Raw genomic sequence first — 230686 nt, 5'->3', positions numbered from 1 at the left:
TTAAATACTCTTCCTCAAGTATAGTATCTCGATTATCAACCTCGTAAATTTCAAAAGGACTGCCCAATATTTTTAAGTTATTTTCTTTTGCATACGTAATAACTTCTATTATTCTGTCTGTGCTTTGATGATAACCTCCACGATAATAAAGTGAAAGATATTCTCCTGCGGGAAGAGTAAAGTCATTTTCATCTTGATCCAGAATAAAAAAAACAGAGTTAAACACAACCGGTGCGCCATCTTTTAGCTCATCAACCGATACAGAAGCTGCATAAAGTTGATTTCCGAAGTCATGAATCTTTTTTTCATGTTTTGAGTGTAGCTTTTTTATAGCGAAGTCCATTTCTTCATCTCTGGTTATTCTCATTTTAAGTTTAAGACATGGGCGTTCAGACATTTTTTTTATTTTAAAAACGTTTGTTTTGATTTGGCTGGCTGCCGATAATACCACTATCCTATCATGAATCATTTGTTCCTTCGTTTGGAGCTCCTTTAACTGCTTTTGAATGAGCATCTGTTCTTCATGCAGCAGTTCCAAAGTATTGTCAATACTCTGATAATCCAAGTATTCTTTGATTTGTTGCATGGAGAAATCTAATAGACGAAGATCGCGAATGATATTTAACTTGTACATATCATTAAGACCGTAAATGCGGTAACTATTCACATCACGTTGAGGTTTCAATACGCCTAACTTCTCATAATACCGCAATGAATCAATACCAATTCCATAAAGTTTCGATATTTCACTTATTTTATAATAATCTTTCATTATACTCACACCTTTACATTTCTAAATGTAATTAAAATTCTTGACTCTAGTATAATACCAGGGTTTAGTGTGGTTCATACAGGATAGAAATTAATTATAGCTAGGAAGTGAGCAATTTGGTTCAACGTGAGATATTTGATCAAATATTCAATATTATGAAAGAATCCTTTCCTATCATCGAATATCGAAACTATGAAGGACAGAAGGAATTACTTTCTAATCCGCGTTATCGTCTGATGACTGAAGAGAATAAGCAAGGCGAAGTGATCGCTTTTCTCGCGGGTTGGGAATTTGAGGGTTTTAGATATGTAGAGAATATTGCTGTTTCCCCGACGATTCGGGGAGGGGGGATAGGAAAACGTTTAATGGAGCGGTTTATAAAGAAATCTACTTTGCCAGTAATTCTGGAAGTCGAACCGCCAGAAGATGAGCTAAAGCAGAGAAGGATCAGGTTTTACGAGCGTCTTGGGTTCCGGTTAGGGAACTACAAGTATCTTCAGCCTTCGCTGCGCGCGGGAAATTCTAATTTTCCTTTATGTATCATGAGCTATCCCGATCTTTTGACAGACTCGCAATTTAAATTCATAAAGAATCAACTGTACAGGGAGGTGTACAATGTTCCGGCTGTTTATCCGAATTCAATTTAATTTATTTGAGCAAGGGACGCATTATAGTAGGTCCAGTAAAAATAATGTGGGGGAGAAAAAAGCTCTTAGGACTTATTCATATAGAATGAAAGTTCCGATACCTGGATTCAAACAGGACAAAAATGAAGATTCCCTGTTTTAAGACTATAAAATTGGGCGTGTAGTCGGGTATAATGTTTTACGCAACCGCTCGCCGTAAACCTCCTAAACCGCTGCGTAAAAAGGAGAATTATATTACAATTGAAAAAAGTACTGAAATATTTCCATGATGTAAGTAAAAAATGCCAGATCAATTCTAGATTATAAAGGGGGGAACAATATGTGCAGATACGCAATGTACGGCCCATATAAAGATATCTTTGCCTGCTTTACCTGCAGGAAGGTATATAAGCAGACATCACGGTTTGAAATACCGAAGGATGAATATGAACGGGTTGGCCATGTCTGTCCGCAATGCCAGGCATCCATGCATGACATGGGTCATGATTTTCAGGCCCCGAAGCAAACGAATATTAAGCAGTGGAAAAAGGTGGAGCTACTATATCAACAAGGATACGCTTACCACTCATGCGGCTGCGGCGGCCCCGGGTACAGACCCTCCCGGTTGTCGGAGGTACCCGAATTTCTGGAGATACAGCGAACGTTTGAGAATAAGAGAGAGGCGCTACTGTACCGGCTTTTGCAGAGCTAGTTGACGCGGGCTTATAACAAACGTAAGTGAGAGTAAAGTAAATTTGGCAATTGGAACAAACATATCCTAGATATATTATTACCTATCACATTGTTTCACAGTAAGTGTAAGCCAGGAATAGAGAATGAAATAAATTATCTTCTTTTTAGTTTATCATAAAGAAGAGCCTATAGAATCACATGTGAGATGAAGTGAATTATAGAAACTTTCATGTTTTCCCATTTTCCCAAGTGCAAAGATGAACATGCCCGGAAAAAATATAAGAGGTTCACTATACGCGCTTCGTTCGCTGAACTAGCGGGCAGGTTAGCTCATTAAGAACCCGACGCAACCTCAGGATTTCCTTAGGCTGCATAGGACCGATAGGGAACTATGCAGTAACTGAGTTCGGCTCGAGCCATGGTTTTTGATGTGACTAATGATGCCGGAAATCAAAAAAGAACCGGATAGTTTTATCAGGTTCTTTTATATTGCATATAAAACATACACGATGATATAATCAGATTACGATTTTGAAAATTTGAATGATCATAATTATCACATCTTATATTTCAACTTTACCATGCCGCTAAACTCTTGTCAAATGTTTTTTTCTCAATTTAATGGTTAGGAGAGATATTGAATGAGTTCTTTGGTTCTCGGTTTTCAGGAAATGGAAAAAACGCAGCTTTTGCTCGTTGGCGGAAAAGGGTTGAATTTAGGGGAATTATCAAAAATTGAAGGAATACATGTACCAGAAGGTTTTTGTGTTACAACAATGGGGTATCAAAGAGCCATCGAACAAAAAGAAATGTATTATGCATTGTTGGACCGACTAACAAGGCTAAAAGCAGAAGAACGAGCTCAAATTGGTGAAATTAGCAGGCAGATTCGTCAAATCATTATGGAAGTAGACGTTCCTTCCGATGTTGTGGAAGCAGTTACTCACTATCTCTCCAGGTTTGGAGAGGAACATGCTTATGCAGTACGTTCTAGTGCGACTGCTGAAGATTTGCCACATGCCTCTTTTGCTGGTCAACAAGACACCTATTTAAATGTCATCGGCAAAGAAGCAATCTTGCAGCATATCAGCAAATGTTGGGCTTCACTATTTACGGATCGCGCGGTTATCTACCGTATGCAAAATGGATTTGACCACAGTCAAGTTTATTTATCCGTTATCGTTCAAAGGATGGTTTTCCCACAGGCTTCAGGAATTTTATTTACCGCTGATCCGACTACCTCCAACCGGAAGCTGCTATCAATCGATGCCAGTTTTGGGCTTGGAGAAGCACTGGTCTCTGGCTTGGTATCTGCCGATTGTTATAAAGTACAGGAAGGGGAAATCATCGATAAGAGGATAGCGACCAAAAAATTGGCTATCTATGGACGAAGAGAAGGCGGAACAGAGACCCGACAGATCGATCGCGATCAGCAAAAGACTCAAACCCTTACTGAACAACAAATTTTACAACTGGCACGTATGGGAAGACAGATCGAAGCTTATTTTGGTTATCCACAAGATATCGAATGGTGTTTGGTTGATGATACTTTTTATATTGTCCAGAGTCGTCCAATCACGACTTTATACCCGATCCCTGAAGCGAATGATCAAGAAAATCACGTTTACGTATCTGTCGGTCATCAACAAATGATGACTGACCCGATAAAACCATTGGGATTGTCTTTTTACCTGTTAATAACTCCTGCACCCATGCGTATAGCCGGTGGAAGGTTGTTTGTTGATGTTACACATATGCTGGCTTCACCTGTCAGCAGAGAAACTTTCTTAAATACCCTGGGACAATCTGATCCGCTCATAAAAGACGCATTTATGACTCTAATAGAGCGAGATTTTATAAAATCGTTACCAGATGACAGAACAGAACTGAGTTCCGGTAAAAGCGATAAAGGGTTGTCGTCTGCAGGTTTTCAAGCACAAATCGAAAACGATCCGGCAATTGTTTCTGATTTGATTAAGAACAGCCAAACATCGATAGAAGAATTAAAACAAAACATCCAAACAAAATCAGGAGCAGATTTATTTGATTTTATTCTGGAAGATCTCCAAGAATTAAAGAAGATCTTATTTGACCCACAAAGTTCAAAGGTTTTTATGACTGCTATGAATGCTTCGTCATGGATCAATGAAAAAATGTACGAGTGGTTAGGTGAAAAAAACGCAGCAGATACGCTTTCTCAATCTGTACCAAACAACATTACTTCGGAAATGGGTCTGGCGCTATTGGGTGTCGCAGATGTGATTCGTCCTTATCCGGAGGTAATTGATTATTTACAACATGTAAAAGATGATAATTTTATGGATGAACTGGTTAAGTTGGATGGTGGACAGGAAACTCAAGACGCTATCTATGCTTATCTAAACAAATACGGAATGCGATGTGCTGGTGAAATCGATATTTCGAGAACTCGTTGGAGTGAAAAACCAATTATACTTGTCCCCATGATTCTCAGTAATATCAAAAACTTTGAGCCTAATGCTAGCCATCGGAAATTTGGGCAGGGGCGACAGGAAGCTTTGAAAAAAGAACAAGAGTTATTAGATCGATTGAAGCAATTACCGGATGGTGAACAAAAAGCCAAAGAAACAAAACGAATGATCGACCTGATCCGGAATTTCATCGGTTATCGTGAATATCCCAAATACGGCCTGGTTAATCGCTACTTCGTTTATAAGCAGGCTTTACTAAAAGAAGCCGAACAACTCGTACAAGCTGGTGTTATTCACGAGAAAGAAGATATATACGATCTCACTTTTGAAGAACTTCACGAAGTCGTACGCACAAATAAAGTGGATTATCAGATCATCCGTAAACGAAAAAACGATTATAAATTATATGAAAAACTAACTCCCCCGCGTGTAATCACGTCTGATGGTGAAATCATTGCGGGTGAGTACAAACGAGAAAATCTCCCAGCCGAAGCTATTGTAGGTTTACCTGTTTCTTCTGGACTTATAGAGGGGCGAGCACGTGTCATCTTAAACATGGAAGATGCTGATCTGGAAGATGGAGATATATTAGTCACCGCCTTTACTGACCCCAGCTGGACACCATTGTTTGTATCCATAAAAGGCCTAGTCACCGAAGTTGGTGGACTGATGACTCATGGAGCCGTTATCGCACGTGAATATGGCTTACCCGCAGTTGTCGGAGTGGAGAATGCTACCAAAGTGATAAAAGATGGGCAACGAATTCGCGTGCATGGAACAGAAGGGTATATCGAAATATTGTAATGGCTGAATACGTCAAGTAATAGCCTCTGTCATAATGGACAGTATTAAATGCAACCTGTCATGGATAAAAGGGCGGTTACCCTGTTCGTCCTTTTATCCATGAAACAAAATGATTTATACATAGCTGACCCGATAATCTAAATCTCTTGTCCTTACGGCAATAGGTACAAGTCCTTGTCCTCGACAGTATCAGGTGTTAAATACCCAAGTGTGCCCTCAGAGTCGAACCTGCATATTCGCTTCTGAACAAGCCTCTTTCAACCAACAAATCCGTCAATAGCCCCAGCCTCAAACCGCTCAAAAATATCGTTCAATACGTCAAGTTATTTGGTGATAGCTGGGCTACAGCCCGCCCCCTTCAAATAAATGGAAGCGGGATTGCAACAGCGATAGGAATAGGATATTACACTCTATCCCGTCGCTCAGGCCAGCTGCAGCGATAGCTTTTCTAATGATAACCTTACGGTCAGGGAACCCACAATTATAGTGAGTTCTATGATGTCCTTCGTCATTGGGGTAAAGTGACAGACTTGACTTGAGTAGAGGTATTTCCGTAAATATCCTTGGCCAGTACGAGAATATGCAGCGTATCGGCTTGGGAGGAACCACCCTGTTTGTATTTAGTAGTTGGAAGCGTTGCTGACCAATTGGCTTTATCTTCAGTAATATCGACACGAATGCCATTGACATAAACTTTAAGCTGTGCAATATCGCTTTGATCTGTGACTGAACCTTCCAAAGCGAGAACATTATCCGTGATTGAAGCATTCAACTTAAGTTCAGGGGTTCCTGTTTCCTTGCGTTTAGAGGGTGGGAGAGCAGTTTGCGGGTTATAGGAAAAGGTTTCATCCTCAAGCGCTGGCGTGCGTGCTGCAATAGGACGGTTTTTGGTAGCCTGCTCATAGGAATAAGCGTAACGAAGCAGGTCATTATCGCTGTATGCAGCACCTGCCATCGTCAGATTAACGGGCATTCCGGTATCCTTCATAGCGCCCATACTCACAGACACACTTGGGATCCCGTACTCGCGTAGAATGAAATTCGTATTGGAGAAATAGTTGCCATTCTCCCAAGCCTCCTCATAGGATGTTTCATTCACATCGGAGTCAGCTTTGCCGATATTCGAATTTGCCGGGAATGCAATAAAATCAAGGTTGTTTTGCTTCATCCAATTTTCAAAATCAATCTTTCGTACATTTTCAAGCCCCCGTAGTCCTTCATGAAACTGAGGAATTTGTTCATAAGGGGTGACACCTTTCTTTATGGTTTCAATAAATACGTCATAGTGGCCAAGGTCTCTGCCACGTTTGGCATCTACCGAACCGGGCGGATTCGGGAAGACGGTTGCGGGGTCTATATTAGCCCATGACGGGAAATTCGGATCGCCTACACTTTTAAGGAATTCCTCAGCTGCATAGGGATTAAGCAACCCGAATTCCTTTTCAACCCACTTTGCTGGCATCAAACCACGTTCTTCAGGTGTTTTCGCTGTTGCCCGGTCCTTCTCGCTGTTCGCCTGCAAGGGGAAGTCGACTTCCACTACCTCAGCTCCAAGAGCAGTTAAATCCTTTACAGCTTTTTCCCATAATGCCTGAATCGAAGGTCTGAATTTGATCGGAGTTGTGGTTTCATGGTCCTTACCGATATAAATTTTCGGAACGCCAATGCGTTTGCCTTTCAAAGCTTGAGTGTCTCGCAACTCTAAATAGGATTTGGGACGGACACTGTTGACAGAAGGGAGCCGAACGGCTTTCTGTTCTCGCCAGAAATCACCCTTGGTGATCTTATCTTCTACAACGATCACGTCAAGCAAGCGGAGCATGTCCTCGACAGTCCTCGTATGTGGGACAACGACATCCCGTATAGGGAAGAGCGGCCAATTCCCCCGAATGGATATTACCCCCCGCGATGGCGTGTAAGCAATTAAACCATTGTTAGATGCTGGTGATCTTCCCGAGGATACCGTTTCTTCCCCCATACCAAAGGCAGCGAGGTTGGCGGCTGTTGATACACCAGATCCGTTAGAGGAGCCAGAGTACCAGGCTGCAGCCAAATAATCTGGATTGTACGGACTTTCAGCACGGCCATAAACGCCTCTTTGCATTCCCCCTGCTGCCATTGGCGGCATGTTGGTTTTACCAATGAGCACCCCACCGGATTTGCGTATCTTCTCTACTGTAAAGGCATCGTCCTTTGCCATCAGGTTTTTGAAAGCCGGAGATCCAGAAGCGACAGTAAGGCCCTTAACCTTGTAGCTGTCTTTAACCGTGTAGGGGATGCCTTGCAGAGGACCGGTCTTAATACCCTGTGCCCTTAGTTGATCAGCCTGAGCGGCTTCTTTTAGTACGTCGGGGTTCAGAACAGGGATGGAATTCAGCCGAATGCCACTAGAATCATAGGCATATACCCGGTTAAGGTACAGGGCGGTGAGCTCGACACTTGAGAGTGCTCCTGACTTCATCGCGTCCTGCATTTGAGCAATCGTAGCCTCTTGCAATTGAAATGTAACTAGGGAGGAGCCGGGTTCACTCGTTTTACTAGAGGATGAGGGTGAAGGAGCGGCGGATGCAAGCGGACATCCCGTGAAAGTTAAAATCATACCAACTGCGATCCATTTGCAATAGTTACCCATTACATTCCTTGTATTCGCTTTTAGCGTTCGTGCGCGCATAGCATTTTCACTCCTTAAAATAGATAGAATCAGGAATTGAATAGAGGGGAATGAGAAAAGGCCCTTTTACAGTATAAATGTTTCTAATTATACTACTTATTTTCATGTGAAATGTCAATTTTTGTAATGCCATACACAAGGAAGTTTGCTACTTTTAATGTGAAATCTAGTAATCCATGATTCAGATTGTTGCATCATCGCTGAATACAAAAAATCAATCTCCTCCGAAAAAGAAATTTATATTTCGTTTAATCCCAGAGGAAGAGATGTTGAAAAAACTATTATATGCCTGAAAGAGTATTCTGGTGATTTTTGAGAGAAGTTCGTAAAAAACAATCTAGATGGATTAACATCGATATATTTAGACCTAATGATCAAAAATAAGCTTCTCCATATTTGATGAAAACTTCTGAATTAGTTAATGGCGATTCACATAAGTATCTTAAGATGATTCTTCAGGTTAATAACTTAAGTCCATACAAAGTTTTTGGATTTGAAGAAACTCTAGATTCTCTAAACCCTGATATTAAAATTTTGACATTGATTATAAACAAATTTAGGAAAAACGATATTTTTCCTGTATTTATTGTGAAAACGAGTAGTAAAGCTATTTCAGAACAGATAACAACAATACAGCGACTACTTCGAAATTATACCCTTACTTATGGAGCAGAACATTTGAAGGGATGGAGAATTGAACTTCAATAATACGAAGGAAAAAGAGCGCATAAACATTACTACAGCTCGTTCAATTTACCCTAACTAGTTGTGAATATGTTGCGTTTAAATCCATTCGGAACGGGATTGGTTGCTCAAAATTGATTGAGTGTTACCAAGGTATCCGAGGAGACCAATCGGTGATGCAAAAATAGGGGTTGTAATGTATTACACAGAAGATTAAATAAGCATGAATGTCAGTGGACAAGAACATCTAGACTATTAGTCAAAATACGGGTTTTGTGAACATGTAGTATTAAGAAAATTGCATAACAGCACAGCATGCACATGAATGCCTCAAAGAATGAACCGTCAAAGCTGGCTTTCCGGATGCTGTTGCATATTTCTCAACAAGTTTTCGATAGGGTAATTCAGTTAACTTATCGTCAATTCGACCCATAAGGTGTAATTTCGCTTGTTTATCCAAAAAACAACCACCCCCAAATAAATATAATCTTTAAATAATTATTCGTCAGATTATTATTTTACGTAATTATATTTACTGGTTTAACTGATATCTCACTTTTCCTGCCATGTGGCAATTCGTCAGTATACATTTTCGTTCACTTATACTTTGATTATTTTCGCGTTTTTCTTCAATTCTGGAATTATTCCCTCTATTTTATCAAAATAATTAGGATGAAGAGTCCACCAATTCTCTCTCTACTGGTGATACCCCGACTCCGAACAAAACCAATTAACCATTTTACTAGCTTCTTGAGCAAGTACTTCTCCAAAAAGCCGAAGGATTGAAAAATTCACTCCATTGTACCTCTTTCTTATAGAAGGGTGAGAATGTCCCTCTAAAGATGATAAAGATGGAGCATACCTTAGTTAAATGGAAGAATACTAGGGGTACCTTCCCATTCAAATAGATTAATTAGTTTTCAGTTCGATTCGGCAGAAGTCATGATTATCGCAAACGAAGATATGCTCAGTCAGGTTTGGATCAACCTTCTGGACAATGCAATCAAGTTTTCGCCTTCGGATTCAGAGATCAAAATCGATATCAATTCCAAAGATCAACAGATCCACATCTCTATTCATGATAACGGTCCAGGCATCGACTTGAATAAGAAAAAATACATTTTAGGCAAATTTTACCATGTAGATACCTCACACTCCTCTCCGGGTAATGGACTAGGTTTGAGCATTGCTCACAAAATCATTGCCCTGCATGGCGGAACGATCAGGATTGCAAGATCCGATGAAATCGGCACATCGTTTGAAGTAACCCTCCCTTCACGTTAGTCGATTTCTCTTCACGCGAGTAATGAGTGAATCAGGTTTTTGTTTAGGGGGTTACATCAAAACGCTTTGGCTGCCAATATCGCTTGCCGGATTGCTTGTTCCTTTATGCTCTGCGCTTGGTCCGGCTGCTCACTGATACCTTCAATAAAAATAGCCTGCACATCGTCAATGCCCAGTAAATTCATTACAGCTTTTACATAACTATGGCTGTACTCAACATTTTCAAACTTCCCGTGGGAGAGAACCGTGCCTGAAGCCTGAATGTGCATCACTTTCTTGTCCTGCTGCGTCCCAGTCAAACCGGACAAACCCCGCAGCCCATTATCGGCCCGCTTAATGGTTTTTCCCGGAACCGTAACCGCGTCAATGTACGCTTTCAGAACCGACGGGAAAGAATAATTCCATACTCGATTGACAATGACGATTTTATCCGCGGCCATGAATTGATCCACAATCTCGCGCATTCGTACTGCTTTGACCTTCGACTCCTCACTCAGTTCATCGAAAGAAGGACCACTTGGCGGTTGCCCCCAGCGTCTTAGAAGATCGGCGTCGATTTGCGGAAGATCCATGCGATATAGGTCTAAATGAATGACCTCATCTCCAGGGTTGGCCTCCTGATAGGTTTCGATAAACTGTTTGCCGACTGATAAGCTGTATGTACCGTCTTTTAAAGGATGAGAAGTTACGTACAATACATTTGCCATGATAAATCCACTCCTTTTCGAACTCTATGAAAATCCGCTGATTAATATCATTACTAACTCCCTCTTTAATGTAACCATTATAGTTACATAAAAAAAGTGAATGTCAAGAGGGATCTTGAAATGCAAACACCAATTTTTTGACTTTTATTGGTCATCATTGAGGGGTTTGTATATTGGACTTATCCATATCAAATCGATTCCAAGATCTTGAATATAATCAAGTTTTGAAATAATTCCCTCTATATCACCAATGCCATCCCCATTGGAGTCCATAAAGCTTCTCGGATAAATTTGATAAGCCACAGCTTTTTCCACCATGTCTTTTTCATATTGCTTGATCCTTCTTCCCTTATTCTAAAAATTTATAAATATTTTTCAACCATTTAAGATTAGAAATTTATTGATCATATACTTTTGTACGATATTCATTTTCATTTATTGAGTATATCGATAAGGTACATCCTCGCTTCATAAGGACGCATTTCTACTTCAGACATGTTATTTGGATAATTAGATATTAGCAGCTGTTTAGTCTCTGCCAGCTCTTTCTGAAGTGGGAGATGGGTTGTGTATTTTTGAAAATTACATACTACAAGTATTTGGGTTCCTTTCAGCGTTCGAGTGTATGCGAACAAATCTTTATTCTCGGGATACATCAGCTCATAATCCCCATATATAATCACTTCATGATCTTTCCTTAATCGGATTAGTTTCCGATAATAATGGAATATGGATTCAGGGTTATTTAAACTTTCTTGTGCATGGATATCCTTATAATTCGGGTTTACTTTAATCCAAGGATTCCCTAATGTAAAACCAGCGTTGTCGGAAGCGTCCCACTGCATTGGTGTTCGAGCGTTATCACGCCCCTTTGCAAAGACTGACTCCATAACTTTATCTTCAGGGTATCCTTTCTCAATTCTATCTTTGTAGAAATTTAGTAACTCAATATCCCGATAGTCTTCAATTGGATATTGAACATTCGTCATTCCTAATTCTTCCCCCTGATAAATGTATGGTGTGCCTCGCATGCCATGAAGAAGGGTTGCCAACATTTTAGCCGATTCTATCCTGTATTCTCCGTCATCTCCCCAACGAGAAACGATTCGGGGTAAGTCGTGATTATTCCAAAACAAACTGTTCCAGGCATCCCCCTTCAGCTCTGTCTGCCATTTAGATAACACTTTTTTTAATTCTTGAAAATCTAGAGGCTTAAGATCCCACTTTCCTTTCCCCTCTTGTTCGTCCAAACTAATATGTTCAAATTGAAATACCATTGAAAACTCACTGCCGTCCGGGTTGCTATACAATTTGGCGATCTCTGGCGTAGCGCCCCATGTTTCTCCAACCGTCAGCAGGTCTCCAGCTTTTTGAAACGTCTCCTTGCTGAGTTCCCTAATATACTTATGCAGATTCGGCCCGTTGCTGGTAATTTTCAAATCTGGTTCTTTTCCGATTAAGTCAATTACATCAAGTCGAAAACCGCCTACACCCTTGCTTATCCACCAATTGATCATTTCGTAAATCTCTTGTCGGACTTTTGGGTTTTCCCAGTTGAGATCCGGCTGTTTTACAGAAAAAAGATGTAAATAATATTGTCCTATCTCGGGTACCCATTCCCAAGCTGAACCACCAAAAATGGAACCCAAATCGTTTGGTGGCATTCCTTCAACGCCATCTCTCCAGACATAATAGTCATGGTACGGATTTTCTTTGCTTTTTTTTGCTTCTTGAAACCATGGATGCTCATCGGAAGTATGGTTCAACACCAAATCCATTATGATCCGAATGTCACGTTCCCCAGCTTCATGAATTAACATCCCCATATCATCCAAAGACCCGAACATCGGATCAATATCCCGATAGTCCGAAATATCATAACCAAAATCATCCTGAGGGGATTTACAAACTGGTGATAGCCAAATTGCACCGACACCGAGTTGCTGCAAATAGTCTAGCCGGGAAACAATTCCTTTCAAATCACCGATTCCATCACCATTACTATCTTGAAAGCTCCGTGGATATATCTGGTATACAACGATTTCTTTCCACCAATTTTTATTTTCCATTGTTCATTACAACCTTTCCAATAAACGCATAGTGTTTTTATCTTAATCAAGTCACATCATACAATTACTCTTTTACCGATCCTACAACAATTCCAGTCACAAAATATTTTTGAAGCAGCGGATAAATCAGCAGCAACGGGATGACAGCGACTACGATTTTGGCCGCATTTAAATTTTTGTTTGAAATTTCAGTCAAGTTGCTGAGTTGTGCTGAGTTGGTGCCGGATTGAAGAAGTTCCGCAATGTTCACGTTAAGGGACTGAATATAAGTCATTAGCGGATAATTGCTGACTTGGGTCATATAGATCAAACCGCTGAAGAAATCATTCCACGTTCCCACGATACTGAATAGTGCTACCGTCGCCAGCGCAGGGATGGACACGGGAACATACACTTTGAACAGGACCTGGAGCGGATTTGCCCCATCGATGAATGCTGCTTCTTCTAGCGCCTTAGGTACAGCAGAGAAGAAGTTCATGACAAGGATGACGCTGAATATAGGGACCGCACCCGGCAGAACAAGCGACCAAATTGTATTAAGCATATCGAGGTTTTTGATCAGTAGATAACTCGGGATCATCCCGCCGCTGAACAGCATGGCAAAAATCATGACATTCATATAAATGTTTCTGCCTCTAAATTCCCTTTTCGACTTGGAGAGCGGGTATGCCATTAAAATAATAAGAATCATGTTGAGAATAAGTGTGAGCACAACACGTAGAACAGATATGCCAAAGGAACGCCAGAACTGAGCATCATCAATAATTTTCGTATACGCTGCTGTTGTAAAATTGACCGGTACGAGACCTACAGCATTAGCTGACACGGCCTCGCTGCTGCTGAATGAAATCGCAACGATATTCCATAACGGAAGAAGGCAGATCAATGCCAGCAATATGACGATGGCATTGATGACAAACCGGCCAATTCGATCTTTTAGGCTTACAGAATACGGCATAGGCTTTGCCTCCTTAGAATATTTTTCGGTCGGTGTATTTCTTGGCCAAATGGTTGGCGGACAATAGCAAAACAATACCGATCACTGACTTGAACAGGCCAACAGCCGTACCGAAGCTATACTGTCGCCCAACGAGTCCAATCCGATATACATAAGTATCCAGAATATCTCCCGACTCATAGACAACCGGATTATACAGATTATAAATTTGATCGAAGCCGGCACTCAAAATATTGGTTAGACTCATCACTCCCATGAGCAGGATAATAGGCAGCATACCTGGCAATGTAATATGCCATACTTTTCTCCACCAGCTGGCTCCATCCATTCCTGCCGCTTCATACAGACCCGGATCAATCGAAGTAATTGCAGCCAAATAGACGATGGAACTGTAACCGAACTCCTTCCACACGTCTGTCCCAATAATCAGCGGCTGGAACCAGGTGTTGCTGCCGAGAAAATTAATATTCTCCAGACCGAAAAAAAACAAAATTTGATTCACAATTCCATCCAAACTGAACATGTTAACAACCACGGATGCTAGAACTACCCAGGATAGAAAGTGTGGCAGATAAACAATTGTCTGTACGGATTTTTTAACAAATTTGATGCGGATCTCATTTAACAAGATGGAAAAAATGATAGCCATCATTGTTCCCAATAGAATCTTGGCAATGGCAATCACCAACGTATTACTAAAAACCTGTGCGATGTCCGGCAGCTTAAACATATAAATAAAATGCTTCAGCCCTACAAATTTGGAGCCAAACATCCCCTTGGCTGGTATATAATCCTGAAACGCCGTAATGACACCGACCATCGGAACATAGCTGAATACCAGTAAAAATAAAATCCCCGGAAGCATCATCAAATGATACATGGCACCCGTGCCCAACCGACCTTTTGCTCTCTCATTTCCCTGTTTCATGGATGGACCCCTTTCCTGAAGAAAGACTGCTTATCGCAGCCCTTCTAGCAGTTCATGATTGTTTATTTTTCGGATGCAGCCTCGTCTTCAATTTCCTGAATTACCTGGTCACCACCTTGTTTCTTCCAATTGCTAACGAAAGTATCGAAGTAATCCAGAGATTCTGCACCAGTCACGATTTTGATAAAAGATTCCTGCTCCATCTTGGTCAGATTAGCCCATGTCTGTTTCATGCTTGGTGTAGTGCCAGAGAAAGCGGGTGTCATCCAAACGAATTTGTTTTCCCGTGTCAGTTTGTCGATGAGTCCCACTCCGTTGATACGCGAGTGATATTTCGCCCAGGCTGTTACGTTATCCGTATCCATATCGCTCAAGTAGGTTTGAATACTTTTAATATTGTTCTTTGATTCTGTCGTCCGGACCTGATCCAAACTAATCTCTCCTTTAATCCCACGAACAATGTCAGAGTAATCATCCAGCAGCGAGGTAGCCGAGTTGACTTCAATATTAAAAGGTCTGGTAGAACCGTCTACGCCGTTCTCTTGATACTTGGCGGCTTCTGGCATAGATGTTTCCACATTTTTATCATTTGCCAATTTATCGTAGAAAAGGTTTACTATTTTAACGGCGAGTTCCGGGTGTTCATATCCTTTTCTCACAACGATAAACTGATTGGCTGGATTGGCGTGTGCCACGTTTACCTTTCCGTCTGCATCCTCCAAAGTGTAAGCCGTGAATTTCGCATTCTTATCCATCTGCTTCACGCTGCTCAGACCCCAGTCAGGAATATGCCATGGTCCAAAAGCAATACCGCTTTGGCCGTTGGTGTACAGTGCCGTAATATCATCAAATGTGCGTGTTCCAAATTGCGGGTCGATGAGGCCTCTCTTGAACCAATCTGCCATGATGCCTAACATCTGCTTGGTTTCCTTAGTTGTCGAGCCATAAACAATGCTGCCGTCCTTCCCCTTCAACCAGTATTGAGGGAATGCACCCTTGGTGGAGGCAACTCCCAGCATGGTATAGGCAGAACCATTATAGTCACTTGTATTCAGGGTGTTCACAAAGGGAATACCTACCGGTTTCCCAGATTGGCCAGGATCTCTTTTCAAGAATTCCTCGGCCGTTTTCTCCACATCATCCAGTTTGATGGCCCCGTCTCCGTCTGCGTCAAGTTGGATTCCCAGTAGATCCAGCCAATCCTGACGAACCCAGACCATGGTTGGCGCGGAATCTAGGGAAGTAGCTGGAAGTCCCATTAAACGTCCATCTATCGTCGCACTGTCCAATGCACGGCCCTCATAAGAGTCGTAAATGTTCTTGATGTTATCTGTGGCATATTGTTTATAAATTTCCGTCATATCTTCAATCAGATCATTATCAACCAGTTCTTTGAGTTCATCCTTGGAATCAACACGCATCATGTCAGGCAGTTCTCCAGAGGCGATGGCGAGAGAAACCTGACGGCTGTAATCTTCTCCGTTGGCTTCAAATTGGTCTTTAATCTTAGCGTTAAACTTTTCTTTGACCAGCCGAGTATACGCGTTGTTCTCATACGTATCTCCAGCCGGCAGTTTCGGGTTGGCTGTAGTCACACGACCCATCGTTACGGTTATTTCGTCTTTATAGGCACTGAATGGGTCTCCCGGTGTTGCCTCATACTTGCCCGCTTCCTCTGCAGTGGGAGGGTTGGAGGAGCCCCCACAGGCTGCAAGGGTTGAAATCACCAGGGCAGACATCGACAGCGCAGCCAGACGTCTCGTCAACAATTTGCTTTTTATGAACCATTTAGTTCTCATCACATTCGATTCCCCTTCGTTCTGAATATTTCTCTATCATTGTTGTTTGCGCTTTCATTATAAAGCTCGGAGAAGACAAATCGAGATAGGGATTGAACGTCTGTTTGGATAGAGAAATGTATGCGGTTTCATTCGGGATCAAAAAGCCAGAGTTGGCTTGTAAGCATTTATCCTACCTACCGACATACATTTGTCTATCCTTACTTACTAATCAAAGTGAAGAACAAAAAAACCGGCAGCTCCTGAAACAGGAATCGTCGGCTTGATTAATGGAATTATAAAAGTGTCTTATAGAATTTATCGTATCACATTCATGATGGTCTTCAGCGATGATTATGGAGTGCAGTCACCTCCACAGTCACTTGATCGCCCCCTTGTTCCTTCCATTCCTCGACGAATTGATCAAATGAATCGATCGGTTCAGCGCCTAAAATAATTTTTAAAAATGTATCATGTTCCAGTTTTGATAGTTCACCCCAAGCCTTCTCCATCGTTGGAGTTCGTATATAGGTAAGGCTTCGAACTTTATGGATGTTTGGATCGAAAAAATTTCTTCCGCCTACTAGAAGCGAATAACCCCGCATAAAGCTATCGCTGTGTTCATTCCAATAGGAAATACCATATTGATCATAAGGCTTCAATTTGGTTTGTTTTATTGTCGAAACCAAATTTTCCAGCAATTTGTATTCAGACTTGTCCTTGAAATCGGCGGGTGTTTTGGTTCCCATCAGAATATCCTGCGCGGCCTTTGATTCAAATCGTGCTTCATCTGCCGGAGCTAAGAAATTGCGGCCCAGCATAAAACGCGTACCGTACTTGAACTCATCACGAAGGTACAGATTGTTAATTTTAATGATCGCTTCGGGATGAGCATATCCTTTTCGTACCACCAAGAATGAACTTGACGGATTATCCACCTTTACATGGTATGCACCGTTTGCATCCAGTGGGAGTGCGTATGCTTGCCAGTTCGCCTCCGGCTCGTTCTGCCAAGCGCTCGGAAGGGGCCAGTACCCAGCATAGAAACCTTGAAAGAACATCCCCGCCTGACCGTTAATAACTGTTTCTTCCGCTTCTTTGCGGAGACCCAGTTCTGGATCGAGAAGGCCTTTGGCGTACATTTCACGCAGTTTGACCAAGGCGTCCTTCGTTTCCGGTAGAACCGAACCGTATACAGGTTTTCCATCTTTGCTCAGCCAATATCCCGGAAAAGATCCATATGCTGCGAAGATTGGCGTTAGATCAAAAGAAAAAGCACTGTTGTTGAAATCGTTATACAGTCCAGTGCTTGAAGCAAGGCCAATCGTATCCCGCTTACTGTTTCCATCTGGGTTATTCTCCACAAAGGCCTTGGCGATAGCTTCTAGATCATCTACCGTTTTCGGCGGCTTCAGTCCAAGACGGTCCAGCCAATCCTGTCGAATCCAGAGCATGCTGTAGTCTTCCGCGGTCACAGAAGGAACAGCCATTATCTTGCCAGCGAAGGTCACTTGTTCCATAGCCAATCCGTTTGTGCTATCAATAATTTTTTTTATTTCCGGTGATGCGCTGCTATTGTATGCCTCGGTTAGATCTTCAATTTCTCCAGCCTTGATCATCTCGTTCAGCTGCAGCTGATTTACAATCATGGCATCCGGCAGATCATTGCTGGCGATAGCCAGGTCGATTTTCTGACTCAGATTTTCCTTCGATACCTGCCATAATACCTGGACATCAATGTTAAGGTTTTGTTTAATCACCGTTTTCCATATATTCTTCTCAAGTGTTTCTCCTCCAGAGAGATCCGCGCCTGTTGGGTCTACCGCATATCCCAGTCGGATGGAAACGGGATGTTCATATTTCCCAAATGGATCGGTAGCGGCAGTGTCCGAGATTGTTTTCGTTGGTCCCATTGGCGATTCCCGGAAGTATGGTTTGCTGAAATATACGGTCACTGCAATTAAGCTGACGACAAGAACACATGCAGCCATCTTCTTAATCATCGCTTTCCCCTCTTTCGCCCGGTTTATTGGTCATCTGGGAGAGTACGCTATTTATCCCCTCTGCCGAGGTGTCGATATTCGCTTGGCAGCAGACCTGTCAATTCGCGAAAAATTCGGCTGAAATATTTTTCATCCGTATAACCCACTCGCTCCGCAATCCAGAAAATCGTGTTGTTTGTATTGAATAAATACTCTTTAGACTTCTCTATTCTTATAAATCGGGAGTACTCATTAAAGGTTTTCCCCATCAGATCCTTGAAGCATTGACTGAAATAGCTTCGGCTGATGTTCAGTTGCTGGGACAGACCTGAAGCTGTAAAAGCTTGGTCCAAATCATTGTGCATGATCATAATCGCTTTTTTCACGGCGTCTACAATTTCCTGTGAATACGAAGTCTGTTCATCTGACTTACGAATGCCCTCAGAGGTCTGCTTGATCCACTCTTCTACCTCGTACCAGGATTGAAAAGAATGGATCATTGAGATTCTACCCAGCGTAGTCTGGGCAAAAAGGTGATTCCATTCCATAACTATAGAGTATAGCAATCCCATCAGCTGGCCTTTATGCAGTCTTAGTGATTTGAGCTGTTCAATCAGTTGGTTGTAGTAACTATCGTTGTGGGTCCATGGTGATAGGAACCAACTTTGCTTAATACGATCCATGTCTTCATCCTTCGGTTCTATTGGAAAAGAGTTCTCCACATCCATTGAAACGGCAATGACAGGATCATAAGGGTTGTATGCATAGAATAAGGACGTTTCTGTATAATTCATAATCCAGTTTTGGATTTGCGACCATGTTCGGTCTTGTACATCGGATATAACCAGCAAGGCGCCTTGGGGAACTTGATCCAGGGATTCCTTCAGTTTATGGAACAGCTGATCCTCTACGTCCATGGGTGCCGTCCACATCCAACAGTTCCGTTCAACCTCCCATCGGATCTCGTCTACATTGGATGTCAGTTCAATCGGCCAGCTCTGCCCTGACTTGCGATCCAGTGAAACAAGTGCATACACATGGCGATAATGGGCATTGGTCTCACTTAGCAGAGGCAGCTTTCGTCTTGTATTCGCCAGCTCGTCAATCCGAGCATGTATTCGATGCAGCACGTGTTCGAATTGCTCCTTCTCGAGCTGAACTTTGGCTATATAGTCGATGGCTCCAAGTCTGAGCGCTTCCTGGATATAATCGAAATCTTGATGCAGTGTTAATACGACAATATGTAGTTCTGGATAGAGCTGCCTTGCAGCTCGCATCAGTTCAATACCTGACATCACCGGCATCGCGAGATCCGTCAACATCAGATCGACCGGTTGGGCTTTCAGAAAATCCAGTGCTTTCAACCCGTTACTTGCTTCTCCTACAACCTCCATATTGAACTCGTTCCACGGCATCGCAGAGCTTATTCCTTTTCGTACTAATTTATCGTCATCCACTATTAATACCTTAATCATCCTCAGACATCTTCTCCTTTGATAGGAAGTATGAGCAGTATACTTGTCCCTGTACCCAATTCACTTTCGATCACCAGTTGTGCTTGATCTCCGTACTGTGCACTCAACATGCGGTGGACATAATTGAGTCCAATGCCCATCCCTACTTTTTTATGTTCAGTTATACGATTATTCAGAAGTCTTTGAATCGCTTCCTCGGTCATGCCTGCTCCATTATCCTGTATTAAAATATTCAGCGTTTTGGCAAGTGTAACTTCAATTTGAATAAAACCTTCGTCACTCAGTCCATGATAAAGTGAATTTTCAACCAACGGTTGCAAAATAAAACGAGGCACAGGTATTTGAAGCACTTGATCATCCGCTGAAATACGCACGTCAAATTCAAAGTCATATCGAATTTGCTGCAGGATTAGGTACTGTCTTAGCGCATCAATTTCCTCTTCCATCGTGGATACTTGCCCTAATTTACCCAAATTGTAATACAACAGCTTGTTTAAGGATTGCACCAACTTGTCAATCTCCACTTGTCCGTTCATGACGGCCAGCCAGTGCACAGTATCCAGCGTATTCATCAGAAAGTGAGGATTGATCTGATATAACAATTTTTCCACTTCCAAATCTGCACGAATCTTCTCTTTCTGCTGCACTTCCTTGAACAGGTCGCCGATTTGATGCTGCATATTTGAGAATTCCCCCAACAGAAAATCAAATTCGGGAATTTGAGTGCGGGTCTGGCTTCCTGCCTTTTGTGGATTCTGAGACATTCCGTTAATTTCCGAATGGAACAGACCTAGTGGTTTGTAAACCATCTTCCACAGAAGCCAAGCCAGAAATACGGTAAAGCCGAGAAAAAATAAAGCGACCAGTAATATTTGAAGCAACCACTGGTTTTTCTCTTGTTGATACTTAGCCTGCGAAATTACCGATATGACGCTCCAGTTCTGACTGGAGTCCTCCTTAAACCAATGGTAATCACGGGATATTCCATCTTTTGCAGCACCTTTCGATATGCTGGAGAAATTCTCTCCGACCTTCATCGCTTCTGGAATTTCACTGTAAACAATGTTGCCCTCACCATTCAGGATTAAATGCGACAAAGCTCCTTTGTATTGATTGTAACCCAGTATATCCTGTGTAAGACGAAAGCCGGATTCGACGTAAATATATACATCGTCCCTTTGAGGCAGCTGTACCTTTCGCATAGCAGATAAAACAAGCTGATCATCAAATCGGTTCATACTCATATGGGGACCATAGTACGCAATGCCATATGATTTGGAAAGCACAGGCAAAGACTCGGGAGAAAAACGATCTTTGATGGGAAAGTTAGCGAACTGTGTAGTGCCTTCTTTCTGGAAATAGTATAAGGTCAGACCTATATTCGGATTAGTAAACGTTACGACATTTAACTCATTCTTTAATTCATCTCTAGCCTCAATCAATTCAAATATATTGGAAGAAGGCTTTAAGACTTCATCCAGTTTTTCCCCTAATGTACCACTATATGATAATTGCTGAGTAACATGATTCAGGTTGGTAATTGAATTTTCCAGTGATGAAGTTACCTGCTGTAGATTGCTCTTAATTCCATCATTGATTTTATTCGCAAAAATGGAATCAATAGTATAGTAAGAAATTGCAAATATACTGATAAAGGGAATAAACGCGCTGAGAAAAAACAATAAAAAGATTCTTTTTTTAAGTGTCATTCCGCCCCATTCTCCTTAGGTAAATGAAATAGCAAGCCCCTGGTAATGGTGGAGCTTGCTGTTTATGAACAACAGCTCTATCGATTATCGTATTCCTCATAGGCAGCGACATATTTGAAAATTGGCGACATCTAATCCGATTCAGATTGAAAAAATCAGGATACTTCCATCTCGGTGAGGTCCAATTCTGTTCATAATTATAGATTGATATTCAGATATGTCAAACGCTTTCATGAAGTTCATAGAACTTGTTCTCCCTTCCTCTTTGCATATTCAACTTGCCGTTTTTAATTGCTTATGGTAGTTAAATTTTCTACATGTAAAAAAGGCTCACTCCGTCTTCAACAAGCGGAATAAGCCTTCTAAGCTTTCAATAACATTTTCTACTCCTAATTCATACAAATATTGTTGTTGATCAGGATTGGATGCCAAAGCAACAAATATTTCTCTCCTTCACTCAGCGCTTGTAGAAATTGTTCTCCGGCCAGATTGGGAGCAAACACCAATAACGCGGCCTGACGACTCATATTTTTCCTTCTTTCTGAGGTTTAGCTGTAAACCTCTTGTCCCAGCACCCGATTTACAGCCTTGATAAAGGCAAGATAACCACCATCGGAATCGTTACGATGAGGAAGAGCCCAAAGCATTGTCTCTTCAACCTGGTTATCGTCTAACTCATAGCTGTTTGTCAGGATTTCTCTGATCTCATCGACGGGTGTACCGAGAGCAAACTTTTGAGCTGCTTTATAGATATCATAGTTCTCATAGAGATCCTTCCGTGTCACCTTCTGCAAATCGATAAAATCATATATTTTTTTAACGGAATACAGCACCGCCAGCACAATTGAGATCAGACCCGCAATTGTTAAAATTTCATTCATTCCCCATACCTCTTTCCCTATCACTCAGTTGACAGCTTAGCCGATGAAACAGACGAACAAGGTAGTGCCCATCTCACATGCCAAACCTCCTTATCCTCATTACTTCCGAGTTCAGCGTAACATTTTCACCATTAGTTTAGGATTAGGGTTTTCATATAGGTATAAAGATCATCTTAAGATTTAGATGGCAGATGAAAAATAAAGAGACCATGCTTCATAAGAGCATGATCTCTAATTACATTATGGTATTGTTACCTAGCCATCATCTCCAACCTGAAGCATACGGTAACCAACTCCGATATGTGTTTGAATAAACTTTGTTTGTGATGATGTTTTTTCTATTTTTTTTCTCAGCGTTGCCATAAACACACGCAGGGCAGGAATGTCATAGCTGTGGTTGCCCCAGATTTCATGCAGGATAAAATTATGGGTCAGTACTTTGCCTACATGCTTTGCCAGCAGGCAAAGCAGTTTATATTCGCTGGGGGTCAGGTGAATTTCTTCTTCACCGATCCATACGCATCCTGCTGCATAATCAATTTTCAAATTTCCATTAATAAAGCTGGAAGCATCCTTCAGGAGCTTATCACTGTCATTTCGAATTCTTCGTAAACTGACTCGAAGTCTGGCCAGCAGTTCTTCTACACTGAAGGGCTTTGTTAGATAATCGTCCGCTCCGGCATCCAGCGCATCTATTTTATCCCGATCTTCGCTGCGTGCGCTGACCACAATAATAGGCATATTCGACCATGCACGAAGCTTTTTAATGATATCTACACCGTCCATATCCGGCAGCCCCAAATCCAGAATCATTAGATCCGGCTGCTTGGATACTGCTTCTAAAATCGATGCTTCGCCTGTTTTAGCTGTATGATATTTATAACCCTGTGTCTCCAGCGTTGTCGTAATCAGCTTGCGGATGGGTTTATCGTCCTCGACAACAAGAATAAAAGGTTTATTCATGAACATTCACTTCCTCAGCTTGCAGGGTAAAATAAAAAACCGTCCCTTTAGGGACATTGTCCTTAACACCAATAGTACCGCCATGAGCATTCACAATTGATTTGCACAGAGAAAGTCCCAGTCCTAATCCACGACGTCCGTCCCCATGAATGTTGTCTGCCGTATAAAACATCTCAAACAGTCTGACCTTGATGTCTTCTGAAGAAATACCAGGGCCATCATCTGAGATTTCTACAACGACTATATGTCTCTCGCGTCTTGCGGAAATCGTGATGTGAGAGCCATCTTGGGTATACCTGATTGCGTTATCAACTATATTGATCAATACCTGAACAATAAGTCGGGAGTCCATTCGAGCCATCATTAATTCATCATCCAATTCCGTCTGAATGACATGCTTCACACTGTTGCGATTCACATGAAGCAGAGCCTCCGAAATGACTTCCTCCATTAATTCTGCCTGAAAATTCAGATTTAGAGTACCACCTTCGATTCGACTAATGGACAGCAAATTTTCTACCAAATTGATTAACCACATGGAATCGTCATATATATCCATATATAGACCTTTTATCTGTTCCTCGTTTAGTACCTCTGAGTTTCCAAGAAGGATTCCCGCATTGCCTGAGATACTGGTAAGAGGGGTGCGCAAATCATGAGAAATGGACCGAAGCAGATCGGCACGGAGTTGCTCCTGCTGGATTTGCATGGAGATTTCTTTTTGTTTTTCGTTCAGCTTTTCTTTTTCTAGCGCTAGCGCGCACTCTTCCAACATGGCAATCATCAGGCTTTTTTCAAAGACTTCTAAAGGTTCTTCCTGATCCATAACAATAGCTACCACCGCAAGAACCTTATCTCCCCCACGCACCGCATGATATAGGCAATTAGCGCCAAAAAAAGTATCCGTGGTAGCTCCTGCACGCTTGTTGTTCTTATACACCCATTCTGCAATTGCACGTTCGTTGCCTCCTGTGTAGACCCCTGGATCAACTGCAGATTCTTTCTTTGGAAAAATCTGCGGCGCCGACAGTTCCCCTTGGTCAACTGAATAAAAAATGACCATTCTGTCCAACAACTTTACCATTTGCTGCGCCATTTCATTAATAATAGCCGAAGAGTCTTTTGCCTGTTGCAGTTTCCGGCTTGTTTCCAGAAGTACCTCGGTACGGTAAGCTTTTTGTGCGGATTGACGAGCCTGCTCTCTTACTCGCATAGTCAGTGTACTCGTCATGAAAGAAGCAGCCAGCATAACCAGAAAGGTGACCGGATAACCTGAATCGTAAGCCTGCAGAGAATAATAAGGCTCAGTAAAGAAATAATTAAACACAAGTACACTCATAACGGAAGAAATGGCGCTATACATTCTGCCCTGGGTCATAATTGCATTTAACAAAACCCCCAGAATATACACCGTGATAATGTTGGCTTCTCGAAATTCCAAATGTTTAAACCACAAGCCAATGATAGTGCACACAGCCAAGATAGCAATGGTCTTGATAGTATCAGCCAACGACAGCTTTGGGTATTTTGCGTAAAAAGGCAATCTTTTATAGAAGGAAGACTGAGTATAGGGGATAATATAGATTTCAATATTAGGAAGTAAGGCCGTTAGTTTATCCATTACATTGGATTTTGCAAGTCCTCTCCTCTTATAAGGGGAGCGTCCTAGGACAATTTTCGATACACAGCTTGTTTTGACATATTCGGCAATCTGTCCTGGAATATCGTCTCCATACATCGTTGCGATTTGTGCACCCATTTGCTCAGCCAGCCTAAGGTTTTCCCTTAACTCCGCTTTATTTTTTGGTGTCAATTCTCTCGCTTCCGGTGTTTCTACAAATAACGCGGTGAAATGACCATGAAAAGCTGCCGCCATTCTTGCTGCTGTTCGAATTACTTTCTTATTGGAAGCAGCCGAAGACAGACAGACCAGAATATGTTCTTTTGTATCAAATTCATTTATTTTCGCCTGCTCACTGATTTGCTCCGCGATTCGGTTTAACTGACTTGCTGTATTGCGCAAAGCAATTTCACGTAGAGCCGTCAGCTTCTCCTTGGTAAATAAATGAGCCTGTTTATTCTCCTCCTCACTATAAATCTTCCCCCTATTCAAACGTTCTATCAAATCATCCGGTTCAATATCAACTAATTCCACTTGATTAGCACTGTCAAATACACTGTCCGGTATGTGTTCGTCAACGGAAATGCCAGTAATGGAGTAGACAATATCCGTTAGGCTTTCGATCTGTTGAACATTCATCGTCGTATATACATGAATTCCTGCGCGAAGAAGTTCCTCTACATCCTGATATCTTTTTTTATGGCGGCATCCTGCCGCGTTGGTATGGGCCAAATCGTCCAATAAAATAAGGTCAGGACTTCTTTGGAGCGCTTGGTCCAGATCAAATTCCTTAGTAGAGGATTCTTTATTTGAAATTTTGATGTAAGGAAGAAGTTCAAGTCCTTCCAACAACGCCGTAGTGTATGGCCGGGCATAATGTTCAATATATCCAACTACGATATCAATACCCGCTTTTTGCTCTTCATGGGCGTCGCTAAGCATCGTATAGGTCTTCCCAACACCTGGTGCATATCCAACAAAAATTTTCAGTCTTCCTCTTCTTTTCCTTACCGGCAAGTCAGTAATTCGATCAAGTATGGACCCGGCATCGTTCTGTTTTGCTGCCATCCTGTGCCCACTCTCTGTTATATTCTCTGTCAATCCTTAGTATATCATGAGCAAAATTATTACCGTATTACGAATTTGCCTATAGCATTAAGATTGTATTAAGATCCGCTCTTATGTAATATCATCCTTAAAGAAGACTCAAAATCCTGATTCTGTCCTATCTTTCTCAGTGGAAGGATAGCAGTACAAAATAATAAAAAAACTTTCTCAAGCTGGTTAAGTACGAATTTCAAATGGTTTTCTGTTTTTTTGAAAATACAGTCAATTTTTCCTGTTTTCAAAAAATTCAAGGTTGCACGTTGCTGCAATCCAGCTACAGCGTATTAAAGGTTGCGGGTTTCTTCCTTATTATTAAAGAGCATGTTATCCAGAATATGCTCTTTTACTGCGTTTCGATGAGTGACCCTGTAGCCCTCCAGATACGATTGCATGGTGCTCAGGACATCTTGTTTGAAATCGCGTTTGAGTCCTTCCATCCCTTGTTTTTCAATGATATCTACCACTTCGGGGGACAGGGTCGCATTTAATTTGCACCCGGTAATGATTGACGCCTCGGCCTGTAACACATCCATCACTTCAGTTTCGGTTAGCGCGTTATGCTCGCAAATGAGCGTGGTCATACGCCTCATCTGGACGTAAAGATTCATTTTCAACATAAGCATGGTCTCCGCGTCCACGTTTTTCTCCAGAACGATTGTACGCATGGCTTCTAATCGAATATACAGTGAGTTATGCTCGACAAGCTTCGAAAGTTCGGTTAACAAGAGATGTTTAAAATCATCGAAATCCCGGATGCGGCTTTCTACAATTATTTCAATGAGCCGGTTCAGCCTTTTCTCATATTCACGGCATAGAAGATTGAAAAACAAGAATTCTTTCGTTTTAAAATATACATATAAAATGCCTTTGGACATTTTCATTTTCTTCGCAATATCAGACATTTTAATCTGTTCATAGTCTGAAGAATGAAACATTTCCGCTGCCTGGTCCAAAATCGCTTGAGCCTTCAAAGCTTTGGCTTCATCTGTCATAGCACGTTTAGACATCTTCTCCCTCCATTTCAAATTGACATTTTCACATTGATTTGGAGTCAATGATGTATGTTTAACGCTCTGTCAACTCGTTGCGTGTCACAAGGTTCATTTTTGTCCGCGTATTCTTAAGGGGATTTCCTCAGACTCCAATACTTCGACAGCCGGTCCACTTTCGCGTGCTATGATGATCATGGCTTTTGCCACATCCTCCGTTTTAATCGCTTTAATTCTGGAGAAAGGCCCGATCATTAGGGGGTCGAGAACCCGGAATATATAATTGGTTGCCCGATCTCCAAAACTCTCATCTTCACGATCTCCTATCAAGAGAGAGGGCCGCAAGAAAACGAGGCGCGGCAGCCCGAGAGCTAGCATATCGCGTTCTGCTTCTCCTTTTACTCGTGTGTAGAACATAAGAGACCGTACAGAAGACCACATGGCTGTCACAACGATATAGCTGGCTGCTCCATGACGAAGCGCTGCTCTGCCCAGTGCTACTGGATAATCATGGTCTACCCGGCGGAACGCTTCTTTGCTCCCGGCTTGCCCCATGGTTGTGCCCAATGTGCAGAAGATATCTGCGTCTTTCACCAATGCGCCATCCAATTGTTCCTCCAGTTGATCAAAGGACACCTGTCTCTGCACCAGTTTGGGATGGGATATGCCCATATCCCGACGAACAAGAACGATGACGCGATCATAAGCTGGATGCTCCAGCAGAAGTTTGACAAGTTGCTTTCCCATCATGCCTGTAGCACCAGCCACAATGGCAGTGACTGCCTCTTTTCGGATTGCCATCTGTGTTCCTCCTTCCTACTACATGCGAGAATTTCCTCTCCAACAAGTAGTAAATTTCATTTTTTTCGATTTAGCTCATACGTTTGAAGTATATTTACTATGGTTTAGCTGAATCGAGTGATGATCCGATCAAAGATGCGATCTCCAAACACGGTTTTGATGAATACCATCGGTTTGGCTGCAAATCCAATGAGATACCGCGTTTTAGGCCGTTTTACCGTTACAGCTTTGCCAATGCAGCGGGCAATGACTACAGGTTTGGTCAGGTTGCTGCCACTGTAGGTTTTTGTCATATTGTCTGCCGATTTGTTTGCCGTTTGCTCATACGCTCCATTAGCGGAAGCTCTACGGAGATTTTCGGCAGCGATTATGCCCCAATCGGTAGCGATTCCGCCCGGCTCCACCACGATCACGTCAATACCGAACGGCGCCACTTCAAGACGCAGGCAATCCGAGAAACCTTCCACCGCGAATTTTGTCGCATGATACCATGCTCCGAAGGAAGTCCACACTTTTCCGCCCATGGATGACACGTTTACGATTTTTCCGAAGCGATGTTTGCGCATACTTGGCAGCACCAGTTGGGTCATTCGTGCTAGGCCAAATACGTTAACTTCCACTTGGCGACGAGCCTCTTCCATAGGCACATCCTCAACGGCTCCATAGGAACCATACCCGGCGTTATTAACCAGAACGTCGATCCGTCCTTCTTTTCTCAGAATGTGATCTACACAATTGTTCATTGATTCCTCGTCAGTGACATCTAGAGCGATTGGGCATATCCCTTGCGTTGCCAGATCCTTCATCGTTTCTGTACGGCGAGCTGCCCCATAAACGATAAATCCTTTGTTTTTCAATTCAATAGCTGTCTCTTTCCCAATTCCTGCTGAAGCTCCAGTGACAAGTGCTACTTTTTTATCCATATTGTTGTCCTCCTTTTAATTAATGACCCCGGGTCAATCATAAGTGACCCAGGGTCATTTGTAAATAAGGAAATGGATTATTTATTTTAGGAAGTAACATCTACTCTGACGTTCAGGCTGGTGCCGTTAATTTTAGCGTAAACTTGGCCCTTCATTTCGAATTTGCTTGCTATCCCTTAAAAGTCCATACAACAAAAATAAGCCGCCAAAAGGCGACTCATGAAAAATGCGTGTGTCAAGAAATGCATCCTGGATCTGCATTTCGGACTATACAATTCGATGACCAACTCTTAAATATGATTGGCACTGAGCCACATAGTCCCTCTTTTTTATCTTTCGACCCGAAATCCTTCCAAATAACGCTCCATCGTTGTGATTACGTCGGTTTTGAAATCCCGTTTGAATCCGTCCAATCTTTTTTCCTCAATGCTGTTAGCTACTTCAGCAGGCATGCTAGATGATAGCTTGCACCCGATTATAATGGAAGCCTGCGCTTGGAAAACATCCATGACTTCGTTTTCTGTCAGTACACCATTCTCGCAGATTAGAGAGTTCATTTTCATCATCTGGAGGTAAAGATTTGTTTTTAGATTAAGCATCAATTCGGCATCCACATTTTTCTCCAGTATTACTGAACGTATAGCCTCTAAGCGAATATATAAAGGTTTATGGTCAACCAGTTCGATCAGCTCGGTCATAATTAGGCGTTTGAAATCATTGAAGTTGTGAATAGGTTGTTCGATTATTAGTTCAGTTAGCCGAATTAGCCTTATCTCGTACTCTCTACACAGTAGATTGAAAAATAAAGCTTCTTTAGTTTTAAAATAAACGAAAAGAATACCCTTTGACATTTGCATTTCTTTAGCGATGTCCGACATTTTAATGTGATTATATTCGGATTCTTCGAACATGCGAGCGGCCTGATCTAGAATGGCTTGCGCCTTTAACGCCTTCGCTTCATCTGTCATTGCACGTTTTGCCATAAAACTGCCCCCCAATTTTATTAATGTATCACCTTATAGAAATGGAGTCAAAACGTTCTATAACATGTTACGATGATCAAATGAATTACGTCAATTTGGGACAAGTACCTTAAAACAAAAAAAGCCGCTAAAATAGCGACTTTCAATAGAACTATGTTCTTGTCCCTCGATAAATGCTGATCTGAACCGCGAAGCTCGATATTGCATTCCAAAACGACCGAGTCGTAACCTTGCATTAGCAAGTACAAGCCGCTCCCCTAGAACTCCCGGCCAGGCTGTATTTTCTTTCTTGGAAGTCAACATCTCGTCGCCTGTGCTTTGGCGAAAGTATAGCTATTGTTCGTTTTCCCTATAGCACTGCTTGCTGTCACTTCCAGCGTATAGCGGGTACCTAGCAGATCGCCCGTACCTATCGTTAGTTTGTGGTCGGAAGTAAAAGACCGCCGTTAAGTCTGTAAGTACCACTGTCGGCATCGGTGTAATTGAGCGTGATCTCCTGACTATCCCCTTGGAATGCTCCTTCCGGTTTATTGATCGTAACCGTCGGTTTTGTCCCGTGGGGATTTTGCGAAGTAATCTGTCCTTCCTTGATCCATCTCTCGCCACTTACGGCATATCCAGGCATTTGCGATCCGGGTATCTGATTTCCGTTTGAGTTGAATATGACCTTCGCCTGCGTCCAGTCGGGGGCCCTATACACATACCAGCCGTTGCCTTCATCCTGCATGGCCACGCCCGGCCAAGCTGAACCTTCTCTGAGTGGAGTCACGGAATCATCGTAGTAGTAGATGTTCGGCGCTCCCCAGCCGGAAGGCTTGTAGAAATGAACGGTCATACCCGAGCTCGGTTCCTCCTTCGTATACCTGAACATCTTCTCTGTTTGACCGGACAAATTCGCGGCGACAAGTTTCAGAACAAACGTCGATCCGATTGGAGTCCCAGCGCCAATGCTGACCCTATCTCCCGAGCTGAACGGAGTCGCCGGTCCCCCGTTCAAAGTGTAGGTTGCCGAGTTTGCATTGGAATAGTTTATTCTCACGTTAACAGAATCTGTATAGAAAGAGCCTTCTCCGGGATCGACGGATATTGTCGGAGTTTGCTGCGCCGCGCTATACAGTACGGCGATCCTGCCTCCGTCCAGATGGCCGGTAATTCTGCCGTTCGACACCGTAAACGATCCACCGCCGTTGGCCTTGTTCTGGTAAACGCCGTCCTCCAGTCTGGTAGGAGAGTTGATTTGAGCATTGCCTCCAAGGTTCACAATCGTCATGCCTTTGGTTCCGCGTTCAACCTGCATAATTTGATTCCCTTGCGTCCTAATGTATTCGTCTTGACCTACCATGGCATTGTGGAACTTGTTAACGGCAACAATATCCGGGTCCTTCCAGAGCGTATTCCCCGCGTCGCCGAGCCGATTCGCAAATTTCCCACCTCCTGTCGGTCTGTTGAAGAACAGAGAGGTCGTCTCCGCCCGAGAGGCGATAATTACCCAGCCCATTTTGATCTGCCAATCGTTCAACCCCGTCGATTCGCTGTTGTCGTTTGCATAAGTGTCATGCGATTCCACCCAAGTAACTAATTTAGAAGGGCTTACATTATTAGCGTTAAAAGATTGGGCCGCATCAACATTGATGTCACCGTGATAACCAACAGCGCTTCTGACACTGTTCCCGTAGCTGGAGGCGCTCAAACTGAGGTAATTGGCATAGCCGGCAAAGTTGTCAGCTCCGCCTTGAAGTACTTCCCCGTAATTAAACAGTTTGTCTTTATTATTCAACGAGCCCAGTACCCGGGGCCAGAAATTGGAGCCCCCCGGATCGTTGGGCAGCTCAATATGCTTAGCGGCGTCGAATCTGAAGCCGTCGGCTCCCAAGGAAATGGCGTCATTCAGGAATCCGATAATGATATCTTGCAATTCTTGGTTAGACGTGTTGAGGTCGGGCAGACCAATTCCCCACTGTGTGACTTGCCAACGGTCATTCCAGTTTTCCACGCCTCTGGCCTCATGCCAGGAATAGCTGTTATTCTTGATCACCGGATCGACATTATGTGCCGGCTGATACTGCTGATTTCCACCGCCCGCATTCCCCGTATGATTGGCGACAACATCAACGATGATACTGATGCCGTATTTATCCGCTTCCTGGCAAAGCCGTCTGAAATCATCCCTGCTTCCCAATTGAGAGTTACCGATTTTAAAGTTGATGGGCTGGTACAAAATCCACCACTTGCTGCCTTCTGTCAACCCTTCCTTGCTGGCCTGGATTGGCGAAGTTTGCACCGCTTTAAATCCCGCCTGAGCCAATTCCGGAAGGTTCCTGGTGATGTTGTCAAAAGACCAGTTCCACGCATGAAAAATAAGACCATCCTTCGTCCTTTCCGGAAGTTCGTAGTTTGTGGCAGCTGTTAGCTTTGCGTCTGAACCGCCTAACTGCTGAACATCAGCATTCGCCTGTACTTCGGGATTAAAGCCAATCGTTTGCAATAACAATGCGACAAAGAGAACAATACTCCAGGTACGTCTCAAGATGGGGCTTGCCTTCCTCCTCATACTAAACTCTCCTTTTTGATTTTATTTTACAACCAACCTCTCTTGAGAGATTAGGAGTAAATAAAAGAGCGTAAAACAAAATGTATACGCTTTCAAAGAGGCAATCGTTTGCACACTATTGCACTCAGGGACATGATTTCATTTATCTAACAATTTGTCAATGATTATATTAAAGATAAATTTCTAACGGCCTTTTTCTCCCGTCATTATTAGTCACTGTGCCTTCAAGGCTTTTAGGACGTTGGCTTCAATTATGAATTGGCTTTCTTTGGTTTGAAATATGTCCCTAGCAATTGCATTGACTAGTAAAAGTATGGTTGATATAATCATAAAAGGAAAAAATCATTGGTGTAGAGCCTTGTGTGAATGGCTTTTCTTAAAGTTTCTTTTGTAAGCGCGTACAATGATTATTTTCCACATATACCTCGAAGGAGGCGATCAATGGATCCATTTTATCCAATTAAATGTCTTTCTTTTTTTTACTTTTAATGCAACCGGTTGCGTGATTTTCCCCACTAATTTTTATCAGGAGGTTGTTAACTTGTTAAGAAAAAAAACTGGGAGTTTTATTTCTTGGTTGATTATTTTATCACTTTGCTTCAACTTCTTCGGCTTACCCGGCGTAGCTTCGAGTAACAACGATTATACAGCCACCTACACGAATCCCACAGCAACTGCTCTTCCATCGACAACCGCTTCGATCACGTCTACCGTTACCGCAACGTATGCACCTACCCCAACAACTAAATCAACTCAAACTGGGTTAACGGTTCACTTTAAGAAACCTTCAAGCTGGAATTCAGCGATTCGAATCCATTACTGGAATCTGAGTCCGGCAACCGTTCCGATAAGCGGGGCGTGGCCGGGAATCCTGATGAAGTCAGATGGAAACGACTGGTACAGCTACACCATTGCCGATGCCACAGGCTCAAGCCTCATCTTCAATGACAGTAGCGGCAAACAGACAGCCAACTTGTCCCGTAGTGTGAAAGAGGGCTGGTATTACACAGATAACACATGGTATGATGCCAGCCCGGAAATGCCTAAAATTCCGGCGATTTCCGCCTCTCCTGTACCCAAAACATACGATTCGTCCCAAACGGTGACGCTTTCCAGTACCAACAGTGACGATAAGATTTACTATACGATAGACGGTTCGACACCTACGACATCCTCGACCTTGTATACCTCTCCAATCCAAGTTGCGTCCTCTTTGACCATTAAGGCCTTCGGTGTTAATTCAATCGGTCAAACTGGAAATGCATCCTCTTTCGCTTATGTGATTGACCTGAATGCAGATCTGCGAGCTCCGACAATCACAGCGAATTTGCCTGCAGGGCATTCCGAGTCCTCAGTGACTGTATCCTTCACCCTTAAGGATAACAAGGCGGCAACGACCAAGGCATACTACACCGAGGATGGTACGGAACCAACCATAAGCTCAAAAGTCTATATCCTCGGCAACGCTTTGGCCGGATTGACTGGACCGTCTATTCTTATCTCCAAGACCACGACATTAAAATTTCTCATTATAGACGGCGCTGGCAATCAAACCAAACAAAGCTTTGTTTATAATGTTGGAAATAAAGGTGATTTTCGGGAAGATACTATTTACTTCGTGATTACTTCCCGGTTCTATGACGGTGATCCGAGCAATAACGTGCACGCATGGGATGATGGAAAGGCGCGTAATCCAGATTCGGACCCGGCTTGGAGAGGGGACTTTAAGGGGCTGATTCAAAAGCTCGATTATATCAAAGCCCTCGGATTCAGCGCCATCTGGATTACACCTGTTGTGCAGAATGCCAGCGGTTATGATTACCATGGTTACCATGCTTTAAATTTTGCCAAAGTAGACCCACGGTATGAATCGGCGGGAGCTTCTTATCAGGATTTGATCAATGCGGCCCATGCCAAGGGGCTGAAGGTTATTCAGGACATCGTCGTCAATCATACGGGTAACTTCGGTGAAGAGAATCTGTATCCCATGTTCAAGAAAGATCCAGCTAAACCCGATACCGCTAACAACTTGGTGAAGACTACGGATAAGTTGCCGCCAAACTATGATTCCATGACACCCGATCAGCAGTATCAGGCAAGGCTCGCCTTAATGAAGACAGAGGGGACGAACAATAACATTTACCATACAGAGAAAAGCCTCTCCTGGGAATCCTATACTGTTCAAACTGGTCAGATAGCGGGAGATTGCGTGGATTTGAACACGGAAAACCCTGCAGTTAACAAATATTTAATTGATACCTACAATCACTATATAGACATGGGTGTTGACGCTTTCCGTGTCGATACGGTGAAGCATGTGAGCCGGTATATTTTCAATAAATACTATATTCCTGCCTGGAAGACAAGAGGCGGCTCGGATTTCTATATTTTTGGAGAAGTAGCCACTCGTTACAGAGATGTCTGGAACAGTGGAATTCCAGCGATCTCGACGCCATTCTATACTTGGAAAAGCTCAAAATCGTATCCGGGCGATGGAAAGAATGACTACGCCTCCAATAAAGCGTCAGTTGAACAAGAGTGGGCGGACAACTCTACTACAGCAGGACAGCCAACCTCGAACAATGCTTTCTTAAACGGAAATACCTATCATACGCCTGACTATTCGATGAAATCGGGCATGGATGTGATTGATTTCCCAATGCATTGGGCATTCAAGACTGCACAGGAAGCATTCAGTATGAAAGGTGGCGATCAATACTATAATGATGCTACCTGGAATGTAACCTACGTCGACTCGCATGACTATGCGCCCGACCAGGCTCCGGAAAATCAAAGATTCGCGGGCACACAGGACACTTGGGCCGAGAATCTTGATCTGATGTTCACCTTCCGCGGAATACCCGCTATCTTCTACGGCTCCGAAATCGAGTTTCAAAAAGGGGCAACCATTGATACAGGTCCAAACGCACCGCTAAGCAAAACGGGACGGGCATATTTCGGCGATCACATGGAAGGCAATGTTACGGTACAAGATTACGGCAAATACACGAATGCTACTGGCACGCTTGCGGAATCGCTCAACCATCCTCTGGCGAAACATATCAGACAACTTAATTTAATCAGAAGAGCTGTTCCCGCCTTGCAAAAAGGCCAGTATTCCACAGAGAATGTGTCGGGCAATCTGGCGTTTAAGAGAAGATATACCGACAGTGCCAAAGGCATTGACAGCTTTGCATTGGTCACGATTTCAGGAAACGCCACGTTTACCGGAATTCCGAACGGAACCTATGTGGATGCGGTGACCGGTGATTCCAAAACCGTTACTGATGGCAAGATTACCTTGACATGCTCCGGCAAAGGAAATGCAAGGGTATATGTATTGAATGGCAGAGGTGGAATTGGAGAAACGGGAACCTATCTGAAGTAAACGGCAGTATGTCATAGTTAACTGAATCAACCTCAGTTCGGTATTGCACCGTGCTAAGGTTGATTCCAATTAAAAAGTAGATTCAAGAGAGAGCCGGATATTGCTCTGGACTAAATTTTTAACGGCTGGGAGTGTACCAAGATGCCCCAACGACAGATTCTAAGTGCGGACATTCCTCCGTATGTTTAATCCAACAACCATCAAGTATTAACGGGTTATCGCTTCTTGCAATAAAGCAACTGTATATTTTAGAAAAGAGCCGAAGAAAACTTCGGCTCTTTACGTAATGCAGTAAACTTGCTAATTGTAGTCGGTATTTTTACAGTCATTATTTTGCTTATCAAATTGTTTTGACTATAGGTTAAGCGTGAGCACGGTTACCCTGCTCTCTTGTCCATTCCGTTGCTGTTTATCACCCCTGCATTGCTCACCGATCCGGAACCCAGTTTCTTTCTACCAAATTGAGGCTGTTTTAAACCATCCCTAGTTTGAACTGGGAACGGAAAAAGGATGCTCCCGGCTCATTCCGGAAACGCCCTTCTTGTATTCGATCTTTATTATCTAGTTGTTGGCCGTACTCCCAACTAGGCAAAATTCCTTGTTTAATGCCGTCACCTCACGAAACGGAAAAAATCGTACGCTAAGCAATGCGTTGCATGAAAAAACCGGACCCTTAAAGGGAATCCGGTTCTCGTAATAGCAAGCGAAGTTCAACTAACGTCCCCGTTAGTTGAAAATTGTATCCCGTTTTTACTAATCAAGCGGAAACTTAATGGTTGCTTCCATTGATCTAAAAGCTCATATATGTCGTTATTGGCCAAGTCGTTTTTGTAACTGCTTAGTTCCCCATCTCTTTGCCCACGATTAGCTCTATTTGGAGTGAATTTTAAGTAGGCCTTATCGGTCAAAACAGAATTCTTGAAGTAATTGTTGGAACTGGATCACTTAACTTGTCCCACTTTAGCCGAACTACCTTAGGTAGAACTCCATAATTATCAAATAACTCATAAAGCTGCTGAATTTTCATATCGTACTGTTTTATTGCAATGAATTTTCCAACCACGTTTTGCTCTCTGTCCATTCAAGTGTTGTAATCCAAGAGAAGCCTGAAATTCACCAATCGTTTGTCTCATTATGTGTACTTTAGCACCAGACATAGTGGAAAGATTGAACAAAATGGAGGAAATTCTCTATGCTCACTAATCTATGCTTCTTTACCTTGAGATTAGTGAGTGGTGTTGACGGTTTCGATCAGAACAAAATCGAAGCTATGAAGTATGTATGAGGTTGTGAATATTCTTGGTTGAACTATCATCTTGAGAAGTATGGATAAATGTATCCATTTAAGTGTATACATCCCGAGATTTTTCTCATTTTATATGGACTAATATGTGAAGCAACCGTAGTGAAAGAAATCTCATATATGATTTCGTAGAAGAAGATGGGGTTGTGTAACCGCTTTTTCATTCCCATATTTCACAGTCTGATCAAGAATATCCGCATTGAGTATGGCCTCGTATTGTTGATATTGTACAAACTTGGAATCAAAATGCTGAAACAATTATCACTTAAAAGATTTCGGATGATTTAAAAGAACTATTTAGGAATTAAAAGTGTTTCTTATATACTAAATAAACCCACTCCTTTTATATGAGTAATATATTTTCATCTTAAAATTTTCACATGTAGAAACTGGTAATATGCAACAAAGAAGTCGCCAATCTGGCGACGCCTCTGCAGAATCTATAAGCTATTTAAATCAGCTACTGGTGTCCATTGCAATTGATCGGCTACATGCATGTGCGGTTCAATAACCGATGCTATTAAAGGATAATGTGCTTTTCCTTTGAGGTTACACCATTCAATAAATATTTCATGGGGATGCTTCTCAATGGATCCCATCAATTGTCCACTGAATATCTATTCGATGTAGTAATTAGATTTTCTACTTTCGGCTGTGATCGATAAGCCCGTGATTTAAGGGTTGCTTCTAGCGTGAAATGGTTCAATAACCCGAATTGGTTCCTTGGGAAAGCGATAATATTATTTTCAAAATCGTTAATGAGATAGTGTTTCTATCACCCGACATCAAACCTAAAGGCTGATTCTCCTCAGAGTGAAAAATGAGATACAAGCTTTTTTCTTTTCAGATTCTTTCATAATGATAACTAGGCATCCCGAGAAATCATATAGAGTTATGAAAGAAGTCCTGAATACTAATGCCCTATCGTTATTAAGGTATTAGGTTTATACTTGCTATATTTTTTACGCTTTTCATTAACCAGTTCAGTATTCTCAAAGTATGTTTTCATAGTATCCTGTATCTCAAAGAAGTGGTCAACCGCTCCATGGCTATTTGTCATTGATTTCGTGTTATTGGTAATAACAAACTCCCATTTCCCCTCTTCATTCTTCTGCAAATCGCCGCCACTATGACATACTGGGCATTCAATCGCAAAACCATTATTATTCCAATGTGGTTCACCTAAAGAAAGCAGATTGGAGTGACAATTAGGGCACCATCCAAGCTTCGGATCTCCTAAGAACGTTACCTGCTCATAATTACGGATGCCAGTCACAACATTCTCACCTAACTGTTTAGCTCGCATGATTATTGAATCGTCCAGCAGAATCTGACCTGGTCTTGGAGCGCGTATTGCAAGCATCTGATCTACAACTTTGATGTCTTGAGACAACATGCTGACGTGAATACTTTCAAGTGCCAAGGACATCCAGCTTCGCGTCGACCCGCCATTACAGATAATTCCTCCTACACGGTGGCGGTGATATTCACTTGAACCTACTTGTTTATGGAAATTAGGCTCGTATGCAAGATGCCGGTCGGTGAAGGTACGGAAGATGCCGGCAGGCATAAACTGATAGGTTGGGACTGCCACGATAATGCCATCTGCACTAAGCCACTCCTTCATAATCAAATCCAGATCATCTTTACTTTTGTATATGCATTCTGGAGCTTCACCTTTTTGCGTAAATTTCACAGTACATGATTCGCATCCTGAGCAAGGAGTGATATCGTAATTATGAAGGTTGATTAACATCACTTCCGCCCCCAACTCTTCCGCTCTCATCAATGCCTCTTTCGCCAAAATTTCTCCATTTCCATTTTTTCTTCCTGCTGTAATGGCTAAGATTTTCATAGTAGTTCCTCCTTTGTTTGAGAAACAATTCACAAAGGCATTAGTGTGTTTATACCGTTGTAGAGTGTTTCTAATCTGTTGACTTTTTTGCTATTAATGATTGCATAAACAGTGCTCTCAATCTAACATAGATAACACCAACAATTATTGAAATTCCCATTTGAAAAATAATAGACAGTCTTCAGCAGCTAGAGTTGCTCCTAATATCCTAAGGTGATCGCCAACCGCATAACCATGCAGGCATGTAAGTGATCTTAATTAGCCAGAAGAACTGCTAACCCACCTAACACGAATAATAAGATAAATAGTGTAATTTCTTGAGGTGCTACTACACATCTTGAATGCTCACAGTGATGATTCCCCAGATCAATCCAAATAGTTACCCCTTTGGACGAAGCAATGCAATGCTCAGTACTAGACTAAATAATTTTTTTCTTCATTCTAAAATAACCTTTCACAGTATTTTATAGATTACACTTTTCTTCTTTATACAACACTGGCAGCAATTTGCCTAAATGAGTGTATTCTTTGATACAATGCAGAAGTAAACTTCTCGTTTCTTCGAGAGGGACTTGGATATGATCTGGAATTATTTTTTTCGGCTCCTTTGTCTGAAGATCAATGTTATAACCTAGCCAGAATCTGGACCGAAGCTCAACTCCCCCTTCAACGGGGCGAATGTAGTGAACCATTACTGCATCATCACCATTAGCACATAATAATGAGCTTGTATTCGAGAGCTTTAGTTTCTTCAAATCAAAGCCCATACTTTCCGGTGAGCAAAAACGTATCCGAATATTTCTTGGTCCAGAGCCCGTATCTTCCTCTACGATGTGTGTCACTCCCCAAATTCTTTCAGGTAATGGAATGCTGGAGTCGAGTAAACGCTCCCTTTGGTCCGTCTGAATTCCAAAGTGATCTTCCTTGTTCCAGATTTTATAACGCAAAGGCTCCATAGCATGCCATACAAACCACCAGTCAAACATCGTATTAGTGACTCCGGGCATCAGGATACGACTGGCCACAAACCCTGTTCCGTCTTCCATGCAGCAATAACCGATTTCTGTCTCTAGGTATCCAGGGTCCAGCAAACGATTCCTCTCATAGATGCTGATCGTCTGATTGGAATCAATCGGACCTTCATTGACTTTACTCACTAATTCTTCAGGTGCTGATGTCATCTTCCAGTCATAATATTTCGCATAACTTAGTTGTTGCTCTTTATTACTTATATAGGAATTCATCCAAAATTCCTCCCTCAGAAATATCACACCTTGTTCACTCAGCTGCGCATACCGTCCAATGTTTATGAATCAGTGCTTGGTTCTCGACCTCATCCGCCACAGCCAATTGCAGGTCAGGAACTGAAACTCCGGCTGGAATACCATTTTTCATCATCATATAATCGATTCCCAACTCATAATTTCCAGTCCCCTCTCCAGGACGATAAAAGAATGGGGGAGACAGAAAACTCCAATTAAAGCTATGGTCCGCTTGAAATAGATCCAAAGCTACACGGCAACCTTCAAGAAGGGGTACACTGGTCCAACTTGATACATGTTTCTCCAGTTTCGAATCTGACTCCCCTGGCTGGATTACACCTGATTCCTTTCGTTCAGCAGCATCATAAAAGAATTTCTCCTGTGTAATATCACCCAACCAACGCAAGTGTACGGCCGGTGCCACGCCAAAATACCATGTGGGGAAACGAGGGTCATCAAACATCTGTAGACCCGGTTTTACATACAAGCTTGCTGCACCACCAATACAGATCAGATACTTCCCTTTTGCTTGTTTAAATGCATTGATAATTCGTCTCGTCCCTTCCACTTGTCTATAATAGACCCGCATATCTATCTCATGTCCCCCTGAGAATGCGCTTACCACTACATCATGATCGGCAATAGCTGCTACCAGTTCCAGAGCATCCATTACCGATGCGGTGATAGATGTAAGACCAATTGTATCAGGCACTTTATCTGCATCAATAGAAATGCCAGTTACGGAATGTCCTCTTTTCAACAAAATTTCCGTCAGTGCTTTTCCTCCCATACCTGTGTGACCAATTACAGCTACTTTTAATGGTTTTGACTGCATCATGTTGTCTCCCTTTTCTGGATTATTTACAAATACATGGTCTTCTCCCCATTCATAATATATAATTCAATCCATAAGCGCATTGTCCATTTGCACAAAAATATACGTTCCACAGTTGCTCTTTCCTCATGTGTTTCAATAAAAAGTATAAAAAAAACGGGAAAGTTGTTGATATGTATGAAAGTACGTGAATTGTTTAACATTTTATGCGATTACACAATTACACAGGTGAAAATTTCAAATGAAAATGCTGTGGTCAATAAGACTGCTTGGCTAGATCATGAGCAAACAGATTTTGAACCATCGACTTTGTATCTGATACATTACAAGAAACTCCCCCTTATTTTTGATGCTAATACAGGTGCGAATTTCCTTTGTTTTGGAAATTCAAGTGTTGTCAATCCGATTCTTCATTCTTTTTCCCATAATGTCTTTCATTTAAGAGAGAGCAACGATGCTGAAATTAGTCGTTGTTATGAAACTATTCGCCAATTACTTGCTGAGGATAACCTCATTTTGCAGAAGTTGGAGCCCGTATTGGATGCTTTATGGAATGACCATGGTCTACAAAATATTGTTAACATAGCTGCTCAAATAATTAGGAATCCAGTATACATCACAGATATGAGTTACAAATTTTTGGCATACTCAGTAAATTACATGGCTAATGGCATCTTGGATGAAGAAATAAAGTCAGGTCATATACTCCAACAAAATATAGATTTAATAAACAACATTGAAATGGATCCCTTTGCTGTTCAAGCAAAACTGCCCTATTACTTTATCAATGAAAATGTCAAACAAGGAATGATGGTAGATAAGGTCAAAATTAATGGAATTGAAATCGCACATGTAATGATCTCTGAAAGTTACCAGCCGATTTCTGAGTTAGATAAAAAAATTATTCGTTATTTTTGCAAGATCATTTCCATTGAACTACAAAAAGACTCCTTTTATAAAGACAACAAAGGGGTCAAGTATTCCTATTTTCTCGCTGACTTGCTAGATAATCATTTAAGTAGTCCACATACAATTGAAATGCGTCTGAATACGTTAGGCATAAAACTACACAAAAATATGCAATTGGTGATCGTGAGGCCCAACACTCATTCCACTGCCCACTCCCTAGACATTCTTGTAAAACAGTTGCATCTACTTCTGCCCCAGAGCATGTATGTTGTATATAAAAACTCTGTAGTGTTGTTGCTTAATCAAGAGTCATTGTTCTATCCTGATAATGCAATCTACAAGAGAATAAAATGCTTTCTTCATGCTAACGCATTTACAATGGGGGTCAGCAATCCTTTTTCCGATATAAGCAAACTGCAGATTCACTACAAGCAAGCTATAAAAGCAGCGGAGATTGGAAACAACCGGTTAGGTATCAAGTCTGGGGCTATCTATTTCAAAGATATTTCATTTCTCTATCTCCTTGAAATTAGCAATAAAACAGAAGAGAATTTACATTTTTGCCACCCAGATATCTCTTTCCTGATCGAGTATGATGAATTACATCATACCGAATTGAGCCATACATTAATGGTCTTTTTATTCAATGGGCAAAATACTGCCAAGACCTCCAACCTTTTAAATATCCACAAAAATACGTTGCTTTACCGTATAAATAAAATCAAAAAGATACTTAATACTTCACTTGAAAATGGGGACGATCTCTTCTCCTACCAGTTGTCTTTTAAAATTTTAAATTATAATTCATTACAGTAGTAATGTCCGCACTTTAATTAACAATTCATCCGCGAACCGCCAATTTTCGTCGATCACAGGCAAAAACGATCATCTTTGCCCCTAAAATAGCACATACCATATACATAAATGAATAGGAGGAAAAATCAGCAATGGTTCCCATGATAGCCCCCCCAGAGAAACAGCCATATCAGCTGTGGCAATAAACAATCCGATTAGCACATTACGATTTGACTGTGGAAGAACAAATGACAAGTAGGTCGTCAGAGTTGGATAAACGATTGCCTGTGCTATACCCATAAGTACGGCTCCAACATATGTCACTTAATTAATAGTAATGATTACAATTATCAGTCAAAAAAATATAGCATAGCACTTATTGATCGTCAACAAATATTTCCATTTGGAATTTTCCAAATAAGATACTCCACTGATCAGTTCGAATATCAAATTTTTTATCAGTTATTGCCACACCTGCTGACCTGCAAATCCTTACCCGAATGGGTTTTTCCATCGTTTAAGTCATCAAGTTTTTGTGTGATTCCTTTCAAATTACTGTGTCCGTCTCCATTCTAATCATAAAAAGAATTAGATGAGTGTGGAGCCCCGACAACTGGCGGTCATATCTGCTGGAACACCACATCGTTATGGCGCTTCTTCAGATCGTCTTTGGACGATCTATTGGGTGCCTTGCACGGAGAAAACTTGCGGCCCAGCTAGTCCATGTGTGCGGGCCTTGATAACGATCTACTGCTCCCGATCGCAATGCATACAATGTCCTTTTCGGTAATCGGTGCAAGTTCTTGTCCTCGATACGGGACAAGAACTTGTACCGATTAAACAAAAAAGCCACTATAATAGCGACTTTTAATGGGATCATGTTCTTGTCCCTCGACAAAGCTTAAATAAACTAACTGTCATAGATTGACGTTGCACGCCCTCTGAATGTGTAGTGAAAAAAGGATCCCAACAAGTTAATGGGTTCCTTTCTGATATGCTTCCTATCTTTATTTTCAGAAAGATGTCTTTGTTAAAGTGAGGAGCCCCGATATTTGTTTACATACTTAGTATTGCATCTACTCTTTCTCGGAACCAACTAAAAAAGTTCCTACATATAGGAACTTTTTTTACTCACATCTTTAGTTATTCTTAATTTATAATAAAATAAGCAAACCTATATCTTTTCATACGAGGAACTCTATTTATGAAGAATGATTGTAGAAAGGCTTTTAATCAGTACTTGGCATCTCAGAAACCTATATCTTTTTCATACAAGGAGCTCTAATTATGAAGAATGATCGTAGAAAGGCTTTTATTCAATACTTGGCATCTCAAAATGATTGTTGCACAGCGACAAACTTGTCCAATTATTTTAAAGTGTCTACAAGAACTATCAGAAAATACGTCAACGAAATTAACCAAAATCAAATTATTATCGCTTCCTCTCCAAAAGGGTATCGGCTTGTAAGCAAAGATAAAGCAAAAAAGATTGATAATCATACTTCACCTATGGACCGTATTAAAATCATATTGAAAGAATTAATACTACATTCGGAGGGACTAAATATATTTGATCTCGGAGATAGACTTTTTTTAAGTATTTCTTCAATCGAAAATGACATTGTCCATGCAAATAAAATCATTAAGCCTTATCAATTAACAATTCGCCATAGGAAAGATATGCTCATATTAACAGGGGGAGAGCAGGATAAGCGTAGATTAATGAGCTTTATAATTTCACAAGAAACTTCCAACGGATTTTTAAGCTTAAAAGCTGTTCAAGATTCTTTTCCGGATTATGATGTTTCTTTACTAAAAAATAAAATTATTTCCACCCTTAAAGAACATAATTTGTATGTAAACGATTATATTATGAATAATATCCTTCTACACCTTATTATTACAGTTGATCGAATAAAAAATAACAATTCTGTTATTCAAACAACGGATCTCAATAAGTTTAAAAGCAATCTAGAAACAAAAGCAGCCAATAAAATTGCTGGCATTCTTGAAGAAAAATATGGAATTAACTTTAGTGAATCAGAACGTTATAATTTCATTTTGCTTTTATCAAGCAAAACGACAATGCTTAATTATCAATCATTAACGTCTATCTCTTTAAATCATTACGTCGATGAGCATTATGTGAACCTCTCTAAGAAATTGTTAAAGAAGGTGCATGAACGCTACTTTATTGAAATCTCTGATGATGAGTTTTTTGTCAAGTTCACCCTCCATATACGTAATCTAATCTTTCGGGCAAAGAATGAGCAAATGGTTAAAAACCCTTTAACGTATAAATTAAAGGATTCATATCCTCTCATCTATGAATTAGCTGTCTTTATTTCGAATCAAATTCAGCTGATAGAGCACATTCATATTAATGAAGATGAGATTTCCTATATTGCTTTTCATATCGGTTCTTACTTCGAACGAAAAAAAGAGCTGGAAAACAAGATCTTGTGTGCTGTTGTTTGTCCCAATTATTACGATATGCAACTACAGCTGATCCAAAAGCTAGAAAAGAAGTTTCATGATTCTTTAGAGATTATTAAAGTTTCATCTGACTCAAGTGAGCTTACTTTACTCGAGGACATAGACTTACTCATTAGCACGCTGCCTTTACAGAACAAACAAATTCCATCTGTATTTGTTCATCCTTATTTGACAGAAAAGGATTATGAACACATTCAAAGTCAAGTAAACAAACTAAATAAACAAAAAAATATGCGCAAAGTAAAACAGTATCTTGACCTATATTTTGACAAAGATTTATTTATGAAGAATGTTTATCTCGACAGTGATGAATCCTATATTGCTTTCATGTCAAAAATGTTTTATGAGAAAGGCTATGTCCCCAAGGACTTTGGAGATTCAGTGCTGGAGAGAGAACGAATGTCCTCCACTGCCTTCAATAACAATGTGGCTGTACCCCATTCCATGCATATGGATTCTGCAAAGACAGGAATTTGCATCATCATCCTGGACCGCCCGGTAAATTGGGGAAAAGAGAAAGTGCAAATCATTGTGATGATTTCAATTAATAAACAGCAACGCGAATTATTTAGCCCCTTCTTCGAAGGTGTTATCAATATTCTATCCGAATGGAAAAACGTAAATGAGCTAATTAAAGCCAAGAATTATGATGATTTTATGGACAAGATGAGCATACATTTAGAGGGAATATAAAATCTAATTTGTATACTATTACAGATATTTTTATATTTCACTGAGTGCCAACAATCTTAAAGCTCACAAATGTAAAAATCCACAGGAACACACACATCTTTTATATCAGGTATTATTAGCTCAATTTTAAATTTAAGAAAATTGAAAAATACATCAGTTTAGCCGTTATGTTAATATTATGATTTAAGGTTATTTCAAAACTCAAAATTTTCCAGCTCATGTTATTGACAAAAATGCTTTGTTGCTTTTATACTGAAGCCGAAATGAATCGATACTAAAACTGTTTTACAGATGTGGATTTTTCTAGAGAGTCATCTCTATTTTCGCCACACGAATGCCTTAATAGGACATTTGTGTGGCTTATTTGCATTCAAAAAAGGAGGATTTTGAAAATGAAGTTATGGCATTATGCTTTTATTGTTTTCTTAGGAGGGTGTTGTTATGGGGTACTTTCAACATTTGTTAAACTGGCTTATAGTGCAGGTTTTTCAACACCCGAAGTAACTGGTGTACAGTATTTCATTGGTGCGATATTAGGTTGGATTTTGGTTTTATTCACAAAAAAGAAAAGTTTAACCTCTAAGCAATTTCTGAAGCTCTTACTGTCCGGAATCCCTTCCGGATTGACGGGCATATTTTATTATCAGTCCCTACAAACCTTAAATGCTTCCCTGGCCATCGTTCTTTTGTTTCAATTTGTTTGGATTGGCACACTTTACGAATGGGTTCTCCAGAAGAAAAAGCCTACCAGTGGAAAACTTATATCGATTGGGATTCTTCTCATCGGTTCGGTTTTAGCGGCAAATATCCTATCTCAAGGCAATATCTCGCTTTCTTGGCAGGGAACGATTTGGGGATTATTAGCGGCAACAACTTTTGCATTGTTTGTTTTTCTCAGTGGAACGGTTGAGAAAGACACTCCACCAATAATAAAAAGCGCGCTTCTCTCGACTGGAGCTGTTATCACGGTTTTTGTGATTTTTCCGCCGACATTTTTATTAAATCTCGATGTGCTTGCAGAACTAAGTTCATATGGGTTGGTTCTTGGTGTATTCGGAGTGGTGCTGCCGCCTCTGTTGTTATCCATTGGTATGCCACATATTGGTTCAGGATTGGGTACCATCATGACCACTTCTGAATTACCGACGGCTGTTGTCATTTCTTCATTTGTACTGGGAGAACATGTAGGATGGGCTCAGTGGATCGGCGTTCTCATTATTTTAAGCGGAATTGCATTTAGCAATATCCGACGCGGAAAATTCAAATCACAATCTTCGACGTAGAAAAACATAGTAAAAAATCAGACTAAAGTTTCGAGGAGAAAAAGTTACTTAGTATGCTCATCTTTATACAATTATTAGAGTAAAAGTTACTTAGGAGATCGATGGGCAGCTAATAATATGATTTCAGAGGAAAGTGCTAATGCTTGGGTAGGGTTGAGACGAATTAAGTATGCCAGCCCTTCTGCTCAACAGGTACAGTGGTTTGATGAACTAAACGTTCCTCGAACGCTTGTATACAAATTCAAGAAAACATTTCGATTCAAACGTAATTAGGACCCCGTACCTGAGTTAAGCAGTTTAAGGCATTGTCTGTTGAAATGCATACTCGAGATAAATGAAATAAATATCATTTTGACTTATAGAGAAATGTATTTACACAAATGTTTTAATAAGTGCCTAGTTTACAAAGGGAACAAGTTCTGCCCTCAATTCAGGATAAGAACTTGTTCCCTTAAAACAAAAAGCCGATAAATAGTGACTTTAAATGCGACAATGGTATTAGGTTGTAGCATCTTCCAATATGAATAAATCCTCGAAAGTATTTAATTATTTTCTGTAATGATTGTAGATATGGCATGCTTATATAACATATTTAGTATTCCTGATTTAGAAAGTATCACTACAACATAAATTATCAAACGCCTGTATTCTCCCTTGTACTCTTGCTCCATTTCTCGTAATTCGACTATTTACTGCTCCCTATGTGTACAACAATACGCTTCTCATTCCTCATCAGCCATATTGTCATCTTCCAACTATCACAGCAGAGCTGTGCTACTGTACAGTGCGGCCGTCTTCCCGTTGAATTTCCAGATCAACAACTTGGAGGTAGCTTCAGATTTTGAGCTCACACTCATTTCCTTCCCGATCGTTGTATTTATCGCCTTCTTCATTGCAAGTATCATTTCGAGACCGATCCAGAAGATGAATGTTTTGGCGATACTTATTAGGAAGGGTGATCTAATAGGTGATATGATTATACTTATCTTGTTTATGAAAATTACAAATTCCTGGGATATAAAAAAATAACCTTAGTCAGCTTAATCACTGATCTAAGGTAACATTAAGTTAGAAATTGCTATGAAGCTATTTACGCTAATTAGTCCCAATACTACTAGTTCTTTATTTCTGCGATACCCTCTCGCAATAATGTTTCTTCAAGCGTTTCAAGAACTTTTACTTCGTCAGAGCCATTTACAACAATATCAAACTCATAGCCGTATTCCATACCCAGTGAAAGAATACCTAAAATGGACTTTAGATTCACTTCCTTTCCATCATGTTTTATTTTCACCTCACTACTAAACTTGCTGGCGCTATTAACTAAAATAGTTGAAGGACGAGCATGAATTCCCGTTTCGTCTGTAACTATAAACGTTTTTTCAATCATATTTATAATCTCCTTTAACGATAAGTGTTTTAGTTTTAATCCATTTGCTCCTATTGTCTAGATCAGAAACCAAATTACGTCTGTCTCTGCTTAAATGGCTATGTTTTTATCCAGCCATGCATCTACATTGCTCAAATGCTCATTACCTGCAAAATTAAAAATGAACGAGTTACGTATTAATTCAATAACTTCCGACGTAGAAAGATCAAACGTCTCTGCAATTTTGATCAAGTTCCCTGTTAGATCATAATGAAAACAGGGTGGATCATCAGAATTAATGCAGACTTTCACTTTGCTATTCATTAATTTCTTAATTGGGAATTCCCACCACGACGAGTAGACTCCTAAACTGATGTTAGATGCGGGACATAAAGTTAGTAAAATTTGTTTCTCCGCTAACAATTTTAATAACTCATCGTCTTCTACAGCACGAACGCCATGATCTATCCTATCTAGTGGGATAGATTGTAATGCGTCCCAAATCCCTTCTGGACCAACAACTTCACCAACATGGCCTGTCAATTTAAATCCATATTCTTTGGCAAGAGCAAAAGCATCAGCTTGTTTGTGTGCAGGATGTCCGATTTCTTGCATATCCATACCAACTGCAATCAAAGGAATCTCTTCTCGAAACTTTATCAGTTTATTAATATAATTACAGTTATCAATTACTGAAGCTGTCCTATCCAGATTAGCGATAAAACGTATATCAATATTTTCGTACCTTTTTTTGGCTAATTTTAAACCCTCTGCAAAACCATTTATTACCGTATTTAGAGAAACTCCACGATGGCCATAGCAGGCCGTATAATCAAACATTACTTCACGATAAATGATATTCTGTGTAACCATATCGTTGGCACAATCCATAACCATATCAGAGAAGTCATTTTCTGTTTGAATAGAGGAAATCGCAGTAAGCATAATAGTAAGAAACTCATCTAGTGTTTGAAAGTTGTAAAAATCTATAGCATCACGAAGAGTCTTAATAGGTAACTCAATCCCGTTGCGCTGTGAAAATTTCCAAAATAGTTCCGGAGATATGCAATCAATATGATAATGCAACTCTGCTTTTGGACATTCAGTAATAATTTTTTTTAAATTGCTATCCATGCTTACAACCCTCTCATATTTTTTCATGGTACATGGTACCTACATTGTAATTAGGTCACTCTCGTCTTAAAAATTCTGTCCGTACGAATAATGTTCATTTAACATTTGTAGGCTTCCATTCACTATTCGATTAAACTTAACCTAGGAAGGTTTCTATTACAGAAGCCGTTATTATAAATGAAGAGCCACACAACTGACTTTTGGCAATTGTGTAGCAACAATAAAATTTTCTTTAAAAAACAATGCCCTGAAAAGGTCTTACTATTTAATTAATCAAGATCTTCTCCATTTGTTTCAATGACTTTCTTGTACCAATGGAAGGAATCTTTTTTACTTCTCTTCCCACTACCATTACCAAAATCATCTTTGTCCACATAGATAAATCCATATCGTTTGCTCATTTCCGCAGTTGAAGAGGAAACAATATCAATAGGTCCCCATGCGCAGTAAGCAAAGATATCTACACCATCCTTGATTAATTCTTTTAACTGCTCAATGTGTTTTCGATAGTAATCAATACGATATGGGTCATGAATACTTCCGTCTTCTTCTACCTTATCTAATGCCCCAAAGCCATTTTCCGCTATCATTAAAGGCACTTGGTAACGATCCCAAAACTGGGACATACAGTTGTACAGTCCTAATGGGTCCATCCTCCAGTCCCATGGAGTTGGTTCCAGATAAGGGTTCTGGGACACATCAAACGGCTTGATGGTATTTATAGTAGAATCGACAATTTTGGAAGAATAATAAGAAATCGCAAGAAATTGCATTGTGTTATTTCTTATTAGTTCTTCATCTCCTTCTTTAATATCGAGGTTGATTCCATTTTCCTCGAAATAGCGAAGCGCATATCCAGGATATTCTCCACGTAGTTGTACATCAGAAAAATAATACTGCATCCGATTCTTTTTCAAAGTCAATACAACATCTTCAGGTTTACATGTTGCTGGGTAAGATGTAGCGTCCGCTAACATTGTACCCAAAAATGCGCCTGGATCAATGGTCTTTGCCGCTTCAACCACTTTTGCACTTGCTACAAACTGGTTATGAACTGCCTGGTACATAAGTTCTTCCATATTCTCTGCTTGATCGTCATAAATTCCTAAACTTCCGAACTGAATACCAGGAATCAAGTTAATCTGGTTGCAAACAATCCAGTATTTCACTTTCCCTTTATATCTTTCAAGGATGACCTTTGCATATTTAACAAAGAAATCCCCTACCTTACGATTTGCGAATCCCCCATATTCAGTTACTAAGTGCAGAGGGATATCGTAGTGAGACATCGTCATAATAGGTTCCATGCCATTTTTAATGATCTCATCGATCAGATTATCATAAAATTCTAATCCTTTTTCATTGGGTAACAATTCATCTCCATTAGGGAAAATTCTGGACCAAGAAATACTTGTTCTGAAGTTTTTAAATCCCATTTCCTTATGAAGAGCTAGATCTTCCTTGTAGGTATGATAAAAATCAATTCCATAACGCTTTGGGTAGTACCCTTCTGTATCAATAGCAGCTCTTTTAATTCCTTGTAGGGTCCCTCCACCTTCTTTCTCAATATGCGCCCGATCTAAGTTTTTGTCATAAACATGAATATCAGATGTCGATAACCCTCTTCCATCTACATCATATGCTCCCTCAACCTGGCAAGCTGCAACTGCCCCACCCCATAAAAAGTTTGATGGGAATCCCTTAGGTGCTTGTTTCATCCGTATTTCCTCCTCTTAATCATATGAAAGTATAGAAATGCTATAATTTTAAGTGTTTTTTTATTACTTAAGAACTTTACTATTAATCGTGTCATCAAATCTTTTAAATACACGAATTATTCGTTTAGTCAATTCATATTCACTTTTAACCGTCATCAAAGTATCTTGAGCATGGGCAAACAGTAGGGAGAACAGAGGTTCCTCTCCGGATGCTTCTTTTTGAACTGTTTCCGTTTGCATCCTGTGAGACTTAGTCATGCTTTTCTTTGCTTCTTCTAATAATTCATTTGCACGATTATAATTGCTTTCTTCACATGAAATTAGTGCATCCATGATACCTTTGCGAGCGTCTCCAGCGTGCATAATCATTTGCATCGATATCAAACTTAGTGCCTCTAATTTTTCTTCTCTATCAATCATTGAATGTAATCTCCTTTATTTCTGGATTCAGAACCTTAAATTTATTCCTCAGCTAAAGCTAATTCCTTCTTCTTCTCCTGAATATCGTAAGCTTTGAAAAATGGGAAATAAATTATAAAAGCTACTACAAAAAGTCCAACTCCGAGGATGATGGCCCGCCAATCCTGGGTGGTCAGATAAGATGCGATTGGAGTAGGGATATACCACAACAAAAATGTTTTTGATGGAATAGTTACTAACCCCAACTTCATGACAAAATATACGATGGAAGGGATAACTATGGATGAGATCCACATAGGAATCATCAAAAATGGATTAAAAACTATGGGGCCACCAAACATAAGGGGCTCATTAATATTAAACATAGAAGGAACAATGGTTGCACGACCTATGGCCTTTAATCTGTAGGAGCTACTAAAGATCACCATCATAACCGAAAGTGCAAGTGTGGCACCAATCCCTCCCATGTTTATGAAGCCATACGCTGTTTCTTGAAGAGCGATATTTGTAGGTTCCAGACCTTGAGCAACACGTTCAGCATTTTCCGCCAGTCCCGCTAAATAAACCGGATAAATAACTGGCATCATCACCCACCCACTTATCCCAAATGTATAAAGCAATGCCGGAATAAATAATGACAATACAAAACCAGGGTAACTCTGAACAATACTAGATAAAGGATCAAAGATTTTTAGAATTACGTCAAAAAAATCTATATTTAACGGCACAGCAATGATCCAAGAAATAACCATTACTAAAGTAATAGGAATTAACGAATCAAACCATACGATAACAAATTCTGGGATCATACTATCTTTGGAAAATAGAGATTTTTTTGCAAAGAAATTCATAACGCCTGCAACCACAAGACCGATAACCAAAGATAAAAACATCCCCGTAGCACCAAATCTACTAAATATAAAAGTAATTTGACCATCATCAGAGATCACTGGGGATAGAAGCATAAGATAGACAGCAAGACTTGTTACCCCAGCTAATATTTTTTTGTTGTGATGCTTTTTCTTTTCCATAACATAATATGGAATTAGAAATGCTACTAGTAATCCCTGCAATCCGAACGTAAAGCTATTGATTAAAGAGAAGTCTGGGATATTCGGAAAAATATTATTAAACAGAGATACTATCGTGATCAAAGATCCAACTAGAATCAGTGGTAATAGGGTCATTACCGCGTCCTGGATTGATGAGATCCAAGGATTTTTTGTGATTTTATTAACAACAGGTGTAAATGAATTGGACATGAAATCCATGAACTTAATCATCATATTACTCACCTGTTTCAAGCATATTTAAGAGCAGATCACAAGCTTTATTTCCATCCAGTGTGCCGTATATATCTTGTGGAATAACTGCTACTTTGACAGGCAGTCCATTCATTTTTTCTTTTATTTCATCTTCCATATATTTCAAATGCGGTCCGACTAACAATACATCGATTTCATTAACATATTCGGATAGTTGAGACTCACTTCGAGCCTGCACAGACATTTCGATTCCTCTTTTTTTGCCTGCCTTACGAATTGCGTTCGCCATAAATCCACTAGAAGCACCTGCACCACAGATCAATAATACTCTTGTCATTTGATATTCCTCCCTGAAGTAAAATCTGTTTTCGCTACAAACTCAGTATGACATTGACACTTTATTAAGACTAACAAAAAAAGTTCCTAGAGATAGGAACTTAAAATTACAGTTAATATTAATAGCCAGTGACCTGAGTTCAATTTACTAAAAGTATCATTAAAAATTATTCTGCTATTCCTTTCTTTTTCAATGTTTCTTCAACATTTTTGATTGCCTCATCTTCATCTGTGCCTGCAATGGAGCATGAAGCCCCTCAGTATATCTATACTTGAAACAGTCATGCAAACTATACTGGAACATATTTCAGTCAACACAACCTTTTAGTACGCCTTGTTGATTGAAGAGAATAGAATCTATCCGTTTCGAGCAAAAATGGAGAACATATTGAAGAGGCGATGCCAGTAATCGTGGCCTGGAATCAACGCAAAACAAAGGGGCTAGTTCAAGGCATCCACGATGGCATAAGTTTTGGTGGTTAATTCTCCCGAGATTGTTTCATACTTGCTTGTCTTGCCCCCTTTTACCTCCGCAACCATTTTGATGAATATGGACAATACCAGTTGTTAGGGTGAAACTTCCTTCGTCATTAACATAATTCATCTCCAAAGTAACTAAATTATTTGTCTTTTAAGATTACCTTAATCGGAGCAAATCAGGGATCTACGTTCCTTTCGATTCGTTTTTTTAAAAATAGAATGAAATTGTTATTTTTGATATAACATGTTATGATTACTCCAAATAAAACCATTATTTATAATCAAATTACATATTAACATTTAACTTTCAATCAAAATGTAAGCGATTTCATTTCTCTTTTGCCTTCTTCACAGCAGTTCTCCTTACGGGTAAAAGTCTGAGCATATTCTTGGTTTTGATAAATTTGCGGATAGCTCAGCTTTAGACCATATAATAAACGGAGGTTATTGTTATGATCAGAAAATGTCTAGTTTTATTTCTCTCCTTCGCTCTATTGCTCGGTGTCTTTCCCATGCTAAATGTAGATGCTGCCAATCGGCCACTGGCTAAGATCCCTGGAAATTCTAACCCTCTAATGGATCATAAGTTGGGAGCTGACCCCTATTCATTGGTGTATAATGGAAGGGTGTATATCTACATGTCAAGTGATACGTATGTGTATAACAATGACGGATCGATTAAAGACAATGACTTCAGTGCTCTGGATCGCATCCAGGTCATATCGTCCGCGGACATGGTGAACTGGACGGATCACGGAGCGATACCAGTCGCAGGGGCCAACAACAAGAACAGCGGAAGGGGCATTGCCAAATGGGCCTCTAACTCCTGGGCACCTGCAATTGCGCATAAAAAAATGAATGGCAAAGATAAATTCTTTCTTTATTTTGCCAATGGCGGGGCAGGAATTGGAGTCCTGACAGCAGACACGCCGATCGGACCTTGGACAGACCCCCTCGGTAAAGCACTTGTGACACATAGTACACCTGGAATGGCTGGCGTGACATGGCTTTTTGATCCTGCTGTGCTGGTGGACGATGATGGCACAGGGTACCTGTATAGCGGTGGGGGAATTCCTAACGAATCCGATCCTGCTTCCATTGCTAATCCCAAAACAGCTAGAGTGAGCAAGTTAGGAGCAGATATGATCAGTGTTGTTGGAAGCGCAACCACCATTGATGCACCTTACCTATTTGAAGATTCAGGTATTCATAAGTACAATGGCAAATACTATTATTCCTACTGTATTAACTTTGCCGGAACACACCCGACTCAGTACCCTGCAGGTGAAATCGGCTATATGGTCAGCGACAACCCGATGGGCCCCTTCACTTATAAAGGCCATTTCCTGAAAAACCCCCATACATTCTTCGGCGTTGGCGGAAACAACCACCATGCTGTATTTAACTTTAAAAATGAGTGGTATGTCGTGTATCATGCCCAAACGGTCAGCAAGGCACAAATTGGCACTGGAAAAGGCTATCGCTCTCCGCACATTAATAAACTGGTGTATAATACCGATGGAAGCATCCAAGAGGTACAAGGGAATATGACTGGAATAGCTCAGCTATCCAATCTAAATCCATATACCAGAGTTGAAGCGGAAACCATGGCGTGGCAGGCGGGTATTACGACCGAGCCCACTCAAGCCACTGGCGGTCCGGTCAATAATCTGGATGTGACCAATATTCACAATGGGGACTGGGTAGCTGTCGGGAAGGCTGATTTTGGCTCTACCGGAGCAAAGACGTTCAAAGCTAATGTTGCCACAAATGTCGGTGGTAATATTGAAGTACGGCTTGACAGTGAGACAGGGCCGCTAGTCGGCTCTTTGAAAGTGCCTTCAACTGGAGGTATGCAGATCTGGAGAGAAGTAGAGACCACGATCAATAATGCAACTGGAGTTCGCAACATTTATTTGGTGTTTACTGGGGCAGGTAACGGCAATCTATTTAATTTGGATGCCTGGCAGTTCACCCCCAACACGGGGGGAAATATGGGGACAAAGGTCGAAGCTGAGAATATGAATATTGGCGGCACTTATGCAGGCAAGATCAGTACACCCTTTGACGGGGTTGCTTTGTATGGCACTGCTGACTACGCATCATACTCACAGTATTTTGCCAACCCTACGCATAATATCTCAGTACGGGGAGCTTCAAGCAATGCTGGTACGGCCAAAGTGGACTTGGTTATTGGAGGAGCAACTGTGGGTGCCTTTTATTTCACGGGCAAAACACCGACTGTCCAAACCTTGTCCAACATTACTCACGCTACTGGCGATCAGGAGGTCAAACTTACCTTGACGAGCGATGACGGAACCTGGGATGCCTACGTGGATTTCATTGAATTTTCGTTATGATCGCTCGTAAAAACAGTAGTTGTCTTAGTCCTATTGTTGACTAAATTGAGACTGTCTGGATACTTCATCCTCAGTGACTTGCAAGTGCAGCGTATGGAAAAACACCCTCTGGTGCTCGAGATTACTGCTAGGGGAGCCCCCAGCAGTAATCTCGAGCACCCTTTTATCTTAATGGGTCCCTTCATATATAGCTCTGCACTTCTTCTGAGAACAGGAACAGGATCACGATACTACAACGATCAAGAGGTAAGAATATGTTGAAAAAAGTAGGCTCGCTCTTAGTAGTGTTCTTCCACTGCTTATGACAATGCTCTCTATGGGCAGCATATCGTCCGCTCTCACATTCAACAATCCTTTTATCTATGCCGATGTTCCGGACAATGATGTAATTCGGGTAGGCAATACTTATTATATGACCAGTATAAACATGGCTATACCATGCATATGAACCCAGGCGTTCCCATTATGAATTAGCTCTATTGGAGTGAATTTTAGTAGGCCTTACCAGCCAAATTAGCTCTCAGCCTTTCAAAAAAAGAATAAGTATTTTATCCGGAATATCAATTACGAGCAGGTCTGGAATAAGATAAATAGTTTTTGTATTTTTTTAATCTTTCAGGCAATTCGCCAGCCTTGGAATTAGGTTTTAATGAAACTTTATATAATTCATCCGCGTGCTCGAATTTCCCAGAGATTAGAACATGAGAATGCGCTCTATCTTCTTCTGTGACATTAAATTTAACTTTGCCTTGTTCAACTTCCAAAGTGCCCTTTACACCGCAAATTCCGCATATTGCAGGATAATTATCATCATGATTCCTGATTTCAACGAGTTTGGAATGACAGATTGGACATAAACCAGATTCGCCAATATATTTCGCTTCCGTATTCGGATTCATTAGTGTTTCAGCCACATGACGACCAGATTGCCTAGCTCTGTTCAATTCATTTTCCTTGAAGACTACTGATCCAGGCAAGCCAACCCAATTGACCAGTATTTTATCTACAACATTGATTTGCATCGGCAGCGTGAAGAGATGGAGCATTGGCAGTGCAAGTGTGTCCCACTCACTTCCCCCTACAGCAATAAGAGAAGCCACTCTTTGTTTAAAGCTTCTTTCATCTGGGCCTTTACCAGTAGTTATTCCTCTTTCTTCGCGTTGCTTCTTGGCAATCATTCGGAAGGCAATATCATGGGAGGGGCCCATCCGGTCATTCAGAGTCTTCAACAGTCCACTCGGGCTCTTCTCATAAATGGCTGAGCTCACAATTAACCCGTCGCATTCCATTATTTTTTCTTCAATAAATCCATAATCATCGTTCTTTATCACACAATCTCCTGAGCCACACTTTTCAAGCAGGCTCACTACACAAGCATTACAACCGGTGCAAGGTTTAATTTGCAGGTCATTAAGACGTATAAGCTCTACCTCGGCACCTATCTCTTCAGCACCCATCAGAGCTTCCTTGACAAGGATTTCTGAATTACTCATCCTTCTACCGCAACTGATCCCTAAAATTTTCATTAAAATCCTCCTGCTATTTGTATTTGTTAGGCATAGATCCTGAAGCAAATCCATGCGAGAGTTTCAGCTTTCTCCACTAATTTCGCATAAATTTCCTCACATAATTCCAAAACCTTTCCCTCACAGAGCCTTGATTTTAAACAATATTACTCATTTTTTGATGAAAGTGTCATTTATTGCAGCGTGTAATAATTTCAGTATATATAATAAAAACGTTATATCCCATGTGCTGGAATTTAAATATAGTCCGATATAGTGACGATGTTTTGTAATATTGCACAAGGATTAAAAAGCTTTTGGAGGCTGCTCTTGTGAAAATTCAAAAAATAATCAGAAAACTTAGCGACTGTTATCTTTCCTTGCCCGAAGAGGCCATGCAAACAAAAGAAATCAGTGAATTTACTATCCTGCGGTTGAGTTCCGTTTTCCAGGCTGACACCGCTTATATAGGCAAGCTTTCGGATTTGCCAAAGGACTTTCCTACAGACACTCCTCTTTTCTGCATTCAGGATTGTGATGTACTTGTAGACTCTTATACTTATCTCACCCTTCTGCCAAATGGACTGGATCTGCTGGATCTTTCGGGAAAGATTTCATCTATACTTGCTCATGAGAATCGGCTCATTGAGCATATGCACACTCTGATATCCGCACTTTACTCAAACAAAGGTTTGCAATACTTGACAAACGAGGCCTCCCGCATCTTTGGTAATCCGGTAATCATTTTCGACGCAGGCTATAAGTTACTCGCTATGTGTCAGGCCCCCATCCCCAGCCGACCTGATATCGAACAGCAGCGAAATTTGGGTTATATTCTTGACAGTAATATTGAGAGCATGAAGAAATCCAATCTGTACGAACTGACCCGTATGGCTCTTATACCTTATTATTCACGCGATCCCGAGACCAACGACTGTTGGATAACAGCTTTGGTGTACGTACATGGCATAGAATTTGCGCAGGTCAGTGTTATGGAACTGGATCGTAAATTTACAGATATTGATTTTGAACTCGTACAATTTCTTTGTGAGCTGGTTTCGGTAGAATTGCAAAAGAACGATTTTTATAATTGCAATCAAGGAATGATGCATAGTTTCTTGCTTTCCGAACTGCTTACAGGCGAGCTCAATGATGCTAATGTCATTGCAATGCGACTGGCTCATCTGGAATACCTTACCTGAGAGTGATGACCTTGACAGACCTGAAGAACGGCTTTTTTGACGGGAAAGTTCAGCTGGTTGCACAGCATATGATCCAATTACTTCCGGATAGCCGTTGGATCGTATATCAGGGACGTATTGTATTTCTCATTTCCCTCGTTGATTCATCCTGTAAAATCATTGCTGAAGACAAACGAATTCTGGAATTTCTCCAAGTAAACGGCCTAACTGCTTCGCTGAGTGACTGCTTTAGTCATTTAACCTGTTTACGAAAATATTATAAGCAATGCCTAACCGCCATCGAGATTGGTTTCCAACTTCATTCTAACAAGCCAGTGTATATGTATGAGGACTATCTCTGCGAGCATATTGGAAAGATCATATCGGAGCAGAACGATCTCGCTGACTTCTGCCATCCAGTTATCCAAAAGTTAATTGCTTATGACAATGCCCACAAAACAAGTTTGCTGTCTACCCTTGAAGCCTATCTTCAATATGTGGACACTCCAAATATTGCTGCTAAAACACTTTTTATTCATAGAAATACTTTGTTCTATCGAATCAGCAGGATACGTGAGCTTTTCGAGATTGATCTAAGCGATGGTGATATTCGTCTGAAGCTTCAAATGACTCTTCATTTTCTAAAACTGAAAACACAACGCGGCGATCCTAAAGATCAGAGTACAGAAGGGTAAGCAAATGCAAAAAACATGCAGACAAAATTTCTTATCGATACTTTGTCTGCACGCTAGTCTTTTCTATCTATTTTTAAATTTAATGATAGCCCATAAGCATTCAGATAGCTCGCTGCTATTCTAAGATGACCAGTATGTCTAATTCCATATTAATCAGCTTACCAGCTTTAGGCCAACTGCTGAACCGAGTACCATCGCAATGAACAGAATTCTCGCGGTATTACGCGGTTCACTGTAAAAGATCATGCCCAATATGGCCCCGCCAGAAGCTCCAATACCGGTCCAGACAGCGTAGGCCGTTCCCATTGGTAGTGTTTCCATGGCCAGGGATAGAAACAAGAAGCTCAATCCAAAGCCTGCAAGCAGGTAAAAAGCAGACAGGAAATTCCGATCTTTATGGAGCTTATTAATCATGAGAACTCCGATCATCTCAAATACGCCTGCCAGAATTAGAAATACCCAGTTCATACGTCAATGCACCTCTTTTCCTTGTTTCTTCTCTTTGCTCTGCATTTTGAGTCCTACAACTCCGAGCAGAAGCACCCCGATTAGCAATAATTTAGATCCCTGTACCTCAGCACCAAATAACAAAATTTCTGCTAATACAGTACCAGCCGTTCCCAATCCGACAAATACTGCATACACCGTACCTACCGGAAGCGTGCGGGAAGCCATAATCATAAGTATGAAACTTACTAAAATAGCAACTAAAGTGCCCCCCCACTCTAACCATCCGCTGGCATGTTTTAGACCGATGACCCATCCAACTTCAAATAATGCCGCAATTACAACAGATAACCATGTCTTGTTCATTCTGTACTTCCTCCTTTTTGATAATGCTGCAAATGTAGTATGAATTTATAGCAGCAATAAAAAAAAGCCTGGGAGAATACTGCATACTGCAGTTTTTCTCCCAGGCTTTTATCCCTCCGTGGCACAGTACGACGACTGTGAGTTTTCTCTCGGACCAGCCGATATTACATCGCGGAACCCTAGAAAACATTTTTGAATTCAATTATAGTTAACATTATACACATTAGTGAATCAATCACAATATAAAAATTAATAAAAATTCGTATATCTTCCTAAACTTATATCATTGTTTTGCTCATAATAAAATCAATTTGTTCTTCATCACCCATATAAAAAGAATGTGCGCCAGTTTGAACAAATTCCATTTTCTTATAAAAAGAAATGGCATTTTCATTTTTTTCCCATACGCCAAGCCAGATTTTCTTTTTATTATGTTCCATCGCGATTTCCATAGCTTTATTTAGCAGATATTTACCAAGCCCATGTTTTTGAGATTTGTTTTTTATATAAATCCTCTCAATTTCGAGCGACTCATCACCCATTTTTTCGGATTGGGCATCATTCATATTTACCTTTAAGTATCCAGCAACTTCTTCATTAAAATAGATGAAAAAGATTTCTGAAGAGTCGTTGGACAATTCCTCCTCCAACTGTTTAAAGTTAAATGCTCTTTCCAGATAGGCTTTCATATTTTCAGGCGAATTCTGATCCTTAAAAGTATCGTTGAATGTTTCAATACTTATTTCTTGGAGTATTTGTAAATCTTCACGGCTGCACTTTATTATTTTCACAGTCACTTTAATGTATCCCTCCTTCATGTAAATCAATAATTTCTCTTGTTCCCCTTTTTTACAAATTCCCAGTCATCCCCTATATTTTCTCTTACTCTTTGAAGAAGATTGAAAATAGTTTCTACTTCTCTTTCCGAAAATCCCGCTAATGCAACGTTATTGGAATAATCATTTTCTCTTTTTATAAAAGGATAAACATTGTTCCCTTTATCTGTTGGATAGAGTTTTTTGATTTTTTGGTTATGGTTATCTTCTTTCTTTTCAATAAAGCCATTAATTACAAGTTTTTTTATAGCACGAGATGCAGTTGTTCGGTCTACTTTTATCATCTCAGCTAACTTTTCTTGAATGATTCCTGGGTTTTCACATATTCGCACAAGGTATAAATACTGTCCTTTGGTAAGATCATATTCTTTAAATTCGATATTGCTTATAGAATCTAATGCTCTTGCGATCATTCCAATTTCGCGAAGTACTTCCTTCATATTGGACTCCTTTGCCCCTATTTTGTTGCAAATGCAACAAAAGTGATATATATTGAATTTACCTTATTTTTATTGCATTTGCAACATAAAATTATATTAAAGAGGTCGAGTAAATTGAACTATGTTTTTTTCGTATTAGGAATTTTTATATTATCTCTTGGAATTTCATTCACTATACAATCAGACCTTGGGACTTCACCTTTTGATGCACTTTTGGTAGGACTGTCCATAAATGTGGGGCTTACTGTGGGAAGTTGGGAAATCATAATAGCTATAATATTGATATGTTGTAATTCGCTTTTAAAAAGACAAAGACCAGAGGTTTTGGGGTTGTTAACAGCATTTATAATGGGTATTGGTATTGATATGTGGCTTTTTTTATTACACAATTTGATAACACCTGAACTATGGTACAGCAAAGTTGTTTGTTTTGGAATTGGTTTAGTTGTTGTAGGATTAGGAACTGCAACATATTTACAGACAAATTTTGCACCAATTCCAGTTGACCGATTAACATTAATCATACAAGAATTAACTAGAACTAATCTATTTTTTTCGAGAACACTCATCTATCTTATATTCTTGATCATAGCAGTCATTTTAAATGGCCCCATTGGCATTGGAACTTTGTTAACCGTTTGTTTAGGGGGGCTAATACTCAATTACTTTATGCCACTTACTGAAAAAGTACTTGACCGCATATTAACACACTTTGATACATCACCAAATCATGAGAAAGACAAAAAGCATTCTATATAGAATGCTTTTTATGTTGTTTAACTAACCTGATCTGTTAAAAGATGTACTATCCAAGTTGACACTGAAGCCTGATTCTCATATCTCTTTGTTTCGATATTAGGTTTCTCTAGAAGAATTGGTACTGTTATTTGTCTCTCAATTGGTACTTTAATTGTGTCTAATTCATTTTTATAATGTGTTTGTATTTCGAAGGTCAATTATTAAAGGAGTGTAGCTTTATGTTCTGTGGATTATCTGCTTTTCCACTCACCCCAGTTAACGAGACAGGTATTAACGAAAAAGCATTTGTGACACTAATTCAACGATTAGTTACAGCTGGTGTAGACTCAATTGGTGTATTGGGTTCAACTGGAAATTATGCATATCTTAATCGAGAAGAACGTTTACGTGTGCTTCGACTTGCTGTCCATTCATCTGAGGGGATTCCCGTGATGACAAGTATAAGTGCGATTCGTACTTCTGAAGTCCTTCGATTAGCGGAAGATGCACAAAGAGCAGGAGCAAGCGCAGTGCTGTTAGCTCCTGTTTCTTACCAGGCATTAACAAATGAAGAGGTATATTCGTTGTATGAACAGGTGACAAGCTCGCTCTCTATTCCGCTCTGCGTATATGATAATCCGGGGACTACACATTTTCATTTTAGCGATGAATTGCACGGTCGGATTGCTGAGCTGCCTAACGTTCGTTCTATCAAGATTCCTGGAGTACCTTCTGACCCTGAAGAAGCTAATGCACGAATTAGCAAACTTCGTAAGCTCATCCCTTCCTATGTAACGATCGGAGTAAGCGGGGATCCGTTTGCAGCCACCGGCTTGAATGCGGGCTGTGAAGCATGGTACTCCGCTCTGGGTGGCTTGTTTCCAGAGACCTGCTTGAGAATAACCCGATTTGCTCTGGATGGTTGTGCTGACGAAGCAAGTCGACTCTCAACACAGCTTGAACCGCTTTGGTCGTTATTTCGCCAATATGGCAGCCTTCGCGTTGTTTCAGCAGCAGCAGAAATAAGTGGCTTGATCTCAAGTCCCAGTCTTCCTTTACCCTTACAACCATTGAATCAATCAGCTAGAGAACACTTGAAATTCATACTAAAGGATCTTCAGTCCACTGAAACATTCTGTTCACCATTTGATGTTTAAATTGCATATGAATCAAACCAGCAATTTCTAAATAAAGAAGACCCGCGTTTATTAAACCGCGGGTCTTCTTTTGTTAAAGTTCATTCAGCTTGTTCAACGTAATACCTTTTAAATAATCAAAACAATTCGTAACATAAAATGGAGCTAATCGATCTTATTGTTTATAATACTTAAATTTTCAAATGGAGTTGTTTTTGCTGTTTTTTTCAATGCAGGCAAGGGCAGTCGGACAAGCCGCCGCCCTCTGCACATGCAAAGTGAACTCATTGCATTTTAGAGAACTGATTTAGAAAACAAAATCGATGGAATCCGGCGAGAAGCCTTCTGGCTGCTCGTCCGTGTTCACTTGAATATCGCTTAACAGTAAATCTGGATCGGTTCCAATCTGAGACAGGATCGCTATCAAATCTCTGGTTAATCTCTCAATAGCGTCGCCCCCAAATAGCTTCGTGCAGTATTCAAAGGAACCCTTGATTTCCCCATCTTCATCACTCATGGACAAGGTCAAATCGAATTTGGAGATACGATGCTCCTGAACATACGGACTAAAGGACAGCGTTTCAAGCTGCGCTTCCGGCGACTCTGTATTTTCCAGTACAAACATGGTGTCAAACAACGGGTTACGGCTTGCATCCCGTGCTACATCCAGTTTTCCCACCAACTCTTCCAGTGGATAATCCTGATGCTCGAAGGCTTGCAACGTACGATCTCTGGCTTCCAGCAAGTAGCTGTGGAACGTTTGGTTGCCCTTCGGCTGATGCCGGATGGCTAGCGTGTTGACGAACATTCCGATCAGTGGCTCCAGTTCAGGCAACAAGCGGCCTGCTACCGGCGTACCGATGATCAAATCGTCCTGACCGCTGTATTTGGACAGCAGAACGGTGTAGGCACTCAATAGCACCATGTACAGCGTACTTCCGGTCTGTGCCGCAATTCGGCGCAGTTGCTCGGATACATTCGCGTCCACTGTAAATTCATACATCGCACCCTCGAAGCTGCGAACAGCAGGTCTAGGATAAGCAATTGGCAAATCCAGTACCGGCAATGCTCCGGCTAAATGCTCCAGCCAGAAGTGTTCTCGGCGTTGGTATGACTCACGCTGCATCTCCTGCTGCTGCCACACGGCGTAGTCTTTGTACTGAATTTGCAGCGGCTCCAATTCCTGTCCCTCGTACAGTTGTACCAGCTCATGCACGATGTTGCTCGACGATACACCGTCTGAAATAATATGGTGCATGTCGTACATCAGGAGATGGCGCTCTGGTCCGGTTTGAATGAGACGGACACGCAGCAGTGGTGCCTGGCGAAGATCAAAGCTACGTACAAAGGACTCGATATAGGCTTCGACTTCGGACTCCCTGGCCTGCAGGTGCTCTACTGCAAACTCCACTTGATCGTAAACCCGCTGAACGACCTCGCCTTCCAGCATTTCAAAGGAAGTCCGCAGCGTTTCATGGCGGGCTATTAACTGACGGAACGCATCCTCCAGCCGATCGGCCTGAAGCGGTCCCTCCACGGTTAATACACCCGGCATATTGTAACTGAGATCCCCACCTTCCAGATGGCTCAAAATGTACAATCGTTTTTGAGCCGAGGAAACCGGGTAGTACGCCTGTTGCGCCGCCGCAGGGATCACCGTATAGGTGTCTGTACCGTGCGTTGCGATGAGCTGGGCTTGCTGCTCAATCGTGAAGTGTTGGAACACCTCACGCAGCGTAATCCGACTGTCCAGTTCCTGATGGATTTTGGCCACCAGCGTCGTTGCCCGCAGGGAGTGTCCACCCACGTCAAAGAATGAGTCGGTGACTCCTACGCTGGACAGCTTCAAGACATCCTGCCAGATTTGGGCTAGCTTGGTTTCCAGCGGTGTCCGCGGTGCAACGTACTCCAGGCCTCCTTCGAGGCGTGCTTCCGGTGCCGGCAACGCCTTGCGGTCGATTTTCCCGTTCGGTGTCAGCGGGAAACGATCCAGTTGTACCACATACGTCGGGATCATGTAATCCGGCAGCTTCGGCTGCAGCGCATTGCGCAGCTCCGGCAAACTCAGGGACTCTGAAGCTATGATATAGGCACACAGGTCCTTGTGTCCGTCTTCGTTTTCCCATGCTGTGACCACGGCTTTCTGAATGCCGTCCACGGTCAGCAGCTGCGCTTCCACCTCGCCCAGTTCGATCCGGTACCCCCGGATTTTCACCTGGTGGTCGATCCGGCCCAAATACTCAATACTGCCGTCTGGCATCCACCGTGCCAAGTCGCCCGTCCGGTACATCCGGTTTGCGTGATCCGCTGGATCAGCTGCTGCCGCATCAGCGAACGGATTCAGGACGAACTTCTCTGCCGTCAGCTCCGGCAGGTTCAGGTATCCTCGTCCCACACCTGCACCTCCGATATAAAGCTCACCTGCGATACCGATCGGTACCAGCTGTTGCTGGCTGTTCAGGATGTACACCGACTGGTTCGCTATCGGCGTTCCGATGGATACTGTGTGCTCCCCTTTTTCCAGCAGTACGTTCAGGGACTCCACATCTTCAATCGTATAAGCAGTCGCATCTACCGTCGTTTCGGTCGGGCCATACACGTTCGTAATGACTGGACGATACCCGGACCACTTGTGCAAGAACACATTTACCAGTTGCACGGATAATGCTTCGCCACCGATCAGGTAATGCTTCACTTCCGGCGCTTCCGTCACACTGACGCTTTCGTTCAAAATATGCAGATGCGCAGGTGTGCCGTCCGACAGATCAATTCGGTGCGTGCGGTAGTAGGCGATCAAATGCTCTCCGCTCAGACTGACGTCACGGGACACCACGTGCAGGGTGTGGCCTAACAGCAAGCTGGCAAAGATTTGCTTCACTGAAGCGTCAAATACAAATGCCGACAGCCATGCGACATGAAGCGGCTGTTCATAACGGCTGTATACTCGTTCCCATAAAGCATCTACCAGATTGCTAACACTGCCCTGCTCGATCATGACCCCTTTCGGCTGGCCGGTGGTACCTGACGTGTAAATCATATAGGCCAGGTTATGCGGGCGGGCGACAGGGATTAGATTGCTCGCATCCTGTACTCCCAACTGAGCTTGAACGTCCTCGTCGTCAAGAACTACAGCTTGTACTAGGGATGGCAAACTGAGCGACAGGGTGGCGACTCTGCTTGTAATCACGACCTTGGCCCCACTGTCTTGGAGCATGTAGTCGATGCGCTCCTGTGGATACACCGTATCCATCGGCACATATGCGCCTCCGGCCTTAAGTACCCCCAGAATGCTCACCAGAATATCCGCAGAACGTTCCAGCAATACGCCAACCGGTTGATCTGCTTCGACCCCTTCCGCTCGTAACACACGAGCCAATTGGTTCGCACGCTCATTCAGCTCAGTGTAGGTCAGCGCGGTGGCCCCAGACACAACTGCTATCCGCTCAGGGTTGCGCTCAGCTTGCTCTTCAAAGCGTTCGCTGAGCGAACGGCCTTGTAATGCTCCAAGCAGGCTGTGCGCATTCGGATCATTGAACACCTTCAGAATCTGCTCGGTTTCTTCTGCCGTAATCAACTCCAGCTCACCCAGCTTCGCATCCGGGTTCGCCGCGACGGCTTCAGCCAAGCGAACAAAGTGACGCGTCATCCGTTCTACCGTTTCGCGATCGTACAACGCAGTTGCATACTGCAATCCGAACTGGATACCTGCCTCTTCCTCACTGGCCTCCATCATCAAATCAAACTTGACTGGCGTTTGTTCCAAGCCATATGGACGGAAGCTTAGGTCCGCCAGCTGCAGCTCACCTTCCTCGGTGGTTTGCAGGGTAAACATCGTATCAAACAGCGGATGGCGGCTCATATCCCGCTTCACGTTCAGCTTTTCCACCAGCTCCTCAAACGGATAGTCCTGGTGCTCGTAAGCTTGCAGGGCACGCGTCTTCACATCCTCCACATAGCTTCGGAAGCTTTGCTCTGCCGTCGGATAGTTCCGCAATGCCAACGTTCCGACGAACATCCCGATCATTGGCTCCAGATCCGCATGCGGTCGTCCGGCAATCGGTGTGCCGACTACGATGTCCTCTTGCCCGCTGTATTGATGCAAGAGCGCGGTGTACGCTGCCAGCAGCACCATATACAGCGTAGAGCCTGTGTGCGCCGCCAGTTCCTTCAGACGTTCGCTGACTTCACGTTTCAGTCCAAACACCACCGTATCGCCTACCGTACTTCGTACCGCCGGACGGGCAAAGTCCGTAGGTACATCCAGCACTGGCAGCTCACCCCGGAAGGTGTCGAGCCAGTACGCTTCCTGACGTTGCATCCACTCTTGATGGGCTTCGCTTTGCTGCCATACCGCATAATCCTTGTACTGTATACGCATTGGCGAAAGCTCTTCACCGTCGTATAAGCGGACAAATTCATCGGTCAGTACTCCCATGGACACACCATCCGAAACGATGTGGTGCATATCGAGCATGAGTAAATGCTGCGGTTCCTGCTCGGTTCCTTGTACACCCAAATCTACCAAGCCTACCCGCAGCAGCGGAGCGGCTTGCAGATCGAACGGACGTACAAACTGCCGCACCCGTTCTTGTGCTTCCTGGCTGACCATCGTGTCTGTACTCGTGGTTGTGTCCTGATCTGTATCCGTAGTCGCATCTTCTGCCCGTACCTTTGTATATTCCACCTCAAACGGCACGGTGTCCTCAATCCATTGCATTGGCTCGCTGTCCACCAGTGCAAAGCGGGTACGCAAGGTCGCATGACGGGCGATTAATTGACGGAACGCGTCTTCTACCCGTTTCACATCCAGCGGACCGCTCACTTGCAGCACCGACGGCATGTTGTAGTTCACATCATTCGGGTCGAACTGATGCAGTACATACAGTCGTTTTTGCGCCGAAGATAACGGGTAGAAGTTGCGTTCTTCTGTTACCGGAATGGACGCATATGTTACTTGATCCAGATGTTCCAGTACGACTGCCAATTGTTCAATGGTTGGTGCTTCAAAAATACTGCGCAGTGGAAGCGGCTTGTTCAGCTCCTTGTGAATTCTCGAGGCTAGCGTCGTCGCCCGTAGCGAGTGTCCGCCAATCTCAAAGAAGTTTTCCTTCACACCGACCTGCGCCAGACCCAACACATCCTGCCAAATTTGTGCCAGTTTCACTTCCACCCATGTCCGCGGTGCGACATAATCCGCTCCGCTTTGCAGGCTGTCTTCCGGTGCTGGCAGTGCTTTGCGGTCGATTTTTCCATTCCGAGTCAACGGCATCTGCTCCAGCTGTACCAGATAGGAAGGGACCATGTAACCCGGCAGCTTCTGGCTCAAAGCGCTTCGCAGCTCACTTGCCACAACTTCCCCATCGGCGACCACATAAGCGCAGAGCTGCTTTTGCCCTTGCTCATCTTCACGTGCGATGACCACAGCTTCTCGCACTGCCTCCAGCTTCAACAGCTGCGTTTCTACCTCGCCCAGTTCGATCCGATAGCCCCGAATTTTCACCTGTGCGTCGATCCGTCCCTTATATTCCAGCGTCCCGTCTACATTCAAGCGTACCAGGTCGCCAGTGCGATAGCAGCGTTCTCCGCTGCGGAACGGGCTATCGATGAACTTTTCGGACGTCAGGTCTGGACGGTTGCGGTATCCACGTGCCACCCCGTCACCGCCGACGATCAGCTCACCCCATACCCCGACGGGCTGAAGCCGCATCGAACGATCCACGACATACGCTGTCGAATTATGGATCGGTCTGCCAATTGGCACCGATTCCGATTGCACACCAGTGATCGCATGCATTGTGGAAAAGGTCGTATTTTCGGTTGGGCCATAGATGTTACTGATCCGCAGGGACGGATGGGCCTCCAGCACCCGGTTCATATGTGGTACGGACATCACATCACCGCCGACCAGCAGCTCGCGTATTCCCTCGAACAGCGCCAGATCCTGCTGGGACAGCTGGTTAAAGAGCGGTGTGGTCAGAAACATCGTGGTAATGCCGTGGCTGCGCACAGCTTCCTTAAGCTTGGGTGCGTCCAAAATGACATCCTGGCTCACTAGCACCAGCTGTCCACCATTCAATATCGCCCCCCAAATTTCGAAGGTGGATGCATCGAAAACAACAGCCCCTGTCTGCAAAATGCGCGTGTCGGCATCCAATTGCGCGTAGTTTGTATTTTTCACCAAACGTACGACATTACGATGCTCCACCATAACGCCCTTCGGCTGCCCCGTCGTACCCGACGTATAAATCACATACGCCAGATCGTTCGGACCAGACAACGGTTCCAGATTGGAACCATCCTCGTGATACACACTCTGTGCTCCATCCAGCACCAGCACGTTACCATCGAAGGCTACTTTATCCACCAAATGGTTTTGCGTTAACAATAGCTTCGCACCCGAGTCGTCCAGCATGTAGCGGATACGTTCCTCTGGATACGTCGGATCGATGGGCACATATGCACCCCCAGCCTTCAAAATGCCTAAGATACCCACGATCAAATCTACCGAACGCTCGGTCATCAGACCCACCAAACGATCCTTCGTCACGCCTTGGTTACGCAAGGTACGAGCCAAACGATTGGCGCGTTCATTCAGCTCGCGATAGGTCAACTGTTCTCCTTCGAAGAACAACGCTGCCTGTTCCGGTGTGTGCGCCGTTTGTGTCTCGAACAAGCCATGGATCGTTTGCTCGCTTGGATACTCAGCAGCTGTATTTCCCCATACGCTGAGAATTTGCTCACGCTCCTGCTCACTTACCATATCCAGCTCATACACCCGAATGTCTGGCTTCGCTACCACCTGCTCCAACAGCTGTATCAGATGGCCCTGAGTCCGTTCAACGGCTTCACGATCATATAACTTCGCATTGTATTCAAATCGGATTTTCATCGCTTCCTGCGGCATAACGACCAGATTGAAATCATAGTTGGTTTGTTCAATCATGCCGGCATTGCGAATTTCAAAATCCGACTCTGCACCTTCGCCAAGTTGCTCGACCTGCTCCTCCACCGGATAGTTTTCAAACACGATAATGTGGTTGATCAGATCTTGCTTTTGCTCGCTCAAGGCTTGAATTTCATACAGCGGATACGTTTCATAATCTTGAGAAGTCAGCGCCTGCTTCTGATTCGTTCTGATCATGTCGGCAAAGGTGTCCTCAGCCCCGCTGCGAATCCGTATTGGAATGGTGTTAATGAACAAGCCCACCATATTTTCGATCCCCGGAATATCCGCTGGACGACCAGACACTACACCGCCAAAAACAGCGTCGTCACTACCGTTGTACTTTTGGAGCAGCAATCCCCAGGCTGTTTGCAGCAACGTATTCGGGGTCACGTGGTACTGCTTGGCCACCATTTCCATACGTCCGGTCAAGTCCTTGCCCAGATCACACAGGATATGCTCAAATTGTGCACCGTCCGCTTTCACGCCTACTTTTCCGGTCGGAATCGAAGTTTGCTGATCATAGCCGAGCAAATAATCCTTCCAGTACGCAGCTGCTGCTTCTACATCCTGTGCTTCAAGCCACTCAATATACTGACTGTATGGAGTAACGGGGGCAAGCTTCGGCTGTCTATGCTCCACGGCTGCAAAGTAAGCCTCAAACACCTCATCCGTGACTAATGCCACACACCAGCCATCCATCAAGATGTGATGAGAGCTCCACACAAAATAATAATCCTCATCACCTGTTCGTAAAATCGCCACGCGCATCAACGCATCCCGGGACAAATCGAATCCGGCTGCCTTGTCCTTGCGAATAAATTCCTTCACATACGCGTCACGCTCCTGCTCATTCAGATGACGCAAATCTTCACATCTAAAACCAACATCCTTGCGGCGGAAAATCACCTGCACAGGCTCATCCTGCCAACCGCTGATGAAATTGGCTCTAAATATCTCATGCCGCTGTGCCAAATGATTCAAGCTATCTTGGAAAATATCGGCTTGGAAGCGTCCATGCAAATCAAAGGTCGTTTGTTCAAAATAAGCACCTGACTCTGCATCCATCAGACTATGGAACAACATGCCTTTTTGCATCGGCGTCAGCGCATATACATTTTCCAGTTCCCCCATGTCACGAGTCCGCTCTACCAACTGATCCAGCTCGGCCATGGTTACATTTTTAAGCATGACATCGCTTGGCGTCAGCTCCTGCTGTTTGCGGCCTGTGCAATGCGCAATGATTTCCTGCAAACTGATTCGGAACGCTTCGGCTAGCTGCTCCATCGTTTCATGGCGATATTCCTGCTTACTGTAGCTGATCGTCAATTGCAGCTCGCCTTCGGAAATCAGTCCGTTCATATCCAGCGTGTGCGTTCTAGCTGCATGAGCGCTAAGCTCTGCACCGCTAGAATAAGGAGATACGCCAATGGATTGATTTTGCATATCTTGGTCAAATTGTCCCAAATAGTTGAAGCTGATTTCGGGTTCGGTCACAAAACGCTCTTGCTCACGTGCTGCGGACAGGTATCTCAACATCCCGTAGCCAATGCCCTTTTGCGGAATGCGCCGTAGTCCTTCTTTCACATGTTTGATGCGTTGTGAAAGGTCTTGCCCCACGCTCATATCCAGCACAACTGGGAATTGAGTCGTAAACCAGCCCACGGTGCGCGTAATATCCAGTTCTGGCAAAATGGACTCCCGTCCATGACCTTCCAGGCTCACAAGCACTCGTTCCAGACCGGCCCAGCGATGAATAGTCAGTCCCAATGCGGTAAGCAGCAAATCATTCATCTCCGTGTTGTAGGCACGATGCGCCTGTTTTAACAGCTGTTCCGTTTCCTGAGCTGTCCACGTGACCGTAATGTTCTCGCTGTCCCTATTTAAGGAATGAGAATGGGATTCGTCTTTTGGAAGCGGCTGATATATTCCCTGTTCCATTTCCTGCCAGAATGCGAGTTCTGCTGCCATGGCCGGACCGTTCGCATATTGAGACTGCCCATCCGCCCAGGTGCGGAATGAATCCGTTTTGTGCGGAAGACGAGCGGCTTGTCCGTTCAATGCCTGCTCGTAGGCTGTCGTAATATCCTCGAACAAAATGCGCCAAGATACGGTATCCACCACTAAGTGATGAATCGCCATCAGCAAATGATCTCCATCCGGGCAATGGAACAGCCCCAGCTTCACCAGCGGTCCTTCGCTTACATGAATACCCGCCTGAATTTCATTCACTTTGGCCTCGATCGCTGCAGATACCTCAGACTCATTTCTGAAGTCGGCCCGATCCAGTGTATACAGCTCGCCCTCCCCAACTGCACGGTTCCAAGCTTCATATCCGTGCTCACTAGGACGGAAAATGATACGCAGTGCGTCGTGATGGCTCACGACGTGATCCATCGCCGTGCGCAGGGCCGCTTCATCAAAACCGTCCTTGCTATGCAGCATAATGGACTGGTTATGATGATGAGCATCCGTCAGGTTCTGCTCAAAGAACCATTGTTGAACAGGTGTCAGTTTCACAGCGCCCACCACTTCGCTCTGATCCGCCAATCGGGTCACCGTTTGGACTTTCAGTGCCAATGCAGACACGGTTGGATGACTGAACAGGTCTTTCATCTCCAGTCGATAACCTGCTTGCAGCAAGCGGGATGATACTTGCAGCGCCTTGATCGAATCGCCACCCAGTTCAAAGAAGTTATCCTGCGTGCCTACCGCTTCCACGCCGAGCACCCCGGCCCATACCGCAGCCAATACTTGTTCCACCGTGGTACGCGGTGCCACATAGGCTGCGCCGGTATGGATGCTTCCTTCCGGTTCCGGCAAGGCCTTGCGGTCGATTTTGCCGTTGCTCGTCAGTGGGATCGTCTCCAGTCGCATCAAGCGTGCAGGTACCATATGCGCTGGCAGTCCTGCTTCCAGCTCGGCCTGTACCTCCTCAATCCGCAGCTCTGCTTCTCCTGTGATGTATCCGCACAAATACTTGTGTCCACGCTCATCCGTCCGGTCGATGACTACCGCTTGACGCACACCTGGCACCCGCTGGATTGCCGTTTCAATCTCGCCCAGCTCGATCCGGTAGCCCCGGATTTTCACTTGATAGTCCATCCGGCCGATAAAGTCCACATGGCCGTCTGGCATCCACCGCGCCAAGTCACCTGTGCGATACAATCGTTCACCCGGTACGTACGGGTTCGCTACGAACTTCTCGGCGGTCAGGTCTGCACGGTTCAGGTAGCCTCGTGCCACCCCGGCTCCGCCGATACACAGCTCACCCATCACACCGATCGGCACCGGATTCAGCTGGCTGTCCACAATGTAGAAGCGTGCGTTCAGCCACGCCTGACCAATCGGCACACTGCCGCTGTCCGGCAGCTTCGACAGTTCTTCGTCGTAGAAGCTGGAGTCGATTGCCGCTTCCGTGACGCCGTAACTGTTCATAATGCGAATATCCGCGCCAAATCGTTCTTGCAGCACCCGATAATCCGTCACGCTACAGCTATCCGAGCTGGTAATCAGCAATTCCAGACTGCTCATGTCCAGTCCGTGTTCATGCACATGCTGCATAAACGGTACGATCAAGGCTGGTGTTGATTCGAATACCGTAATCTGATAATCACGAATCCAGCCATACAGACGGCTTGGATCAATCCGGTCGTCCTTCGGACAGATAACCATCGTTCCGCCGTTATAAAGCGTCCGCGCAATATCGCCGACGAACACGTCGAAGGAGAAGCTTGCCAGTTGTAGCAATCGTACCGGGAACCGGTTCAGACGGTAATCCCGGCGATACGCCGCAGCCGTATTCACCAAGCTGCGATGCTCAATCATGACGCCCTTCGGACGTCCCGTTGTACCGGACGTGTAGATCACATACGCCAGATCCTGCGGTTCGTTGATGTGCTCGATATCCGTGGCATCCCCGGTGTACAGCGACTCATCGTCCAGCGCCAGCACGGTATGCAGACGCAAGTGCGCTGCGGGTTCGACTGTAGCTTCGCTTTCATCCAGCCAGACCTGTGCACGCTCCTGCAACCCCGTTTGGGTCAGTAGTACCGTCGCACCACTGTCCTCCAGCATGAAACGAATACGTTCGGACGGATAGTCTGCATCCAGCGGCACATAGGCGCCTCCAGCTTTCCATACCGCCAATACGCCGACCAGCATGTCCACCGAACGTTCACTTAAAATGCCAACAATCGACTCGCGTCCAATACCTTCATTCCGCAATCTACGCGCCAATTGGTTCGCACGCTCGTTCAGTTTCTGGTACGTAAGCTGCTGCTCCTCGTACACCACCGCCACGTGATCCGGTACAAGCTGCGCTTGTTCTTCCACAAAGGTATGGAACAGTGCTCCTGTTTCTACCGCAGCCACATCCGATACCCCTACATCTCCAAAACCGTAGATGATTTGTGCCTTTTCCTCGACGGTTACCATATCTAAAGCTGCCAGTGACTGCTGCGGATGCAGCGTAATTGCACGGACAAGCTCGGTAAAATGCTGTACCAATCGCGCGATGGTTTCAGGCTTGTACAGCGCCGTGCTGTATTCCAGACTGCACAGAATGCCTTCTGGCTGCTCCACTGTATCCAAGGTCAGATCAAATTTGGCCGTGTTATTGTCCGTCGGATACGTCTTAAAGGTCAGACCCTCCAGCTCGAACTCCTGCTGCTCAAATGTTTTCAACTCAAACATCGTGTCAAACAGCGCATTCCGGCTCGTATCCCGCGTTAAATTCAGCTTTTCAACCAGTTCTTCAAAAGGATACTCTTGATGTTCATAAGCACTGAGCGCATGCTCTTTGACCTCTTGCAAGTAATCCAGGAACGTTTTGTCGCCAGACGGATAATTGCGGATCGCCAGCGTGTTGAGGAATACGCCTACCAAGCCCTCCAGTTCCGCATGCGGTCTTCCGGCAATCGGCGTGCCGACGATGATGTCCTCCTGCCCCGAATATTTATGCAAGAGCGTGCTATACGCGGCCAGCAACACCATGTACAAGGTGGAGCCGGTTTGTGCGGCCAGCTGTTTCAACTGCTCGCTGTCCTCCAGGCTGATCGCAAATTCCAATCGAGCTCCTTCCAGACGCTGTACGGCTGGTCTTGCAAAATCCGTTGGCATATCCAGCGCCGGAATGTCACCAGCCATCGTGTTCAGCCAATAGCTTTCCTGCTCACGAAGACGTTCACTTTGCATATCGGCATGCTGCCAAACGGCATAGTCCTTGTATTGGATGCGAAGTGGCGGCAGTTCCTTGCCTTCATACAATTGAGAGAACTCCTGCACGATAATGCCTTCAGTCACACCATCCGAAATAATATGGTGCATGTCATAGAGCATAACGTGACGTTCCGATCCGGTTTCCACCAGCTGAACCCGCAGCAACGGTGCTTGTGCGAGATCAAATGCACGTACAAAGTCCAGTGCATACTGCTGGGTCTCTTCTTCGCTTGCCTGCACATGCTCCACGTTGAATGCGACGCCCGATTCAATCCATTGAATAACCTCGCCATCCACCATCTCGAATCGGGTTCGCAGGGCTTCATGACGGACAATCAGCTGGCGGAAGGCTTGCTCCAGTCGCGTTTTATCCAAGGAACCTTCAATAATCAAAGCGCCCGGCATATTGTAGCTAACCTCTCCACCTTCTAGGTGACTCAGCACATACATCCGTTTTTGCGCCGAGGAAACGGGATAATATACGCGCTTCTCCGCAACAGGGATGGATACATACGTTTGTTGTGTCTGATCTTCTCCCATCACCTGCACCAGTTGCTCAATCGTCGGATATTGGAAAATATCTCGCAGGGCCAGCTTGTAATTCAGCTCCTGATGGATTTTCGCCATCAGTGTTGTGGCGCGCAGAGAATGTCCTCCCACTTCAAAGAAATGGTCCTTAATACCGATCTGCGGATGATTCAAAACGCTTTGCCAAATACGTACCAGTTGCTCTTCCAGCAGTGTCCGCGGTGCCACGTACGCCGTGCCTCCTTCGAGGCGCGCTTCCGGCGCAGGCAACGCTTTGCGGTCAATTTTTCCGTTCGGTGTCAGCGGGAATTGATCCAGTTGTACAACATACGTCGGGATCATATAACCCGGCAGCTTGGGCTGCAGCATGTTGCGCAGCTCTGGCAAATTCAGCGCCTCAGAGGCTACGATATACGCACACAAATCCTTGTCTCCGTCTTCGTTTTCCCAGGCGGTGACGATGGCTTTCTGAATGCCGTCCACGGTCAACAGCTGCGCTTCCACCTCGCCCAGTTCAATCCGGAAGCCCCGGATTTTGACCTGATCATCCATCCGGCCGATAAAGTCCACATTGCCGTCCGGCATCCAACGCGCCAAATCGCCTGTGCGGTACAATCGTTCACCTGGTACATACGGATTCGCTACGAATTTCTCGGCCGTCAAGTCTGCACGATTCAGATAGCCTCGTGCCACTCCAGCTCCGCCAATGCACAGTTCGCCCAGTACGCCGATCGGCACCGGATTCAGCTGGCTGTCCACGATGTAGAAGCGTGCGTTCAGCCACGCCTGACCAATCGGCACATTACCGCTGCTTGGCAGCTTCGATAGATCTTCATCGTAGAAGCTGGAGTCGATCGCCGCTTCTGTGACGCCGTAGCTGTTCATAATGCGGATATCTGCGCCAAATCGTTCTTGCAGTACCCGGTAATCCGTCACACTGCAGCTATCCGAGCTGGTGATCAGCAGTTCCAGACTGCTCATGTCCAGCCCCTGTTCATGCACATACTGCATAAACGGTACGATCAGGGCCGGAGTCGATTCGAACACTGTAATCTGGCAATCGCGAATCCAGCCATACAAACGGCTAAAATCAATCCGGTCGTCTTTCGGACAAATAACCATCGTGCCGCCGTTATAGAGCGTCCGCGCGATATCCCCGACGAATACGTCGAAGGAAAAGCTTGCCAACTGCAGCAAACGTACCGGGAACTCGCTCAGACGGTAATCCCGACGATACGCCGCAGCCGTATTGACCAAGCTGTGATGTTCGATCATGACCCCTTTCGGACGTCCTGTTGTCCCGGACGTGTAGATCACATACGCCAGATCCTGCGGTTCGTTGATATGATCGACGTCTGTGGTATCACCGATGTACAGCGACTCATCGTCCAACGCCAGCATCGTCTGCAGACGCAGCCCCGTTGCAGGTTCGACGGTAGCTTTGCTTTCCTCCAGCCATACCTGTGCACGCTCCTGCAAGCCTGTTTGGGTCAACAGTACCGTCGCACCGCTGTCCTCCAGCATGAAACGAATACGTTCGGACGGATAGTCTGCATCCAGCGGCACATAGGCGCCTCCAGCTTTCCACACGGCCAATACGCCGACCAGCATGTCCACCGAACGCTCACTCAAAATGCCGACAATCGACTCGCGTCCAATGCCTTCATTCCGCAATCTCCGCGCCAATTGGTTCGCACGCTCGTTCAGTTTCCGGTACGTAAGCTGCTGCTCCTCGTACACCACCGCCACGTGATCCGGTACAAGCTGTGCCTGTTCTTCCACAAAGGTATGGAATAAGGCTCCTGCTTCAACAGCAGCCACATCCGATACCCCCACATTTCCAAATCCATGGATGATTTGTGCTTTTTCCTCGGCAGGTACCATCTCCAAAGCTGCCAGTGGCTGCTGCGGATGCAGTGTAATTGCACGTACAAGCTCGGTAAAATGCTGCGCCATTCGCGCAATAGTCTCAGGCTTGTACAGCGCCGTGCTGTATTCCAGACTGCACAGAATACCTTCTGGCTGCTCCACTGCATCCAGAGTCAGATCAAATTTGGCCGTATTATTTTCCAGCGGATACGAATGTAAGGTCAGACCTTCCAGCTGCAACTCCTGTTGCTCCAATGTTTTCAACTCAAACATCGTGTCAAACAGCGCATTCCGGCTCGTGTCCCGCGTCAAATTCAGCTTTTCAACCAGCTCTTCAAAAGGATAGTCCTGATGCTCATAAGCACTGAGCGCATGCTCCTTCACCTCTTGCAGATAATCCAGGAACGATTGGTCGCCAGACGGATAATTGCGGATTGCCAGCGTGTTGATGAAGACACCTACCAGACTCTCCAGTTCCGCATGCGGTCTTCCGGCAATCGGCGTTCCCACTACGATATCTTCTTGCCCCGTGTATTTATGCAAGAGCGTAGTGTATGCCGCCAGCAGCACCATATACAAGGTTGAACCTGTTTGCGAAGCCAGTTCTTTCAGGCGTTCGCTAACTTCACGCTCCAGTGCAAATTCGATCGTATCCCCTGCCGTACTCTGCACCACCGGACGGGCAAAGTCGGTTGACAGATCCAGCACAGGCACTCCGCCCCGGAAGGTGCCCAGCCAGTACGCTTCCTGACGCTGCATCCACTCCTGATGGGCTTCGCTTTGCTGCCATACCGCATAGTCTTTGTACTGAATCCGCAATGGCGATAGCTCTTCACCGCCATACAAGCGGACAAATTCATCGGTCAGTACCTCCATCGACACACCATCCGAAACGATATGATGCATGTCGAGCATGAGCAGATGCTGTGGTTCTTGTTGTGGTTCTTGTTGTGGTTCTTGTTGTGGTTCTTGTTGTGGTTCTTGCTCTGCTCCTTGTACGCCCAAGTCCACCAAGCCTACCCGCAGCAGCGGTGCAGCTTTCAGATCAAACGGACGGACAAACTGCCGTACCCGTTCTTGTACTTCCTGGCTGATCGTCGTGTACGTAACTGTATCCAAATCTGTAGCTGTGTCCTGATCTGTATCCGAAGTCGAACGCTCTGCCTGTACCTTCGTATATTCCGCCTTGAACGGCACGGTGTCCTCCACCCATTGCATCGGCTCATTGTCCACTAGCTCAAAGCGGGTACGCAAGGTTGCATGGCGATCGATCAATTGACGGAACACATCTTCTACTCGTTTCACATCCAGCGGACCGCTCACTTGCAGCACCGACGGCATGTTGTAGTTCACATCGTTCGGGTCGAACTGATGCAGCACATACAGCCGTTTTTGCGCCGAAGATAACGGGTAGAAGCTGCGTTCTTCCGTTACCGGAATGGACGCGTATGTTACTTGATCCAGACCTTCCATGACCGCTGCCAGTTGTTCAATGGTTGGCGCTTCAAAAATACTGCGCAGTGGAAGCGGCTTGTTCAGCTCCTTGTGAATCTTCGAGGCCAGTGTCGTCGCCCGCAGCGAGTGTCCGCCAATCTCGAAGAAGTTTTCCTTCACACCAACCTGCGTGAGGCCCAGCACATCCTGCCAAATGTGTGCCAGCTTCACTTCCACCCACGTCCGCGGTGCGACATAATCGGCTCCGCTTTGCAAACTGCCTTCCGGTGCTGGCAGGGCCTTGCGGTCAATTTTTCCATTTGGACTCAGCGGCATTTGCTCCAGCTGTACAAAGTACGATGGCACCATGTAGCTTGGCAGCTCCCGGCCCAGCTCACTTCTCAGCTCGCTAGCACCGATCTCTTGCCCCGCGACATAGTACGCCACCATTTGTTTTTGTCCCGTTTCATCCGCACGAGCCATGACTACGGCTTCGCGTACCAATTCCACTTGCAGCAGCTGCGACTCGACCTCGCCCAGTTCAATCCGGTAACCCCGGATTTTCACCTGATGGTCGATCCGGCCCAGATATTCAATGTTGCCGTCCGGCATCCATCTCGCCAAATCGCCTGTGCGATACATCCGCTCATAGCCGGCTTCCCCGCCAGCAAACGGATCTTTCACGAATTTCTCTGCCGTCAGCTCCGGACGGTTCAGATAGCCTCGGGCTACGCCGACACCGCCGATGCACAGCTCCCCTGCAACCCCGATCGGCTGCAATTGCTCCGTGCCTTCCTTCACGATGTACAGACGGATATTTTGGATCGGTTTCCCGATTGGAATGACCGCATATTCCTCTGCAGGCTCGCAATCAAAGTACGATACGTCCACCGTCGCTTCGGTTGGTCCATACAGGTTGATCAGCTTCGCTCCGGCCAGACTCGACACAAGCCGTTGGAACCGCGCGACATGCTGTGGCGGCAATGCTTCACCACTAGCAAAAACGTTACGCAACGTTGCCAGTTTCGCTTGCATCACTTCCCGTGGTTGCTGCTCCACATATTCCAGGAACGCATGCAGCATAGCGGGTACAAAGTGCATCGTGCTCACGCCATCGCGGGCAATCGTGTCGACGATGTCTTCCGGGTTCTTTTCCCCGCCGACTGACAGCAGGCTTACCTTCGAGCCGACCATCGACCACCAGAACAGCTCCCACACCGACACGTCAAAGGTGAAGGCCGTCTTTTGCAGGATCGTATCTTCCGCACTCAAGCCGTACCGATCATGCATCCACAAAATCCGATTCAGCACAGAATGGTGCTCCACCATCACGCCCTTCGGTTTCCCCGTGGAGCCAGAGGTATAGATGACATAGGCTACATGGTGCGGTCCAGCCAGTGGCTCCAAATTCGAGCCATCTTCGTGGTAAATGTCTTGACCATCCTGTTCATGACGATCCAGCACCAGCACCTGGCCGTCGAAACTCAGCAATGCTTGCTCCGCCAGATGCGATTGCGTCAGCACCAACTTCGCTTCCGAGTCCTCCAGCATAAAGCGGATGCGATCCGCCGGATATTCTGGGTCGATCGGCACATAGGCTCCGCCTGCCTTAAGGATCGCATAGATGCCTACGATCATGTCCAGCGAACGTTGAACCAAAATGCCTACAGGCTGATCTGGTTCAACACCTTCCGCACGCAGCGTCCGAGCCAAACGGTTCGCGCGCTCATTCAATTTCCCGTAGGTCAACGATTCCGCTCCGCACAACACTGCCACCTGATCCGGTGTTCGTGCCGCCTGCTGCTCGAACAGTGTACTTAGCGTTTGATCCTGCGGATAGGCTGCCGCCGTATCTCCCCACACCTGAACGATCTGCGCCTGTTCTTCCGATGTCACCAATTCCAGCTCATTTACTCGGATATGCGGATTGTCGATAATTTGCTCGATGACATGCAGTACATGTCCCTGCATCCGCTCTATCGTAGACCGATCGTATACATTGGCGTTATATCTGAACAGGATGCGGAAGATTTCATCGGGCATCACAATCAAGTCCAGATCATAGTTTGTTTGCTCGACAACCTCTACATTCGTAATTTCAAAAGCGGACGGACGAACTTCACCCAACTGCTCAACTTGCTCCTCTACTGGATAATTCTCAAATACCATAATGTGGTTAATCAGGTTCTGCTTCTGCTCGGTCAGCGCCTGAATCTCATATAGCGGGAAGCTGTCATAGGCTCCCGTGGCCAGTGCCTGTTCCTGCGTTTTCCGCATCACTTCCACAAAAGTGGCATTCCGTTCACTTTGAATCCGAACCGGGATCGTATTAATGAACAAACCGATCATATGCTCTACGCCAGCAATATCGGTCGGACGTCCAGATACGACACTACCGAAAATAACATCCTCATTGTTGTTATATTTCTGCAAAATAAGGCCCCACACGCTCTGCATCAGCGTATTAATCGTGACCTGCTGCTGCTTCGCAATCCGGTGTATGGCTTCGCTCCACGTTGGATCCAGATCTACCGTTATTTTTTCAGAGATATATTTGCTGGTGTCGCTTGTTGTAGTGGATACCGTATTAGTCGCTTGGTCTTTCGATGAAGTATCCGATCCAGGTAACAACGTCTGCTGTTCAAAGCCCGCCAAATAGCTGCTCCAATACTCTTTTGCCGCACGTTCATCCTGACGCTCTAGCCATTCGATATATTGGCCATACGGTGTGATCGGAGCAAGCTCTGGCTGCTTCTGCTCCAGTAGCGCAAAGTACGTACCAAACACTTCACCCGTAACCAGCGATAAGCACCAGCCATCCATGACAATGTGATGGAAGCTCCATACCAGGTGATACGTTTCTTCATCTGTTTGCAATACCTGTACGCGCATCAGTGCATCGGTACCGAGATTAAAGCCTCTAGCTTGGTCCTCCAGCTTAAACGCCTGGATATACGCCTGTTGCTCCGCTTCCTGCATGCCGCGTACATCCTGGAAGGAAAGGTCGCTATCTTTGTGACGGAACACGATCTGCAATGGCTCCTGACTGTGCCCTGTCTCAAACATATGGAAATTCGTCCGCAGCGCTTCATGACGCTGTGTCAGTACATCCAGACTCTTGCGGAAAACAGCTACATCAAAGCTCCCTTGTTGATCAAACGACGCTTGCTGGAAGTAGGCGCCTGACTCCGGCTCCATCAAGCTATGGAAATGCATCCCCTTCTGCATTGGCGAGAGAGCATATACATTTTCCAGCTCGCCCACAGAAGCTGTTTGCTCTGTCAATTGCTCCAGCTGCCCAAGCGTCAAGCCCTTGAACAATACATCGCTTGGGGTTAGCTCACTCCGCTCTTTGGAGGCACAATGAGCGATCACTTCCTGCAAGCTTTCCTGCAGCAACTGCGCAAAGTTTTCTACATTTTGCTGATGATATACCTTACTGTCATAGCGAATTTCCAGTGTCAGCGTGCCCGCTGTAATCATTCCGTTCACATTCAAAGGATGCTCCAGTACGGTATGATCACTCATCGGCTCTCCACCTGGATGTGAAGATAGAACGATATCCCCATTTTCCAAGTCCTGATCAAATTGTCCCAAATAGTTAAAGCTAATTTCAGGCTGCAAGGCAAGGGAATGATGGGCATCATCCTGAGACATATATTTCAAAATACCGTAGCCAATGCCCTTATGTGGCACATGACGCAGGTCTTCCTTCACCCGCTTGATTCGCTGCCCTACTTCCGCCTTTCCGTCCACCCCCAGCAGCACCGGATATTGGCTTGTAAACCAGCCCACGGTACGGGTGATGTCGATATCTGGAACAATGGCTTCCCGGCCATGTCCCTCCAGATTGACCAGCACGCGCTCCTGACCGCTCCAGTTATATACCGCTGTGCCGAGTGCGGTTAACAGCAGATCATTGACCTCGGTGTGGTATGCACGGTGTGCTTCCTGTAGCAACAGTCGTGTTTCCTGCTCGCTCCAAGCCACGGTCACAATTTCACTGTCTCTCAGCGGATAATGCTGTCCTTCCGCTCTCTCATGATCCTTAGGCAACGATGCGACTTCCGTTTGAGCGAGACGGTGCCAGTATTCGCGTTCGTCTTCGATGGCCGGACTATTCGCATATTGTGATAAGCGCTCTGCCCAAGTGGAGAACGAGTCCGTCTTATTTGGCAAACGAATGGCTTCTCCACGAACCGCCTGCTCATATCCCGTGGCAAAATCTTCAAACACAATCCGCCATGAAATCCCATCTACGACCAAATGGTGAATGGCAATCAGTAAATGATCCCCATCCATGCAGTGGAAAAGTCCCAGTTTCACCAGCGGTCCTTCGTCCAGACGAATGGAGCTTTGGATGGCATTGGCTTTCATTTCAATCGCTGCTGCAACATCTGTAATGTTTTGCACATCCGTCAAATCCACAACGTCCAGACTGTACAGCTGACCTTCGTTCAAGCCGCGATTCCACGCTTCATAGCCCTGTTCGGTCTGACGGAAGACCATACGCAACGCATCATGATGCTCCGTTACCTTGGTCACCGTTTGATGCAATGCGGCTTCATCAAAGCCTTGTGCTCTATACAGCATCACCGACTGATTGAAATAGTGTGGCTCTGCTGAGGATTGCTCAAAGAACCATTGCTGAATCGGGGTCAGCTTGACGCTTCCCGAAATCACGCGCTGATCGGCTGTACGGCTGACCTTGTGTACATGACCACTCAGCAGCGAGACGGAAGGATATTGGAACAAATCCTTCATGTCCAGCTTGTAGCCCGCTTGCAGCAAACGGGAGGATACCTGGATTGCTTTGATCGAATCGCCGCCCAGATCAAAGAAATTATCCAAAACCCCGACTCTCTTCGCTCCTAATACAGCCTGCCAAATGGACACTAACGTCTGCTCCAGCGCTGTGCGCGGCTCTAGATAATCCGCTCCGCTTTGCAGGCTGCCTTCTGGTGCTGGCAGGGCCTTGCGGTCGATTTTTCCGTTCGGTGTCAGCGGCATCTGCTCCAGTTGGATGAAATACGATGGCACCATGTAGTTTGGTAGCTCCTCGCCCAGTAAGCTGCGTAGCTCGCCAGCGCTTACTTCCCGTTCAGCGACATAGTACGCCACCAGTTGGTTTTGCCCCTGCTCGTCCGCCTGGGCCAGTACGATAACCTCTTGTACATCTTCTACTTTCAAAATTTGTGCCTCGACCTCACCCAGCTCGATCCGGTAGCCCCGGATTTTCACCTGATGGTCGATCCGGCCCAAATATTCGATGTTGCCGTCTAGCATCCATCTCGCCAAGTCACCCGTTCGGTACATTCGTTCATAGCCTGCTTCGCCAGCCGCAAACGGATTCGATACAAATTTCTCAGCCGTCAGCTCTGGACGATCCAGATAGCCCCGAGCCAGGCCCGGACCGGACACGCACAACTCACCCGCGACGCCTACCGGAGCCAAATGTCCATGCACATCCACCGTGTATACCCGGTGATTCGGCACAGGGCGTCCGATAGAAATCAGCTGTCCAGCTCTCTCATCCTCGGATACGGGCCAGATGGACGTCGCCACCGAGTTTTCGGTTGGACCGTAGCCGTTGTAGTACGCCACCTGATCCTTCCACTTGTACACCAATTCTGTTGAAGATGCAGAACCCGCAGTGAACAAAATACGCAGGTTTGGCATCCGTCCCGGCTCCAGATACACCGCATAGGTCGGCGGCAAAGCGGCTACGGTGATTTGATGATCCGCCATATATTGCTCAAACCGCTCGTAATTCAAAATCGTTTCTGACGTTGGCACATACAACGTGGCTCCGCAGAACAGTGCCTGGAAGATTTCCCAGCAAGCCGCATCAAACGAATAGCTGGCGAACAGCAACGCATGATCCGACGTGCTCATCTGAAGCGTCTGATCAAAATACGTCTTCAGATTGCACAGCCCGTGATGCTCGAGCATTACGCCCTTCGGCTGCCCCGTTGTCCCCGACGTATAAATGACATACGCCAAATCATTCGGACCGGACCACGGCTCCAGATTGGAATCATCCTCATGGTACACATCCTGCGTTCCATCCAGCACCAGCATGCGGCCGTCAAACGTGACTTTGTCTACCAGATGGCTTTGTGTCAACAACAGCTTCGCCTCTGAGTCGTCCAGCATGTAGCGGATACGCTCCTCCGGATAGGTTGGATCAATGGGGACATATGCTCCTCCGGCTTTTAAAATCCCGAAGATCCCTACGATCATGTCCACCGAACGCTCGGTCATCAGACCCACCAAACGATCTTTCGTCACACCTTGACTGCGCAAGGTACGAGCTAATCGATTGGCGCGTGCATTCAGTTCACGATAGGTCAACTGCTCTCCTTCGAAGAACAGTGCTGTCTGCTCCGGCGTCCGCGCGGTTTGCGCCTCGAACAAGCCATGGATCGTTTGCTCGCTTGGATACTCGGTCGCCGTATCGCCCCATACGCTGAGAATTTGCTTGCGCTCCTGCTCACTTAACATATCCAGCTCATGCACCCGAATGTCCGGCTTCGCTACCACCTGCTCCAGCAGTTGCACCAGATGACCTCGAATTTGCTCTACACTTTCCCGTTCAAAGGCCAAGGCATTATATCCGAAGCTCATGTGAATGGTGTCCCCCGGCAGTACCACCAGGTTAAAGTCATAGTTGGTCTGCTCGACAGACTCGGCTCCGGTGATACTGAAGCTGGACTCATCATCGTTGCCTAATTGCTCCAATTGTTCCTCTACCGGATAGTTTTCAAAAATAAGAATATGATTGATCAAATCCTGCTTAAGCTCCGACAACCCCTGAATTTCATACAACGGGTACGTATCATAGGCATGGGAAGCAATGGATTGCTCCTGGGTTTGCTTCATCACATCTGAGAATAAGCTGTCCACTTGGCTGCGGATGCGTACAGGAATGGTATTGATAAACAGACCTATGATGTGCTCCACATTCGGAATGTCTGCCGGACGTCCAGATACCACGCTGCCAAACACCACATCATCTGTGCCATTATATTTTTGCAACAAAAGGCCCCACACCGTCTGCATCAACGTATTGATCGTTACCTGATAACGCTTGGCTATGCGCTGAATGCCTGCCGTGAGCTCCGCACCCAAGTCAAAATCTAGACGATCCGCCTGATATCCTGTTTTGCCCTGAATTTTAGCCTGTGGCAGGCGGGACTGTTCCTCATATCCTTCCAGAACCTTGCTCCAGTAACCTGATGCGGCCTGACGATCCTGCTGCTCCAGCCATTCAATATATTGACTGTATGGCGTTACAGGAGCCAGTTCCGGCTGTTTATGGGCCAGTATTGCAAAATAACTCGCAAACACTTCGCCTGTCACCAGCGACAAGCACCAGCCATCCATCACGATATGATGGAAGCTCCATACAAAACGGTACGCATCCTCGCCGGTGCGCAAAACGGTCACACGCATCAAAGCATCCTGCGCCAGATCAAAGCCTCTCTGCTTGTCTTTGCGCGTATATTCGAGGATGTACTCGTTTTGCTGCTCTTCCTCCATATCCCGCAAATCCTCTATATACAGTTCGCTGCGCTTATTGCGGTACACGACCTGCAGCGGTTCATCCTTCCAGCCGCTGTAGAAATTCGTGCGCAGTGCCGTATGCCGCTGCACCAATACATCCAAACTTGCCGCAAACGCAGCGATATTAAAATGTCCTTGCAGATCAAAGGAGGCCTGCTCAAAATAAGCTCCCGATTGCGAGTCCATCAGATTGTAAAAGAGCATGCCCTTTTGCATCGGCGTCAGCGCGTATACATTTTCCAGCTCCCCTATATGTGCGGCCTGCGCTGCCATGTGCTCCAGTTCTCCAGTCGTCAGACCCTGGAAGGACACATCACTTGGCGTCAGCTGCGGCTGTTCCTGAGCGACGCAATGCGCAATCACCTCTTGCAAAGCGGATTGCAGCAGTCCCGCCACACGTTCCAGCGTTTCTTTACGATACTGCTTACGGCTGTAAGCGATCGTCAAGCGCAGCGCGCCTTCCGAGATCATTGCATTCAAATCCAGCGTGTACAGTAACGGTGAATGGGCATCCTCTGTCTCCCCTGCACTATAGGATGACCATGTGATTCCACTGTTTTGCACATCCTGATCGACCTGTCCCAAATAGTTAAAGCTGATTTCCGGTTCTACTGCAATCGCATGGGACGCAGGAGACAAGTAGCGCCAAGTTCCATACGTCAGCCCTTTATGCGGAATCCGGCGCAGACCTTCCTTCGTTTCTTTAATCCGCTGGGCCAGCGTCAGGTTGACATCTGTGTCCAGCAGCACCGGATACAAGCTCGTAAACCAGCCTACCGTACGTGTCATATCCACCTCTGGCAGGATCGCTTCCCGGCCATGTCCCTCCAGATTCACCAGCACCTGTCCTGCGCCTGTCCAGTTGTGCATTGCCAATCCTAACGCCGTCAGCAGCAAATCATTGACCTCGGTGTTATAGGCGCGATGTGCCTGCTTTAACAGTTGCTGGGTTTCAGCTTCGGTCCACTCTACCGTCAGCACTTCGCTGTCTGCATTCAAGGAGCCCTCGTAGGCAAAATCCTTCGGCAGCGGCGCCGCTTTCGCTTTGGCCTGTTCCAGCTGCTGCCAGTAGACTGTATCCGATGCCTCCGCAGAACGGTTGGCGTAAGACGACAGCTCCCGTGCCCATGTTTGGAAGGAATCCGTCTTATAGGGCAATCGTACCGGCTCGCCCTTGATCGCCTGCTCGTAGCCTGTCGAGAAATCCTCAAACAGAATCCGCCACGACACCCCGTCTATCACCAAATGGTGAATGGCTATGAGCAAATGATCTCCCTCTGCTGTGCGGAACAATCCGAGTTTGACCAAAGGTCCTGCGGACAGGTCGATGCTGCTTTGGATTTCTGTTGCCTTCGCTTCCATCGCTTCCGCATAGGCTACTTGTTCACGGTAGTCTGCGGTTTCCAGCGTATACAACGCGCCTTCATCTACACCGCGTGTCCAAGCCTCGTAACCGGATGAAGCCTGACGGAAAACCGTACGAAGCGCATCATGATGCTTCACGATGTGATCCATGACTTGGCGAACCGCCGTCTCATCAAAGCCCTCGGCACGATAGAGCATGACCGCTTGATTAAAGTGCTGCGGACGCTCGCGCTCCTGCGCAAAGAACCAATGCTGGATCGGAAGCAAAGCGGTTTCCCCGCTCACTTCTCCTTGATCTGCCATACGGCTGACCTCATGCATATACGGTGCCAGTGCTGCAACCGTTGGATACTGGAATAAATCCTTCATGTCCAGCTTATAGCCGGCCTGGAACGCACGCGATGCGATTTGGATCGCCTTGATCGAATCGCCGCCCAGATCAAAGAAATTGTCCAAAATACCGACAGTCTGTAGTCCCAGTACCGACTGCCAGACCGCTACCAGAGCGCGTTCTTGCGCGGTACGCGGCTCTGCATAATCCGTTCCGGTTTGCAGGCTGCCTTCTGGTGCTGGTAGGGCCTTGCGGTCAATTTTGCCATTTGGACTCAGCGGCATTTGCTCCAGCTGCACAAAGTACGATGGCACCATGTAGCTTGGCAGTTCCCGGCCCAGCTCACTTCTCAGCTCGCTAGCACCGATCTCTTGCCCCGCGATATAGTACGCCACCATTTGTTTTTGGCCCGTTTCATCCGCACGAGCCGTGACTACGGCTTCGCGTACCAATTCCACTTGCAGCAGCTGCGATTCGACCTCGCCCAGTTCAATCCGGTAACCCCGGATTTTCACCTGATGGTCGATCCGGCCCAGATATTCAATGTTGCCGTCCGGCATCCATCTCGCCAAATCGCCTGTGCGGTACATCCGCTCATACCCGGCTTCCCCGCCAGCAAACGGATCGGCTACGAATTTCTCGGCCGTCAACTCTGGACGGTTCAGATAGCCTCGGGCTACGCCGACACCGCCGATGCACAGCTCCCCTGCAACCCCAATCGGCTGCAATTGCTCCGTGACTTCCTTCACGATGTACAGACGAATGTTTTGAATCGGTTTTCCGATTGGAATGACCGTATATTCCTCTGACGGCTCGCAATCGAAGTACGATACGTCCACCGTCGCTTCGGTTGGGCCATACAGGTTGATCAGCTTCGCTCCAGCCAGGCTCGACACAACCCGTTGGAACCGTGCGACATGCTGTGGCGATAAGGCTTCGCCGCTAGCAAAAACGTGACGCAACGTTCCCAGCTTCGCTTGCATCACTTCCCGTGGTTGCTGCTCCACATACTCCAGGAACGCATGCAGCATGGCGGGTACAAAGTGCATCGTACTCACGCCATCGCGGGCAATCGTGTCAACGATGTCTTCCGGGTTCTTTTCCCCGCCTACCGACAGCAGGCTTACCTTTGAGCCGACCATCGACCACCAGAACAGCTCCCACACCGACACGTCAAAGGTGAAGGCGGTCTTTTGCAGGATCGTATCTTCCGCACTCAAGCCGTAACGATCATGCATCCACAAAATCCGGTTCAGCACAGAATGGTGCTCCACCATCACGCCCTTCGGTTTCCCCGTGGAGCCAGAGGTATAGATGACATAGGCTACATGGTGCGGTCCAGCCAGTGGCTCCAGATTCGAACCGTCTTCGTGGTAAATGTCCTCGCCAGACTGCTCATGACGATCCAGCACCAACACCTGGCCGTCGAAACTCAGCAATGCTTGCTCCGCCAGATGCAATTGCGTCAGCACCAGCTTCGCGCCCGAGTCCTCCAGCATAAAGCGGATGCGATCCGCCGGATATTCTGGATCGATGGGCACGTAAGCTCCGCCTGCTTTGAGGATCGCGTAGATGCCTACGATCATGTCCAGCGAACGGTGAACCAGTATGCCCACGGGCTGATCCGGTTGGGCGCCTTCCGCACGCAAGGTGCGTGCGAGACGGTTGGCTCGCTCATTCAGCTCCGCGTAGGTCAACGACTCCGATCCGCACATTACTGCCACCTGATCCGGTGTTCGTGCCGCCTGCTGCTCGAACAGCGCACTTAAGGTCTGATCCTGCGGATAGGCTGCCGCCGTATCCCCCCAGACCTGAACGATCTGTGCCTGTTCTTGCGGGGTTACCAATTCCAGCTCATTCACACGGATATTCGGATTGTCCACGATTTGTCCGATGACATGGTCGATATGGCCCTGGATACGCTCCATGGCAGACCGACTATACACCAGAGCATTGTATTCGAGCAGGATGGAGATATCCTCGTCAGGCACGACAATCAGGTTGAAATCGTAGTTGGTTTGCTCGGCAAGTGCCACATTGGCAATAGAGAAGCCATTTTGTGCTCTTGTCTCACCAGAACCGCCCACCTGCTTCATCTGTTGCCCGATCGGGTAGTTTTCAAAGACCATAATGTGATGAATCAGGTCTTGTTTTTGTTCAGTCAGTGCCTGGATATCGTATAGCGGGAACGTGTCATAGACACCAGAGGCCAAAGCCTGCTCCTGTGTGCGCTGCAATACTTCAGCAAATGTAGCATCCGGTGCACTACAAATGCGTACCGGAATCGTGTTGATAAACAATCCGATCATGTTCTCCACGCCTGGAATGTCTGCCGGACGACCGGATACTACACCACCAAACACAACATCCTGATGATTATTGTATTGCTGTAAAATAACGCCCCACACGCTTTGCAGCAATGTGTTAATCGTGACATGTTGTTGCTTGGCCATTTGGTTCAATGCCGCGGTCCGTTCTTTACCCAACATAAATGGCAGCTTTTCCGAAACATAGCCGGAATGGGACCCCGCACCGCTTCCGTCTGGTTCTTCATCCCGTGCAACTACAGAAGCTTGCGCGTTCTCACCAGGCAACAAGGTTTGCTGCTCAAAGTCCGCCAAATAGTCGCTCCAATAACGGGTTGCTTCCTGTGTATCCTGATCTTCCAACCATTCGATATAGTCACTATACGGCTTGACAGGTGCGAGTTCTGGCTGCTTGTGCTCCAGCAGGGCAACATAGGCACCAAACACTTCGTCCGTCACCAGCGACAGGCACCAGCCGTCCATCACCATATGATGGAAGCTCCATACAAAACGGTAGGAGCTATCACCCGTGCGGAAGACGGTTACGCGCATGAGCGCATCCTTGCCTAAATCAAAGTTTTGAGCTTTGTCCTGGGCCACAAATTCAGCTACAGCGTGCTCACGCCCTCGGACATCCTCATAACGGAAGCTCGGATTTTTATGACGATAGACGATCTGCAACGGTTGACCATACCAGCCGCTGTAGAAATTCGTCCGTAATATCGCATGTCGGCTTACCAGCAGCTTCAGACTTTCCTCGAATAGGGACGGTTCAAAGTGCCCCTCCAGATCAAAGGTCGCCTGTTCAAAATACACGCCTGTTTCTGCATTCATCAGACTATGGAACAGCATTCCCTTTTGCATGGGCGTTAACGGATACACATTTTCCAGTTCCCCAACCGTCTTGGTCTGCTCCTTAATCGTATCTAATTGCTCCAGGGTCAGACCTTTTAGCAATACATCACTTGGAGTCAATTCGGTCCGCTCCTGTGTGACACAATGCTCGATCATTTCAAGCAGGTTGGATTTTAACAGATTAGCCAGCATGTGGACTGTGTCCTTACGGAAGGCTTTGCCGTTATACCGAATGTCCAGTTCCAGGACACCGTTCGTTACGATTCCGCTCACATCCAGAGCATATTTCATCTTCGTCCGGTCACTAACGACCGATCCAATCGAGTAAGGAGACCTACGCATATCGCTGTTTTGCAAGTCCTGATCAAACTGACCGAGGTAATTGAAGCTCACTTGTGGCTCGGCAAAAGCTTGATGACCAACCGTTTGGCCGGATTCACTCAAATATCTCCAGATTCCGTAGCCCATTCCTTTATTCGGAATATGACGCAGGCTTTCTTTGACCTGTTTAATTTGTTTTGACAAGGCGTGATCACGACCGATGTCCAGCAATACCGGATATTGACTCGTAAACCAGCCTACCGTACGAGAAATGTCCGTATCCGGCAAAATGTCCTCACGTCCGTGTCCCTCCAGATTGATCAGGCTGCGTTCATGGCCGGTCCATGTGTACAGCATCATGCCCAAAGCAGTCAGAAGCAGATCGTTCACTTCCGTGTTATATGCACGGTGCGCTTGCTTCAACAGCCGTTCGGTCTCTTCTTCCGTAAGCTGGACGACCACTGTATCCGTGTCCGCTAGGGTAAATGGCTCTGCCTGCGCTTGATCCTCAGGCAAACGTACTTGGTCAGCCCAAGCGGCTGCGTTCCATTGCTCCCAATAGGCGTGTTCACTGTCCATGGCTGTGCTATTCGCATATGCGGAGAGTCTTTGTGACCAGGAACGGAAGGAATCCGTTTTGTCCGGTAGCTGAAGCACTTCCTGATGAACGGCCTGTTCATAGGCAGTAGCCAAATCCTCAAACAAAATACGCCAGGATACCCCGTCCACCACCAAATGGTGAATTGCCATCAGGAGATGATCCCCATCGGCACAGTGGAACAAACCCGCTTTAAACAGCGGCCCTTCATGCAGTTGGATACTGCTTTGAATTTCGGTGGATTTCGCTTCAATTGCCGCGCTGAGCATGGCTTCATCCGTCAAATTCCTAAAGTCCAGCACGTCCAGGTGATACAGCTCGCCTTCCTGTATTCCGCGATTCCATGCTTTATAGCCTTGCTCGGTCTTGCTGAACACCATCCGCAGTGCATCGTGGTGCTCCGTCAGCTTGATAAGCGCCTGACGCAAAGCAGCTTCGTCAACCCCCTGCTCCCGGTGCAGCATAACGGCCTGATTAAAGTGATGCGCATCCACTTGCTCCTGTGCAAAGAACCCGTGCTGGATCGGAAGCAACGCCGTTTCTCCGCTCACTTCTCCCTGATCTACCATACGACTGACCTCGTGCATATGCGGTGCCAGGGTTGCGACGATGGGATAGCGGAACAAATCCTTCATGTCCAGCTTGTAGCCTGCCTGGAACGCACGGGACACGATTTGAATCGCCTTGATCGAATCGCCGCCCAGGTCAAAGAAATTGTCCAACATTCCGACGGTTGGCACGCCCAGGACGGATTGCCAGACCGCTACGAGTGCCCGTTCCGGTGCAGTGCGCGGCTCTACATAATCCGCTCCGCTTTGCAGGCTGCCTTCCGGTGCCGGCAGGGACTTGCGGTCGGTTTTACCGTTTGGTGTCAGCGGCATCTGCTCCAACTGAATGAAATACGACGGCATCATATAGCTTGGCAGCTCCCGCCCCAGCTCATGTCTCAGTTCACCGGCTCCAAGCTCTTGACTCGCGACGTAGTACGCCACGAGCTGTGTTTGGCCCGTTTCGTCCCCACGGGCCATGATGACCGCTTCTTGTACCGACTCCACCTGCAACAACTGCGATTCGATCTCGCCCAGTTCGATCCGGTAGCCCCGAATTTTCACCTGATGGTCCATCCGCCCCAAATATTCAATGTTGCCGTCCGGCGTCCATCTCGCCAAGTCGCCTGTATGGTACATCCGCTCATGGCCTGCCTTGCCATCAGCAAACGGATTATTTACAAATTTCTCGGCCGTCAGTTCTTCGCGTTTCCAATACCCACGAGCCAAGCCTTCCCCTGCAATACATAACTCACCCGGTACACCAACGGGCTGCAATTCTCCACTCGCATTTAGGATATAGATTTGCGTATTCGCAATAGGACGTCCGATATTAATGTCCTCAGCATAAGTCAGTTCCTGTACGGCCGACCACACCGTCGTTTCTGTAGGGCCGTACATGTTATAAATGCGCGGACCTTTTATGGCTTGCAGTGCTGTGAGCAGCTTGGACGGAAGGGCTTCACCCCCGACCATAATGACCCTTACGTTTTGCAGCGCACGCGAACCTACTTCATGACCCAGCAGCATTTGCAACCGGGATGGGGTCATTTGCAGCATCTCAATAGATTGTTGAGTAATCAACTCACCCAGTGCCTGCGGGTTCACCTGCTGCTGGCGGTCGCCCAGCACAACCGTCATTCCACCCAGCAGCGGCAGGATGGTTTCCAACACGAAAATATCAAATGAAATGGTCGTGAGTGACAACATCGTTTGGCTCGCTTCAAAGTCAATGGCTTGGTGCATCCCGGTTATAAAGTTGAGGACCGAGCGATGCTGAAGCATAACTCCTTTCGGATTTCCCGTCGAACCTGAGGTATAGATGACGTAAGCCAAATGCTCTGGGCGGGCAATCGTCTCCAGGTTGCTGCTTTCTCCCTGATACATTGCGGCATCCTCAAGAAACAGGGTATTGGCATGGCAATGGTGCTCTTCTGCCAGCTCACGACGGGTCAGAAGCACTGCGGCCTCGCTATCTTCCAGCATGTATTCAATACGAGAGGACGGAAATTCGGGATCGATCGGCACATAAGCACCACCTGCTTTTAGAACGGCCAGCAGACCTACGATCATTTCCACGGAGCGCTGCACCATCAGACCGACCAGTTTGTCAGGTCCTACTCCCTGGGCTTGAAGCATTCGGGCCAATGAATTCGCACGTTCATTCAGTTCCCGATAAGTCAGACTCTGATTTCCAAACACCAATGCCACCTGATCTGGCGTACACTCCACCTGATCCTCGAACAGCTGATGGATCGTCTGTTTGGACGGAAATGCACAAGCAGTGTCATTAAATGCTGCTGTAATCTGTTGCTTTTCCGCTACTGTGACCAATTCCAGCTCTTCAACCCGAACATTTGGGTTGAGTGAAATTTGCTCCAAGAGACGGGTAAAATGTCCATATAGACGCTCAATGCCTGCTTGATCAAAGCTGAGCATGTTATACATAAACCGAATCTTTATGCCTTCTCCTGGCATCACGACGACGTTCAGATCATAGTTGGTTTGCTCTATAGACACCACATTTGAAATCGTAAATGGTTCCTGTCCATCGTTTCCCAACTGCTCTACTTGCTGCTCCACCGGATAATTTTCAAATACCATAATATGGTTGATCAAATCCCGTTTATGCTCGGACAGAGCCTGAATTTCATACAGCGGGAAGGCATCATAGGCATTGGAAGCCAGCGCTTGCTGCTGTGTTCGTTTCATCAGCTCGTTAAAGGCTTCGCCCTCTTCTGACTGCACGCGCACTGGAATCGTATTAATGAATAGCCCGATCATGTACTCTACACCCGGAATATCGCCTGGACGACCGGATACAACACTGCCGAATACAACATCTGGACTGTTGTTATATTTTTGCAACAGAACGCCCCATACCGTCTGAATCAGCGTATTGATCGTGACCTGATTTTGCTTCGCCACCCGTTCGATCTGAGCCACCAGCTTCGGCTGGAATTCGCAATCCAGTTCTCCGGCGATATACTCCCCGGCTTGTAAGGATTTAGGATATATTTTTTGCTGCGGAAGCGTAATTTGCTGCTCATAGTCTGCCAGATAGCTGCTCCAGTACTGCAAAGCCGCTTCACGATCCTGGCGCTCTAGCCATTCAATAAAACGACTGAACGGCGTGACAGGCTCCAGTACTGGCTCCTCACCCGCACGAAGTGCCAGATAGCTGCCAAATACCTCCTGTGTCATAAAGGACAAGCACCAGCCATCCATCAAAATGTGATGGAAGCTCCAGATAAAGTGGTACGTTTCATCCCCGGTTTGCAGGATAGAGATACGAATGAGCGCGTCCTCCGCCAGACGGAATCCTTTGGCTTTATCTGCAAGGGTAAAAGCTTCAACACGAGCTTTACGTTCTTCTTTTTCCAGTCCGCGCAGGTCTTCATAATACAACTCTCCGCTGCGATTGCAGAAAACGACCTGTATTGGCTCATTGTTCCAAGAGTTGATAAAATTCGTCCGCAATGCCTCATGACGTTGTACGAGCAGATCAAAGCTTTTACCGAAAGTAACCACATCAAACCGTCCGTGCAACTCAAAGGTGGCCTGTTCAAAATAAGCCTCCGAAGCCTCATCCATCAGGCTGTAGAAAAGCATGCCCTTTTGCATCGGTGTCAAGGCATACACATTTTCCAGTTCACCCAGATCTCGCGTATCTTCCACCAATTGCTCCAACTCGTCCAGCGTGATGTTATTTAGCAGAACATCACTTGGGGTCAACACCGTTCTTTCCTGCGCAACGCAATGGCTAATCACCTCACGCAAGCCGGATGCCAGTAGTTCTCCAAGCTGTGCAATCGTTTCATGCCGGAATTGTGTGGTGCTATAACGAAGGGTGAACATCAGCTCGCCATCCTCAATCAATCCATTGATATCCAATGCAAAATCCATAGACGCGTTCGTGCTAACAGGCACACCGATGGAATAGGAGGAAGGCTCCAGATCGTTGCCTTTATAATCCTGATCGAATTGACCCAGATAGTTAAAACTGATCTCAGGCTGAGCCTTTAACTGCACGTCTGCTTTCTCCAGAACATTCGTATCCGACAGGTATCGTAAAATACCATAGCCGATGCCTTTCTGCGGAATATGACGCAGCCCTTCCTTGACCCGTTTGATCAGACGAGCGGTATTTCCTCCCTGTCCCAGACTTCCATCCAGAACAACCGGGAACTGGCTCGTAAACCAGCCGACTGTCCGCGTAATATCTACATCCGGTACAATGGCTTCCCGTCCATGGCCTTCCAGGTTGACCAGCACTCGTTCGGAACCAGACCAATCATAGACGGCTTTTCCGAGCGCAGCTAGCAACAGATCATTCATTTCCGTGTTGTATGCGCGATGAGCTTGTTTGAGCAGCTGCTCGGTTTCCTGCTTCGTCCAGCGGACCGTCACAACCTCGCTGTCTCCGAGCAGTGCATTGTCATTCGCAAAATCCTTCGGCAAAGGCTTCGCAAGACTGGCTTCTGCTTGTTCGATATGCTGCCAGTATGCGAGCTCCCGGCCTATCGTCGCACGATTCGCGTAGGCTGACAGCTGTTTAGCCCATGCCTGGAACGAATCTGTTTTATGCGGCAGCCGAATAGCTTTACCCGTTTTACCTGCAACGGCCTGCTCATAACCCGATGCCAAATCCTCCAGTAAAATACGCCACGATACACCGTCCACGACCAAATGATGAATGACGATTAGCAAATGGTCGCCCTCAGCACAATGGAACAGACCGAGCTTCACAAGTGGACCCTCGCTCAAATGAATGCTTGCTTGAATTTCACTCGCCTTGGCTTCTACAGCGGTGGATTCGTCTTCAACTCTGCTAAAATCTACGATGTCCAGCGTATATAGCTCGCCTTCCACCACACTGCGGTTCCAAGCGGCATAGCCTTGCTCCGTCTCACGGAATACAGTGCGCAATGCGTCATGATGCTGGACAATACGTTCCATCGTACGGCGCAGCGCGTCGACATCAAAGCGCCCAGCTCGATACAGCATCATCGCCTGGTTGCTGTGGTGCAGATCAACCGGCTGCTGCTCGAAGAACCACCGTTGAATGGGTGTCAGATCTACCTTACCTACTGCCTCTTCCTGGCTGGCAATCTTGCCATCTGTACGAAGCAAAGGACTGAGTGACGCTACCGTCGGATTGCTAAACAAATCCTTCATGTCCAGTCGATACCCTGCTTGCAGCAATCGGGATGATACTTGCAATGCTTTGATCGAATCGCCGCCCAGTTCAAAGAAGTTATCCTGCGTGCCTACCGTTTCGGCACCCAGCACCCCGGCCCACACTGAAGCTAAAACCTGTTCCACCGTGGTACGCGGTGCCACATAGGCTGCCCCGGTATGGATGCTTCCTTCCGGTTCCGGCAAGGCCTTGCGGTCGATTTTTCCATTGCTAGTCAGCGGGATCGTCTCCAGTCGCATCAAGCGTGCAGGTACCATGTGCGCTGGCAGCCCTGCTTCCAGCTCGGCCTGTACCTCCTCGATCCGCAGCTCGGTTTCTCCTGTGATGTACCCGCACAAGTACTTGTGTCCACGCTCATCCGTCCGGTCGATGACTACCGCTTGACGCACACCCGGCACCCGCTGGATTGCCGTTTCAATCTCGCCCAGCTCGATTCGATATCCACGGATTTTCACTTGATAGTCCATCCGGCCGATAAAGTCCACATTGCCGTCTGGCATCCACCGCGCGAGGTCACCTGTGCGGTACAATCGTTCACCGGCTACATACGGGTTCGCTACGAACTTCTCGGCCGTCAGGTCCGCACGATTCAGGTATCCCCGTGCTACCCCGGCTCCGCCAATGCACAGCTCGCCCAGCACACCGATCGGCACCGGATTCAGCTGGCTGTCCACGATGTAGAAGCGCGCGTTCAGCCACGCCTGACCAATCGGTACACTGCCGCTGCTTGGCAGCTTCGACAGTTCTTCGTCGTAGAAGCTGGAGTCGATCGCCGCTTCCGTGACGCCGTAACTGTTCATAATACGGATATCCGCGCCAAATCGTTCTTGCAGCACCCGGTAATCCGTCACGCTACAGCTGTCCGAGCTGGTGATGAGTAATTCCAGACTGCTCATGTCCAGCCCGTGTTCATGCACATGCTGCATAAACGGTATGATCAGAGCTGGTGTTGATTCGAACACCGTAATCTGATAATCACGAATCCAGCCATACAGACGGCTTGGATCAATCCGGTCGTCCTTCGGACAGATAACCATCGTTCCGCCGTTATAAAGCGTCCGAGCAATATCGCCGACGAACACGTCGAAGGAGAAGCTCGCCAGTTGCAGCAACCGTACCGGGAACTGGTTCAGACGGTAATCCCGGCGGTAGGCGGCGGCTGTGTTTACCAGACTGTGATGCTCAATCATGACCCCTTTTGGACGTCCCGTTGTACCGGACGTGTAGATCACATACGCCAGATCCTGCGGCTCATTGATATGTTCCACATCCGTGGCATCCCCGGTGTACAACGACTCATCGTCCAGTGCCAGTACGGTGTGCAGACGCAAGTTCGCTGCGGATTCGGATGCTACTTCGCTATCAAACTCCGAATCTGATTTCAAGCTTAATCCCTCATTAAGGCTGTCTCTTTCCATCGTCTCAGCGCCAGCTGCTGTCTCCAACTCGCCCTCAGACTGCCCTCCGGCCAAGGCCTGTTGGCTTTCCTCCAGCCATGCTTGGGCACGCTCCTGCAAACCTGTTTGAGTCAGTAGCACCGTAGCGCCGCTGTCCTCCAGCATAAAGCGGATACGGTCAGACGGATAATCCGCATCTAAAGGTACATATGCACCTCCGGCTTTCCATACCGCCAATACGCCGACCAGCATGTCGACCGAACGCTCGCTCAAAATACCAACAATGGATTCGCGCCCAATGCCTTCATTCCGCAATCTACGAGCAAGTTGGTTGCCACGCTCGTTCAGCTCGCGGTACGTAAGCTGCCGCTCCTCGTATACAACTGCCACGTGATCCGGCACAAGCTGCGCTTGTTCTTCCACATAGGCGTGGAACAACCCTTCTGATTGCTTTTCATCACTCAACGCAGATGCACCAACGGAACCAAAGCCGTCGATGATCTTCACTTTTTCCTCAGCAGTCACTAGCTCCAGCTCATCTACTAGCGCATGCGGTTTGTGAATTGCTTCTTCTATGACACGCAGCCAGTGCTCACGGAATTGCTCGACAGCTGCACGTTCAAACACCAGCGCGTTGAATTCCAAATGAATATCCATTTCATCGCCTGGCACCACTGTAATATTGAAATCATAGTTCGTTTGCTCTGACATTGAAGCATTGGCAATCGTAAAACCGTTCGTGTCACGGCTGCCCATGTGCTCCATACGCTGTTCCACTGGATAGTTTTCAAACACCATAATATGATTTACCAGATCCTGCTTTTGCTCAGTCAGGGCCTGAATTTCATACAACGGATAGGTTTCATAGGCACGGGAAGCCAGCGCCTGCTCCTGGGTCTGCTTCATCAGCTCAGCAAACGTTACATCTTTTGGACTATGAATCCGTACAGGAACGGTATTAATGAACAAACCAACCATTGTATCTATGCCTGGAATATCCGCTGATCTACCAGATACGACACTGCCAAATACAACATCCCGACTGTTGTTATACCGTTGCAGCACAACGCCCCACGCCGCTTGCAGCAGTGTATTGACCGTTACCTGCTGCTGCTTGACCAGCTTGTTCATCTGCTTGGTCACTTCACGGCTCAGGGTAAACGAAAGCTTATCCCCTTCATATCCCTTCGCGTGACCGTCCAGCTGTTTTGTCTGCGGCAGCACTGTTTGCTGCTCAAAACCTGCAAAATAGTCACTCCAGAACCGCTCAGCCTCCATGTTGTCCTGCCGATCCAGCCATTCAATATATTCACTGTATGGCGTTACCGGGGCAAGCTCCGGCTTGTGGTCTTCGAGGATGGCAAAGTACGTATTAAATGCCTCTCCTACAATTAGGAACAAGCACCAGCCGTCCATCAAAATATGGTGGAAGCTCCACACAAAACGGTACGACTCCTCACCTGTACGCAAAATAGACACCCGCATCAGCTCGCCTGAGCTGAAATTAAAGCCTTCGGCTTTGTCACGCTCAGCAAAATCAGCAATGTATGCGTCCTGCTCTCCTTGTCCCAGTGAACGTACATCTTCAAAACAGAATCCAGCCGCTTTATGGCGGTACACTACCTGTAAAGGCTGCTCATTCCAGCCGCTATAAAAATTCGTTCTGAATATTTGATGGCGATCCACCAGTTGATTTAAGCTTTCAGCAAAAGCCTCCACTTGAAAGCTGCCTTGCAGATCAAATGTCGCCTGCTCAAAGTACGCCCCGGATTTCGGCTCCATTAAGCCGTGGAACAGGATACCTTTTTGCATGGGTGTTAACGAATAAATGTTTTCCAGCTCTCCCGCAGCAGCGGTTTGCTCTACAATGTGCTCCAATTCTCCAGCCGACAGTCCCTGGAAGGACAGATCGCTTGGCGTCAGTTCCGGCAGCTCTTTTTGCACGCAATGGGCTAATACCTGACGCAAGCTTTCCTGAAGCAGGCTAGCGAGTCTTTGGATTGATTTTTTCATAAATGTTTTCCTGCTGTAGCTGATCGTCAGCTCCAGTGCACCGTTCATGATCATGCCGTTGATATCCAGGGCATACCGCTTGGTTAACGTGTCACTAACGGAAGCTCCCATGGAATAAGGAGACATGCCAAATGCATTATGTTTCAAATCCTGATCGAATTGTCCGAGATAGTTAAAGCTGATTTCCGGCTCGGCGACAAAAGCAGCTTCCCCTTCCCTAGGCGCAGAAAGATATCTCAAAATCCCGTATCCAATTCCTTTATGCGGCAAACGACGCAGCCCTTCCTTGACACTCTTGACACGTCGTCCCACATTCCGATCCTCGCCCATATCGAGTACAACCGGGAATTGGCTGGTAAACCAACCGACCGTACGCGTAATATCCACATCCGGCAAAATAGCTTCCCGTCCGTGACCCTCCAGATTTACAAGCACCTGACGGATGCCTGCCCACTCCTGAATTGCAGTGCCCAGAGCTGTCAGCAACAGGTCGTTCGCTTCCGTATTGTAGGCCCGGTGTGCCTGCTTCAAAAATTTCTCTGTTTCTTCGACCGTCCATACCACGGTCAGTGTGCGGTCATCTCGTAGCTGAGGCTTGACCTCGGATTTGCAAGTGTAATCCTTGGGCAAAGCTGCTTGTGTAGCTGCTGCTTGCTCCAGCTGTTGCCAGTACGCACGTTCCTTCTCCAAAGCCGAACTGTTCGCATATGTCGACAGCTGATCTGCCCACAGACGGAAGGAGTCCGTCTTATTCGGCAAACGGACAGACTCGCCCCGTAAAGACTGCTCATAGCCGGTTGCTAAATCTTCCAGCAAAATACGCCAAGACACACCATCGACCACCAAATGGTGGATCGCCACAAGCAAATGATCTCCATCCGGGCAACGGAACAGACCCAGCTTTACCAGCGGTCCTTGGGACAGGTTCATGTTGGTTTGAATTTCAGTTGCTTTCGCCTCAATCGTCGCGCTCAGCATGGCTTTATCTGTCAAAGCTCTAAAGTCCAGTACGTCCAGATGGTACAACTCGCCTTCCTGTATTCCGCGGTTCCACGCTTCATAGCCTTGCTCGGTCTTCCTGAACACCATCCGCAGTGCATCGTGGTGCTCCGTCAGCTTGATAAGCGCCTGACGCAAAGCAGCTTCGTCAAAGCCCTGCTCCCGGTGCAGCATAACGGCCTGATTAAAGTGATGCGCATCCACTTGCTCCTGCGCAAAGAACCCGTGCTGGATCGGAAGCAACGCCGTTTCCCCGCTCACTTCTCCCTGATCTGCCATACGACTTGCCTCGTGCATATGCGGTGCCAGTGCTGCGACGGTTGGATACCGAAGCAGATCCTTCATGTCCAGCTTATAGCCTGCCTGGAACGCACGAGATACGATTTGAATCGCCTTGATCGAATCGCCGCCCAGGTCAAAGAAATTATCCAACATTCCAACGGTTGGCACACCCAGGACGGACTGCCAGACCGCTACGAGTGCCCGTTCCGGTGCAGTGCGCGGCTCTACATAATCTGCTCCGCTTTGCAGGCTGCCTTCCGGTGCTGGCAAGGACTTGCGATCGATTTTACCGTTCGGTGTCAGCGGCATCTGCTCCAACTGAATGAAATACGACGGCACCATATAGCTTGGTAGCTCCCGTCCCAGCTCACTTCTCAGTTCGCTGGCTCCCAGTTCTTGACTCGCCACATAGTACGCAACTAGTTGTTTTTGGCCCGTTTCGTCCGTATGGGCCACGACGACCACTTCTCGTACCGACTCCACCTGCAACAGCTGCGATTCGATCTCGCCCACTTCGATCCGGTAGCCCCGGATTTTCACCTGGTTGTCCATCCGTCCCAAATATTCAATGTTGCCGTCCAGCGTCCATCTCGCCAAATCGCCTGTACGGTACATCCGTTCATACCCGACTCTGCCTCCGGCAAACGGATTATTCACAAATTTCTCGGCCGTCAGTTCTTCGCGTTTCCAATACCCACGAGCCAAGCCTTCCCCTGCAATACATAGCTCGCCTGGCACACCGACTGGCTGCAATTCTCCACTCGCATTCATGATATAGATTTGAGTATTCGCGATAGGACGTCCGATATTAATGTCTTGAGCATGAGTCAGTTCCTGTACGGCCGACCACACCGTCGTTTCTGTAGGTCCGTACATGTTATAAATGCGGAGACCGTTTATTTCTTGCAGTGCTGCGAGCAGCTTGGACGGAAATGCTTCACCCCCGACCATGATTTCCTTTACGTCTCGTAGCGCGCGGGAACCTGCTTCATGATCCAACAACATTTGCAGCCGGGATGGGGTCATTTGCAACATCTCAATATGATGATGAGTAATCAACTCACCAAGCGCCTGCGGGTCCACCTGATGCTGGCGGTCGCCAAGCACAACAGTCATTCCGCTCAACAGGGGCAGGATGGTTTCCAAGACGAAAATATCAAATGAAATGGTCGTGAGTGACAAAATCGTTTTACTCGCTTCAAAGTCGATGATTTCGCGCATCCCGGTAATAAAGTTGAGTACCGAGCGATGTTGGAGCATAACTCCTTTTGGATTCCCAGTCGAACCCGAGGTATAGATGACGTAAGCCAAATGCTCTGGGCGGGCAATCGTCTCCAGGTTATCGCTCTCTGCCTGATACAATGCGGCATCCTCAAGAAACATGGTATTGGCGGAGCAATGATGCTCCTCAGCCAGCTCGCGACTGGTTAGAAGCACTGCAGCCTTGCTGTCTTCCAGCATGTATTCAATACGAGAAGACGGAAATTCGGGATCAATCGGCACATAAGCACCGCCTGCTTTTAGAACGGCCAGCAGACCTACGATCATTTCCACGGAGCGCTGCACCAGCAGACCCACCAGTTTGTCAGGTCCTACTCCCTGGGCTTGAAGCATTCGGGCCAATGAATTTGCCCGTTCATTCAGCTCCCGATAAGTCAGACTCTGATTTCCAAACAAAATCGCTGTCTGATCCGGTGTACGTTCTGCCTGTTCCTCGAATAGCTCATGAATCCCCACATCGTGTGGATAGGGCACTGCTGTCGCATTAAATACATCCATAATTTGTGCCTGCTCCTCATCACTCATCAGTGACAATTCCTGAATCCGCTTCTGTGGCCCTTTCACCATATGCTCTACCACACTCAGGAATTGGCGAATAATTCGGGCGATCTCCTGCTCGCTGAACAACTCGGTCCGATAATCCAGTTGCAATACAAGTTTATCGTCATCCAGCATGTCTATCATGGCAATATCGAAGTCACTCACCGTATCTCCGCAGAAATCGGTATGCACCTGCTGAACGGCTTCATCAAAACGGGAGAAGCTCAGCGTACGGTACTGAATGGTAACGCCAAATAGGCGGCGAATATCCGTGCCGCTTTGCTGTTCACGCAAATCCTGAATGATTTTGTTGTACGGATAACGCTGATGCCGCAAAATGGACGCCTGCTCCTTGCCAACACCCTGCAGGAAGGTGAGCAGCTCGGATTCCGGCTCAACCTGCAGACGTGTTGCCACGGTGCTGACGAACATGCCCATTGTATTTTTTTCCTTTTTCAACGTACGGTTAGCATACAATGTACCCACGGTTAAATCCTGTTCCCCTGTCATTTTATGCAAATAAATATACAGAGCAGCCAGGAAAAATGTAAAAATACTGATGTTATTCGCCTCGCAAAAAGCCGTGACACCACGATATAATTCGTGCTCCAGTGTATAGTTCTCACGGCGTGCAGCCGTACTCACCGTGAGCGGATTGTATGATTTTAAACCTGTAACCTCTGGCAAATCGGCAAATTTCTCTGTCCAGTACGTCTTGTCCTTTTGATAGCGGTCCGATTGCTCATAGCTTTGCTCCACCTGAATAAAATCGAGATATGAATTCGCTGGAGCCGGCGCATCTGAACCTGTACCATGCACAATATTCATATAATGCCCCGTAATTTCATTAATGGCCTGCTCCATGGTTACGCCGTCCGAAATAATATGGTGCATTTTGAAACTAAACCAGGTGTCTTCTGCCCCCAACTGCAAAATAACAAACCGATACAGCTGCGAATCCAACAAGGGGAACGGCTGTGCGTTATGATGGCTGACCCATAGCTCAGCTTCCTCCGGGGTAACCCGAAGCGTTTCTATGCTTTGAGCAGCAAACGGCTCCACATATTGATAGGGGATGCCTTCCCGAGCCGTGATTTTGATACGAAAAGAATCATTTTGTGCAATCACCCGGTTCATTGCCTGCTGCAATGCATCTATTCGAACCGTTCCCTTGATTTTAACAGTGGTAATAATCGTGGACGTGTTGCGATTGGGATACACAAGCTCCGTGTACCAAATACGTTGCTGTGGTTGGCTTAATGCAAACAATTGAACATTGTGCTGAGTCATACGTATCTCTCCTCGCGAAATAGATATGGGTAAAAAGTAACTCCTCATAAATGACCGCCCTTGTCAAGGAACTGGTCATGCGAACCTTTTCTCCGGCATTTAATTGCCAATGGCAGTCGGTAAAAGCGACCACTCCTGATATACCAATGAGATATGGGTGCCTTCGAAGAGCTGAATTTGAATCGAAACAAGCACATCTCTCTTTTTCATCGCTCACACTTTCGTAGTGCAAGCTTTTTAGTTGGGCGGACATAGTGAAACAACTCTGACTCTGGATGTATGAACATGTGCATGGAATGAGAACATTTTTGAATTATGCTGAGAGTACATCTTGATGGTGGGTTGTAGAATGGTTGCCGCAGTGTTAACAACGTAGTGTATCGTGATGTGTGCTGTCTGAATCTTGGCTGGGGGGTATCGATGCTGTGAGATGCATGAGCTACTGCAGCGTGGTTAGGAGCGTAATTCTAGGCTGAAAGGTGCGAAAAAATACTCACGACTGCGCTTATAACTTCCTGATTTTGTACATGGATGAAAAAATAATGGGCATCGGACGAGCCAACGGGATTCCCAGGCTGTTAAGGATACGTTTCGCATACCTTAAAAATAATAGAGTTGTTTTTTGGGAATACGGAAAATGTGAGACGGATTTACCAGATATGATGCTATGGACAGGGAATCTTGCAGTTTTACCTATACAACTGCCATGCTGTTTCGATTACAATCAGTGCTCCCATACAGTGTCTAACAAAGAAAACAGCTTTATGTACTTATGAAGCCATTTCGGGAAGCAGTGAGGGCATGTTGTCCTACTTGATGTCCATGGAGCTTCTGTTGAACAACTTTCATGTTCTGTTAGCCATTCAGGCAAAGCCCTCATGTCGGGCGAAACTAAATAACTGAATCTTCTCAGTCAGATGGATCACGATTTTTAAAACCAAGACATGACCGAGTCGACATATAAATTTCTCATATCCTCTTACTGTCCAAAATCTCACAATAAATCCTTATATCCCTTTTTTCCTCCCAATACTTTCTAGCTATTTTAAATATACAAACTTTAAAACCGATTAGCATGGGACATAAGTTCCAAATTTATTGATTTCATGAAATCAATAAATAACCCATATTATTCTATTATTTTTATATCTTCAAATGCAAGAATTTCACTTTTTTATTAAATTGAATACTGATCATGACCCGTTAACGTGATTCAAAACAAAATTTTTGATTTTATAAATTGATAAAATCAAAATGATATAGGCTTGCAAAAAAGTCCAAAACCCTTGTACCAAAACAAATTTTATGTTACATATCATTAACATAAATGTAACAAATCAATTCTGACATCATCCGACAAATTTCAACTTTTTCAGCAATATTCTTTAATTACCTATATAATGGAATTTATTTGTATCAAGCTGAAATGATTCAAAATTAATAACTCTTCACTTTTTAAATAGATAGTGACTTTTCATAGATCTTTTGAACTAATTCACATGCGGAATTTTCTTTAATTTTTCTCCTGAAATTTCAGTTCAGATTAAATTTTCTCTAATTTAAGCTATAAACTTTTATTTTTTAATTAATAGAAACGTTTTGATTTTCCTTTAAAAGTATAAATTTTTAGAAAATTCATAACTTTGGAACTATTTTTTTTCACAAAATTTAATGAACCGAAAACACAAAATAGCAAGTCTCTAAGTTGCATGAGACTTGCTATTTTTAAGTTTTGACGACTTGACCCTTAAGAATGAAGTGAATACTGCCACAGCGAACGTATCGGAAACATTTGTTGTGTGATGTATACTGTGTACGAATCGAATCGTTTTTGTTGCCGAGCGCATCACAACCGAGTGAGCTTCTGCCCTGTGACCAAACAGGAAACGAACCCTTTGAAACCACTCACCAGATATCCAGTCAAACCCTCGTACATAACGTCTTTTAGATGACAAGGGATTGCCGCAGCTGTTCACATTAACCGATTCAAAACGGTGTGCGTCATGTAGAAAAATTCTTGGTAATTGGATGGCTGCGTTTATGAATTTTCTAATTTATTGCTAGCAAAACTTTGGATTAGAAGAATCGTAAATTATGATCTGAAGATTGTTGAGAATTAATGATTATATTTTCAACATAATCACCAGCTAGTTTAAGCTGAAAGTCAACAAAGTGCTCAACGCATTCACCTTATGCTCATGCCGTTCTTCTTTAGTCCATTGCTCTATATTCTCTAGGCGCTCTCCTGGTTATTTCCTTGAAGTTACGATGAAAGGTTCTTAAATTGTTATAACCACACTTGATTGCAACTTCACCAATCGCCTGCTGGGAATTTTTCAGCAAATAGCATGCCTGTGAAATCCGATAATGATTTAAGTAGTCCGTGAAGGTCATGTTCATTTGTTGGACAAACAACTTTGATAGATAAGGATAGTCATACTGCAGATGTTTTGCAATGTCTTTTAATGTGCAATCAGTAGAATAATTTTCCTCTACATAAAGCAGCATCTTATAGAGCACCTTTGTCTGAGGTGATTGCTTAACTAGGGTAAAAGATTTCTGATTTATCAGATCAGCACAAACAGCATATAAAAAGCTTTTTTGGCTATAGATTGAATTCAGCTTACTAAAATCAATAGCTCTCTCCAAATGCAGTGCACTGTCATTTGGAATTAAGCCTTTTAAATTCATAAAAAAGTCGCCGATCAATTCTGGCGAAAAAAGGATGATTGTAATATCAGAGTAATCGATGGTCTTAAATTCATGCATTTGATTTGTAAAGATAAAGACCAGATCATTTTCCTTCAAAAGATACTCTTTTTGATCAATGGATACATATAGCTGTCCATCATTAACATAGATCATTTCATATGCGCGGTGAAAATGAAGGGGAAAGCTATAATTCTTCAATGGAAAAAAATGAAAGAATTCTTCGCCCTCCATTCCATGTTTTTCAAATAAGACCATACAACTCTCCTTTGCCAGAACACTAATATTGTCTTAAAGTGTACTATACTTTGGATAGAATTAACAAATATTATTTCCTATAATAAAATAAATTGAATTTAAAGGAGGATATAAGACTATGGAGTATCACGTAGCAAAAACTGGTTCAGATCACGGCCAGGGGAGTCAGGAAGATCCATTTCTGACAATCAATAAAGCAGCTTCTGCTGCTGTGGCAGGAGACACGGTTATTGTCCATGAAGGGGTATATCGTGAATGGGTAAAACCAAAATTTAAAGGATTAAGCACCAAGAGAAGAATTACTTATCAAGCTGCAAAAGGTGAAAAAGTAATCATTAAAGGCTCAGAGCATATTCAAAGTTGGCAGCATGCAGAAGGGAATATTTGGAAGGTTGTATTGCCGAATGAGTTTTTTGGTAACTATAACCCATATGCTCTTGAAGTCTCCGGAGATTGGCTCGTAACAATTGAGGAAACCAAGCATTTAGGAGACGTTTATTTAAACGGTATGTCTTTTTATGAAGTTAGCCGCTTTGAACAACTGATCGATCCGAAGGTTACAACAGAAGTATTGGACCACTGGACAAGAAAAATGGTTCCTGTTCATAATCAGGAACAGACAAAATATGTCTGGTTTGCAGAAGTGAATGCTGATAATACAACCATATATGCGAATTTCCAAGGCGCTGATCCGAACAGAGAATTTGTTGAGGTTAACGTTCGCAGATCTTGTTTCTATCCCCAAGAGACAGGGATTGATTATATTACAGTAAGAGGCTTTGAAATGGCGCAGGCCGCAACACCATGGGCACCTCCGACAGCGGATCAGCCTGGACTGCTTGGCGCCAATTGGAGCAAGGGTTGGATTATTGAAAACAATATCATTCACGATGCAAAATGCAGTGCCATCAGTATTGGTAAAGAAGCCTCCACCGGGCATAATTATCGCTCCGTTCGGAAAGACAAACCCGGATACCAGTACCAGCTTGAATCTGTCTTTTCTGCTGAACGTAATGGCTGGTGCAAGGAAAAAATCGGCTCCCATATTATCCGTAATAATACGATTTATGATTGCGGTCAAAATGGAATTGTGGGTCACTTAGGCGGTGTCTTTAGTGAAATTCATCACAACCATATATATAAAATTGCTCTGAAACGTGAATTCTACGGTCACGAAATTGCAGGAATCAAGCTCCATGCAGCCATAGATGTCCAGATTCACCATAACCGTATCCATGACTGCTCTTTAGGATTATGGTCAGATTGGCAGACACAGGGAACAAGGATTAGTAAAAATTTATTTTATAGCAATAATCGCGATTTGTTTGTTGAAGTAAGCCATGGGCCATATATCGTTGATCACAATATAATGGCTTCTGAATATTCTCTGGACAATGTGTCACAGGGTGGAGCTTACATAAACAACCTAATCTGCGGTAAGATGAATCATTGGAAAGAAATGACACGATCTACACAGTATCACCTCCCCCACAGCACCAAAATCGCAGGTTTTTCTTTCATTTACGGCGGTGATGACCGTTTTTATAATAATATTTTCATTGGAGCTGATGGATTAGAAGGTGTCGGAACGTCCCATTATAAAAACCACACGGCTTCTTTAGAAGAGTATATTGAAAACGTACACAAAAATCCCGGAGACGCTGAAATATTTAACTTGGTGGAACAACCTGTTTATATTAATAACAATGCGTATTTGGCCGGAGCAGAACCGTTTGAAAGAGAAAAAGATAAGATAGTTGACAAAAGCTTTCATCCAAACTTCAGAATAGTTGATAAGGGAGAAGAAGTTTATCTTTCCTGTGAATTACCGGAAAATTTCGATCTTTTTCTCGGTGAAGTACATTCAACAGCAACATTAGCACGGGTACGTATCGTTGACGCTGAATTTGAGCGCCCCGATGGTAGTGAAGTGATCCTGGATACTGATTTGTTGGATATGCAGAGAGTAGAAAAGTCTCCAATAGGGCCGATTACACTTTTGAAAAAAGGTAAAAATTATATTAAAGTTTGGTAATCCCTTATAGAAAAAGCCTTACACCTCTATAAATTATGGTGTAAGGCCTCTTTCACTGATATCGCTTGAATATTTTTTCAAATATAAGATTTTTGAATTTAATTTTATTAATGATCTGGCACATTTAGGCTTGCATCACGTTCTAGAGAACATCAACAACGATGTGTCACTACCCTTGAAATCTTAATCTTCTGAACTAATCGTTCAAAATTACGATCTTACCATTCGCATCATTACTCTCCATTAAAAGATGAGCTTCCCGGATTTCTTCTAGATTGAAAACTTTAGCAATCGGCGGAACAATTCCATGTTCTTTAATATGATTGAACAGGTCGATTAGTACGTTTTCTTTGATAACTTCACTTGTAAATGCCGTAAAATAAACACCTGTCGGTATATCAATTAACGGTTCAAAGGAATCAAGTGTCCATTCATTTCCCAGTATCCCTGACATGCATAAGGTCCCTTGCTCTGAAACCAGTTGCAATGATTCCTTTATTGTGACGGTGCCGACCAACTCCAGGACCTTGTCTACGCCATTTGGAGCGATTTTATAAACTTCTTTTGTAAAATACTCATCATCGAGTAAAGCAAAGTCTGCTCCAGCCTGCTGAAGATATGCCAGCTTTCCGCTGTTCCGAGTGGTTGATATGACTGTGGCGCCTGTACTTTTTGCTAGCTGAAGGGCAGCCAGACCAACAGAACTCGTCCCACCGCGAATGAGAAGCACTTCGTCAGCAGTTAATTGGAGACATTCGAATAAGGACGCATACGCCGTATAATACATTTCTGGAATTGCAGCGAGCTCAGTCCATTTCATTTCAATTGGAATGGAATAAACCTGTTTTGAAGGAATCAAAACATATTCAGCATAACTTCCATCAAATTCTCGGCCTAATCCTCCCATTAATGAAGCAACACGCTCCCCTTTTTGAAATGTGCTGTCAGATGGATCTTCGATCTGCCCTATGCATTCAATACCAATAATCCGTGGGAATTTGACGGATGGGGAATGTCCCTGTCTTGTAAACATTTCAGAGCGGTTTATTCCAAAAGCTTTGATCTTAACAAGTACCCAACCTGGTTTAACTTTGGGGATTGGAACTTCTTTTATCTTTAGTTCTTCAGGTTTACAGGCCCCTTCCAGTACAACAGCCTTCATAAAAGTGATCTCCCCGATCCAATGTAGATTCGTTTTTCAAACTGAATGAATACTGCATTCGTTCCAATAGCGAGACACGCTGACAATACACTTCCCCACAGAATCTTATCTATATTCATGGTTCGTAAGCCATCATTTAATATCGAGCCTAACCCGCCTGCATTTATAAATGCTGCTATAGTCGCCATTCCAACCGTAGATACGGATGCTAGCCTTAATCCTGTAAAAAGAGCTTTGATGGCCAAAGGCACACGAACATGAAGCAATACCTGAATACGGCTCATACCAAGCCCCGTGGCTGCCTCAATAATAGACTGTTCAACATGATTCAAACCTGCAATAAACTGACGTAGTAGGATATATTGGTTATATGCTATGAGCACGGTGATCGCTGTCGTTTTACCCAAACCTGTCACGGGGATCATGATTGCGAAAAGGGCCAAGCTGGGAATTGAATAAAGAATCGAAAAAATATAAATGAGTAACCTGGATATCGTTTCTGAAGTCAGGGCTAAAATTGTTAAGAGTACTGTGACGACAATGGAGATCAGCATGATCACAATTAGCATCTCCACATGCTCCAGTAATGCAGTTCCTAACTTATCCGGATGCTTAATGGCATATTCGATCACTTTAACCCCTCCCAGAAACGTTCTTGCTCTCTTGAAGATTGAATAAGCGATGCGACAAATTCATCTGCGGGATGAGCAACAATTTCTCTTGGCGTATCAAACTGACAGGCTTTACCTTGATTCATGATTATTACCCTGGTTCCCAGCTTAAATGCTTCATTGATATCATGCGTTACGAATAGGAAGGTTTTCTTAACTCCCCCATGAATCCGCAGAAGTTCATCCTGCAAATTTAGACGAGTCATGGCGTCTATGGCTCCAAAAGGTTCATCCAATAACATTGTATTAGGATTTGTTGCTAAGGCCCTGGCTAGTCCAATTCTCTGTTGCTGACCTCCCGATAGTTGAGAAGGGTAACGATTTAGGTAGTTTACTGGATCTAACCCAACCAAAAGTAACAATTTGTGCACCATTTCATCCACCTTCATTTTTTCCCATTTCAAAAGCCGGGGCACAGTAGCAATATTTTGTCCAATGGTCATATGAGGAAACAAACCCACTTGCTGAATAACATAGCCAATCCTTCTCCGTAGCGCTACAGGATCAATTTCAGCAATGTCATCACCAAATAGTTTTATCTTCCCTTGGGTAGGTTCAATTAAACGATTTACCATTTTCAATAGTGTGGTTTTTCCTGATCCGGACGAACCCAGTATGGTTATAAATTCGCCTTCCCTAATAGACAGATTGACATGATCAACAGCTAAGTCATTGGAGTTTGCGTATGTTTTGCACACATTTTGGAATTCAATTGCAATAAGACTCATGTTATCCCCCACACTCATTTAATTGAGTCATAAAATTCTTTTGCCACATCTTCATATTCTTTTTTATCCACGTCCACTTTTGCATTCAAGGCGGTTACCGTTTCCGTATCCAGCGCCGCACTCACCTTATTAATAACCTCAGCTATCTCTGGATTTGTATCCAGCACATTATCACGAACAACAGGAACCAAGTTATACGGAGGCCATACTTGTTTGTCATCTTTCAACAGTGTGAACTGATCTTTATTAACTAGTTGCCCTTCTGTTGTGTAAGCTGGGGCAACATCCGCTTCATTGTTTTTAAGCACTTCATATTTCAAGCTGTTATCATATACTTTAGATGACTTCCAATTGAACTTACCATACACTTTCTCTAGAGCTGGAATTCCGTCTGCACGTTGGTCAACTTCTCCTTGTGAGGCGAATCGAAGCTTACTTACATGTTTTTGTAGATCAGTAATTGTAGTAATTCCTAGATTTTTAGAAACTTCCGAACGAATAACAAGTCCTGCTCCATCATTTGCTTTAGAGTAATCTAGCCAAGTGATTTTAAATTGCTTTTTATATTCTTCCTTAACTTTCTTATAAACCGCGTCAGGATCAGTGAGCATATCTACTTTCAATATGGATAATAAACCGGTACCTGTATATTCTGGATACATATCGATATCGTTGTTAACAATAGATGAATGGATAACGGAGCCCGCAATATTGGGTACTCGCTCTACCTTATATCCCGCACCCTCTAAAGCCAAAGCGTAAAGTTCACCCACAATCAAATTCTCAGTGAAATCTTTCGTACCGATCCGTATCATTGCTGCTTTATCTTCAGCATTTTCTGTTTTATCACCACATGCACTTAAAATGAGCGACAATACAAGAAAAATTGAAATTGAAAAATACAGTTTTCTCTTGTTTCTAGACATATCTTTTACCTACCTTTTCAAAAATCTATATTTAAACAAAATACGCTCGGACATATCAAGCATTACCCCGACTGTAATTGCTAAAATTCCCACCGAAAACCCACCAATCAAAAGTAAATCCACTCGATTAAGTCCTAAACCAGTAAAGATGATTTCCCCTAATCCACCCGCTCCTATTTTGGCAGCCAGGGTAGCACTCGCAATGACCTCAATGGCAGCTATTTTAATCCCTGTCAGAATCATTGGCGCAGCTAGTGGGAATTTGACTCGCCACATTACCTGTTGTTCTGACATACCCACTCCATGAGCAGCTTCAAGTAAAAAAGAGGGAACAGACTCTAAACCGGCTATCATATTCATTAATATAGGAGGAATTCCCAACAGTACCAGGGCAATTAAAGCTGGTTTTGTTCCCGTCCCCATAATAGGGATTAAAAGGAGTAGAACAGCTAAACTAGGCATAATTCTTAGAACTTGGAGCAAGGATACGATCCATTTCTCTGTTCGTTTGTACTTACAGGTTACGTAACCCAACACAATTCCAATGGAGGCAGAGCAGAGTAAAGCTAGTAAACTTATTATTATATGCTCTTTCCCAGTAGCTAAAAAAACATGCATGTTATTTGAAAAGTAGGCTGTTAATTGCATCCATAAGCTGTCATTCAAGGTTTCTCCACCTTTCGTTCAATTTGCTTTTTTCTCGACCGCTTTATAATATAAGCAATATAATCGTTTTGAAAGTAGGCACCTTTTTATTAGATAGGAACCAAAAAGTAACTATTGGAGGATTAGACCGAATGATTACAAAAAAAGAGTTGCCTCTTTGTCCGGTGGCGACAACGGTTGGACTTATAGGAAACAAATGGAAGTTGCTAATAATGAGAGATCTTTTGAAAGGAACCAAACGTTTTGGTGAACTTCGTAAAAGTATTCCAGAAATCAGTCAAAAAGTACTAACAGAAAATTTGCGGTCTATGGAAGAGGATGGTATCGTTATTCGAACCGTGTATGCCGAAGTACCACCTAAAGTCGAATACAGCTTGAGTGATTTAGGGAATACTTTAAGACCCATCATTAATGTTATGGAAACGTGGGGTTTGGAATATCATAAGCTCAATGAGGAAATTCCTCGTAACATGAAGGATTCTTAAAAACTGAGCCCGATTAAGTGTTTTGAGGACGAGAATGACAAGCCTTTGAATATTTTAAAAACAACGGAGGACTAAGGTTAGCATTAGTCCTCTTGGGTATTGTTCGTGCAACTGATGGTCACTCCAACTATTTTGTGTAAAGTTTCAATAGCTAACCTGCAACAACGGAGATGATCAACTTTTAGAATATAAATTGGACCAGGAACATATAGAGCAGTGTACCGCCAGCGATGGATATCAGCATGTTTCTTCTCCAGAGATGCAGCATAATAATGACGACAATGGAAATCAATTCGGCCACACCATGAGACCCAGAGAAAAAAGTGACATCCTTAACACTGTAAATGACCAGCAGTCCTAAAGCTGCCGAGGGAAGTACTTTGCCGAGATACTGTACATATTTAGGTGTGGGACGTCCCGAAGGGAACAAAATAAATGGAATAAATCGGGTCATTATCGTTCCCAAGACGACCATCCCTATCGTTGTGATGTTCTCAAACAAAGTCATGGACATCGTGTTTCTCACCTGTCTTTCTATCTAGTGATTTTCTCATGAAGGAGAGCACGATAAGAAGACCTATCATAGATGGAACGATGAAATTTTCGCTATTAAAAATAAGCAGGCAAAGGATCGAAATTCCCAAACCCAACAATGCACTATGATGTGTGCTCTCTTTCATCCATTGTTCAACAAAGATCACAACAAAGAGCGCCGTCATCACAAACTCAAGCCCCTCCATATTAATACGCACCAGAGATCCGAAAAATCCACCAATGGCAGCGCCAAATACCCAGTAGCTATGATTAAGCAGAGTTACGAAAAACATATACCATCCCTTGTCCACTTCTTTGGGAATGTTTGCCGTGTAATTAATTGAAAACGATTCATCACATAGTCCAAAAATTAAATAGAACTTTTTCAATCCGGTGCCTCTGTATTTTTCAAGCATGGATATGCCATAAAATAAATGCCGGGCGTTCACCATTAAGGTCATTAGCAAGGCACCTAGTGGATTGAACGGACCGAGCAGTAAATGCACTGCAACAAATTCCATGGATCCGGCAAAAATAAATAGGGCCATAAGGATCGCATACCCCGCACCAAAGCCAGATATATTCATAAGAATGCCGTAGGCAATCCCTAGAAACAAGAATCCAGCCAGTATGGGAAGTGTGGAAGGGAAAGCTGATTTGAAGGCCAATTGAAGCTTACTTCTGTGTATCATCGTTGCTACATCTCCTTGACAAGATTACATTTCTTCGTTAGTTTAGCAATGTAAATCCATACAATCAATGATACAATTGTATGCATTACAATATTGTGAGGTGTGCTATGCCATTTAATTCGTTTGAACATTATCCGATGTCGTGGAAACCTGACAGGGATAGATTGCAACGACCGCTTTATCGCTCTCTCGCCCTATTGCTGGAACATGACATCAGACATGGCTTTTTGGCTCCGGGTACAAAACTTCCCCCTCAGCGGGAGCTGGCCGATTTTTTGGATGTGAACTTCACAACGATTACACGCGCATACAAGCTTTGCGAGCTTAAAGGATTAATTCATGGTGTGACCGGAAACGGCACCTTTGTTTCAGCCAACGCGGCTCGGTCGGTCACCATTTCAAAAGATCCATCCTCAAACGTACATATTGACCTTGGTTTTGTTGCCTCATTTGAGCAAACCAATGATCTGGTTACTGAGGCCTTAAAGCACGTGGTAGAGAAAAGTTATCTGGAACAGCTATTGAATTACAATGATCCTGCAGGTATCCCGCATCATAAACTGGCTGCTCTCAATTGGATGAAGGCTTTTGGCATCCAGGCCGATACTGAACATATGGCGATCGTTTCAGGAGCCCAAAATGCATTAGCTATTACACTCTTAGCACTGTTTGAACCCGGGGACCGAATTGCGGTTGACCAGTATACGTATGCCAATTTTATTGAAGTCTCCAAAATGTTTCGTATCAAACTAGTTCCCATTTCAGGGGATGAGTATGGTATGTTACCTGAAGCTCTGGAAGACCAATGTTCTCAATCGAATTTACATGGTGTGTTTTTAATGCCTTCCTGCGCTAATCCCACGACCATTGTAATTCCGGAAAAGCGAAAAAAAGAATTAGCTCAGGTCATTCAAAAACATCATTTGATCCTGATTGAGGACGACATTCATGCCTTTTTGTCAGCGGACATTATAGATCATTATGGTCAGCCGATGTATCAACTGCTCCCTGAACAAACGGTTTATATTTGTAGCACCGCCAAATCCATCTGCTCAGGTCTTCGAGTGGCCTATATCGTATTTAACGAAGCATTCAAAGACACAATGATGAAGGCCATATACAACGTCAACGTCAAAACATCCTCTTTGGACGCAGAGATCGTAACTGAGCTGATTCTGTCAGGAAAAGCAAATATGATTGTTACGAAGAAAAAACAATTGGCCGAGACAGCCAATCAGTTATTTGCTGAATTCTTCCCAAATACTCTCCACGGGGGACATCCACTGAGTTTTTATCGATGGCTACCTTTACCAAAAGTTATGCACGAAGCTTATTCTGAAGGTTTTTTTCTGGAAAAAGGGGTTCGTGTATTTCATTCCAATCGATTTCTGAGCGGTGGGAATGCAGAAGAAAATTATCTAAGAGTAGCGCTTTCATCCACTAGTTCTTTAGAGGAATTAAGAAGAGGATTAGAGATTTTAAGAGAGAGCCTCGAATGAATTGATGTCTTGATGCGTATAGCTACATTCAAAGGCTCAGGCATTATTTTATTTATATTTCATAACAAAGTACGAATGTTCACAGCACAAACAGTGTATATCTTTTATTCGTCTAAAATGGAAAGCTTCCTATGTAGCTTCCATTTTAGACGAACATTTGTCCTACTTAGCTACATATCCATCGAACAAAGAACACCATCAGATGTCGTATTGAAATGAACCTCTACGAACTTGGAACAGCGCCAATTTGTTGAAGTAATCCAAGCATATCGGGTTGACCATATTCTTCTACAATTTGTCCACCAGAGAATCGATAAAAATTCATCGCTTGAACCTCGATGGTTTTCCCTGTTGGAGGAAAACCGAAGAAACTGCCTTGGTGCGTACCTCGCATAATGAATCGCGCAGCCACCTTATCGCCTTCAGCAACCATCTCCTTCAGTGTCCATTGGATATCAGGGAAACCAGTTCGCATCATTTGGATAATTGCAAGATATCCATCCGGTCCCTTCATCGCATCTTCCCGTGCTGGGACATAGAAAATCGCATCTGGGGGCAATAAGTTCTTCTGCTAGCTTTACGCTAGCCGTATTTATGAACTCTGTAAACCGGTGCATCTGTTGTTTATTAGTTTCAATTGTCATTCTCAAATCCCTTTCAAAATTTTTTATCCTTTTCGTTTCGAGCCCATCAGCATTGAAGTAAAAGGTTCCTGCTTGATCAGTAAATCTCCCTCACACATCAATATCATAATTGATAACTAAAGACTTCAAAGTTACGATATTAATTTAACTTAGGTTTTCAAATTCATAATAAGTTCGCTCGTGTTTTTTGTGAAGTAGGCACCTTAATGTTCTATAGTAACCATTTGGTAACTAATAATGCTTATTCATTCATTTCATCAACAATATATTCGAAAAAATCAAAATCAGCATATTGTTGATGGTTTAACACGATCGGCACAGGTCAAGCCAACAAAACTACCTGTAAACTCACCATACTTGCTATATTCATCAGGGAATATCGTGGTATCGAAGCCATTTCCAATAGCTTCATATTCTTTACCATCATAACTCCATTCGAACCAAATTTTGCTTCCAAAGTCACTTTGGTAAAAATTTTAAATATAACCCAGTTCACACCCCGACAGCCGTAATGAGAAACAACGAAATATCTCTAACATAGCATACGTTTCCCCTTTCGTTGATCCAGCTGTTAAGTCTCTTAGCATCGAGCCAATGATTATGTATTTTGTGGTAATGGATTGTTCTTCCATCAGGTCCACCGTTTTCTTCATATCTGCCAATAAGAGGCGATCAGCGGGTGAAGTCTATCATTTTGTAGCTTTACTATGTCCACTGCAGTTGGTGGTTAACAAAAATGCTGACATCTATGTAACTCGATGTCAGCATTCAGAAATCAGCACTGTCCATTGCTGTAAAGATACACTACGAAGTCAATACCTTCAGCAGAATAAAAATAGTGACTAGTTCTTCACCCATCCACCACATCTGCTTGCAAATCCGTTGCAATTTCAATCATCTTAGGCACGACAGCCTCATCGGAAATAGCCACATACACATCCCCCATGTAATGGCGAAAAGGTATTTCTACGTCAGCATACTTCCACATGAAAAAATCTCCCTCGATCGACATGGTGCTCTCAGCACCTTGTATGATAAGCACTCGTGAATACGAAAAGTCTGGCTGGGATGCAAAGTAATCTTTGCACTCCTCCAGGGAAATAGATTGCTCCACAGGACTTTCCTGCATGGAACGGGTGATTCGAAAACGCTGGTTCATTGATCTGCCTCCACAATTATGATTAAGAAATTCTGGCTTTCATAACTTATAATGTCCACATGCTGATGTCAATGCTTATGGAACTATATGGATATTTATTATGCTTTCAAGCAGTTACTTTTAGGATGCATGTTCAAACTGACTGTTGTATAGATCGGCATAGAAGCCGCCTTTAGCCAGCAATTCCTCATGGTTACCCATTTCGATAATGTCACCATCCTTCATGACCAGAATCAGATCCGCATTCTTGATCGTCGAAAGTCGGTGAGCAATCACAAAGGAGGTTTTCCCCACAGTCAGCTGGTCCATCGCTTGTTGAATCAGCAATTCCGTACGCGTATCAACCGAGCTTGTGGCCTCATCCAGAATGAGCATGGGTGAATCTTCAATCATCGCTCTTGCAATGGTAATCAATTGCTTTTGACCGGCAGAGAGATTGGCTTTGTCGTCCAGCACTGTATCATAGCCCTGCGGCAGTGTTTTAATGAAGCTGTGCAGCCCCACCGCTTTACATGCAGTTTCCACCTGCTCATCGGTAACATGATCTTTGGAAAAGACGATATTGTCACGAATCGTTCCTTCGAACAGCCACGTATCCTGAAGCACCATACAGAATAATTCATGAATATTCTCACGCGTCAATTGGCTAATCGGGGTTCCGTCAATGTAGATTTCTCCATCGTTCAGCTCATAAAACCTCATGAGCAAATTCACGAGCGTGGTCTTACCGGCGCCTGTCGGACCGACAATGGCAATTTTCTGACCAGCTTCAGCTTTCATGGAGAAGTCCTTGATAATCATACGGTCTGTATTATAGCCAAAACGGACATGTTTGAATTCGACTTCCCCTTTGGCGGTGTCCAGCTTTGTGGTCTTGTGACGCTCATCTGCCAATTCTTCTTCACCCAGAAATTCAAATACACGTTCACTGGCGGCGGCGGCGGATTGCAGATTGGTTGCGGCCTGTGCCAGCTGCGACAAGGGCTGTGTAAACAGTCGAATATACACCATGAAGGCGACAATAGTTCCAATGCTTATAGTCTGTTGGTTGACCAGCAAAGCTCCCACAACACAGACCGCGACATAACCAAAATTCCCAATGAACATCATGACTGGCATCATCAGACCAGACATGAACTGGGACTTCCATGCATTTGTATATAGGCGGCTGTTAATGCCATGAAACACTTCCTTGGCTGCTTGTTCCCCGTTATATACCTTGACTACGTTATGACCAGCATAGGTTTCTTCAATATGACCGTTGATCTGGCCAAGCTCCGCTTGCTGTGCTACAAAGTATTTCTGTGAATGCTTCATAATCACGCTCATCAGACAAAAGCCGATCAGCGTAGCTACAATTCCGGTAACGGTCATGATCCAGTTCGTATAAAGCATCATAATCAAGGCGCCCACGAAGGTAGCCAGCGCACTGACAAGCGTGCCGAGACTGTTGTTTAACGTTTGTCCGATGGTATCGACATCGTTGCTTACGCGGCTAAGCACATTACCGTAACTCGTAGAGTCAAAATACTTCAAAGGCATATGATCGATTTTTCGAGACAGCTCTGTCCGCATCTTCTTTGTAAGACGCTGTGAGACGGTTGCTGTAATGAAGCCCTGGAAATAGTTGAAGATAAGACCAAATCCATATAAAAGCGCCAATACAAGAACAATCTTCTGAACAGCACTTACATCAATCCCGGTTACGATTCCTTCCTGAATCAGGTTGGCAATATCACTGAGCTTATCCGGGCCAATCACGTTGAGGGTGGAGCCGACCAGGGCCAGTACCATAGCTAGTACAATCATAGGCACATAGGCCTTGCTGTAGGATACAAGCTGTCTGATGGTCTTTTTAAAATTATTTGCTTTTTCACCAGCACCCTTGCCCCCCGCAGTGCCTTTACCCATGGGACCTCCCTGATTCATTTTCATTTGCTGGCTATCGACGGTGTGTTCATTCTTATCCATGTATGAGTTCCTCCTTCGAAAGCTGCGAATATGCGATCTCCTGATAGGTGCTGCAGTTCGTCATCAGCTCTTCATGCGTGCCGCTCCCTACAATCTCTCCCTGGTCCAGCACGATAATCCGATCAGCGTCTTTGATCGTACCTATGCGCTGACCAACGATAAGTGTCGTAGCGTGGCCGGTTTCTTTTTTGAGAGCGGAGCGCAGAATCCGGTCTGTTCTGTAGTCTAGTGCCGAGAAGGAATCATCGAAAATATAAATTTCCGGCTGACGGTAGATGGCACGCGCAATGGACAGCCGCTGCTTTTGACCACCGGATACGTTCGCTCCACCTTGCGAAATTCTACCCTGATATTGACCATCCATTTTTTCGACAAACTCCGTTCCTTGAGCAATACCAACGGCTTCTTTGACAAGTTTCTCCGAAGCTCCTGCCCTTCCGTTATCACCGTACGAAACGTTGGATACCACCGTACCGTTGAACAGTACAGCTCTCTGAGGAACATACCCGATTTTGTTATGGAGTGCCTGCTGATTATAGTTCCTGACATTCACACCGTCCACGAGTACCTCTCCCTCGGTCACATCGTAGAAACGGGGAATCAGATTGATCACGCTGGTTTTGCCGCTGCCTGTAGCGCCAATAAAGGCAACCGTCTCGCCTCGTTTCGCCGTGAAGCTGATGTTGCGAAGCACGGCCTCCTCCGCGTCCGGATATTTGAAGCTGACATTACGGAATTCCACTTGCCCCATAACGCTCTCTTCTCCAGTCGTCTCATGCCCGTTAACGATGCTGGATTCGGTATTCAAAACCTCCATGATCCGTTTGGCAGAGATCGAGGCACGAGGCATCAGGATGAATATCATACTTACCATCATAAAAGCCATAACCACCTGCATTGCATAAGAGGAGAATACGACCATATTGGAGAACAGCGTGATGCGGTCTGGTAGGGCCGCCCCGTTAATCAGGTAAGCGCCGATCCAATAGATAGAGACACTCAGACCTGACATAATAAAGGTCATACCTGGGCCAATCATCGTCATTAAACGGTTCGCAAACAGGTTTGTATTCGTCAACTCGACGTTAGCCTGCTCGAACTTCTCCTGCTGATACTGATCTGCATTATAAGCGCGTACTACCCGAAGTCCGATCAGATGCTCACGTGTTACCCTGTTCAGATTATCGGTGAGACGCTGGATTCTCTGGAAACTTGGAAGAGCGAAAACAACAATGACACTTAGCATCAGGATCAGAGCAGCCACGGCCGCTCCTGTGGAGGCGGTCCACTGCCAGTTTTTATCCGCAATCTTCACAATGGCCCACACGGCCAGAATCGGTGCCTTGATGATCACCTGAAGCCCCAGCGCAACCACTGTTTGAATCTGCGTAACATCGTTCGTGGAGCGGGTAATGAGGCTTGCCGTCGAAAAGTTGTTCATCTCTTCCATCGAAAAGGATAAGGTCTTGTCAAAGACCATCGCACGCAGACGCATAGCCAGCCCTGCAGCCACCTTTGCCGCGAAATAGCCCACAATAATAGATGCAATCATACTGCCGACGGCACAAAACAACATGTAACTGCCGGGAATCAGCAGTTCGGACACAGGCGTTCCTTCCGTTTGCAACTTGGTCGTAATTTCCGCCATATAATCAGGTAGCTTCAGATCAAGCCATACCTGCACAACGATGAAGGCTAGGCTGCAAAGCACAAGCATCCATTCATTTTTCTTGAGATATTTGAATATCTTTAGCATTCTGTTGCTCTCCTTTTATCTGATAGTCTTTGATGTTTGGTGAAGTATGGTGCATCCTGCATCTGCATAGAAATTCAGCTTCTAGAGACAATAAGCTTAATGAGTCGGATCAGTTCTTTGGCATCTTCTTCGTCTAACTTTCGAAGAACATTCTCGGTCCATGCGATTCCTTCATTATGCCTATCAATCATAAATTGCTTACCTGAATCCGTAATGAATACAATTACCTTACGTTTGTCGTTGACATCAGTACGCCGCACAACTAGTCCTTTCTTCTCCAGGTTCTTCAGTGCCGTTGCTACCCGTCCCGTACTGACGGACAAGTATTCGCTCAAGTGGCCAGAGGTAACCCCGTCCTTATTGAAATTCAGACAAATGAGAATCCCCATTTCGCCACGTGAAAAGTGCCCTCGTTCCTCTAATGCCGGTTTCCGCGATTTGACGATATACTCGAATAGTTCTGTCGCTAATGCTTTATAATCCAATGGTCACAACACCTTCTCGATAATACCTTATAGTATGAGATAATTAATCTTATAGTATAAGATAATAATAATGTCGGGTTACAAAGTCAATTAGAGAAAATATGGAATACAAACAATCCTCCCTAACCAGCTTGTATTTTTACCAATTTATCTACACAAAAGTCCAATGTAAATGACAAAAGAAAACTTGAGGAGCAGTTTTCAGCAGATATGGAGAAATTTCATGAATCTTGAAAAAGACCGCATCAGTACGGCTCAAATAATATTACTTGGGCTTTTCTCGCTTATCGGGGATATGTAAGAAACTGCTTCTAAAAGTAAAGCAGCAGCTCACTAGGACTTGAAAAATAAAGTCTTAGACTGCTGCTGCTATTACCAACATTTACTTCTACCATTAAAATCAAAGATACTACTACTATTTTTAAAAGCATTTCTGATAGCAGCATTTCGCTGTTCAAGCAACCATCTCCCGCCACTCAACTGTGACCCATGATATCAACAAGATCAAACTATTAGGAACGGAGCGCTTTCCGAGGTACAAAAGGTGAATTTCCTTACAACTAATAAAACCAGGATGTAAACAGATTGTTAACCGGTTTATAGATCATCATGATCAGAAGCAATGGGCTCGGCACATTGATTTTGTACAAGGAGCAGACCACTACACCAATGCCAGTGATCCAAAACAAGCCCCAGACCAGAAGGTCACGGCGCCTGCTTCCTCGTGTCAGCAAAGGCACATCGATGACCGCACAAACCGCTGCTGTTGCCAGAAAAAGCAGTAACACCATTGCGCTCACTCCTTGATATCTTCAATAAAAGATTTGTCTGTAATGCCAATTCGGTTAATCGACACGCTGGCTTTGTAATGGATAGGTAGCGATTTCAGGTAATTGTCCCCTTTTTTCTGTTTTAGCCTAGCCCAAGCTTGGGGGTTGGCACGGTAGATCAACTGTCCAAAGCCCATAATATCCACATTATAGCGCTCATTAATTTGCTTAACTGCAGTTTTCATCCGCAAGATAATTCGTTCTTCCGATTTCCTTTCCAGCCCTGTAATCACGCGCTCTGCTTCCAGATTATCTTTGCTCATTACCTCTTCAACATTACACAAGGCCTTTACATGGATGTAAATATGTGGTTCACCGTCAATAATCTTGACTTTACGTTTGGTGTCTGTATGAAGTGCTTCAATGACGATGGGCCGTCCATCGTCTCCTTTTACAGGACCCGAGGTTTTGACAACGTTATTGGTGATATAATTGTAGCCAATCGTCTCGTTATCGTTTAACCACCCGATCATCTTATCCTTTCGAAATACGGCTACATTACTGTAGCGTAATCTGGCTGTGGGCGAGGTATCTTCCACATTGCTCTTCTTAGAGCCCTCGCTGACACTGCCAGACATTTTTACTCCGGTCAACACCGGATTCTTCCCTTCGTACAGTAAATCTTCAATGAATTGGTTCAAAGGAACAGCGACTGTTTTGGCCGACGCCTTATAGGATTTGTCCAGGGAATTAAATAATTTACTTGCTGGCAATTTCTCTAGCGGGGTAAGGACCTTCAAGACATCTTCGGCCGTAGTGTCTTTGGCAACCATGGCGTAGAAATCATTACGTGGCTCGCGGCTCCGCTTTAGCATATCAAGTGTCTCGCGAATTCCGGCCCGAGCAAGCTCCTCTCCGATCACCAGTATACGGATATGCCCGTAATAGCTGGCTCTTGCACTCACGAGATTGTACTTGCGCTGAGCTTCATAAATCGTGGGTACCGTGAAGCTAGATACAATCACCGGCACCCCTGCTCCTCCCGTCCCTCCTGCCGCCTGCGAGGCAATTGCTGAAGGAATAACTACCTGCAGTGTAACCTTATAGCCAGATTCAGCCTTGTCTAGCCCCATTCCCAGCACAAAGGCCATTTCATTTAACTCCTGTCTTTCCCAGCACCCGCTGAGCAGCATGGGAACCAAAAGGACAAGCAGCAGTCGGAAAACAGTTTTACGGTTTTTTGGGCTCATCTGCCGACTCCTTTCGCTTGTCTGTGCTTTGGCGATCAAGGTTTTGAATCATACTATCTGCTGGCCTTGTCTTTAAAAGCGACCAGGGAAAGCGGAAGATGGAATCCTTCAGATCATTTGAACGGTATGGTCCGATCGGACTCATATAAGGCATACCGAAAGAACGCAGACTCGCCAAATGCAGCACGATCAAAAAGACGCCGAATAGTATTCCGTATAGTCCAATAAAGCCAGCAAGTCCGATAAGAACAAAGCGAATGATTCTTGCAGCGATCGACATGCCCGTCTCTGGTATGACAAAACTGGCTATAGCCGTAATGGACACAATGATAACCATCGCTGAAGAGATAAAACCCGCTGCAACCGCCGCCTGACCTATGACAAGTGTTCCAACAATGGATATCGCCTGCCCTATATTTTTCGGAATCCTCACTCCCGCTTCCCGCAGAATCTCATACGTTAATTCCATGAGTATCGCCTCCACAAATGCGGGAAAAGGAACGTTTTCCCTCTGTGCGGCAAGGCTGATAACCAGATTGGTAGGGATCATCTCCTGATGATAAGTTGTAACTGCCACATAAAAAGAAGGGGCAAGCAATGTAATGAAAAAGGAAAGAAAACGGATAAACCGCAGCAAGGTGCCAATATCGGCCCGCTGATAATAATCTTCGGCGGATTGAAAAAAGGCGACAAAAAAGGTAGGCACCAGCAGCACAAATGGTGTTCCATCCACAAGAATGGCCACTTTGCCCTCCAAGATTCCCGCTGCGATCGTATCCGGCCGGTCGCTGTTATAAATCGTGGGGAACGGCGTAGCAGTCGTATCTTGAATAAACTCCTCGATATATCCGCTCTCCAGGATACTGTCCGTATCTATTTTGGCCAATCTGCGCTTCACCTCCTGCACCAGGTCAGGGTTTGCGATATTGGTGAGATACATAATGGATACGCTAGTTTGAGTCACCTTACCGATCTGGAAAGTTTCCAGCCACAATTGACTGTCTTTAATCTTCCTTCGAAGCAATGCCGTATTCGTCCGCAAATTTTCCGTGAACCCTTCCATCGGCCCACGTACAACGGATTGTGAGCTGGGTTCGCCTACATTGCGATCCTCCCATCCAGGCAGTCCGATCCGCAGGGCGCTGGATGTTCCGTCAACCAGCACCATGATATTACCGGATAGCAGCTCATGAACAAATTGCTCAAGGTCATGCGTGACAGATAGATCCCCCGCAATCAGCATACGTTTTCGCAAAAGCTCAATCTTCTGATTAGCATTAAGATCTCTCATCTGCTCAGGAGTACAACGTTCCTGAAGCGAAAATAATATGGAGTTATGCAGAACCTGTGTATCCACAAGACCGTCAATATAAAGCAAAGCGATATGCGTAGACTCATCCAATTCCAGCTTTTTAGTGATCAAATCGGTGCTTGTCCCGAGCAGTTGAACCAACTGCACCAAATTGTCCTCCAAGCGGTGTGATAATGTGCCAGTAATGGTATCCTTCATGTCACAACCTCCGCATTCCGTGAGCAAACTACAAATAGTATGACAGAAGAACTTGATAATTATCCCCTTAACATTCCTTTTCTACTATCAATTAATAATTATGTTATAAAATCACATACTAAAGGGAATGACAAAAGAAAACTTGAGGGGCAGTTTGCAGCAGATTTGGAGGAATCTCATGAATCTTGAAAAAGACCGGATCAGTACGGCTCAAATGATGTTACTTGGACTTTTCTCGCTAATCGGTGAAATGGCACTTGTGTATCCTGCAGCAATGGCAACCGGAGCCCACGAGGATGCGTGGATTGCCGCCTTGATTAGTATTCCGCTAGGACTTGCATGCGTAAAGCTGATGATATCTACATCAAATATTGATCCAACTAAAACGATTATTGAGCTTTCATTACAAGTATTAGGAAAATGGGTGGGTGGAGCTGTAGCGTTGAGTTATTTATTCTTTTTCCTGATTGCAGCCTCCACCTATATCAGAGAAATCGAAGATTTCATGTGCACACAGATTTACGAAGGGACACCCGGCGGGGTCATTCGCTTCATGGCGATTTTTCTGTTGGTGTATGGCTTGCGGCTGGGTCTTGAAACGCTGGGCAGAGCAGCCCAGATTTTTTTTCCTTTTTTTGCGTTTTTTCTGATCTGCCTAATCGTTCTCCTGTTCCCCGATGTCCAGATAGAGCGTATCCATCCTATTTTGAATACATCATTTCCTGACATGCTGCACACCATTATGTTCGGTGTATTTTATCCCTTTGGAGAAATGTGCGTGTTCTTCATGGTGTATCCCTATGTCCAAAAACAAAGCAATACGAGCCGCAATATATTCATTTCTTTGTTGATCGGGGCTGTTGGACTCAATCTCATTTTGTTTCTCTCCCTAACAGTACTCGGGGTATATTTCTCAGAACACGAATTTTACGCTGCCTATATTCTTGCCCAGAGAATCAACATTGCTAATTTTTTGCAGCGGATTGAGGCTTTAATGGCCACCACGTGGATCATTAGCACCTATTTCAAAACAGCGCTTTTCTTTTACGCATTTGTTTTGGGGACAGCTCAGCTACTAAAGCTAAAATCCTATCGGCCATTGATCTTTCCAGTTGCATTTCTGATTTACGGACTGTCGCATCTGATTGCAAAAAATATTATTTTCTACGTCAAGGAGATCCCAGCCTACTGGGTAGATTGGGATCTCACCCATGCCATCGCTTTCCCGTTAATCCTGCTCGTTGTTTATCATATCAGGAAACGTATCAGTCACAACAACCAGCTAACGTAACTTTCGGGGCAAAGATGGAATTTCATAGGGATATGGCTAATTTAGTAAGATCTTAAATTGAATCTCTACTTATGTATCTTCCTCTGAACATGTTTATTATTACTTGCCAGGTCAGGCTCTACATGCCGTACTTTGATGAACCGTCTGGTCATGGATTTCGCCCACAGATTCAAAGCATATTCGGCAATCTTACACACTTCTCCCTCCACAATTGCAGACCTTCTTCCATGCTCTCCGTGATCGCAGAGTTCATTCAATTAGACCTTTTGTAGAGTACCTTGATAGAGTACTTTACAGAAGGTCTAAAGAACGTCTTTTTTTCTTAATCGACCAATTCAAAGTCCTTTATCGTTGCATTCGGTCTTAAAATCTTTTCCTGGTCAAATATAGCTAGCGGTTCATCATTTTTAACTTTGACAGGCCAATTATGATTAGCAAGAGCTCCTTTGCCCAAAGTAATAATATCGGCTGTACAATTTTCGACCATCTGACTTGCTTTAGATGGGTCTTCCAGGTGTCCATTAGCCATCACTGTAATGTTTCCATACTTCTTGGCAAGTTCAGCAAGAGATTGTCTACTACTGTCTGGAAAGGCTGGTTGCCAAGCCTCATATTCCGTGACATGGATATAATCAAGCCCCGACTGTCCTAACTGTTGGAAAATCACTTTTGCCTCTTCTTCTTTACCAGCCCACTTATGCTCATAATCATTTACTTTCCCTTGGGAGATTCGAATCCCAACTATAAAGTTTTCTCCTAAGGTTTGCCGAACTGCACTTGATACCTCAACCAACAAACGAACACGATTGCTGAGCGAACCTCCGTATTCATCTGTTCGCTGGTTTGTATAGTCCGTAAGAAACTCATCCAGTAAATAACCATTTGCACCGTGAATTTCTACGCCGTCAAATCCAGCTGATTTGGCACGAACAGCAGCATTCACAAATCCCTGAATTACGTTTTCAATATCTTTCTTCGTTGCTTCCACAGGCATCGGAAAAGCTCCTTCACCGCCATAAAACGCAAGTTGCTCTCCTTGTGGTTGCACTGCTGATGGAGCCAATTTATTTGATTCGAATCGGTTACCTTGAGATAAAGCACCCGCGTGTTCTAACTGAACAATAATTGCTCCGCCAGCCCTATGAACAGCTTCCACCACCTTTTCCCACGATTTAGCCTGTTCGTCAGTGGCCATCCCGGGCTGGTTGAAATAACACTGACTAAACAGTTCATCTGTATAGGTTCCCTCAACAATAATCAAACCAAACCCGCCATGTGCAAATGAAGCATAGTATTGTGCCATTTGATCCGTTGCAAAGCCTTCTGGAGAAGCACTCGTGCGTGTCATAGGTGCAACACCTAATCGATTTTTCAGCACTAAATTTCCTATTTTTGTAGTTTCGAACAATACGCTTGTGTTAGGCACTATCCAAGAACCTCCTGATGTTTTTAGTTCTACAAAATTAAATCGTCCAATCTTCCGTCCCGAATTTGCTGACTCAAGCAGGATCAACCCGTAATGCATACAGTCGGTCTTAGAACCCTGTAGTATACTGTGTAGGGATTGCAGTTTCTTTTTTCAATTTTGAAGCGGCTTCCAGTGACCAATAAGGATTTCTCAACATCCCTCTACCCACAGCAACCAGATCAGCCTCTTCATTTCCGATAACTGCATTCGCCAAAATTGGATCTTCTAGTCTTCCAACGGCCATCACCGGAATATCCAGAGCTTCTTTGATTTCTTTTGCCAAGGGGACTTGATACGCTGCGTGAGTTCCTGGTCTACCCCATGCAGCTATAGGTCCCTCACCGCCAGATGAAATATCAAACATATCTACTCCTGCCTTTTGATATTCCTTGGCAAAAGCAATGCTTTCCTTAATACCATATCCACCTTCTACGTATTCTTTGGCAGAAATACGCATCAAGAGCGGCATATCTTCCAGCATTTCACCCTTCGCTGCCTGAATGATCTCCCGACCAAAAAGGGTAAGGTCTTTACCGTATCTATCTTCCCGTTTGTTCGTAAGCGGCGAATGAAATTGATGAATCAAATAGCCATGTGCACCATGAATTTCAATGGTGTCGAATCCAGCCTTGACAGCGCGAACTACAGCAGCACGAAATTTCTCAACTAGTCCTTTAACCTCTTCTGTTGTAAGCGCGCGAGGTTGTTTTGAATTTTCATCAAATGCAATGGCAGATGGCGCTACAGGAACTTCAGCGTCTTCCGCCTTGCGTCCGGCATGCGCGATCTGGATTCCCACTTTGGCACCGTAGCTGTGACAAGCATCTACAATCCGTTTGAGAGCAGGAATCTGCTCATCTGACCATAAACCAAGATCAAAATCGGAGATACGACCATCCGGCTCTACATCTGTCATTTCAATCATGATAAAACCAGCTCCGCCTACCGCTCGGCTAACGTAGTGTATATAATGCCAATCTGTGGCGACCCCATCCTTTTTGTCAACCGAATATTGGCACATTGGAGGCATAACTACGCGATTTTTCAATTCCAAACCTTTAATTGTATAGGGACTAAATAAATCTTTCATGTGAGAAAGACTCCTCTCTGAGGTATATTATGAAATACATCAATCAAATGCATGCACACGCATATATACTAACATGTTTGTTTCATTTGTCAACTTTGGGCATGATTTCAAAACTTCAAAGTAAGTTACGCCATTTACTCGTTGGTCCTCATCTTCAGATTTTTTGCAATGCATCGACAACTGAATCGTCACCAGTAATCAGATCAAAAGCTCGCTTGTATGGGTTCTTCTCATCTAAAGTTGCCACAATGGCACGGGCTACATCCTCACGAGGGATGCTGCCATAGTTGATATTCTCCGCAGCAGCCTGCACAATTAATTAATGTATCTGCACGGCCCAAATGGTCTATGGTGAAATTCACCAATGACTGAACTTCTGCATTGACATCTTGTTCAATTAAACATTAAGTAACCGAATGGTTTAGCACATTACCAAATCAAAAAAACATGCGCATGCATTTAATTTAGTGAAAAAATTACTTGCTGTCAAGTTTTGAATGCAAATATGAATTGCTTATTTTTCAAAAAAATACGTGGATGATTTGAATAAACTTTGCTTTCTCTTTTCATTCTAAGTTCTCATCCTCTTCGGCACGTTAAACTGTGAGCGCTTCTGGTATCCACTTGGAAGCGCTTGTACTGTATATTAATTTTGATGTGGAGGAAAATCTACATTCTCATGCTCTCCATAAAAAAGCTTAATGCATTGGACACCCACTTCTTGGGATGAAGAACAAGCTGAATTTCCAGCTTGAGCTCAGCATGCTCAAAGGGCAACACCTTCAGCTCTTCCCGTTCAATCTCCTCCAGCGCAGCCATTAGAGGTAGAATGGATATACCCTCTCCAGTTTTGATGCTCCGTTTGATCGCTTCCGGATTACCCAGCTCCAGACTCACGCGATAGGTGATTCCATTTGCTCGAAGCACTCTCTCCAGCAGTTGTCTATAGTTGCACGTATGCTCGGGCATAATCCACTCCGCATCTACCAGATCATCCAGGCCGATTCTCTCTTTAGCGATAAGCGGATGGTTCGGATGGACAATCAGTACAAGCGGTTCTTCTCGAATCGTAATCCACTGCAAGGCCGGATTGCTTGAATCGTCCGCGAGGATCAGCCCGACATCGGCCTCCCCTTCCCTGACCTGGTGCAAAATCATCTCTTCGCGATCCGTATGCAATCGTATGTTCAGATCGGGGTATTCTTTGCGAGTCGCCTGCATATACGGCGGTAGAAAATACGAAGCGATGGAATCCATAGTACCGATCGTCATGGAGCCCCCACCCTGCTTTGCCAATTTTTCTTTCGATTGCTCAAAAAGCTCCAGCATTTGTCCGGCAAGCTTGAATAGCTCTTCCCCGGCGGAGGTAAGACGAATCTTGTTGTTGCTGTAGCGCTCGAACAATTTGACTTGATACGTTTTCTCCAGCTTTTGTATCTGGGTCGTGACGCTGGATTGTGCGTAACCGAGCACTTCAGCTGCTCTTGTAAAGCTTTCACGAATGGCAACTTCCCGAAATGTCTGAAGATAAATGAAATCCAATCTGGCCACCCCATCGAAAATTTTGATTAGAATCATCGTTTATTATAGATAACTCTGATGCTGTCTCCTATGTTACATTAGATTTAATTCAACGGGAAGGGATAACTGATGATGATGAACGAACAACATATTCATGGGATTTTCATACCGCTGATTACACCTTTTACGCGTGACTATAAGTTGGACATCGATTCGTACCGGAAGTATGTTACCTATCTTGCAGGCCATGACATCCAGGGTCTGGTCGTTAACGGTACGACAGGAGAGTCGCCAACCGTATCCTGGGATGAAGTAAAGCAAATGGTACAGGTAACGCAGGATGTTCTGAAGAGCATGAACAAAACCGTTCCGATCGTCATTGGCACGGGAACGAACGATACTTATTCAACGGTGCATCGGACGGAAATGGCGGCTGAATTAGGAGCGGATGCAGCCATGGTGGTCACTCCGTATTACAACCGGCCGACGCAGGAAGGAATCTTGGAGCATTTCCGTGTTGTATCTCGTGTAGGCCTGCCTGTGCTTGTATATGAGATTCCTGTTCGCACGGGCAGTCGCATGACAATAGATACAATACGTAAAGTGCTGGACCTGGATGGCGTAATTGGGCTCAAGGACAGCACGGGCGGTCTTGATCTGCTTTTAAAATTGACCCAGTACGAGACTAAGCCTGTCCTCTGCGGAGAGGATGCCTATTTCCATGCCATGCTATGCCAGGGAGCTGCCGGCGGTATGCTTGCATCCGCTCATCTCAATATCCAGAAGTATGTGGATATATACCAACGTTTTGTGGCTGGCGACATGAACGGGTCGCGAGACAGTTTCATGCTACTGGAACCGGTGATCCAGCATGTATTTGCAGAGCCAGCCCCGGCCGCGATCAAGTGGTGGCTTACCCAGCAAGAAATTATTGCCACCGAGCAATTGCGTCTGCCACTTATGCCACTGTCGGGTCAGGTGAAGCAGGGTCTCCTGAATTCAATCATATCCTGATAAATCAGCTTATCTCAGACTACCCAATCATAACGTAGAAGAAGCATCTCCTGGACAGGAGATGCTTCAATTCTTATCCGGAACAGTCAACCTTCAGAAAAACGAATTTAAGATAGAACGCTGTATCGGTGTTTTCATCCTAATGAGGTCGCAATCTGAAAAGCTTACAAGCAATAGCTAGATGGTTGTTAGTAAATCCAGTTGCAGCATTAAGGGAATTCTTTATGTAAACGAAATTATTGCAAAAAGAAGGCTGCCGGTGAATTTCACCGACAGTCCTTCTCTTCCAAGCAGTATACTCCTCACTCCTATTCGCTGGACAGCTCCTTGAGCGATTTGACTTTACCATGGGGATGCTGTTCTTGCTTTCGTGACTTCCAGGCTGCTTCTTTCCTTTTCTTCTGGTGAGCCATAACAGATATCCTCCTTTGGAAATTGTGATGTATACTACTTTCTTAAGTTGTCATTTCTCAGCTCTGTTCATTCATAAAACTAAATTCGTTGGATTTTTGTAATAATTCAGGGGTTCCAAACCGTTTCAAAGGAATAGCTGGGAGCATGGCTTCATGTATTCTGGGTTTACTGGAGATTGCATTAATTGAGCAAACGGAGCTAACTCAAGCGCTGCGCTGGGAACAATTTTAAAAAACAGCCGATTTCTCCTTAACATACTAGAAATCGGCCCTTTGCCTTCCGAAAAGAGGATTTAGTACATATAATACAACACAAATAATCAGAAATATCGGTGATGCGCCCGAAAGATTGGAAGGTGTGTAAGAAGACTACTTATCGGCTGAACCGCTAGTTTCCGAGAAATAGTTATGTAAGTGATATAAAAAATATTATTATGTTCATACATTAGCTGTTATTGTAACTTCCTAAAGGACATGTTTTTTAAGAGACTATGAAGAACTTGCATTCTCCATAGTCCTGTTTAACGAACTAATGATCAATTATTCAGCAAATGATGCAAGTGAACTGCCTTCCCACATTTCCCCCTTATTCAGTGTCCAACCATCATTATAAAGATTGTAGGCACCTTTATTAGCTGCGGGGCTCCATCCCTCATCCCAAGCTAAGAAATAAATGGTTTTCGGATATTTTTCTTTAATGGCATTGATAAATAAAGAATAATCCATACTACCATTGGTTGCCTGCGGACCGACTTCTGTGAAAGCAAAAGGCTTATCAAGAGCTGTTAACTCGTCATATCCTTGAATCGAATAAGGATCTGAGAAATAAGCGTCTAATCCAACAATATCAACATATGAAGATCCAGGGTAAAAGTCTGTCTTAAAGTTTCGGTTGGCGTCTGGTGCGTATACCCATATCAGGTTGTCCAGTCCTCTTGTATCGGTCATATAATGATAGACTTTTTTATAAAGCTGTTTATATAAAGTGATACGTTCGCTGTCCTCTTGGTTATAATCGGTAAGTCCCCACCAGAACCATTCTCCATTCATTTCGTGAAGAGGTCTGAAAAGAACAGGAACACCTTCATCTTCTAACTGCTGAAGGCCATCGGCAATTTTACTTAACATAGCGTCTAATCGCTGGCCCTCTTCAGTTGATGAGTCTAGGATTCTTTCATACTGACTGTTTGAGATTGGGGTTTTATAATTTCCAGAGTTAAACGCAGGGTTAGCCAGATGCATACTGATCTGAGGTATACCTCCGTTCTTCCAATGAGAGATTAAATCGGTGTTACAACTATAATCGATCGAATCGGCAATATTAGAAGTCTCCATCCATCCTCTTGAATAATCACAGCCATACACGGCAGGGGACTGCCCTGTTGCATTTTTAATTCGATTAGCTTCGGTCATAGAAAATGACGCATTTGTGTACCCGCCGAATGCTCCTGACACTACGCGATTTTCCGATGACAGATTAGCGAGCCAGTTCATCACTTCCTTGGTTGTGGCTTGTCCATTAGGATTCGCCGTATGTGCAGATGCTGTCTGTGAGAAAGTCGAAGCGATTAACAGAATAAGTAAGAAGTAAATCATTCCATATTTTTTGTGCATAACAAAACCTCCATTTTTTAATTCTCGTTTTCATAATTAACAGAATCCCCAATATTTTTATGTACCACCTCCTCTCTAAAGGAACGGCTGGTCGATTTTTACCATCGTATTCAATTAATTGATTTCACTGTTGATATTTCTCCCTATGACACTTCTGATTGAAAGCTACATTATTTTTCATTCTAGCGAGTTGATACCAGTTCCTTATAAAATTTGACTTTTACAAATAAAAGCACCTCAATTATATCGACCTCAAATGAATAGATTAAAATAGTTCTAAAAGAGCAAAAAAATAATTCTTATAACAACTAGAATTCAACTTCATAAAGAATATTAGAGATAAGAATATGCTTAAAGTAATATCTTTTCATTCTTATGAAAATATTTTTTTCAAATTATTGTTATTATGGTGCTATATAGAAGACTGTATGCCCGCACATTTGACACGCCATATTATAAAAAGCAAAACAAATAAATAGCGGCTAACCAACGTCTATCAAAATAAGTTGATTACATCTGAAGGCTTAGCGTAGATGTTCGCAAAACAAAAAAGCCGCCAAAATGGCGACTTCTTATGCGTATATGTTGTTGTCTCTCCTTGCAGTGCTGAAGTCTGCACCTGTGTTCCATCAACTTATTGTTCCTGGTTAGCTTTTATTCTTCTACTTCAACAATGATGTTAACCATAGATGCATCGTGATTTTTAATGCGAAGTGGTGCTGTGAAAGCAGATAAGAGCTTTTTACCAATTAATGGTGCAGGGTTTATGTCTTCGTAAATGAGCATTGTCGGCTCTTCATATTTTTCATGGTCTAAGAAGGCATGGTGAACAAAATAGCCGTTTTTTTGGGCTTCTTCCAGATTTTCAATGCTCATGGTATCAATGGCCACAGCTTTGCAGTTCGGCAAATTTTTACGGATGAATTCCGCTGCTTTGGGAGAGACGGCTGGGAAATTATTAGCGTATTTCTCAAAATCCGTATCTCGGTGTTTCCAATAGCTTGTATTAAAGATGAGAATATCCGCTTCATGCAGCTCTTCATATTCCTGAAGCTTTTCAATGGTAATAAAGCCGTTCGGATCAAGAGGACAATCAATTAATAGCGGTTTTCGATAGATGAATTCTTCAATCGGAACAGCATCTATTCCCTTACCGTTATTTAAATGATGCCACGGTGCATCGACATGGGTGCCGACATGAAGATACATACTTAACACACTTCCATTCCAGGCATCCCCTTTGTCCAAACGCTCTCTAGGCTCTAACTTCACTTCTGGCAATCCTGGATAAACAGGCATTCCTTCATATATTGGGTAACCGATTTCAACGTATTTTGACATACTAAGACGCTCCTGTAATTTAGTTTTAAGAATCCATTATAGGGGATATTCGCCTAATGTGTAGCTTCCGAAAAGTATAAGCGGAGTACAAACAGACAAACTGATAAAAAGACCATATCCCTACAGGTCAACTCCCTCATTTTAATTTATATTTTATATTCAATCGCCCTATCTTTCCTGAAATCATACGACCACTTCTCCTTGATTGATTGCCTTTTAAGAAAGATAATATAAAAATAATAAACGATTATCCTAAGATATTAAATATCATAATCCCAAATATATGATGTCAATATCACTTAATCATAAAAATACACCCTCGCAAACATAAAGTGCGTGAGTGTATTTTTATGATTAAGCAGATCATTGTTCTATTATAATCCGTGTATGAACTTACTTATTTAAAATAGGTATCTCTCCAAGCAGATTCTTTAAGTTAATAGAATCCCATGGCATATGCTCCGTTATACCTAATCCAACTACATCTGTTTCTTCAGATAGTTCTTTAATCAGATTAAGTAGCTGAGGCATTTGCATTGTTCCCGCAGGAGAAAAATTATAAGGTGCTTCAGGGTTGGCGAATAATAAAGAGCGAAATGCTTTTGGGTCAAGCACATCTAAATCAAGGTGAATAGCTAGGTGCTTAATGCCACTTTCTTTAATCCACTCTCTTATATATTCAGTACTATTCGTTAACTCTTTGGTTCCTGCAGTTTTAATTCCTAGTCTTTGAATCATTTCTGTGTCTGATTCTACAGGAGCTATATCTAGTCTTTGAAACGCTTCTGAAATGACTTCTGTTTCTTGTTCTGTAGGAGCCGCTAATCCCGCGATAAAGACATTTTCAGGTTTTAGTGGGATTTTCACATGTTTTGCGAACTCCTCATCTCCTTCTCCCAAAAGATTTCCGAGCGGTAATGTATGACCGTTATCATAGCCCACATATCTAACTAAATCACTGTGAGCATCGATCCAAATTAAACCTAATTCCCCACCGTATCGTTCGTTCAAATAGGCAAATGGAGCTTGTTCCACTAAGCAGTCACCACCAAACATTACAATGCGATCTGGCTTATGAGCATCAATGATATGCTGAGCAGCCTCTAACTGTTCAAGTAGCTGTTTTCTCCCATTCATACCGTTTTCGTTTTCAAGCGGAGTACCCTTATAAGCTTGAACTGGAACATGAATAAGGGGTTGTTCATTATCCGGAGCTAGCCAAGCAAGCAGTTCGGCTCCAAAAGAGTAATTAGGATTGTTTCCCCCTTGCCATTGTGGCATTAACAAGCGTATTGTTTTTTTAGTCATGTTTTTCTCTCCTTTACTTCAAAAGTAAGGTTAGTATAAACTGAACACAAATAAAAACGTAGTACGCACTATTTTGATAGGTACTACCCGAAAGGATAGTGTAAACATGAGTATGACTGAATTTAAAGGTAAAGTTAAAAATATTCAAGATACACCTTTTGGTTATACAGTTTCATTGATTGGTGGTAAATGGAAAATGGTTATTATTTATCTCCTAGCCGAAAACCGAACAGTTCGCTTTAATGATCTGAAAAGACAGATAGGGGCTATTACTTATAAAACATTGAGTTCACAACTAAAAGAATTGGAAGCGGATGGTCTGGTGAATCGAAAAGAATATCCTCAAGTCCCCCCTAAAGTCGAGTACAGTCTCACAGATAAAGCAGAAACGCTATTACCTGTTTTGGAAGGGTTATGTGAGTGGGGAACAAAAAACCAAAATAATTAAATCCAGTTTTCTACTAAAAATCCTGTGTGCGAAAAGTTGTCCTGTTTTCCAACACTGCTATCCCAAGTTAAACTTTATGGTTAACAGCAGTGACACTTTGTTTATTTAGCTCTAAATGCTGAAGATGCCGTATTCATATACTTCCTCTTATTCTCCAACCGAAGAGGAAAGGCGGCCTTCCATAATGGCTCTGAGTTGTTCGGTCGGCATCTTCGGTTATCTATCATGCGTCAGCAGAACGTTGATTCCCTGTTCCAACTCCGTCAGCTGTGTGTAACAAAAGTCTTGTACGACAGGTGAATGCAGCAATGACTGGACAACATCATGCAGCCGTTCTAGAAATTTAATTATCTTTTCAAGCCAGATTTATCTCCCGAATCACTTCAAGCGGAACCTTCGGTTCTCGGTCTTCCGTCAACAATCCGTTGACTTCCTGCTGTACATCAGTTACCTGTGTATAGCAATAGCCCGAGAGATAGGGGGTCGCTTTAATTGCTCCGGTGATTGCACGGAAACGTTCGATAAAAGCTTCGACTGAATCCACCTGGTTTCCGTATCCCCAGCCCTTGTCTGTCTGGAAGGCAATGCCGCCGAATTCGCTTATGATAATTGGCTGTCCCCGGTAGGCATATCCTTCTGCAAAGGCATATTTCCAATTGTTAAAGGAGATTCTGTTGTTTACGATGCTTTCCTTGTCCTGATATCGCTCCAAAAACTCTTCGCCCGTCTCCACATAATCATGAAGGGTTAAAATATCCGAGACTGTATGCTCCCATCCGTCATTGGTAATCACCGGACGATACGGATCAATCGTCTTCGTCAGATGATAGATGGTTTGCGTGAACTGCTGCTGCCTTACATCATGTCCAATGGTCGATATGCCCCACGATTCATTGAACGGGACCCAAGTTATGATGCTTGGATGATTGTACTGCTGCGGCACGATTTCCAGCCATTCCTTCGTAAAGCGGCTAACCGCCTGATCATTGAACTCAAAGGTCGACGCCATTTCCGACCAGACGAGCATGCCTTTCACATCACACCAATATAAAAAGCGAGGGTCTTCCAACTTCATATGTTTACGAACCCCGTTATATCCCATCGCGGCTATTTTATCGATATCTTCGATAAGAGCTTCTTCAGACGGCGGAGTCAGATGTGTTTCCGGCCAGTAGCCCTGATCCAGAATCAGCCGCTGGTAAAGAGGGCCATTATTCAATAGAACCTGTCCGTTTTCAATCGATATTTTCCGCATGCCAAAATAAGAATACACCCTGTCGCACTGTTTCTCATCCTCATACAGAATAATCTCTACATCGAACAAGTTTGGCGATTCCGGTGACCACAAGCACTGCTTCCATGGACCACCGGCTTCATGAAATACATGGACCTCTACCGTTATCCAGGGCCTGTCGGCAGATAAGCTGACCTTATTCACATGCTGTCCTTTCAGCGTAATCCGTGTCTCTAGGCGTAAATTATCTTTACCCTCGATACCCATGAGCTGAAAGTCAAAGCGGATCATATGACGGTCGATATCCGGTGTTATCTTGACCTCATTGATTCTTACCTCATTCACATATTCAATCCACACACTTTTCCAGATTCCGGTGCTCTGTACATAAAAGCATTCAAAGTTTTGATCCACCCAACGCTGCTTTCCCCGGGGCTGCGTGCAGCTCTGACTATCCTCCACTTTAAGCACGATGCTATTCTCCGAGTCGTAAGTGATATAGGGTGTGATGTCGAAAGAAAACGCAGCATAACCTCCTTCATGCTCACCAGCCATAATTCCGTTCACCCAGCATTTCGCTTTATAATCTACACCCTGAAAATGTAGAATTGTCCTTTTCGCTATTGCCTCCTGCGGGACCTTCACGCTCCTGCAGTACCAGACCACCGGATGGAAGGTTTCGACTCCGATCCCGCTTGCCTTGGTTTCATAAGTAAAAGGTACGAGGATTTTGGTTTCCTTCGGAAAATGATGATACCATTGCTCGCTTTCACCCACTTTGCCGTCGTCGAAGGCGAAATCCCACTCCCCATTCAAATCCAGCCACTCTTTGCGGACAAATTGCGGCCTTGGATAATTTTTGATATAAGCGTTTGTAGTCATACAGTTTCCACCTATCCTTTGATATATATTTAGTCACCTTAGCCTGATGACTTTACAGTGTATTGCTATCATCTGTAGGTCCAATCGTCATCCTTTGCTTCCGCTTCGAAATAAAAACAATAAAATCAATTTGTTACACTATTATTGTATCTTTAGGGGATTATATAGCGATGCATTTTTAATGTCAACGCTTTCAAGTTAATTTTATGTAACTAATAAACTGAATAAGGCTTTAGCTACAGAGAAGCACCTGCAACTAAAGCCTATCCATTTCACCAATATCTCAATCCATGACATAATTCACAGTCATTTTGATATTTTGATCATAATCTCCAAATTGCTTTCCGAACAGGTTGAGCCCACCTTGATGCACCGCATCTGGCTTAATTCCGATCCGCAAACGCAACTTGTGGCTGTTTTGCAGGTTGAGCTGATCCAGTGTAACCGAGGAAACCTTCTCCATATCCAGCGCAGTCTTCTCTTTATCTACTCGCCAGGTCTTGAGCAACCCATACTGGGTAGACCACTCATACCACCAGGTAGGATTCAGCTTGCCGCGCCTGTCTCCAAAATCACCGGGACACGTCCACATGCCAATCTCCACGCCATTAACCCACAAGGAAATATCAGAAGGCCAATTGTTGTCATAGTTTGGTGCTTCAGAACACATTTCCATCGATAGCTCAAGCGATTCTATTCGCGCTCCTGCCGGTATTTCGAGCGGCATTAAATACTCGACATAGCCCTTGCGGAACCATATCATCTGGGCTCCGATATGCTTCGGGTGGAAAAAACTCGCCGGTTCGTCCTCGCGTATGATCATCCCGTCTGCATTGGCCATACCGCACGTCGGTGAAACCTCACAATCGCTATAATGACCGATCGGCATGTCCACTTCGTAGATCTGTACATCCCCTTTGGGTACTGCTTTTTCAAGATTTAGTGCAATATGAATGTCATCATAATTGCGGCTACACATCTTCATCGCGCCGCGTGAGGCAGGCAGCAGCTCTGTATTAATCAGTCTAGCAGCCTCCAGAACCTTGATATTGTTGGCTACCGTAGACACCGGAAGTTGAAGAGCTTCCGCTATTTCTACAATATTAAGGTTTTTAGAAATCAAGAGGCGGAGAATATCAACTCGGGAACGGGTGGATAAAGCATGCGTAACCGTTACCAGCTTGTCTGGATCATCAAAACTAAGCTCAAGCATTGCATCACCCATCTCAATTTACTGTGATTATATTACAATAAGTTTACTTGTATGCCTTGAATGAGTCAATAAACTTGTATTAAATTATTAATTTTGTATTAAATACCGATCGTGTCCGATTTCTCTGGTTCAAGAACCTATAGGAAAGACAGCGATTATTGGGCCGAACCCTGTACACAAAAGCAACACGTTATTCCCTTGCTTTATGCAATAAAAAGCCACTGATCATCGGATTAAGATCAGCGGCTGATGCTCTCTTCATTTTAAACTTTCTTTAATACCCATACTCCAAACGGTTCCAAAGGTACGGTACCAGTAAGCCTGCTACCGGAAAGGAGTTCCTCCGTCTCAACACTCAGTTTAACCTGAGCCGTTTCTCCGCTGTAATTCAGTAGAAATACCAGCTCTTCTTGTACATCCGCACGAATAGCGACTTCTACCGTCGAAGGAGCTTTGCACCACCCGGCAATCGGAGATGTCACCGGCAGCTGTCTTAGGAGCTCAGCCGCTAACGCTAAGTCAAAAGCTGCACCCCAATAGTAGACCAGTCCCTTGCCGACACGGTTGACGGTCAAGGCCGGTTTCCCTTCATAGTAGCTTGATGCGTACTCTGCGAGTACTTCTACCGTATCAGCATGAACATTCAATATATCGTTGAAGCTTGGAGCCCAAAAATCAAGAGCTTGATCCTTAAATCGCACCGATACAGGTGATGCCGTCCCATTTATCATCGTAAAGTCCTCTACGTGAACGCCGCTCATTGCGGCTGCAGGGCCTGGGAGTGGCTGCATGCGGCAGTGACCGAACTCATTCTTATAACCGGTGCGGCAGCCGAAGATCAGGATGCCCCCATCCTCTACATATTTCTGTAACATAGCTGCCGTACTGTCTCGTAGGATCGCCGGATGCGTGTATACCAGCACCTTGTAATTGGCCAGTTCCCGCAGCTGTTCTGATTCCATACCCGGACGTATTGTAACCATATCCGAAGGTATATGTCCATACTGCAGTGCCTTGTACCAGCCGAGCTCACTTTGCTTTGTCAAGGGACCATACCATTTATCCAACTCGCCATCCCACTCGTTATCATAGTCACGAAGTAGAGCAACCTCTGCCACGTAACGTTTGCCAAGAATCCGCCCTCCAACCTTTTGCAGCTCCTTACCGACGCGGCCTGCTTCTGCGACCCGACGATTCGGCTGATTGTGATAATCATTAATTCCATGCCAGTACATTTCCGTACCAAACGTTGCCGTTCTCCAGCGGAAATACAAAATCATGTCTGCCCCGTGAGCAATGCTTTGGTAGGTCCACAATCGCATCTGCCCCGGGCGCGGAGTTGGCATTTCCATCCTGTTCACCCATCCTCCTGGACCGGATTGCTGCTCCATCACGCAGAAATTTGGTGACATCCCTCTGACGTTACTTAAAGAAAGCCCCCACTTGCGATCCAGCAATGGCTTCTCCCCTTGGTCCGGATAAATGGTACTGAATTGAGGGTAAGAATCGTACGAGAAAAAATCAAGTAGTTGTTCCGTCATCCTATGGCTATCCAAATGCCCGAATACACCGTTGGTTGTCACCCACTGATTAGGCGCTACTGACCGAAGTATGTCCACTTGTAGCTTGGCAAACGAAATGGTGTTATCGGATATAAATCGCTTCTCGTCCAAAGCCTGATGAGGATTCGTTGACCCGGATACGGTCGGACGAGTTAGATGGACCTGCTTCCAGCTGTCATAAGTTTGATTCCAGAATACAGCACCCCAGGCCTTGTTGAGTTGCTCCAACGTACCGTATTTTGCCTCTAGCCAGCGCCGGAAAGCCTGATGATCTGCCTCGGCATAGAAGACGTTTATCTCGCAGTTCAATTCATTATCAATTTGCCACCCAATGATGGCCGGATGATCTTTGTAATGTTGTGCCATCTCTCTTGTAATACGTGCGCAAAGCTCCAAATAAACGGGACTGCTGTAGTTATAATGCCGACGCTGACCGTGTTGGAACGTGACCCCTTCCATGGATACGTTCAGCACCTCGGGATACTTATAAGTAAGCCATGCCGGTGGCGTAGCTGTTGGTGTGCCCATGATCACTTGAATCCCGTTCGCGTCTGCCTGCTCCAAGAAACGGTCAAACAGCGTGAATTCGAACTTTCCTTCCTCCGGCTCGAAGATCGACCAAGCAAATTCTCCAATCCGAATGATGCTGAAGCCCAGTTCCTTCATTCTTATGAGATCGTCCGACCACAACGATTCGTCCCAGTGCTCAGGATAATAACAAGCTCCCAAATGGAAGCGATCTAAAGATAAGGATTTCGGCATGCTCCAATTCTCCTTCAGTAGAAATGATAGTACAAAAATGTGATTCTCTGATAATCGTATCTATTGTAATATAAGAATAAAAGGATTAGAATAACTCGATTTTGCTAATTGAATTACTTTTTTGCTAACTTACTCAAGGAGATGGATACATGATTAAAATAGATTGTTATCTTCCTTCGCCCATTCTAAATAAAGGTATGCTGTTTCCCGAATCGTTAGGGCGTTACAAGAACTTCCCCAATCATGGGGAGCGAAGGAATGCAGGATTACTGAAAGAATACAATTTACATATCATTTTTACAGGCAAAGGCGTTATTGTGCATGATGGGAAGGAAATCGAGCTTACCCCTGGCATGGGCTTTCTTTTCGGCAAGCATACGACGCAGCAATATCGAACTAAACCCGAGGATCCCTGGGATGTCCGATGGATTCATTTTGACGGGCAGGATGTAGATTCGCTATTACAAGGTCGAAGCATGCACGAACCGTATCTGTTCTCGCTCCACCGGCCAGAACGTTTAAAACCGCTGATGGAAGAAATGTTGCAACTTGCCCAAACTTACCGTCACGACTATGATGTACGGATCTCTTCCCTGCTTTACGAAGTCCTTCTGGAGATCGTCCATCATTCCCACCAAATTTTCGGCACCTCTCCCGGCGGCACCGTCCATGAGAGGATTCGTCATACGGCGGAATATATTCGTATGCATTGTCGAAACATGCTCGATTTGAAGACAATGGCTGCGACGTCAGGTTATAGCTCCTTTCATTTTAGCCGACTCTTCCATCAGATCATGGGTAGTACTCCAGCTCAATATTTGCTCCAATGCCGAATAACGCTGGCCAAACATTTCCTTGTATCCACGGCACTCACTGTAAAGCAGATTGCACTGGAAACCGGCTTTCATCAAAGCAGCTATTTTATCAAGAGGTTTCGAGAGCATACAGGCATCACGCCGGAGCAGTTTCGCCAGCTGAGAAGGATGGGTTAGTACAAACCAAAACTCCTTCAATAGCTGGGCGTGTGTGGCAGCGTACAAATCGAAATTACAAATTTTGCAGTTGAATACAAGAATAAGCGGCCGCTTAGGACGTTTTGTTAACATGTCCTACGCTACCGCTTCTGTTAATGTTTTTTATTTCGCTTATATTTGGGATTAATTTGTCTGTTTGGATATCGCTTCGAAATATTCTACAACTACCTCACGGAATTCCAGAGCAGCCCGCGAAATATACCGACTCCTGTGCCATAATAAAGCAATCTCCCGTACCAGCTCGTGATTTTCTACTTGGAGATATTTAAGATGTTCCCGTGAATTCCTTGCCGTGCTTGGTATGAAGGCTATGCCAATTTCAGCTTCCACAAGAGTACTAAGCCTTGCAGGTTCATCCCCCTCATACACATATTTAGGTACAAATCCTTCCGATTTGCATACAGAGTCCACTAAATCGCGAGTACCGTAGCCTCTCTTTACACCGACAAACCATTCATCCCTTAGATCTGTCAACGTTACACTGCTTCGATCTGCCAGCCGATGCCCCTTTGGAACAGCTACAAGAATTGGGTCGATAAACACGATTTGGCATTCGATGTCATCTCCCTCTATTGGAGGTGAGGACAAGCAAAAATCGACCTCGCCTCTATGAAGAAGCGTTACCATTTCCTGCGTGGTCAGCATTTGCACATGAAATTGAATATAGGGTCGCTTTTTTCGAAACTCTCGAAGGATATTGGGTAATGTGCTAGCGGTAGTCACCGCCAATTCGAGAGTGCCATGATCCGGGCTGGATAAATCACTAAGCTCCTGCTTCCCCTGCTCCAATTCAAATAAAGCCCTCTCTGCACGGTGAAGGAATCTGCTTCCGAACTCATTCAATCGCAGTTTCCTCCCTGTTCGATCGAATAGAGGAACCCCCAGATCTTCCTCCAGGCGCTGAATCGTTTTGCTCAGCGACGATTGAGTAACGTGCAGACTTCGTGCAGCTTCGGTCACATGTTCCAAACGAGCTACCGTCAGAAAATATTGCAGTTGAAGAAGTTCCATTATGATCCTCCATTCATTCCCCCAAGTCAATGAGATTATAACATCAAATGCGTTGGAATAAATAATCGGTTTCAAGTACGATGACATTAATTCGCTATGGGGGGACCAGAAATGAGCGTTCGCAGCTGGTGGTTAATGATTTCAGTTGGTCTAGGGATACTATTGAACCCATTAAATTCTTCTATGGTTTCTGTTGCTATTCCAAGTCTGCAAAATGTGTTCCAGCTTGACTTTACAGGTGTTTCCTGGATTATTTTTTCTTTCTACATTGCAAGTAGCATCGCTCAACCTGTCATGGGAAAAGCCAGCGATTTATTCGGTCGTAGAAAGATATTTCTTACAGGGCTTGTTGTAGCCTTCATTGCATCATTATTGGCTCCATTATCACCAAATTTCGGGTGGCTCATCGTGTTCCGCATTGTGCAATCCATCGGAACAAGCATGATGGTTGGGGTTGGAATGGCTATTGTTCGAATTCATATTACAGAGAAACAAGCAACTGCGCTGTCTGTTTTGTCTATATTCCTATCTGGAGCAGCAGCAATTGGCCCCTTTATTGGCGGGGTCTTGATTCATTGGTGGAATTGGCCTGCTATCTTTATCATCAATATTCCGTTTGTGGTGGCCAGCTTTGTATTGGCTTGGAGGAATATTCCTAAGGATGAACTGCCAACATCCGTAGCACGCAACATGTCCTTTCGTAAATGGTTTGAATTGATTGATGCATCAGGGATTCTACTCTTCACAGTGGCTTTGGTTACCCTGCTCGTCGGATTACTCTCAGCAAAATCATTTGGACATATCTCATTAGCAAATGTCATTGTCGGGCTGATAGGTCTCGTTGCACTGGGGATATTCGTACGACATGAGTTAAAAGCGACATCACCCTTTATTCCTTTACGTACATTCGCCAAGTACCCTGCAATGACTTGGGTGAATGTTGAATTCATGCTCGTTAATGTACTATATTACTCGCTCTTTTTCGGGCTTCCGTCCTACTTGCAAATGGTACGTCATGTCAGCGAGTTCCAAACAGGCATTCTCATGCTAAGCTTAGGCTTGTGCTCGCTAATTACTTCTCCAATTGCAGGACAATGGATCGATAAATCAGGACCCAGACCCGCATTGTTGGCTTCCGCAATTCTGATGACATTAGGGTCAGTGTGGCTCGTGACATTGAATCCAACTTCACCGGTTATCAGCGTGTGTTTGGCTTTAGCTGCATTCGGAATTAGCAACGGTTTGAACAATGTAGGTATGCAAGCAGCCCTGTTCCAAAGTTCTCCAAAAGAAATAATCGGTGTAGCATCCGGATTATTTAACACATCCAGATATCTGGGAACCATTATCTCTTCATTATTGATAGCTATCGTAATGGGAGGTACGTTTAGCTTCAAGGGGTTTCAAATGCTTGGGATTATCCTCACGGTAATTGCATTGTCTTTGGTATTCATGAGTCGGCGTCACCGGGAGTCAGCGCAATTGCATGAGTCGTAGGTTCACTAAGTTCATATCTCAAACCAGCGCGCGGCACCAATCATCATGCATCAAATGTCATTTATTTGGCGTAAAGATCTACTACAACAAGTTTTAATTCAGCGACATTGCTACATAAAACTTCGCTACATTCAAACCACAAAAGCCGTAAATCTCCAGGGTTATTGGAGACTTGCGGCTTTTGTGGTTTGTTTAGATTGCCCCAAAGCCATTTGAAAGCTTTGGGGCCAGTTTCCCTATTTTGAACTCGGAGCTTGTTTTTAATGCCTTGAGTGAAGATTAGGTGGACTTTATTCCATTTTCGTCTGTTACTAGTAAATTCGCTAGCTCTGTTTCCATCAACGCTTTAACGGTTTCTGAATTTTCTTCAAAAGGAAGTTCCAGCGAGATTTGCAATACATTTTCCACATGCTGAACAGTAAAGAAAATGATTGAATCCCGATAAATGTCCCTCTCTTCTGGCTCGATATTTTTAAACAGCTGATATTTATCTGACGCTTCGCCAAGGTAATTGAAGACAATAGGTAGCTTATTCAGGCTATGCTTCAGATACCTATTAGACTGCGGATACAACGAAGCCATTTCATCATTGTATATGAGATTTAGAAAATTCAGGTTACGCGATACGGCCAACTGCATACTGTTTCTGATCTCATGCCCATGTTCATCCGCATCTGTAAGCAGTACAGGGATTTGGTCTATAAATTCACCTATAATATCAAAATACTGCTTGTCCTCGTATGCCCGTCCATAATTGGTGAGAAGAATAGGAATCTCGTCCACTTGCAAATATCTGCGAAAAAAGCGGTTAGCTAGGCGTATAGCCAAGTCCCACATGTGTCCGATTGCGTCAGAATCATTCAAATCTGCAAGTTCTACTGTCACATCTGTGCCCGTTGTATGGTTGCGCTCATCAATTGCGAGGACTACAGCATCCGAAGCAGCAGCAAATGCGGACAAGCGAAATTTGTCAACAATCTCTTGATCGCCCATGCCCTGAGGTCCTTTCCGGACCTGACTCACATAATCACGGTAGCTTCCTGCTAGTTGCCCTTTTACATTGCTCATATCTTCATATGCACGGTACAACTCACTCTTAACGACCTCTCCGCTCATGCCATCATAGATGAGATGTGAACAAGGGAGCAGCAGCAAATGATCCCTTAAATTGAGGCGGACAAGCGCAATACGATATAATAAGTTTCCGGTTGTTTCATAAGGGTTCATAAAGAATGCAGGCAATATATGTGAGAGTATACGATTTTGCATCTCTGCACCGTAGTTCGATAAATCTATCATTGGAATGTCCATGCGCTCCTTCATGGACAACATTTCCCATTCCCATCCGACATCCGTTTGGACCAACACACTTCTAAAGAGTTCATGGCGCTCTATCAGGCGTTGCATGATTGCAGATAACCGTTCTACATCCAGCAGGTAACTATCAAAAGGAATGACACCTCCTGAGGATTGCGGATGCTCCAAATGATAATGTTGAGCGGGAGCAAGCGCATAGCGTTGTAAAGGCTCTCCTGCCAGCATCGTGCTGTTCCATTGGTCATTCATCCGCAGCAGATATTCCAGCCATTCCTCAGCATGCCGCTTTGCAGCCTCATCGTCTACCATCGTATCTGTGTACAGCTTTTCACAGTCAGGTACTTGAGCACCTGCTTCAAAAGGAAGCAAATGATGTGGATGAAGGTCAGGATGAAGGCGTGACAAAATGACTTTCTTCAGGGCCTCTGCTTGTATAGAATCGAAAGGATCTATGTGCAAAGTTAATTGATCTCGCCCTTCAACAGTTGTTGATTGGAAATGAGCATATACGTCATAAGCCTTTTCGATGATGTCGATTGCCTCGGCAATATCACGTATTAACATACCCGGCATCGAAGTGTCTGCTCGCATATACTCTGACATTTGGCGAATAGTCTGATATTGAAACACCTGATTAATCCCTATTTCAATGCCAACAGCCTCAGCCTGTGAAACCAATTGAATGGCTTTTAGGGAGTGTCCGCCTAAATCAAAATAGTTATCATCAATGCCAACAATACTGACACCCAGATTCTGTTTCCAAATATCTACCATATGCCGTTCCATGTCGTTTCGCGGGGCTGCATATTCAACACCTGTTTGAATGTCTCCTTCCGGCACAGGAAGCAATTTACGATCAATTTTTCCGTTAGTGGTCAACGGCATCTTCTCCAATTGAACAAAATAGCTTGGCAGCATGTACATCGGAAGATTGGGAACTAACGCTGCTTTAAGTTCCTGAATGGTCAGATCCCTATCAGCCACAAAATAAGCACATAAATCTTTTTGTCCTGATTCATTCTCACGAGCAATAACCACCGCTTTACGGATCGCAGGCAGGTTCATTAATTGCGCTTCCACTTCTCCAAGTTCAATTCGGTAACCCCGAATTTTCACCTGATGATCCATCCTGCCTAAATATTCAATATTTCCATCTGCCATCCATCGCGCCAAATCTCCTGTGCGGTACATACGTTTTCCTGGTTTGAAGGGGTCAGCTATAAATTTCTCATCTGTCAGCTCACGATTTCCCATATAACCTCGCCCTACTCCATCCCCACCGATGTAGATTTCACCTGCAATTCCTATCGGAACCAACTTCCGATTCATATCCATAATATATACGTGCTGGTTAGCCATTGGCTTGCCAATCGGCACCGTATGTGTCCAAGCTGTCATCGTCTCCCCGTCAATGTCGTACGCAGTTGTGTCTACGCAGCACTCGGTAGGACCATAAACATTAGTTATTTGCGGACGATATCCGGGCCGGGTGCTCAAAAATGTTTTAACGAGATGACCGGGCAGCGCCTCTGCTCCAAAAATAAAATGCTGTACATTCAGATCTGCAACGGAGTCTTGCATTTCCGTCAGCATATGCATGTGTGCCGGTGTACCATCAGTAAAATCAATCCGTTGGGATCTGAAATAGTCAGCCAAACGATGACCATTGGTGCTAATCTCTCTCGGCACCACGTGAAGCGCATGCCCAAGAAGCAGACATGGGAAAATTTGTTTCACTGATGCATCAAATACATACGGCGATAGCCATGCCATCCGCATTGGCGATTTGTATTTCTTATATACTTGTTGTCTAAATGCGGTTGTCATATTAACGACATTAGAGTGTTGAATCATCACTCCTTTGGGTTTGCCCGTTGTACCTGAGGTATACATCACATAAGCCAAATGGCCAGGGTCACATATTTCAGCCAAGTTGGAACAGTCTTCTGCGGATAGCCTATGACTATCAGGTGAAATGACCAGCACATCCGACGGTACCTTCGCGGCCATTTCTGGCTTGGCAACCATAAGCCTAATATGGCTGTCTTGTAACATATAGAGCATACGTTCCTGCGGAAACTCAGGGTCGATAGGTACATATCCCCCACCAGCTTTTAAAATACCAAAAATCCCTACAATCATTTCGATAGAGCGCTCCATAATCATTCCGACCAATTGATCCGCCTGGACTCCTTCTGCTCTTAGCACGCGAGCCAGTTGGTTTGCACGCACATTTAGTTCGTTATATGTGATCTGGCTATCTCCAAAAACTACAGCTACTTGATCTGGAGTCTTCTCTACCTGTTCTTCGAATAATTGATGAATGGTTTTTTCACTTGGGTATTTCACCGCGGTATTTCCCCAGACGTCCAATATCATTTCGATTTCCTGCGGCGTAATGATCTCAATTTCAGAAAGCTTTGTCTGTGGTTCATCTACAACAGCTTTAATCAACTGGATGAAGTGATCGGCCATTCGTTTAATCGTGCTTCTCTTGTACAGGCTATCGGCATATGTGAAGCTGAAAACCAAACCTTCAGAGCTTTCCATCGCCGTAAGTGTTAAATCGAATTTTGCCATATTCTGTTCGCCTGGGCACAGAGTAACCTGTAAGTCTTGGAATTCCGTCGTACCAGAGTCCATGTTATCTAGCTCAAAAAGAGTATCGAACAACGGATTTCGGCTCAGGTCCCTCTGTACATTCAGCTTCTCCACCAGCAATTCAAACGGATAATCCTGATGCTCAAAGGCGTCAAGCACCTGGTCCTTTACTTCCTGAACATATTCATAAAATGACTTGTCCCCTTCAGGAAAGCTCCGCAATGCAAGCGTGTTGACAAACATACCGATGACCGGCTGCAAATCATGATGCTGTCTACCTGCAATAGGTGTTCCAACAACAATATCCTCCTGACCGCTGTACTTGAACAATAGGGTCTTGTAGGCCGCCAGTAATACCATAAATAAGGTAGCTCCCGCCTGCAAACTGATTTCTTTCAAACGGTCCACGTCCTGAGGTGAAATGGCAAAGGAAACAGTGCTGCCCGAAGTGCTACGTGTTGCAGGTCTTTCAAAGTCGACCGGGATACCCAAAATCGGAATGTCGCCGCTCATTTGCTTGAGCCAGTATCCTTCTTGTTTTTCCATCCATGAGCTACCAATATCTCCTTGCTGCCATACCGCATAATCCTTGTATTGAATTCGCAAGGCGGGTAACGTTTTTTCTTCATACAGTGCGGGCAGCTCGTTCAGCAATATACTCATGGATACACCATCTGAAATCACATGATGCATGTCAAACATAAACCAATGACGCTGCGGAGATTCTTGCAACAGAGCAGCTCGAAGTAACGGTGCCTTCCCAAGATCAAAAGGTCTGATAAATTGTCTCATCAATGCTCTTGCTTCGTTCTCGCCGTGTCCCTGCACAACCTCCAAAGTGAAGTCGACATGGTCGTGAATCCGTTGTACCAGTTTATCATCTACGAATTCAAAAGAGGTTCGCAATGTATCATGACGCTGAATTAATTGCTTAAGCGCTCTTTCTAATCTTAAAAAATTCAGTTCCCCTTCCATCAAAAGCATGGCAGACATATTGTAATTATTCATGCTGCTCAAAACGTACAGTCTATTTTGAGTTATAGATGCTGGATAACTGTCTCTCAATTCGGCAATAGGAATCGCTGCAAATGGATTGGGAGACAATTCATGAATAGCCTGCGCCATTTGCTCAATTGTTGGAAAGTCAAATACATAACGCAACGGTAGCTCAATATTCAGTTCTTTGTGGATTTTTGCGGACAACGCAGTCGCACGAAGTGAATGTCCGCCAATGGCAAAGAAATTATGATGAATTCCAACGGACGGAACGTCGAGTACCTCTCTCCAGATTTGCGCTAACTTCACCTCCATGGCAGTGCGCGGCGCTGCATATTCTGCAGTCAAATCAGCATGTTCCTCGAATGCCGGCAGTGCCTTACGATCAATTTTTCCGTTCGGTGTCAGCGGCATGTTCTGCAGCTGTATAAAATACGACGGTATCATATAGTTCGGCAATTTTTCATTCAGCAAATTCAACATCGTACTGCCGCTGATTTCTTTTTCAGCTACGTAGTAAGCAGCCAAATGATAGTCTCCCTGCTGATCTGCACGAGCCATGACAATAGATTCTTTAACACCGTCCACCTTGATAATTTGCGCTTCAATCTCACCGAGCTCAATCCGATACCCGCGGATTTTGACCTGATGGTCAATCCTACCCAAATATTCAATGTTCCCATCTGGCAACCATCGTGCCAAGTCACCTGTACGGTACATTCGCTCATAGCCAACTTCCTCTGCTGCAAACAGATTGGCTACGAATTTTTCTTTTGTCAGCTCTGGACGGTGTAGATAGCCGCGTGCCAGCCCCGGACCGGATACACACAGCTCACCAGGGACTCCTGCAGGTGAAAGATTTCCGTGTATATCCACCATATACACGCGGTGATTAGATACAGGCCGCCCGATGGATATGATTCCACCTAACTCAGAATTTTCTTCCGATACCGGCCAAAGAGACGTTGCAACGGAATTTTCGGTAGGACCATACGCATTGTAATAACCCACCCGGTCCTTCCATTTGGACACCAGTTCTGCGGTAGAGGCCGATCCTGCTGTAAGCAGAACACGCAAATCAGGCATGCGATCCGGGTTCAGGTATACAGCATAGTTTGGCGGCAGCGTTGCAATTGTAATTTTGCAGGCAGCCATGTACTGCTCGAAACGTTCATAATTCAAAATAGTCTCGGAGGAAGGTATATACAATGTCGCTCCGCATAGTAAAGACTGGATTATTTCCGAGCATGACGTATCAAACGAATAACTGGCAAACATGACAACCCGATCGGACAAGCCAATACTCAACTTTTGCTCGAAGTAGGTTTTAAGATTACTAATACCGTGATGCTCAAGCATCACTCCCTTAGGTTGACCCGTCGTCCCGGACGTATAGATGACATATGCTAGATCGTTTGGACCCGATACAGCCTCCAGATTCGAACCGTTTTGATGATATACGGACAGCATTTCCCCGCGTACATCCGCTTTTTTTGTATCGGAAGCGACTCCGTTCTGTTCACTGTCAAGCACCAACACCTTGCCTCCAAACAGCACCTTTTCCGTCAGGTGCTGTTGCGTTAACAACAGTTCGGTACCTGAGTCGTCTAACATGTAGCGGATGCGTTCCTCCGGATAGGTTGGGTCTATCGGGATATATGCTCCCCCTGCCTTCAAAATTGCCAATATGCCCACAATCATATCTACGGAACGCTCTGTCATCAGACTAACCAGACTATCGGCTTTCACTCCATAGCTTCGTAAAGTACGGGCCAACCGGTTAGCGCGCTCGTTCAATTCATGGTAGGTCAATTGTTGACCTTCAAAATATACCGCTGTCTGATTCGAAGCCTGCAAAACCTGTTCCTCGAACAGTCCGTGAATTGTTTGTTCACGCGGATACTCTGCCGTGGTATTTCCCCACACCTGGATGATGTGCTCCCGCTCCGGCTTAGTCAACAGATCCATTTTCTCAATTAAACTATCCGGATTCGCTATAATTTGATCCAGCAACTGTAGTAGATGTCCTTGAATCTGCGACACACTCTGATGATCATATACCTGGGCATTGTAGGCAAAATCAATTCGTAGCGTATCTCCCTGAAGTACTACGATGCTTAAATCGTAGCTTTCTTGCTCAGTATTGGCCTCTTCCAAAGTAGTCTCAAACACCATTCTATGGCCAAAGAGTGCCAGTTGTTGCACTTTCGTTGTAACCATTTCAGACATTGGTAAATGTTCATATAACACAGATTCATCGGTTTGCTGCTGCACTTTTCTCATCAAGCCGATAAAGTTCGCTCCTGCTTCGGTTCGAATGCGAACTGGTAAGGTGTGGTTGCCCAGCCCAGTTGCCAATATATCTGTCAAAGGACTCGATATGGAGCAAGCGAACACCACATCTTCTGTACCGTTATACTTTTGCAATAAAATTCCCCAGGCTGTCTGCAGCAGTGTATTTATCGTCACCTGCTCATTCAGTGCAATTCGCTGCAGTGCCACCGTTCGTTCAACATCCAAATTAATCTCTAGATGCTCTGTCTGATATGGACTGCGCCCCATCAGATTGGCATATGGCAATTGAGGTGCTTCTTCATAGCCTTCCAGCAGAGTACTCCAGTAGCGAGAAGTCTTTAGGGTATCCCTATGTTTTTTTAGAATCCCTTTGTCTTCTTCCGAAATCAGTGTCATTTCGCCCAGTTTTGTATTCGGATCGGCTACAACAGTTTTGACCAACTGTACAAAATGCCTTGCCATGCTTTCTATCGTTTCCCGTTCAAACAAAGATGTAGCGTACAGAAATTGGAGCTGGATAGATGCTTCCTCCTCACTGACCTCAAGCGTCAGGTCGAATTTCGCAGAGACCTGCTCTATGCCAAAAGAGCGGAAGAACAACTTGTCCAACTTCACTTCCTTTTTCTCCACATTCTGCAATACAAACATCGTGTCGAACAACGGATTACGGCTCATATCTCGTTTCAGGTCGAGCTTTTCCACCAGTTCCTCAAACGGATAATCCTGATGCGCATATGCTTGCAGTGCACATGTCTTGGCGTCCTCAATGCAGTTATAAAACGTCTGTTCAGCGTGAGGATGATTACGTAATGCAAGCGTGCCGACAAACATACCGAGCATAGGCTCCAGGTCAGCATGCGGTCTACCTGCAATCGGAGTACCGACAATGATGTCTTCCTGCCCTGTGTAATAATGCAACAATGCTGTGTATGCAGCCATAAGTACCATGTACAGCGTAGAATCCGTGTGCACCGCCAGTTCTTTTAAAGACTGGGTCAATTCCCGTCCCATTTCAAATTCAACAGCGTCACCTTTCGTACATCGTGTTGCCGGACGCTCAAAATCAGTTGGCAAATCCAGTTGAGGCAAATCACCACTAAATCTATTCAGCCAGTACTCTCCCTCACTCTTTATTCGCTCCTGCTGAGTTTTGCTATGCTGCCATACAGCATAGTCCGTATATTGAATACGCAGCGGAGATAATACTTCACCGCTATATAAGCGGGCAAAATCACCAGCTAATATTTCAATGGATACCCCGTCTGAAACGATGTGGTGCATATCAAGCATCAATAAATGCTGCGGCTCCTGTCCTTCTTCGTCCAATCCCCATTTGACCAGCTTTACACGTAGCAACGGAGCGATCCTCAAGTCAAATGGGCGGACAAAGGAACGGGCATGTTCTTCTGCTAAATTTTCAAGCATAATTTCGTTGGATTCTGTCCGCAATTCTGATATTGTGGCATATTCCAACTCAAAGTGAATCGTATCGTGGACCCGTTGCATCGGCACACCATTTACCAGTTCAAAGCTTGTCCGTAGGGCCGCATGACGTGAAATTAATTGATGGAATACCTCTTCCACCTGTTTCATATCTATCGGACCGATTACTCTCAGTGCTGATGTGGTGTTATAGCTTATTCCTTCCGGATCCAGCTGGTGAAGCACATACATCCGTGTCTGTGCGAAAGAAAGCGGGTAAGTGTCGCGTTTTTCCGCCACCGGAATGGATGCATATGTGATTTGATCCTGTTCTTCAAGCAAGGCCGCCAATTGCTCGATCGTCGGTGCCTCAAATATGTTTTGCAAATCCATCGGTTTGTTTAAATCTTTGCGAACTCTAGAAGTCAGTGTCGTCGCCCGCAGCGAATGACCACCAATTTCAAAGAAATTTTCATTGATGCCTACTTGCGGTAGACCCAGTACATCCTGCCAGATGTCTACCAATTTTATTTCCATCCACGTTCGCGGGGCAACATGGTCGGCCAAACGACCTTCTGGTATCGGCAGTGCCTTTCGATCAATTTTACCGTTTGGCGTAAGAGGTACGTTCTGCAATTGAATGAAGTGTGAAGGGACCATATAATTCGGGAGTTCTTCATTTAGCATCTTGCGAAGCTCGCTCCCCGTCACTTCCCGTTCCGCCACGTAGTAGGCAACCAGTTCGTGTTGGTTTTGGCTATTTGCATGTGCCAGTACGATGACCTCTTGCATGCGATCTGCCTTCAGCATAGCCGCCTCAACTTCGCCCAGTTCAATCCGGTAACCGCGAATTTTGACCTGATGATCAATCCGACCTAGGTACTCAATGTTGCCGTCAGGCATCCATCTTGCTAGGTCGCCTGTCCGATACATGCGTTCATAGCCCGCTTCCCCATCTGCAAACGGATTAGCCACAAATTGTTCAGCCGTTAATTCCGGGCGGTGCAGGTAACCGCGTGCCAATCCTGGACCGGATACACACAGTTCACCGGGGATTCCTGCTGGTGCAAGCTGCCCATGTGCATCGACCATATACACGCGGTGATTCGGTACAGGGCGTCCGATTGATATAGCCCCCCCTGCTTCCGGACCTCTCGGTACAGGCCAGACAGACGTTGCTATGGAATTTTCCGTTGGACCGTAGGCGTTAACATAGGTCACACCGTCTCTCCATTTAGTAACCAGCTCAGTGCTGGTCGCCGATCCGGCCGTGAACAGGATGCGTAGTTCCGGCATTCGTTCTGGGCTCAAATATATGGCATAGGTTGGGGGCAACGTTGCAATTGTAATGTGATGATCCGCCATATACTGCTCAAACTTGTCATAGCTGAGAATGGTCTCTGATGTCGGGATACATAAAGTGGCCCCGTTGAAGAGCGCCTGAAGCATTTCCCAGCATGCCGCATCAAAGGAAAAGCTGGCAAACGATACAACACGGTCGGAACTGCTGATTCGCAATGTCTCCCTGAAATACGTATGCAGATTGCAGAGTCCACGATGCTCGAGCATGACTCCCTTAGGCTGGCCTGTCGTTCCAGACGTATAGATTACATACGCTAGGTTATGAGGACCGGATGTGGCTTCCAAATTCGAACCATCCCTGTGATATGCGGATATAGCTTTTCCTTTTGCCTTAGCCGTACTTGCATCCGCACTGCCTTCGCCCATTTCTGCATCCAACAGCAGTACCTTGTCCCTAAATTCCACTTTTTCAACCAAATGCTGCTGCGTTAACAGCAGTTCCGTACCTGAATCGTCCAGCATATAATGGATGCGGTTCTCCGGATAAGTCGGATCGATCGGAATGTAGGCGCCCCCTGCCTTCAAAATACCCAAGATGCCGACAATCATGTCAATCGATCGCTCTGTCATCAGGCCGACTAGGCCGTCTGCCATCACACCGTTACTGCGTAAAGTACGCGCCAGACGGTTCGCTCGCTCATTTAATTCACGGTAGGTCACTTGCGCTCCTTCAAAATATACAGCTACCTGCTCCGGTGTCCGCAAGACCTGCTCCTCAAACAACCCGTGAATCGTCTGCTCACGTGGATATGCTGCTGTCGTATCACACCAAGCATCCAGCATTTGCTCGCGTTCCTGCGCGGTTAATATATCCAGCTCGCAAATCCGGCCAGCTGGATTGATCTTGATTTTCTCCAGTAGTTGCAGCAAATGCCCCTGAATCTGCTCTACCCTTTCATAGTCATATACCTGGGCATTGTAACCAAAATGAACTCGAAGCGTCTCTCCCGGTAACACCACGATGTTAAAATCGTAATTCGTCTGCTCAACCGCTCCTGCTCCGGTTATTTTAAAATCAGCTTCCTCCCTTTCACCTAATTGCTCAATTTGTTCATCCACCGGATAGTTCTCAAATACCATAATATGATTAATCAGTTCCACTTTTTGCTCTGCCTGTGCCTGAATCTCATAGAGTGGGAACGTTTCGTATGATCCCGAAGCAAGCGCCTGTCGCTGAGTTTGCTTCATCAGCTCTGTAAATGCAGTTGCTTGTCCGCCTTGAATACGGACGGGGACCGTGTTAATGAATAGTCCTATCATCTGCTCTACTCCGGCAATGTCCGCTGGACGTCCAGATACCACGCTCCCGAAAACGACATCCTCTGTGCGATTATACTTTTGCAACAAAACACCCCAGGCCGTTTGCATCAGCGTATTTATCGTTACCTGTTCTTGCTTTGCCAATTGCAGTAGGGCCGTTGTCAGGTCTATACCCAAATCAAATTCGAGATATTCGGCCTCATATCCCTGGGTCTTCCCTGTTTTGGCCTGCGGCAAAACCGCCGTCTCCTCATAGCCTCGCAGGTAACCGCTCCAATACTCCGCTGCTTCCTGACGGTTCTGTCCCTCCAGCCATTCGATGTATCGGCTGTATGGTGTTACCACAGGCAATTGCGGTTGCTTCCCTTCTGCTAGGGCGGTATATCCTCCAAAGACTTCGTTGGTAACCAGCGACAAACACCAGCCATCCATTATGATGTGGTGGAAGCTCCATACAAAATAGTATGAATCATCTGATGTACGCAAGATAGATACACGCATCAGTGCATCCTTTGCCAGATCAAAGCCCCTCTGCTGATCTCGACGCGTGAACTCCTCGATATACTGCTCTTGCGCCGACTTCTCCTTCTCACGTATATCCTCTACGTACAGTTCTCCGCGTTTATTCCGGTACACCACTTGCAGCGGCTGGTCCTGCAAATCGCTCCGGAAGTTGGTCCGCAGAGCTGAATGACGCTGTACCAATAAGTCCAGACTGGCGGCGAATGCAGCGAGATCCAGCGTTCCCTTCAGTTCAAAGGTGGATTGCTCCACATAGGCGATCGACTGGGAATCCAGCATGTTGTGAAACAGCATGCCTTTTTGCATCGGCGTCATGGGGTACATATTCTCAAGCTCTCCGTCAGGCTGAATCTGCTCCACCATCCGGTTCAGTTCTTCAAGGCTTAAGTCCGAAAGCAGCACATCACTTGGCGTCAATTCGGAGTGCTCCCGAGATGCACAATGCTGAATCACTTCCAGCACGTTCTGCTTGAATTGCTCTGCTAGTAGCTCAGCAGCATTTTGTTGGAGTGCCTTAATGTTGTATTGAATACTTAGTTCCAGCATGCCACCTGTAACGAGTCCTCCCACGTCCATAACACAGGACATTTGGGTCAATTCATGAGTATTAGCTCCGCTGGAATATGGAGAAAAATGCATGCCGCTATGCTGCAGTGTCTGATCAAATTCGCCCAAATAATTAAAGCTGATCTGTGGCTCAGCGTATGTTGCCCCGGACGGTCCATTCTGGCTGAGATATCTCCAGATGCCATACCCAATTCCTTTATGTGGAATGCTGCGCAGCATCTCCTTCATCCGTTTGATGTGCCCGGAGATATCATCTTCCCGGTTAATCCGCAGCAGTACCGGGTATTGACTCGTAAACCAGCCAATCGTCCGTGATATATCCGTATCCTTTATGATTTCTTCCCGGCCATGGCCTTCGAGAAGAATCGCAACCTTTTCACTACCAGTCCAAGCGCTTAACGTCTTGCCGAGTGCCGTCAACAACAGATCATTCACTTCTGTGTTGTACGCGCGGTGGGCTTGCTTTAGTAGTTGATCAGTCTCTTCCTTCGTAAGCCTCACATTTACGATACCCATGTCTTGCTGCATAAACTTATCGCTATGCTCTTGGGACACCGGAAGTTGGGGCGACTCGGATGCCGCCAGTTCATTCAATTGCTCCCAGTATACGTGCTCACTTTCCATCTCAGGGCTGTCGGCATAGGCTGACAGCCGCTCCGACCAAACCCGGAAGGAGTCCGTTTTCGTCGGGAGCTGTATGGCTTCTCCACGTACAGCCTGTTCATAGGCATTCGACAAATCCTCCAACAGTATCCGCCACGATACGCCGTCTACCACCATATGATGAATAGCCAGTAGCAGATGGTCCCCATCAGCGCAGTGGAACAGGCCCACTTTCAACAGAGGCCCTTCATCCAGTCGGATGTTACTCTGAATAGTGCTGGCCCGGGCTTCTATAGCTTGACCCAATGTGGGACCGATCGGCACGTCTTTGAAATCGGCCACTTCCAGATCATACAGCTTTCCTTCCTTCACTCCGCGGTTCCACGCTTCCCAGCCTTGCTCCGTCTTGTGGAACACCATCCGCAACGCATCATGGTGCACCACCAACTGCGTCAGTGCCTGGCGTAGCGGCTCTTCCTCGAATCCCCGCTCCCGGTGAATCATAACCGCCTGATTAAAGTGGTCCGGCACAGGCTGCTCTTGTTCCACAAACCACTGCTGAATCGGTGTCAGCAGCACAGCTCCGCTGACCTCTTCCTGATCAGCTAATTGAGTATCCGACACACGCAGGTGCGTAGCTAGCTCGGCAACCTCAGGGTACTTAAACAAGTCTTTGATATCCAGCTTGTATCCTGCCTGCAGCAAGCGTGAGGACACCTGAATCGCCTTGATCGAATCCCCGCCCCGATCAAAAAATTGATCCGTCAATCCGACCGGACCGCCGCCCAGTACAGCCTCCCACACACGAGCCAGAACCTGCTCCTCTGCCGTCCGTGGAGCACTATATTCCTGTGTAGAACGGGAAATCTGCTCCGGTGCCGGCAATGCCTTACGGTCGATTTTGCCGTTAGGTGTGAGTGGCATTTGCTCCATCTGAACAAAGTGCGAAGGAACCATATAATTCGGGAGTTCTTCACTCAGCTGCTTGCGAAGCTCGCTCCCTGTCACTTCCCGTTCCGCCACGTAGTAGGCAACCAGTTCGTGTTGGTTTTGGTTTGTCGCATGGGCCAGTACGCTGACCTCCTGGATACGATCTATTTTCAGCATGGCCGACTCGACCTCGCCCAGCTCAATTCGGTAGCCGCGAATTTTAACTTGTTGATCCATCCGTCCAGCGTATTCCAATGTACCGTCTTCACGCCAGCGAACAAGGTCTCCCGTGCAGTATAGGCGATCTCCGTCTACCCACGGATTGGCAAGAAATCTCTCAGCCGTCAATTCAGGACGGTTCAAGTAACCGCGTGCGACTCCGTCTCCGCCAACAACCAGCTCACCCCATGCTCCAATCGGCTGCAGGTTAAACGCCGAATCGACCACATACGCCGTCGAATTGCGGATAGGACGCCCGATCGGCACAGAATCAAGCTGTTCTTCCTTAATATGATAAGCCGTCGAAAAAGTAGTATTTTCCGTTGGTCCATAGCCGTTAATGATATTCATGTCCGGATTATCCCGTAACACCCGGTTAATATGCGGCGCAGACAGCACGTCGCCTCCGACCAGCAAATACTTTACATCTCCAAACAATTTACTGTCCTGCTGCGAAAGCTGATTAAATAGCGGTGTAGTCAGCCACATCATGGTGATGCAATGATCCCGTATGGTCTCCTTGAGCTTAGCTGCGTCCAAAAGATCATCCTTATGCACGAGTACAAGCTGACCTCCGTTCAGTAGCGCCCCCCAAATTTCAAACGTAGACACATCAAATACAAATGCGCAAGTCTGCAACATTCGGATCGATTCATCGAACGGCACATAATCCGTATTACGTACCAATCGCACGACACTGTGATGCTCAACAACGACGCCCTTAGGCTTGCCTGTTGATCCCGAGGTATAGATGACATAAGCAGCATGTTCGCCCGCTCCATCTATCCCCAAATTGGAAGCATCCGAACTGTAGAACGTATCCTCATTCAGATTGACAATCTGTCCATCAAAATAGCAACGATCCAGAAAATCTTGTTGAGTCAGCAGCAGTTTGGCTCCCGAATCCTCCAGCATATAACGGATACGGTCCTCCGGATATTGAGGGTCTACCGGCACATACGCTCCGCCAGCCTTCAAAATAGCGAGTGTTCCCGTAATCATATCCAGCGAGCGCTCCGTTAGAATGCCGACAGGCTCATCGGCCTTCACTCCGGCAGCCCGTAGCGTATGCCCTAATCGGTTAGCCTTCTCATTCAGTTCCCGATAGGTTAGAGATTGATGCCCCAAAGCTACAGCAATATGATCAGGCGTACGCGCAGCCTGCTCCTCAAACAGCTTTTGGATCGTCTGATTGCGAGGATATACAGAAGCCGTGTCGTTAAACTCGCCTGTAATCTGTTGTCTTTCCGCTATTGTCACCATTTCCAGTTCTTCAACGCGAATATACGGGTTGAATGAAATTTGCTCCAGCAGACGGGCAAAATGTCCATACAGACGCTCAATCCCGTTTTGATCAAAGCTCAATGCGTTATACATAAAACGAATCTTGATGCCTTCTCCCGGCATCACGACAACATTCAAATCGTAGTTGGTTTGTTCTGTGACCACCACGTTCGAAATCGTGAATGGTTCCTGCCCATCACTTCCCAGCTGTTCTACCTGCTGTTCCACCGGATAATTTTCGAATACCATAATGTGCTTGATTAAATCCTGCTTCTGCTCGGTCAGTGCCTGAATTTCATATAGCGGGAAAGTGTCATAGGCATTGGCAGAAAGCGCCTGCCTCTGAGTTTGCTTCATTAACTCAGCAAATGCAGCTGCCGGTCGACCTTGAATACGGACTGGGATGGTATTAATGAAAAGTCCGATCATTTGCTCTACTCCCGCAATGTCCGCTGGACGTCCTGATACCACACTACCGAAAACGACATCCTCTGTGCGGTTATATTTTTGCAGTAAAACACCCCAGGCTGTTTGCATCAGCGTATTTATCGTCACCTGTTCTTGCTTTGCCAGCTTCTGAAGTTCCGCCGTCAGGTCTATACCTAAATCAAATTCCAGATATTCAGCCTCATATCCCTTCGCCTTCCCTGTTTTGGCCTGAGGCAAGACCGTCGTCTCCTCATGGCCCTGCAGATAACTACTCCAATACTCCACTGCTTCCTTACGGTTCTGCTCCTCCAGCCATTCGATGTATCGACTGTATGGTGTTACCACAGGCAATTGTGGTGGCTTTCCTTCTGTAAGGGTGGTATATCCTCCAAATACCTCATTGGTGACCAGTGACAAGCACCAGCCGTCCATTATGATGTGGTGGAAGCTCCATACAAAATGGTATGAATCGTCTGATGTACGGAAGATGGATACTCTCATCAGCGTATCCTTTGCCAGATCAAACCCCTTCTGCTGATCCCGACGCGCGAACTCCTCGATATACTGCTCCTGCGCCGCCTTCTCCTTCTCACGTATATCCTCCACGTACAAATCTCCACGTTTACTCCGGTATACCACTTGCAAGGGCTCATCCTGCAAATCGCTCCGGAAGTTAGTCCGCAGTGTTGAATGACGCTGCACCAGCAAGTCCAGACTGGCAGCAAACGCTACGAGATCCAGCGTTCCCTTCAGTTCAAAGGTGGACTGCTCCACATACGCGCTGGACCGGGAATCCAGCATATTGTGGAACAGCATGCCTTTTTGCATCGGCGTCATGGGGTATATATTCTCAAGCTCTCCGTCAGGCTGAATCTGTTCCACCATCCGGTCCAATGCTTCCAGACTTAGACCCGGAAGCAGCACATCACTCGGCGTCAATTCAGAACGCTCCCGTGATACACAGTGGCGAATCACTTCCAACACGTTCTGCTTGAGCTCCCTGGCTAGTTTTACTACATTATCTTCCTGTAATACTTTTGTGTTATAACGAATATCCAGTTCAAGCATTCCGTCTGTTACAATGCCCCCCACATCCAGGGAACACGGCATACGGGTCTGTTCGTTAACATCTGCTCCACTGGAGTACGGTGACATGCGCGTTTCGCTGTGCTGTAGCGTTTGATCAAATTCGCCCAAATAATTAAAGCTGATCTGTGGCTCGGCGTATGTTGCCTCGGACGGTCCGTTCTGGCTGAGATATCTCCAGATGCCGTATCCAATCCCTTTATGTGGAATGCTGCGCAGCATCTCCTTCATCCGTTTGATGTGCCCGGAGATATCATCTTCCCGGTTAATCCGCAGCAGCACTGGGTATTGACTTGTAAACCAGCCGACCGTTCGTGATATATCCGTATCCTTCATGATTTCTTCCCGGCCATGGCCTTCCAGAAGAATTGCAACCTGCTCACTGCCAGACCAAGTGCTTAACGTCTTGCCGAGTGCCGTCAGCAACAGATCATTCACTTCTGTGTTGTACGCGCGATGGGCCTGCTTTAGCAGTTGATCAGTCTCTTCTTTCGTGAATTTCAAGCTCAAAGTAGCCGTGTCATTTATGGTCAATGGTTTTTTAGAATTCAGCAATTCCGTAAGCCTTAAAGACTCGTATGCCGTCAATTCATTCAGTTGCTCCCAGTATGCGTGCTCACTTTCCATCTCAAGGCTGTCGGCATAGGCTGACAACCGTTCCGACCAGACCCGGAAGGAGTCTGTTTTCGTCGTGAACTGTATGGCTTCTCCACGTACAGCCTGCTCATAGGCATTCGACAAATCCTCCAACAGTATCCGCCACGATACACCGTCTACCACCATATGATGAATAGCCAGTAGCAGATGGTCCCCATCAGCGCAGTGGAACAGGCCCACTTTCAGCAGAGGTCCTTCATCCAGTCGGATGTTACTCTGAATAGTGCTGGCCCAGGCTTCTATAGCTTGACCCAATGTGGGACCGATCGGCACGTCTTTAAAATCGGCCACTTCCAGATCATACAGCTTCCCTTCCTTCACTCCGCGGTTCCACGCTTCCCAGCCTTGCTCTACCTTGCGGAACACCATCCGCAACGCATCATGGTGCACCACCAACTGCGTCAGTGCCTGGCGTAGTGGCTCTTCCTCGAATCCCTGCTCCCGGTGAAGCATAACCGCCTGATTAAAGTGGTCCGGCACAGGCTGCTCTTGTTCCACAAACCACTGCTGAATCGGTGTCAGCAGCACAGCTCCACTGACCTCTTCCTGATCAGCTAATTGGCTATCCGACACACGCAGGTGCGTAGCTAGCTCAGCAACCTCAGGGTACTTAAACAAGTCTTTGATATCCAGCTTGTATCCTGCCTGCAGCAAGCGTGAGGACACCTGAATCGCCTTGATCGAATCCCCGCCCCGATCAAAAAATTGATCCGTCAATCCGACCGGACCGCCGCCCAGTACAGCCTCCCACACACGAGCCAGAACCTGCTCCTCTGCCGTCCGTGGAGCACTATATTCCTGCGTAGAACGGGAAATTTGCTCCGGTGCCGGCAATGCCTTACGGTCGATTTTGCCGTTAGGTGTGAGTGGCATTTGCTCCATCTGAACAAAGTGCGAGGGAACCATATAATTCGGGAGTTCTTCACTTAACTGCTTGCGAAGCTCGCTCCCTGTCACTTCCCGTTCTGCCACGTAGTAGGCAACCAATTCGTGTTGGTTTTGGCTGTTAGCATGTGCCAGTACGATGACCTCTTGCATGCGATCTGCCTTCAGCATAGCCGCCTCAACTTCGCCCAGTTCAATCCGGTAACCGCGAATTTTGACTTGATGGTCAATCCGGCCCATGTACTCAATGTTGCCGTCAGGCAACCATCTTGCCAGGTCGCCTGTCCGATACATGCGTTCATAGCCCGCTTCCCCACCTGCAAACGGATTGGTCACAAATTGTTCAGCTGTTAATTCCGGACGGTGCAGGTAACCGCGTGCCAGTCCTGGGCCGGATACACACAACTCCCCTGCTATTCCAGCAGGTAAAAGATGACCAAGAGCATCGATCATGTACACCCGGTGGTTGGGTACGGGACGTCCTATGGAAATGGTATCGATTGCTCCGGGGTGCTCTGACACCGGCCAAATGGACGTTGCTACCGAGTTTTCTGTCGGTCCGTAACCATTAAAATAGGCAACCTGATCCTTCCACTTGGTTACGAGCTCCATCGAGGAAGCGGAACCAGCGGTGAACAGAATACGCAGATCTGGCATTCGTTCTGGATTTAGATAGACGGCATAGGTAGGAGGTAATGCCGCCACCGTAATTTTATGATCCGCCATGTACTGTTCAAACTGGTTGTAGTTCAGTATGATTTCCGAAGTAGGCACGTAAAGTGTCGCGCCACAAAATAGCGCCTGAAATATTTCCCAGCAGGCAGCATCAAATGCGTAGCTCGCAAACAGTAGGGCATGATCTGACGGACTTATCTGCAATGTTTCATCAAAATACGTTTTCAGGTTACACAATCCATGGTGCTCCAGCATTACACCTTTTGGCTGTCCGGTAGTACCTGAAGTATATATGACGTAGGCTAGGTCGTTTGCTCCTGATACGGCCTCCAGATTTGATCCTTTCATGTGATATATAGTTGGATCTTCATCCAATACTAGGACCTTTCCCCCAAAAGCGGCCTCTTTGACCTTTTCCACAAGATGGCTTTGCGTCAAAAGCAGGTCTGCACCGGAATCGTCAAATATATAACGGATACGTTCCTCTGGATATGACGGATCGATGGGTACATATGCCCCTCCTGCTTTAAGAATAGCGAGGATGCCGACCACCATATCTATAGAACGATCAGTCATGAGTCCAACCAGCCGATCGGTTGTTGTGCCGTAACTACGTAGGGTACGAGCTAGTCGGTTGGCACGTTCATTCAGCTCAGCATAAGTCAGACTGGAGTTCTCACAGACAACTGCTGTTGTATTTGGTGTCTTTTCTACTTGTTTTTCAAAACAAAGATGGATGGTATCACTAGAAGGATATGAGATCTGTACTCCGCTAAATTGGGATAAAACCTGACTTTTCTCTTCCGTCGTCAGAAATTCCAAATCGGAAATCAGTAGATCCGGCTGTTGAACAATCTGTTCCAGTCCCCGTTTAAGATGAGCTGCAATTAGCCTAATCCAATTTTCATCGTAAACCAGCCGATTGTAACTAAAAGTAACTTCATACTGTGATCCAGGAACGACAATCACATTAAAATCATAGTTGGTCTGTACAATATCTTCCACGTCGGTAACCTGAAGTGTATCAGGCCCTTTTTCCGCATGAATAAGCTCCTCTGAATAAGGATAGTTCTCAAAAACAACAATATGACGGACTAAATTTTGTTTCAAATCCGTGTGATTCTGAATATCTGCCAAGGAAGAATAAGAGTACTGAGTAGACTCGATGTTGGAGTTTTGTACAGATATCAGCAGATCTGAAAATCTCTGGTCCACATCACTGGTTATGCGTGTTGGTATTGTGTTAATGAACAATCCAACCATATTTTCAATTCCCGGAACTTCATCTGGTCTGCCGGATACTACGGACCCGAACACAACATCCCGGCTGTGGTTGTACATTTGAAGCAATAATCCCCATACCGTCTGAAATACAGTGCTGACTGTCGTGTGGTAGTGTTTAGCTATTCTCTCCATTCCTTGAGTCAGTTCTTTCCCCAGCTTGCATGTGTAACGTTCTGCTTCGAAGATTGGATTCAATGGACGGTTATAACCTGGCAAAATTGTTTCATTTTCAAGCCCATTTAAATACCCTCGCCAATAGGCTGTCGCTTCTTCCTTGTCCTGTTGCTCTAGCCACTGAATAAAACTGCTGTACGGATATACCGTATCCAATTGTGCAGGCACTCCGGACCGAAGGGAAGTATACATAGTAAAAAATTCCTGGGCTACCGTTCCCATACACCAACCATCCATTATAATGTGATGAACACTCCAGACAAGCTTGCAAGAGTCATCATCCCATTGAAACAGGGCAAGTCGAATCGGAACATCTTTTTCCAAGTCAAAACCCGCTTGACGCTCTGTCTTTAAAAAGTCAGTAAAATGCTCCCTTTTCTCAGCTTCAGGAAAAACACTGATATTTTCGAAATGAACAGGCAACGCTTCACGTTCTTCCAGAACAATTTGAAGCGGACGTTCTGTTTCTTTATACATAAAAATGGTACGGAATATATCATATCGATTCATGAGCTGCTGCAAGCTTTGCTGAACCAAATGAACATCTAGCACTTCATTAAAGGTAATAACGGTCTGCTCAAAGTAAGCTTCTGATTTTGCGTCGAGGATGGAATGAAACAACATTCCCTCCTGCATCGGGGATAGCGGATAGATATCTTTAATATTTACCTGTGCCAAATCATTCACCTTTCCTTTATCCATGCAGAATTTGAGTTTCAACTTGCTGATATCCTTTATTTCAACAGATTTCCCAGCTTATCCGATAATCGGCTTGATATTTGTTCAAATTGCCCCATAGACAATTGATTATATGTAAAATCCGTAGGGCTGCGCTCCGCCTGATCTTTAGTGCAACAATGATGGATAAGATTCAATAGATGTTTTTTAAAGCCGATCGTTAATCGCTCTACCGTTGCTACACCATATTCAAGCCCGTTATATTCAAATTCAAACCGAAGGATTCCGTTCGTGATCATGCCGTTAATGTCAAATGTATTCGTCTTTTCCGCACGCGGGCTTCTCTCACCATTGGCTAAGTCTGCTAATCGGGAAATACGCCAAGGCATGTCTGTCTTGTTTTCTTCGTCGAATTGTCCCAAATAATTGAAGCTGATTTCCGGGAATGGTGCAGCGACTAGAGAAGCGGCTTTAGTCTGGTCCTTGGTCAAATAACGTAAAATACCATAACCGACGCCCTTATTAGGCACCCGCCGCAGCTTATCTTTAACCATTTTGATCTGATAGGCCAAGTTCTCGGGTCTGTTGACCTCGATTACAAAGGGATACAGGGAGGTAAACCAGCCGACTGTACGTGAGATGTCCAAATCTTTAATGATCTCCTCCCTGCCGTGCCCCTCCAGCAAAATCGGGATTTCGTTGTAACCGCTCCATTCATAAAAAGCCAGACCCAAGGCTGTAAGCAACAGATCATTCATTTCCGTATGATAGGCATGATGTACATGCTTCAACAGCTTTTCCGTCTCATCCCTGCTGAGTACCACCTCCGCTTGGCGTCGATCTTGCATCAGGCTAACCGCGATTTCATGATCTCTTGGTAACCGACGCATCCTGCGTGAATCTACATTGTTCCAGTAGCTGATTTCTTGGCGTACCTGTACACTTTCGGCGTAAGTGGTCAGTCCTAAAGCCCACTCTTTGTAAGCATCAGTCTTGCCGGGCAGATTCGGCATCTCACCTCGAGCTACCTGATCATAGGCGGTGCCCAAATCTTCCAGCAAAATTCTCCAAGACACACCGTCTACAATAAGATGGTGGATAACGATCATCAGATGATCTTGACCGGATAAATGGAATAAAGCCAAACGTATGAGAGGACCTCGTTGCAGATCCAAACTGCTTTGCAGCTCATCACCAATGTGTCGGATTTCTTCTTCAGGCTGGCTTGATTGTGTCAAATCATAGCTCGTTAATGTAAAGAACTCACCTTCGTTCACTCCCCTGTTATAGGCGGAGGCTCCCTTTTCCTCTTCCACAAAAATGAGCCGTAATGCATCGTGATGGGCTACCAGCTTGTCCATGGCATTTTTCAGCCATAATTCATTCCATCCTTCATCATTTTGCAGCATGACCGCCTGATTATAATGGTGACGATCTCTCCGATGATGCTGAAAAAAATCGAGTTGAATGGGTGTCAAGTCTACCGCACCCTCTACAATCCCTTGGGGAATGATACGGGTGATTTTTTTTATAAACGGTGCTATCAGGTGAATTTCAGGGTAACGGAATAAGTCCTTTACTTCCATTTTCAGACCTTTGGCATTTAAGCGGATTGCAATTTGCAATGCTTTAATCGAGTCCCCGCCAAGCTCGAAAAAGTTATTGTGTAATCCAATTGGTTTAACACCGATCACTTCTTCCCAGATCAAAGCGATTGTTTTTTCCAATTCATCCTGTGGTGCCTCATATACGCTATCCAACGGTGCTATTTCATCTGGTTCGGGCAGATTGGATCGGTCTATTTTCCCGTTATGGGTCAATGGCAACTGTTCCAATACAATGATTTGGGCTGGAACCATGTAGACTGGTAACTGCTGAGCCAGTTTATCTCGCAGTATGTCTTTCTCAGCTGCACCTGCAACATAGGCACATAAATACTTTTGTCCCGCTGTGTCCAGTCGATCAACAACAACAGCCTGGCGCACTCCTTCCGTTTCGAGCAAAATAGATTCGATTTCTCCAGGCTCAATCCGGTATCCGCGAATTTTATATTGGTAGTCAGCTCTCCCGATAAAATCAATATTCCCATCTGGCTGCCAGCGCGCCAGATCCCCAGTACGATACAAGCGTCCACCAGGCGAGAACGGATCAGACACGAATTTCTCAGCCGAAAGCTCCGGTCTGTTCAGATATCCCCGCGCTACAGAAGCTCCACCAATACACAGCTCGCCCGTTACACCGACAGGGACCGGACGCATCCTTTCATCAACAATATATAATTTATGATTTGGTAGAGCTCTGCCGATAGGGACAATTCCGGACAGAGGCAATTTTTCCAGCTCGTCCTCATAAAAGCTAGATTCGATTGCGGCTTCGGTAACTCCATACGTATTAATAATCCGCATCTTGCTGCCAAAACGTGTCAACATCTTACGGTAATCTGCAACAGCCAAGCTATCTGCTCCAGTAGTAAGCAGCTTTAGGGAACTGATATTTGTACCATGCTCATAGATGTAATTCAATAGCAGAGCTAAAAGCACAGGCGGCGTCTCAAACGTAGTAATCTCCTGCTGCTCCAACAGTGTAGCCAAGGCAGCTGGATCATTTCTCACGTTTTCAGGACAAATGACCAAGGTACCTCCATTGACAAATGCCTTGGCCAAATCGCATGCAAACACATCAAACGACATGCTGGCAATTTGCAGTAGCTTAACAGGGAAATCTTTAAATCCTTGGCTGTGTCTGTAACCGAGTGCGGTGTTGACATATTGTTGATGTTCAACCATAACGCCTTTGGGCTTACCTGTGGTACCCGATGTATAAATGACATACGCCAAAGAGCTGGGCTCATATGTGGAGATATACTGCTTGTTCGAATCCATCTCGGGCTGGAGTGGCAAGGTAGCGAGATCGACTACCTCGCCCATAAAATCCATTGTTTTCAGCCAGCCCGTCAGGTGAAATTGCGTAAGCACAATCGTCGTTCCACAGTCACGCAGCATATATTCAATACGCTCTTCTGGATACACGGGGTCTACTGGCACATAGGCAGCTCCGGCTTTCATAATTCCCAGCACCGCCACTATCATCTCAACAGACCTGTCAACCATGACAGCGACCAGACTCTCCCGTGTAATTCCACGCTTCTGCAAAAAATGGGCAAGAGCGTCTGCTCTATCATTGAGTTGTTTGTAAGTGAGCAGCGTATCTTCATATATGACGGCCGCTCGTTCCGGTGTACGCTCCGTCTGCGCTTCGAATATCCCGTGAAAAGTAAGTGAAGGAAACTGGACAACGGGTCCGCTCCATGTTTTCGTCAAATTTGCTTCTTCTTCGGTTGTTAACAGCCGAACGTCACGGAGGCAAACATCCGGATTGCTGGCAATTTGGAGGAAGACATGCTTCAAGTAATTGGCCAGATGCTTCATCGCTTCACCGTTGTAAACCTTGCCGTTATAGGACAATATAAAACTCATTGCCGTCTTGTCTTCAACTTCAATATTAAAGTCATACGGTATTTCTTCGAATAACCGGGCGTCCTCAATAATGAACCCGAGTTTGTCTTGCCAGTCCTGTCTCCCGATCATGTTTTCCAGCGGATAGTTCTCGAATACAACGATATGATCAAGCAAGCGTTGCTTGAGTGCAGATTGCGACTGGATTTCAGCAAGTGAACAGTATCCGTTCATCCTTCCTTGGACAGAGGCTCTCTGGACATCGCGCAACAATTCAACAAAACTCTTTTCTTCATTTAATCTAATTCGTAATGGAATGGTGTTAATGAACAATCCAACAATTCGCTCTACTTCATCCAATTCCGACGGGCGCCCAGATACAACCGTGCCAAAAACTACGTCCTTGCTTCCGTTGTAACGACCAAGTACAATTCCCCAGGCGGCCAGAAAAAGACTGCTGAGCGTGGTCCCATTGCATTCAGCAATCGCACGCAAAGTGCTGGTCTCTTTTTCCGTCAGCGACGTTCTATATTCCTGTAGCAGATAGCCGTCTTTTTCAGAAGTTGTAGCTGGAGTTTTTAGCATCGGAAGTCCAGCTGTTTGTTCGTAGCCTTGTAATACAGAACTCCAGTAGTTCTTGGCGGCCTCCTGATCCTGTTCTTCAAGCCAGTCGGCATACCCGGTGTAAGGTCGTGGTTCAGGCAATTGAACGGAACGGCCTGTATGATAGGCCTCATAGGCCGTTAACAACTCGTCCATTATGATGCCAAGACACCAGCCGTCCATAATAATATGATGAAAACTTAAAAGCAGCGTATAGGCATCTTTATCCGTTTGAAGTACAGCCATCCGGATGAGCATATCCCTGCTCAAATCGTAATGGGTGTTACGGTCCACATCCATAAATCTACGAATAGCGTCGGCTTGCTCCTTTCCGGTCAGTTCTGTCATATTTTCGTAAGTAATCGCCGTATTTCGCTTCTTAAAGACAATCAGCCGCGAACGAGAAGCGGATTTATGATAAATGTTCGAGCGCAGCGTTTCATGACGCTGAACCAGTAGCTGAAAGCTTTTTTGCAGGGCATTCCAATCCAGATCTCCCCGAATAGAAATACGTAATTGCTCGTAATAAGCCTGTGATTCTGGTTCCATCAGCGCATGAACGAGCATTCCTTCCTGTAAGGGAGTCAAGTTGACCACTTTTTCAATTTCAAGTCCTTTGATCATGGATATCCTCCTCGTACGAATCGTTATAGATTCTCATAAAACTGCTTCATGTCTTCAAACTCATCTAGATCCAAACCACGTGCTCCCACATCCGATGGTGTTAGTTGCCGTCCGGATTGGTCCAGACAATGCTGAATAATGCCCGACAAATGATGTTCAAAACGCAACAGAAGCATTCGGATAGTATCTGCTTCATACGCGTGACGGTTATAAAGCATGCAGATGGAAAGCTTACCGTCTTTTATCCACCCATCCAGATAGAGGGGATAGGCTAAACCTGAAACGCTACAATTCTGGTCGGACCATAATTCAACATCCATAGGCGATGTATGAAAGTGAGAGGAACTGACCGATTCAGAATGAATCAAGCGGAAGCCAATTTCCGGGTAATACTTAGCATTAAATTCCGATCTGCCGTAGGTTGCAGAACCATATTTTAGTAATCCATATCCTAAACCCTGGTTGGGTACTTGCCGGACCGTCTCCTTCACGTTTCTGAGCAAAAGAGAACTGTCTTCCCCAGGCTCCATGTCCAAAACAAGCGGATATATGGAACCGAATTGTCCTACGGTTCTTGAAAGGTCCGGTTTGTCCGAAGTCACAGTTTGTTGCTCCCGATCATAATGTTCAAATCCAATGGCAATCTTAGACTGTCCGGACCATTCCGCTATAGTCAGTCCCAATGCAGCAAGCAGTAACTCAGCGGTCACCGTATTATAGGTTTGGTTAGCCCGTGTCAACAGCTGGCTTGTTTTCTCGTCCGAAAGCTGTATGATGCAATTGTCTACTGGACGAAGTGTTTCGGAATGTGCAGGTGTCTCATGGTCCTTCGGTATAAATTCTCCATCGAAATTAACCTTATCCAGCCAGTAGAGTTTCTCTTTGGCCAGCTTTTTGCTGTCTGCATAGTCTTCTAGCCACCGCATCCAGGAGCGGTAAGAATCTGTTTTGTCAGGAAGCACTATCGGTTCCCCGTTGAGAGCTTGTTCATAGGCAGTTGTGAAATCCTCAAGCAGGATACGCCAAGATATGGGATCAGCCACTAGCGGATCTACAGAAAGGAAGAACTGGTCGGAACCCGACATCCGGAATAAGCCTGCGCGTACTCTGGGTCCCTCAAACATTCCATAACTATTTTGAATCTGGAAGCATTCGCTCTGTAATTGCTTGCTAGCTTCATGGTCATCATCTACAAGAGAGAACACATCAAGTGTGAACCATTCTTCATTTTCATCTCGGTATACAAGGGTAGACGGTTCGTCGATCGACGCCAGACCAAGCCGTAATCCCTCGTGATGAGTAGTTAATGTTTGCAGCACAGACCGTAACAGATCCTCATCGAAGTCCGGGTTGCCTGCAAATAGCATGGATGTTGCCGTCCGCAAGGTGTAAAATGTGCCCAGTTCATTCAACTGCCGCTGAATCGATGTTAATGGAATCTCTCCATCTATCGAATTCTGGTCTGTGTAGCGGAACAAAGTTGTCACAAGCTTGCTGAGATCCTCAATGAACGGGTGCTCCATCAAAAGAGAAATGTCAAGGGAATAACCATGCTGACGCAGACGTGAGGCAACCTGAACGGCCTTAATAGAATCGCCGCCAAGCAGAAAAAAATGATCTCGAACGCCTATAGGGTCACATCCCAAAACGTCTTGCCATACCACGACCAGCGCCCTTTCGACATCAGTTCTCGGAGCAACATAATCCGTTTGTAAAGAATCATGGCGGTCCGGCTCAGGCAAAGCTTTTCGGTCAGTTTTTCCATTAGCCGTAAGAGGAAGCTGCTGCATAGGCACCACATATGCTGGAATCATATAAAACGGCAGCTTCTGCTTGAGCGCATTCTGCACGTCCAGCGGACTTAATGGCTCAGAAGCCACAAAGTATGCACACAAATCCTTGTAGCCGTCTTTGTTCTCCCGCGCTACGACTACTGCTGATTGGATTCCGTCTACAGACAGCAACTGCGCTTCAATCTCGCCCAGTTCAATACGATATCCTCTCACTTTTACCTGTTGATCGATCCGACCCAGATACTCAATGTTGCCGTCAGGCATCCAACGCGCCAAATCTCCTGTGCGGTAAATCCGCTCATAGTCCTCCGCTCCGCTGTTAAACGGATTGGCAGCGAACTTCTCCTTTGTCAGTTCCGGTCGATTAAGATAGCCACGGGCTACTCCTATACCACTGATACAAAGTTCTCCCACCACTCCAATCGGCTGCAATCGCTCCGTACCTTCCTGTACAACATACAAATGAATATTATCAATCGGTTTACCGATCGGGATCACCGAGTGCTCTTCCACAGGCTCGCATTCAAAGAATGAAACGTCTACAGTAGCTTCTGTTGGACCATACAAGTTAATTAGTTTTGCGCTTCCAAACCCTGACATAATTCGATAGAAACGCGCCACATGCTGAGGAGGCAATGCTTCGCCACTGGCAAATACATGTTTTAACGTTTTCAATTTTGCTTGCACCATTTCCCTTGGTTGCTGCTCCAAGTATTCCAGAAAAATATGCAGCATCGCGGGTACAAAATGAAGGGTGCTCACCTTGTCTTCATTAATCGTGTTCAGGATCTGTTCGGGAGACTTTTCTCCACCGATTGGCAGCAAGCTTACTTTAGAGCCCACCATCGACCACCAGAACAACTCCCAAACGGATACGTCAAAAGTAAAGGCAGTTTTTTGCAAAATCGTATCTTCTGCGCTCAGGCCATATCTATTGTGCATCCAGCAGAGCCGATTCACGACTGAGCGGTGTTCAACAATAACCCCTTTCGGTTTCCCTGTGGAACCGGATGTATAGATGATATAGGCCGCATGGTTTGGTTCTGCTAGAGGCTCAAGGTTGGAGGCATCTTCATGCCAGATACTCATGCAGTCTGTCGTAGGCTCCGTCGACCTGGACGCTTGCAAAGCCATGATCGTGGAAGCATAATCCAACACCATTACCTTGCAGTCCGCATATTGCTTCAGCTGTTCTGCAAACTGTGGTTGTGTCAGCACCAGTTGTGTTCTCGAATCTTCAAGCATATATTGAATTCTTTCCTGTGGGTATCCCGGATCAATGGGTACATAAGCTCCACCTGCTTTTAGAATTGCATAGATGCCAATCATCATCTCAGGTGAACGCTGAGCGATAATCCCCACCGGCTGATCCGGTCCCACACCTTCTGCCCGCAGCGTTCGCGCTAAACGATTCGCCAGCTCATTCAACTCCTGGTAAGTCATACACTTATCTTCAAATATGATTGCCATGTCATCTGGAGTCCTGCTAACCTGCTGCTCAAACCTTCCGTGAATCGTTGCATCCCGCGGAAAATAGGCAGAGGTGTTGTTGAACTCATATAGTAATAAGTGCTTATCTTCTTCTGTCAGCATATCCATGTCAGCCAAGCGAATTTCGACATCTTGAGTTACGATTTCCAACACTTTTATATAATGGAGGGCAAATCGCTCAATCGTCTCCAACTTAAACAGGCTGGTCGCATACTCCCAGGTGAAAGTTAACTGGTCTTGAGTTTCCGTTACATGTAATGAAAGATCGAACTTCGATACACCTGCATTAAACTCATTCGGCTGCAAACGAAGTCCGCCGAGTTCAATGACCTCTATTCCCTTATTTTGCAGACTGAACATCGTATCAAAGATGGGATTGCGGCTTACATCGCGTACTCGATCCAGTTTGTCGACCAGTTGGTCAAATGGATATTCCTGGTGCTCCAACGCAAGCAGAGTGTTATGTTTTACGTCCTCCAGAAAAGCACTGAATGGCTGGGATGCCAGCGGTCGATTACGGAGAACTAAAGTATTCACAAATATGCCGATCATCGCTTCCGTATCCGCATGCCCTCTACCCGCTGCCGGTGTACCTACGAGGAAGTCCTCTTGCCCGCAGTATTTGCTTAACAGCACATTATAAGCTGCCAAAAGCACCATAAAGAGCGTTGTTCCCGTATCTCTTGCCAATTGATTAAGTCTATCCGTCAGCTTGGATTGCACAATGAAGGTAAGGCTGTCCCCTGCGAAGCTCTGACTTGACGGACGAGCAAAGTCAGTTGGCAGGTCTAATACAGGGAGCTCGCCGTCCAACGTGTCTAACCAAAATGCTTCATCCTTTGCTTGGCTGTCTCCGGCATAATGTTGTTTTTGCCAAACGACATAGTCTTTGTAGTGAACGTCAATGGGGGCAAGTGGCATACCCTGATACCGCGTGCTGATCTCATCCATTAATACTGCCATCGAGAAGCCGTCTGAAATGATATGGTGCATATCGATCAGCAACATAAACTGGTCACGATGGATTGCGAACAGCTCAGCCCGAATTAAAGGAGCCTTACTCAGGTCAAAAGGCTGAATAAACAGTTCACGGGTGTGATTAGCATCCTCTTCGGAAATTGGAGTAACAGGAATGTCCAGTGAAAGCACATCCTGTACCTTCTGCACGGTTTCCCCGTCTACTATCTCAAAATACGTCCGAAAGGATTCATGCCGTGAAAAAACCTCCTTCACTGCATCAATGAACCTGGAAACGTGTAACTCTCCCTCTATATGCAGTTGACCCGATACATGATACGCTGCACCTCCACCCAGTTGATCCAGCACATACATTCTTTTTTGAGCGGGAGATACCGGATAAAAGGGCTGTAAATCTGCCGGAACAAGCGGCTCAAACTTTCGCTTTTGTCCTCCTTTTACATGTGCCGCCAGTTGTGCAATCGTTTGCAAATGTAAAATTTGTACCAGCGGAATATATACTTCGAATTCCTTGTTAATTCTGCTTAGAAGAACAGTCGCTTTTAAGGAGTCTCCACCCATTTGAAAAAAATTATCGTTGTATCCGATATCAGATACATTCAAAACTTCCTTACATATGGATATCAGTTTGTCCTCAGTCATATTACTGTCAGAAACCTGCTTCTGCGAGTCCTCTATCCTGATATCTTCTGGTTTCGGCAATAATTGAAAATCCGGCTTCCCATCAGCCAAAAGAGGGATGCTATCCATCAGAACCCAAAAGCGAGGTTGCCCATAATCAGGAAGTATTGAGCTAACACTCTCTTTCAGCTTCGCTATATCCCACGAATTAGAATTATTGTCCACTATATAAGCCACTAGAAACGAAGAGTTACTGCTCTCACCGTCTTTCCGTGCCGTCAAAACACAGGCATCTAAATCCAGTGCTCGCAAAAGATGTTTTTCTATTTGCTCAAGATTCACTTGATGACCGCGAATAAGAACATCTCGGTTGGCTGCACCGATATGTCGCATTCTCCCTCCAACCTCGATATAAGCCCATTCCAGCGTCGTTCCCAGTAAACCAGCGGATGTGGCCAAATATACTTGTCCGATGGTACCAGTAGGAGACGGATGTTTATATTTGTCCAGGACACAAGGATAATTCCCTTTAGAATCCGCGTATGTCGCCCACACTTCCAAAAGCCGCTCCCTTTCCGTACTTCGAAGCAAAGACAGCGCAGATATACGCATTCCGTCTTCCTGCACAACCGAGCTCAGCAGATGTAAAAAGTATTGCGCCCATACTTCCATAGTGTCTTGTTGAAAAAGACTCGCAGCATAGTCAAAATCAAGCCGCAACTGCTGACCAGATTCCGTAACATTCAAAAACAACTCATATTGAGAAAACAATAGTTCGTGCTCCAGCAATTCTGTTTCCAGTCCGTAATAGTCAAACTCCGGAATGGGGCGGTCCATATTGAATAACACCTTCAGAACGGGCAGATGGCTTAATCCTAACTGGGCAAGTCCTGCAAAGCTGTATTTCTGATAAGCATCCAGCGTATGCATTACTCGCTTGACCGTCTGTGTGAATTCCGTGAACGTTGCTCCAGAGTCTACCTCACAAATCACTGGGAGCAAGTTAACGCAGTTGCCAATTAGCGGGGACACACCCATATGAGATTGCCCTGCGGTTGGAATACCTACCATTATTTGATTTTGGCCTGTCAGTCTGTGCAAGAAAAGCTGAAAAACAGACAATAAAGTCACAAACAAGCTGTTGCCAAGCCGAATACTGACTGATTTCAGTTGCTTCACCAGAGGTGCATCCACCACAATGGTGTGCCGTGCTCCGCGCGAAGAAGGAGAGCTGATGTTGCGTTGGAGAGACGGCAAGTCAAGGGCGGGCAATGGCTTCGCAAGTACATCTGACCAAAAAGCAAGGGCAGCCGCTCCACCTGCCTCTAACTGGTTTTGCTGCCATGCTGCGAAATCTCGGAACGGAACAGGATCGGGAAGCGTGCAGTGTTCCCCCTGTACACAAGCGGAATAAAATCGTTCCAATTCATGGAAAAACACACCGATGGACCAGCCATCTGCAATCAGATGATGAAATGTAAATGCAGCGATGTGCTTCTCATTCGACGTTTTTAAAAGCTGGATACGGAATAAAGGTTCCCCCGCACTTATTGGGAATACGGTCTCCCTGTCCTTATCCATCCAAGCACGGATATCATGTTTCTGTTCCTCTACAGTAAGACTGCTGATATCATGTAGTGGAATGCTGACGGCCATTGCCGGGGCGATGATCTGCGTTTCTCCGTCCTCCCCCATAAAGGTGCGTAAGGCTTCGTGGCGTTTAACGATGCGATGAACAGCCTCATTAAATTCCTTAACATGTAGCGGACCCTCGAAACGCAGTAAAACAGTCTCATGAAGCGACTGCGATTCCTTTGAATCCGAGACTGAGGCGAGCCATAATTGCTTCTGATCCGGAGTCAGCTTAATCGTCGATTCCTTAAGGTCTGCAGTTGCAGTTTCAGGAAAAAAAGCCTTGTTTAGATCGTTTTCATGAGGGTGCAGATCCGGCAGAAATCCTCCTTTGCGCAGCTCATTAACGCTCTCTTTAATTGCCTGTACAATTCGCTCTATATCTTCCGAAGTATGAGCCGTTGACAAAAAACAGTTCCGGCCTTCCCATATATAAATTCCTTTATCCAGCATGTGATAGAAGAATAGTTCCAAGTCACCTTTAAGGACGAAGCGGAACAAGGAACCGAAGTAAACGACCTTTATAGGTATCTGTTCCTCCGTAAAATAGTGATTCAGTTCTGCTACGAACGCCTTCGTACGACTATTTAGCTCGTTATGCAATTGCCCCCTGTCCTTCTCCAACTGCTCTAGTACGGCCAGGGAAGCTGCCATAGCCAGGGGATGATGGCAAAAAGTTCCTGCTACAAACGTCCGCTGTTGCTCATGCGGTGGATAAGAGTCATCTCCGAAGCTCCACATCCCTCCATCAATTCCATCCATGAACGATGCTTTACCTGCCACGATACCGATGGGAAGACCGCCGCCAATGATTTTACCGTAAGTTACAAGATCGGCTTCAATGCCGTACCACGCCTGCGCACCCCCTGGCTGAATACGGAAGCCCGTAATTACCTCATCAAAAATGAACGCAGTCCCGGATTGCTCCGTAATCTGGCGTACTTCCTTCAAAAAAGCTGCGGGCTGGAAATCAGGACGACGACTCTGCACTGGCTCTATGAGAACAGCAGCCAGTTCATGGGCATGGGAGCGGATATAATGGAGTGACTCGTCCGTTCCATAGCTGAGCACAACGACATCGTCCACCATGTGCTGTAGTACACCAGGTGCCAGGGGAGTGGAGTGTTGTTCCCTGTCATCCGTTGTCCCCCCCAATGCCAATATTCCATCAAAGGTACCGTGATAGGAACCAGAAAAAATCACCACTTTATCGCGCCCGGTGGCAGCCCGTGCTAACCGAAGAGCGACCATAATCGCCTCTGTCCCCGAGTTATATAGCGCAATTCGTTCCATGCCTGTCATTTTGCAAATTTTTTCGGCAATCTGTCCGGCCATATTAGACATCGGTCCAAGGCACATCCCGTTATGTATTTCCTTCTCTATCGATTCACGGATAAAGGATGGGTTGTGACCAAACAAATTGACCCCAAACCCCATCGTCAAATCAATATATTCATTACCATCCAAATCCCAAATTTTAGAACCCTCTGCACGCTGGGATATAATCTGATACACCATTTCCTTGTGAGCAAGCCTAAATCCGGCCACATTCCGGTTATTGGCGTATACAGACCTGTATTGCTGAGTATACTCTTTGGTCTTTCGTGTGCGCATCGTGTAATGTTCAATCAGCTTTTGCAGATGCTTTTCCTGCCTAAGTGAAAGTGAATTATGGGCTTGTACATTTATTTTTTGATAGGGAACAAATGCTTTCAATTTTTTTCTGTCTGGCAAAACAGCCGACACGGAAGCCTGTATGGGGAAAACAGAAGTGACTGTGGCAGCTACCTCCTTCATCGCGGATGTCTGAGGCTCGACAGAAGTTTGTAGTGAAAGCGATTCAGGCATTGCCACTGGTGCAGGTCGAGATTGACACAGTATTTCCATCTGCTGCGACATGAGTTGAAGTTGCATTTCTAAAATTCGTTCTCTCCCCGCAAGTACATCCTTATTTGATAGCTTGCTTTCATGTGATGCTGGGCCTTCTATAGGGATAGTAGATTTTTGACTCCAGCCCGGCAAGACGGAAGGCACCGAAGAAGTGATACTGGACGACGCAGCCAGCTGATGCTCCTCCGAATTCCGGGTCAATTCTTCAGAGGTCGAGGCTACCCTATCAGCAATATAGTTTGTCAGCAACTCCAGCGTAGTCAGTGATTCAAAAAACTCGTTCATCGGGATATCCAAGCCAAATGTACTTTTAATGCTGTGTTTAACCTGAGACAGAAGAATAGAGTCTAAACCCAGTTCTAAAAAATGTTTTTGCGGCTCTAATTCGTCTGGACTGAGTTGGGATACACTTTCGATTATTTTTGACAGTTTATTAGTAATCGTAGATTTTTGCGGATTGGAAGCAGATTCCGTCGAGAAATATTCATTCACCATCTTTTCAGACTCCTTTACTATGGGGTATTCAAGGAATTAATTTTATCCTTTCCAGCTGTGACGCTAACCCAAAAAGCACGATTTAACCAAGCTAGGGGTACAGATAAAGTTCTCATAGGAAGGTAAATATGAACGGTCCACTGTATAAGGAACCATCCTTATACTAATAAAATATAATTATCCATCTAGTAAAACGAGGATCTAATTTGTTTTATTAAACCATTAATGGCTAAATTCTTTTATTCAACTTATTATGCAGGATATAGTTTTTTTCCAGTATTGATTCTTAAAAACTCAAATCTTTTCCTTTGCTCGCTGACATGCGTTCTCATAAAGTTTAAAAGTTATGATACTCAAAGCTCAAATTAAAGACTCAATTTAAAAGTAAATGTTAGAATTCATCATCTAATTTATGACAATTGAATTCGATGAAGCTATACGCATGCCCAATTGAGATTTTCTTCATCTCCGACCGACTTTCTCATAACTGATACCCACACTACTAAAAATGCCAAGTCCTAAAATAGAACCTGACATTTTATCAAATTTGGAGGGTAAAGACGCCGAAGTGCACTTTACTCAATTTTCCGGCAACATCAATACGGGATTGGACAGTTCACTTGAAGTCACTTCGTTTCTTGACATTAAGCGAACCAGAACTGCCTTTGATCCGGGGTTAGTGGGATAACCGTTTCATCCACGTCCACTGTCGATACTTCTGAAGGGTTGGCTATAGACACACTTTGCTTACCTGGACCTGGGCCTTTCCCGTTCGGGGTCAGATCAGGCAAGAATCCCCCTTTACGCAGCTCATCTACACTGTCCTTGACAGCTTGTATGATCCGCGCAATATCTTCCTCCGTATGAGCGGTCGACAAGAAGCAGTTCCGCCCTTCCCAGATGTAAATACCCTTTTCCAGCATGTGATAGAAGAAAAGCTCCAGATCACCCTTGAGAACGAAGCGAAATAGTGAACCAAAGTGAACAATCTTCATGGGTATCTGCTCGTTGGTAAAGTAACTATTTAACTCTGCTGCCAACGTCGAAGTACGGCTGTTCAACTGATTTTGCAGCTGCTCGCCGTGGTTTTCCAAATAATCCAACACTGCTAGGGATGCCGCCATCGCCAGCGGATGATGACAGAATGTACCGGCTACAAAGGTCCGCCGATGCTCATTCTGAGGATAGGAATTATCTCCGAAGCTCCAGGTTCCTCCGTCAATCCCATCCATAAAGGCGGCTTTCCCTGCTACGATACCGATCGGCATCCCTCCGCCAATAATTTTACCGTAGGTCACAAGATCAGCTTGTACCCCAAACCACGCTTGAGCGCCTCCCGGTTGAATCCGGAAGCCTGTAATCACTTCATCAAAAATAAAGGCCGTACCGGATTGCTCCGTGATTTGACGGACCTCCTGCAAAAAGGCCTTTGGCTGAAAATCGGGACGACGGCTTTGCACCGGCTCCACTAGCACAGCAGCCAGCTCCTGCCCATGTGTACGTATATAATCCAGCGATTCGTCCGTTCCATAGTTGAGTACAACGATATCGTCCACCATATGCTGCAAGATGCCAGGCGCCAGAGGTGTGGATTTCTCCTTATTATTGTCTGCACTACCCAACGCGAGCACACCATCGTACGTACCATGATAGGAGCCAGCAAAAATGACTACTTTGGCTCGTCCAGTGGCAGCACGCGCCAAACGGAGGGCAACCATAACCGCCTCGGTGCCGGAATTGTACAAAGCGATCCGTTCTACACCGGTCAGCTTGCAAATCTTCTCGGCGACCTGTCCTGCCATGTTGGACATGGGTCCGACACACATGCCATTATTTAGCTCTGCCTCAATTTTTTCACGAATAAAGGCTGGATTGTGTCCAAACAGATTAACACCAAAGCCCATGGTCAAATCCACATATTCATTCCCATCCAAATCCCAAATTTTGGACCCGTCTGCACGTTGAGAAACAATTTGATAGACCATTTCCTTCAAAATAGGCCGAAATCCGGCTACATTACGGTTATTCGCGTAGACAGACCGATAATGCTGAGTGTACTGCTTGGTGCTTCGCGTCCGAGCAGTATAGCGCTCAATCAGCTCTTGGAGATGTTGTTCTTGTCGGTGTGAAAGCAATTCATGGGCTTTGACCTCCAGCTTTTTATAAGGTGTAAACGGTTTTGATTCCTGGCCTGCATTCTTCGGAACAGCTAGTACCGGTGGAACAGTAGCTAATGCAGTTGCGATTTCCTGTTTGGTTTCAATGATCTCTGCGCTTCCTCTATTTGCTGACGGCAAAACCCTTTCCGGTTGAAATGATTGGGAAACGGATGTTGGAGGAGTCGGTTGAGTTCGGAGCACATCAAGCTGCTTTGACATCACGTGCAGCTGCTGCTGCAAAATCTGCTCGACACTCGCAGAAGTCGCTATAACTGTTGTGCTTTGAAATGGCTCTTGCCCGGACGTAACTATTCCATGAGATGATGTACCAATTGCGCTGGAATCCTGCCCCGTCCAGGTTGATACTGTAGTAGCTTCTACCCGATGAAGAGGTATTTTCGATTGGCTTTCCAAAGCACCAACTGCTACCTCGTCTGAATAGGAAATACTTACTTGATCTGCGACGTAGTTAGTCAACAGTTCGAGCGTGGTCAGCGATTCAAAAAATTCATTCATCGGGACATCTAGGTCAAATGTATCCTTGATGCTGTGGCGGACCTGGGACAAGTTAATGGAGTCCAGCCCTAGTTCTAGAAAATGTGTTTGCGGTTCCAGTTCCTCAAGACTAAGTTGTGACACATTACCGATCATTTTCGCTAGCTTTTGTTGAATGGAAGATTTATGCTGCTCAGTAAACGACGCTGAAGTCGAATACTCATTCCCCATATTTTCAGACTCCCTTACTATTGGTTTTTTATAAACGGGCGCGTTCTGCTCTGCTCGAACCTGTTCTGGAACATGAATCCAGCACCTTTTCCTTTCAAACGGATACGTAGGTAGAGAAACCCTTTTGTACGGGTGACCTGCGTATATCGTGTCCCAGTCTATCTGTGCCCCCTGTACGTACTTCACTGCTACTTGCTCCAGTGCTTGCAAAGTGTCCGAGCTTCCGACGGCTGTTTCTGTACCACCACTACTATCTACTTTTCCAATGTATACACCTTCAATGGCCTTGCCCTGCTCATAAAGCTGAAGTAATTTCGCTTTCAGGGCCTCCGCTCCTTCGGCTATCACAGCCACTCGGTATGTCAAGTGGCTTCTGCCCGTGTTAGCCGTATAGCAGACATCCTCCATCGGCAATTCTTCCTCACGTTCAAAGCGATCCACGTACCGTGCAATCAACTCACTTAAAGCTCCTTCAGTTCGCGCCGACAGTGTCAGCAACAATGGCGATGATCCATTTTTTCGGTCGGTGGTTTCTAGGTCCGCACCCTTTTTCGCTATATATTCTTCCAGCACCACGTGGCAGTTTGTCCCGCTGAAGCCAAAGGAACTCACCCCGCATCTTCTCGGAAATCCGTCTGTCTTCCATTCCCTCAGTCTAGTGTTGGCATACACCGGAGTTTCTTCAAAATGGATGTTCCGGTTGGGTGTGCGAAAATGAACGAGCGGTGCAATCTGTTGATGCTTCATCGACAGCACGCATTTGATCAATCCCGCAATCCCAGCAGCTTCGTATAAATGCCCAATATTCGTTTTAACCGTGCTTATCGCCACAAACTGCTTGCGCTGTGTAAATCTGCGGAATGCCTGGGTAATGCCCTTAATTTCAACGGGGTCGCCCAGCTTGGTGCCAGTACCATGGGCTTCAATATAGCTTATCGTCTCGGGATCGATCCGTGCATCACGCCACGCCTGTGAAATGACTTCTGATTGAGCCAGCGCATTGGGCGCGGAAATTCCAATCGTACTGCCGTCCTGATTAATCGCGCTTCCTTTGATCACACCCAGAATGTGATCTCCGTCTTTTTCCGCTTGGCGGAGCGGCTTTAAGAGAACGGCTCCAACGCCTTCGCCCCAGCCTGTGCCGTCCGACTGATCGTCGAATGCTCGTGCCCGGTCATCGGAGGATTCCATGCCAATGCCAGCTTTCAACGGCAGCAAAATGGTCTTCACTCCACCGGCCAAAGCCATCTCACAGTCTCCATTCAAAATCGACTTACACGCCAGATGCACCGCTACGAGTGACGAGGAGCATGCCGTATCAATGGTCAGTGCTGGGCCTTTTAAATCAAGCAAATACGCAATCCGACTGGAGATAATGGACGGAAGATTGCCTATGCCAAAGTTTGGAAGCGCTCCTGGCTCCACTTCGGACAACAATCGTTCATATTCAAAGCTGGTTTTGGAGAATCCAACATACACCCCTACCTTTTTCCCCGACAGCTGTTTTCCTCCATAGCCTGCATCCTCAATCGTGCTCCAAGCAGTTTGCAGAAATAAACGTTGATTCGGGTCCATCAGAGAAGCTTCCCGTGGAGTCAGCTTGAAGAAGGTGTAGTCAAATTTGTCCACTTCGTCCAGATAGCCACCTTCGGCGATTTGCATGTTTCGGCCTTCCATATTCAGACGGGAAATAAAAGCTTCGGCATCCTTTTTTCTTTCGTCGCTATATGGACTGATATGATCTGTACCGGAAGCTACATTCGCCCAAAACTGCTCAAGTGTATCCGCATGAGGAAACTTACCGGACATGCCAATGATAGCAATATCCAGGTCCTCTACCTCCTCTTTGGATTCCAATTGCGGTGCTGTAATCACCTTATGACCTAAATCCTGGCTGGATATATAACCAGCTAGCTTGGCGATAGTCGGATAAGAGAAAAAGTCCGTTACCTCAATATGAATCCCGAGCTGTTCCTCTAATTGGTCCACGATCTGAACGAGTTGTAAGGAAGTTACGCCGATATCAAAGTAGCTGTCTTCCGTCCCAATTGACTGTACATTTAAAATAGCTTGGCAAATCCCAATCAGTTTTTGCTCGATCTCACCTTGATGCACAGGGGCATCGTTCGCTTCCTGTGTAATTCGAGTGGCCTCCGCCAGGGTTGCCAATACTACATCAAATTCTCCCTGCTCGTAGCTCTGAGCCAGCTTGTAGCGCTGAACCTTTCCACTAGTTGTTTTGGGAATACGGCGGATTGGAACTACGTCCTGAATATGCCATCCTCCCCGATAATTCAAATGGCTTTTCAGCCTTTGAACTGTTGGTAAAAATAACTCTATTTTTTTCGTGTGCATCACAAAAACAACAATACGATCTTGTCTAGTTTGTGCATCATGTACACCGCAGACAGCTACTTTCCCCAGATCCACCCCGTCCAGTTCCTCTGCAATCCTTTCGATATCATGCGGATAAATGTTCTGGCCGTTCACGAAAATGATATCCTTGGCTCTGCCTGTAATCACCAGTCGTCCGTTTCTCATAAAACCCAAATCTCCGGTAATGAGCCAGCCATCCTCTGTCTTGACCTTTGCGGTAGCCTCAGGATTGTTATAGTACCCGGCAGTCACATTTTTGCCGCAAATTTGGGTGTATCCGATTACATCGTCCTTTAGTACCTGATTTTGCTCATCACAAATGCGAACAGAGGTGCTGGCCATGGGGTAGCCCAAATCCGCAAACGTAAGACAACGCTTATCGGATGAATCTACTTCTTCTATAGGTTCACCTACATGTAGCTGCTGCCGATTTAAATGAATAGTAACAAAATTATCTTTATCCAAAGGTGGAGTGGAGACACCTACGCTTGCCTCTGCCAAACCGTATACAGGATACATGATATTTTTCTTTAATCCATGTACACTCATGGCTTCCATAAATACATGGCAAAGCTCCACCGATATGGGCTCAGCCCCATTTAAAATCATGCGAACACTTGACAAATCCCAGTTATCCGCTGTTTTGGATTTATACTGATCAAGGAAAAATTTATACCCGAAGTTAGGAGAACAGATTTGAGTCACCTTATGCTCTGACACCTTTTTTAGCCATAATGAAGGACGTCTTATAAAAAGAGCTGTTGGCATAATGAGCTGCTTGGCATGGGCGATGATACAGGTTAAATGAAAAGCGATCAATCCCAAATCATGTGTGAGTGGCATCCAGCCCAGATACGCATCACTTGAAGTCATTCCCGTTTGACTGGCGATATCCCGAATATTGTATACGAGATTCTCATGCGTCAGCATGACTCCCTTGGGATCACCTGTTGAACCAGAGGAAAATTGAATAAACGCCAAATCCTCCGGTCTGGATTGATGAATGGTCCCTTTGTTCTGATCGGAATAATCAAAATCATGGCTAGAAAAGGTCGCTTCTTTCACAGAATCAAAGAAATCCAGCATCTCATGCTGATGAGAATACTTTTCTAACTGCTCTAATACTTTATGATCCGCAATCATGTAAGGGCAAGTAAGGGTACTCCAGATTTTAAACAGCTTCATTTTATGTTCATCATTATTCCCGATACTTACAGGTACGGGGACGATTCCGCCAAGCAGACAACCCCAAAACACATTCACAAAGGTATGATTGTCTTCAATTTGCATAATTAGCTTATTGCCAGGCTGTACTCCTTTTTCCTGCAATTGATGAAGTACCTGCAGTGCTTGCTCCAGAAGTTGACTGTAGCTTACATACTCCTCCTGCGTATCACCCGAAATGAAAATAATTCCATTTTCAGCTCTACTGGCTCGGTCCTGAATGATTTCAATTAAAGTTTGAAACTGCTCCATCCTGATCCCTCCTCAAAAGGTCTAAAACTTCCTCCAGCTCTCCTGCAGATACTTGTTTGGTTTGCAATATCAGGCGAATACACTCCAGCGCCTCGCGTCTTAGTTCATAAGCAGAAGAAGATCTGCCCGATTCTATGCTTTTGAGTAAATCCTCCAACCTGCGAATAGGTAAAATAACCCCCTTATGATACTCATCCTCATTCCAATTGGCATTGGGTGTAGACACCGACACCGCCAGCGGTTTGACCAACCAATCACGGATCGAAAAACGACGTTCCAGTTCAATCCGATCCAAGTCTCTGTCCAAGGAAAGCACCTCAAAAGCGATGTTTGTTTCCTTCGCCAAGTTTTTCAGCACCGTTCGCGGTCCTAATTCAATTCCCTGCTTCACCCCATGTTGCTCCATATACTGCATCGTTTGTATCCACCGCACTGGATGGATCATTTGTAAATGCAAACCTTGACGAATGCTGTTGGCATCCGTATATGGCAGTGCTGTAACATTAGAAATGACAGGCCACAGCGGTTCATGAAACGTATATTTTTGCAGTTCCAATGCTAATCGGTCAGCAGCATGCTGCATAAGCGGACTGTGAAAAGGGCCGCTTACCTGCAAACGGGTAATTTGGAACCCACGTTGCTCTAATTTTCCCGCCACCAAAGCAACAGAGGCATGATGACCAGAAACGACGTATTGATAGGAGGAGTTATAACAAGCGATGGTAATAGGCTGACTGGTTACGGAATAGTGATCGCACAGCTCTTCCAGCAGATTTAAATCAGCCCCCCGAACAGCAATCATGCAACCCAGGCCGGCCTCTGAGGCTTCTTCCATAAAGCGTCCCCGTTCTTGTACCACCCGCAAAGCATCGCCAAACGATAAGACTCCGCTACTTACCAATGCAGAATACTCACCCAAACTATGCCCTGCAGAAAATTTAGGAATAATCCCAACATCGTGCATGTAACGTCTGAATGCGATTACACTAATTGTGAGAAGTGCAGGCTGGGTGTAGGATGTTCTCGATAATTGGGAGATGGGTCCTTTCATACATAAAGTTTTCAAATCATACCCCAAAATATCAGCAGCCTCTTCAAAGATGTGATCTGCCTCTGAAAAACCGCCATACCATGCCGAACCCATCCCGACATACTGAGACCCTTGTCCTGAAAAAAGCAAAGTCATGCTACTCATGTCAAACCCCTTTCCTCACCATAAAAAGCGGTAAAACAAAAAATGTTTTTTGGGATTCAGATGTTCACATTCCTATGTATTTAAGATAGATACAGCAAAAACAACAAAATATCTTGCCACAAACAGTAATCGACATGTTAAAGTGAAACGTTTTTGAGTTTCATGATGTAGTCAGAAATAAAAGTGTGTAAGTAGACTTGGAAGTGTAAAAAAATGGAGTGTGCTGGAAGTTCAGAGTTGATACTTAGAAACTTCAGCATCATAGATGAGTGTAAGCCATAGATTAAGGCTATTAATTTATTATAAACATTAAACTGAATTAAAGTACAGTGATATATACTACATATATTTTATAAACATAAAGAATACCCTCTTTTGTTTAAAATAAGGAATTGTTTTCAGCTTTTTAATGAATTTACATGAAAATTTCGCATCTAAATGCAAGTAATAGATTGTAAATATATTACATACTTAGAACATCAACTTGTAATGCGTTGCAGTCGTTCCACGCGAAGCTACGGATGCTCTTTTCGTGAAAGCTATTGGCTGGTATCTATTGTTAAAACAAAAAAGCCGCCAATTTGGCGACTCTTTATGCATAGTTACTGCAAAGCGGTTTATCGCCTTATGCAGCTAACAGAACTACTCTTTGTGGTGTAAATGAAGACATTTGTTGGATCTTTTTTTGCTTTTGTCGGATCATCATTGATTTAAAAATTACTTCGTTGTGGCTTCGTACAAACGCTGTAAAATGGTAACAGCTTCAGCCCGTGTGACTAGCGCTTTTGGGTGAAGGTATCCTTCATTAGCGGTAAGGACCCCCATCTTGGTTAGGGTGTAGAATGCTTCCGCCTTTTGATCCTGGGAATCGCCATCATAGGAGTACTCTTCTCCAGTCTTGTCGATGTACAGCACCGGATAGTAGGCCGAGAAATTGTCATTGTAATTGGCCTGACGAACTTTCATATCCTTGTACTGCGCAGCTGCGGAAATCACTTCCTCAATCTCAGGATGAAGCGTCTGATTGGTATAATCCGTCCGAAGAGAGGCGATCATCATCACATCCCAGCGGGTCAATGGTTTGTCAGGCTTGACATAGAATTGATAGTTTGGATATTTCCCCCCAACACTTTCAGCATACGGCCAAACATAGTCCCCGTTGAATATTGCTGCAAAATCTTTATTCGCCCAGTGTTTACGCGCATCCACAAAGTCGGAAGATTCGCCGGAAGAATGATCGATTTCTGGAAAAAGCTTGTGAAACATATGTACAAATTCTGCTTTCGTTATAGTTTTGCTTGGCTTGAAGGTCCCATCTGCATAGCCCTTGACAACGCCCTTGTCGACCATGGAACGAATCGATTCGGCAGCCCATTCATATTTGGTTCCTTCCACATCAGAAAACATGTTTGCCGCAAATGCAGATTGACCGAAAAACAGTGTCGTCGCAACCAACGGGGTGATAAGCCATTTCTTTTTGAACATCTCTTTCCACTTCCTTTAGGTAAAATTTATGTATAAAATAGTTCTCTAGACTCAATTTTATATCGGCATTTCAAAAGAAAATGATGATATTAGAGAGAAAAAAGTACTGTTAAACAGTATTTTGGAATATCGACAATCCGTGTTTGAAAAATGCTATGAGTACAAGTTCTAAAGCTTCTTCATATTCGGGTAAACCCGTCGGGAAACGCACCACGGTTCTCCCCCTTTTACTCTACCTATTATCAAAGATTGTTATTGGAGTAAAAATGGAGTAAAAACACTTAGGTATGGAACTTTGTGACATCTTAAAATACTGCCCGCTAGTTTAAAGCAGCCGAGTGACCGGCTGCTGTGGTAGCATTGAATTAGTATGCAACAATAATTTCATTAATTTTGACTGGAATACTCGTTATTGAGTTGAGATTAAATTCAAGGTTCTTTGATAATGAACAATATAGATATATTTAAAAAATAGTCGGTACCATTCCTCCATCCATACGGATTGGAGAACCTTTAAATGCAGATGCATAAGGACTACATACAAATGTAGCTAGTCTACCTATTTCAATAGGCTTGATAAATCGCTGTATTTCAGATTGAGGCAGGTTGGTAACCATAAAATCTTTTTCTTTTTCTGAAAAAGTCATATCTTCATGAGGATACATACTCTCAATGATTTGGTGCACATTCTCAGAGAGTGTTGGTCCTGGCATGATCGTATTGACTGTAACTTCTGTTCCTATTGTTAATTTAGATAAGCTTTTTGACAATGATAACAACATAGATTTTGTCATACAATACTGAGGCATCTGTCCTGAAGGCATAATTGCTTCTTCACTCGCAATAAAAATAATGCGGCCATAATCATTTTTCAACATTTTAGGTAAATAAAATTTTGATAATCCATTTGCGGCAAGAACGTTAGTGCGGAAGTATTTTTCCCATACTTCATCGTCTACGTCCTCATATTGCATAATTTCATAAATACCCGTATTGTTAACTAAAATATCAATATTAGGGTATTTTTCGAATAAAGCATCTCTTTGTCCAATATCCACAATATCGGCTGTGGCATTTTGAGGAGAGGTAGCTGGGAAATCTGACTTAATTTCATTTACAGTTCGTTCTACCTCTTCATAATTTCGTCCATTAATTAGTACATTAACACCTTCTTTGGCTAGTTCAATGGCAATTGCTTTACCTATACCTTTCGTTGATCCTGTAACTAAAGCTGTTTTATGGTTTAATCCCATATCCATAATACATTTCTCCTTTTTTAAAACAGTCTTGTGCTCTGGATAGTGATTATATTATCTGGTCTGGATTGTCCAGTAACTAGCATATTGCGCCAAAGTTCTTGTTTAACACGCCAAATCACAAAACTCATTAGGCAGTCCTAGCGTGCTCCTGATATCGAGTTTGTACCTAAATGTTCAGTCCGCCAATTTGAAGGTGTATCACCCTCCCATAGGCGGAAGGCGCGGTAAAACGAGTTCTGGTCTTCATATCCAATCAAGAATGCCACCTCTTTAATATCAAGCGAGGGGTCTGCCAAGTACTTTCGTGCCTGCTCATGTCTAGCTTGTGTCAACAGAAGCTTGAAGCTCGTGTTTTCGTCAGTAAGCCGGCGCTGCAAGGTACGATCGCTCATACCGAGCTCCTTCGCCACAGCCTGAATGTCGGGGCGCCCTCCTGTAAGGCTACGTTTCATGATCCATTTGACCATCTCGCTAATTGAGCGGCTGCGCTGCTGTTCATCCAACGACCGCTCCAAAACAGGAGTCAGGATCTCCAGCAGCTCTTCGTTGTACGAGACAAAGGGGCGGCCCAGATCTCTTCGATGTAGCGTCAATCGGTTACGTTTTGCACCAATCCGGATACGACAGCCGAAGTAAGCTTCAAGCGCCTGTACATCACCCATGGAGTGCGAAAATTCAACAAGCTGCGCGGTCAAAGGTTGACCTGTGCCCCGGCGTCCAATCTCCAGAAGACAAGCCAGCGTGATACCAACCAGCATCGGCGGACCAGATTGCTCGGGAGACAGCCATTCCAGATCAATTGTGCAGTGCTCGCCCTCCTCAGTGATATGTAGGCTTTCCGGGGGACACAGTTGTTTGTACCGAGCCATTCGGTTTAGAGCGTCGCGGTAGTCCCGAGCGTGGTAAGTCGCTAAGACGGTCGGTGGGTACTTCGCTGTATCAAAGACGGTCGCAAGCTTGATGATTCCTTGGGCAGTGTCACCAATGAGATCAGAATATGCCTGCCAGATCGCGAAATATTGGGCAGTGTTGACTACTGGTTCAGTAATAATGGTGATCGGCAGTCGTGCTTTGCGAGCGACGTCGTGGGCGCCAAACCCTAATTGACATAATCCTGCCCACAATCCTGGCGGGATTTTAATACGGTCAGAGGTATGAGACTTCATACATATGGGCCTCCTTTATATACTTACATATTCATTAGTTTTGGTTGCAATGGGGTCCCTCTTAAGTACACATAAGAATACTCTTAAGTACGTTAAGGTGTCTACATTAACGTACTAAGCTGCGGCAAATGTTACATCTTCTTGTTATCTGTGCTACTTTCAATCAATGGCGAGGAATATGGCGAATTACTTAATCATGATAAAATTCTGTTAATGGCATGAACGACTCATCCTCAACACCAAAAAAACACACCCATATGTTTATGAGTGTGTTTTTAAAACCTCAAACCACCGACACTCCTAGGAATGTCATTCCTCCACGCTTCTTATATTTAAAAATTAAGGCTTCAAGAAAGGCCCGTTTTCACCGATCTTACCGGGAGCAGGATTACCCGGGAGATCAAGTACATATACCCTTAAGTTTCCTTTTCCCGAAACTGTCAGATTGAGCGTCCCATTCGTGACCTCTTTGACGTCTCCAGGAATTTAGAGTGGAATATGTTGATTTATAAGGAGGAAATAGCGGATTTTATGTAAAACATCTTTTTCTCTTTACGTGTAAATTAAATCTATTCGAAATCTCAGCAACTTAAAAATGATCAAGTAATAGAATTGGGTTGTGGAGCGATACCCGCTTGTGTTTTATGGTGGGCAAAATTATTTTGCTCACCATTTCAAAGGTTTCTGATTACTTAAATGCATCCCAAAATTTCATTACATAAATCTGTTTGGTTCTCTCCAGGCTCCTATATATCTCTCTTATGACGGATCGAAAATAAAGCAGCAGATCTAAATAGTTCTTCGAATCACGCTTTTGGTTGCCGCCGCCTCAAAAATCGTCTCAATCAGCACCAATACACGGTGTACTTCTTCGCTTTTGATTGCAATCTCCGCTTTTCCTTCGATGGTGGAGACAAAATTTTCATAAAAGCTTTCTGCAGCAGCAGGTATTTTTTCAATCGGGAACTTAAGGGTGGATTCCTCAGACGGCGGCGCCATCGTTTTCGTCAATCCTTGACCTGCTTGAATCGGCTTGGGTTCCACGTGAGCGACATCTGGATTTCGGGTGACGATCTCTCCGCTCAAATCCCAATCCCTAATCACTGCGGTTCCTTCGGTTCCTTTAATATACCAGCGCGGTAGCTTTACGTAATTGGTTGTACCCACTTCAATGACTGCTGTCAGGCCATCCTTGAACTCAATAAAGCTGGTAAAGCCGTCATCCACTTCAGTCCCCAAAATATAGCTTAGGGTAGCAGCTACGCTTTCTATTTTGCTGTCCGTAATCTGAAGCAACTGGTCCAATAGATGTACTCCCCAATCCAGCAGCATTCCTCCTCCATACGCCTTTAGTTGCCGCCAGTCACCTGGAATCCCATTAGCCCCCTGAACTCGCGATTCCAGCTGGAAAAGCTCGCCTACGGTCTTATTACCAATTATATCTTTGATAATTCGGAAGTCTTCATCCCATCGACGGTTTTGATGTACTGTAAACACACGATTTTCTTTCTTCGCCACCTCAACAATATCCAAGAAATCCGCGCTCGTTATCGTAACTGGTTTTTCGCAAATGACATGTTTTCCGGCTTGTAGCGCCTGGATCGCGATTTCCTTATGAACATCATTAGGTGTTGCTATCAAAACAATATCCACGGCCTGATCGGCCAGAACGGCATCCAGGCTAGCGTAGGTTTTATAGCCGGCAGCCGCAGCCAGTTCCATTCGGTAATCGACAATATCATATACACCGCCAACGGCAAGTTGCTGATTAGATTCGATCAATTGAACATGGTAGCTTCCCATGCCTCCATAACCGATAATAACTACATTGTATATACGATTGCCCATTTTCTTCTTCCTCCACTTCTGATTTAAGCCCACCACCATATCAAGCGGTTGCTCATGGATCCATAAATTTTAAAGTCCTCGTAACTCTCCCTTCACTTCGTCGGATAGCTCTATCATACAAATCTCATGAAAAGCTTTCCTCCTCATTTCTTGCTGTATTATTCCCGAATATTGTCCTGCGGTATTTCAATGGTGATGTTCCTGTCGCTTCCTTAAAGAGATGATGAAACGTCTTTACACTGCTGAATCCTGCTGCCTCTGCGACCTCAGTGATCGGATTGTTTTCATTCAACAAAATCCATTTGGCCTTGTTCAGTCTGTAATCATTCAAAAATGCTACAAAGGTCATCCCCGTATTCTTCTTAAACAGTCTGGCGAAATAATAGGGACTGAAACCCATATAATCAGCGACATTCTTCAGCGAGATGGTTTCATGATAATGGCATTCCACATACTCAAAAATACGTTCCAGCTTATAAAGGGTGTCCTTTGATTGTGTTAAGGTTCTTTCAGAAATTTCAGGAAGCCTTGGCGTCATGCTTCTCGGCACTTCACGCATAATAAGAGTCAACATCTCAAACAGCTTGGCTTTGATCATATAGGCATGACCTTCGTGGTGGTTGACATTCTCATCATAAATGCTCTGAATCAGAGGAAGCATTTTAGCTGCAGTTTCTTCTGGCCAGTTCCAGCTTGATTGCTCCATCTCCGTAAATATATATCGAAGAGGGCGTTTCTGATCACTTAATGTGGAAACCTCTTGAAAAAAACTCAGATCAAATTGAATAACCACCCGTTCGCTGTCGGGAGAAGCCAAGAAATAATGAACATCACCCCCATTTATAAACTGAACTTCACCTTGTTTCATGCGTATCGAAATATCGTTAATTCCCAGATCCAAGGTTCCTTGGGTCACATATATAATTTCAATTTCCTTATGCCAGTGAGGGTAGCAAAGCACGTCGCCTTTATTAATAAAACTCCGAAAAGGAAAATGTCGGTCGAGCTCCGGGATTTCTAAATAAAAATTCATTCTGGTAGACTCCTTTTGTTGTAAAGTTCAAAAAAGCCGTACACATGACTATTGATAATTATGCTGCACTGCATTCCTTCTTCTCCTCTTCATTTTTCTCCTTCTCAACTTTCGAATAAAATTCCCTCTCCCTTTTGAATTGTAAGCGTTTAACATTCTTTTTCCTACCCTATCAATCATAGTTTTTATTCAGTAAAACAACTGTTAGGCTTCCTTACTAACCTAATTTTGCAAACACAAAGTTATGCCTCAATTATGAGCGGTTTGGCGCCCGAAAACAATTTGGGCTGATCTTATTTGCCCCTTCCGCTTGCAGTTACTTCAGATAACCGGGTTTCGCCTTAACTGGATTAAACACAATTAAAGTTAAATACGCGTAAAATTGTCAAATGATTTTTTTACATTTTCTATATAAAAATATATATACATTTCCAATCTAATGGTATATTCTAGTAAAAAAATACTCATATAAAAAAATATGACCTACTGGAGGGTTAGGCCTTGAAGAGACTATTCGCTTTAAGTTGTGCTTTCTATCTGTTAATCGGCGTCACCAGTGTGGTGCTTGGTGCATTACTGCCGACTTTACTGCCTCACTATGGACGGGGGTATAGTGATGGTGGATTACTGCTGTTCCTGCAGTTTTTCGGATTTCTTGTCGGTGTTCTGCTAACCCCCTTCATGGCTCTACATATGGGTCGCAAGTCCATGTTATCCATAGCCCTGGGCAGTATCGTGGCAGCGTGCATTATCTTGGGTGTACTACCCTCATGGAATTGGGTCATCGCAATGGCCATCTGGATTGGCTTCGGCTCAGGCATCATTGAATCGTCCATCGGAGCGTTTACAATTGAGTTCACGGAGGAACAAAAGGCCGTAGCCATGTCTAAGCTGGATGTCTATTTTGCACTTGGTGCACTGCTTATTCCGGCGATCGTTAGCCTGTATATCTGGCTTGGAATGTGGAATCTAACCTTTTACACCATCTCCCTTCTCACTTTTATCTTAGCGCTGTTATGGCTTACCATGCCTGCTTCCGCCTCCTCTCACCTTACCCAAGCAGACATCCGAACTACTGAACGTTCAGTTGAACAAGCCCGTTACTCAGGACAGCATCGTGTATTGCTAGGAATCTTCATTATATTCTTCTTTGTTTATATGGGTCTTGAACTAGGGCTCATGAACTTCCTACCTTCTATTCTGACAGAGACGCTACAGCTTCAGGGATCCGTAGCCTCGCTGGGTGTCAGTGTGCTTTGGATTGCAATGATCATTGGTCGTATGTTTTCAGGAAGGATTGCAGAGTCGGCAGGATATATTCCTTTCCTGCTCTGGAGTGCAATCGGTACTTTCTGTTTCCTAGTTGCCATGGTGTTTATATCCAACCAATGGGCTACATACCTCATAATTTTCGGTGCAGGTCTATTCATGTCTGGACTCTTCTGTATCGCCCTTGTCTATGCCAACGTGCTGATTCCGGGAATGACCGAGCGGACAACTAGCATTCTGATTGCGTCGGGCGGAATTGGCGGCTCGGTGCTTCAATATGTAATAGGCTGGAGCATGAGCGAATGGCCCGTGACGGCTAGCCTTTGGATTTTAGGAGGGTTTACTCTGATTTTGCTGCTGGCACTTATTCTCACGCATCTATGGAATGATCGGGGTAGCCGAGTAGTTGACTCCCTTGTCCATCAGGCCAAGGAAGGATGATATTGTTTAGCTCTTAGGGGAGGTGAGGCCTATCACATTTTGGCTTTTCGGGCTGATTCTGCTGCTGCGGTTATCTCTTATCTGTGAAATCGCAGTATTTTGGGGAGGTGAGTTCAGCCGCATTATGCTGTAATAGGGCGGTACACATTATAAGGATGACTTAATAAGAATGCATATTCTGATATGGAGGGGAAGTTTCGTGCATACCTTAACCAAAGAACGTTTCAGATACGGAAAAGGCATTACTCTGATTGACGATTCGGGTAAGGAATATTTGGATGGCGTATCTGGCACTTTCAATCTCTCGCTCGGTTATAATCACCCTCATGTCGTCACCAAGGTACAGGAACAAGTCGCCAATCTTGCCCACATGTCCTCATCCTTTACCGAGCCTTACGTCGAGGAAGTCCTGGATCATCTGATCCAGTATACGCCGAACGGCATCGACGCGGGATGGATGAGAGATATTACCGGCTCCACAGCGAACGAATGCGCTGTAAAGCTAGCCCAGAAATATACCGGAGCGCTCGATATAATCAGCCTGTATCTATCCCATCATGGGCAGACCCAGTTCGCAACAGGCATATCCGGCAACGCCTTCCGGCGGAGGAAATTTCCCAACTCGGCTGCAGCAAATTCCCTGCATGTACCTGCTCCCTACTGCTATCGCTGCCCGTTTAATTCTTCGCCTGACAAGTGTGGCTATCAATGCGTCGAAGCCATATCGGATGCCATTGAGTATGCAAGCTCAGGCTCTGTGGCCTGCATGATTATTGAACCCATCTTGGGCAACGGAGGCAATATCATCCCACCTGCAGGATATTTTAAGCGGCTCCGTCAGCTGTGCAACGAGTACGGGCTGATCCTGATCGCTGATGAGGTGCAGACCGGGATTGGGCGGACAGGCTACATGTTTGCAAGTGAGTTGTTGGATATCCAGCCAGATATCATTACTCTCGCCAAGGGTCTCGGCGGCATTGGTGTACCGGTAGCAGCGGTATTAATGCAGTCTCGTCTTAATGTCCTGGAGAAGCACGAGCACTCCTTCACCTCAGGCAGCAATCTAATCTCGGTTACGGCAGCCAAAGCCACGTTGGAGGTTGTATCTGAGCCCGGTTTTCTGGAAGCCGTTCGGTCCAAAGGAAGCCTGCTCGGAACCCTGCTGACGGAGATGGCCGACAAGCACGATTGCATTGGTGAGGCTCGTGGCGTCGGACTGATGTGGGGACTGGAAATTGTCGACGAGGACGATGCCCCGGATGCAGTGAAAAGCAATGGGATTATCGATCGTGCATTTGACGAACAGCAATTAATTCTCAGAGGTTCCCGTTACGGTTATGGCAATGTGGTTAAAGTGAGACCTTCCCTCACGGCTACAGAAGATGAGATTGTCGAAATTGTTAAACGGCTTGACACCGTTCTTGCTACCCTTCACTAACGATCTGCCCAATAGGCAAAAGGAGGAATTATTCATGCTTGCACTGGTATACAAATCAGCTTGGGATATCGCACTTGAGGAAAGACCTATCCCGGAGATTAAAAAAGATAACGATGTACTTGTCCGGATTCGGGCGACAGGCGTATGCGGTACGGATCTAGGCATCATTAGTGGCAAATATCATGCCGTGCCGTCCACGATCTTGGGCCACGAATCAGCGGGGGATGTGATCGCTGTAGGATCAGCCGTCAGTTCACTGCAGCCTGGGGACCGTGTGGTGATTGATCCAACATATTACTGCGGTCAATGCGAAATGTGCCGGACAGGAAGACAGAATCATTGCACACATAAAGCCGTAACAGAGACCGGAGTCAGCGCCGACGGTACGTTCACCGATTATTATGTGACTGAGGACCGTTTTTTGTACAAGCTGAAGGATCATATCAGCTACGAAGAAGCGACGCTGACCGAACCGCTGAGCTGTATGCTAACCGGGATCAACCAGATTAACCTGCTGCCGAACTTCACAACCGTTATTTTAGGCGCAGGTCCGATCGGGATTCTGTACAGCTATGCTCTTGCTTCGAAAGGTGTAACTGGTTGCCTCGTTGACATCTCGGAGGAGCGGCTCGCCATAGCGGATTCCATTGCCCCTGAGCGATGGTCCGCGCACGCCACACTGGAGTCGGCCATTCATGAGCTAGCTCCGTTAAAGAATCAGGTGGACATGATTGTGGATACCACAGGAGTGGTCGGCACTGAGGTATTAAGCCAGCTTGCGAGCGGCGGGTATTTGATGCTGGTGGGGCTGAGAGATGGGATAAGCTCGTTTAATCCGAAAGAGGTCGTTGACCGTAGCCTTAAAATCATCGGCTCGATTGATTCTCTGGGCACGTTCTCCACGGCGCATTACCTGATTGAGCAGCAGATCATTCCCGCCAAAAAAATCATTACCCACTCGTATCCGCTTGATGACTACCATGAAGCCTTTAAGACACTTGGATGCAATATCAGCGAGCGGACACTTCAGCCTTCGTCTCAGGCGATCAAGATTGTGCTGCAATCGAATGGCTCGGGCAACTAAATTTAGCTACTAACAAGGGGGAGAAGGACATGACGAGCATTCATCATGTTACACCGACGAATCATGAATGCACAGGAGACCCATCAGCGTCCGTTCCGGTCAAAGCGGTCATCTTCGACATGGACGGGGTGTTGGTAGACAGCGAACCGATTTATTTTGAAGTTGAACGCAGCTCCTTTGCCCATTTCGGTGCGTCCATGACGGAAGAAGAGCACCATACCTATGTTGGAGTGACACTCGAATCTATGTGGCGTCAGGTACTGGACAGACATCAGCTCACCAATACGGTGGAAGAGGCCCTGACCTATCACCGAAAAAATGTGATGCAGACGATGATTGCACACGAGGGCCTTGTGGCGATCGACGGACTGGAACGGTGGCTGGACTGGCTGCAAGAGAAAGGGATTCCGGTCGCGGTAGCCTCTTCCTCTCCACGAGCGCTAATTGATCTCATTATGGAAAAGACAGGACTTGGCCGTTACTTCGACATTCGAATCACCGGTGAAGAGGTATTGCAGGGTAAGCCGGCACCGGACATTTTCTTATACGCCGCCGAACAGCTAGGCATTGCACCGGCCCATTGCATCGTTATTGAGGATTCACAGAACGGTGTCCAGGCAGCCAAAAGCGCAGGAATGCACTGCATCGGCTTCCACAATCCCGGCTCCGGCCGGCAGGATCTGTCCAGAGCCGATCGCTGGATTCTCAGCTATGACGACCTGTGGGCGATCAAAGAGAATCTGCCGTTCGATGAGAAGTTGCTTGCTAAGAGCAAGAGCCGAAATGTACCGGAAGGCATACCCCCTTTATAATCATATGGAATCGTCCGATCTTTACTATGATTGAGGGTACTAAACAATGCCCCTTGGAATATACACTGGAGAATGTATTTATCCTTCCCTGTGTGTACTCTAAGGGGCGTGCTTTACATCGAAGTGGTCTAGTTGAAACGAGTAATTTCCCGGTTCAACACACAACCTCGTAAAAACTGTCTTTTTGACATATAACTGATCTCCTGACGGTTTTAAATCCTCTATTCGTATGCAGCAAAACTTATATAAAAAAATGGGGTGCTGTTAACACCCCAAACTGGATTCATCGATATATATCCTGCTTCATCTGAACAGTAATTTTGCCGTATATTCAGCTCTTTCTGTCTTCTTCGGTAATTAGAGAACTGTAAGCCGGAATTGTAACTGTTCCTTTCTTCACCTTTACATTCTTTGAGGTGGAGAAGACCACTTTCCATTTACCCTTATCGAAATCTTTCATCTGCAGGGTAACCGGCTCTCCAGACAGGTTATGATATACATACAGTGTTTCTTTGCCTGAAGTTCGTTTAAATGCGGTCACGCTGGCAGAACCTGCTTGTATAGGTTGCAGACTGTCGCTGCGTAAAGCTTCATGTTCTTCCCTCAGACGGATGAGTGTGCGATAGCTTTCCAGCAGGGAATCATCGTTCTTCAGCTGCGCTTCCACCGATACCTCGCCTGTGTTGTATTTGGGTTTCTCCCACGTCGTTTGACCAGGGCCATCTCCCTTGTACCAGCGCATAGGCTCACGAAGATACTCATCAGGCTTCTCTCCCTTCATACCGATTTCTTCCCCGTAATAGAGGAACGGCTGACCCGGAAGCGTCAAAAGAATGGAAGCAGCCAGCTTGGCTTTTCGCACATCCCCGCCCAGTTCGCTCATGACACGGGTCTGGTCATGGTTGCTCAGGAACGGAGCATCCAGTGCCGCCTTATTATACGATTTGTACAATTGCAGCGTTTTCTCGGCGAATGCCACGATACCCTGATCTCGGCCGTTTTTCACGGAGTTCAAAATCGTTCCACCCAGGTCAAAATTAAACAGGGAATGGAGCGGTCCGTAATAAGGGGCTATGGTCTCCGGTTTGTCCCATACCTCTCCTGCCAGATATACATTTGGATTTACCTTCTCCATCTCGGAACGGAATTCATTCCACCAAGCGATGTTCTTATCCGCACCATCCTTCGTCTGACCTCTAAAAATATGCATCGCCGCGTCTAGCCGGAACCCGTCTGCACCCTGCTGCAGCCAATACTTGCCGACTTTGATCATTTCTTTGCGGACTTCGGGATTGTCAAAGTTCAGATCCGGCATGCCCGACCAGAATGTACCGTAGAAATACCCTTCGCCATTCGGATTCTTATGCCATACCTGCTGACCCCACGAGCCCTTTTCTTCCAGATCTGTGTTCTCATCCGCCCATACGTAATAGTCGTGGTATTTGCTTTGTGGGTTGGCACTGGCCTCCTTAAACCATGGGTGCTCGCTGCTCGAATGATTGATAACAAGGTCCATGATCACCTTGACGCCCTTTCGGTGCGCTTCTTTCATCAAGGCGCGGAAATCATTTAGACTCCCATACTGCGAGTCCACCTGATAGTAATCAGTTACATCATATTTATGGTAGCTTGGAGATGGATTAAGGGGCATAAGCCAGAGGCCGCTGACCTGCAAATCCTTACCCGAATGGGGTTTTCCATCGTTTAAGTAATCAAGTTTTTGTGTGATTCCTTTCAAATCACCGTGTCCGTCTCCATTCGAATCATAAAAAGAATTGATATAAATTTCATAAAATACGCCGCTTCCACTAGAAACCGGAGGCTTATGTCCGTTCATTTCCTGCTCTGCCATTGCACCTGAAGCGAACATCGTGAGCATAGGCACCGTTAACATGGCGGTGGACAATCTTCTTAAGCGTTTGTTACGTGTCAAAACAAATCAGCTCCTTTGATTGTTATGGGTGCGTTTTCATTATAAATAGAAACAATCCAAAAAAAGGGGATATTTATTATCTATTATGGTGGAAAATATCGATCTTATTGTTTTATCTCTGTATCAAGCGAAAAGAGGAGCAGACTCAATGTCTACTCCTCTTTAAGAAATTATTCTTTTTCTTAGATTTAGTACTGTTGTCGTCCACATCAGTTCAGGAAATATATCTTAATTTAATGCGTCTTGAAGCTCTGTGCAGCGAAGACTTTACTGAATTTTCACTCTTGTTTAAGATTTTAGCCGTTTCCTTTATGGAGTATCCTCGGACTAAACGCAATTCAAGTACCGTCCTTTGCTCGGTATTACTTGCCATCAAAAGAATTCGATTGACCTCCTCCTGAATTTCAAAATCGAGGGTATCCCAGCGACAGTAGGGCAGTTCCTTACGTAAGTTGTATTCATCCATCTTTTTTCGTTTTCTTATTAAATCTATAGCTAAATTTTTAGCAATTCTCAAAAGATAAAATCGAATACGATCTTGAGGCAAGTCAGGTGAAGCTCTTATAAACCGAATAAAGCACTCATGTAACAAATCTTCAGCATCCTGTTTGTTATGCAATATCCTCAATAGATAGCCAAAGAGGTCTGATTTGCAAGATAAATATAGATCCTCCACACCTTTAATATCCATATTATTGCTTGTCCCTTCTGTTTTGTTTGGAATCGGCAAGTCACTTTATTGTCTTAAATTCATATCCCTGCTTTTTTAAATATCTTATGATTTCAGGCAAGGCTTTGGCTGTTTCTTCCTTCCCATAAGTGTCATGCATGAGTACCACTGCTTTTTCTCTAGTCCCCATGTTCCTTATGAATTCGCGAATTAATTGTTCAGCATTCTTAGGTGCACCTTCTGCATCTTTAGGTAACACATTCCAGTCAATCTGATGATAATCCTTAGCCTGTAGAGCTTTGTCCAGCACTTCCATACCATCGGGATCATTTCTCTGCCATGTCATATGGCCGCCTGGAAAACGAATTACTCTTGTAGAAAAATTCTGCCCCAATATTTGCTTTAAAACTTGATTTGTTTTTTCAATATCGTTCATAAAAACACTCAAATTCACAGTCTGATTAGGATACAAATAACTGTAGTCATGTGAGTAGGTATGATTTCCGATAGCATGTCCTTCCTTAACCACTCTTTTTGTTATTTTTTTAGCCACTTCATTTTCTTCTACTGCTTTTCCTACTACAAAAAACGTTGCTTTCACATTTTCTTCTTTAAGAACATCCAATATTTTAGGCGTTACGGTGACCGATGGTCCATCATCAAAAGATAAATAGACTACTTTTTTACCGTCTATCCCCTCAGGCCGATGCCCTTGCATTTGCTGATTCAAGTACTTTTCAACAAATGCTGCATCTTCAACACCCGAAACATTTTTTAGAGGTGATTCGCTCCCTTTGGATTCGTTATTTAATTTGTCGGTTGATACTGATTTTATTTTTTCTGCAAATTCAATCGTTTTTACCGGCTGTGGTTTACTACTAAAGATATCAAAGAGTTTTAGAATAATTAGAACAATACAAATGATAATAATAAACAGTAGCCTTCTTCTATTTCTCTTCATCTGATGAGCTCTGGTTCTATTTTGCGTATAGCTTTTTTCCATAGTATATGTTCCTCCAAAAATCTAGAAGCTGTTACGTATTCAGTTTGCGACTACGTGCCAATTAAAATTATTCGTATCTCAATGCATCAATAGGCTTTAAACTTGCTGCTTTATAAGCCGGGTATACTCCAAATAGGATGCCTGTGCCCGCAGAGCTAAGAAATGAATATATAATAGGCGAGATTGTAAATTCAATGGTCATATGTGCCGTTGCTTCGATTATTTTGGAGGCTCCTATGCCTGTTACAACCCCAATTGTACCTCCCAACAGACCAAAGATGACCGCTTCGGACAGGAATTGAATCATAATATCTCTCGGCTTGGCGCCAATGGCTTTCCGAATACCGATTTCTCTTGTACGCTCTATAACCGAAACCATCATAATATTCATAATTCCGATTCCCCCTACCACGAGCGATATCGCGGCTACACCACCCAGCAAGCTGGTCATGATACTATCTACACCGGAGGCTGCACCTGCTGCCTCTGACAGACTCATGATTTGAAATTGATCCGGTTCCGAGGGTTTTAGCTGATGCGTTACACGCAAGCTATCCAATATGTCTGAACGAGCCTGATCCATCAAAGCTGGTGACTTGGCGGACACGTCCAATCCCGTAATATTCTTCTCACCCAGACGGTTCATCATGGTTGTAGCAGGGATGTAAATTTGTTCATTAGTACTGTAGCTTAATTTCGTTACTGGCTGAGTATTTAATACTCCGATTACTTTGAAAGGGATCTGTTTAATTTGAAACGTTCGTCCCAATACATTTTGGGTATCTCCACCAAAAAGACGTTGAACCGCTTGGCTTTCAAGAATGGCGACATTCATGCGTTTATCCATTTCATCGTTGGTAAATGTTCTGCCCTCGGCAAAGGAAAACTTTTTGACCTTATAAAATGAAGCGGAGGTCCCTACAATAGTGGCGTTATAGTTATATCGCCCCCACGTAGCTTTTGAATTGCTTGTTATATTTGGCATCAATGCATCTATGGAATTCTTTTGTTCTAACGCCTCCACATCAGCCCAAGTAAACGATGGCATGTTGTCATAATCTATTTCACCATCTACCATTGTCATCGCTGGCGCAACCATCAATACGTTATTTCCCAATTTGCTAATTTCTGCCTTTATCTGGGTGGTAGAGCCGTTTCCGATCGCCATAATGGCAATAACCGCTGCCACCCCGATAATAATACCGAGAATCGTTAAAAAGGAGCGCAGCTTATTGGTCGTTAAACTATTAATTGATACACGGATCGTTTCCATCAAATTCATAGGCTCGCCATCCTTGATGAAATTCTTCTATTGGTAATGCTTTCATCCCGCTCAATATCCCCATCCCGAAAGCTGATCAACCGCTTGGCATATTCAGCGATTTCCAGCTCATGAGTAACCAAGACGATGGTTTTCCCCTGCTCATTCAAACCCTGAAACAGCTCCATAATCTCGACGCTCGTCTTCGTATCCAGTGCCCCCGTAGGCTCATCCGCCAGCAGAATAACAGGATTATTCACCAACGCACGCGCAATAGAGACACGTTGCTGCTGACCGCCAGAAAGCTCGTTAGGTTTGTTGTACATCCGTTCTGCAAGGCCTACACTTCGAAGCGCCTCCACGGCTCGTTCCCGGCGTTCCTTGGCAGGTATACCTGCATACATCATAGGTAGCTCTACATTTGCTAATGCTGTAGTTCGGGAAAGTAGATAGAATTTTTGAAACACAAAACCCAGTTTCTGATTTCGAATCTCGGAAAGCTCGTTCTCACGAGCATCCAATATGGAATACCCATCTAGATAATACTTCCCGGTATCAGGATGATCGAGGCACCCAATGACATTCATCATGGTGGACTTACCCGAACCAGAGGGACCCATTATGGCAACAAACTCACCTTCGCTAATAGATAAATTCACACCACGTAGAGCCTGAATCTCCTGTCCGCCTACCTCATATATTTTTTTTAATGCTTTAATTTCAATAACGTTTTTATTTAATTGAACTTCGTTCATTGTGCCTGACCCCCATCAGGGTCCTGGCCCTCTTGACTGCCATTCGAACCAGCATCGCCCTGAGGCGGAATAACAATGGTCTCGCCTTCCTTGACACCGGACTTGATTTCGGCCTGATCCGCTGTATAAACACCCAGCTTCACTGGTCTGAATTCATAATCTGCAGGATTATTCGGATTCTTTGCTACATATACTCCGTCCACTCCACCTTCGGATCTCAATGCAAACAATGGAACAGACAACGCACCTTTACGTTCAGCCAAAAGGAGTGACACATCCATGTTCATCCCCGGTTGAAGTCTTATCTTTTGACTTTCCAAAGACAATTCGATTTTGTATGTAGTCACATTGGATTCGGTAATCGGCTCTGGAGAAACAAAGAGGACTTCGCCATTGAATTGTTTGTCCGGGAAAGAATTCGTGTGCATCGTAGCCCGGAGCCCAGTTCTCATTTTAGCAATATCACTTTCGTTAACCTTGGCACTAACCTTCATAACGCCTGTATTGGAGTTGTTCATAACAATGAAAGGTGCTGTAGGACTGGTACCCACATCGCCGTTGATCTTCAACACAATTCCATCCCACGGGGCTGTAACCTGTAATTTGTTCAGGACACTTTTTTTCTGCTCCAACTCCGTTTCAGCCTGTTGTAAAGAGGCCTGAGCAGATTGAATGTTAGAAACATCAGGCGGGGACTGTGCTGCCTTTAATTGTATTAAAGCTGTTTTGTAGCCCATTTCCGCGTCCTCAATGGCCTGATTTTGTTTGACCTGTACCTTTTTATATTGCAGCTCAGCATTACTTATATCCAATTTTGCCTTATCTAAGTTTTGCTTGGCCGTCGCGAGGTCACTTTCTGCTGCCGCATCATTCTGAACCAGATAAGCCTGGTCATCATAATCCTTTTGTGCTTTATCCAAAGTCACCTTGGCTGCCTCTTTTTGTGCAGTGGCTTCCTCTAATTCCATCCCGTCCTTGGCTGTTTTTATCGCCATCTGTGCCTTTAAGACATTTGCCTTCTGGAGCTCAATATCACTGGTCTTCGGTCCACGCTTGGTTTCCTCCAGCTTGGCTCGGGCAATCGCTACATTGGATTCAGCATTTTTAATTTGTAACCTGGAATCGGAATCATCCAAACGAGCTAGCACTTGACCCGCCTTGACACTATCTCCTGCTTTGACATTGACAGCAATGAGCTTGGCACCCTCAACATTTGTAAAATTAATATTCACTTCCTTAGATGCCTGAACGGTCCCAGTCACTTTAAGCGACTCGGTCATGTTTGTTTTCTGTACCTGTACGATCTGGTTCGCAGGACTCTCCACAGGCTTTTCCTGCCCCTTTTTCATATAAATAAAGCTTCCAATTCCCGCTATAATAATCAAGACAAGAATACCTATGATCCCTTTCAACCTTTTTTTTCTTCTTAACACTTGCAATGCATCTTTCTTTTCTGTTTCCGACAATGTTATATCCCCTTAAAATGTATTTTTTCTAAAACCTATACGCTCCATGGTTTGTTTAAAGCATGTTGCAGCATTGTCATTTGAACAATTAATTCATCCTTATTCCGTTCAATTTGCTTCACTTTTAACTGATTAGTGGCTACCTCCGTACCTGTAGCAAATCCTCGTTCCTTTTTTTTACGTGATATATCTAATACTTTATTAGCGTTCTGTAGATTACTTTGCATTTGTTCGTATTGTTCATAACTCTGTTGTAAGTTAAAGTACATATTCTTCAGTGTTTCGGCTAATTGATCCTTGGTATTTTCCAATCCGCCTTCCGCGGAGTCTACATCAATCTGTTTAATTTCATAATCGTCAGTTCCCGAGTTCCACGTGTAATATTTAATTTCCATCTTGGCCAGCTTGACAGCCTCCTCCTGCCTCCATACCGAAGGACTCGCCGAAATGGCACGCGTCACAAGCGTATCTAAATTCGTGTTATCCATCTTCCGATAAACAGGTCGATCCACCAGTTCATACACCGTACCTTGAGGTTGGCCCATTTGCGTATTTAGTGAATCCATCGCTTTTTGTAGTGCAGCCTTTGCAATGTCTACATTCTTTTGAGCCTCTATACGAGTCTGAATAATCGTGCTTTGATCACCTGGAGAAATTTTTCCACGGTTGGCCTTCGCTTCAGCAGCTTTTTCTTCCAGTAGTGCGAGCGAAAGTGCATCCTCACTGCTCTTTACTTTGTTTTCAGCTAGAAGTACGTCATAATAATTCTTCATTGCAGAGTAATCGGCCTGATCTTGGGCAAGTTCGATTTGCTTTTTGGATTCCAAATAAGAAACTGTCGATGAGGCATACCCTTTCCAGGCTGAACTACTAGCCGCATCTTCTTCACCGTTGCCTGTACCTGCCGGAATAAAATCCAGATTTTTACCTGCATTTTTTAGGTTAATCCGGTTACGATCTATCGTTTGCTGGGCCTCCTTCAAGCTAAAGCTATTAGATCGTGCCCATTGCTGTGCTTGACTCAGTGTTATTTTCACACTTGCATTGGAAACCTGCTGCTGCTCTGCGTGAACAAAGGACTCTGAAAAAGAACTGGTCGATAAGGCCGACAACAATAAAATGAACAAACGTTTTTTCATAGAACCCCCCTCTTTCTAAGTTTCATTAAGTCTAATAAATACGTTGTTATATGAATTTAAATTCTTCCTCTACACTACAATTTCTTTGTATGACTCCCCATCAAGGATGTCGTGAATTGAGAACTGCATCTTCTATCATCCGTGCAGATTCCAGAAGGGAGGTATAATCCTGCCCTCCTGCTATTCTTTCACACACGGCTTATCGCTCTTTACAGCATCTTTAAATCCAATTGACGAAGGTACAGGAAACGTACAATAAGAAAGGAAAAGAATTGGATTGCCCAAAAGCAAAGCATAATCTGAATAAGCGTATGATGAAAGGGTACTACATATATTCCAGATGGTTCCGACATAAATAAACAAAGCACTACTCCTACGGATGATACGACTAATGGCAGAAGAAATAGGAAAGCAATTTGTCTGGATGCAGCTCGTCTCATTTCCCTTGAGTTTAGTCCGATTTTCGATAAAGCACGGTATATTTCCTCATCCCGTTGAAGATCTACATACAATCTGAAATACAACAGACTTACAGTGCTTGCCAACATAATAATGGCGATAAATCCGCCAATAAATTCACTAATATTCAGATCCATCTCCGATGTCAAATAATCCACCGCTCTAGAGTTAAGCACCCCTTTATTCACCTTGTTGGCCAACACGGAATACAACCATATCTCCTGTTGAGTTTCAGAAGTTTCTAATGAAAGTTGACCATTCTTCCATTTTGGCACAAAATAATAAACTGATTTGTATGCTAATGGAACATTGAAATACCGTTGTTTAACTAAATGGTCGTAAGTTCCATCTGAAACAACAAGTAACCTTCCTAGTTCAGAGATGATGTTTTCAACAAACTTTGTGCTATGGTCTATCTTCTGAGTATCCGTAATCTGAATATTCATAGTCTGAGCTTTTCCTTGATTGTAAGTTAGCCTTTTTTCAAAAAAGGTTTTCTGTTCTTCTAAAGACATTCCATTAGAATCAAAAATGAAAATGCCTTGATGATCCCGAAGTGCAGCTGTCTGTTTTAGTTCCTTAAACCTGGAAGTAAGAGCTTCATAGTTGGATTGTTTCATCACAGGTGCGAGCTGTTCACGAAAGGGAAAGATCAGTATTTCACTTTTCGAATAATCCACCCCAGCCGTATAAAGATTTTGGTCAATCTCTTTTTCAAGCTCGATAAAACTTACAACATCAGAAGTAAATGCGAATGAATAAGATTGCTCCCTTAGAAATCTTTTTTGCTGCTGCATGGAGTCAAAAGTTGACGCTGCTCCTACACAGGAAATGATAGAAATTAAGGTAATCAATGAAAACAGCCCGGCATTATTCCTAATTTTGTATGTGATCTCAGATAACCATAACAAACGTGTTCCGCTCCAAGACCATTTCCTGTTAGCTCTAAGCAATTGAATGAATAGTACACATAATTGAGTATAAAATAAGTAAGTACCAATAAACCCCATTACAATTGTGTATTTAAATGTGTCTCCAACCGAATAGTGCAATATATAAAAAGAAAGAGTTCCTAAACGATACGGTGCCAGATAAATGTATGGTGGAAAATCAAGCTTCATTAAATATACAGCCGCTCCTATTAACGCTATTGCAAGAAAGGACAGACTCCATGAAGCTTTTAATTCCTTTTTGAGCTGTGGAACCTTGCTAAAAAGCTGCTGTAATTTAAAATGGCGTATGAAGAAAACAGACACAAGTGAGATTAATATAAACAAAAACATAAAGCCAATTCCTGTGAAAGCCAGTGCTTTCCAAGGAAAATAAAACGTTAAATACATTCCTATGACATTGGAGCCCAAAAGCAGAAAGAATTTCGCTGAAATAAATCCTCCGATAATCCCGGTAACCAAGGATAAAAAGCCTATAATTAGATTTTCATATGCCACCAAAAAATAAATTTGTCTGTGATGTGTCCCTAAAATGGTCAGTATACCCAATTCTTTCTTACGTGCAGCAACAAAGATATGGTTTGTGTATAATACGAAAAAAAAGGAAAATACAAAAATCAACAGATCAGCAACTTGTAATCCTTTTTTTACATTAGCTGCTGTGATTGCACTTGAGACATCCGGGTGAAAAATAAATATCGCATATACGAAAAAAATCGAAATCATCAATGAGCTGCTTAAATAATAAGGTACATAAGCACGTACATTGCGTTTGAGATTATTCCATGCTAACTGACGAAAGCTCATGTGCATGTCTAATTCCCCCCAAAAAGGAGAGCATATCTATGATTTCCTGAAAAAATATTTGCTGACTATGACTACGGTGGATTTCATTATATAACTCACCATCTTTTATAAAAATTACCCGATCACAATAACTGGCTTCCATTGCACCGTGTGTTACCAGCACGATTGTGGAATAATCTACACGGTGGATAAGTCCCAGCATTTCCATCACAACACGTGAAGACTTGGAATCGAGATTTCCAGTGGGTTCATCTGCGAGCAGGAGTGAAGGAGAGTGAATCATAGCCCTACCAATGGCTGCCCGTTGCTTTTGTCCCCCTGACACCTCATAAGGCCGTTTATCCAAAATATCAAAAATATCCAGTTTCTTCGCTACCTCTTCCAGTTTGTGCTCCATTTCCTTTAATCCTTTTTTATTCAGCATCAGAGGAAACAGTATGTTCTCTCCCAAAGTGAGGGTTTCCAGCAAATTATAGTCCTGAAATACAAGTCCCAGCTCTTTGCGACGAAATAAAGCCAGCTTATCCTTCTTGAGCTGATTTAGATTTTCACCTTTAATGCAAACCTCGCCAGAAGTCGGCATATCAATGGTCGAAATCATGTTTAATAATGTGGTCTTCCCACTACCAGACGGCCCCATAATACCAACAAACTCACCTTGTTTGATCGTTAAATGGATGTTGTTAAGGGCTCGGTAGGGAACCTTGCCATAGTATATTTTGGTGACTTGATCCATTCGTACAATCTCCATAATTCATTCCTTTCCTTTTCCTATGTTATGATCATAATCCATCCAGACAAGTGAAGCGATCGATTAACATTACAAAAACCTTAAATGTGTTGTAAGGTTTCTCATTTGTGAATTGAAAACAGGATTTGAACCGTCGTCCCTTCACCAACCGTCGATTTCAGTTGAATGTCATGATTCAGTCTTTTGCAGATTTCAGACACTAAATAGAGTCCCATCCCGGTTGATTCACGATACTTCCGCCCATTTTCACCTGTATAATAAGCCTCAAATACCCGTTCTACGTCTTTTTTAGGGATACCAATCCCCTCATCCTGTACTTCCAACACAATGACATGCTCTCTTACGTCAGACATTAGTTTCAGACTGCGGGCATGACCTGAAGAGTATTTCACCGCATTGGTCACCAATTGGTTAATTATGAATCTTAGCCACTTGGCATCGGTAATCACACTCAACCGCTCGTCCACTTCATTGGAAGGATAAATTTCGTTGCGAATCAATAACCTTTTGTTATCATAAATCACATCACTAACCAGTTTTCGTAATACAACAGGCTCCACATGAAAGTCAGGTTCAAAAGATTCCAACCGTGACATATATAAAATCATGTCTAGTCCTTTTCCCATTCGATCAATCTCATCGTGAATCTGATCCGATTCGGGATCTATTTTTCCTTTAAGGATTAAATGAATAACAGAAAGAGGAGTTTTCATCTGGTGAACCCACTGATTGATAAACGTAATATGATCGCGCTGCTGATGCTCTAACTGATGAATTCGGGACTGATACAATCGGTAATATTGTAAAAGCAAATGTTGCAAAGAAGAGGCTAACGGATTAAGTACCTTCATCTGAATAAGCTCATCTAAATCTCTAATGTTTGCAGTGGATAATATGCGATATAAACCAGAGTACATGACATACCGGAAGAGCAAATAAACCAGCAAAATGGAGGCCCCAAAAAAGACGGAATACAGGGCCGTCGACCAGTTACGGTAACCATCCATCCAATAGATACTTAACACAAGAAAAAGTTGGGTGATATTAAAAATCACCAGCGAAAAATGGTCGCGCCAAAAAAGCTTCACCGTTCTTCCTCCTCACTCAAGTGAAGCCGATAGCCAGCCCCTCTAACCGTCTCTATGATATCCTCCAGTCCCAGCTCACTCAGCTTTTTTCGGACCCGAGTGACATAAACATTCAGTGTGTTTTCGCCCACATATTGGTGGTCATCCCATAAAGCCTCTAAGAGATGAACTCTACCCACAACCTGCTTAGGATACGTCATCAATAGCTCTAGCAGTGCTGCTTCCTTCTGGCTAATTTCTACCTGCTTGTCATGGAATATAAGTTCCATAATATCGGGATATAGCGTCAAATCTGCCACTTTTAAGGAACGTGATTTTGGGGCAACAGCATAAGAGCCATAGGCACGTCGCAGATTGCTTTCTACTTTGGCTAATAGTACTTCGGGATAAAATGGTTTCGTAATGTAATCATCTGCTCCGTTTTGCAAAGCAATGACCTGATCCATTTTATCATCGCGTGCAGACACAAAAAGGATGGGGCATGTAGACTGAGTCCGTATTTGCCTGCACCAATAAAATCCATCAAAGCGAGGTAGATTCACATCAAGTAGTACCAAATCAGGCTTTACCTCTTGAAAGATAGCCAGAACTTGATCAAAATTTGAAACGTTAATCCCTTGATAACCATATTTCTCAAGATAGGATTGGAGCAAGGAACTGATTTGAGGATCATCCTCTACTATTAATATCTTTTGCATCGTGTTTTCTACCTTCTTAGTGCTTGAATTTTTAACAACTGATTTCTCTATATAATGCCTTTATTTGATCGTTCAAGCAATAACAACAATCTAACCCCCTTGGTTGTAGATTTAGGAGGTTTTCATGGTGGTGTATATTGAATCCCGAATAATATGCATGGTACCGAGCACCAGAGTGATTAACAATATAATTATAATAACGATAACGGTGACTGTTATAATGGTTTTTTTGGGAATTTTTAATGTTTCATTGAAACTTTGCTTTGGATCTTTCAAAATCTGCTCACTTCTTTCCTTGCCTAGCTGTTTACCAGCATAACAGCTTCTACATAATGAACAACAGTTGAAACTTACAAAAACCTTTATTTTGTTGTAAGGTTTCTGATTAGCCACAAACCATCGTCAGATTAAACTAGCGTATGTACATAACAAAAATGCCCGGCTAGAGAATCTTTTTTCTGATTCTCAAGCCCGGGCAGTTTATCCTTTCTATCCTTTTACAGCGGAACCCACCGTCATTGCCCGCTCCACTTGTTCACTCAAGAACAGATAGACTAGTACCATCGGTAGGGAAGCGATAGTCATAACAGCTCCCATGGCCCCCCAATCCGTGCTGTAGGAGCCCTGGAAGAAAAGCAAGCCTAGCGGCAAGGTCTTCATATTCTCATCAGAAATCAGAATATAGGCCAAAGTGAACTCATTCCAGTTGTTCAAGAACTGAAAAATGGCTACAGTCGCAATTGCAGGCATTGCAAGCGGCATAATGATTTTCAGGAACAGTCTATAAATATTAGCTCCATCCATACATGCCGCCTCTTCAATCTCCTTGGGAATCCCTGCCAGGAACCCATAGAAAATCATTGACGAGAAAGGAAGGCCAATTGCGATATAGGGAAGAATAAGAGCTCCATACGTATTCGTAAGATGAAAATCGCGAACCAGAATCGCCAGCGGTATCATAATAACCTGTAGCGGCATAAACATTCCTATGATCATATAAGTTCGTACAGCAGACCGAAACCTCCACCTCATGCGAGCCACTGCAAAGGCAAACATCAGTGCCAGTAAAAGGATGAACAGAGTCGAAATCGTTGATACGACCAGACTGTTCAGAAAGTAACGAGGGATATTAAATTGCGTCCAGGCATTGATGTAATTTTCGTAACGAAAATGCGTTGGTAGTCCGAATGGGTTGGTAACAAAGATCTCATCATTGTTCTTCAACGAGTAGGAAACCATCCAGAACAACGGATAAATCGAAACAATCACATACAACCACAGCGGTATCTGCAGGACAGCTTGTCTGAACTTGCTCACAGCGGTTTTACTCATTTCGTTCTCCTTTTCAATACGCACCTCATTAGGCGGTTTGTCCGCGATCAAACAGCTTATTGATAACTACAGTTGCCAGCAGCGAGATCAGTACAAGCAGCACAGATACAGCACACGCATAGCCATAGTTGCTCTCCATAAAAGCATAGCGGTAAATCATGAATGTCATTGTATAATTTGTAGTCCCAGGTCCCCCGTTGGTCATAATCAGCATCTGCACAAAGGCGCCTATCCCAGAGGTAATCGCGATAATGAAGCAGAATTTGTACGTTTCCCTCATCAGAGGAAGTGTAACATGCAGATGCGCTCTCCATTTGCTGCAACCGTCAATCGTGGCGGCTTCAAAGTAGTCCTCAGGTACTGACTTAACCCCTGCATATAGCAGCGCGAATTGATACCCCATAAATTGCCAGGCATTAACGAAGGCGATGGCAATAATTGATGCTGTCGGGGAGCTCAGCCAATTTTGCTGATACGGGATATTCAAAAGATCGAACAGCCGGTTGATCAGTCCGTTGGTCGGGTCGTAAATGGCGATCCACAGCTGGCACACCACAGTTACCGACAGAACAACCGGAATAAAATAAGCCGTTTTCAGTATTTTCCGCCCGCGTGTACGCGGGTCTGCACAGATCAGCGCCAATAGCGTTCCCAGTCCAATCTGAAAGACCACCAGTACAATTGCAAATATCAATCCGTTCTTAAGCGAAGTGGAAAGTAAAGGATCAGAAAAGAGCTCCCGGTAATTACTCAATCCCGAAAAGATCGGTGTACTAAGGCCATCCCAATCATAAAAGCTACGAAGAACGGTCTGCAGAACGGGATAAATCAGGATCACACTGTACAGGATCAAAGCAGGGAGCAGAAACAGTGCCAGCGCCGATTTGTTCCCCAAATATTTATTCATGTGTTGCTTCCACCCCTTATTTTCGGGACGGCTCCCCCCAGCGACTTATGTCGCCAGAGGTTGCTTGTCCCTGGATTATCAGTTTTCTTTCTCCAATGTACTGTTCAGATTGTTCACAAAACCCTCTGCCAAAAAGTTGTCCACCATCAGATTCTGAGTATTGTCATTGATTGTGTTCTGAATTTTGGTATTACTCAGAAGCTGAGCATATTCCTTGGCGTTTGGCAGCAACTCTTTGGCGACTCGCTGCATCATTGCTGGAACATTGGGGGCAATTTGCTTATCGACTTTCGGCGAAATGATTGGACTTCCGAGTTGGGTATATTTGTACTCGGCTGACTTTGTCGCAAGGAATGCTGCTACTTTTACGGCAGTTTCCTTATTTTCGCTACTCGAGGATACTGCGTAACCCTGTGGCGAACCTGCACCGTCGATAAAATATTTGGACTTCTCGTAGGTTGCTTCATCCTTTGCTGGCCAGTACATCCAGTCGACCTGGTCGCCCAGCTTTTCCTGTGAACTGTAAATTTCCCATTGTCCGTTCACAAACATGGCAGCCTTTCCCTGATAGAACAGGGACGATGCCTGATCATAATTGGTGTTCGTGGCATTTGCGTCGAACAATCCGGCTTGCTGCAATTGCTTCATCTGCTGTGCTGCCGTTACAAACGCTTCTGGCAATGCTTTTACACCTTTCTGATCAAGTGCTCCGAATCCTTGTGGCTGCTCTCTTGTGACCAGCCCATTATAAAAAGCAGTCGTAATCCACTTTTCCTTGGCAAAGATCGACATGGGCACATAACCTGCAGCTTTCAACTTTTTAGCTGCTTCGCCCATTTGATCAATCGTCCTAATCGGCGTTTCGATCCCCGCCTTCTCAAAAATCAACTTGTTGTAATAGATAAGCTGGAATTCAATGCCTGTATCCGGATAAGCATACACATGATTATCTGGAGCTACTAAACGAGACTCAACACCCGGATTAAGATTCTCCTTGAATTTAGCCGTTGTCTCATAGTTGTCCAGCACCTCGACATTTTTCGATTTTGCTAAAGTTTGCAGAGTTGGCCAATCGGTGAAATAAATGTCCGGCATGTTTCCTGTCGCTGCATAAGTCTTTAGCTTCTGGTATCCGTCCTGAACGGCAGGATCCAGTTCAATCTCAACGTTTGGCATGTCCTTTTTGAGTTCTTCCACGGCATAATCGAACGGCTTGGTGGTATCGGCGTCAAAATGCTGCGCATATACCTTCAATTTGATCGTTGTGTCTCCCGTCCCGCCCTGGGAGGAAGCTGATTTATCTCCACCACAAGCGACCAATCCAATAGAGATGGTGAGCACTAGCAAAGCTGCACCCCAACTTCTGTAAGTTTTTTTCATTTGTTTAATCCCCCTTATGCAATGTGTTTTATGTTTGCGCTTTCATTTGCATGACTACAGTATACTCCCGCTTCTTTTCTTGATTAAGGAATAAAACGGGCATAATCAGTAAAAAACGGGACAAATAGAGCAGCGGTTCTCCATATAGGAAAACCGCCAGGCTTAAATCGATGTTGTTCTGCCTCGCAGGACAACATCTACCTCTTTTGGAGTTGCTCATATTCAGTCGGTGTCATGCCAAAGCGTTTCTTGAAGCATTTGCTGAAATAATTGGGGTCACTGTATCCAACACTTTCAGCGATTTCCGCCAACTTCCGATTTCTGTTCAGTAAGAGCTCCTTAGCCTTCTTCATCCGAATGTGTGTAATATGATCCACTATGGAGAAGCCGGACTCCTTGCGGAAGACGCGCCGCAGATAGCTGGGATCGACGAAAACCCCGCACGAAACCTGCTCAGCAGACAACTCTGTGTCTGCATAATGCTCCTCGATATAGGTGATCGCCGCAGCAAAAAGATTGGAAGCCTTCGTAGAGTGCATATTCTCCATCAATTGGATCAGCCTGCGGTACAAAGCGAGCATCCATCCTTCAGCAGCCTCCCAGGAATCTAACTCCCGGAGCCGGTCGTAAGGAGACTTGTTCAAACCTTCATCCCATAGCCGATCATAAGGAATGCCGCGTTCACTTGCAAAGGAAAGTGCTAGAGATACGATTCCCATAAGCATCGCGTCCGCGTATTCATCCCCCCACTTATATTTACTAAGCTGCTGGATTGCCTTACGGACTTCCTCTAACGTTTCACTGTCTTTCAATCGAAGGTCTAGCACGACTGCATCACGCAGATGGCCTAAATCAGGCATACTTGCTCTGCCGTGCAACGCTTCGCTACCATGCTTACCCCACTCGGTACTTTCGCTCTCCTGCAGAAACACCGGTAGTTTCGGCTTAATACGTTCCAACATCGATAGCATTTCTTCCGCATTGAACGGCTTCAACAAATAATCCTGCACTCCGGTTCGAACCGCCTTCTGTAGGTATTCAAATTCGTTATGTCCGGATATGAATACAATAACGATGCGTTCGAACTTGACTTTCAACCTCTCGGCTAATTCAATCCCATCAATGAAGGGCATATTGATATCTACGAGGGCGAGATGCGGCTGATGCCGCTCGGCTTCTTGAAGTGCTTCCTGTCCGTTCCTTGCTTCGCAGCAAACCCTAAAGCCATGACTTTCCCAATCTATTTTTATACGCAGAAAGTCTCGGAACAGCGGCTCATCATCGACAATCATCACTTTATACATCTTTGTGTTCACTCCCCTTTGGCAGCATCGGCAGCGACAGGTCAACAGTTGTTCCCTCCGCGAGAATACTTTGAACGGATATCCCATACTCCTCGCCAAAATATAGACTCAGTCGTTGCTGAACACTGTAGGTACCGATTGATCGTATTCCTTCTTTCGGTAAATGTCTGGACATAATAGTCTGAACTTGGAATTCATCCATCCCCACACCGTTGTCCTCCACCCGAACGATCACCATATCGCCCTGTTTAAAGGCAAAAATACGGATAAAACCTTTTGTTCCTTTCTTCTTAAGACCATGGTAAATCGAATTCTCGACAAGCGGCTGAAGCGAGAGCTTCGGGATAGGTGTACCTGCAAGATCGGGAGGGATATCCACTTCATAGCGAAACACATCGGGATATCGGATTTGCAAAATCGTCAAGTAATCATCAGTAATCTGAGCTTCCTTTTCTAAAGTAATTAATTCCCGTCCCTTGTTCAGCACCATTCGATAAAAATCTGCCAGCGCTTTTGTAGTATCTCTAGCCTCATCATTACGATCTAACTCATTGAGTGCATAAATGGTATCCAAAGTGTTGTACAGAAAATGCGGTTTAATTTGGGCGCTTATCAGTGCAAGCTCATATTCACGCTTACGGTTCTGTTCCTGCCTTACCTCATCCAGCAGCTCCCGAACTCGTCTTACCATAAAGTTAAACGCTTCAGCAATCGTACCGATCTCATCCTCTGTGCGGACTGTCGTAACCGCTTGCAAGTCACCAGTTACTACTTTTCGCATGGCCCTAGTCAGTTGTTCGAGAGGGCTAACGACCATTTTGGATAGAAAGCTAGCGCCCAGCCAGGAAAAAACAAGGCACAATACGCCGATTAAGAGCGACAATCTAACATTTTGCCGGACATCAGCGGTAAGCAGGCTAAGAGATACGATATTGACCAACTTCCACTCCATCCGGTTATAATCAGTGACCGTTACCAGGTTACCCTCATACTCGAATGAGCACGTTCCTTGGGATGCATTAGGCGCACAACGTTGGATGGCCTCACCTAGCTGTGGATTCACCGGATTCATCAGCATCTCATTGTCTTCTGCCACCGCCACCCGCATTCCGTTATCTAAAAAATAATACGATTTGGGCGCATCCGGATCGCTGGAACGGAAGTAATCGGACAAACCTTCTTCCTTCACTAACAGAAAAAGGGTTCCATAGGGTTCGCCCGTGTCTATATTAATGACCGTCTTCCCCAACGTCAAAACCGGAGAGTTTGGATCTGGTGTTAGGAAATCCCTCTTCTCCATATCAAACCAGAGTGCCTGTCCATAACTTTCGGATTCCCTTACCCGCTTAAGCATGCTATAGATTTTGCGATCATCCCCACTTTCGGTATAAGAGGCGAAAATTGTCCCTTCATTATCAATGAATACAGCGGCATCCACCTCACGAAAGATTGACAAATCAATGGATAGGCGGCTCTGCATCAAGTTTCCAAACTGAATAGGCTCCATCGCAGTACCAGGTTTGGCACCGTATGAATCATACATCCGGTTAATATTCGTCACCATAATATTGGCCGCCGTTTCCACACTGCTGAATATGTAATCGGTCCGAGACAAGATAAGCTGAGACTCATCGACCACGTTGCTGGTGGTTCGGTCTATCAAAGAACGGCTGAAAAGCTGATTGGACAACAGTCCTAGAGTAAGCAGAGAAACAATAATTAGCGGAAGAAATACCGTTATAACCTTGCTTTTAAAGCGAAGTCGACCAAACCACTTACGAGCTAGTGACAGAATATTCAACTAGGACCCCTCCGTCATCAAGAGAATATTCAACATGTTAACACAAACAATCTCTACAGTAGTAGATCAAAAATAATGTTAAAAAAATTCAACCGTCCATCTTGAAAGTGCCAAAGAGATGTGTTAGGATTAAGTCGATTTTTAGTAAAATTATTAACTAAAAAGGTGTGAGCTCTTTTGGCAACCATTAAAGACATTGCCCGCGAAGCGGGTGTGTCTGCCGCAACCGTTTCAAGGGTTTTAAATAACGATCTGTCACTGTCCGTAAGCCCCGACACCAAAAGCAGAATTTTTTTGGTTGCCGAGCAACTCGAGTATAAGCCTACCCGGCTGAGGCAATTAAAGCAGAATACGGAACGTGCCGGGAAAACGGTCTCCCTCCTGCTGTGGTGTTCTATTGAGGAGGAAAGAGACGATCCGTATTACGCCTCGATCCGCCGTGGAATCGAACTGCACTGTGAAGAGCTTGGATTGACGTTGGGCCAGACCTTGCGAGGCCGCTCATCCATTGACACCCTCCAGAAGGCTGACGGTCTGATTGTTGTGGGCGGCGTTGATCCTGAAGAGGTATTCAAACTTCATCCTGACAAGAACACCATTGTCCTTGTCGACCAGTACCATGAACAGCTGGAGTATGATTCTGTACGACTTCATTTCCGGCAAGCTGTTGATCAGGCACTCGGACATCTACTTGAGCTTGGCCACCGACAAATCGGATTTATCGGCGGTAAGAGCGACGGTGAGCGAAGAGCGCATTATTTTGAACGATTCATGCGGGAACAGGGGTTGTACAATCCTCAATTCGTCCGTATAGGTGCCTGGAGTACCGCGGATGGTTATCTCATGATGAACGAACTTCTAACCCAACAGGAACGACCGACGGCCTGCTTCGCTGCAAGCGATCCGCTCGCCATTGGTGCCCTCCGCGCCCTTCATGGACATGGAGTCAAAGTACCAGAGGATATGGCTGTTGTCGGCTTCGACGACATTGAGATGGCAGCCTTCGTGCAGCCTCCACTAACTACTGTCCGTGCCTATCCTGAACAGATGGGAAAGGCTGCCGTGCAACTGCTCTCTGAACGGTTTGAGGGGCGTGAACCACCTGCGTACAGCGTGATCGGGACTAAGCTTGTCATTCGGGAGAGCTCATGCAAAAAAGGCTAACATCAGTACTTGAGAGTCTTATTGTCATTGATCAGTATCCTTACGTAAAACAATAATGATAAACCCCTAAGGAGTGAATATCATGAACATTCATGTTAACGAAGCGCTTGGTTTGTTTCATTTGCAGTCCAAGGATTGCAGCTATATTATCCAGCTTGTAGAAGGATATCCCGCACATGTCTATTGGGGAGCTCAACTTCATCATGACCAAAGTCTCGCAAGTATATTGGAGCTTAGGGAGCGTTGCTCCTTCTCTCCCACTCCCGTTTCTTCCAGCAGTACAATTTCTTTGGACACGCTTCCTCAGGAATACCCCCAGTATGGAACAAGCGACTTTCGTCAACCAGCTTACCAGGTTGCACTTGTGGATGGAACTCGGACTACGGAGCTGAAATATAGTGGTTACCGTATTGAACCGGGTAAACCAAAGCTCGAGGGACTTCCTTCCGTCTATACCGAATCGGATGATGAAGCCACAACCCTCTTTTTGATCCTTGAAGATCAATACACGGGGCTTAAGACTACACTGCTCTATACTGTATTTGCGAACCACAGTGCCATTGCTAGGTCTACTCTTTTTGAACAAAAGGGAAGCGCTACCATAAATATTGAACACGCCATGAGCGCCTCTGTCGACTTCGCCGATTCCAACTACCAAGCTCTTTACTTACCTGGAGCCTGGGTTCGGGAAAGACATATCCAACGCCGCGATCTCGGACCCGGCTCCCTTCGGCTCGAGAGCCGAAGGGGTTCCAGCAGTCACCAAATGAATCCATTTCTGGCACTGCTTCGTCCTGATGCGACTGAAGATCGTGGGGATGTGTACGGTTTCAGTCTAATCTACAGCAGCAACTTCGTCGCACAGGCAGAAGTAGAGCAGTTCAATCAGACTCGTGTAAGTATCGGAATCAATCCTTTTGACTTCTCCTGGCGGCTTGAGCCGGGTCAGTCATTCCAGACCCCTGAAGCCGTATTGGTCTTTTCCGAAGAAGGTCTTGGGGGCATGTCACGCACCTATCACCGACTCTATCGCACACGTCTTTGCCGGGGGACTTACCGTGACAAAGAGCGTCCTATTCTCGTGAACAATTGGGAAGCCACGTATTTCGACTTCGACGCCGATAAAATCGAAGCGATTGCCAAGGAAGCAGGCCCCCTTGGAATTGAGCTCTTTGTTCTAGATGACGGTTGGTTTGGTAAGCGCGACAACGACGACAATTCGCTTGGGGACTGGTTTGAAGACCGTCGCAAGTTGCCTGGCGGGCTTGCCGACCTGGCCAAACGGGTTAATGAACAAGGATTACAGTTTGGCTTGTGGGTTGAGCCGGAAATGGTATCACCTGATAGTGAACTGTACCGCAACCATCCCGATTGGTGCCTGCATGCGGAAGGTCGGCGGCGGACGGAAGGCCGATCCCAACTGGTGCTCGATCTCTCCCGCAAGGAAGTATGCGACTACTTGTACGAGACGCTTAGCTCCGTATTCTCGATCGCTCCGATTACTTATGTCAAGTGGGACATGAACCGTAATATGACGGAGATTGCTTCGGCTACAGCTCCTAGCGAGCGACAAAAGGAAACTGCGCACCGTTATATGCTCGGACTTTACGATCTGCTGGAACGTCTGACTTCCCAGTTCCCGGACATCTTGTTCGAAAGCTGTTCCGGAGGCGGTGGACGATTCGATCCAGGAATGCTCTACTATATGCCGCAGACATGGACCAGTGATGATACTGATGCCATTGAAAGATTGGCTATCCAGTACGGCACAAGCATCGTGTATCCGGCCAGTACCATGGGCGCACACGTATCGAATGTACCGAATCACCAGGTGGGGAGAATCACCTCCCTCGCTATACGCGGCGACGTGGCAATGAGCGGGAATTTTGGCTACGAACTTGACCTAACTGCCTTTACAAATGAAGAAAAGGAGCTCGCTGCCAAACAAATCGCCCAGTATAAGGAAATTCGTTCCCTTGTACAGCAAGGAGATATGTATCGACTCCTTAGTCCATTTGAGGGCCGAGGCGACACGGCCTGGATGTTCGTTAGCGAGGACCAGTCCGAAGCTTTTGTCGCTTACTTCCGTGTACTAGCTGAACCAAATGGGCCCATCCGGCGACTAACTCTAAAAGGACTTGACCCAGATAAAAAGTATATAATCGAACACGGAGCGACGGGCAACACTGCAGTCCATACGGGTAATACCTTAGTGGAAGATGGCGGTTCCCCCTTCCGCGTAGCATTTAATGGAGAAATTTTCGGAGGTGACCGCCTCATGAGAATTGGGCTTGTTGTCTCCGATCTCACTGGAGATTTCGCCAGCTCTACCTTCCGCCTTAAAGCTGTCTCCTGCTAATCATGGACCAGCCAGTGACGATAAAAAAATTAAAACAAGGCAGGCCGATTTTCCGGCCTGCCTTGTTTTATAACTTTGGTCCTTGTAGATTAAAGACACACAAGAGATTGCCAAGCAATTGATCATTTAATAGCATCCTTGACTTTGATTCTCCATATCATATGATCAGAGCCTGCTCCCCAATAATCTTTTAATAAATAATCAGGAGTTCCAAATTTCTTTTTCCATATTTTCTGCGCAATACGATATCCACTATCTAAACAAAATTCTTCTACTCCTCTATTTTTCAGTGTCAGATACATTGATTTCAACAATAAATTCCCTACCCCAATCTTCTGGTAGTCAGGGTGAACAAATACAGTTCCTACCTCGCACAAATTTTTAAAGGTATTATTGGTCGATTTACTTATTAGTTCACTTACCGGTCCATATTCAATAGAACCCATTATTTGATTCCCATCTACAGCGATTAAGAAATATCGTTGTTCACCGTGACTCTCAAAGTCACGTTCCAAATATACCCTCTTAGTCTCAAGTTCCTCCTCTATGTCTTCCAACATATGACCAATGCCTTCTTTAGCAAACGTGTCTATAATCACAATTCTAAACAATTCATTTATCTTTTCGATGTCCTTAATTTCCGGTCTTCTGATTTCGACATTATTCATCTAATTTCAGCCGATGTACGTTTCAGTACGAGACGCTTTGAAAGCACACGATTCGATAACTCCATCAGGCTTTTTATTTCATAAGTGGGTTGAATGCCAGACACATTTGTTTTCCCAGCGGGGTTGAACCAGCAGGTATCGATTCCGTATTGGTTCCCTCCTTGAATATCCGAGGTCAAAGAATCACCAACCATGAGAACCTTACTTTTATCTGAAATAGCTAGCTTAGTAAATGCGTAATCGAAAATACCAGCTTGTGGCTTTTGGCAACCCACTTCCTCCGAAATAATTACCTGCTCAAATACATCACGCAGCGGTGAAAGCTGAATTCTGGAGGTTTGCACCTCTTTGATTCCATTCGTAATGATCGCCAAACGACAATCAGACAGCATATCACATAATTCAACCGCTCCGTCCATCAAAAAAGCACCTTCGCCCAAATAACGTAAATATGCTGCACTAAAGGCATCTGGATTGAAATCTAGATCATGAATAGTAAATAATCGCTTAAACCGTTCCACACGCAGTTGCGCTGAGGTAATGTGTCCTTCCTCTGCCTCTCGCCACAACGCACTGTTGATTTCATCATAACTAGCTTTATACTCAGTAGCCCCTTGTGGCAATCCAAATTGGGTAAATGTATTATGTAGCGCATGACTTTCTGCCTTTTTAAAATCAAACAACGTATCATCGACATCAAATAAAATAATTTCGTATTTCATAACAACCTCCATATCATTTCTTCACTAAATTGTTATTGAATTCCATAAGCCTTAGATTTGTTTCTGTTGGAAGTATAACAAAAAAACTAACAATACATTATTACCTTTCGGTTATTATACAGAACCTAGTTAAGCCGTCACGTCACTAATAAAAAAGTCATAGTATTTTTCATCGGTGCAAAAGGTAAATAACACTCAATAAAAATGCCCGTAAAAATGAGAATCACGCTCATTTTACGGGCTACTGAGTATCTAAGAGATGTTTTAGCAAAAATCCTAGTGATCATCATTAATCCATTTGGCTAATGTTTGATCTAAACAATGAGGTTCTTCAAACATCGGGTTATGCCCACTATATTCAAAAATCACTTTTTTCACGTTCTCGTAGGTGTCATCGACCCTATCCCATAATGAAACAGGTGCAACCAAATAATCATACCTTCCCAAACCAATAAATACGGGTTTATGGATATCCGCCAGGGATTGTATCAAATTCATGTTACCGAAAGCTTCTCCCCATAAATAATCAATGATAGGCATGTTCGTGTACACATCATTCCACGTGTAAGCCGCATCATAGGCATAATCATAAAAGCTTTGAGCTCCCATACGTATACACAAGTGAACAAATCTTCTATCAGGGTCTCTTTTGATATCTTCCTCTAATAAAACGATGTCCTTTTCAAAACGTTCCTTTCTTTCTGGACTGGCCGTTTCATAAAAGAATGAAGCGCTCTGCCGCTGTCTTTCCTGGCTGTTCGTAGGTGCTGAATTTAAAAGCACCACTTTTTGAACATAGTCCGGGTATTGTTTAGCATATTCCAAAGCCATAAAGGCATGCCCGGAATGTCCTAATATGATAAATTCATTTAGATGAAGACATTGTCTTGCTGTTTCTATATCATTAATAACTTTATCCAAAGTATAGTCTTCTGGTTTTAAAGCTCGAGTTGGTTTTGCAAACCCTCTATGATCCAGGAAAATAAACTGAAACTTTTTATATAAATGGTCTGAAAATAAGCGAGGATAATATACACTACTGCCGATCACCAATATCGGCCTTCCGTTACCTGTTATAGCATATTTCAGCTCAAATCCATCACTAATAACTGTTTGATAAGTGCTCATTTATAATCTCCTTTTCTGTTTTAAATCACTCCCTTTCCTTTGTGTGATTCCCTTGTATTCTCCATAGAACGTTCCAACACTTCAACTCACCTCAGAAAGTACATTTATTTTTATGAGAAAAGTTTAACATGGTTTTTTCAAAAACAAAACTGGGTTATTTTTGTCTTACTTGTCTTTACTTATGGGATCCATACTGGATTTTTGACAAGCACATCTTTTTGGAAACAAAAAAACCGCGATAATCGCGGTTTTTTATGTAGAGGTCATACTTTTATTTGCTTGGCGACGTCCTACTCTCCCAGGACCCTGCGGTCCAAGTACCATCGGCGCTGGAGGGCTTAACGGTCGTGTTCGGGATGGGTACGTGTGGAACCCCTCCGCTATCGCCACCAAACATGAATTTGTTGTGCAAATTCTACCGTACGGTTATTCGGTTCATCACTTATCGTGTGAATGAATAGCCATGCGCTTGTCGTATGTCACTTGTACATACTTTCAAGGTTACACCCTGAAAACTGGATCCGAAACTCATTTGCGTTTTATTTAGGATAAACCCTCGACCGATTAGTATTGGTCAGCTCCATGCATTACTGCACTTCCACCCCCAACCTATCTACCTCGTCGTCTTCAAGGGGTCTTACTAATTGGGAAATCTCATCTTGAGGGGGGCTTCACGCTTAGATGCTTTCAGCGCTTATCCCTTCCGTACATAGCTACCCAGCGGTGCTCCTGGCGGAACAACTGGTACACCAGCGGTACGTCCATCCCGGTCCTCTCGTACTAAGGACAGCTCCTCTCAAATTTCCTACGCCCACGACAGATAGGGACCGAACTGTCTCACGACGTTCTGAACCCAGCTCGCGTACCGCTTTAATGGGCGAACAGCCCAACCCTTGGGACCTACTTCAGCCCCAGGATGCGATGAGCCGACATCGAGGTGCCAAACCTCCCCGTCGATGTGGACTCTTGGGGGAGATAAGCCTGTTATCCCCAGGGTAGCTTTTATCCGTTGAGCGATGGCCCTTCCATGCGGTACCACCGGATCACTAAGCCCGACTTTCGTCCCTGCTCGACTTGTAGGTCTCGCAGTCAAGCTCCCTTCTGCCTTTGCACTCTTCGAATGATTTCCAACCATTCTGAGGGAACCTTGGGGCGCCTCCGTTACTCTTTAGGAGGCGACCGCCCCAGTCAAACTGCCCACCTGACACTGTCCTCGCACCGGATTACGGTACCAAGTTAGAACCTAGATACGATCAGGGTGGTATCCCAAGGATGCCTCCTCTCAAGCTGGCGCTCAAGATTCAACGGCTCCCACCTATCCTGTACAGATCGTACCCAAATTCAATATCAAGCTGCAGTAAAGCTCCATGGGGTCTTTCCGTCTTGTCGCGGGTAACCTGCATCTTCACAGGTATTAAAATTTCACCGGATCTCTCGTTGAGACAGCGCCCAAGTCGTTACGCCATTCGTGCGGGTCAGAATTTACCTGACAAGGAATTTCGCTACCTTAGGACCGTTATAGTTACGGCCGCCGTTTACTGGGGCTTCGGTTCATAGCTTCGCCCCGAAGGGCTTACCACTCCCCTTAACCTTCCAGCACCGGGCAGGCGTCAGCCCGTATACTTCGCCTTGCGGCTTCGCACAGACCTGTGTTTTTGCTAAACAGTCGCTTGGGCCTTTTCACTGCGGCCCCC

The 230686-nt window shown here is 44.9% G+C and carries 119 protein-coding genes, 2 rRNA genes, 3 pseudogenes and 1 riboswitch (2 of these 125 only partly in view); of the genes and pseudogenes, 27 read left to right on the top strand and 97 right to left on the bottom strand.

Going from position 1 to position 230686, the window contains the following annotated elements:
* A protein-coding gene (locus KAI37_RS12700) for a MerR family transcriptional regulator (protein WP_220031415.1) crosses the window boundary here: on the bottom strand, positions 1-772 show its 5' portion. It extends 44 nt beyond the left edge of the window; only the first 772 of its 816 coding nucleotides appear in the window; its start codon is at positions 770-772; the stop codon falls past the left edge of the window.
* A gap of 116 nt (positions 773-888) precedes the next feature.
* Between KAI37_RS12700 and KAI37_RS12695 the strand changes: the two genes are divergently transcribed.
* The 3 genes from KAI37_RS12695 to ppsA all read left to right on the top strand — a co-directional run bounded on the left by KAI37_RS12695 (position 889) and on the right by ppsA (position 5345).
* Complete coding sequence (locus tag KAI37_RS12695; protein WP_258383074.1) at positions 889-1419, top strand: GNAT family N-acetyltransferase; 531 nt, start codon at positions 889-891, stop codon at positions 1417-1419.
* Positions 1420-1738: 319 nt separating this feature from the next.
* On the top strand, positions 1739-2110 hold the full coding sequence (locus KAI37_RS12690) for a hypothetical protein (RefSeq protein ID WP_104494728.1): 372 nt from the start codon (positions 1739-1741) through the stop codon (positions 2108-2110).
* A gap of 622 nt (positions 2111-2732) precedes the next feature.
* Complete coding sequence (ppsA, locus tag KAI37_RS12685) at positions 2733-5345, top strand: phosphoenolpyruvate synthase (RefSeq protein WP_220031414.1); 2613 nt, start codon at positions 2733-2735, stop codon at positions 5343-5345.
* A gap of 196 nt (positions 5346-5541) precedes the next feature.
* On the opposite strand, the pseudogene KAI37_RS26355 reads toward ppsA, so the two are convergent.
* Positions 5542-5665: pseudogene (locus KAI37_RS26355) on the bottom strand (LLM class flavin-dependent oxidoreductase); the annotation flags it as partial.
* Between the two features lie 188 nt (positions 5666-5853).
* Positions 5854-8016, bottom strand: coding sequence for an amidase (locus KAI37_RS12680; protein WP_220031413.1), 2163 nt, complete (start codon positions 8014-8016; stop codon positions 5854-5856).
* A gap of 1626 nt (positions 8017-9642) precedes the next feature.
* On the opposite strand from KAI37_RS12680, the gene KAI37_RS12675 reads away from it, so the two are divergent.
* On the top strand, positions 9643-9984 hold the full coding sequence (locus KAI37_RS12675) for a sensor histidine kinase (protein ID WP_220031412.1): 342 nt from the start codon (positions 9643-9645) through the stop codon (positions 9982-9984).
* A gap of 56 nt (positions 9985-10040) precedes the next feature.
* On the opposite strand, the gene KAI37_RS12670 is transcribed toward KAI37_RS12675, so the two are convergent.
* From KAI37_RS12670 to KAI37_RS12585, 18 genes and pseudogenes are all read right to left on the bottom strand, one after another.
* Positions 10041-10691 (bottom strand): FMN-dependent NADH-azoreductase, encoded by a 651-nt coding sequence (locus tag KAI37_RS12670; RefSeq protein WP_220031411.1) that lies wholly within the window; start codon positions 10689-10691, stop codon positions 10041-10043.
* Positions 10692-10841: 150 nt separating this feature from the next.
* Positions 10842-11020: pseudogene (locus KAI37_RS12665) on the bottom strand (alpha-amylase family glycosyl hydrolase); the annotation flags it as partial.
* Positions 11021-11122: 102 nt separating this feature from the next.
* Positions 11123-12760, bottom strand: coding sequence for a glycoside hydrolase family 13 protein (locus KAI37_RS12660; RefSeq protein ID WP_220031409.1), 1638 nt, complete (start codon positions 12758-12760; stop codon positions 11123-11125).
* A 64-nt stretch (positions 12761-12824) separates the two neighbouring features.
* Positions 12825-13718 carry a carbohydrate ABC transporter permease gene (locus KAI37_RS12655; RefSeq protein WP_071640877.1) on the bottom strand — a complete coding sequence of 298 codons (894 nt, stop codon included), beginning with the start codon at positions 13716-13718 and terminating at the stop codon, positions 12825-12827.
* A 13-nt stretch (positions 13719-13731) separates the two neighbouring features.
* Entirely contained in the window at positions 13732-14646 is a 915-nt protein-coding gene (locus tag KAI37_RS12650) for an ABC transporter permease (protein WP_220031408.1), read from the bottom strand.
* Positions 14647-14708: 62 nt separating this feature from the next.
* Positions 14709-16445 (bottom strand): type 2 periplasmic-binding domain-containing protein, encoded by a 1737-nt coding sequence (locus tag KAI37_RS12645; protein ID WP_220031407.1) that lies wholly within the window; start codon positions 16443-16445, stop codon positions 14709-14711.
* Between the two features lie 323 nt (positions 16446-16768).
* Positions 16769-18427: an extracellular solute-binding protein gene (locus KAI37_RS12640; protein ID WP_258383073.1), complete on the bottom strand. Its 1659-nt coding sequence runs from the start codon at positions 18425-18427 to the stop codon at positions 16769-16771.
* A 47-nt stretch (positions 18428-18474) separates the two neighbouring features.
* Positions 18475-19881: a response regulator transcription factor gene (locus KAI37_RS12635; protein WP_220031406.1), complete on the bottom strand. Its 1407-nt coding sequence runs from the start codon at positions 19879-19881 to the stop codon at positions 18475-18477.
* Between the two features lie 2 nt (positions 19882-19883).
* Complete coding sequence (locus tag KAI37_RS12630) at positions 19884-21590, bottom strand: sensor histidine kinase (RefSeq protein ID WP_220031405.1); 1707 nt, start codon at positions 21588-21590, stop codon at positions 19884-19886.
* Between the two features lie 389 nt (positions 21591-21979).
* Positions 21980-22117: a hypothetical protein gene (locus KAI37_RS12625; RefSeq protein WP_158659106.1), complete on the bottom strand. Its 138-nt coding sequence runs from the start codon at positions 22115-22117 to the stop codon at positions 21980-21982.
* Between the two features lie 21 nt (positions 22118-22138).
* Positions 22139-22471: a hypothetical protein gene (locus KAI37_RS12620; RefSeq protein WP_071640870.1), complete on the bottom strand. Its 333-nt coding sequence runs from the start codon at positions 22469-22471 to the stop codon at positions 22139-22141.
* Positions 22472-22726: 255 nt separating this feature from the next.
* The gene (locus KAI37_RS12615; RefSeq protein ID WP_071640868.1) at positions 22727-23434 is read right to left on the bottom strand and encodes a response regulator; all 708 of its coding nucleotides are present in this window, start codon (positions 23432-23434) and stop codon (positions 22727-22729) included.
* Positions 23427-26123 (bottom strand): sensor histidine kinase, encoded by a 2697-nt coding sequence (locus KAI37_RS12610; RefSeq protein ID WP_220031404.1) that lies wholly within the window; start codon positions 26121-26123, stop codon positions 23427-23429. Before KAI37_RS12610 ends, KAI37_RS12615 begins: the two co-directional genes overlap by 8 nt.
* Positions 26124-26446: 323 nt before the next feature.
* Positions 26447-27169 (bottom strand): TetR/AcrR family transcriptional regulator, encoded by a 723-nt coding sequence (locus KAI37_RS12605; RefSeq protein ID WP_220031403.1) that lies wholly within the window; start codon positions 27167-27169, stop codon positions 26447-26449.
* Between the two features lie 93 nt (positions 27170-27262).
* Positions 27263-27952, bottom strand: a complete 690-nt coding sequence (locus KAI37_RS12600) for an SDR family oxidoreductase (protein ID WP_220031402.1) — start codon at positions 27950-27952, stop codon at positions 27263-27265.
* 104 nt (positions 27953-28056) lie between these two features.
* The gene (locus KAI37_RS12595) at positions 28057-28875 is read right to left on the bottom strand and encodes an oxidoreductase (RefSeq protein WP_220031401.1); all 819 of its coding nucleotides are present in this window, start codon (positions 28873-28875) and stop codon (positions 28057-28059) included.
* A 329-nt stretch (positions 28876-29204) separates the two neighbouring features.
* The gene (locus KAI37_RS12590) at positions 29205-29858 is read right to left on the bottom strand and encodes a TetR/AcrR family transcriptional regulator (RefSeq protein WP_076293688.1); all 654 of its coding nucleotides are present in this window, start codon (positions 29856-29858) and stop codon (positions 29205-29207) included.
* 415 nt (positions 29859-30273) lie between these two features.
* Complete coding sequence (locus KAI37_RS12585) at positions 30274-32409, bottom strand: starch-binding protein (protein ID WP_220031400.1); 2136 nt, start codon at positions 32407-32409, stop codon at positions 30274-30276.
* Between the two features lie 541 nt (positions 32410-32950).
* Between KAI37_RS12585 and KAI37_RS12580 the strand changes: the two genes are divergently transcribed.
* Positions 32951-35797 (top strand): alpha-amylase family glycosyl hydrolase, encoded by a 2847-nt coding sequence (locus KAI37_RS12580; RefSeq protein ID WP_220031399.1) that lies wholly within the window; start codon positions 32951-32953, stop codon positions 35795-35797.
* A 2216-nt stretch (positions 35798-38013) separates the two neighbouring features.
* On the opposite strand, the gene KAI37_RS12575 is transcribed toward KAI37_RS12580, so the two are convergent.
* From KAI37_RS12575 to KAI37_RS12565, 3 genes are all read right to left on the bottom strand, one after another.
* Positions 38014-38955, bottom strand: coding sequence for a flavodoxin family protein (locus tag KAI37_RS12575; protein ID WP_220031398.1), 942 nt, complete (start codon positions 38953-38955; stop codon positions 38014-38016).
* Positions 38956-39419: 464 nt separating this feature from the next.
* Positions 39420-40199 (bottom strand): DAPG hydrolase family protein, encoded by a 780-nt coding sequence (locus KAI37_RS12570; protein WP_071640852.1) that lies wholly within the window; start codon positions 40197-40199, stop codon positions 39420-39422.
* Between the two features lie 34 nt (positions 40200-40233).
* Positions 40234-41055, bottom strand: a complete 822-nt coding sequence (locus tag KAI37_RS12565; RefSeq protein WP_081366823.1) for an NAD(P)-dependent oxidoreductase — start codon at positions 41053-41055, stop codon at positions 40234-40236.
* Positions 41056-41229: 174 nt separating this feature from the next.
* Here KAI37_RS12565 and KAI37_RS12560 point away from each other — a divergent pair, with 174 nt between their 5' ends.
* Entirely contained in the window at positions 41230-42777 is a 1548-nt protein-coding gene (locus KAI37_RS12560) for a PucR family transcriptional regulator (RefSeq protein WP_071640848.1), read from the top strand.
* 25 nt (positions 42778-42802) lie between these two features.
* Here the strand turns inward: KAI37_RS12560 and KAI37_RS12555 are convergent.
* Positions 42803-43074, bottom strand: a pseudogene (locus tag KAI37_RS12555) (MFS transporter); the annotation flags it as partial.
* 969 nt (positions 43075-44043) lie between these two features.
* Here KAI37_RS12555 and KAI37_RS12550 point away from each other — a divergent pair.
* Both KAI37_RS12550 and KAI37_RS12545 read left to right on the top strand, forming a co-directional pair.
* Complete coding sequence (locus KAI37_RS12550) at positions 44044-45945, top strand: BglG family transcription antiterminator (RefSeq protein WP_071640847.1); 1902 nt, start codon at positions 44044-44046, stop codon at positions 45943-45945.
* A gap of 392 nt (positions 45946-46337) precedes the next feature.
* Complete coding sequence (locus KAI37_RS12545) at positions 46338-47228, top strand: EamA family transporter (protein WP_220031397.1); 891 nt, start codon at positions 46338-46340, stop codon at positions 47226-47228.
* 1114 nt (positions 47229-48342) lie between these two features.
* On the opposite strand, the gene KAI37_RS12535 is transcribed toward KAI37_RS12545, so the two are convergent.
* From KAI37_RS12535 to KAI37_RS12510, 6 genes are all read right to left on the bottom strand, one after another.
* Entirely contained in the window at positions 48343-48618 is a 276-nt protein-coding gene (locus tag KAI37_RS12535) for a phosphocarrier protein HPr (RefSeq protein ID WP_076293695.1), read from the bottom strand.
* Positions 48619-48708: 90 nt separating this feature from the next.
* Positions 48709-49731: an adenosine deaminase gene (add, locus tag KAI37_RS12530; RefSeq protein ID WP_220031395.1), complete on the bottom strand. Its 1023-nt coding sequence runs from the start codon at positions 49729-49731 to the stop codon at positions 48709-48711.
* Positions 49732-50000: 269 nt separating this feature from the next.
* Positions 50001-51449 carry a glycoside hydrolase family 1 protein gene (locus KAI37_RS12525; RefSeq protein WP_220031394.1) on the bottom strand — a complete coding sequence of 483 codons (1449 nt, stop codon included), beginning with the start codon at positions 51447-51449 and terminating at the stop codon, positions 50001-50003.
* A gap of 63 nt (positions 51450-51512) precedes the next feature.
* Positions 51513-51869, bottom strand: a complete 357-nt coding sequence (locus KAI37_RS12520; RefSeq protein ID WP_071640836.1) for a PTS lactose/cellobiose transporter subunit IIA — start codon at positions 51867-51869, stop codon at positions 51513-51515.
* A gap of 41 nt (positions 51870-51910) precedes the next feature.
* Positions 51911-53155: a PTS sugar transporter subunit IIC gene (locus KAI37_RS12515; RefSeq protein ID WP_220031393.1), complete on the bottom strand. Its 1245-nt coding sequence runs from the start codon at positions 53153-53155 to the stop codon at positions 51911-51913.
* Position 53156: 1 nt separating this feature from the next.
* Positions 53157-53471 (bottom strand): PTS sugar transporter subunit IIB, encoded by a 315-nt coding sequence (locus KAI37_RS12510; protein WP_076293699.1) that lies wholly within the window; start codon positions 53469-53471, stop codon positions 53157-53159.
* Positions 53472-54402: 931 nt separating this feature from the next.
* Here KAI37_RS12510 and KAI37_RS12505 point away from each other — a divergent pair.
* Positions 54403-56310 carry a carbohydrate-binding protein gene (locus KAI37_RS12505; protein ID WP_220031392.1) on the top strand — a complete coding sequence of 636 codons (1908 nt, stop codon included), beginning with the start codon at positions 54403-54405 and terminating at the stop codon, positions 56308-56310.
* 560 nt (positions 56311-56870) lie between these two features.
* Here KAI37_RS12505 and KAI37_RS12500 read toward each other — a convergent pair.
* Positions 56871-57836: a flavodoxin family protein gene (locus KAI37_RS12500; RefSeq protein ID WP_071640829.1), complete on the bottom strand. Its 966-nt coding sequence runs from the start codon at positions 57834-57836 to the stop codon at positions 56871-56873.
* 311 nt (positions 57837-58147) lie between these two features.
* Between KAI37_RS12500 and KAI37_RS12495 the strand changes: the two genes are divergently transcribed.
* Positions 58148-59017: a hypothetical protein gene (locus KAI37_RS12495; protein ID WP_220031391.1), complete on the top strand. Its 870-nt coding sequence runs from the start codon at positions 58148-58150 to the stop codon at positions 59015-59017.
* Between the two features lie 11 nt (positions 59018-59028).
* Positions 59029-59691: a helix-turn-helix domain-containing protein gene (locus tag KAI37_RS12490; protein ID WP_220031390.1), complete on the top strand. Its 663-nt coding sequence runs from the start codon at positions 59029-59031 to the stop codon at positions 59689-59691.
* Positions 59692-59844: 153 nt separating this feature from the next.
* On the opposite strand, the gene KAI37_RS12485 is transcribed toward KAI37_RS12490, so the two are convergent.
* The 4 genes from KAI37_RS12485 to KAI37_RS12470 form a co-directional block, all read right to left on the bottom strand.
* Positions 59845-60159 (bottom strand): DMT family transporter, encoded by a 315-nt coding sequence (locus KAI37_RS12485; protein ID WP_071640827.1) that lies wholly within the window; start codon positions 60157-60159, stop codon positions 59845-59847.
* Positions 60160-60162: 3 nt separating this feature from the next.
* Entirely contained in the window at positions 60163-60504 is a 342-nt protein-coding gene (locus tag KAI37_RS12480) for a DMT family transporter (RefSeq protein ID WP_071640826.1), read from the bottom strand.
* Positions 60505-60599: 95 nt separating this feature from the next.
* A riboswitch (guanidine-I (ykkC/yxkD leader) is annotated at positions 60600-60698 on the bottom strand.
* A gap of 84 nt (positions 60699-60782) precedes the next feature.
* Positions 60783-61301: a spermidine/spermine N(1)-acetyltransferase gene (paiA, locus tag KAI37_RS12475; RefSeq protein WP_076293713.1), complete on the bottom strand. Its 519-nt coding sequence runs from the start codon at positions 61299-61301 to the stop codon at positions 60783-60785.
* 26 nt (positions 61302-61327) lie between these two features.
* The gene (locus KAI37_RS12470) at positions 61328-61780 is read right to left on the bottom strand and encodes a MarR family winged helix-turn-helix transcriptional regulator (RefSeq protein ID WP_076293702.1); all 453 of its coding nucleotides are present in this window, start codon (positions 61778-61780) and stop codon (positions 61328-61330) included.
* 114 nt (positions 61781-61894) lie between these two features.
* Between KAI37_RS12470 and KAI37_RS12465 the strand changes: the two genes are divergently transcribed.
* Entirely contained in the window at positions 61895-62539 is a 645-nt protein-coding gene (locus KAI37_RS12465; protein ID WP_076293703.1) for a YczE/YyaS/YitT family protein, read from the top strand.
* A 218-nt stretch (positions 62540-62757) separates the two neighbouring features.
* Positions 62758-63675 (top strand): dihydrodipicolinate synthase family protein, encoded by a 918-nt coding sequence (locus tag KAI37_RS12460; protein ID WP_076293704.1) that lies wholly within the window; start codon positions 62758-62760, stop codon positions 63673-63675.
* 286 nt (positions 63676-63961) lie between these two features.
* On the opposite strand, the gene KAI37_RS12455 is transcribed toward KAI37_RS12460, so the two are convergent.
* Both KAI37_RS12455 and KAI37_RS12450 read right to left on the bottom strand, forming a co-directional pair.
* Positions 63962-106039 (bottom strand): non-ribosomal peptide synthase/polyketide synthase, encoded by a 42078-nt coding sequence (locus KAI37_RS12455; protein ID WP_220031389.1) that lies wholly within the window; start codon positions 106037-106039, stop codon positions 63962-63964.
* 2211 nt (positions 106040-108250) lie between these two features.
* Positions 108251-109006 (bottom strand): helix-turn-helix transcriptional regulator, encoded by a 756-nt coding sequence (locus KAI37_RS12450; RefSeq protein WP_076294754.1) that lies wholly within the window; start codon positions 109004-109006, stop codon positions 108251-108253.
* A gap of 118 nt (positions 109007-109124) precedes the next feature.
* Between KAI37_RS12450 and KAI37_RS12445 the strand changes: the two genes are divergently transcribed.
* Positions 109125-111041, top strand: coding sequence for a right-handed parallel beta-helix repeat-containing protein (locus tag KAI37_RS12445; protein WP_220031388.1), 1917 nt, complete (start codon positions 109125-109127; stop codon positions 111039-111041).
* A gap of 196 nt (positions 111042-111237) precedes the next feature.
* Here KAI37_RS12445 and KAI37_RS12440 read toward each other — a convergent pair whose 3' ends face one another.
* From KAI37_RS12440 to KAI37_RS12420, 5 genes are read right to left on the bottom strand one after another with little or no spacing between them, the layout of a single operon-like run.
* A complete protein-coding gene (locus KAI37_RS12440) occupies positions 111238-112203 on the bottom strand; it encodes a zinc-binding alcohol dehydrogenase family protein (protein WP_220031387.1) in 966 nt (321 codons plus the stop codon).
* Complete coding sequence (locus tag KAI37_RS12435; RefSeq protein ID WP_076294751.1) at positions 112200-112835, bottom strand: ABC transporter permease; 636 nt, start codon at positions 112833-112835, stop codon at positions 112200-112202. Before KAI37_RS12435 ends, KAI37_RS12440 begins: the two co-directional genes overlap by 4 nt.
* On the bottom strand, positions 112832-113602 hold the full coding sequence (locus KAI37_RS12430) for an ABC transporter ATP-binding protein (protein WP_220031386.1): 771 nt from the start codon (positions 113600-113602) through the stop codon (positions 112832-112834). Before KAI37_RS12430 ends, KAI37_RS12435 begins: the two co-directional genes overlap by 4 nt.
* 14 nt (positions 113603-113616) lie before the next feature.
* Positions 113617-114528 (bottom strand): glycine betaine ABC transporter substrate-binding protein, encoded by a 912-nt coding sequence (locus KAI37_RS12425; RefSeq protein WP_220031385.1) that lies wholly within the window; start codon positions 114526-114528, stop codon positions 113617-113619.
* A gap of 9 nt (positions 114529-114537) precedes the next feature.
* Positions 114538-115194, bottom strand: a complete 657-nt coding sequence (locus KAI37_RS12420) for an ABC transporter permease (protein WP_220031384.1) — start codon at positions 115192-115194, stop codon at positions 114538-114540.
* 131 nt (positions 115195-115325) lie between these two features.
* Between KAI37_RS12420 and KAI37_RS12415 the strand changes: the two genes are divergently transcribed.
* Positions 115326-115679, top strand: a complete 354-nt coding sequence (locus tag KAI37_RS12415; protein ID WP_025723014.1) for a winged helix-turn-helix transcriptional regulator — start codon at positions 115326-115328, stop codon at positions 115677-115679.
* A gap of 181 nt (positions 115680-115860) precedes the next feature.
* Here KAI37_RS12415 and KAI37_RS12410 read toward each other — a convergent pair whose 3' ends face one another.
* Together KAI37_RS12410 and azlC are read right to left on the bottom strand one after the other, a co-directional pair.
* The gene (locus tag KAI37_RS12410) at positions 115861-116193 is read right to left on the bottom strand and encodes a branched-chain amino acid transporter permease (protein WP_023988622.1); all 333 of its coding nucleotides are present in this window, start codon (positions 116191-116193) and stop codon (positions 115861-115863) included.
* Positions 116174-116905 (bottom strand): azaleucine resistance protein AzlC, encoded by a 732-nt coding sequence (azlC, locus tag KAI37_RS12405; RefSeq protein ID WP_220031383.1) that lies wholly within the window; start codon positions 116903-116905, stop codon positions 116174-116176. The genes KAI37_RS12410 and azlC overlap by 20 nt, the downstream gene beginning before the upstream one ends.
* Positions 116906-117012: 107 nt before the next feature.
* Between azlC and KAI37_RS12400 the strand changes: the two genes are divergently transcribed.
* Positions 117013-118404: an aminotransferase-like domain-containing protein gene (locus KAI37_RS12400; protein WP_220031382.1), complete on the top strand. Its 1392-nt coding sequence runs from the start codon at positions 117013-117015 to the stop codon at positions 118402-118404.
* A gap of 223 nt (positions 118405-118627) precedes the next feature.
* On the opposite strand, the gene KAI37_RS12395 is transcribed toward KAI37_RS12400, so the two are convergent.
* The 10 genes from KAI37_RS12395 to KAI37_RS12350 all read right to left on the bottom strand — a co-directional run bounded on the left by KAI37_RS12395 (position 118628) and on the right by KAI37_RS12350 (position 127949).
* A complete protein-coding gene (locus tag KAI37_RS12395) occupies positions 118628-118963 on the bottom strand; it encodes an ester cyclase (protein WP_220031381.1) in 336 nt (111 codons plus the stop codon).
* 369 nt (positions 118964-119332) lie between these two features.
* Complete coding sequence (locus KAI37_RS12390; protein WP_481856618.1) at positions 119333-119428, bottom strand: hypothetical protein; 96 nt, start codon at positions 119426-119428, stop codon at positions 119333-119335.
* Between the two features lie 470 nt (positions 119429-119898).
* Positions 119899-120207: a hypothetical protein gene (locus KAI37_RS12385; protein WP_025723019.1), complete on the bottom strand. Its 309-nt coding sequence runs from the start codon at positions 120205-120207 to the stop codon at positions 119899-119901.
* A gap of 120 nt (positions 120208-120327) precedes the next feature.
* Positions 120328-122178, bottom strand: a complete 1851-nt coding sequence (locus KAI37_RS12380; RefSeq protein ID WP_076294743.1) for an ABC transporter ATP-binding protein — start codon at positions 122176-122178, stop codon at positions 120328-120330.
* Positions 122171-123934, bottom strand: coding sequence for an ABC transporter ATP-binding protein (locus tag KAI37_RS12375; RefSeq protein ID WP_076294742.1), 1764 nt, complete (start codon positions 123932-123934; stop codon positions 122171-122173). Before KAI37_RS12375 ends, KAI37_RS12380 begins: the two co-directional genes overlap by 8 nt.
* A gap of 74 nt (positions 123935-124008) precedes the next feature.
* On the bottom strand, positions 124009-124419 hold the full coding sequence (locus tag KAI37_RS12370; protein WP_076294741.1) for a MarR family winged helix-turn-helix transcriptional regulator: 411 nt from the start codon (positions 124417-124419) through the stop codon (positions 124009-124011).
* Positions 124420-124730: 311 nt separating this feature from the next.
* On the bottom strand, positions 124731-124877 hold the full coding sequence (locus KAI37_RS12365) for a hypothetical protein (protein ID WP_179085971.1): 147 nt from the start codon (positions 124875-124877) through the stop codon (positions 124731-124733).
* Between the two features lie 102 nt (positions 124878-124979).
* Positions 124980-125210 carry a hypothetical protein gene (locus KAI37_RS12360; RefSeq protein ID WP_076294740.1) on the bottom strand — a complete coding sequence of 77 codons (231 nt, stop codon included), beginning with the start codon at positions 125208-125210 and terminating at the stop codon, positions 124980-124982.
* A 5-nt stretch (positions 125211-125215) separates the two neighbouring features.
* On the bottom strand, positions 125216-126439 hold the full coding sequence (locus KAI37_RS12355) for a Ger(x)C family spore germination protein (RefSeq protein ID WP_220031380.1): 1224 nt from the start codon (positions 126437-126439) through the stop codon (positions 125216-125218).
* The gene (locus tag KAI37_RS12350) at positions 126420-127949 is read right to left on the bottom strand and encodes a spore germination protein (RefSeq protein WP_220031379.1); all 1530 of its coding nucleotides are present in this window, start codon (positions 127947-127949) and stop codon (positions 126420-126422) included. The genes KAI37_RS12355 and KAI37_RS12350 overlap by 20 nt, the downstream gene beginning before the upstream one ends.
* A gap of 178 nt (positions 127950-128127) precedes the next feature.
* Here KAI37_RS12350 and KAI37_RS12345 point away from each other — a divergent pair, with 178 nt between their 5' ends.
* Positions 128128-129240, top strand: a complete 1113-nt coding sequence (locus KAI37_RS12345; protein ID WP_220031378.1) for a GerAB/ArcD/ProY family transporter — start codon at positions 128128-128130, stop codon at positions 129238-129240.
* 322 nt (positions 129241-129562) lie between these two features.
* Here KAI37_RS12345 and KAI37_RS12340 read toward each other — a convergent pair whose 3' ends face one another.
* From KAI37_RS12340 to KAI37_RS12330, 3 genes are all read right to left on the bottom strand, one after another.
* On the bottom strand, positions 129563-130666 hold the full coding sequence (locus tag KAI37_RS12340) for an NADH:flavin oxidoreductase (RefSeq protein ID WP_258383072.1): 1104 nt from the start codon (positions 130664-130666) through the stop codon (positions 129563-129565).
* Positions 130667-130775: 109 nt separating this feature from the next.
* Complete coding sequence (locus KAI37_RS12335) at positions 130776-131798, bottom strand: NADH:flavin oxidoreductase/NADH oxidase (RefSeq protein ID WP_220031376.1); 1023 nt, start codon at positions 131796-131798, stop codon at positions 130776-130778.
* Between the two features lie 669 nt (positions 131799-132467).
* A complete protein-coding gene (locus KAI37_RS12330; protein WP_372238721.1) occupies positions 132468-133349 on the bottom strand; it encodes a LysR family transcriptional regulator in 882 nt (293 codons plus the stop codon).
* A 102-nt stretch (positions 133350-133451) separates the two neighbouring features.
* Between KAI37_RS12330 and dapA the strand changes: the two genes are divergently transcribed.
* On the top strand, positions 133452-134333 hold the full coding sequence (gene dapA, locus KAI37_RS12325) for a 4-hydroxy-tetrahydrodipicolinate synthase (protein ID WP_220031471.1): 882 nt from the start codon (positions 133452-133454) through the stop codon (positions 134331-134333).
* Between the two features lie 308 nt (positions 134334-134641).
* Here dapA and KAI37_RS12320 read toward each other — a convergent pair whose 3' ends face one another.
* From KAI37_RS12320 to KAI37_RS12305, 4 genes are all read right to left on the bottom strand, one after another.
* Positions 134642-134746, bottom strand: coding sequence for a DUF6254 family protein (locus KAI37_RS12320; protein ID WP_023988604.1), 105 nt, complete (start codon positions 134744-134746; stop codon positions 134642-134644).
* Between the two features lie 540 nt (positions 134747-135286).
* The gene (locus KAI37_RS12315) at positions 135287-136342 is read right to left on the bottom strand and encodes a glycosyl hydrolase (RefSeq protein WP_481856617.1); all 1056 of its coding nucleotides are present in this window, start codon (positions 136340-136342) and stop codon (positions 135287-135289) included.
* A 672-nt stretch (positions 136343-137014) separates the two neighbouring features.
* Entirely contained in the window at positions 137015-137701 is a 687-nt protein-coding gene (locus KAI37_RS12310) for a cyclase family protein (RefSeq protein ID WP_220031374.1), read from the bottom strand.
* Between the two features lie 393 nt (positions 137702-138094).
* Positions 138095-139009, bottom strand: a complete 915-nt coding sequence (locus tag KAI37_RS12305; RefSeq protein WP_220031373.1) for an arginase family protein — start codon at positions 139007-139009, stop codon at positions 138095-138097.
* Positions 139010-139115: 106 nt separating this feature from the next.
* Here KAI37_RS12305 and KAI37_RS12300 point away from each other — a divergent pair, with 106 nt between their 5' ends.
* Positions 139116-139457, top strand: a complete 342-nt coding sequence (locus tag KAI37_RS12300; RefSeq protein ID WP_076294731.1) for a winged helix-turn-helix transcriptional regulator — start codon at positions 139116-139118, stop codon at positions 139455-139457.
* 355 nt (positions 139458-139812) lie between these two features.
* On the opposite strand, the gene KAI37_RS12295 is transcribed toward KAI37_RS12300, so the two are convergent.
* From KAI37_RS12295 to KAI37_RS12285, 3 genes are all read right to left on the bottom strand, one after another.
* Positions 139813-141573 (bottom strand): glycoside hydrolase family 2 protein, encoded by a 1761-nt coding sequence (locus KAI37_RS12295; protein ID WP_220031372.1) that lies wholly within the window; start codon positions 141571-141573, stop codon positions 139813-139815.
* 283 nt (positions 141574-141856) lie between these two features.
* Positions 141857-142786 carry an ArsR/SmtB family transcription factor gene (locus KAI37_RS12290; protein WP_076294729.1) on the bottom strand — a complete coding sequence of 310 codons (930 nt, stop codon included), beginning with the start codon at positions 142784-142786 and terminating at the stop codon, positions 141857-141859.
* Positions 142787-143049: 263 nt separating this feature from the next.
* A complete protein-coding gene (locus KAI37_RS12285) occupies positions 143050-145110 on the bottom strand; it encodes a beta-galactosidase (protein WP_220031371.1) in 2061 nt (686 codons plus the stop codon).
* A 149-nt stretch (positions 145111-145259) separates the two neighbouring features.
* On the opposite strand from KAI37_RS12285, the gene KAI37_RS12280 reads away from it, so the two are divergent.
* Positions 145260-146102 (top strand): AraC family transcriptional regulator, encoded by an 843-nt coding sequence (locus tag KAI37_RS12280; protein WP_220031370.1) that lies wholly within the window; start codon positions 145260-145262, stop codon positions 146100-146102.
* Between the two features lie 165 nt (positions 146103-146267).
* Here the strand turns inward: KAI37_RS12280 and KAI37_RS12275 are convergent, their stop codons facing one another.
* Entirely contained in the window at positions 146268-147155 is an 888-nt protein-coding gene (locus KAI37_RS12275; protein ID WP_025723687.1) for a LysR family transcriptional regulator, read from the bottom strand.
* A gap of 111 nt (positions 147156-147266) precedes the next feature.
* Between KAI37_RS12275 and KAI37_RS12270 the strand changes: the two genes are divergently transcribed.
* Positions 147267-148652, top strand: coding sequence for an MFS transporter (locus KAI37_RS12270; RefSeq protein ID WP_076294727.1), 1386 nt, complete (start codon positions 147267-147269; stop codon positions 148650-148652).
* A 279-nt stretch (positions 148653-148931) separates the two neighbouring features.
* On the opposite strand, the gene KAI37_RS12265 is transcribed toward KAI37_RS12270, so the two are convergent.
* The 10 genes from KAI37_RS12265 to KAI37_RS12220 all read right to left on the bottom strand — a co-directional run bounded on the left by KAI37_RS12265 (position 148932) and on the right by KAI37_RS12220 (position 198203).
* Positions 148932-169940 (bottom strand): non-ribosomal peptide synthase/polyketide synthase, encoded by a 21009-nt coding sequence (locus tag KAI37_RS12265; RefSeq protein WP_220031369.1) that lies wholly within the window; start codon positions 169938-169940, stop codon positions 148932-148934.
* 14 nt (positions 169941-169954) lie between these two features.
* Positions 169955-174580 carry a non-ribosomal peptide synthetase gene (locus KAI37_RS12260; protein ID WP_220031368.1) on the bottom strand — a complete coding sequence of 1542 codons (4626 nt, stop codon included), beginning with the start codon at positions 174578-174580 and terminating at the stop codon, positions 169955-169957.
* 23 nt (positions 174581-174603) lie between these two features.
* Entirely contained in the window at positions 174604-183477 is an 8874-nt protein-coding gene (locus KAI37_RS12255) for an amino acid adenylation domain-containing protein (RefSeq protein WP_481856616.1), read from the bottom strand.
* 647 nt (positions 183478-184124) lie between these two features.
* Complete coding sequence (locus KAI37_RS12250) at positions 184125-190217, bottom strand: aminotransferase class III-fold pyridoxal phosphate-dependent enzyme (protein WP_258383071.1); 6093 nt, start codon at positions 190215-190217, stop codon at positions 184125-184127.
* The gene (fabD, locus tag KAI37_RS12245) at positions 190192-191412 is read right to left on the bottom strand and encodes an ACP S-malonyltransferase (protein ID WP_220031366.1); all 1221 of its coding nucleotides are present in this window, start codon (positions 191410-191412) and stop codon (positions 190192-190194) included. Before fabD ends, KAI37_RS12250 begins: the two co-directional genes overlap by 26 nt.
* A gap of 717 nt (positions 191413-192129) precedes the next feature.
* Complete coding sequence (locus KAI37_RS12240) at positions 192130-192897, bottom strand: S-layer homology domain-containing protein (RefSeq protein ID WP_104494878.1); 768 nt, start codon at positions 192895-192897, stop codon at positions 192130-192132.
* A gap of 464 nt (positions 192898-193361) precedes the next feature.
* Positions 193362-194156, bottom strand: a complete 795-nt coding sequence (locus tag KAI37_RS12235; RefSeq protein ID WP_025723368.1) for an SDR family NAD(P)-dependent oxidoreductase — start codon at positions 194154-194156, stop codon at positions 193362-193364.
* A gap of 137 nt (positions 194157-194293) precedes the next feature.
* Positions 194294-195322, bottom strand: coding sequence for a helix-turn-helix transcriptional regulator (locus KAI37_RS12230; protein WP_076294708.1), 1029 nt, complete (start codon positions 195320-195322; stop codon positions 194294-194296).
* Between the two features lie 789 nt (positions 195323-196111).
* Complete coding sequence (locus tag KAI37_RS12225) at positions 196112-197170, bottom strand: Gfo/Idh/MocA family protein (protein WP_256703409.1); 1059 nt, start codon at positions 197168-197170, stop codon at positions 196112-196114.
* A 124-nt stretch (positions 197171-197294) separates the two neighbouring features.
* Positions 197295-198203, bottom strand: coding sequence for an AraC family transcriptional regulator (locus KAI37_RS12220; protein ID WP_209942186.1), 909 nt, complete (start codon positions 198201-198203; stop codon positions 197295-197297).
* Between the two features lie 501 nt (positions 198204-198704).
* Here KAI37_RS12220 and KAI37_RS12215 point away from each other — a divergent pair.
* The 4 genes from KAI37_RS12215 to KAI37_RS12200 all read left to right on the top strand — a co-directional run bounded on the left by KAI37_RS12215 (position 198705) and on the right by KAI37_RS12200 (position 203247).
* A complete protein-coding gene (locus tag KAI37_RS12215) occupies positions 198705-199913 on the top strand; it encodes an MFS transporter (protein ID WP_220031365.1) in 1209 nt (402 codons plus the stop codon).
* Between the two features lie 199 nt (positions 199914-200112).
* Positions 200113-201351: an aspartate aminotransferase family protein gene (locus KAI37_RS12210; protein WP_076294704.1), complete on the top strand. Its 1239-nt coding sequence runs from the start codon at positions 200113-200115 to the stop codon at positions 201349-201351.
* A 34-nt stretch (positions 201352-201385) separates the two neighbouring features.
* Positions 201386-202435 (top strand): 2-amino-2-deoxy-D-mannitol dehydrogenase GutB1, encoded by a 1050-nt coding sequence (gene gutB1 / locus KAI37_RS12205; protein WP_220031364.1) that lies wholly within the window; start codon positions 201386-201388, stop codon positions 202433-202435.
* Between the two features lie 29 nt (positions 202436-202464).
* Complete coding sequence (locus KAI37_RS12200; protein ID WP_023988582.1) at positions 202465-203247, top strand: HAD family hydrolase; 783 nt, start codon at positions 202465-202467, stop codon at positions 203245-203247.
* A 331-nt stretch (positions 203248-203578) separates the two neighbouring features.
* Here KAI37_RS12200 and KAI37_RS12195 read toward each other — a convergent pair whose 3' ends face one another.
* From KAI37_RS12195 to KAI37_RS12120, 16 genes are all read right to left on the bottom strand, one after another.
* A complete protein-coding gene (locus tag KAI37_RS12195; protein WP_220031363.1) occupies positions 203579-205180 on the bottom strand; it encodes an alpha-amylase family glycosyl hydrolase in 1602 nt (533 codons plus the stop codon).
* A 214-nt stretch (positions 205181-205394) separates the two neighbouring features.
* The gene (locus KAI37_RS12190; RefSeq protein ID WP_076294701.1) at positions 205395-205871 is read right to left on the bottom strand and encodes an RNA polymerase sigma factor; all 477 of its coding nucleotides are present in this window, start codon (positions 205869-205871) and stop codon (positions 205395-205397) included.
* A 40-nt stretch (positions 205872-205911) separates the two neighbouring features.
* Positions 205912-206853, bottom strand: a complete 942-nt coding sequence (locus KAI37_RS12185; protein WP_220031362.1) for a polysaccharide deacetylase family protein — start codon at positions 206851-206853, stop codon at positions 205912-205914.
* A gap of 67 nt (positions 206854-206920) precedes the next feature.
* Positions 206921-208135, bottom strand: a complete 1215-nt coding sequence (locus tag KAI37_RS12180) for an ABC transporter permease (RefSeq protein ID WP_076294699.1) — start codon at positions 208133-208135, stop codon at positions 206921-206923.
* On the bottom strand, positions 208132-208869 hold the full coding sequence (locus KAI37_RS12175) for an ABC transporter ATP-binding protein (RefSeq protein ID WP_025723380.1): 738 nt from the start codon (positions 208867-208869) through the stop codon (positions 208132-208134). Before KAI37_RS12175 ends, KAI37_RS12180 begins: the two co-directional genes overlap by 4 nt.
* The gene (locus tag KAI37_RS12170) at positions 208866-210335 is read right to left on the bottom strand and encodes an efflux RND transporter periplasmic adaptor subunit (protein WP_220031361.1); all 1470 of its coding nucleotides are present in this window, start codon (positions 210333-210335) and stop codon (positions 208866-208868) included. Before KAI37_RS12170 ends, KAI37_RS12175 begins: the two co-directional genes overlap by 4 nt.
* 35 nt (positions 210336-210370) lie before the next feature.
* Positions 210371-211474 carry a TolC family protein gene (locus KAI37_RS12165; protein WP_220031360.1) on the bottom strand — a complete coding sequence of 368 codons (1104 nt, stop codon included), beginning with the start codon at positions 211472-211474 and terminating at the stop codon, positions 210371-210373.
* Between the two features lie 209 nt (positions 211475-211683).
* Positions 211684-213696 carry an ABC transporter permease gene (locus KAI37_RS12160; RefSeq protein WP_220031359.1) on the bottom strand — a complete coding sequence of 671 codons (2013 nt, stop codon included), beginning with the start codon at positions 213694-213696 and terminating at the stop codon, positions 211684-211686.
* Complete coding sequence (locus KAI37_RS12155) at positions 213662-214441, bottom strand: ABC transporter ATP-binding protein (protein ID WP_220031358.1); 780 nt, start codon at positions 214439-214441, stop codon at positions 213662-213664. Before KAI37_RS12155 ends, KAI37_RS12160 begins: the two co-directional genes overlap by 35 nt.
* Before the next feature lie 101 nt (positions 214442-214542).
* A complete protein-coding gene (locus tag KAI37_RS12150) occupies positions 214543-215529 on the bottom strand; it encodes a sensor histidine kinase (RefSeq protein WP_220031357.1) in 987 nt (328 codons plus the stop codon).
* Positions 215526-216227: a response regulator transcription factor gene (locus tag KAI37_RS12145; RefSeq protein ID WP_220031356.1), complete on the bottom strand. Its 702-nt coding sequence runs from the start codon at positions 216225-216227 to the stop codon at positions 215526-215528. Before KAI37_RS12145 ends, KAI37_RS12150 begins: the two co-directional genes overlap by 4 nt.
* A gap of 489 nt (positions 216228-216716) precedes the next feature.
* Complete coding sequence (locus KAI37_RS12140; RefSeq protein ID WP_025723644.1) at positions 216717-217559, bottom strand: carbohydrate ABC transporter permease; 843 nt, start codon at positions 217557-217559, stop codon at positions 216717-216719.
* Positions 217560-217587: 28 nt separating this feature from the next.
* The gene (locus KAI37_RS12135) at positions 217588-218466 is read right to left on the bottom strand and encodes a carbohydrate ABC transporter permease (RefSeq protein ID WP_025723645.1); all 879 of its coding nucleotides are present in this window, start codon (positions 218464-218466) and stop codon (positions 217588-217590) included.
* Between the two features lie 78 nt (positions 218467-218544).
* Positions 218545-219846: an ABC transporter substrate-binding protein gene (locus KAI37_RS12130; RefSeq protein ID WP_076294690.1), complete on the bottom strand. Its 1302-nt coding sequence runs from the start codon at positions 219844-219846 to the stop codon at positions 218545-218547.
* A 197-nt stretch (positions 219847-220043) separates the two neighbouring features.
* Positions 220044-221150, bottom strand: coding sequence for a response regulator transcription factor (locus KAI37_RS12125; RefSeq protein WP_076294689.1), 1107 nt, complete (start codon positions 221148-221150; stop codon positions 220044-220046).
* Positions 221143-222951 (bottom strand): cache domain-containing sensor histidine kinase, encoded by a 1809-nt coding sequence (locus tag KAI37_RS12120; RefSeq protein ID WP_220031355.1) that lies wholly within the window; start codon positions 222949-222951, stop codon positions 221143-221145. Before KAI37_RS12120 ends, KAI37_RS12125 begins: the two co-directional genes overlap by 8 nt.
* Before the next feature lie 177 nt (positions 222952-223128).
* Between KAI37_RS12120 and KAI37_RS12115 the strand changes: the two genes are divergently transcribed.
* Together KAI37_RS12115 and KAI37_RS12110 are read left to right on the top strand one after the other, a co-directional pair.
* Positions 223129-224115, top strand: coding sequence for a LacI family DNA-binding transcriptional regulator (locus tag KAI37_RS12115; protein WP_220031354.1), 987 nt, complete (start codon positions 223129-223131; stop codon positions 224113-224115).
* An 82-nt stretch (positions 224116-224197) separates the two neighbouring features.
* On the top strand, positions 224198-226474 hold the full coding sequence (locus tag KAI37_RS12110; RefSeq protein WP_220031353.1) for an alpha-galactosidase: 2277 nt from the start codon (positions 224198-224200) through the stop codon (positions 226472-226474).
* A 122-nt stretch (positions 226475-226596) separates the two neighbouring features.
* Here the strand turns inward: KAI37_RS12110 and KAI37_RS12105 are convergent, their stop codons facing one another.
* The 5 genes from KAI37_RS12105 to KAI37_RS12085 form a co-directional block, all read right to left on the bottom strand.
* The gene (locus KAI37_RS12105) at positions 226597-227142 is read right to left on the bottom strand and encodes a GNAT family N-acetyltransferase (protein WP_220031352.1); all 546 of its coding nucleotides are present in this window, start codon (positions 227140-227142) and stop codon (positions 226597-226599) included.
* Positions 227139-227864 carry a YjjG family noncanonical pyrimidine nucleotidase gene (locus tag KAI37_RS12100; RefSeq protein WP_104494942.1) on the bottom strand — a complete coding sequence of 242 codons (726 nt, stop codon included), beginning with the start codon at positions 227862-227864 and terminating at the stop codon, positions 227139-227141. Before KAI37_RS12100 ends, KAI37_RS12105 begins: the two co-directional genes overlap by 4 nt.
* 276 nt (positions 227865-228140) lie before the next feature.
* Positions 228141-228992, bottom strand: coding sequence for an alpha/beta fold hydrolase (locus tag KAI37_RS12095; RefSeq protein ID WP_220031351.1), 852 nt, complete (start codon positions 228990-228992; stop codon positions 228141-228143).
* Between the two features lie 277 nt (positions 228993-229269).
* Positions 229270-229386, bottom strand: a 5S ribosomal RNA gene (gene rrf / locus KAI37_RS12090).
* A 150-nt stretch (positions 229387-229536) separates the two neighbouring features.
* Positions 229537-230686: ribosomal RNA gene (locus tag KAI37_RS12085) — 23S ribosomal RNA — on the bottom strand (it continues 1781 nt past the right edge of the window).

This window comes from Paenibacillus sp. S25, from assembly GCF_019454085.1.
Taxonomy (GTDB): Bacteria; Bacillota; Bacilli; order Paenibacillales; family Paenibacillaceae; genus Paenibacillus; species Paenibacillus polymyxa_B.
The sequence above is the reverse complement of the archived record's forward strand: the minus strand, read 5'-3'. Positions and strand labels throughout refer to the sequence as shown.

Bases quoted from the DNA above. Each gene is read 5' to 3' on its own strand.
- KAI37_RS12510 (WP_076293699.1), bottom strand. From the start codon at position 53,471: ATGACAAGAGTATTATTGATCTGTGGTGCAGGTGCTTCTAGTGGATTT.
- KAI37_RS12165 (WP_220031360.1), bottom strand. From the start codon at position 211,474: ATGAAAAAACGTTTGTTCATTTTATTGTTGTCGGCCTTATCGACCAGT.
- KAI37_RS12675 (WP_220031412.1), top strand. From the start codon at position 9,643: ATGATTATCGCAAACGAAGATATGCTCAGTCAGGTTTGGATCAACCTT.
- KAI37_RS12345 (WP_220031378.1), top strand. From the start codon at position 128,128: ATGAATCTTGAAAAAGACCGGATCAGTACGGCTCAAATGATGTTACTT.
- KAI37_RS12610 (WP_220031404.1), bottom strand. From the start codon at position 26,123: ATGGCAGCAAAACAGAACGATGCCGGGTCCATACTTGATCGAATTACT.
- KAI37_RS12455 (WP_220031389.1), bottom strand. From the start codon at position 106,039: ATGACTCAGCACAATGTTCAATTGTTTGCATTAAGCCAACCACAGCAA.
- KAI37_RS12270 (WP_076294727.1), top strand. From the start codon at position 147,267: ATGAGCGTTCGCAGCTGGTGGTTAATGATTTCAGTTGGTCTAGGGATA.
- KAI37_RS12320 (WP_023988604.1), bottom strand. From the start codon at position 134,746: ATGGCTCACCAGAAGAAAAGGAAAGAAGCAGCCTGGAAGTCACGAAAG.
- KAI37_RS12535 (WP_076293695.1), bottom strand. From the start codon at position 48,618: ATGATTGAAAAAACGTTTATAGTTACAGACGAAACGGGAATTCATGCT.
- KAI37_RS12105 (WP_220031352.1), bottom strand. From the start codon at position 227,142: ATGAATAATGTCGAAATCAGAAGACCGGAAATTAAGGACATCGAAAAG.
- KAI37_RS12095 (WP_220031351.1), bottom strand. From the start codon at position 228,992: ATGAGCACTTATCAAACAGTTATTAGTGATGGATTTGAGCTGAAATAT.
- KAI37_RS12545 (WP_220031397.1), top strand. From the start codon at position 46,338: ATGAAGTTATGGCATTATGCTTTTATTGTTTTCTTAGGAGGGTGTTGT.
- KAI37_RS12660 (WP_220031409.1), bottom strand. From the start codon at position 12,760: ATGGAAAATAAAAATTGGTGGAAAGAAATCGTTGTATACCAGATATAT.
- KAI37_RS12305 (WP_220031373.1), bottom strand. From the start codon at position 139,009: ATGACTAAAAAAACAATACGCTTGTTAATGCCACAATGGCAAGGGGGA.
- KAI37_RS12440 (WP_220031387.1), bottom strand. From the start codon at position 112,203: ATGAAGGCTGTTGTACTGGAAGGGGCCTGTAAACCTGAAGAACTAAAG.
- KAI37_RS12380 (WP_076294743.1), bottom strand. From the start codon at position 122,178: ATGGATAAGAATGAACACACCGTCGATAGCCAGCAAATGAAAATGAAT.
- KAI37_RS12445 (WP_220031388.1), top strand. From the start codon at position 109,125: ATGGAGTATCACGTAGCAAAAACTGGTTCAGATCACGGCCAGGGGAGT.
- fabD (WP_220031366.1), bottom strand. From the start codon at position 191,412: ATGAGTAGCATGACTTTGCTTTTTTCAGGACAAGGGTCTCAGTATGTC.
- KAI37_RS12560 (WP_071640848.1), top strand. From the start codon at position 41,230: ATGAAAGTACGTGAATTGTTTAACATTTTATGCGATTACACAATTACA.
- KAI37_RS12230 (WP_076294708.1), bottom strand. From the start codon at position 195,322: ATGAAGTCTCATACCTCTGACCGTATTAAAATCCCGCCAGGATTGTGG.
- KAI37_RS12250 (WP_258383071.1), bottom strand. From the start codon at position 190,217: ATGGAGCAGTTTCAAACTTTAATTGAAATCATTCAGGACCGAGCCAGT.
- KAI37_RS12625 (WP_158659106.1), bottom strand. From the start codon at position 22,117: ATGAGTCGTCAGGCCGCGTTATTGGTGTTTGCTCCCAATCTGGCCGGA.
- gutB1 (WP_220031364.1), top strand. From the start codon at position 201,386: ATGCTTGCACTGGTATACAAATCAGCTTGGGATATCGCACTTGAGGAA.
- KAI37_RS12595 (WP_220031401.1), bottom strand. From the start codon at position 28,875: ATGGATAAAAAAGTAGCACTTGTCACTGGAGCTTCAGCAGGAATTGGG.
- KAI37_RS12425 (WP_220031385.1), bottom strand. From the start codon at position 114,528: ATGTCTAGAAACAAGAGAAAACTGTATTTTTCAATTTCAATTTTTCTT.
- KAI37_RS12190 (WP_076294701.1), bottom strand. From the start codon at position 205,871: ATGGATATTAAAGGTGTGGAGGATCTATATTTATCTTGCAAATCAGAC.
- KAI37_RS12135 (WP_025723645.1), bottom strand. From the start codon at position 218,466: ATGAATAAATATTTGGGGAACAAATCGGCGCTGGCACTGTTTCTGCTC.
- KAI37_RS12110 (WP_220031353.1), top strand. From the start codon at position 224,198: ATGAACATTCATGTTAACGAAGCGCTTGGTTTGTTTCATTTGCAGTCC.
- KAI37_RS12140 (WP_025723644.1), bottom strand. From the start codon at position 217,559: ATGAGTAAAACCGCTGTGAGCAAGTTCAGACAAGCTGTCCTGCAGATA.
- KAI37_RS12310 (WP_220031374.1), bottom strand. From the start codon at position 137,701: ATGTCAAAATACGTTGAAATCGGTTACCCAATATATGAAGGAATGCCT.
- KAI37_RS12300 (WP_076294731.1), top strand. From the start codon at position 139,116: ATGAGTATGACTGAATTTAAAGGTAAAGTTAAAAATATTCAAGATACA.
- KAI37_RS12415 (WP_025723014.1), top strand. From the start codon at position 115,326: ATGATTACAAAAAAAGAGTTGCCTCTTTGTCCGGTGGCGACAACGGTT.
- KAI37_RS12290 (WP_076294729.1), bottom strand. From the start codon at position 142,786: ATGCTTGAGCTTAGTTTTGATGATCCAGACAAGCTGGTAACGGTTACG.
- KAI37_RS12630 (WP_220031405.1), bottom strand. From the start codon at position 21,590: ATGACACTTAAAAAAAGAATCTTTTTATTGTTTTTTCTCAGCGCGTTT.
- KAI37_RS12615 (WP_071640868.1), bottom strand. From the start codon at position 23,434: ATGAATAAACCTTTTATTCTTGTTGTCGAGGACGATAAACCCATCCGC.
- KAI37_RS12670 (WP_220031411.1), bottom strand. From the start codon at position 10,691: ATGGCAAATGTATTGTACGTAACTTCTCATCCTTTAAAAGACGGTACA.
- KAI37_RS12500 (WP_071640829.1), bottom strand. From the start codon at position 57,836: ATGAAAATTTTAGGGATCAGTTGCGGTAGAAGGATGAGTAATTCAGAA.
- KAI37_RS12585 (WP_220031400.1), bottom strand. From the start codon at position 32,409: ATGAGGAGGAAGGCAAGCCCCATCTTGAGACGTACCTGGAGTATTGTT.
- KAI37_RS12295 (WP_220031372.1), bottom strand. From the start codon at position 141,573: ATGACTACAAACGCTTATATCAAAAATTATCCAAGGCCGCAATTTGTC.
- KAI37_RS12650 (WP_220031408.1), bottom strand. From the start codon at position 14,646: ATGAAACAGGGAAATGAGAGAGCAAAAGGTCGGTTGGGCACGGGTGCC.
- KAI37_RS12480 (WP_071640826.1), bottom strand. From the start codon at position 60,504: ATGAACAAGACATGGTTATCTGTTGTAATTGCGGCATTATTTGAAGTT.
- KAI37_RS12315 (WP_481856617.1), bottom strand. From the start codon at position 136,342: ATGATTTACTTCTTACTTATTCTGTTAATCGCTTCGACTTTCTCACAG.
- ppsA (WP_220031414.1), top strand. From the start codon at position 2,733: ATGAGTTCTTTGGTTCTCGGTTTTCAGGAAATGGAAAAAACGCAGCTT.
- KAI37_RS12570 (WP_071640852.1), bottom strand. From the start codon at position 40,199: ATGAATTCCTATATAAGTAATAAAGAGCAACAACTAAGTTATGCGAAA.
- KAI37_RS12505 (WP_220031392.1), top strand. From the start codon at position 54,403: ATGATCAGAAAATGTCTAGTTTTATTTCTCTCCTTCGCTCTATTGCTC.
- KAI37_RS12180 (WP_076294699.1), bottom strand. From the start codon at position 208,135: ATGAATTTGATGGAAACGATCCGTGTATCAATTAATAGTTTAACGACC.
- KAI37_RS12385 (WP_025723019.1), bottom strand. From the start codon at position 120,207: ATGAACCAGCGTTTTCGAATCACCCGTTCCATGCAGGAAAGTCCTGTG.
- KAI37_RS12185 (WP_220031362.1), bottom strand. From the start codon at position 206,853: ATGGAAAAAAGCTATACGCAAAATAGAACCAGAGCTCATCAGATGAAG.
- KAI37_RS12520 (WP_071640836.1), bottom strand. From the start codon at position 51,869: ATGATTGATAGAGAAGAAAAATTAGAGGCACTAAGTTTGATATCGATG.
- KAI37_RS12335 (WP_220031376.1), bottom strand. From the start codon at position 131,798: ATGAAAGATTTATTTAGTCCCTATACAATTAAAGGTTTGGAATTGAAA.
- KAI37_RS12410 (WP_023988622.1), bottom strand. From the start codon at position 116,193: ATGTCCATGACTTTGTTTGAGAACATCACAACGATAGGGATGGTCGTC.
- KAI37_RS12175 (WP_025723380.1), bottom strand. From the start codon at position 208,869: ATGAACGAAGTTCAATTAAATAAAAACGTTATTGAAATTAAAGCATTA.
- KAI37_RS12430 (WP_220031386.1), bottom strand. From the start codon at position 113,602: ATGAGTCTTATTGCAATTGAATTCCAAAATGTGTGCAAAACATACGCA.
- KAI37_RS12680 (WP_220031413.1), bottom strand. From the start codon at position 8,016: ATGCGCGCACGAACGCTAAAAGCGAATACAAGGAATGTAATGGGTAAC.
- KAI37_RS12400 (WP_220031382.1), top strand. From the start codon at position 117,013: ATGCCATTTAATTCGTTTGAACATTATCCGATGTCGTGGAAACCTGAC.
- KAI37_RS12240 (WP_104494878.1), bottom strand. From the start codon at position 192,897: ATGTTCAAAAAGAAATGGCTTATCACCCCGTTGGTTGCGACGACACTG.
- dapA (WP_220031471.1), top strand. From the start codon at position 133,452: ATGATGAACGAACAACATATTCATGGGATTTTCATACCGCTGATTACA.
- KAI37_RS12450 (WP_076294754.1), bottom strand. From the start codon at position 109,006: ATGGTCTTATTTGAAAAACATGGAATGGAGGGCGAAGAATTCTTTCAT.
- KAI37_RS12655 (WP_071640877.1), bottom strand. From the start codon at position 13,718: ATGCCGTATTCTGTAAGCCTAAAAGATCGAATTGGCCGGTTTGTCATC.
- KAI37_RS12235 (WP_025723368.1), bottom strand. From the start codon at position 194,156: ATGGATATGGGATTAAACCATAAAACAGCTTTAGTTACAGGATCAACG.
- KAI37_RS12600 (WP_220031402.1), bottom strand. From the start codon at position 27,952: ATGGCAATCCGAAAAGAGGCAGTCACTGCCATTGTGGCTGGTGCTACA.
- KAI37_RS12470 (WP_076293702.1), bottom strand. From the start codon at position 61,780: ATGAAGGAAGTACTTCGCGAAATTGGAATGATCGCAAGAGCATTAGAT.
- KAI37_RS12575 (WP_220031398.1), bottom strand. From the start codon at position 38,955: ATGAAAATCTTAGCCATTACAGCAGGAAGAAAAAATGGAAATGGAGAA.
- KAI37_RS12145 (WP_220031356.1), bottom strand. From the start codon at position 216,227: ATGCAAAAGATATTAATAGTAGAGGATGATCCTCAAATCAGTTCCTTG.
- KAI37_RS12635 (WP_220031406.1), bottom strand. From the start codon at position 19,881: ATGATTAAGGTATTAATAGTGGATGACGATAAATTAGTACGAAAAGGA.
- KAI37_RS12460 (WP_076293704.1), top strand. From the start codon at position 62,758: ATGTTCTGTGGATTATCTGCTTTTCCACTCACCCCAGTTAACGAGACA.
- KAI37_RS12360 (WP_076294740.1), bottom strand. From the start codon at position 125,210: ATGGTGTTACTGCTTTTTCTGGCAACAGCAGCGGTTTGTGCGGTCATC.
- KAI37_RS12220 (WP_209942186.1), bottom strand. From the start codon at position 198,203: ATGAATTTTTATTTAGAAATCCCGGAGCTCGACCGACATTTTCCTTTT.
- azlC (WP_220031383.1), bottom strand. From the start codon at position 116,905: ATGATACACAGAAGTAAGCTTCAATTGGCCTTCAAATCAGCTTTCCCT.
- KAI37_RS12260 (WP_220031368.1), bottom strand. From the start codon at position 174,580: ATGATCAAAGGACTTGAAATTGAAAAAGTGGTCAACTTGACTCCCTTA.
- KAI37_RS12525 (WP_220031394.1), bottom strand. From the start codon at position 51,449: ATGAAACAAGCACCTAAGGGATTCCCATCAAACTTTTTATGGGGTGGG.
- KAI37_RS12605 (WP_220031403.1), bottom strand. From the start codon at position 27,169: ATGTCTAAACGTGCTATGACAGATGAAGCCAAAGCTTTGAAGGCTCAA.
- KAI37_RS12375 (WP_076294742.1), bottom strand. From the start codon at position 123,934: ATGCTAAAGATATTCAAATATCTCAAGAAAAATGAATGGATGCTTGTG.
- KAI37_RS12125 (WP_076294689.1), bottom strand. From the start codon at position 221,150: ATGTATAAAGTGATGATTGTCGATGATGAGCCGCTGTTCCGAGACTTT.
- KAI37_RS12160 (WP_220031359.1), bottom strand. From the start codon at position 213,696: ATGCACATGAGCTTTCGTCAGTTAGCATGGAATAATCTCAAACGCAAT.
- KAI37_RS12485 (WP_071640827.1), bottom strand. From the start codon at position 60,159: ATGAACTGGGTATTTCTAATTCTGGCAGGCGTATTTGAGATGATCGGA.
- KAI37_RS12565 (WP_081366823.1), bottom strand. From the start codon at position 41,055: ATGATGCAGTCAAAACCATTAAAAGTAGCTGTAATTGGTCACACAGGT.
- KAI37_RS12590 (WP_076293688.1), bottom strand. From the start codon at position 29,858: ATGGCAAAACGTGCAATGACAGATGAAGCGAAGGCGTTAAAGGCGCAA.
- KAI37_RS12640 (WP_258383073.1), bottom strand. From the start codon at position 18,427: ATGATTAAGAAGATGGCTGCATGTGTTCTTGTCGTCAGCTTAATTGCA.
- KAI37_RS12645 (WP_220031407.1), bottom strand. From the start codon at position 16,445: ATGAGAACTAAATGGTTCATAAAAAGCAAATTGTTGACGAGACGTCTG.
- add (WP_220031395.1), bottom strand. From the start codon at position 49,731: ATGGATAGCAATTTAAAAAAAATTATTACTGAATGTCCAAAAGCAGAG.
- KAI37_RS12275 (WP_025723687.1), bottom strand. From the start codon at position 147,155: ATGGAACTTCTTCAACTGCAATATTTTCTGACGGTAGCTCGTTTGGAA.
- KAI37_RS12515 (WP_220031393.1), bottom strand. From the start codon at position 53,155: ATGATGATTAAGTTCATGGATTTCATGTCCAATTCATTTACACCTGTT.
- KAI37_RS12550 (WP_071640847.1), top strand. From the start codon at position 44,044: ATGAAGAATGATCGTAGAAAGGCTTTTATTCAATACTTGGCATCTCAA.
- KAI37_RS12690 (WP_104494728.1), top strand. From the start codon at position 1,739: ATGTGCAGATACGCAATGTACGGCCCATATAAAGATATCTTTGCCTGC.
- KAI37_RS12100 (WP_104494942.1), bottom strand. From the start codon at position 227,864: ATGAAATACGAAATTATTTTATTTGATGTCGATGATACGTTGTTTGAT.
- KAI37_RS12280 (WP_220031370.1), top strand. From the start codon at position 145,260: ATGATTAAAATAGATTGTTATCTTCCTTCGCCCATTCTAAATAAAGGT.
- KAI37_RS12130 (WP_076294690.1), bottom strand. From the start codon at position 219,846: ATGAAAAAAACTTACAGAAGTTGGGGTGCAGCTTTGCTAGTGCTCACC.
- KAI37_RS12155 (WP_220031358.1), bottom strand. From the start codon at position 214,441: ATGGAGATTGTACGAATGGATCAAGTCACCAAAATATACTATGGCAAG.
- KAI37_RS12355 (WP_220031380.1), bottom strand. From the start codon at position 126,439: ATGAGCCCAAAAAACCGTAAAACTGTTTTCCGACTGCTGCTTGTCCTT.
- KAI37_RS12620 (WP_071640870.1), bottom strand. From the start codon at position 22,471: ATGAATGAAATTTTAACAATTGCGGGTCTGATCTCAATTGTGCTGGCG.
- KAI37_RS12200 (WP_023988582.1), top strand. From the start codon at position 202,465: ATGACGAGCATTCATCATGTTACACCGACGAATCATGAATGCACAGGA.
- KAI37_RS12285 (WP_220031371.1), bottom strand. From the start codon at position 145,110: ATGCCGAAATCCTTATCTTTAGATCGCTTCCATTTGGGAGCTTGTTAT.
- KAI37_RS12225 (WP_256703409.1), bottom strand. From the start codon at position 197,170: ATGGGCAATCGTATATACAATGTAGTTATTATCGGTTATGGAGGCATG.
- KAI37_RS12350 (WP_220031379.1), bottom strand. From the start codon at position 127,949: ATGAAGGATACCATTACTGGCACATTATCACACCGCTTGGAGGACAAT.